The organism is Acinetobacter soli (assembly GCF_018139125.1).
GTDB classification, from domain to species: Bacteria; Pseudomonadota; Gammaproteobacteria; order Pseudomonadales; family Moraxellaceae; genus Acinetobacter; species Acinetobacter soli.
On sequence record NZ_CP073241.1, the window covers coordinates 1,095,758 to 1,326,443 of the forward strand.

Annotated in this window: 219 protein-coding genes, 5 tRNA genes and 3 rRNA genes (2 of these 227 cut by a window edge); 96 read left to right on the forward strand and 131 right to left on the reverse strand. The window is 41.6% G+C overall.

Annotated features, from left to right (window positions below; translation table 11 throughout):
- Both KCV09_RS04940 and KCV09_RS04945 read left to right on the forward strand, forming a co-directional pair.
- Positions 1-222, forward strand: the 3' portion of a protein-coding gene (locus KCV09_RS04940; protein WP_151809458.1) for a 3-oxoadipyl-CoA thiolase. 987 nt of this gene lie to the left of the window's left edge; the window shows 222 of its 1,209 coding nt (coding positions 988-1,209); its start codon lies off the left edge, out of view; its stop codon occupies positions 220-222.
- Positions 223-343: 121 nt separating this feature from the next.
- Entirely contained in the window at positions 344-1,189 is an 846-nt protein-coding gene (locus KCV09_RS04945) for an IclR family transcriptional regulator (protein ID WP_004947588.1), read from the forward strand.
- A gap of 46 nt (positions 1,190-1,235) precedes the next feature.
- Here KCV09_RS04945 and KCV09_RS04950 read toward each other — a convergent pair whose 3' ends face one another.
- Entirely contained in the window at positions 1,236-2,459 is a 1,224-nt protein-coding gene (locus tag KCV09_RS04950) for a CaiB/BaiF CoA transferase family protein (RefSeq protein WP_212515631.1), read from the reverse strand.
- 157 nt (positions 2,460-2,616) lie between these two features.
- Here KCV09_RS04950 and KCV09_RS04955 point away from each other — a divergent pair, with 157 nt between their 5' ends.
- Positions 2,617-3,801: an MFS transporter gene (locus tag KCV09_RS04955; RefSeq protein ID WP_212515632.1), complete on the forward strand. Its 1,185-nt coding sequence runs from the start codon at positions 2,617-2,619 to the stop codon at positions 3,799-3,801.
- A gap of 32 nt (positions 3,802-3,833) precedes the next feature.
- On the opposite strand, the gene KCV09_RS04960 is transcribed toward KCV09_RS04955, so the two are convergent.
- Together KCV09_RS04960 and KCV09_RS04965 are read right to left on the reverse strand one after the other, a co-directional pair.
- Positions 3,834-4,679: an IclR family transcriptional regulator gene (locus tag KCV09_RS04960; protein ID WP_004937849.1), complete on the reverse strand. Its 846-nt coding sequence runs from the start codon at positions 4,677-4,679 to the stop codon at positions 3,834-3,836.
- A gap of 121 nt (positions 4,680-4,800) precedes the next feature.
- Positions 4,801-6,018 (reverse strand): CaiB/BaiF CoA transferase family protein, encoded by a 1,218-nt coding sequence (locus KCV09_RS04965; protein WP_004937852.1) that lies wholly within the window; start codon positions 6,016-6,018, stop codon positions 4,801-4,803.
- Positions 6,019-6,356: 338 nt separating this feature from the next.
- Between KCV09_RS04965 and KCV09_RS04970 the strand changes: the two genes are divergently transcribed.
- On the forward strand, positions 6,357-7,589 hold the full coding sequence (locus tag KCV09_RS04970; protein ID WP_212515633.1) for an MFS transporter: 1,233 nt from the start codon (positions 6,357-6,359) through the stop codon (positions 7,587-7,589).
- 130 nt (positions 7,590-7,719) lie between these two features.
- Here KCV09_RS04970 and KCV09_RS04975 read toward each other — a convergent pair whose 3' ends face one another.
- The 5 genes from KCV09_RS04975 to KCV09_RS04995 form a co-directional block, all read right to left on the reverse strand.
- A complete protein-coding gene (locus KCV09_RS04975; RefSeq protein ID WP_004937858.1) occupies positions 7,720-8,079 on the reverse strand; it encodes a YidH family protein in 360 nt (119 codons plus the stop codon).
- 3 nt (positions 8,080-8,082) lie between these two features.
- Entirely contained in the window at positions 8,083-8,961 is an 879-nt protein-coding gene (locus tag KCV09_RS04980) for an MBL fold metallo-hydrolase (protein ID WP_212515634.1), read from the reverse strand.
- Positions 8,962-8,965: 4 nt separating this feature from the next.
- The gene (locus KCV09_RS04985) at positions 8,966-9,376 is read right to left on the reverse strand and encodes a DUF6691 family protein (RefSeq protein ID WP_076032406.1); all 411 of its coding nucleotides are present in this window, start codon (positions 9,374-9,376) and stop codon (positions 8,966-8,968) included.
- The gene (locus KCV09_RS04990) at positions 9,376-9,792 is read right to left on the reverse strand and encodes a YeeE/YedE family protein (protein WP_212515635.1); all 417 of its coding nucleotides are present in this window, start codon (positions 9,790-9,792) and stop codon (positions 9,376-9,378) included. The genes KCV09_RS04985 and KCV09_RS04990 overlap by 1 nt, the downstream gene beginning before the upstream one ends.
- 61 nt (positions 9,793-9,853) lie before the next feature.
- Complete coding sequence (locus KCV09_RS04995) at positions 9,854-10,759, reverse strand: LysR family transcriptional regulator (protein WP_076032405.1); 906 nt, start codon at positions 10,757-10,759, stop codon at positions 9,854-9,856.
- 116 nt (positions 10,760-10,875) lie between these two features.
- On the opposite strand from KCV09_RS04995, the gene KCV09_RS05000 reads away from it, so the two are divergent.
- The gene (locus KCV09_RS05000; protein WP_004937870.1) at positions 10,876-11,304 is read left to right on the forward strand and encodes a CidA/LrgA family protein; all 429 of its coding nucleotides are present in this window, start codon (positions 10,876-10,878) and stop codon (positions 11,302-11,304) included.
- Positions 11,301-11,993, forward strand: a complete 693-nt coding sequence (locus KCV09_RS05005) for an LrgB family protein (RefSeq protein ID WP_055415434.1) — start codon at positions 11,301-11,303, stop codon at positions 11,991-11,993. The genes KCV09_RS05000 and KCV09_RS05005 overlap by 4 nt, the downstream gene beginning before the upstream one ends.
- Before the next feature lie 26 nt (positions 11,994-12,019).
- Here KCV09_RS05005 and KCV09_RS05010 read toward each other — a convergent pair whose 3' ends face one another.
- The 8 genes from KCV09_RS05010 to ybaK form a co-directional block, all read right to left on the reverse strand.
- Positions 12,020-12,763 (reverse strand): adenosylcobinamide-GDP ribazoletransferase, encoded by a 744-nt coding sequence (locus KCV09_RS05010; protein WP_212515636.1) that lies wholly within the window; start codon positions 12,761-12,763, stop codon positions 12,020-12,022.
- Complete coding sequence (locus KCV09_RS05015) at positions 12,760-13,371, reverse strand: histidine phosphatase family protein (protein WP_212515637.1); 612 nt, start codon at positions 13,369-13,371, stop codon at positions 12,760-12,762. Before KCV09_RS05015 ends, KCV09_RS05010 begins: the two co-directional genes overlap by 4 nt.
- A 5-nt stretch (positions 13,372-13,376) precedes the next feature.
- On the reverse strand, positions 13,377-14,426 hold the full coding sequence (gene cobT, locus KCV09_RS05020) for a nicotinate-nucleotide--dimethylbenzimidazole phosphoribosyltransferase (protein WP_212515638.1): 1,050 nt from the start codon (positions 14,424-14,426) through the stop codon (positions 13,377-13,379).
- Complete coding sequence (gene cobU, locus KCV09_RS05025) at positions 14,423-14,944, reverse strand: bifunctional adenosylcobinamide kinase/adenosylcobinamide-phosphate guanylyltransferase (protein ID WP_104125307.1); 522 nt, start codon at positions 14,942-14,944, stop codon at positions 14,423-14,425. Before cobU ends, cobT begins: the two co-directional genes overlap by 4 nt.
- Before the next feature lie 3 nt (positions 14,945-14,947).
- On the reverse strand, positions 14,948-15,586 hold the full coding sequence (locus tag KCV09_RS05030) for a 2'-5' RNA ligase family protein (RefSeq protein WP_212515639.1): 639 nt from the start codon (positions 15,584-15,586) through the stop codon (positions 14,948-14,950).
- 87 nt (positions 15,587-15,673) lie between these two features.
- Positions 15,674-17,815: a bifunctional mannitol-1-phosphate dehydrogenase/phosphatase gene (gene mtlD, locus KCV09_RS05035; protein ID WP_212515640.1), complete on the reverse strand. Its 2,142-nt coding sequence runs from the start codon at positions 17,813-17,815 to the stop codon at positions 15,674-15,676.
- 230 nt (positions 17,816-18,045) lie between these two features.
- A complete protein-coding gene (locus KCV09_RS05040; protein WP_212515753.1) occupies positions 18,046-19,623 on the reverse strand; it encodes a histidine-type phosphatase in 1,578 nt (525 codons plus the stop codon).
- A gap of 120 nt (positions 19,624-19,743) precedes the next feature.
- Positions 19,744-20,214 (reverse strand): Cys-tRNA(Pro) deacylase, encoded by a 471-nt coding sequence (ybaK, locus tag KCV09_RS05045; protein ID WP_004937900.1) that lies wholly within the window; start codon positions 20,212-20,214, stop codon positions 19,744-19,746.
- 157 nt (positions 20,215-20,371) lie between these two features.
- Here ybaK and KCV09_RS05050 point away from each other — a divergent pair, with 157 nt between their 5' ends.
- Genes KCV09_RS05050 through KCV09_RS05075 form a run of 6 tightly spaced genes read left to right on the forward strand, consistent with a single transcriptional unit; the run spans position 20,372 to position 26,219 of the window.
- Positions 20,372-21,007, forward strand: a complete 636-nt coding sequence (locus KCV09_RS05050; RefSeq protein WP_212515641.1) for a CDP-alcohol phosphatidyltransferase family protein — start codon at positions 20,372-20,374, stop codon at positions 21,005-21,007.
- Positions 21,008-21,025: 18 nt separating this feature from the next.
- Positions 21,026-22,774: a bifunctional alpha/beta hydrolase/class I SAM-dependent methyltransferase gene (locus tag KCV09_RS05055; RefSeq protein WP_212515642.1), complete on the forward strand. Its 1,749-nt coding sequence runs from the start codon at positions 21,026-21,028 to the stop codon at positions 22,772-22,774.
- A 19-nt stretch (positions 22,775-22,793) separates the two neighbouring features.
- Positions 22,794-24,146: a phosphatase PAP2/dual specificity phosphatase family protein gene (locus KCV09_RS05060; protein ID WP_212515643.1), complete on the forward strand. Its 1,353-nt coding sequence runs from the start codon at positions 22,794-22,796 to the stop codon at positions 24,144-24,146.
- A 2-nt stretch (positions 24,147-24,148) separates the two neighbouring features.
- Positions 24,149-24,586, forward strand: coding sequence for a hypothetical protein (locus KCV09_RS05065; RefSeq protein ID WP_004937913.1), 438 nt, complete (start codon positions 24,149-24,151; stop codon positions 24,584-24,586).
- An 8-nt stretch (positions 24,587-24,594) separates the two neighbouring features.
- The gene (locus KCV09_RS05070) at positions 24,595-25,278 is read left to right on the forward strand and encodes a lysophospholipid acyltransferase family protein (RefSeq protein ID WP_004937917.1); all 684 of its coding nucleotides are present in this window, start codon (positions 24,595-24,597) and stop codon (positions 25,276-25,278) included.
- Positions 25,275-26,219: a phosphatidate cytidylyltransferase gene (locus KCV09_RS05075; RefSeq protein ID WP_004947646.1), complete on the forward strand. Its 945-nt coding sequence runs from the start codon at positions 25,275-25,277 to the stop codon at positions 26,217-26,219. Before KCV09_RS05070 ends, KCV09_RS05075 begins: the two co-directional genes overlap by 4 nt.
- 22 nt (positions 26,220-26,241) lie before the next feature.
- Here KCV09_RS05075 and KCV09_RS05080 read toward each other — a convergent pair whose 3' ends face one another.
- The gene (locus KCV09_RS05080; RefSeq protein WP_004937923.1) at positions 26,242-26,637 is read right to left on the reverse strand and encodes a putative signal transducing protein; all 396 of its coding nucleotides are present in this window, start codon (positions 26,635-26,637) and stop codon (positions 26,242-26,244) included.
- A gap of 271 nt (positions 26,638-26,908) precedes the next feature.
- On the opposite strand from KCV09_RS05080, the gene KCV09_RS05085 reads away from it, so the two are divergent.
- The gene (locus KCV09_RS05085) at positions 26,909-27,415 is read left to right on the forward strand and encodes a lytic transglycosylase domain-containing protein (RefSeq protein WP_227265891.1); all 507 of its coding nucleotides are present in this window, start codon (positions 26,909-26,911) and stop codon (positions 27,413-27,415) included.
- Between the two features lie 63 nt (positions 27,416-27,478).
- Here the strand turns inward: KCV09_RS05085 and cysK are convergent, their stop codons facing one another.
- The 8 genes from cysK to KCV09_RS05125 all read right to left on the reverse strand — a co-directional run bounded on the left by cysK (position 27,479) and on the right by KCV09_RS05125 (position 36,382).
- Positions 27,479-28,477, reverse strand: coding sequence for a cysteine synthase A (gene cysK / locus KCV09_RS05090; protein WP_212515644.1), 999 nt, complete (start codon positions 28,475-28,477; stop codon positions 27,479-27,481).
- A gap of 88 nt (positions 28,478-28,565) precedes the next feature.
- A complete protein-coding gene (locus KCV09_RS05095) occupies positions 28,566-29,102 on the reverse strand; it encodes a GNAT family N-acetyltransferase (protein WP_212515645.1) in 537 nt (178 codons plus the stop codon).
- A gap of 166 nt (positions 29,103-29,268) precedes the next feature.
- Positions 29,269-29,383, reverse strand: a 5S ribosomal RNA gene (gene rrf, locus KCV09_RS05100).
- Between the two features lie 185 nt (positions 29,384-29,568).
- Positions 29,569-32,455: ribosomal RNA gene (locus KCV09_RS05105) — 23S ribosomal RNA — on the reverse strand.
- A gap of 361 nt (positions 32,456-32,816) precedes the next feature.
- Positions 32,817-32,892: transfer RNA gene (locus KCV09_RS05110), tRNA-Ala, on the reverse strand.
- A 36-nt stretch (positions 32,893-32,928) separates the two neighbouring features.
- Positions 32,929-33,005, reverse strand: a tRNA-Ile gene (locus KCV09_RS05115).
- A gap of 60 nt (positions 33,006-33,065) precedes the next feature.
- Positions 33,066-34,600: ribosomal RNA gene (locus KCV09_RS05120) — 16S ribosomal RNA — on the reverse strand.
- Together the 16S, 23S and 5S rRNA genes with 2 tRNA genes alongside form the textbook arrangement of a ribosomal RNA operon.
- Positions 34,601-35,161: 561 nt before the next feature.
- On the reverse strand, positions 35,162-36,382 hold the full coding sequence (locus KCV09_RS05125; protein WP_151795464.1) for an acyl-CoA dehydrogenase: 1,221 nt from the start codon (positions 36,380-36,382) through the stop codon (positions 35,162-35,164).
- Between the two features lie 221 nt (positions 36,383-36,603).
- On the opposite strand from KCV09_RS05125, the gene KCV09_RS05130 reads away from it, so the two are divergent.
- Positions 36,604-37,551, forward strand: a complete 948-nt coding sequence (locus KCV09_RS05130) for a LysR substrate-binding domain-containing protein (RefSeq protein ID WP_119026054.1) — start codon at positions 36,604-36,606, stop codon at positions 37,549-37,551.
- A 10-nt stretch (positions 37,552-37,561) separates the two neighbouring features.
- On the opposite strand, the gene KCV09_RS05135 is transcribed toward KCV09_RS05130, so the two are convergent.
- Entirely contained in the window at positions 37,562-37,888 is a 327-nt protein-coding gene (locus tag KCV09_RS05135; protein WP_212515646.1) for a hypothetical protein, read from the reverse strand.
- A gap of 164 nt (positions 37,889-38,052) precedes the next feature.
- On the opposite strand from KCV09_RS05135, the gene KCV09_RS05140 reads away from it, so the two are divergent.
- On the forward strand, positions 38,053-38,493 hold the full coding sequence (locus KCV09_RS05140) for a guanosine-3',5'-bis(diphosphate) 3'-pyrophosphohydrolase (protein ID WP_212515647.1): 441 nt from the start codon (positions 38,053-38,055) through the stop codon (positions 38,491-38,493).
- 100 nt (positions 38,494-38,593) lie between these two features.
- The gene (locus KCV09_RS05145) at positions 38,594-39,493 is read left to right on the forward strand and encodes a LysR family transcriptional regulator (protein WP_004937946.1); all 900 of its coding nucleotides are present in this window, start codon (positions 38,594-38,596) and stop codon (positions 39,491-39,493) included.
- Between the two features lie 21 nt (positions 39,494-39,514).
- On the opposite strand, the gene KCV09_RS05150 is transcribed toward KCV09_RS05145, so the two are convergent.
- Together KCV09_RS05150 and KCV09_RS05155 are read right to left on the reverse strand one after the other, a co-directional pair.
- A complete protein-coding gene (locus tag KCV09_RS05150) occupies positions 39,515-40,594 on the reverse strand; it encodes a YheT family hydrolase (protein WP_004937948.1) in 1,080 nt (359 codons plus the stop codon).
- Between the two features lie 111 nt (positions 40,595-40,705).
- A complete protein-coding gene (locus tag KCV09_RS05155) occupies positions 40,706-42,733 on the reverse strand; it encodes an oxidoreductase (RefSeq protein WP_212515648.1) in 2,028 nt (675 codons plus the stop codon).
- 123 nt (positions 42,734-42,856) lie between these two features.
- Here KCV09_RS05155 and KCV09_RS05160 point away from each other — a divergent pair, with 123 nt between their 5' ends.
- The 5 genes from KCV09_RS05160 (at position 42,857) to putP (ending at position 48,563) form a co-directional block, all read left to right on the forward strand.
- Positions 42,857-43,399, forward strand: coding sequence for a PadR family transcriptional regulator (locus KCV09_RS05160; RefSeq protein ID WP_004947673.1), 543 nt, complete (start codon positions 42,857-42,859; stop codon positions 43,397-43,399).
- Between the two features lie 8 nt (positions 43,400-43,407).
- Positions 43,408-44,319 carry an alpha/beta fold hydrolase gene (locus tag KCV09_RS05165; protein ID WP_111812773.1) on the forward strand — a complete coding sequence of 304 codons (912 nt, stop codon included), beginning with the start codon at positions 43,408-43,410 and terminating at the stop codon, positions 44,317-44,319.
- Positions 44,320-44,647: 328 nt separating this feature from the next.
- Positions 44,648-45,934 carry an MFS transporter gene (locus tag KCV09_RS05170; protein ID WP_212515754.1) on the forward strand — a complete coding sequence of 429 codons (1,287 nt, stop codon included), beginning with the start codon at positions 44,648-44,650 and terminating at the stop codon, positions 45,932-45,934.
- 47 nt (positions 45,935-45,981) lie between these two features.
- Entirely contained in the window at positions 45,982-46,683 is a 702-nt protein-coding gene (locus KCV09_RS05175) for an SIR2 family NAD-dependent protein deacylase (RefSeq protein WP_004947680.1), read from the forward strand.
- A 386-nt stretch (positions 46,684-47,069) separates the two neighbouring features.
- Positions 47,070-48,563 carry a sodium/proline symporter PutP gene (gene putP, locus KCV09_RS05180; RefSeq protein WP_151746781.1) on the forward strand — a complete coding sequence of 498 codons (1,494 nt, stop codon included), beginning with the start codon at positions 47,070-47,072 and terminating at the stop codon, positions 48,561-48,563.
- A gap of 28 nt (positions 48,564-48,591) precedes the next feature.
- Here putP and KCV09_RS05185 read toward each other — a convergent pair whose 3' ends face one another.
- Positions 48,592-49,092, reverse strand: a complete 501-nt coding sequence (locus KCV09_RS05185) for an Lrp/AsnC ligand binding domain-containing protein (RefSeq protein ID WP_004937965.1) — start codon at positions 49,090-49,092, stop codon at positions 48,592-48,594.
- 121 nt (positions 49,093-49,213) lie between these two features.
- On the opposite strand from KCV09_RS05185, the gene putA reads away from it, so the two are divergent.
- From putA to KCV09_RS05210, 5 genes are all read left to right on the forward strand, one after another.
- Complete coding sequence (gene putA / locus KCV09_RS05190; protein ID WP_151815678.1) at positions 49,214-52,981, forward strand: trifunctional transcriptional regulator/proline dehydrogenase/L-glutamate gamma-semialdehyde dehydrogenase; 3,768 nt, start codon at positions 49,214-49,216, stop codon at positions 52,979-52,981.
- Positions 52,982-53,167: 186 nt separating this feature from the next.
- Positions 53,168-54,253, forward strand: a complete 1,086-nt coding sequence (trmA, locus tag KCV09_RS05195) for a tRNA (uridine(54)-C5)-methyltransferase TrmA (RefSeq protein ID WP_151815677.1) — start codon at positions 53,168-53,170, stop codon at positions 54,251-54,253.
- A gap of 251 nt (positions 54,254-54,504) precedes the next feature.
- Positions 54,505-54,732 (forward strand): hypothetical protein, encoded by a 228-nt coding sequence (locus KCV09_RS05200; protein WP_004937974.1) that lies wholly within the window; start codon positions 54,505-54,507, stop codon positions 54,730-54,732.
- A gap of 185 nt (positions 54,733-54,917) precedes the next feature.
- On the forward strand, positions 54,918-55,136 hold the full coding sequence (locus KCV09_RS05205) for a hypothetical protein (protein WP_151796588.1): 219 nt from the start codon (positions 54,918-54,920) through the stop codon (positions 55,134-55,136).
- Between the two features lie 279 nt (positions 55,137-55,415).
- Positions 55,416-56,216 (forward strand): undecaprenyl-diphosphate phosphatase, encoded by an 801-nt coding sequence (locus KCV09_RS05210; protein ID WP_004937982.1) that lies wholly within the window; start codon positions 55,416-55,418, stop codon positions 56,214-56,216.
- Positions 56,217-56,253: 37 nt separating this feature from the next.
- Here the strand turns inward: KCV09_RS05210 and KCV09_RS05215 are convergent, their stop codons facing one another.
- The gene (locus KCV09_RS05215) at positions 56,254-56,487 is read right to left on the reverse strand and encodes a hypothetical protein (RefSeq protein WP_004937983.1); all 234 of its coding nucleotides are present in this window, start codon (positions 56,485-56,487) and stop codon (positions 56,254-56,256) included.
- 263 nt (positions 56,488-56,750) lie between these two features.
- On the opposite strand from KCV09_RS05215, the gene KCV09_RS05220 reads away from it, so the two are divergent.
- From KCV09_RS05220 to KCV09_RS05235, 4 genes are all read left to right on the forward strand, one after another.
- A complete protein-coding gene (locus KCV09_RS05220; RefSeq protein ID WP_212515649.1) occupies positions 56,751-57,299 on the forward strand; it encodes a GNAT family N-acetyltransferase in 549 nt (182 codons plus the stop codon).
- Between the two features lie 131 nt (positions 57,300-57,430).
- Positions 57,431-58,000 carry a nuclear transport factor 2 family protein gene (locus KCV09_RS05225; RefSeq protein ID WP_025094686.1) on the forward strand — a complete coding sequence of 190 codons (570 nt, stop codon included), beginning with the start codon at positions 57,431-57,433 and terminating at the stop codon, positions 57,998-58,000.
- On the forward strand, positions 57,973-58,476 hold the full coding sequence (locus KCV09_RS05230) for a chalcone isomerase family protein (RefSeq protein WP_004937992.1): 504 nt from the start codon (positions 57,973-57,975) through the stop codon (positions 58,474-58,476). Before KCV09_RS05225 ends, KCV09_RS05230 begins: the two co-directional genes overlap by 28 nt.
- Before the next feature lie 17 nt (positions 58,477-58,493).
- Complete coding sequence (locus tag KCV09_RS05235; RefSeq protein ID WP_025094687.1) at positions 58,494-59,189, forward strand: response regulator transcription factor; 696 nt, start codon at positions 58,494-58,496, stop codon at positions 59,187-59,189.
- On the opposite strand, the gene KCV09_RS05240 is transcribed toward KCV09_RS05235, so the two are convergent.
- The 8 genes from KCV09_RS05240 to KCV09_RS05275 all read right to left on the reverse strand — a co-directional run bounded on the left by KCV09_RS05240 (position 59,186) and on the right by KCV09_RS05275 (position 67,350).
- Positions 59,186-60,511, reverse strand: a complete 1,326-nt coding sequence (locus KCV09_RS05240; RefSeq protein ID WP_048766054.1) for a sensor histidine kinase — start codon at positions 60,509-60,511, stop codon at positions 59,186-59,188. The genes KCV09_RS05235 and KCV09_RS05240 overlap by 4 nt on opposite strands.
- Positions 60,512-60,542: 31 nt before the next feature.
- Complete coding sequence (locus tag KCV09_RS05245) at positions 60,543-61,592, reverse strand: SAM-dependent methyltransferase (protein ID WP_004937999.1); 1,050 nt, start codon at positions 61,590-61,592, stop codon at positions 60,543-60,545.
- A gap of 8 nt (positions 61,593-61,600) precedes the next feature.
- Positions 61,601-62,380, reverse strand: coding sequence for a DUF1295 domain-containing protein (locus KCV09_RS05250; RefSeq protein ID WP_104124947.1), 780 nt, complete (start codon positions 62,378-62,380; stop codon positions 61,601-61,603).
- A 29-nt stretch (positions 62,381-62,409) separates the two neighbouring features.
- Complete coding sequence (locus KCV09_RS05255; RefSeq protein ID WP_025094690.1) at positions 62,410-63,609, reverse strand: SAM-dependent methyltransferase; 1,200 nt, start codon at positions 63,607-63,609, stop codon at positions 62,410-62,412.
- Between the two features lie 3 nt (positions 63,610-63,612).
- Complete coding sequence (locus KCV09_RS05260; RefSeq protein ID WP_048766058.1) at positions 63,613-64,398, reverse strand: DUF1365 domain-containing protein; 786 nt, start codon at positions 64,396-64,398, stop codon at positions 63,613-63,615.
- 18 nt (positions 64,399-64,416) lie between these two features.
- A complete protein-coding gene (locus KCV09_RS05265; RefSeq protein WP_149930981.1) occupies positions 64,417-65,679 on the reverse strand; it encodes an NAD(P)/FAD-dependent oxidoreductase in 1,263 nt (420 codons plus the stop codon).
- Positions 65,676-66,665 carry an acyl-CoA desaturase gene (locus tag KCV09_RS05270; RefSeq protein WP_025094693.1) on the reverse strand — a complete coding sequence of 330 codons (990 nt, stop codon included), beginning with the start codon at positions 66,663-66,665 and terminating at the stop codon, positions 65,676-65,678. Before KCV09_RS05270 ends, KCV09_RS05265 begins: the two co-directional genes overlap by 4 nt.
- Positions 66,666-66,795: 130 nt before the next feature.
- Positions 66,796-67,350 (reverse strand): lipocalin family protein, encoded by a 555-nt coding sequence (locus KCV09_RS05275; protein WP_212515650.1) that lies wholly within the window; start codon positions 67,348-67,350, stop codon positions 66,796-66,798.
- A 315-nt stretch (positions 67,351-67,665) separates the two neighbouring features.
- On the opposite strand from KCV09_RS05275, the gene KCV09_RS05280 reads away from it, so the two are divergent.
- Positions 67,666-68,586, forward strand: a complete 921-nt coding sequence (locus KCV09_RS05280) for a LysR family transcriptional regulator (RefSeq protein ID WP_055414999.1) — start codon at positions 67,666-67,668, stop codon at positions 68,584-68,586.
- Positions 68,587-68,640: 54 nt separating this feature from the next.
- On the opposite strand, the gene madM is transcribed toward KCV09_RS05280, so the two are convergent.
- Genes madM through mdcA form a run of 9 tightly spaced genes read right to left on the reverse strand, consistent with a single transcriptional unit; the run spans position 68,641 to position 75,961 of the window.
- Positions 68,641-69,402, reverse strand: coding sequence for a malonate transporter subunit MadM (gene madM / locus KCV09_RS05285; protein WP_004938028.1), 762 nt, complete (start codon positions 69,400-69,402; stop codon positions 68,641-68,643).
- Positions 69,403-69,433: 31 nt separating this feature from the next.
- Complete coding sequence (madL, locus tag KCV09_RS05290) at positions 69,434-69,835, reverse strand: malonate transporter subunit MadL (protein WP_004938029.1); 402 nt, start codon at positions 69,833-69,835, stop codon at positions 69,434-69,436.
- Between the two features lie 45 nt (positions 69,836-69,880).
- The gene (mdcH, locus tag KCV09_RS05295) at positions 69,881-70,810 is read right to left on the reverse strand and encodes a malonate decarboxylase subunit epsilon (protein ID WP_151746791.1); all 930 of its coding nucleotides are present in this window, start codon (positions 70,808-70,810) and stop codon (positions 69,881-69,883) included.
- A 12-nt stretch (positions 70,811-70,822) separates the two neighbouring features.
- Positions 70,823-71,425 carry a malonate decarboxylase holo-ACP synthase gene (locus KCV09_RS05300; protein WP_212515651.1) on the reverse strand — a complete coding sequence of 201 codons (603 nt, stop codon included), beginning with the start codon at positions 71,423-71,425 and terminating at the stop codon, positions 70,823-70,825.
- The gene (gene mdcE, locus KCV09_RS05305) at positions 71,422-72,249 is read right to left on the reverse strand and encodes a biotin-independent malonate decarboxylase subunit gamma (RefSeq protein WP_212515652.1); all 828 of its coding nucleotides are present in this window, start codon (positions 72,247-72,249) and stop codon (positions 71,422-71,424) included. The genes KCV09_RS05300 and mdcE overlap by 4 nt, the downstream gene beginning before the upstream one ends.
- On the reverse strand, positions 72,246-73,097 hold the full coding sequence (locus KCV09_RS05310) for a biotin-independent malonate decarboxylase subunit beta (RefSeq protein ID WP_212515653.1): 852 nt from the start codon (positions 73,095-73,097) through the stop codon (positions 72,246-72,248). Before KCV09_RS05310 ends, mdcE begins: the two co-directional genes overlap by 4 nt.
- Positions 73,090-73,389 carry a malonate decarboxylase subunit delta gene (locus KCV09_RS05315; protein WP_004938041.1) on the reverse strand — a complete coding sequence of 100 codons (300 nt, stop codon included), beginning with the start codon at positions 73,387-73,389 and terminating at the stop codon, positions 73,090-73,092. The genes KCV09_RS05310 and KCV09_RS05315 overlap by 8 nt, the downstream gene beginning before the upstream one ends.
- Positions 73,377-74,282, reverse strand: a complete 906-nt coding sequence (locus tag KCV09_RS05320; protein ID WP_212515654.1) for a triphosphoribosyl-dephospho-CoA synthase — start codon at positions 74,280-74,282, stop codon at positions 73,377-73,379. The genes KCV09_RS05315 and KCV09_RS05320 overlap by 13 nt, the downstream gene beginning before the upstream one ends.
- The gene (gene mdcA, locus KCV09_RS05325; RefSeq protein ID WP_212515655.1) at positions 74,282-75,961 is read right to left on the reverse strand and encodes a malonate decarboxylase subunit alpha; all 1,680 of its coding nucleotides are present in this window, start codon (positions 75,959-75,961) and stop codon (positions 74,282-74,284) included. The genes KCV09_RS05320 and mdcA overlap by 1 nt, the downstream gene beginning before the upstream one ends.
- Before the next feature lie 376 nt (positions 75,962-76,337).
- Here mdcA and KCV09_RS05330 point away from each other — a divergent pair, with 376 nt between their 5' ends.
- Complete coding sequence (locus tag KCV09_RS05330; RefSeq protein WP_212515656.1) at positions 76,338-76,991, forward strand: cupin domain-containing protein; 654 nt, start codon at positions 76,338-76,340, stop codon at positions 76,989-76,991.
- A 53-nt stretch (positions 76,992-77,044) separates the two neighbouring features.
- Here the strand turns inward: KCV09_RS05330 and KCV09_RS05335 are convergent, their stop codons facing one another.
- Positions 77,045-77,521, reverse strand: coding sequence for a nuclear transport factor 2 family protein (locus KCV09_RS05335; RefSeq protein WP_004938052.1), 477 nt, complete (start codon positions 77,519-77,521; stop codon positions 77,045-77,047).
- Between the two features lie 50 nt (positions 77,522-77,571).
- Positions 77,572-78,147 carry a TetR/AcrR family transcriptional regulator gene (locus tag KCV09_RS05340; protein ID WP_212515657.1) on the reverse strand — a complete coding sequence of 192 codons (576 nt, stop codon included), beginning with the start codon at positions 78,145-78,147 and terminating at the stop codon, positions 77,572-77,574.
- A 325-nt stretch (positions 78,148-78,472) separates the two neighbouring features.
- On the opposite strand from KCV09_RS05340, the gene KCV09_RS05345 reads away from it, so the two are divergent.
- The 6 genes from KCV09_RS05345 (at position 78,473) to KCV09_RS05370 (ending at position 85,150) form a co-directional block, all read left to right on the forward strand.
- Positions 78,473-79,213 (forward strand): NADPH-dependent oxidoreductase, encoded by a 741-nt coding sequence (locus tag KCV09_RS05345; RefSeq protein ID WP_119026029.1) that lies wholly within the window; start codon positions 78,473-78,475, stop codon positions 79,211-79,213.
- A 414-nt stretch (positions 79,214-79,627) separates the two neighbouring features.
- Positions 79,628-82,222, forward strand: coding sequence for a DNA mismatch repair protein MutS (gene mutS / locus KCV09_RS05350; RefSeq protein WP_151746805.1), 2,595 nt, complete (start codon positions 79,628-79,630; stop codon positions 82,220-82,222).
- Between the two features lie 189 nt (positions 82,223-82,411).
- Positions 82,412-82,870 carry a BLUF domain-containing protein gene (locus KCV09_RS05355; protein WP_119689847.1) on the forward strand — a complete coding sequence of 153 codons (459 nt, stop codon included), beginning with the start codon at positions 82,412-82,414 and terminating at the stop codon, positions 82,868-82,870.
- 296 nt (positions 82,871-83,166) lie between these two features.
- Complete coding sequence (gene fdxA, locus KCV09_RS05360; RefSeq protein WP_004938070.1) at positions 83,167-83,490, forward strand: ferredoxin FdxA; 324 nt, start codon at positions 83,167-83,169, stop codon at positions 83,488-83,490.
- A 128-nt stretch (positions 83,491-83,618) separates the two neighbouring features.
- On the forward strand, positions 83,619-84,341 hold the full coding sequence (locus KCV09_RS05365; RefSeq protein ID WP_025094707.1) for a D-Ala-D-Ala carboxypeptidase family metallohydrolase: 723 nt from the start codon (positions 83,619-83,621) through the stop codon (positions 84,339-84,341).
- Positions 84,342-84,481: 140 nt separating this feature from the next.
- Positions 84,482-85,150, forward strand: a complete 669-nt coding sequence (locus KCV09_RS05370) for an O-methyltransferase (protein WP_004938079.1) — start codon at positions 84,482-84,484, stop codon at positions 85,148-85,150.
- Between the two features lie 111 nt (positions 85,151-85,261).
- Here KCV09_RS05370 and KCV09_RS05375 read toward each other — a convergent pair whose 3' ends face one another.
- The gene (locus tag KCV09_RS05375) at positions 85,262-86,104 is read right to left on the reverse strand and encodes a universal stress protein (protein WP_004938081.1); all 843 of its coding nucleotides are present in this window, start codon (positions 86,102-86,104) and stop codon (positions 85,262-85,264) included.
- A 337-nt stretch (positions 86,105-86,441) separates the two neighbouring features.
- Between KCV09_RS05375 and KCV09_RS05380 the strand changes: the two genes are divergently transcribed.
- On the forward strand, positions 86,442-87,449 hold the full coding sequence (locus KCV09_RS05380) for a hypothetical protein (protein ID WP_212515658.1): 1,008 nt from the start codon (positions 86,442-86,444) through the stop codon (positions 87,447-87,449).
- A 49-nt stretch (positions 87,450-87,498) separates the two neighbouring features.
- Here KCV09_RS05380 and KCV09_RS05385 read toward each other — a convergent pair whose 3' ends face one another.
- The 10 genes from KCV09_RS05385 to KCV09_RS05430 form a co-directional block, all read right to left on the reverse strand.
- The gene (locus KCV09_RS05385) at positions 87,499-88,113 is read right to left on the reverse strand and encodes an acyltransferase (RefSeq protein WP_212515659.1); all 615 of its coding nucleotides are present in this window, start codon (positions 88,111-88,113) and stop codon (positions 87,499-87,501) included.
- Positions 88,106-88,702: an IMPACT family protein gene (locus tag KCV09_RS05390; RefSeq protein WP_171493601.1), complete on the reverse strand. Its 597-nt coding sequence runs from the start codon at positions 88,700-88,702 to the stop codon at positions 88,106-88,108. Before KCV09_RS05390 ends, KCV09_RS05385 begins: the two co-directional genes overlap by 8 nt.
- A gap of 97 nt (positions 88,703-88,799) precedes the next feature.
- On the reverse strand, positions 88,800-89,990 hold the full coding sequence (locus KCV09_RS05395; protein WP_004938097.1) for an HlyD family efflux transporter periplasmic adaptor subunit: 1,191 nt from the start codon (positions 89,988-89,990) through the stop codon (positions 88,800-88,802).
- Positions 89,987-92,131 carry a type I secretion system permease/ATPase gene (locus KCV09_RS05400; RefSeq protein WP_076032359.1) on the reverse strand — a complete coding sequence of 715 codons (2,145 nt, stop codon included), beginning with the start codon at positions 92,129-92,131 and terminating at the stop codon, positions 89,987-89,989. The genes KCV09_RS05395 and KCV09_RS05400 overlap by 4 nt, the downstream gene beginning before the upstream one ends.
- The gene (locus KCV09_RS05405) at positions 92,128-93,654 is read right to left on the reverse strand and encodes a TolC family outer membrane protein (protein ID WP_119026534.1); all 1,527 of its coding nucleotides are present in this window, start codon (positions 93,652-93,654) and stop codon (positions 92,128-92,130) included. The genes KCV09_RS05400 and KCV09_RS05405 overlap by 4 nt, the downstream gene beginning before the upstream one ends.
- 228 nt (positions 93,655-93,882) lie before the next feature.
- Positions 93,883-94,629, reverse strand: coding sequence for an LPS export ABC transporter ATP-binding protein (gene lptB / locus KCV09_RS05410; RefSeq protein ID WP_004938103.1), 747 nt, complete (start codon positions 94,627-94,629; stop codon positions 93,883-93,885).
- The gene (gene lptA / locus KCV09_RS05415) at positions 94,629-95,177 is read right to left on the reverse strand and encodes a lipopolysaccharide transport periplasmic protein LptA (protein ID WP_004938107.1); all 549 of its coding nucleotides are present in this window, start codon (positions 95,175-95,177) and stop codon (positions 94,629-94,631) included. Before lptA ends, lptB begins: the two co-directional genes overlap by 1 nt.
- Positions 95,161-95,709, reverse strand: a complete 549-nt coding sequence (gene lptC, locus KCV09_RS05420) for an LPS export ABC transporter periplasmic protein LptC (RefSeq protein ID WP_004947779.1) — start codon at positions 95,707-95,709, stop codon at positions 95,161-95,163. Before lptC ends, lptA begins: the two co-directional genes overlap by 17 nt.
- A 37-nt stretch (positions 95,710-95,746) precedes the next feature.
- Positions 95,747-96,286, reverse strand: a complete 540-nt coding sequence (locus KCV09_RS05425; protein ID WP_004938117.1) for a KdsC family phosphatase — start codon at positions 96,284-96,286, stop codon at positions 95,747-95,749.
- A gap of 2 nt (positions 96,287-96,288) precedes the next feature.
- The gene (locus KCV09_RS05430; RefSeq protein WP_025094713.1) at positions 96,289-97,266 is read right to left on the reverse strand and encodes a KpsF/GutQ family sugar-phosphate isomerase; all 978 of its coding nucleotides are present in this window, start codon (positions 97,264-97,266) and stop codon (positions 96,289-96,291) included.
- A 210-nt stretch (positions 97,267-97,476) separates the two neighbouring features.
- On the opposite strand from KCV09_RS05430, the gene cysS reads away from it, so the two are divergent.
- Both cysS and KCV09_RS05440 read left to right on the forward strand, forming a co-directional pair.
- Positions 97,477-98,898 carry a cysteine--tRNA ligase gene (cysS, locus tag KCV09_RS05435; RefSeq protein WP_119689854.1) on the forward strand — a complete coding sequence of 474 codons (1,422 nt, stop codon included), beginning with the start codon at positions 97,477-97,479 and terminating at the stop codon, positions 98,896-98,898.
- Positions 98,899-98,962: 64 nt separating this feature from the next.
- Positions 98,963-99,038, forward strand: a tRNA-Gly gene (locus KCV09_RS05440).
- 367 nt (positions 99,039-99,405) lie between these two features.
- On the opposite strand, the gene KCV09_RS05445 is transcribed toward KCV09_RS05440, so the two are convergent.
- Positions 99,406-99,615, reverse strand: a complete 210-nt coding sequence (locus KCV09_RS05445) for a cold-shock protein (RefSeq protein WP_004938289.1) — start codon at positions 99,613-99,615, stop codon at positions 99,406-99,408.
- Positions 99,616-100,125: 510 nt separating this feature from the next.
- On the opposite strand from KCV09_RS05445, the gene KCV09_RS05450 reads away from it, so the two are divergent.
- Positions 100,126-100,401, forward strand: coding sequence for a hypothetical protein (locus KCV09_RS05450; RefSeq protein ID WP_004938290.1), 276 nt, complete (start codon positions 100,126-100,128; stop codon positions 100,399-100,401).
- Positions 100,402-100,453: 52 nt separating this feature from the next.
- On the opposite strand, the gene KCV09_RS05455 is transcribed toward KCV09_RS05450, so the two are convergent.
- From KCV09_RS05455 to KCV09_RS05475, 5 genes are all read right to left on the reverse strand, one after another.
- A complete protein-coding gene (locus KCV09_RS05455; RefSeq protein WP_149931328.1) occupies positions 100,454-100,648 on the reverse strand; it encodes a hypothetical protein in 195 nt (64 codons plus the stop codon).
- A gap of 23 nt (positions 100,649-100,671) precedes the next feature.
- Positions 100,672-100,917 carry a transposase gene (locus tag KCV09_RS05460; protein ID WP_119025836.1) on the reverse strand — a complete coding sequence of 82 codons (246 nt, stop codon included), beginning with the start codon at positions 100,915-100,917 and terminating at the stop codon, positions 100,672-100,674.
- Positions 100,918-101,431: 514 nt separating this feature from the next.
- On the reverse strand, positions 101,432-101,677 hold the full coding sequence (locus tag KCV09_RS05465) for a hypothetical protein (protein WP_212515660.1): 246 nt from the start codon (positions 101,675-101,677) through the stop codon (positions 101,432-101,434).
- 408 nt (positions 101,678-102,085) lie between these two features.
- Positions 102,086-102,547 carry a DMT family transporter gene (locus tag KCV09_RS05470; RefSeq protein ID WP_151808999.1) on the reverse strand — a complete coding sequence of 154 codons (462 nt, stop codon included), beginning with the start codon at positions 102,545-102,547 and terminating at the stop codon, positions 102,086-102,088.
- Between the two features lie 8 nt (positions 102,548-102,555).
- The gene (locus tag KCV09_RS05475; RefSeq protein ID WP_025094718.1) at positions 102,556-102,990 is read right to left on the reverse strand and encodes a DMT family transporter; all 435 of its coding nucleotides are present in this window, start codon (positions 102,988-102,990) and stop codon (positions 102,556-102,558) included.
- 100 nt (positions 102,991-103,090) lie between these two features.
- Between KCV09_RS05475 and KCV09_RS05480 the strand changes: the two genes are divergently transcribed.
- Entirely contained in the window at positions 103,091-104,023 is a 933-nt protein-coding gene (locus KCV09_RS05480; RefSeq protein ID WP_212515661.1) for a LysR family transcriptional regulator, read from the forward strand.
- 61 nt (positions 104,024-104,084) lie between these two features.
- On the opposite strand, the gene KCV09_RS05485 is transcribed toward KCV09_RS05480, so the two are convergent.
- Together KCV09_RS05485 and KCV09_RS05490 are read right to left on the reverse strand one after the other, a co-directional pair.
- Positions 104,085-104,519, reverse strand: a complete 435-nt coding sequence (locus KCV09_RS05485; protein ID WP_004947790.1) for a hypothetical protein — start codon at positions 104,517-104,519, stop codon at positions 104,085-104,087.
- Between the two features lie 129 nt (positions 104,520-104,648).
- Positions 104,649-105,149 carry a hypothetical protein gene (locus KCV09_RS05490; protein WP_004938316.1) on the reverse strand — a complete coding sequence of 167 codons (501 nt, stop codon included), beginning with the start codon at positions 105,147-105,149 and terminating at the stop codon, positions 104,649-104,651.
- Positions 105,150-105,689: 540 nt separating this feature from the next.
- Here KCV09_RS05490 and KCV09_RS05495 point away from each other — a divergent pair.
- Positions 105,690-107,360, forward strand: a complete 1,671-nt coding sequence (locus KCV09_RS05495) for an OFA family MFS transporter (protein ID WP_212515662.1) — start codon at positions 105,690-105,692, stop codon at positions 107,358-107,360.
- 52 nt (positions 107,361-107,412) lie between these two features.
- Here KCV09_RS05495 and KCV09_RS05500 read toward each other — a convergent pair whose 3' ends face one another.
- Entirely contained in the window at positions 107,413-108,522 is a 1,110-nt protein-coding gene (locus tag KCV09_RS05500; protein ID WP_004938320.1) for a beta-ketoacyl-ACP synthase III, read from the reverse strand.
- Between the two features lie 27 nt (positions 108,523-108,549).
- Positions 108,550-112,377 (reverse strand): ATP-dependent RNA helicase HrpA, encoded by a 3,828-nt coding sequence (gene hrpA, locus KCV09_RS05505; protein ID WP_253202376.1) that lies wholly within the window; start codon positions 112,375-112,377, stop codon positions 108,550-108,552.
- Positions 112,378-112,756: 379 nt separating this feature from the next.
- Here hrpA and ahpC point away from each other — a divergent pair, with 379 nt between their 5' ends.
- A complete protein-coding gene (gene ahpC / locus KCV09_RS05510) occupies positions 112,757-113,320 on the forward strand; it encodes an alkyl hydroperoxide reductase subunit C (protein ID WP_004938324.1) in 564 nt (187 codons plus the stop codon).
- Positions 113,321-113,738: 418 nt separating this feature from the next.
- On the opposite strand, the gene KCV09_RS05515 is transcribed toward ahpC, so the two are convergent.
- Genes KCV09_RS05515 through KCV09_RS05530 form a run of 4 tightly spaced genes read right to left on the reverse strand, consistent with a single transcriptional unit; the run spans position 113,739 to position 117,330 of the window.
- Positions 113,739-114,521, reverse strand: a complete 783-nt coding sequence (locus KCV09_RS05515; RefSeq protein WP_151816209.1) for an SDR family oxidoreductase — start codon at positions 114,519-114,521, stop codon at positions 113,739-113,741.
- 16 nt (positions 114,522-114,537) lie between these two features.
- The gene (locus tag KCV09_RS05520; RefSeq protein ID WP_004938329.1) at positions 114,538-115,206 is read right to left on the reverse strand and encodes a TenA family transcriptional regulator; all 669 of its coding nucleotides are present in this window, start codon (positions 115,204-115,206) and stop codon (positions 114,538-114,540) included.
- Positions 115,207-115,217: 11 nt separating this feature from the next.
- Positions 115,218-116,669: an AMP-binding protein gene (locus tag KCV09_RS05525; RefSeq protein ID WP_151816207.1), complete on the reverse strand. Its 1,452-nt coding sequence runs from the start codon at positions 116,667-116,669 to the stop codon at positions 115,218-115,220.
- Positions 116,659-117,330 carry a thermostable hemolysin gene (locus tag KCV09_RS05530; RefSeq protein WP_149931206.1) on the reverse strand — a complete coding sequence of 224 codons (672 nt, stop codon included), beginning with the start codon at positions 117,328-117,330 and terminating at the stop codon, positions 116,659-116,661. Before KCV09_RS05530 ends, KCV09_RS05525 begins: the two co-directional genes overlap by 11 nt.
- A 356-nt stretch (positions 117,331-117,686) precedes the next feature.
- Here KCV09_RS05530 and KCV09_RS05535 point away from each other — a divergent pair, with 356 nt between their 5' ends.
- On the forward strand, positions 117,687-118,049 hold the full coding sequence (locus tag KCV09_RS05535) for a cupin domain-containing protein (protein WP_104124918.1): 363 nt from the start codon (positions 117,687-117,689) through the stop codon (positions 118,047-118,049).
- Positions 118,050-118,128: 79 nt separating this feature from the next.
- Here the strand turns inward: KCV09_RS05535 and KCV09_RS05540 are convergent, their stop codons facing one another.
- From KCV09_RS05540 to efp, 8 genes are all read right to left on the reverse strand, one after another.
- A complete protein-coding gene (locus KCV09_RS05540) occupies positions 118,129-118,572 on the reverse strand; it encodes a hypothetical protein (protein ID WP_151976758.1) in 444 nt (147 codons plus the stop codon).
- Positions 118,573-118,804: 232 nt separating this feature from the next.
- Positions 118,805-118,881, reverse strand: a tRNA-Val gene (locus KCV09_RS05545).
- An 18-nt stretch (positions 118,882-118,899) separates the two neighbouring features.
- Positions 118,900-120,900 carry a transglutaminase family protein gene (locus tag KCV09_RS05550; protein WP_212515663.1) on the reverse strand — a complete coding sequence of 667 codons (2,001 nt, stop codon included), beginning with the start codon at positions 120,898-120,900 and terminating at the stop codon, positions 118,900-118,902.
- A 1-nt stretch (position 120,901) separates the two neighbouring features.
- Positions 120,902-121,810, reverse strand: coding sequence for a DUF58 domain-containing protein (locus KCV09_RS05555; RefSeq protein WP_228301572.1), 909 nt, complete (start codon positions 121,808-121,810; stop codon positions 120,902-120,904).
- Between the two features lie 8 nt (positions 121,811-121,818).
- The gene (locus KCV09_RS05560) at positions 121,819-122,781 is read right to left on the reverse strand and encodes an AAA family ATPase (RefSeq protein WP_151816043.1); all 963 of its coding nucleotides are present in this window, start codon (positions 122,779-122,781) and stop codon (positions 121,819-121,821) included.
- Between the two features lie 77 nt (positions 122,782-122,858).
- A complete protein-coding gene (locus KCV09_RS05565; protein ID WP_004938361.1) occupies positions 122,859-123,161 on the reverse strand; it encodes a YbdD/YjiX family protein in 303 nt (100 codons plus the stop codon).
- A 2-nt stretch (positions 123,162-123,163) separates the two neighbouring features.
- Positions 123,164-125,263, reverse strand: a complete 2,100-nt coding sequence (locus tag KCV09_RS05570; protein WP_004938363.1) for a carbon starvation CstA family protein — start codon at positions 125,261-125,263, stop codon at positions 123,164-123,166.
- A 162-nt stretch (positions 125,264-125,425) separates the two neighbouring features.
- Positions 125,426-125,995, reverse strand: a complete 570-nt coding sequence (gene efp / locus KCV09_RS05575; RefSeq protein ID WP_004938364.1) for an elongation factor P — start codon at positions 125,993-125,995, stop codon at positions 125,426-125,428.
- Between the two features lie 70 nt (positions 125,996-126,065).
- Here efp and epmB point away from each other — a divergent pair, with 70 nt between their 5' ends.
- From epmB to KCV09_RS05590, 3 genes are read left to right on the forward strand one after another with little or no spacing between them, the layout of a single operon-like run.
- Positions 126,066-127,082 (forward strand): EF-P beta-lysylation protein EpmB, encoded by a 1,017-nt coding sequence (epmB, locus tag KCV09_RS05580; protein WP_151808978.1) that lies wholly within the window; start codon positions 126,066-126,068, stop codon positions 127,080-127,082.
- Positions 127,083-127,103: 21 nt separating this feature from the next.
- On the forward strand, positions 127,104-128,807 hold the full coding sequence (locus tag KCV09_RS05585) for a GTPase (RefSeq protein WP_212515664.1): 1,704 nt from the start codon (positions 127,104-127,106) through the stop codon (positions 128,805-128,807).
- 24 nt (positions 128,808-128,831) lie between these two features.
- On the forward strand, positions 128,832-130,964 hold the full coding sequence (locus KCV09_RS05590) for an EAL domain-containing protein (protein ID WP_212515665.1): 2,133 nt from the start codon (positions 128,832-128,834) through the stop codon (positions 130,962-130,964).
- A gap of 56 nt (positions 130,965-131,020) precedes the next feature.
- Here KCV09_RS05590 and rpmE read toward each other — a convergent pair whose 3' ends face one another.
- The 4 genes from rpmE to KCV09_RS05610 all read right to left on the reverse strand — a co-directional run bounded on the left by rpmE (position 131,021) and on the right by KCV09_RS05610 (position 135,186).
- Positions 131,021-131,245: a 50S ribosomal protein L31 gene (gene rpmE / locus KCV09_RS05595; RefSeq protein WP_004938371.1), complete on the reverse strand. Its 225-nt coding sequence runs from the start codon at positions 131,243-131,245 to the stop codon at positions 131,021-131,023.
- 203 nt (positions 131,246-131,448) lie between these two features.
- A complete protein-coding gene (locus tag KCV09_RS05600; RefSeq protein ID WP_004947837.1) occupies positions 131,449-132,441 on the reverse strand; it encodes a bile acid:sodium symporter family protein in 993 nt (330 codons plus the stop codon).
- Between the two features lie 142 nt (positions 132,442-132,583).
- Positions 132,584-132,985 (reverse strand): lactoylglutathione lyase, encoded by a 402-nt coding sequence (gloA, locus tag KCV09_RS05605; RefSeq protein ID WP_004947839.1) that lies wholly within the window; start codon positions 132,983-132,985, stop codon positions 132,584-132,586.
- Between the two features lie 2 nt (positions 132,986-132,987).
- A complete protein-coding gene (locus KCV09_RS05610; RefSeq protein ID WP_119690605.1) occupies positions 132,988-135,186 on the reverse strand; it encodes an AmpG family muropeptide MFS transporter in 2,199 nt (732 codons plus the stop codon).
- Positions 135,187-135,342: 156 nt separating this feature from the next.
- On the opposite strand from KCV09_RS05610, the gene KCV09_RS05615 reads away from it, so the two are divergent.
- A complete protein-coding gene (locus tag KCV09_RS05615) occupies positions 135,343-137,991 on the forward strand; it encodes a Lon protease family protein (protein WP_048763937.1) in 2,649 nt (882 codons plus the stop codon).
- Between the two features lie 71 nt (positions 137,992-138,062).
- Here the strand turns inward: KCV09_RS05615 and yaaA are convergent, their stop codons facing one another.
- Positions 138,063-138,842 (reverse strand): peroxide stress protein YaaA, encoded by a 780-nt coding sequence (yaaA, locus tag KCV09_RS05620; RefSeq protein WP_151815607.1) that lies wholly within the window; start codon positions 138,840-138,842, stop codon positions 138,063-138,065.
- Positions 138,843-138,976: 134 nt separating this feature from the next.
- On the opposite strand from yaaA, the gene KCV09_RS05625 reads away from it, so the two are divergent.
- Positions 138,977-139,609: an alpha/beta hydrolase gene (locus KCV09_RS05625; protein WP_004938386.1), complete on the forward strand. Its 633-nt coding sequence runs from the start codon at positions 138,977-138,979 to the stop codon at positions 139,607-139,609.
- Between the two features lie 74 nt (positions 139,610-139,683).
- On the opposite strand, the gene pepD is transcribed toward KCV09_RS05625, so the two are convergent.
- From pepD to pheA, 4 genes are all read right to left on the reverse strand, one after another.
- The gene (pepD, locus tag KCV09_RS05630; RefSeq protein WP_212515666.1) at positions 139,684-141,159 is read right to left on the reverse strand and encodes a beta-Ala-His dipeptidase; all 1,476 of its coding nucleotides are present in this window, start codon (positions 141,157-141,159) and stop codon (positions 139,684-139,686) included.
- Between the two features lie 79 nt (positions 141,160-141,238).
- A complete protein-coding gene (locus KCV09_RS05635) occupies positions 141,239-141,616 on the reverse strand; it encodes a hypothetical protein (RefSeq protein ID WP_048763931.1) in 378 nt (125 codons plus the stop codon).
- A 139-nt stretch (positions 141,617-141,755) separates the two neighbouring features.
- Positions 141,756-144,002, reverse strand: coding sequence for a bifunctional prephenate dehydrogenase/3-phosphoshikimate 1-carboxyvinyltransferase (locus KCV09_RS05640; protein ID WP_125268667.1), 2,247 nt, complete (start codon positions 144,000-144,002; stop codon positions 141,756-141,758).
- A gap of 96 nt (positions 144,003-144,098) precedes the next feature.
- A complete protein-coding gene (pheA, locus tag KCV09_RS05645; protein ID WP_025094753.1) occupies positions 144,099-145,208 on the reverse strand; it encodes a prephenate dehydratase in 1,110 nt (369 codons plus the stop codon).
- Between the two features lie 170 nt (positions 145,209-145,378).
- Between pheA and KCV09_RS05650 the strand changes: the two genes are divergently transcribed.
- Complete coding sequence (locus tag KCV09_RS05650) at positions 145,379-146,350, forward strand: alpha/beta hydrolase (RefSeq protein WP_212515667.1); 972 nt, start codon at positions 145,379-145,381, stop codon at positions 146,348-146,350.
- 149 nt (positions 146,351-146,499) lie between these two features.
- Entirely contained in the window at positions 146,500-147,018 is a 519-nt protein-coding gene (locus KCV09_RS05655; protein WP_004947863.1) for a DJ-1/PfpI family protein, read from the forward strand.
- Between the two features lie 44 nt (positions 147,019-147,062).
- Here KCV09_RS05655 and KCV09_RS05660 read toward each other — a convergent pair whose 3' ends face one another.
- Both KCV09_RS05660 and KCV09_RS05665 read right to left on the reverse strand, forming a co-directional pair.
- A complete protein-coding gene (locus tag KCV09_RS05660; RefSeq protein ID WP_151815603.1) occupies positions 147,063-148,208 on the reverse strand; it encodes an acyl-CoA dehydrogenase family protein in 1,146 nt (381 codons plus the stop codon).
- 165 nt (positions 148,209-148,373) lie between these two features.
- On the reverse strand, positions 148,374-149,720 hold the full coding sequence (locus KCV09_RS05665) for a dicarboxylate/amino acid:cation symporter (RefSeq protein WP_004938414.1): 1,347 nt from the start codon (positions 149,718-149,720) through the stop codon (positions 148,374-148,376).
- Between the two features lie 453 nt (positions 149,721-150,173).
- On the opposite strand from KCV09_RS05665, the gene KCV09_RS05670 reads away from it, so the two are divergent.
- Entirely contained in the window at positions 150,174-151,175 is a 1,002-nt protein-coding gene (locus tag KCV09_RS05670; RefSeq protein WP_151868229.1) for a glycosyl transferase family protein, read from the forward strand.
- Positions 151,176-151,219: 44 nt separating this feature from the next.
- On the opposite strand, the gene KCV09_RS05675 is transcribed toward KCV09_RS05670, so the two are convergent.
- Entirely contained in the window at positions 151,220-151,492 is a 273-nt protein-coding gene (locus KCV09_RS05675; RefSeq protein WP_004938419.1) for a YeaC family protein, read from the reverse strand.
- Positions 151,489-152,412: an NAD(+) kinase gene (locus KCV09_RS05680; protein ID WP_004938422.1), complete on the reverse strand. Its 924-nt coding sequence runs from the start codon at positions 152,410-152,412 to the stop codon at positions 151,489-151,491. The genes KCV09_RS05675 and KCV09_RS05680 overlap by 4 nt, the downstream gene beginning before the upstream one ends.
- Before the next feature lie 427 nt (positions 152,413-152,839).
- Between KCV09_RS05680 and mrcB the strand changes: the two genes are divergently transcribed.
- Both mrcB and KCV09_RS05690 read left to right on the forward strand, forming a co-directional pair.
- Positions 152,840-155,233 (forward strand): penicillin-binding protein 1B, encoded by a 2,394-nt coding sequence (gene mrcB / locus KCV09_RS05685; RefSeq protein ID WP_119025591.1) that lies wholly within the window; start codon positions 152,840-152,842, stop codon positions 155,231-155,233.
- A gap of 18 nt (positions 155,234-155,251) precedes the next feature.
- Positions 155,252-155,815 carry a tetratricopeptide repeat protein gene (locus KCV09_RS05690; protein ID WP_004938429.1) on the forward strand — a complete coding sequence of 188 codons (564 nt, stop codon included), beginning with the start codon at positions 155,252-155,254 and terminating at the stop codon, positions 155,813-155,815.
- Between the two features lie 30 nt (positions 155,816-155,845).
- Here KCV09_RS05690 and KCV09_RS05695 read toward each other — a convergent pair whose 3' ends face one another.
- Positions 155,846-156,742: a thiamine phosphate synthase gene (locus KCV09_RS05695; RefSeq protein WP_212515668.1), complete on the reverse strand. Its 897-nt coding sequence runs from the start codon at positions 156,740-156,742 to the stop codon at positions 155,846-155,848.
- A 139-nt stretch (positions 156,743-156,881) separates the two neighbouring features.
- Between KCV09_RS05695 and hemP the strand changes: the two genes are divergently transcribed.
- On the forward strand, positions 156,882-157,049 hold the full coding sequence (hemP, locus tag KCV09_RS05700; protein ID WP_004938433.1) for a hemin uptake protein HemP: 168 nt from the start codon (positions 156,882-156,884) through the stop codon (positions 157,047-157,049).
- A gap of 81 nt (positions 157,050-157,130) precedes the next feature.
- Here hemP and KCV09_RS05705 read toward each other — a convergent pair whose 3' ends face one another.
- From KCV09_RS05705 to KCV09_RS05720, 4 genes are all read right to left on the reverse strand, one after another.
- A complete protein-coding gene (locus KCV09_RS05705; protein WP_212515669.1) occupies positions 157,131-158,468 on the reverse strand; it encodes an ATP-binding protein in 1,338 nt (445 codons plus the stop codon).
- A 4-nt stretch (positions 158,469-158,472) separates the two neighbouring features.
- Positions 158,473-159,129, reverse strand: coding sequence for a response regulator transcription factor (locus KCV09_RS05710; RefSeq protein WP_212515670.1), 657 nt, complete (start codon positions 159,127-159,129; stop codon positions 158,473-158,475).
- A gap of 110 nt (positions 159,130-159,239) precedes the next feature.
- Positions 159,240-159,596 carry a NirD/YgiW/YdeI family stress tolerance protein gene (locus KCV09_RS05715; RefSeq protein WP_055415298.1) on the reverse strand — a complete coding sequence of 119 codons (357 nt, stop codon included), beginning with the start codon at positions 159,594-159,596 and terminating at the stop codon, positions 159,240-159,242.
- Between the two features lie 85 nt (positions 159,597-159,681).
- A complete protein-coding gene (locus KCV09_RS05720; protein ID WP_212515671.1) occupies positions 159,682-161,439 on the reverse strand; it encodes a GspE/PulE family protein in 1,758 nt (585 codons plus the stop codon).
- Positions 161,440-161,617: 178 nt separating this feature from the next.
- On the opposite strand from KCV09_RS05720, the gene KCV09_RS05725 reads away from it, so the two are divergent.
- A complete protein-coding gene (locus KCV09_RS05725) occupies positions 161,618-162,571 on the forward strand; it encodes a sensor domain-containing diguanylate cyclase (protein WP_055415254.1) in 954 nt (317 codons plus the stop codon).
- Here the strand turns inward: KCV09_RS05725 and tsaA are convergent.
- On the reverse strand, positions 162,563-163,282 hold the full coding sequence (gene tsaA / locus KCV09_RS05730) for a tRNA (N6-threonylcarbamoyladenosine(37)-N6)-methyltransferase TrmO (RefSeq protein WP_212515756.1): 720 nt from the start codon (positions 163,280-163,282) through the stop codon (positions 162,563-162,565). The two genes, KCV09_RS05725 and tsaA, sit on opposite strands and share 9 nt — an antisense overlap.
- A gap of 104 nt (positions 163,283-163,386) precedes the next feature.
- Here tsaA and KCV09_RS05735 point away from each other — a divergent pair, with 104 nt between their 5' ends.
- Entirely contained in the window at positions 163,387-164,166 is a 780-nt protein-coding gene (locus tag KCV09_RS05735) for a ferredoxin--NADP reductase (RefSeq protein ID WP_004938452.1), read from the forward strand.
- Between the two features lie 49 nt (positions 164,167-164,215).
- Here KCV09_RS05735 and KCV09_RS05740 read toward each other — a convergent pair whose 3' ends face one another.
- The 7 genes from KCV09_RS05740 to KCV09_RS05770 all read right to left on the reverse strand — a co-directional run bounded on the left by KCV09_RS05740 (position 164,216) and on the right by KCV09_RS05770 (position 172,614).
- Positions 164,216-165,046: a DODA-type extradiol aromatic ring-opening family dioxygenase gene (locus KCV09_RS05740; RefSeq protein WP_151976522.1), complete on the reverse strand. Its 831-nt coding sequence runs from the start codon at positions 165,044-165,046 to the stop codon at positions 164,216-164,218.
- Between the two features lie 232 nt (positions 165,047-165,278).
- The gene (gene ahpF / locus KCV09_RS05745; RefSeq protein WP_212515672.1) at positions 165,279-166,838 is read right to left on the reverse strand and encodes an alkyl hydroperoxide reductase subunit F; all 1,560 of its coding nucleotides are present in this window, start codon (positions 166,836-166,838) and stop codon (positions 165,279-165,281) included.
- Positions 166,839-166,951: 113 nt separating this feature from the next.
- Positions 166,952-167,863: a hypothetical protein gene (locus KCV09_RS05750; protein WP_212515673.1), complete on the reverse strand. Its 912-nt coding sequence runs from the start codon at positions 167,861-167,863 to the stop codon at positions 166,952-166,954.
- 25 nt (positions 167,864-167,888) lie between these two features.
- On the reverse strand, positions 167,889-168,995 hold the full coding sequence (locus tag KCV09_RS05755) for a toxic anion resistance protein (RefSeq protein ID WP_171497748.1): 1,107 nt from the start codon (positions 168,993-168,995) through the stop codon (positions 167,889-167,891).
- 32 nt (positions 168,996-169,027) lie between these two features.
- A complete protein-coding gene (locus KCV09_RS05760) occupies positions 169,028-169,819 on the reverse strand; it encodes a tellurium resistance protein (protein ID WP_149931313.1) in 792 nt (263 codons plus the stop codon).
- Between the two features lie 162 nt (positions 169,820-169,981).
- Complete coding sequence (glyA, locus tag KCV09_RS05765; protein ID WP_212515674.1) at positions 169,982-171,235, reverse strand: serine hydroxymethyltransferase; 1,254 nt, start codon at positions 171,233-171,235, stop codon at positions 169,982-169,984.
- 155 nt (positions 171,236-171,390) lie between these two features.
- Entirely contained in the window at positions 171,391-172,614 is a 1,224-nt protein-coding gene (locus KCV09_RS05770; RefSeq protein WP_212515675.1) for an alpha/beta hydrolase, read from the reverse strand.
- A gap of 177 nt (positions 172,615-172,791) precedes the next feature.
- Here KCV09_RS05770 and KCV09_RS05775 point away from each other — a divergent pair, with 177 nt between their 5' ends.
- Both KCV09_RS05775 and KCV09_RS05780 read left to right on the forward strand, forming a co-directional pair.
- Entirely contained in the window at positions 172,792-173,484 is a 693-nt protein-coding gene (locus KCV09_RS05775) for an exonuclease domain-containing protein (protein ID WP_004947909.1), read from the forward strand.
- A 533-nt stretch (positions 173,485-174,017) separates the two neighbouring features.
- A tRNA-Arg gene (locus tag KCV09_RS05780) sits at positions 174,018-174,094 on the forward strand.
- Positions 174,095-174,350: 256 nt separating this feature from the next.
- Here the strand turns inward: KCV09_RS05780 and KCV09_RS05785 are convergent.
- Complete coding sequence (locus tag KCV09_RS05785; protein WP_212515676.1) at positions 174,351-175,016, reverse strand: hypothetical protein; 666 nt, start codon at positions 175,014-175,016, stop codon at positions 174,351-174,353.
- 183 nt (positions 175,017-175,199) lie between these two features.
- Between KCV09_RS05785 and KCV09_RS05790 the strand changes: the two genes are divergently transcribed.
- Positions 175,200-175,823 (forward strand): SOS response-associated peptidase, encoded by a 624-nt coding sequence (locus KCV09_RS05790; RefSeq protein ID WP_228301587.1) that lies wholly within the window; start codon positions 175,200-175,202, stop codon positions 175,821-175,823.
- A gap of 212 nt (positions 175,824-176,035) precedes the next feature.
- On the forward strand, positions 176,036-176,593 hold the full coding sequence (locus KCV09_RS05795; protein WP_151815919.1) for a cytochrome b: 558 nt from the start codon (positions 176,036-176,038) through the stop codon (positions 176,591-176,593).
- 597 nt (positions 176,594-177,190) lie between these two features.
- Here KCV09_RS05795 and KCV09_RS05800 read toward each other — a convergent pair.
- A complete protein-coding gene (locus tag KCV09_RS05800; protein ID WP_004947950.1) occupies positions 177,191-177,766 on the reverse strand; it encodes a DUF2726 domain-containing protein in 576 nt (191 codons plus the stop codon).
- 1,537 nt (positions 177,767-179,303) lie between these two features.
- Between KCV09_RS05800 and KCV09_RS05805 the strand changes: the two genes are divergently transcribed.
- Together KCV09_RS05805 and KCV09_RS05810 are read left to right on the forward strand one after the other, a co-directional pair.
- Complete coding sequence (locus tag KCV09_RS05805; protein WP_076032269.1) at positions 179,304-179,756, forward strand: BLUF domain-containing protein; 453 nt, start codon at positions 179,304-179,306, stop codon at positions 179,754-179,756.
- A gap of 33 nt (positions 179,757-179,789) precedes the next feature.
- Positions 179,790-180,257, forward strand: a complete 468-nt coding sequence (locus tag KCV09_RS05810; RefSeq protein ID WP_212515677.1) for a BLUF domain-containing protein — start codon at positions 179,790-179,792, stop codon at positions 180,255-180,257.
- Between the two features lie 44 nt (positions 180,258-180,301).
- On the opposite strand, the gene KCV09_RS05815 is transcribed toward KCV09_RS05810, so the two are convergent.
- On the reverse strand, positions 180,302-180,784 hold the full coding sequence (locus KCV09_RS05815; protein WP_004947957.1) for a pyridoxamine 5'-phosphate oxidase family protein: 483 nt from the start codon (positions 180,782-180,784) through the stop codon (positions 180,302-180,304).
- Positions 180,785-181,493: 709 nt separating this feature from the next.
- On the opposite strand from KCV09_RS05815, the gene KCV09_RS05820 reads away from it, so the two are divergent.
- The 8 genes from KCV09_RS05820 (at position 181,494) to KCV09_RS05855 (ending at position 188,810) form a co-directional block, all read left to right on the forward strand.
- On the forward strand, positions 181,494-182,438 hold the full coding sequence (locus tag KCV09_RS05820; RefSeq protein ID WP_004938498.1) for an ABC transporter ATP-binding protein: 945 nt from the start codon (positions 181,494-181,496) through the stop codon (positions 182,436-182,438).
- Positions 182,435-183,208, forward strand: a complete 774-nt coding sequence (locus tag KCV09_RS05825) for an ABC transporter permease (RefSeq protein ID WP_212515678.1) — start codon at positions 182,435-182,437, stop codon at positions 183,206-183,208. The genes KCV09_RS05820 and KCV09_RS05825 overlap by 4 nt, the downstream gene beginning before the upstream one ends.
- Complete coding sequence (gene queF / locus KCV09_RS05830; RefSeq protein WP_151816008.1) at positions 183,205-184,020, forward strand: NADPH-dependent 7-cyano-7-deazaguanine reductase QueF; 816 nt, start codon at positions 183,205-183,207, stop codon at positions 184,018-184,020. The genes KCV09_RS05825 and queF overlap by 4 nt, the downstream gene beginning before the upstream one ends.
- Positions 184,021-184,042: 22 nt before the next feature.
- Positions 184,043-184,696 (forward strand): hypothetical protein, encoded by a 654-nt coding sequence (locus tag KCV09_RS05835; protein ID WP_151753639.1) that lies wholly within the window; start codon positions 184,043-184,045, stop codon positions 184,694-184,696.
- A gap of 123 nt (positions 184,697-184,819) precedes the next feature.
- Complete coding sequence (gene rodA, locus KCV09_RS05840; protein WP_004938509.1) at positions 184,820-185,962, forward strand: rod shape-determining protein RodA; 1,143 nt, start codon at positions 184,820-184,822, stop codon at positions 185,960-185,962.
- A gap of 38 nt (positions 185,963-186,000) precedes the next feature.
- A complete protein-coding gene (gene mltB / locus KCV09_RS05845) occupies positions 186,001-187,002 on the forward strand; it encodes a lytic murein transglycosylase B (RefSeq protein WP_048765698.1) in 1,002 nt (333 codons plus the stop codon).
- 281 nt (positions 187,003-187,283) lie between these two features.
- On the forward strand, positions 187,284-187,898 hold the full coding sequence (locus KCV09_RS05850) for a septal ring lytic transglycosylase RlpA family protein (RefSeq protein ID WP_025094776.1): 615 nt from the start codon (positions 187,284-187,286) through the stop codon (positions 187,896-187,898).
- A 468-nt stretch (positions 187,899-188,366) separates the two neighbouring features.
- Entirely contained in the window at positions 188,367-188,810 is a 444-nt protein-coding gene (locus KCV09_RS05855) for an Mpo1 family 2-hydroxy fatty acid dioxygenase (protein ID WP_004938518.1), read from the forward strand.
- A gap of 57 nt (positions 188,811-188,867) precedes the next feature.
- Here the strand turns inward: KCV09_RS05855 and KCV09_RS05860 are convergent, their stop codons facing one another.
- The 3 genes from KCV09_RS05860 to rpsB form a co-directional block, all read right to left on the reverse strand.
- Positions 188,868-189,332 carry a DUF3465 domain-containing protein gene (locus KCV09_RS05860; RefSeq protein ID WP_151816127.1) on the reverse strand — a complete coding sequence of 155 codons (465 nt, stop codon included), beginning with the start codon at positions 189,330-189,332 and terminating at the stop codon, positions 188,868-188,870.
- 68 nt (positions 189,333-189,400) lie between these two features.
- The gene (tsf, locus tag KCV09_RS05865) at positions 189,401-190,276 is read right to left on the reverse strand and encodes a translation elongation factor Ts (protein ID WP_004938524.1); all 876 of its coding nucleotides are present in this window, start codon (positions 190,274-190,276) and stop codon (positions 189,401-189,403) included.
- A gap of 139 nt (positions 190,277-190,415) precedes the next feature.
- Positions 190,416-191,165, reverse strand: a complete 750-nt coding sequence (gene rpsB / locus KCV09_RS05870) for a 30S ribosomal protein S2 (protein WP_004938527.1) — start codon at positions 191,163-191,165, stop codon at positions 190,416-190,418.
- 208 nt (positions 191,166-191,373) lie between these two features.
- On the opposite strand from rpsB, the gene map reads away from it, so the two are divergent.
- From map to KCV09_RS05885, 3 genes are all read left to right on the forward strand, one after another.
- Complete coding sequence (map, locus tag KCV09_RS05875) at positions 191,374-192,198, forward strand: type I methionyl aminopeptidase (protein WP_004947985.1); 825 nt, start codon at positions 191,374-191,376, stop codon at positions 192,196-192,198.
- A gap of 204 nt (positions 192,199-192,402) precedes the next feature.
- Positions 192,403-193,527 carry an OmpW/AlkL family protein gene (locus KCV09_RS05880; RefSeq protein ID WP_212515679.1) on the forward strand — a complete coding sequence of 375 codons (1,125 nt, stop codon included), beginning with the start codon at positions 192,403-192,405 and terminating at the stop codon, positions 193,525-193,527.
- 247 nt (positions 193,528-193,774) lie between these two features.
- Positions 193,775-194,731, forward strand: a complete 957-nt coding sequence (locus KCV09_RS05885) for a TauD/TfdA dioxygenase family protein (protein ID WP_151816119.1) — start codon at positions 193,775-193,777, stop codon at positions 194,729-194,731.
- Between the two features lie 130 nt (positions 194,732-194,861).
- Here the strand turns inward: KCV09_RS05885 and sthA are convergent, their stop codons facing one another.
- Positions 194,862-196,277, reverse strand: coding sequence for a Si-specific NAD(P)(+) transhydrogenase (sthA, locus tag KCV09_RS05890; RefSeq protein ID WP_004947994.1), 1,416 nt, complete (start codon positions 196,275-196,277; stop codon positions 194,862-194,864).
- Positions 196,278-196,476: 199 nt separating this feature from the next.
- Between sthA and lipA the strand changes: the two genes are divergently transcribed.
- The 3 genes from lipA (at position 196,477) to KCV09_RS05905 (ending at position 200,775) form a co-directional block, all read left to right on the forward strand.
- On the forward strand, positions 196,477-197,490 hold the full coding sequence (gene lipA / locus KCV09_RS05895; protein ID WP_004947995.1) for a lipoyl synthase: 1,014 nt from the start codon (positions 196,477-196,479) through the stop codon (positions 197,488-197,490).
- Positions 197,491-197,818: 328 nt separating this feature from the next.
- The gene (locus KCV09_RS05900) at positions 197,819-200,317 is read left to right on the forward strand and encodes an acyl-CoA dehydrogenase (protein ID WP_212515680.1); all 2,499 of its coding nucleotides are present in this window, start codon (positions 197,819-197,821) and stop codon (positions 200,315-200,317) included.
- Between the two features lie 65 nt (positions 200,318-200,382).
- Positions 200,383-200,775 (forward strand): carboxymuconolactone decarboxylase family protein, encoded by a 393-nt coding sequence (locus KCV09_RS05905; RefSeq protein WP_151746926.1) that lies wholly within the window; start codon positions 200,383-200,385, stop codon positions 200,773-200,775.
- Here KCV09_RS05905 and KCV09_RS05910 read toward each other — a convergent pair.
- Complete coding sequence (locus KCV09_RS05910; protein ID WP_119025993.1) at positions 200,772-201,824, reverse strand: sensor domain-containing diguanylate cyclase; 1,053 nt, start codon at positions 201,822-201,824, stop codon at positions 200,772-200,774. The genes KCV09_RS05905 and KCV09_RS05910 overlap by 4 nt on opposite strands.
- 508 nt (positions 201,825-202,332) lie before the next feature.
- Here KCV09_RS05910 and proP point away from each other — a divergent pair.
- On the forward strand, positions 202,333-203,814 hold the full coding sequence (gene proP, locus KCV09_RS05915; RefSeq protein WP_004948001.1) for a glycine betaine/L-proline transporter ProP: 1,482 nt from the start codon (positions 202,333-202,335) through the stop codon (positions 203,812-203,814).
- 58 nt (positions 203,815-203,872) lie between these two features.
- Here the strand turns inward: proP and KCV09_RS05920 are convergent, their stop codons facing one another.
- Positions 203,873-204,415 (reverse strand): cysteine peptidase family C39 domain-containing protein, encoded by a 543-nt coding sequence (locus tag KCV09_RS05920; protein ID WP_212515681.1) that lies wholly within the window; start codon positions 204,413-204,415, stop codon positions 203,873-203,875.
- Positions 204,416-204,647: 232 nt separating this feature from the next.
- On the opposite strand from KCV09_RS05920, the gene ahcY reads away from it, so the two are divergent.
- From ahcY to KCV09_RS05965, 10 genes are all read left to right on the forward strand, one after another.
- Entirely contained in the window at positions 204,648-206,030 is a 1,383-nt protein-coding gene (ahcY, locus tag KCV09_RS05925; protein WP_004948005.1) for an adenosylhomocysteinase, read from the forward strand.
- Positions 206,031-206,103: 73 nt separating this feature from the next.
- Complete coding sequence (metF, locus tag KCV09_RS05930; protein WP_151815877.1) at positions 206,104-206,940, forward strand: methylenetetrahydrofolate reductase [NAD(P)H]; 837 nt, start codon at positions 206,104-206,106, stop codon at positions 206,938-206,940.
- A gap of 20 nt (positions 206,941-206,960) precedes the next feature.
- Positions 206,961-207,680, forward strand: a complete 720-nt coding sequence (locus KCV09_RS05935; protein ID WP_004938569.1) for a 16S rRNA (uracil(1498)-N(3))-methyltransferase — start codon at positions 206,961-206,963, stop codon at positions 207,678-207,680.
- A 271-nt stretch (positions 207,681-207,951) separates the two neighbouring features.
- Complete coding sequence (locus tag KCV09_RS05940; protein ID WP_004938572.1) at positions 207,952-210,222, forward strand: NADP-dependent malic enzyme; 2,271 nt, start codon at positions 207,952-207,954, stop codon at positions 210,220-210,222.
- An 87-nt stretch (positions 210,223-210,309) separates the two neighbouring features.
- Positions 210,310-211,551: a multifunctional CCA addition/repair protein gene (locus KCV09_RS05945; RefSeq protein ID WP_151815876.1), complete on the forward strand. Its 1,242-nt coding sequence runs from the start codon at positions 210,310-210,312 to the stop codon at positions 211,549-211,551.
- A gap of 416 nt (positions 211,552-211,967) precedes the next feature.
- Positions 211,968-212,156, forward strand: coding sequence for a cytochrome oxidase putative small subunit CydP (cydP, locus tag KCV09_RS16335; RefSeq protein WP_025094787.1), 189 nt, complete (start codon positions 211,968-211,970; stop codon positions 212,154-212,156).
- Complete coding sequence (locus KCV09_RS05950; protein WP_111811905.1) at positions 212,156-213,742, forward strand: cytochrome ubiquinol oxidase subunit I; 1,587 nt, start codon at positions 212,156-212,158, stop codon at positions 213,740-213,742. The genes cydP and KCV09_RS05950 overlap by 1 nt, the downstream gene beginning before the upstream one ends.
- Positions 213,739-214,884, forward strand: a complete 1,146-nt coding sequence (gene cydB, locus KCV09_RS05955) for a cytochrome d ubiquinol oxidase subunit II (RefSeq protein ID WP_151815946.1) — start codon at positions 213,739-213,741, stop codon at positions 214,882-214,884. Before KCV09_RS05950 ends, cydB begins: the two co-directional genes overlap by 4 nt.
- Positions 214,885-214,898: 14 nt before the next feature.
- Positions 214,899-215,000 (forward strand): cytochrome bd-I oxidase subunit CydX, encoded by a 102-nt coding sequence (cydX, locus tag KCV09_RS05960; protein WP_004938584.1) that lies wholly within the window; start codon positions 214,899-214,901, stop codon positions 214,998-215,000.
- A 3-nt stretch (positions 215,001-215,003) separates the two neighbouring features.
- Complete coding sequence (locus tag KCV09_RS05965) at positions 215,004-215,300, forward strand: cyd operon YbgE family protein (RefSeq protein ID WP_212515682.1); 297 nt, start codon at positions 215,004-215,006, stop codon at positions 215,298-215,300.
- Between the two features lie 38 nt (positions 215,301-215,338).
- Here the strand turns inward: KCV09_RS05965 and KCV09_RS05970 are convergent, their stop codons facing one another.
- The 4 genes from KCV09_RS05970 to ftsY all read right to left on the reverse strand — a co-directional run bounded on the left by KCV09_RS05970 (position 215,339) and on the right by ftsY (position 218,670).
- Positions 215,339-215,875, reverse strand: a complete 537-nt coding sequence (locus KCV09_RS05970) for a GNAT family N-acetyltransferase (protein WP_004948023.1) — start codon at positions 215,873-215,875, stop codon at positions 215,339-215,341.
- An 80-nt stretch (positions 215,876-215,955) separates the two neighbouring features.
- Positions 215,956-216,594: a DUF2057 family protein gene (locus KCV09_RS05975; protein ID WP_004948026.1), complete on the reverse strand. Its 639-nt coding sequence runs from the start codon at positions 216,592-216,594 to the stop codon at positions 215,956-215,958.
- 163 nt (positions 216,595-216,757) lie between these two features.
- A complete protein-coding gene (locus KCV09_RS05980; RefSeq protein WP_004948029.1) occupies positions 216,758-217,354 on the reverse strand; it encodes a nitroreductase family protein in 597 nt (198 codons plus the stop codon).
- 194 nt (positions 217,355-217,548) lie between these two features.
- Positions 217,549-218,670 (reverse strand): signal recognition particle-docking protein FtsY, encoded by a 1,122-nt coding sequence (gene ftsY, locus KCV09_RS05985; protein ID WP_004938599.1) that lies wholly within the window; start codon positions 218,668-218,670, stop codon positions 217,549-217,551.
- A 231-nt stretch (positions 218,671-218,901) separates the two neighbouring features.
- Here ftsY and KCV09_RS05990 point away from each other — a divergent pair, with 231 nt between their 5' ends.
- Both KCV09_RS05990 and KCV09_RS05995 read left to right on the forward strand, forming a co-directional pair.
- Positions 218,902-220,245, forward strand: coding sequence for a M16 family metallopeptidase (locus KCV09_RS05990; protein ID WP_228301588.1), 1,344 nt, complete (start codon positions 218,902-218,904; stop codon positions 220,243-220,245).
- Between the two features lie 3 nt (positions 220,246-220,248).
- Entirely contained in the window at positions 220,249-221,760 is a 1,512-nt protein-coding gene (locus KCV09_RS05995; RefSeq protein ID WP_212515684.1) for a M16 family metallopeptidase, read from the forward strand.
- A 9-nt stretch (positions 221,761-221,769) separates the two neighbouring features.
- Here KCV09_RS05995 and KCV09_RS06000 read toward each other — a convergent pair whose 3' ends face one another.
- Both KCV09_RS06000 and KCV09_RS06005 read right to left on the reverse strand, forming a co-directional pair.
- Positions 221,770-222,096 (reverse strand): hypothetical protein, encoded by a 327-nt coding sequence (locus KCV09_RS06000; RefSeq protein ID WP_004948039.1) that lies wholly within the window; start codon positions 222,094-222,096, stop codon positions 221,770-221,772.
- 85 nt (positions 222,097-222,181) lie between these two features.
- Positions 222,182-222,541: a hypothetical protein gene (locus tag KCV09_RS06005; protein WP_004938610.1), complete on the reverse strand. Its 360-nt coding sequence runs from the start codon at positions 222,539-222,541 to the stop codon at positions 222,182-222,184.
- A 223-nt stretch (positions 222,542-222,764) separates the two neighbouring features.
- On the opposite strand from KCV09_RS06005, the gene KCV09_RS06010 reads away from it, so the two are divergent.
- From KCV09_RS06010 to KCV09_RS06020, 3 genes are all read left to right on the forward strand, one after another.
- Positions 222,765-222,998, forward strand: a complete 234-nt coding sequence (locus KCV09_RS06010; RefSeq protein ID WP_004938612.1) for an SEL1-like repeat protein — start codon at positions 222,765-222,767, stop codon at positions 222,996-222,998.
- 126 nt (positions 222,999-223,124) lie between these two features.
- Positions 223,125-223,499 carry a DUF2750 domain-containing protein gene (locus tag KCV09_RS06015; RefSeq protein ID WP_004938614.1) on the forward strand — a complete coding sequence of 125 codons (375 nt, stop codon included), beginning with the start codon at positions 223,125-223,127 and terminating at the stop codon, positions 223,497-223,499.
- A 131-nt stretch (positions 223,500-223,630) separates the two neighbouring features.
- Positions 223,631-224,062, forward strand: a complete 432-nt coding sequence (locus KCV09_RS06020) for a CBS domain-containing protein (RefSeq protein ID WP_004938616.1) — start codon at positions 223,631-223,633, stop codon at positions 224,060-224,062.
- A 103-nt stretch (positions 224,063-224,165) separates the two neighbouring features.
- Here the strand turns inward: KCV09_RS06020 and KCV09_RS06025 are convergent, their stop codons facing one another.
- The 8 genes from KCV09_RS06025 to KCV09_RS06060 form a co-directional block, all read right to left on the reverse strand.
- Positions 224,166-225,353 carry a vWA domain-containing protein gene (locus KCV09_RS06025; RefSeq protein WP_055414621.1) on the reverse strand — a complete coding sequence of 396 codons (1,188 nt, stop codon included), beginning with the start codon at positions 225,351-225,353 and terminating at the stop codon, positions 224,166-224,168.
- Between the two features lie 12 nt (positions 225,354-225,365).
- Positions 225,366-226,217, reverse strand: coding sequence for an AAA family ATPase (locus tag KCV09_RS06030; RefSeq protein ID WP_004938619.1), 852 nt, complete (start codon positions 226,215-226,217; stop codon positions 225,366-225,368).
- Between the two features lie 18 nt (positions 226,218-226,235).
- Positions 226,236-226,622, reverse strand: a complete 387-nt coding sequence (locus KCV09_RS06035) for a hypothetical protein (RefSeq protein WP_025094797.1) — start codon at positions 226,620-226,622, stop codon at positions 226,236-226,238.
- Positions 226,615-226,920, reverse strand: coding sequence for a YcgL domain-containing protein (locus KCV09_RS06040; protein WP_004938621.1), 306 nt, complete (start codon positions 226,918-226,920; stop codon positions 226,615-226,617). Before KCV09_RS06040 ends, KCV09_RS06035 begins: the two co-directional genes overlap by 8 nt.
- A gap of 90 nt (positions 226,921-227,010) precedes the next feature.
- On the reverse strand, positions 227,011-228,153 hold the full coding sequence (locus tag KCV09_RS06045) for a ribonuclease D (RefSeq protein WP_212515685.1): 1,143 nt from the start codon (positions 228,151-228,153) through the stop codon (positions 227,011-227,013).
- A 218-nt stretch (positions 228,154-228,371) separates the two neighbouring features.
- On the reverse strand, positions 228,372-228,968 hold the full coding sequence (recR, locus tag KCV09_RS06050; RefSeq protein WP_004948051.1) for a recombination mediator RecR: 597 nt from the start codon (positions 228,966-228,968) through the stop codon (positions 228,372-228,374).
- 13 nt (positions 228,969-228,981) lie between these two features.
- On the reverse strand, positions 228,982-229,311 hold the full coding sequence (locus KCV09_RS06055) for a YbaB/EbfC family nucleoid-associated protein (protein WP_004938624.1): 330 nt from the start codon (positions 229,309-229,311) through the stop codon (positions 228,982-228,984).
- 44 nt (positions 229,312-229,355) lie between these two features.
- Complete coding sequence (locus KCV09_RS06060; protein ID WP_004948053.1) at positions 229,356-230,546, reverse strand: O-succinylhomoserine sulfhydrylase; 1,191 nt, start codon at positions 230,544-230,546, stop codon at positions 229,356-229,358.
- A gap of 139 nt (positions 230,547-230,685) precedes the next feature.
- Here KCV09_RS06060 and KCV09_RS06065 point away from each other — a divergent pair, with 139 nt between their 5' ends.
- On the forward strand, position 230,686 holds a 1-nt sliver of the coding sequence (locus tag KCV09_RS06065) for an alpha/beta fold hydrolase (RefSeq protein WP_228301589.1). It continues 1,097 nt past the right edge of the window; just 1 of its 1,098 coding nucleotides falls inside the window; only part of the start codon is in view: it crosses the right edge, with 1 base visible at position 230,686; its stop codon lies beyond the right edge, outside the window.

Consider the following 230,686-nt stretch of genomic DNA (forward strand, 5'->3'; position numbering starts at 1 on the left):
CTCTCATGTTTAAAGGGATTAGACATTTCGTTCGATGACCCGCGTGTAAACCCAAACGGCGGCGCAATTGCAATTGGACATCCACTGGGCGCTTCTGGTGCACGTTTAGCTCTTACGGTTGCTAGAGAACTTCAGCGTCGTAATAAACGGTATGCAGTGGTGAGCTTGTGTATTGGTGTAGGACAAGGCTTAGCGATGGTCATTGAAAATGTTTCTGAATAATTGATCTGCCCTACATGTATTCATCAGATCCATTCATCGTATCTTGCGATGAATGGATGATACTTACAATACAAAATGAAATGCTCTATTATCGGTCTTTAGCCTTCTGTTTGAGCATGGAATGTCGCAAAGTACTGAACTTAAAAAAAATGATAAACCACTCAATTTTGATGAAATTCGTTTAGATCCAATTTCCCATATTCATCGAGAAAACAATCCTCAGTTTATTGCGTCTTTGGCACGTGGCCTTGAACTTCTGCGTTGTTTTTCTTTACAGCACCAAGTTCTTGGTAATCTCGAGCTGGCAAAAATGACAGGACTACCTAAACCTACCATTGCCAGAATAACCAATACGCTGGTTTGCTTAGGCTATTTAAAACAAATGCCAGATTCTCCAAAATATATGCTGGATATTGGCGTATTGTCTTTGGGTTATGCTGCGCTCTCGAATTTAACTGTGCGTAGTACTGCACATCGCTATATGGAAGAAATGAGCCAATATGCTCAGGCACCCGTTGCATTGGCAGCGCGTGATCGTCTAAATATGCTCTACCTGGATGTTGTTCAAACCAATAGTAAAATTCGTCGCCCGATTGGTTCCACCTTACCACTTTATAGCAGTTCTATGGGACGAGCTTGCCTTGCTGCGACACCAGAATTTGAACGTAAACGCTTACTTGAGGCCATTCAGAAGAAACATCCTGAAGAGTGGCCACAAATTGAAACGATGCTCAAAAAAGCATTCGAAGAGTACGCCCAGTACGGATATTGTTTGTCTCTGGGCGATTGGCAACAAGGCATTAACTCAGTTGCAGTACCCCTCGTCAGTTTAAAGCACGGCATTTATGTATTTAACTGCGGCTCGCCTTCTTATTTGCTCAGCGCAGAAAAATTAGTCGACGAGATCGGGCCACGTTTGAAATATATGGTGCATAGTATTCAAGATGCGCTGACTGAGAGCCTGTGATCTTAACTAAATCATGATACGCGCTGCCTCACACCTCACTGCATTATTAACCTTGCTGTACCACACGCTGATCTTTGAGCTGCGCAAGTTCTTGCGGCGAAACAAAACGCTGTAAGATAAGATCAGTGTCTTCACCCAAAAACGGCGGTGCTTTGGTGTATTGCACCGGAGTTTTTGAGAGTTTGATTGGCGAGCCAATCGATACATAGTCTTTCTTAAGCGGATGTTCAATTTGAACAACCATTTCACGAAAACGCACCTGCTCTTCTTCAAGCGTTTGTTGAAGATTATTGATCATGCCAACAGGTACTTGCACAGCATGAATCCGTTCTACCCAGACCTGTGCAGGCTTGCTCATAAAGTGTTGCTGCAAGATCTCTACAAGTACATCACGATGCGTCACTCTTCCCTTGTTTTGTTTGAATCTTGAATCTACAGCCAGCTCTGGACGCTCAATACTTTCACATAAGGCCTTAAACTGTTGGTCATTGCCACATGCAATAATAAATTCGCCTTGAGAGGATTTAAATACCTGATACGGTACAATATTTGCGTGCGCATTACCCAAACGGCCCGGTATTTTTTCTGAAGTTAAATAATTCATGGCCAATACAGAAAGTGAAGCCACTTGTGTATCGAGCAAGGCCATATCAATATGCTGCCCCTCACCGGTACTCACACGAGACAATAAAGCAGCCTGAATTGCAATCGCAGCGTATAATCCTGTGGTTAAATCTGCAAAAGCTAAACCTGCTTTTTGAGGGCCGCCACCCGGTAAATCATCGCGCTCCCCCGTCACACTCATCATCCCGCCCAAACCTTGAATAATAAAGTCGTAACCCGGCTCCTGAGCACGTGGGCCTTTTTGACCAAATCCAGTGATTGAGCAGTACACCAGTTTAGGGTTAATTTCTTTTAAACTTTCATAATCCAGCCCGTATTTTTTTAAAGAACCCGCTTTGTAATTTTCGAGTAGAACGTCACTTTCAAGTACCATTTTTTTAATGAGAGCCTGACCTTCAACGCTTGCCATATCAATGGCCACTGAATATTTACCGCGATTTGCAGATAAATAATAGGCTGACTCATTTGAATCTTCACCCTGATCGGTTTTTAAAAACGGTGGGCCCCAGATACGCGTATCATCGCCTTGAAATGGCTTTTCAATTTTGATGACCTCTGCACCTAAGTCTGCAAGAATCTGGCTACACCAAGGCCCAGCAAGTATACGGCTTAAATCCAACACCCTAAATCCTGTTAAGGCTCCCATAGCATCCCTCATTCTGTAATATATGCATCTGACACATGATTCATGTTTATATCAAATCAAAGTACCGCATAGCAAAATAATATTTTATTTAATTGTAAATACAATTTAAATTTATTACTCTTAAATTCTGTAAGCACAGCCATGGCCGTCTGGTTTTATGAGATCTTGTTCATTTTATACGCCTACATTAATACTCATGGCGATTGCAGCGGGAATTTGTTCGGGTAGTAATTATTTTAGCCAACCGCTTATTCATTCCATTGCGCTATCTCTTGCACTTCCAGAAACATCGGTTGCTTGGATTCCCACATGTGCTCAAATCAGCTATGCAATTGGTTTATTGGTGTTGATGCCACTTGGAGATCTGTTAGAAAAGCGTCAATTGGTGGTCATTTTGATGGTGCTTGCCGCTTGTGGACTGCTCATTACCGGAAGCGCAGATCGTTTGGGATGGATGATCGTAGGCACAATTTTAACTGGATTATTTTCAGTTTCTGCTCAGCTACTCCTGCCACTTGCAGCCAGTCTGGTGCCTATTACACAAAGTGGCCGTGTGGTTGGTTTTTTAATTAGCGCACTCATGCTTGGAATTTTATTAGCTCGATCATTATCTGGTTTGGCCTCTACGCTCTGGCACTGGCAAATCATTTATGTGATCAGCGGAATCGCCTTGCTCATGATTGCATTTATGTTGTATCGCAAGCTCGATGTGTTTCCCGCCACACAGCGACAGAGCTATATGCAAACGCTTGTTTCTATTCCAGTATTATTAAAAAATTCACCCTGCTTGGCCCGGCATGCCGCACTTGGTTTTTTAATTTTTGCGAGTGTGAGCATGGTATTTACAACAATGTCTTTACTACTTGCGCCTGCGCCCTATCATTTTTCTGATTTTAGTATCGGACTGTTCGGATTTGTGGGCATTTTAGGAACTTTGGTTGCAAATCTGGCTGGTCATCATTTAAATGAGCGTAATGTCCACTGGATATCCTATATCTCTGCTGGTGGCTTTATTGGGAGCTGGATCCTCTTTTTATTTTTATCTGTCTCTTTCAAATTTTATATTTTGGCAACTCTTTTGATTTATGCCTCATTATCGGCGCTTCATGTCACCAATCAAAGTATCGTCTTTCGATTGAATCAGGTGTTGAAATCACGCTTTAACGCAATTTATATGACGGCTTATTTTTTTGGTGGCGCACTCGGCACAGCGATCGGAAGTTATGCTTGGCGACATTCAGGATGGCATGGCGTATGTTTGATCGGCATTGGTTTTGGAGGTCTGACCTTATGGATTGCCTACCTCGACAGTAAAAACACTTCACTGCCAAAGCAGGCTTAACAGCATTAAAAATCAGCGTGATAGTGAAAAAATCAGCTAATTTCTGTCTTGATGTTATTGACCATATGCAATAAGCGCGGTGCAATATCTTCTTCGAGTTTCTCTCGCTTCATAATGAAACTTGGCCCACCACAATTAAATACCAGTAATCCATGTTGCTCATGCATGAGTGGCACCGCAACCGAATTAACATCCTTATGCCAGTCGCCTATCGAAAAACAGTAACCAAAATCTTGGTAATCACGAAATGCTTTATCCAGATCACGATTAATTTTAATCCAGTCTTCTTTATGCTTGCTACGAATCGCGTTTAACAGAAAGTCGCGCTCATCTTCAGGCATAGCAGCAAGACAGGCACGCCCCATCGAACTGAGGTGAATGGGTAAATACGTTCCGACCTGACGGCGCATGGTAACATTACCTTTACCTTGCACAACATCCAGATAAATCATGTTGAGTCGATCGCGGGTCGACATGGCCACAGCAGCACCAGCATAATCGGCCAGATCTTTCATATAGGGCTGAGCAATTGAACGGATGGATACATTGGAAAGCATGGAATAACCAAACGCCAAGACGCCAACAGACAATTGAAATTTGGTCGAATTGGGCACCTGACGAATATACCCCAAACGCGACAAGGTATGTGTCAAGCGAGTAATTGTAGGTTTGGGCAAGCCTGTCATCTGTGACAATTCTTGATTACCTAAATGCGGTTGTTTGGCAGAGAAACAGCGCAATAATTCCAGACCACGCGCCAAAGCCGTGATAAATTGTCGGTCATCTTCATCTTGCATATCTTCGATGGGATGAAGCAATTCATGACGCAGCGGGGCTAATAATTTTTCATTATGTTCAATGTCATTTAAATCTGTCATAAGAATGAGTGCACTCAACTCAATTAATGTTTCGCATTGCGAAAATTATAATCTAATTATTCTGGGAATAGCAAAAGAAGCGACAAATGCCCAGCCTCTTTTACTCAATAATTCAAGCTAACTATTCAATCACGCCTTGCTGCGATAATTTTTGAAGCTCATCTGAAGATAAAAAACGCCCAAGTACTGTTTTGGTATGCTGCCCCAAAGTGGGTGGCGCAAGTTTGTACTCAACTGGTGTTCTCGACATTTTAATAGGTGAACCCACAATGGTGAGCTCATCTCGCTGAGGATGCTCCATCTTGATCAGCATATTTCGCTCTCGTACCTGTGGCTCTTCAAAAGCCTGCTTCAAATCATTAATTAGCCCAACGGGAACATGCGCAGCATGAATTTTTCTCACCCATTCATCGGCCTTTTTGGTTTTAAAATGATGCGCTAACTCTGAAATAATTTGCTCTCGATGTGCGATCCGGTCGGCATTACGTTTAAAACGTGGATCTCGTGCCAGATCTGAACGATCAATCGCGGTGCATAAGTTGATAAACTGTGAATCGTTACCACAGGCTATAATAAAATCCCGATCAGACGCCTGAAAGACTTGATACGGAACAATATTGGCATGCGCATTGCCATAGCGAACTGGAATTTGATCCGATGCCAAATAATTCATGCCTTGATTGGCAAGTGTTGCGATTTGCACATCGAGCAAAGCCATATCGATATATTGACCAAGTCCGGACGTATATCGATCTATGATCGCAGCTTGAATGGCAATGGCCGCATATAGGCCCGTGGTAATGTCTGAAAATGCAATCCCAAGTTTTTGCGGGCCGCCACCGGGTAAATCGTCTCTCTCACCTGTAACAGACATCAGACCGCCCATACCCTGAATGATAAAATCATAGCCCGGCTCTTGTGCACGTGGGCCAGTTTGACCAAAACCGGTGATTGAGCAATAAATCAGCTGAGGATTTATTTCCGCCAAGGTTTGATAATCTAAACCATATTTTTTCAGTGAACCCGCTTTATAGTTTTCAATCAAAACATCAGATTCTTTTGCAAGTTTGCGAACAAGCTCTTGCCCTTCAGGTGTAGAAATATCAATGGCAACCGAAAGTTTATTGCGGTTGGTCGACTGATAGTAAGCAGCCTCTTGGGTATTTTGGCCTGTGTTGTCTTTCATCCAAGGTGGCCCCCAAGCACGCGTATCATCGCCTTTTTTTGGCCGCTCAACCTTGATGACCTCGGCGCCCAAATCTGCAAGTACTTGACCACACCACGGGCCAGCCAAAACACGAGTTAAATCTAAAACACGGATTCCTTGAAGTGCACCCATTCTTATTTCCATTATTATGGCGTATTAAAAGTTAAACACTAGCAAAATATTTCGCATAGCGATATGAAAAATCAATAATACAGATATTTAATGAAACATCAAATTGATTTAAAAACTGAATAAAAGATTAAATCTTCTAACACAAAAGATTTGTAAGCAAAAACATCATCTTATATAAGAAAATACTATACCGCATAGCGATATTTAATTTTATTTTAATTGAAAATATAATTTTCTTGTTTTACTATCCGGAAAATTCATCGATTTCATCTCGCACTGCCATTAATGCTAACGAGATATATCGGTTGTTGTGCTTAAGGAACAGAGCAGTGAAAAATATGAAAAATAAGGTTAATCTCAGCCCTCATACATGGAAAATCGCATTCTTTTTTGCTTTTCTTGCCCTTTTAGTCGATGGTGCCGATCTGATGTTGCTGTCATACAGCCTTAATAGCATCAAGGCTGAATTCCAATTAAGTTCTGTTCAAGCAGGTATGCTCGGTAGCTTTACCCTTGCGGGAATGGCAATTGGTGGAATTTTCGGCGGTTGGGCCTGTGATCAATTCGGGCGAGTTCGAATTGTTGTGATTTCGATTTTGCTGTTTTCAGTGCTGACTTGTGGACTAGGACTTACACAAAATTTTATACAATTTAGTATCTTAAGGTTTTTTGCATCATTGGGTTTAGGCTCACTTTATATTGCCTGTAATACTCTCATGGCCGAGTATGTGCCAACTCGCTACCGTACAACTGTTCTGGGTACACTTCAAGCGGGCTGGACGGTTGGATATATTGTGGCAACTCTACTTGCAGGCTGGATTATCCCGGATCATGGCTGGAGAATGCTATTTTACGTTGCGATCGTGCCAGTACTTATTGCAGTATTGATGCATTTTTTAGTTCCCGAACCACAAGCTTGGTATCATTCTCGCAACGATTTAACTGGGCAAGATACCAACACGCAAGAGAGTGCGTTAAAACGCATTTTTGCAGACCCAAGAAACCGTAAGATGTTTATTTTGTGGGCTTTAACTGCGGGTTTCTTGCAATTTGGCTATTATGGCGTAAATAACTGGATGCCCTCTTACCTTGAAAGTGAGTTAGGCATGAAGTTTAAGGAAATGACTGCCTACATGGTCGGAACATACAGCGCAATGATCTTGGGTAAAGTTCTTGCAGGTTATATGGCAGATAAACTTGGACGGCGTTTTACCTATGCCTTTGGTGCCATTGGAACTGCAATTTTTCTTCCACTCATTGTGTTTTACAACTCCCCAGATAATATTCTTTTCCTTTTGATTGCGTTTGGCTTCTTATATGGTATTCCTTACGGCGTGAATGCCACCTATATGACAGAAAGCTTCCCTACCCATATTCGCGGTAGTGCTACAGGTGGCGCATACAATGTGGGTCGTTTGGGTGCGGCAATTGCACCTGCGACGATTGGCTTTTTAGCCTCGGGCGGCTCCATCGGCTTAGGCTTTTTAGTCATGGGCGCTGCCTATTTGATTTGCGGTGTAATTCCAGCATTATTGATTAAGGAAAAACAATACGATCCGCAGCAATCATAATGTCTAATATTGCCCTTGGGCACATCAGATACAGGCCAGCTTTAAGTGGCCCGTATAATAAGCGTGTTATTAAGCGCTTCAATATTATTTTTTAGGTAACAGTAGTCCTCTCGAGGGCTACTGTTAAAAACTACATCCAAAATGAAATAATCAGCATAATTGCACCTAAAATGGTGAAATAGCTTAATACACTGGCAAGATTGGTTTTGTACCCAGGTATCATTTCGAGTGGTGTAAGAGAACGTAGTGCTATTCGATACTGCTGGATCGAAAGAATACTGACCACAACGCCCATCACGATCACGATCACGCCTAACCAGCGATTGAAAATAATTTTGTCGTGATAACGCACTGGATCAATCAAATGTACCAAAAGTGTCGATTTTTCAATTAAAAAACCAAAAGCAATCAGTGCAAGACTGCTTCGGTTCCATGCCAGTAAAGTACGTTCAAGCGCGAGTAAAACGCGCGGATCTTCAAGATTAGACATAATTTAGACTTTAAAGTAATTCAAAGGAAGTTTGAGGTAACGCTGACCATTGGCTTCCGGTTCTGGAAATTTCCCCGCATTCATATTGATCTGAATCGCCGGTAAAATAAGTTTGGGCATTGCCAATGTTGCATCACGCGCCTGACGCATTTCGACAAAATCAAATTTAGATGTACCTTCATGTATATGCACATTGTAAACCTTTTGCGTACGCACATCAGTTTCGTACACATAGTCTTTTCGGCTCTCTGGCAAATAGTCGTGACACAAAAACATCCGTGTGGATTCAGGCAGTTGATATAAGCGTTGTACCGAGTCGAATAACTGGCTTGCACTGCCTTTAGGAAAATCACAGCGCGCGGTGCCGTAGTCTGGCATAAACAGGGTATCTCCTACAAACACAGCATCGCCAATCACGTAACTTAAACAAGCGGGCGTATGCCCTGGCGTTGGAATATTGTAAGCCTGTAAATTACCAATTTGAAACTGCTCACCGTCCTTAAACAAATAATCAAAAGTATGCTTTGCTTTGAATGCTTCTGAATTTAGATGATAGATGTGGCTAAAGGTGTCTTGTACCGTACTAATTTTTTCACTCATGGCGACTCGGCCACCCAGCTGCTCTTTTAAATATTGCGAAGCCGTTAAATGGTCAGCGTGTACATGTGTCTCAAGAATCCAAGCAATACTAAGGCGATGTTGATTGACATACTCAACAATCTGATCGGCATGTACGGTCGATGTGGTTGCAGATGCAGCATCATAATCCAGCACGCTGTCTATGATAGCACTGATTTTGGTGTCTGGATCAGTCACTACATAGCTGAACGTCTTGGTCGACTCATCAAAAAATGCAGTCACTTGCGGCTTCATAAGAGACATGGGCTTATACTCCAAACCATTTACGATGAATATACATGCCAATCAGCATGGCAACCACAAAATACAAAACCTGAAAGTGCCCAAGCCCAATCAATGTCAATGCAGGTGCAGGACATACACCTGCGATACCCCAGCCCACACCAAACAAGATCGCACCAATAATGAGTTTTTTATCTATTTGCTGATTTGAAGGCAAATCAATTTTTTCACCTAACCAAGTTTTTGGGTGTCTGATGGCGCGCTGAAACGGCAGAAATGCGACCACAATAGCACCCAGCATAACAAAGGCAAGGCTGATATCCCAATTTCCAAATAAGTCTAAAAAAGACAAAACTTTAGCAGGGTTCGACATACCAGAGATTAACAGACCCAAAGCAAATAAAGCACCAAAAGCAAATGCAAGGAGATTTTTCATTAGAATCCTCCAATGATATGACGTAATACATAAACCGTGATAAAACCGGTGAGCATAAAGGTAAACGTTGCCATAATTGAGCGTAATGACAATCGACTTAAGCCACATATGCCATGTCCACTGGTACATCCTGATCCTAAACGTGTACCAAATCCCACCAGTAAACCCGCAACAATCAGTATCAATGGATGACTATTAAGCTGAATTTTTGGTTGCCAGAATAGCCCGACTACAAATGAGGTGAGAATGAGTCCAGACAAAAACCAAAATGCAGGTGACTTTGTTGGCAAGCCCGAACCGAATTGTTGTGCAATCAGGCCACTAATGCCGGCAATGCGCCCATGAACATATAGATATCCAACAACAGCAAGCCCCAGAAGCGTACCTCCAAAAAAAGCCAACAGAACTTCGTGCATGTGCTTAGCCTCACCAAACAATATATATTTTTATAATATATTATTTTATAATTTGTTCAAGTTATTTTTTAAACCCTATGTGCTGCTTATGTTGCTCTACAATCTTTAACCACGCTTGCGTAGCACTAGTCATGGGTACGGAGGTATTCCATGCCATACTTAAGGTCCAGCGTAGCGGTGTGTTGATCAAAGGGATTATCGTAAATCTGGAGGCATCAAGTTGATCACAATAAATTTTTGGCAAAAGTGCAACACCCATCGAAAACTCGACTAGCTTGGCAATAAAATCCCACTGACTACTTTTACATACAATTTTGGGTTGAAAGCCTTCAAGTTGTGCTGCTTGTAAAATTAAATGGTTCAGGGTAAAGCTATCGTCGTATAACAAAAATGATTCTTCACGTAAATCACTCAATACCACAGCTTCATGATGTTTCCAGTATGAATCTTTTGCTGCAAGTAAATACAGTGGAGAATCGATAATGGGTATGGTCGCCAGTACCGGATTGAGATGACTCAATAAAATTCCAACGTCAATTTTTTTCGCTAAAATCGCCTGCTCAATGGTATTGGAACCCACTTCTAAAAAACTTAATTCAATGTTGGGATACTGTTTATGAAACATTGCAATTAAAGGAGTAAGTAGAACCGAGCCTAAAGGAGGTAAACCTAAAGTTAACTTGCCCTTTTTGAGCTGCTTGATATCTTCTAGGGTTTCATAGATTTTCTTTTGTTCAGCTAAAATTTTTAATGCATGCTGATAAACGAGATCACCAGTATAGGTCAGTTCAATTTCACGCTTACGCCCTGCCTCGCCTTTTTTAAATAGTGCTGTTCCGAGTTCATTCTCTAAAAGAGAAATGGCCTTACTTACGGTCGGTTGAGTTACAAACATATGTTCAGCCGCAAGTGTAAAACTTTGCGATTGAACAATCTGCACAAAAATTTTTAAGGCTTTAATATCCACAATCAAACATTCCAATACAGCATAATTATAATTTTATTATTCATAATTTGATATAAAAAGTCGATTTAAACTAATTACATCACTTTCTCCCGCATAAGTTTAGGATACTTCTGGTGATGAACTCACGTTATTCGGTTTTGGCAAAAATAAGTTTACAGATCGGCCTTTTGATCATGCTGTGGTGGATAGGATCACTGATTCAAAAGCTGTTTCAACTTCCGATTTCGGCAGGTGTGATTGGGTTATTTTTGGTGTTGCTCGGATTACTCAGTGGAACTTTTAAGCTGAACTGGATTAAATCGGGCTCAGATTTTATTTTGAGCGAACTGGTTCTATTTTTTGTTCCCTGTGTGGTCGGGCTAATGAACTATAAAGTGCTTTTTCTTAGCGAAGGCTTGCAGCTCATCACGGCGGTCGTACTTGGTACAGTATGCGTCATGCTTGCAACCGTATATACAGTCCATTTGTGCTTTAAGCTTGAACAATGGCTTCAACATACGTTTCGCTTTGGCAAAGGTAACAGTAAAAGTGAGTCATTGTCATGATGCTATCACTTTTGTGTTTAATCGGAACCTTCGCTGGTTACGTGCTGGTCAAAGCCCTACACCAACGCTTTCCCTATTTACTGCTTTCACCCGCCATATTATTGCCGGCCATCATCATACTTATATTGGTGGCTTTCAATATTTCCTATAACACCTATATGCAAGATAACCAGTGGATTGTGTGGATGCTTGGCCCAGCTACTGTCGCGTTTGCTATTCCAATTTATGAATATCGGGGTATCATCCGTCGTCATGCATTGGCAATCGGACTCGGAATATGTATTGGTATGACGGCGGGTATTGTGAGTGCATTTTATCTGGCAAGATGGTTTCATTTTGATGAGCAAACCACGCTTAGTTTAATGTCGCGCTCAATTTCGACACCATTTGCCATGGCACTCACGGCACACATTGGTGGATCGGTGCAACTGGTGATTGTTTTTACCATGATCACCGGAATTACAGGCATGGTACTCGGTGATGTGGTATTGGCGATTTTGCGCTTACGCTCTACGCTGGCACAAGGTGCCTCTTTAGGCAATGCAGCGCATGGTTTTGGCACCAGTAAAGCCTATGCCCGGCATAAAGATGAAGGCGTGATTGCCAGCCTCACGATGGTACTTTCTGGTATTTTTATGGTGGTGGCTGGTCCGAGCCTGATTCATCTGGTCATCAAGTTACTAGGTTAATTGAAACACTCATCACCTAAGTCGGGTTACAGCAAGTAATAGCCAAGCAAAACAAAACTTAAAATGAGCATAGCTTCAACAATTTCAATACTCGCCCCGATGGTATCTCCTGTGATGCCATCGATACGTTTGATAAAACATCTGCGCAAAAAAATAATGGTCGTTATCGAAACCAAGACAGCCAACATACCTCGTAAGCCCCAGTTGATACCTCCCAGTGCAATCAAGATTGAAATCAAGTATGCATATAATCTAGGAATTTTTGCCGCAACATCGCGCCCTAAGCCTTTTTTGCGTACATAAGGTGTGCTCAAAAACAATAATATAGGGACTGTGCGGCTCAGTGCCAGCACAAAAATTAAAAATAGTGTCTGACTTTGCATCAAAAGCAAATATACACAGCACAATTTAACAAGAACCAGCGCAATTAAGCTTAATACACCTATAGGCCCGCATGCAGGGTCTTTCATAATTTCAAGCGTTCGGGTTTTGTCTCCAAAGCCACCCACCCATGCATCGGCGGTGTCTGCCAAACCATCAAGATGCAATCCGCCTGTCAGACCTATCCAGAAAAGCGTTATGAACACTGCTGTTAAAATGGTTGGCACTGGTACAAGAAGCAGCGCCAGAGCGTATAAAAGCCCACCTAAAAGTAGCCCAACCACAGGATAAAACAATACAGCTCGCGCATTTTCTTCTGCTGTCGGCATGCGATCAAGCTGTACAGGTAAAATCGTCAAAAACTGTAAAGCAATCCAAAACGGCATCATTGATACATCTCTTGAATCATTAACTGATCATCCTGAGTGCTTAATTGCAGTGTAACCAGCTCACCTAAAGGTGCTTGCATGCTCAAGAGCACGTCTAACGGGCGCTGCTGCGCAAGACAGCGTAATAGTTTGATTACCCCGCCATGCGTTACCACCAAAGCATGCGACTGATGCTGCATCGACATCAGTTCGATGAGTTTTTTCAAGGCATTTAAAACCCGCGTTTGAAAATCGATTAGCCGTTCACCTTGTGGAGCACTGTACTGTGTAGGACACTGCCAGAAATTTGCCAATTCTTCGGGTGATTGCTCATATATGGATTGGGTGGTTTTACCTTCCCACTCACCAAAATACATTTCTTTAAGTGCCTCAACTTCTATATATGGACACGCCAAGCGCTGTGCCAAAGGCGCTGCAAAGTAGGCACAGCGTAATAAAGGCGAACTTACAATCACATGCCAGTTTTGGTTGCTATGTGTATCGATTGATGCCTGCATCTGCGCAAGCCCTTCTGCTGTCAGTGCATCATCGATATGACCACGTAAAGTATGCCCTTGCTCGGTGGCTCCGTGGCGCAATAGATCGAGTTGAATGATTGGCAGATTCATTTCGGTTAGCCTGTATGATCCGACACAGCCGCTTGAGCAAATGTGGCCATTTGATTGTGCAAGCTGCATGCAAGCTTAATCAAACCAAGCGCTGCACCCGCCCCACTTCCTTCACCTAAACGTAAATTAAGCTGGAGCAGTGGAGTTGCATTTAATGCTTCAAGCACCCGGCGGTGCCCGTATTCGGCAGAGGCATGGCCAAAAATCATCCACCGACGAACATCTGGATTTAAATGTACAGCACAGAGTGCTGCTACCGAACTGATAAAACCATCCACCACCATCGCGATTCCTAATTGAGCTACGCGTATATAGGCACCTGTCATGGCAGCAATTTCAAGCCCGCCTACTGCACACAGTGATTGAAAGGCATCACCTTTTGCTTCTCGATGTAGATTCAGCGCAGTTTGAATCACTGCCTTTTTGTGTTTAAGTTTATCTGCATCGATACCCGTTCCTACGCCTGTGAGCTGATCTGGATCTTCATTTAAAAGTAAACAGGCTAACGCAGCAGCCGCACAGGTATTTCCAATACCCATCTCACCTGCAATGTATATATCTGCTTGGGCGGTCTGGGCTTTTTCAACACTTTCACGCCCTAAATTTAATGCCTGTTGACACTCGAATGCCGTCATGGCTTGGGTTTGAATAAAATTTGCTGTTCCTGCACGAATACAATGGGTTTCAACACCATCGATGTGATAAGCCTCACCCACCGTTCCGCAATCAATCACCTGTAAGTGAGCAGCATGTTCACGTGCGATCACACTGATACATGCACCACCTGTTGCAAAGTTTTGTAGCATCTGGCGCGTGACCGCTTGCGGAAAGGCCGAAATCTGCTCTTGCATAATGCCGTGATCGCCTGCAAAAATGCTGATCCACGGCTTGCTCAGCTGCGGATGAGGTGTACCTTGTAATCCAGCAAGCTGAATCACTATCTGCTCAAGCATTCCAAGTGAGCCTGCCGGCTTTGTCAATTGAAGCTGTCGCTGCTCGGCCATTTGCTGTGCAATTTGATTTACAGGTGTAATCTGTGCCATCCACCAATTCACGATGCCTCTCCTTTTAAACACATTGCAAAACCCGCAACACAAAACTCTACTTTATCGACCACCTCACCTAAACGCTGGTGTAATCGGCCTGACTCATCGACAAAACGGCGGCTCAGTTCCCCCATCGGAACCACACCAAGGCCTGTTTCATTACTGACCATAATCACATCCGATTTTAAAGTCGGTAAGATTTGAACCAATCGATCGCATTGCTGTGACTGAAAATGCACATCTTCTGTGATTAAAAGATTACTCAGCCATAACGTTAAGCAGTCAATCAGTATCACTTGGTTGTCATGATCATGTGCCAGCAACTGATCGACTAAATCGAGTGGTGCTTCCACTAAGTTCCATTCGGCGGGCCGTTGTGATTGATGATGGCGAATTCGCTCCCGCATTTCAGCATCTCGCGCTTCTGCGGTCGCAATATAAATCACAGGACACGCAAAGGATTTAGCAGTTTTCTCTGCATGTCGACTTTTTCCAGAGCGTGCGCCGCCCAAGATCAGCTGTAGCATAGATCATTCCAGATTAAAACAATAAAGTGAATGTAACGGGCCTTGCAGTGTTTGCGCACTGTAATAACCAAAATGGATGTGATCAAATTCGAGTTCTACATCAAGTGCTGCACATGCATCCAAACGCTGCAAAACATCTTGTCCCATCACTTTTTGAGCGTAAAGCCCCAATGTAATATGCGCACAGTATCTTTGCGCAGCCACTTCAGTATGTTGAGCTAATCTTAAAGCGGATCGGATCGATGTGAGTTGATGCAGTGAGTCACTCACCTGCACAAAAAGCGCACTTCCGAAGCTATTTACAGCGGTCAACTTTAGTGTGATCGAATGAGATAAATTTAAAGATTCAAGCTGTTGCTGTTGTTTGACAAACAATGACTGTGGAAAATCATCGTTATAAATAGACTCATCACATGTCAAAAAACCGCCAATATACAATGTAATATGGTATTGGCGGTTTGAAGATTTTATTAAACAGTCCGAAAACTGATGACGGATCTGATCAAGCTGTTTGATTATCTCTGCATGTTTAACCTGATCAAGCAACAAATACCATAGTGCATAACGTGTGCGTCCACGGTGCCATTCGCTATAATCACGTTGCTCGGTTGGTATAACAAACTGATTTGGCTTGATAAACACATCATGGCACCGAAAACTTTAAGACCAATATTAAAACATGCTTTTAGATTCTGTAGTGCGCTTAAATTTAGAAATCAATTGTCTAGATCAAGCGCTTACAGCATGATGTTCTAATGCATCTTGCAAAAAACTCGTTGACAGCAGCTGTTCAGGGTTTTCATTCCATTCGGTTAAATAGTTTAGGATTTGCTGCTTGATTAGATGTTTGTGCTTGGCAGCGATATTCATAGCATCTAACGTTTGCTGTAAATGTGCCTGAATTGTTGCTAAAGGCTGCTTTTGCGCATGTTGTGCGTAGTAATAACCCAACGCTGCGCCAACAATTAGGACATCGATAGATTGGTCATGCTGAAGATTTATGGCAATCGAACCAAAAACACGTTCGGGATAACTGAGTTTACGTAAGGGATCGCGTGCCACACGTTCACATGGGTCTTTATAGGCGTATTGGCACGATTCGATGAAGCTTTTGGCCAAACGCTGTAAATCTTTTTCACGATGAGGCAACTGCCGACTCAATCCCGCCTGCACATTACCGATCAATGCATCAGCAAAATCCTTTACACGTGAATCTCCCATCGCAATTCCAATGGTGTCGTGTTCGAGCGTCGCTGCATACCAAGCGATCATGGCGTGTACACCGTTCCATAAACGATTCTTGATCAATTGAATATCTGTAATGTTATCTACTCGGATGACTTGCCTTAATTTAGCTAAAAGCGGACTGCAATTTTCTACATAAATTGGCATATCTACTTCGCTATTGAACAAAATCAGATCCATCGTTTGCAAAATATGGCTTGGCTGAAAATTTCGACGCATATCATCGATATACATCGCAGCTTGATGCTCTTGCTCACTCGATAACTTAGACGTATCTTCAATCTCGACATTATCGCATTCTACATCCGACTGATATTGCTTAAAAAAGTTGTATTTAATCTTAAGTTGTCGATATAAATTTTGCTCTGACAATTTTGAAACCATACGGTTAACCACCGTGTCGCAAAAATAATGCTGTTGCATGATTTGTTCTGCAATCTCAACGGTTGAAAGCTGAGCCAAAGCGTCACGGATATGATCGATCACCATCTTTTTAGCACCGACTTTATTTAAAATAATTAAAAACGTCAGTGGATGATGATTTTGCATTGTTTGGGAGGCATAACGTGCATAGAGGCCTTTTGCAATGATTTTGGCTTCATCTTGAATCGCTTGTTCGGGTAAGCATAACGCGATCAAAGACGATTCGAGGTACATATCCAGCATTTGTTGTTCATTATCGGCATCGATCACCGACATGTATTCTATACGCTCATCATAAGAACGCTGCCCATAACGGATACAGTAGGTACCAAATGCATTGACGGCTTCACGATATAAGGAATTTCTGGTGGAAGCCAAGATGCGCTGCGGTCGTGTATAACCATCCCAATGCGAAAGAATCTGAGCCAGATATCCGCCGCCGATTGCCCCAAAACCATGAATGCCAACAGTGAGCTGATTTAATGACTGCGGAAATGACGCATCGAGTTCAGGCATGTCCATGGTTGCGACAAATTGATCCAGATCATGCAAACAGTCGTACATGGTTTCGAAGTAAAAATTTGCTTTTGAAAGCATGTTGTCATTTGGCGTTTTAATGTCTTTGAGCAAAATGGTCACACCACCCGCTGCATGTGCAGATGAAATGCCATTTTCAGAATCTTCGAACATTAAACATTGCGTCGGCTTAAGGTTGAGCTGCTCTGCCGCTTTTTCAAAAATTTCAGGATGCGGTTTACCGCAAGTCACCTCATCGCCACAAACCAGCACATCAAAAAACTTATATACATTGGCATTAATCAGATATTCTTCTGCAATCGCACGGCGGCTCGACGTGGCAACTGCCATACGTAATCCCGATTTGCGTAAACGCTCCAAAACTTGCACCAAGCCTTTTTTAATCGGTACACCTTCGTTACGAACACGTTCGAGTTCGAGCACATCGGCTCGCTGGCGAATCTTTTGATAAGGAACGTGCTCGCCGTAGCGCTCTTTGGCCAACTGCTCTGCTGTGGTGGCACTTAAACCCAAACACTGCATTAAATAATCATCTGAAAAGCTCTGCCCAAGGAGTTCTTGAGATGCCTGTTTCAATGTTTGAAACCGAAGTCGTTCAGTATCAAACATTGTACCATCCATATCAAAAAGCGCGCCCTGAACAGAAAACGAGTGAAATATCAGCATATTTTTCCCCTTTGTTTATAATTTGTTGTTTTTTAGAGTAACCAATAAATCGTCCTTTGCGGGCTGATCTTAATAAATGAAACATTTTTGATTATTTTTTAAACAAAAAATAGGCTATTATTCAACATTTTTAATCAAATCAATCAGAAAATATTGTTTTTATACAAAAGCTATGAAACTAAATGTAAGAATTGGACAGCAGTCAAACACTGCTGCCCACGCAAAATCTGTTAAAAATTTGAAATGTTGTAGCACTGTTTCAATTTCAGATAATCATAAAAATAGCTATTCGGTGCGTAGCGAGCATAGTCACAATTCGATTTAAATAAGGTCTCTTTCTCGTTGTAAAGCATTTTGACCAAGGTATAACCTTGCGCATTTTGATAAATATCCCACTGCATATTGGCTGCCATTGGGGAAATATCTTCACCACGCCATGCGCTGTTGCTGTATGAATAAGTTTGGACAAGCGGTAACGGCGTCATCATGCCTTTGAGTTCAAACGCAGTCGCCAATGGGATGATGATTTCGGCATGTGCAAAACGTAAAACCGCTTTATGTGACTGCTGCTGATTCATCAGAGCATCGACTTGGTTAAAAAAGTCTTGCTTCAAGCCTTGAGCCATCATACTCGTAACCTGATTAGACTCGCTAAAACTTGGTCCTTTTTCATAAAAATCGTTGGCATCATTATATTCCGCATAAAATTTAGCTGCTTCTCGTGGCATATATTGAGCAAAATCTGTATTGACCAATTCTTTTTTCATGCCCGGTGCAATCGAATATAACTCATATAAATACGCCGCAGCATCAACTGCACTACTAATGGTATTCTTGCCTTTTCCTTTTTCCGTAACCACAGTGCCGTCTGGTGCTGTGGCTGAAAAAGAGCCCGTGTTGCTAAAGGTATAACCTGGCGTTCCCAACTTCTGAATAAATGCATCTTTAAAAAGTGGAGCTAGCACTGTCAGTGCAACTTGCTGCGCTTGCGTTTGACTAGAAAGTTGTTTGAGCTTTTGCTGTAACTGAAGATCATTGTTCTCAAAGTTTTGATAATTCATGCTGGCGTCAAAAATGCGTTGTTTAAAGCTTGAATTGATTTCGCTTGCATCAGTGTCTTTATTTAAGCTGTGAAAATACAGTAAGAAGCGGTCGACGCCCTGATCTTGAACAGTTGGACCAAGACTTGTATTTAAAATGGTATAACTTGCAGGACGAATTTTGCCCGACAAAGCGGCATTTTGGCGTATAAGTTCATTACTAAAAAATTTGGCACTGTCTACGGCTCGGTCTACCCCCGAACTTTGCACCAGAATATCCTGATTTCCCATCGCAGAGACATTAAAAAGCTGTGGTAAGCGTTGCAGCAAACGATCTGCAATCCCGCGATGCTCGTCTATCCCCAGTGCAGTTTCATTGCCATAACCCGGTTGGCGAATTCCCTCGACGCCGTAACCAAGGACGATATTGGCTTTCATCATCGCTTCAAGATCTGAGCCGAGCTTTTCTCCCAATGGTGTTAATGCATTGTCTGTCTTGGCCTGTTTCCAGAGATTGTACAATGCCAAGTCGTATTTCATACTCGATAGACCGCGCGAACCATGACGCGCAACCAGTTCTGTAAATACGGGCTCAAATCCAGCCGGTGCTGCCTGATAGCTACCAATGCTCTGCTGCGCCTGATACGGTGTTTTGGTCTGAAAATAACCAGATGTGTTGGTTGTAACTGAAGTTGTAGTAGTCGAATCATCATTCGAACTGTCATTACAGCCTGTCAGTCCGATCAACCCACTCCCCGTCAAGATCATCAAAAGCAGCATTCTTGTTTTCATTTTGTTTAGGCATTAAAAAAAGTTGACTGATTTTGCGCAGTCAAGATGTCATTTTAATGAAGCTTTCACGACCATTTAAAGACATTCATTTAAATATCATGAGATATCGAGTAAATCGGCAAATGCTGCGCCAAGAAGTTTGGACAAATCTTGTGGTGAAACGCCAATGTCTAAACCACGCTTTCCACCACTGACATAAATTTTGGGTTTATTGATCGCAGTTGCATCAATGACTGTTTTAAGTCGTTTCTTTTGTCCAAGCGGACTAATCCCCCCCACTAAATATCCAGTCAGCCGTTCCGCTTCTTTAGGATCCGACATATGTAATTTTTTACAGCCCAAAGCCGACGCAATTTTTTTTAGATTAAGCTGATGATTAACAGGTAATATCGCAACGAAATAGTTTTTGTCGTCGGTGACTAAAAGTGTTTTAAACACATCTTCGACATTCAGATTCAATTTTTCGGCGGCTTCCAGACCAAAACTTTTAGCCTGCGGATCGTGTTCGTATTCATGCAGACTAAATTCAATCTTTTGATTTTTAAGAAGCTTACAGGCAGGTGTCATGTTGTTTTAGTCCAGTTATTGAAAGCAAATTGAGTATAAATTCTTTTATATAGATTTTAAAATTACTTAGGCTATTTTAGGTAAATGCAGCATCAGCTTGTAAGTTATAAGTCAAAATGATAAGAATAAGTTTTAGATTGAACTAAAAAAACGAAAAATGCCTTCAATTTATCAATTAAAACCAGCGTTTCAGAATCTTTTACGACCTTTGGTAAAACAGCTCTATCACAAGGGAGTAACCGCCAACCAAGTTACAGTACTTGCAATGCTGATTTCTGTCGCTCTGGCAGCCTATTTGCTGCTACATGAAAATATAGCGCCTTATTTGATTTGGTTATTCATTCCGCTCTGGATGTTGGTGCGTATGGGTTTCAATGCTATAGATGGCATGTTGGCACGAGAATTCAACCAGCAAACCATGCTAGGTGCTTACCTAAACGAGCTGTGTGATGTGATTTCCGATACGGCGCTCTACGGCTGCTTTATCGCGTTTGGTTTTATCGAGCCGATACTTTTAGTGGCGGTCATTTTTATGGCTATTTTAAGTGAATATGCGGGTGTAATGGCGCCACTTATTGGTCAAGCACGACGCTATGATGGCCCCATGGGTAAAAGTGATCGAGCATTCTGTTTTAGTCTTCTTGCCCTCTGGATTGTTTTGGCAAATAAGTTGAATTCCATCATTTCAGAGCAGATCCTTCATTCTGTAGCAAACGGCCTTTTAGGTATTATGGCTTTACTTTTAATGATCACGATATCCAATCGAGTTCGACACGCAATTCATTCAAAATAATAAACAGGACAAAATACTATGCATCACAACAGTCATCATCAATTTATCACACATGACGGAACTACCCTGTTTTATCAGCGCTGGGCGGCGGCACATCAACCTGCAAAAAAAGCCATTGTATTATTTCATCGGGGTCATGAGCACTCTGAACGTATGACACACTTGGTTGAAGAGCTGAATCTTCCAGATTTTGATTTTTTTGCATGGGATGCCCGAGGACATGGTCAATCACCCGGCGAACGTGGAGATGCACCAAGTTTTTCGGCTTGTGTCAAAGATATTCAATACTTTATGCGACATATCGAAGCTGAGTATCAGATCAAAACAACCGATATCGCCATTGTGGCACAAAGTGTAGGCGCTGTTTTAGCTGCCACATGGGTACATGATTATGCCCCGCCACTTCGAGCACTGTGTCTTGCCTCACCTGCTTTTGATATTAAGCTCTATGTTCCGTTTGCAAAACCAGGCTTGTCATTACTCAGCAACATAAAAGGTAACTTTTTTATTACCAGTTATGTGAAAGCCAACATGCTAACGCATGACCGCGAACGCGCAACGGACTACGCTCAAGATCCACAGATCGCCAAAGCAATTTCAGTGCGCATGTTACTTGGGTTGTATACAGCTGCTCAACGTATCGTTGCCGATGCTCAACACATTTTTGTGCCTACTCAAGTGTTATGTTCGGGCGCAGATTTTGTCGTACATCGCAAACCACAACAGCTTTTCTATCAGCGACTGGCACATCCCAATAAAGAATTCCATATTCTTGAAGGCTTTTATCACGATACTTTGGGAGAGCAGCACCGCAATATTGCAGTACAGAAAATCCGCCGCTATATTCTCCAATGCTTCGCACACGCTTATACCGCGCCAGATATATTAAATGCCGATAAAGTCGGGCCAAGCTGTGCGACCGCTGAACAGTTAAGTACGCCTTTTCCTCGTAATTCGCTGAAACACTGGTTTTGGTCGATCACAAAGCAAAATTTAAAAATAGGCAGCCGATTTTCTAAAGGGCTTCAATTGGGTGAAGATACAGGATATGACTCAGGAAGTACCCTTGATTTTGTGTATCGCAACCAGCCAGAAAGCACCTCTATATTGGGTAAGCTGATTGATCGACAATATTTAAATGCCATAGGCTGGCGAGGAATTCGTATACGCAAGCAACATATCGAGCAGTTACTTATTCAATATGCAGAACAACTGAATCAATCAGGAAAACCGCTTAGGCTATTAGATATCGCCGCAGGTCATGGCCGATATATTCTCGATGCTATACAAAATCTCTCTGTGCGCCCAGCCCATGTGCTTTTAAGAGATTACAGCCCACTGAACGTAAATGCAGGTAATGCACTAATTCGCTCTCGTGGTTTGGACGATATTGCAGTATTTAAACAAGGTGATGCCTTTGATGAAGCCTCACTGGCGAGTATTGAGCCTAAAATCACTTTGGCGGTGGTCTCTGGATTGTACGAGCTGTTTAGTGATAATGATCTACTCAGACAGTCACTTCGTGGTCTTTCTCAAGCCATTGAAAAAGAAGGCTACCTTATTTACACCGGTCAGATCTGGCATCCTCAACAAGAATTTATAGCTCGTGCACTCACCTCACACCGTCAGGGAGATGCTTGGGTGATGCGTTTACGTTCTCAAGCCGAAATTGATGCGTTGGTAGAAGAAGCCGGATTTAAAAAAATTGATCAATGTATTGATGAATTTGGAATATTTAGTGTATCGGTTGCCCAAAAAATCAAATAGAGATCAGAGAAAGACGCATATGCAGCAAGATTTTGAACTACAGGCTGGCACATGGAAATGGGGACTTCTCTGTTTAGTTTTTTTAGCACCCTTTTTTTTCTTAAGTTATGGCTTTGCCAATCAATATGCCGACAATCTCCCTTACGTTGGAAGTATTGTATTTGACTGGGAGCATAAAATTCCGCTGTGGCCTTGGACGATTGTTCCATATTGGTCGATTGATCTATTTTATGGTTTATCGTTGCTATTGTGCTGGAATCGCTTAGAACTTAAACAACATGCGCTAAGATTATTCACCGCACAGCTAATTGCTGTAAGTTGCTTCTTACTTTTCCCGCTTAAATTTAGCTTTGATCGGCCCGCACTTGATGGTTTTTTTGGTGTTTGGTTTGATGTGCTGATGGGGTTTGACAAGCCATTTAATCAGGCGCCCTCTTTGCATATTGTGCTTCTGGTTATTTTGTGGGATTTCTACCGTCGGCATGTAGTTGCTCCATATAAATGGATCGTAGATCTGTGGTCCTTTTTGATTGGTCTTTCAGTGCTGACGACATGGCAACATCATTTTATCGATATTCCAACAGGTGTGTTGGCGGGCACCTTATGTATTTGGCTGTTCCCTTTTCATGTCAAAGCACCTTATCAAGCGGATGCACTTCAGTACCGTACATCACGGCACATTCGTCTGGCCAGTTATTATCTTGTTGGCGCTTTAGGGCTTAGCTTTATTGCATTTTATTATGCCAGCTGGACACTCTGGTTGCTCTATCCTGCCGTCAGTTTAACCATTGTCGGATTGGCATATCTGTTGGTCAGACCGCATTTTTTTCAGAAACAAGCCAACGGTCGCTTAACGCATTCAGCGACTTTATTGTTGGGGCCTTATTTGGTCATGGCTTGGCTAAATAGTCGACTTTGGACCAAAAAACATCCAGAAGATTCAAAAATTTTGACTTATCAATCTGGAAATCTTTATCTGGGTAGAATACCAACGTCATCTGTGGCAAAGAACTATACTGCATTATTTGATTGCTGCGCGGAATTGCCTGTTCGCACAGAAAAACATTATCAAGCATATTTCAGTTTAGATCTTATTCCGCTTCAACCCAAACAGTTAAAATATGCAGTGCGTATTTTTGATGATCTCGTTCAAAAATCTAAAGCAGTAGAAAGACCTTTTGAATTACTTGTTTTCTGTGCACTCGGTTATTCACGCAGTACCGCTATTTTGTGTGCCTGGCTGATTGATCAAAACTTTGCACGTGATCCAGAAGATGCACTACGTATCGTTCAAACGGAGCGACCATGGGTACGTTTGAACATTGAGCAAATGCAGTGTCTACATGACTATGCTCAAAAGTTGGAGTTTTAATCATGCATATGCAGTTTGTTGTACTCGCAAAAGTATTACAAAGCACCCATTCATTGTTGATGGCAGGCTATGTGGCTTTTGTGTTATGCATTTTATGTTTCTTTTATGCGCTCTGGCCAACAATCTGGATATGGGGTTATTTTGCTGTAATTTTTATTCTGATATTTAGTCATCTTTATGTCTCTATCCGTGTCAAACTCGATGCAGAACTCTTGCTTTACTTGGCTGAGCATGACCCCAAAATGCTAAATGAACGAACTCATGATCTGGATTTGGCTTTAATCGCGTTAAAGTTAATGCCAAACAGTAAAGCAGGTCGAACTTGGACAGAGCGTTTAAATGGATGCAAGCGATTATTTAAACTACAAATTGTTCTTCTTGTGCTGCAATACGCTATGTTAATGATGAGTTTGATTCAAATGCTATCTGGCTATTCATAGAGATAAAAATGACAATACCTGCTCAATCTGATCCTACTACCCGCACAAACTCAACAATCAGTCGACTTTTTGCGCGTTTAATTTCGCTCATTATTCGTCGCAGTGCACGGTTATTGACAGGTGCGCGGAGTGTCTGGTTAGGCTGTGCACCAGAAATGAAACAACGAATTTACTATGCCAATCACACCAGCCATATCGATTTTATTTTGCTCTGGTCATCACTACCCAAAGCGATTCGAAGACAAACCCGACCCATTGCAGCATCAGATTACTGGTTAAAAGATGGTTTCAGACGCTTTTTAATTCAAGATACATTCTCTGGTGTGACTATTAAACGCCAACGAGAACATCATGAAGATCCCTTACAGCCCGTCAAAGATGTGTTACAAGAAGGCTATTCGATCATCTTTTTTCCTGAAGGCACACGTAATTTAAACGATGATATTGAACTACTCGAATTTAAAAGTGGTTTATATCATTTAAGTCAGGCATTTCCCGAGGTGGAAGTTGTACCCGTATGGATTTCAAACCTGAAACGAGTCATGCCAAAAGGTGCATTTATTCCTTTACCGTTACTCTCTAGCGTCATTTTTGGATGTCCGTTGCAAGTATCTTCTGCATTAGACAAAGCCCATTTTTTAAGTCTTGCTCAAGATGAACTTCTTAAACTTAAACAGGCGGAATACCAATGATGGCGCATAATTTATATCAAACCTATCTGCTTTTTGCTATTTTTGCAGGCGTTTTGCTTATTGCATCGAGTATCGGTTTTGTTTTAAAGCAACGCGCTGGCACTCAAGCCTCCCCTGTGATTGATAATTTAAATGCACGTATTAATGCATGGTGGATCATGCTGATTGTACTTGCAACCGCTATTTTACTTGGAAAAATTGCATTTATTGTGCTGTTTGGGCTTATTTCGTTATTTGCTTTACGTGAATTTATTAGTCTACTGCCAACCCGACGTGGTGATTATTTCCCTCTACTCATTTCATTTTATTTTATGATTCCATATCAGTATTACTTGGTTTATACCGATTGGTATGGGTTATATTCTATTTTTATACCACTTTACGCCTTTTTACTTATTCCAATTGCAAGTTTAAAACAAGAAGATACCAAACATTTTTTAGAGCGAAGTGCAAAAATTCAATGGGGCCTGATGATCTGTGTCTTTTGTGTTTCTTATGTGCCCGCACTTCTTAATTTGAATTTAATTCACTTTCATGGAGATAAAATCTGGCTGGCAATGTGGTTGATTATGGTGGTGCAAGCTTCAGATGTACTGCAATACGTTTGCGGCAAACTCTTTGGCAAACATAAAGTTGCGCCTATTTTATCTCCGTCTAAAACGATTGAAGGTTTAATTGGTGGGGTTATACTGGCGAGCGCATTAGGTGTGGCCATGAAATGGTTAACGCCTTTTAATCTTTGGCAGGCAGCAGCAATTGGTTTAGTGGTATGTATTTTTGGCTTTTTTGGCGGACTGGTGATGTCTGCAATCAAACGCGATCGCGGTGTTAAAGACTGGGGACAATTGATTCAAGGTCATGGCGGGATGCTGGATCGTATCGACTCCGTTTGTTTTTCAGCGCCGATTTTCTTCCATATTTTGAGATACTGGTGGACTTAAAGCATCAATAGCAAACAAAATATTAATTAAAAAAGTGTTGGCATGCTTTACAGCGCATGCCGTGCTTGTATATAAATAATGGAACATTGATCACAAAAAACGCAATGAAAGCTGCTTTTTTGCCTTGAGTAAATGGCTCAATTTGCGTACTGTTGCATTTTGGGCATCGTACCGAAGTCAAATTCAGTTCATCATCTAGATCTTGACTAAAATCTTGAGAAATTAAATAACGTGCCGTGTCTACCTGCTCATCAGGCACTAAAACACGTACCCCGCCTAAAGCATTTGAATACAGCCAATACATATTAATCGTATGTTCATTTTCAATATATGCTGGAATACCAACCGATTCCAGTCGAGCCTTTGCAATGTGAGCCTCATAGGGAAATGAATACTGCGCAATAACCATCCACTTCATTTTTGATGTCCTACATTATTAGCTTGAGTGCAATTTCTTTCATAATTTAGCGTGCGTTAAAACACTTATTTTGCTTATAAGCATCATTTTACTGTTGCGAGCAACATGTTGTTATGAAAAGTTATCATATATTGACCTCAAATGTGCTTATCACTACTATCCAGAACAATAGTATTTCTGATAGATCGTCACCTTGGCTTTATTTACGCAGTTATCTTATAAACATAAATTTCTTATTAATCCGATTCATTCTTTAAAAACCTTAAGTGTGATGACAATCGGTCTGATTTTTACAGGATGTACGACACTAGGACCACACAGTGGAACCGTAGTCGAACGCTCAAATAAACTTGCTCACGGACTACAGCGTGCCTATTCAGTTTCCCCGAATGCAGCGAACCGTATTTCACCTATGATTATTCAAAGTGCAGATCGCTATAATGTACCACCATTATTAATTGCAGCCACGATTCGTCAAGAGTCGAATTATAATTCCTACGCTCGTTCTTCAGGTGGAGCCGTCGGTCTGGCACAAATTATTCCAAGTTACTGGCAACAGAGCTGTCCGGGCGACTTGTTGGACGAATATACCAATATTCAATGTAGTGCTTATATTTTAGAACGCTATAACAGCATGGCTGGAAGTTGGTTTAAAGCCAGCGCTTACTATAATGTAGGACCAACAGGATATAAATCGAGCTTTTGGACAAGACACAAAGCTAAGAAATATGCGCGATCTGTCAAACGTTTTGAAAAAACTTTAAAAAAGGAACTTTAGTATAACCTATTGAGCGATACCCAAATCAGAAGAAGCCCGACATAGGCTTCTTCCTTCTTGATATTACTCGTCAAACATGCCTTCAAAAAGTGCAGAAGACAAATAACGCTCACCCGCATCAGGTAAAATCACGACTATTGTTTTTCCAGCATTTTCTGGTCTTTCAGCAATTTTTGCTGCTGCAGCCAATGCTGCACCACATGATATCCCCACCAGAATCCCTTCTTGAGTTGCACACTTGCGTGCCCACTCAATCGCTTCTGCACTCTCGACCGTGATCACTTCATCGACTATGTCTAAATCTAGATTTTTTGGAATGAAGTTCGCTCCAATTCCCTGAATTTTATGAGGGGCTGGAGTGATGGCTTCACCACGTTTGGTTTGAGAGATAATTGGAGATTCTGCCGGCTCAACTGCAACCGAATAGATCGGTTTGTTTTGTATTTTTTCAAAATAATGCGAAATACCTGAGATCGTACCACCAGTTCCCACACCGGCTACCAGAATATCCACTTGACCTTGCGTGGCTTCCCAAATCTCAGGCCCGGTCGTTTCTTCATGAATTTTCGGATTTGCAGGATTTTCAAATTGCTGAGGTAAAAAATAGAGCTCAGGTTGCTCGGTTGCCAGTCTGACAGCTTCATCGACAGCACCTTTCATACCTTTCGCTGGTTCTGTCAAAACCAGATTCGCACCAAAGGCTTTCAGCACTTTACGACGCTCAAGACTCATACTTGCAGGCATTGTGAGTGTAATTGGATAACCTTTTGCAGCAGCAACAAATGCCAATGCGATACCAGTATTGCCGCTTGTTGGCTCCACAATGTGCATGCCCGGTTTAAGCACGCCACGCTTTTCAGCATCGGCAATCAGTGCAGCACCGATACGACATTTCACTGAAAATGCAGGATTACGGCTTTCTACCTTTGCCAACACGGTTGCACCCGTTTGAATAATACGGTTAATTCGTACTAAAGGCGTATTACCAATGGCATCAGCATTATTCGCATAAACTGCAACACCACGATTTTCAGGCGTTTTGAAGTGTGGATCGGTAGACATAACTATCCTTATTAGCGTTGGAATGATTCTCATGCATTATTCAGAATCAAAATAGGCATGTCAAATCTCATCATAAAATCTGATTCATTTACCAAAGCTCACCTTCTCTCCAGTCCGTACACAGAAGCTGATGTTGTGACTTGAGATATGCCTCAATCTCCTTATTCAATGGATAAAGTAAAATCTCGACATCTTCAGTTTGGTACAACGACTGACCATTTTGAACGTATAGATTGCCTTTCCATGATAACCAACCTAGTTTTTTATAAAACTCATTGTTTTCAGGCTGTAAAGCTGCAAGAGGATACTGGTTCAGAGTTAAATAATGGATTAAATACTTAAGTAACTGCGATGCATAGCCTTTACCCCGCGTACTCAAATCGGTAGTGACATACTCAACATATGCCGTTTCAATATTCTGAAGCGTATTTACAGTGAAGTTTCTTTTTGTCCATAAAGCATGTGAAACAATCACATTATCTACTGATCCAATAACATGCACAGCATTTTGCATAAATGCATATTGGCTCCAAGGATCTTCATCAAAAGCCTCAAAACATAATTTTGCGATTTGCTCTCTTTGATTATGCGTTAAATCGCTCGCGCTTATTACTTTAAACTGCACACAAGATCCCTCCGTTTTCATTCATCATAACGTAAAGTGATCGATGTGCTGGGCAGATTTTGTATTTTCTAATTTGATATGCACTTTTTATTTATTTTCTATTTCTATTTCATTTAGGCATAAAAAAGCCCCCTTAACATATGTTAAGGGGACTTTCGTATTTAAAAGCTGGCGATGACTTACTCTCACATGGCTAACGCCACACTACCATCAGCGCGAAGAGGTTTCACTTCTGAGTTCGGGAAGGGATCAGGTGGTTCACTCTTGCTATTGTCGCCAGCAAACTGTTTATGGACATTTTCGGGTCTTACTTAGACTGTGGATTGTATTTCACAGTATGTGCCGTACTTTGTACCAAATGAGTTTAACGGATTGGATTATTGAGTCGGTATTTTATGTTCTAGCTTTCACTAAATCAAGTATTCGTATCGAATTTATCTTGATACAACAACTGTTTGGGTGTTGTATAGTCAAGCCTCACGAGCAATTAGTATTGGTCAGCTTCACATATCACTATGCTTCCACATCCAACCTATCAACGTCCTAGTCTTGAACGGCTCTTTAGAGGAATAAATTCCTAGGGAAATCTTATCTTGAGGTAGGCTTCCCGCTTAGATGCTTTCAGCGGTTATCCCTTCCGAACATAGCTACCCGGCGATGCGACTGGCGTCACAACCGGTACACCAGAGGTTCGTCCACTCTGGTCCTCTCGTACTAGGAGCAGATCCTCTCAAATTTCCAGCGCCCACGGTAGATAGGGACCGAACTGTCTCACGACGTTCTAAACCCAGCTCGCGTACCTCTTTAAATGGCGAACAGCCATACCCTTGGGACCTGCTTCAGCCCCAGGATGAGATGAGCCGACATCGAGGTGCCAAACACCGCCGTCGATATGAACTCTTGGGCGGTATCAGCCTGTTATCCCCAGAGTACCTTTTATCCGTTGAGCGATGGCCCTTCCATACAGAACCACCGGATCACTAAGACCTACTTTCGTACCTGCTCGACTTGTGGGTCTCGCAGTTAAGCGCGCTTTTGCCTTTATACTCTACGCGTGATTTCCGACCACGCTGAGCGCACCTTCGTACTCCTCCGTTACTCTTTAGGAGGAGACCGCCCCAGTCAAACTACCCACCAGACATGGTCCTCGCCCCGGATTACGGGGCAGAGTTAGAACCTCAACATTACCAGGGTGGTATTTCAAGGATGGCTCCAATGGAACTGGCGTCCCATCTTCAAAGCCTCCCACCTATCCTACACAAGTAAGGTCAAAGTTCAATGTCAAGCTGCAGTAAAGGTTCACGGGGTCTTTCCGTCTAGCCGCGGGTACACTGCATCTTCACAGCGATTTCGATTTCACTGAGCCTCTGCTGGAGACAGCGCCGCCATCATTATGCCATTCGTGCAGGTCGGAACTTACCCGACAAGGAATTTCGCTACCTTAGGACCGTTATAGTTACGGCCGCCGTTTACTGGGGCTTCGATCAAGAGCTTCGCTTACGCTAACCCCATCAATTAACCTTCCAGCACCGGGCAGGCATCACACCCTATACGTCCACTTTCGTGTTTGCAGAGTGCTATGTTTTAATAAACAGTTGCAGCGGCCTGGTTTCTGCGGCTGTCAATCGCTCAGGGAGCAAGTCCCATCACCATCAACAGCGTACCTTCTCCCGAAGTTACGGTACCATTTTGCCTAGTTCCTTCAGCAGAGTTCTCTCAAGCGCCTTGGTCTACTCGACCTGACCACCTGTGTCGGTTTCGGGTACGATTCCTGTGTAACTGAAGCTTAGAGACTTTTCTTGGAAGTATGGTATCAGCCACTTCGCTAGTAAACTAGCTTGCTATCGACTCTCAGCATAGAGCACCCCGGATTTGCCTAAGATGCATGCCTACTGTCTTCCACCTGGACAACCAACGCCAGGCTGACCTAACCTTCTCCGTCCTCTCATCGCATTACACAGAAGTATTGGAATATTAACCAATTTCCCATCGACTACGCCTTTCGGCCTCGCCTTAGGGGTCGACTCACCCAGCCCCGATTAACGTTGGACTGGAACCCTTGGTCTTTCGGCGAACGGGTTTTTCACCCGTTTTGTCGTTACTCACGTCAGCATTCGCACTTCTGATACCTCCAGCAGACTTCTCAATCCACCTTCATCGGCTTACAGAACGCTCCCCTACCACGTAACTTAAAGTTACATCCGCAGCTTCGGCACATAGTTTTAGCCCCGTTACATCTTCCGCGCAGGCCGACTCGACTAGTGAGCTATTACGCTTTCTTTAAAGGGTGGCTGCTTCTAAGCCAACCTCCTAGCTGTCTATGCCTTCCCACATCGTTTCCCACTTAACTATGATTTTGGGGCCTTAGCTGGCGGTCTGGATTGTTTTCCTCTTGACTACGGACGTTAGCACCCGCAGTCTGTCTCCCGGATAGTACTCATAGGTATTCGGAGTTTGCATCGGTTTGGTAAGTCGGGATGACCCCCTAGCCGAAACAGTGCTCTACCCCCTATGGTATTCGTCCGAGGCGCTACCTAAATAGCTTTCGGGGAGAACCAGCTATCACCAGGCTTGATTAGCCTTTCACCCCTATCCACAAGTCATCCCCTGGCTTTTCAACGACAGTGGGTTCGGTCCTCCAGTTAGTGTTACCCAACCTTCAACCTGCTCATGGATAGATCGCCTGGTTTCGGGTCTATACCCAGCAACTATACGCCCTATTAAGACTCGGTTTCCCTACGGCTCCCTATGCGGTTAACCTTGCTACTGAATATAAGTCGCTGACCCATTATACAAAGGTACGCAGTCACCGAACATGTCGGCTCCCACTGCTTGTATGCATGCGGTTTCAGGATCTATTTCACTCCCCTCACAGGGGTTCTTTTCGCCTTTCCCTCACGGTACTGGTTCACTATCGGTCAGTCAGGAGTATTTAGCCTTGGAGGATGGTCCCCCCATATTCAGACAAGGTTTCACGTGCCTCGCCCTACTCGTCATCATTGCGTGTGCCCTTTCGTGTACGGGAATATCACCCTCTACGTTCGCACTTCCCAGAGCGTTCCACTAGAACACACACAACTTAATGGGCTGTTCCCCTTTCGCTCGCCGCTACTAAGGGAATCTCAATTGATTTCTTTTCCTAAGGGTACTGAGATGTTTCACTTCCCCTCGTTCGCCTTGCATGACTATGTATTCATCATGCAATACCTATCTTATGATAAGTGGGTTTCCCCATTCAGACATCTCCGGATCAAAGGATATTTGCCGCCTCCCCGGAGCTTTTCGCAGGCTATCACGTCTTTCATCGCCTCTGACTGCCAAGGCATCCACCACATGCACTTAATTACTTGACTATACAACCCCAAACAGTCGCTAATGCCTACAAGTAGCATTATCAACATTACAGTTTGAAGTACTGTGAATTGAATCACCGTACAGCTTCAATCTAAATTCATATACCAAAACGCTTGATTCAGTTAATTTGCTAGTTCTCGGATTAAATAGTCACCTAACAATTGCTTGTTAGCTTCTTATTTAATCGAGTTTGAACAATTTATTTCAGACTCAATATTTTCCAATCTGTTAATGAATTAATGTGTCTTCGTCAGATCACACTAAACTGTGATAAATCACAGAACTTAATAAAATAAGATCTCAAGACCTTCTTTTACTAAGTTCTATAATCTACACCTTAGCCGTACTCTTTAAAGTACGTGGTGGAGACTAGGAGAGTCGAACTCCTGACCTCCTGCGTGCAAAGCAGGCGCTCTACCAACTAAGCTAAGTCCCCAGCTTATATCATTAATGTATCTTTCTGCCGTAGACTTGGTGGGTCTGACAAGACTTGAACTTGTGACCCCACGCTTATCAAGCGTGTGCTCTAACCAACTGAGCTACAGACCCTCAGATACATCTTAGAAGAACAACTTGTTGTGGATTCTTACCGGCCAATCAATCTTTCGTTAAGGAGGTGATCCAGCCGCAGGTTCCCCTACGGCTACCTTGTTACGACTTCACCCCAGTCATCGGCCACACCGTGGTAACCGCCCTCTTTGCAGTTAGGCTAGCTACTTCTGGTGCAACAAACTCCCATGGTGTGACGGGCGGTGTGTACAAGGCCCGGAACGTATTCACCGCGGCATTCTGATCCGCGATTACTAGCGATTCCGACTTCATGGAGTCGAGTTGCAGACTCCAATCCGGACTACGATCGGCTTTTTGAGATTAGCATCCTATCGCTAGGTAGCAACCCTTTGTACCGACCATTGTAGCACGTGTGTAGCCCTGGCCGTAAGGGCCATGATGACTTGACGTCGTCCCCGCCTTCCTCCAGTTTGTCACTGGCAGTATCCTTAAAGTTCCCATCCGAAATGCTGGCAAGTAAGGAAAAGGGTTGCGCTCGTTGCGGGACTTAACCCAACATCTCACGACACGAGCTGACGACAGCCATGCAGCACCTGTATGTAGATTCCCGAAGGCACCAATCCATCTCTGGAAAGTTTCTACTATGTCAAGGCCAGGTAAGGTTCTTCGCGTTGCATCGAATTAAACCACATGCTCCACCGCTTGTGCGGGCCCCCGTCAATTCATTTGAGTTTTAGTCTTGCGACCGTACTCCCCAGGCGGTCTACTTATCGCGTTAGCTGCGCCACTAAAGCCTCAAAGGCCCCAACGGCTAGTAGACATCGTTTACGGCATGGACTACCAGGGTATCTAATCCTGTTTGCTCCCCATGCTTTCGCACCTCAGCGTCAGTGTTAGGCCAGATGGCTGCCTTCGCCATCGGTATTCCTCCAGATCTCTACGCATTTCACCGCTACACCTGGAATTCTACCATCCTCTCCCACACTCTAGCCAACCAGTATCGAATGCAATTCCCAAGTTAAGCTCGGGGATTTCACATTTGACTTAATTGGCCGCCTACGCGCGCTTTACGCCCAGTAAATCCGATTAACGCTTGCACCCTCTGTATTACCGCGGCTGCTGGCACAGAGTTAGCCGGTGCTTATTCTGCGAGTAACGTCCACTCATCTTGGGTATTAACCAAAAGAGCCTCCTCCTCGCTTAAAGTGCTTTACAACCATAAGGCCTTCTTCACACACGCGGCATGGCTGGATCAGGGTTCCCCATTGTCCAATATTCCCACTGCTGCCTCCCGTAGGAGTCTGGGCCGTGTCTCAGTCCCAGTGTGGCGGATCATCCTCTCAGACCCGCTACAGATCGTCGCCTTGGTAGGCCTTTACCCCACCAACTAGCTAATCCGACTTAGGCTCATCTATTAGCGCAAGGTCACAAGTGATCCCCTGCTTTCTCCCGTAGGACGTATGCGGTATTAGCATCCCTTTCGAGATGTTGTCCCCCACTAATAGGCAGATTCCTAAGCATTACTCACCCGTCCGCCGCTAAGTGATAGTGCAAGCACCATCACTCCGCTCGACTTGCATGTGTTAAGCCTGCCGCCAGCGTTCAATCTGAGCCATGATCAAACTCTTCAGTTAAAATCATTTTGCACCTTATTTATAGACAAGGTGCCAATTCTGGCTCATCAATTTCCTGACTTAAATTTCGCTCAAATAAACTTCGAGTAATTTAAACCAATCAATCAATGATAATATATATCGATTAATCAACCAGTAAAAATCCACACAAGTTGTTCTTCTATTCTCTTAATGATCGATTTGCTCTTCGTCAGAGACAAATTCAACGCAAAACACTTTCTTTCAACTTAACCCTGTAAGCTAAGTTGCTTTCGTGTATCGCGTCGGGATGCTGCGTATTCTAAGCAAAAAACCAACCAACGCAAGTATTATTTTAAAAAAAACAAACAATGGTTTATTTTTTAATCAAAATTATATGATTTAGCTCGATATCGATCATATAACAGTCGATTATATCCGATTCATTGAATTAATTTAGATCAGATTTACTTTTTATTGCCTCATAATATGTAGAACGTATTCTCCGAATTGAAAAATAAATGAACACACGGCTTAGTGAGCATTTTAAGCCGTGTGATTTCGAATGGTTATGATCTTTTAGAAGCTGAGTTTTTTAAAGAACTAAAATGCTGCAAGACCAGTCTGAGCGCGCCCCAAAATAAGAGCATGTACATCATGTGTACCTTCATAGGTATTGACTACTTCAAGATTCACCAAGTGGCGGGCAACCCCAAATTCATCACTGATTCCGTTGCCTCCCATCATATCGCGAGCTAAACGTGCAATATCGAGCGCCTTGCCACAGTTGTTGCGCTTGATGAGTGAAGTCCCTTCGACTGCCGCCAATCCTTCATCTTTCATTCGGCCAAATCGAAGTGCGGCCTGTAAACCTAATGCAATTTCGGTTTGCATGTCGGCCAATTTTTTTTGTATAAGCTGGGTGGCAGCCAGCGGTCGACCAAACTGTTTACGATCCAGTGTATATTGACGTGCAGTGTGCCAGCAGAATTCTGCCGCACCCATCGCACCCCAAGCAATGCCGTAACGGGCACTGTTTAAGCAGGTAAATGGACCTTTTAAACCTCTAATATCTGGAAAAGCATTTTCTTCAGGTACAAAAACATTATCCATCACAATTTCACCGGTGATAGAGGCACGTAGTCCAACCTTGCCATGTATGGCTGGTGCCGATAAACCTTGCCACCCTTTTTCTAAAATAAATCCGCGAATTTCGCCAACATTTCCTTCACTCGATACTTCTTTGGCCCAAACCACGAATACATCGGCGATTGGGCTGTTCGTGATCCACATTTTTGCACCCGAAAGACGATAGCCTCCATCAACTTTTTTTGCACGTGTGATCATACTTCCAGGGTCTGAACCGTGATCTGGCTCTGTTAAACCGAAGCATCCAATATATTCACCTGTAGCGAGCTTCGGTAAATACTTTTGTTTTTGTGCTTCAGATCCAAATTCAGAAATTGGCACCATCACCAATGAACTTTGCACACTTGCCATAGATCGATAACCCGAATCTACACGCTCGATTTCTCTTGCAATTAATCCATAGCTGACATAATTCAGACCGGCACCACCATACTGCTCATCGATGGTTGGGCCCAAAAGACCTAACTCACCCATTTCACGGAAAATAGCTGGATCAGTTTTTTCGTGACGAAACTGTTCTAACACTCGAGGCATGAGTTTATCTTGACAATAGGCATGCGCAGCATCGCGAATCATACGCTCTTCATTCGTGAGCTGTTGCTCAATTAAGAAAGGATCATCCCAATTGAAGTGAACGCGTGCTGTTTTTTTTGTATGATCGACCATATGATTCATTGCTTTCCTAGCCTAATGATTGAACTATTATTTCTTCATCTTAGGCTGTGTTAACGAGTACCACAAACGATAATTTCGCATGTAGTCATGCATTTTTCTCATATCTTATTTTTTGCTTTTCAATTTTCTGGTTTAGAATAAAAGCGCTTTTTCGAGTTTCAGATGGATTTATTTAAGAAGCCATTTTTCAATATTTAAAAGAATGATCTAGGATACATAATATGCGACGAATGATTCCTTCTTTACAGGCATTATTATGTTTTGAATCGGCCGCGAAACATCGTAGTTATACAGCAGCAGCCCAAGAATTATCGATTACCCAAAGTGCTGTTTCTCGGCAAATTCAGCAACTTGAAGACTTTCTTGCTGTGGCGCTTTTTGTACGAGCGCGTCATGGAGTTGAGCTTACACAAGCGGGTGAGAGTTATTTAAAAACGATCAAATCACATTTACTCGGTATCGAACATGCCACACTGGATTTAATGGCACACAAGGGGTTAGGTGGAACACTAAAACTGGGCGTTGTTCCAACCTTCGCAACACGATGGTTACTGCCGCGACTTTATCGATTTAATCGTTTGTATCCTGAGATTACGATTCATTTAGAAACCAGTACCAAACCTTTTTTGTTTAGTGAGCATATTTTTGATGCTGCAATTTATGCCGGCACTCCTGCACAAATTGAAAACTGGCCCGATGCCAAAATCCAGTTTCTTATGGAAGAAGCGTTAGTCCCCGTCTGCTCTAAAACACTGATTGAAAAATATTTTCCAGAGTGTGTGTCAGGCGAGAATGAAAGTCTGGATTTGACTGCAGAACAAATTAGTCAGCTCCCTTTACTTCAGCAGACCACTCGCCCCTACATCTGGAATGAATGGTTTGCTCAAGCAGATTATGCCTATCCATATGCAATGGACGGGCAACGCCATGAACTTTTCTCAATGCTGGCTGTCGCTGCGATGCATCATTTAGGCGTTGCATTAATACCGCCTTTGCTACTTGAAAAAGAGCTTGAACAGGGTGACTTGATACGAGTGTCTCGTGTGGAGCTTGTTGGTACTCGCTCATATTACTTTGTTTCGTCTGAGCAACATAAAAACGCATTGATTGTAAAATTTACTCAATGGCTCGAACATGAAGTCAGAGAATTTGAATCTCAGTTTCTCTAAATTCTTCGTTTTAAAGTTGATCGCTAAATCCTACGTAGCGTGAAAGCGATTGCACACCTAAATCGGCTTTGACAATCACTCGAACAGGATATGTAGTTGAAGTAATTGCATGAAAAATATTCATATCTGGATCTTCATGTAATTCATCTACAGGTTGTTGCATCTGCGCTTCAAACCGATCGGAAACAAACTCGAATCCTAAATCCATCGCGACAAAGAGAGTATGTTCGCAGGGCTGAACATATTGTTCTTGCGACCAGTCAATAACTGGGTGTTTGCATATCGGGCAATCGATATTCACTGATGCATCTGGTTGAAGAATTAATTGATAAGTCATATTTCATTCTCTAAAAGGTCCACATAGTGTAAAAGAAATATTTGTTTGCATCTAATCGTTTTAAATCGACTGATGTCGGATTGATCTTGCCAGTGTAGCGTGCTTAAGTGAGTACTAAGCGCAGTGCTGTTACTAATGTCATGTCATTCAATACTGGAGCATTCATGTCAACTTTGGAAAAAGCAATCGGACTTGCAGCAAAAAAACACGCGGGACAAGTAGACAAAGCTGGACAACCTTATATCTTACATCCATTACGACTTATGCTTCATTTGGATACTTTAGAACAAAAAATTGTTGCAGTGATGCACGACTTACTTGAAGACACCGACACCACAATTGTCGATCTAATTTCATTGGGTTTTAGCCAAGATATTATTGATGCAGTCATTGCGCTCACCAAAAAAACCGGCGAGAGCCGGTTTACAGCCGCAAAGCGAATTGTAAATAACCCATTGGCCAAAGCAGTCAAACTGGCCGATCTAAAAGACAACATGGATTTAAAACGAATTAGTCACCCTACAGCCCGTGATTTTGCGCGTTTAGAAGAGTATAAAAAAGTGCAAGCCTATTTACTCGATCCAAATTCGTCTATTTTGGCCTAAATTGCATGATTTACTGAGTAATCACATATCCTCAGAAAAATATTGGGTATACTTTGAAAAAATTTAAAAACCCCTATTTTTAGAAATATGGACATGCATCATGCTCACAGATTTAGACGATTTTTATTGCTTTGCTCTTGTGGTTGAACACGGTGGTTTCAGTGCTGCCGAGCGTGCCACAGATATTCCAAAGTCAAAATTAAGTCGCCGCGTATACAATCTTGAGGAGAATTTAGGCGTCCGCTTAATTCAGCGTAGCTCTCGACACTTTGCAGTGACCGATATCGGGATGAATATTTATCGGCATGCACAAGTGATGATGAATGCCGCTCAAGCCGCACATGATCTGGTAGATCACTTGAGTATCCAGCCTCGTGGCGTGATTAAAGTGAGTGTTCCTGTCGATATTGCACAAAATCAGATGTCGAAACTGCTGCCGAATTTTTTAAAACAGTATCCTGAAATTCGAGTTCAACTGATCATTAGTAATCGACGTGTTGATATTGTCAATGAAGGCATAGATATTGCGCTTCGCGTTCGCTCAAATCTTGATGATGATCCGAGTCTGGTGTTACGTCAATTCTCCATCATCGAGCAACATCTTTTTGCCAGTCAGGCGTACTTAAACGAATACGGCTCTGTTAAAGCACCTGAAGATTTGCATCATCATCGGATTTTGAGTTTATCGGATGAGCATTTAGATCAGCAGTTTAGCTTGTACAGCCAAAGCAATGAACTACAGAAAATCAAAGTCAATCCGGTGGTGATGGCATCTAACCTTTCTGTACTTGCCAATATTACCGCACAAAACTGCGGTATCGCGCTACTTCCCGATACCATTGCCAGCGACTATGTTAAATCGGGTGAATTGGTTCGCGTCTTACCTGAATGGAAAGCACCGCATGGTGTCTTTCATGCGGTATATCCTTCACGTCGTGGATTACTGCCCGCTGTTCGTGTGTTTATCGATTACTTGGTTGAGCATTTAACCGAGCGCTGATATTCGCTTAAGCAAAAAGACTTACTTCTGACTTAGAAAAAAATCTGCCATGAGCTTGGTGGCCCATGATTGTGTGCGCCACCCCTCATAAAACGCACAATGACTTCCCTTCTTGGTGGTCACCACGGCAATGTTCTGCATAGCCTGAATTTCAGGCAGATATGGTGCAAAGTTGTCGATATGACACACTGGATCATCTTGCGAATTAAGTACCATCAATGGCACTTTGATTTGCTTAAAAACGTGCATGGGATTGGTGGCCAACGTATAGTCTTGATAGTTTGAAAAACCAGCAAGCTGATAGTAGCGAAGATGAAACTCGGTTAAATTTTTAGATGTCAGGAGTTCTTTTAAATTATCGATATGTGACCAACCTTGCAGGTGTTTCTTAACAAAGCGATTGATTATTTTTTTTGCCATATATCGACTATAAACCGGATGAACTTTATCAAAACCCGTTTCAATGTTGTAACCCGGACAAAATGCAAATGCGGCTTTAAAACATGACTGATCTGCAACTTCACCCAAGTAACGCACCAGTAGACCCGATCCAGCCGATGATCCAACAGCATACAAATCTGATTGGGGGAGCTTAAGACGAATAAAATCAAGTTGTTCTTTTAAGTCTGCAGTTGAGCCAAACAAGTTAAATTGCGGTATAGAAAAGTTTAAATCGGCATGTCCACGGCGCACACAAAGTGCAATCCGCCAGCCAGTAAAGCGGTGTAAGTCACGAACCAACTCACGCATACTTGACGGAGAACCGGTAATGGTATGCAAGATGACAATCGTCGGCGTGTCTGCGGGTAAGTGCGAACCGACCCATGTAATTGCCGTTTCCCCGCCGTCTTGCATCTTTAAATAATCGATATGATCATATTGCTGGCGGATAAAGCGTTTTTTAACCAAATCAAAATAAAGAAGCTGAAGATGCTCGTTAAAGAGCCAAGGTGTCGGGCGATACTTAGCATTTAATTGGGTGAGCTTTTGCATGTGCTGATGAAGACCGCTCTCAGGATGCAGATAGATTTGGGGATAATCCGCTCCTGTCAAACGATCGAGCGTATCTGTTAGTTTTTTTAGCACATTTATCTTTTTCATGAAATGTATCAACTTTATAGGAATTTAGAACAACATTCGAAAAATTAGCGAACCGATATTTTAAAAGGCCTAGACCAATCGACAGCCTAAACCTTAAGGATGAACAAAAACTTAAATCATAGCCGCAAGCTCTGCACCATGACGGATAGCACGTTTGGCATCTAACTCACCCGCCTCTTTGGCGCCACCAATCAAATGTACATTTTTGCCAAGCTGCTTGAGTGGTTCATACATCGCCGTAAACGATTCTTGTCCCGCACAGATAATGACATGATCGACATCAAGCACTGTGGTCTTTTCACCGACCTGAATATGTAAACCCTGATCATCAATTTTTTCATACTGTGCACCGGCAATCATTTTCACATTACGATTTTTTAAACCTGTACGATGAATCCAGCCCGTGGTTTTGCCCAGTGTTGCTCCGACCGAACTGGCTTTACGTTGTAGCAAATATATTTCACGTGCACTATGCTCAACCGCCGCAGTTTTTAAGCCACCGACTTGGCTATACGAGGTATCGATTCCCCATTCGTCATAAAACTTCTTAGGGTGAATACTGCCGCTTTCGCCTTCATGGGTAAGAAACTCTGCGGTATCAAAACCAATACCACCCGCACCGATAATCGCAACTTTATGACCGACTGGCTGACGGGCTTTAAGTACATCGAGGTAACTCAACACTTTCGGATGCTGGATACCTTCGAGATTGAGATGACGTGGTGTAACGCCAGTTGCAATAACAATATCATCGAAGTCTGACTTGGCTAATTCGTCATAATCGATTTTGTAGTTTAAAACCAGCTCAATGTTCGGTTGCAGTTCAATCTGGCGATTAAAGTAACGCAGGGTTTCGTAAAACTCTTCTTTACCTGGAATGGTTTTGGCAATATTAAATTGCCCGCCAATTTGCTCAGCGGCTTCATATAATTTGATTTTATGACCACGACTGGCAGCATAGGTGGCAAAACTTAAACCGGCCGGCCCTGCGCCAACGACAGCGATTTTTTTCGGTGTAGCCGCTGCTTTAAAATTGAGTTCGGTTTCATGGCATGCGCGTGGATTAACCAAACATGAGGCCACTTTACCATTAAAGATATGATCCAGACAGGCTTGATTGCAACCAATACAGGTATTGATTTCATCACTACGTCCCTCGCGAGCTTTTAAAGCAAATTCTGGATCGGCCAGCATCGGGCGTGCCATTGAGACGATATCGGCATGTCCACTTGTCAGTACGTACTCTGCCATTTCAGGGGTATTAATACGGTTTGATGTAATCAGTGGCACTTTCACGTGAGGTCGAATTTTTTCGGTCACCCATGTAAATGCTGCCCGCGGCACTTTAGTGGCAATGGTGGGAATACGTGCCTCATGCCAGCCAATTCCAGTATTGATAATTGTTGCACCGGCTTTTTCAATTTCTTTGGCTAAATGAATGACTTCATCTAAGGTTGAGCCGCCCTCGACCAGATCAAGCATCGACAGTCGGTAAATAATAATAAAATTTTCACCAACCTCTTCACGAGTACGCTTTACAATTTCAATTGGAAAGCGAATGCGGTTTTCGTACTGACCGCCCCACTCATCATCTCGATGGTTGGTTCGAGCAGCAATAAACTCATTGATGAGATAACCTTCTGATCCCATAATTTCTACGCCATCATAACCCGCATATTGTGCGAGCTTGGCACAATTGACAAAGTCGGATATTGTCTGCCAGACCTCAGCCGAACTAAGTTGTTGCGGCTTGATCGGGTTAATGGGTGCCTGAATGGCGGACGGCGCGACAATTTCTTGCTGATAAGAATAACGACCGGTATGTAAAATCTGCATGGCAATTTTACCGCCAGCGTCATGCACAGCTTGTGTGATAACTTTATGTTTTTCCGCTTCTTCAAGCGTATCTAGTTTTGAAGCATGTGCAAAAGTTCGGCCTGCATCATTTGGCGAGATACCACCCGTCACAATAAGCCCCACTTCACCTTGAGCACGCTCTGCATAAAATGCAGCCATACGCGCATATCCACCCGGTGCTTCTTCAAGTCCAATATGCATCGATCCCATTAAGATACGATTTTTTAATGTAGTAAATCCTAAATCTAATGGTGCCAATAAATGCGGATAGTGCGTTGACATATAATCTCCCTGGCTGGCATAAGCGCGCTTTATGCAATATGTTGCATAAACTTATAAACAAAATTTGCTTTCTATGCAACTTATTGCATAATCTGAAGGGTCACATCGAGTTTTAGGATGGCTATGTCGCTTTCGCATGTTTTACTGACCAGCTTATTGGAGAAACCCAGTTCCGGATTTGAACTCGCCCGACGTTTTGATCGCTCGATGGGATTTTTCTGGAACGCCAGTCATCAACAGATTTATCGTGAACTCAGTGCGATGCTGGCTAAAGGCTGGATTTCAACCATTGATGAAGCCTCAAGTCACACGCGTAAAAAAACCTATCAGGTGGAACAACTCGGTCGAATAGAACTTTCAAGCTGGTTGCTCCAGCAAAGTGAGCCCTCTCAACTCCGTGATGATTTGATGGTTCGTTTACGTGCAGAAGCTCAACTGGGTGGCAATCAAATCTTGCCTGAACTCGAGCGACACTTGGCAATTCATCAAGAAAAACTGAAGCTCTACCAAACCATCTACGATAAAGATTTTAAACACAACACATCAGAAAACCGGGTATTGTTTATTCATCGAAAAATTTTAGAATTGGGCATTACCATGGAGCAAGAATGGATCAAATGGCTCGATGAAGTCATTCCTGAATTAAATGCACTAATTAACCAATAGGATCAGCCATGCCTTTTTATACTATGCCGGATCAAGAGCAATTATTTGTCAGACGTTTTGGATCAGGCGAGCCAGTGTTGGTACTTTCTGGTTTAGGTATGTTGAGCTGGCAATGGCTTCCCTTTTTACTTTCATATACCAAAGGCTTTGAGTTTATTATTCCTGAATGGCGTGGTTTTGGTCGATCACAACATTGTGCGATACCGCAAGAGCTAGATTCTATTTCTAGCCACTGGCGTGATGTTGAACACTTGATTGACGAGCTCAAACTGACACAGTTTACTCTTATCGGATACTCGATGGGTGCAACCACTGCAATGCATGGTATGCAATACGGCCATTTAGGACAGAAATTAAAAGGTTATTTACATATCGATCAAACTCCAAAAATACGTGTCGATAGCACGTGGCAGTTTGGTCTTTTTGGTGAACGTTATACCGAATTTAGACGTTTTCTTCATTTGATTAACGCACTTTTACAATCACATGCAACCGTTCAATATTTAGAGGAACTTCCGCTGACTCACCAACAGGAGCTGGTTGAAACATGGCTGCAGTTTATCGAGTTTCAAAGCAGCAACTCATTTATACCCAAAATATTCAAGCTGGCTCTGCAATACCCAAAACTTCAAAAACATGTACTCCCGATTCAGCGCTTAGATTACCTCAGATGGTATGTACAAAATTATTTGAATCATACCGAAGATTATCGAACCGCTTTACAGGCACTTGAATGCCCCACCACATTTTTTATTGGAAAACAGTCGACACTTTATCCAGAACAAGGTCAGACATTAATTGCTCATCAGTTAAAAAATGCTCAGCCTATTTATTTTGAAAAGTCTGGTCATACACCGCTCATTACGGAGCCAAAAAAATTTAGAACCGAGATTGGGCATTTTTTGAAGAAAGTACACTAGTTTGAGAAAAACTTCGTCTCAATCGCTTTTATCAATAAAAACATAGAATTATGTTAATATTTTCATGCTTATAAAAAAGACAAAAAATGATGTTGGCATTTTTAGGATTTACAGAATAAATTCAAAAACTTAATAAAATTAACGTGAAAAGTATTGTTTAAAACTCTGTATAAATTAATAGAATTCTGATTTTTTACCCTAGACAGCCCCGTCCTGCTGTAGTTTGATGCTTTTGTTAGACAACAGGTACAAAGGTATCTGATCACGTCAAAAAATATATGATGACCATAACTAGACCGACCATAAGGATATTTATTAAATGAGTGAAGTGGTATATAGCAAAGAAGAAAAACGCAAACGCGTTATGGGAATTGTCGGAGCATCTTCAGGGAATTTAGTTGAATGGTTTGACTTTTATATCTACGCCGTTTTTGCCATGTATTTTCAGCGAGCATTGACTGCACCCGACATGAGTTCAACCGCTCAAGGTATTTATGTTTGGGGCGTTTTTGCAGCCAGCTTTTTTATGCGCCCAATTGGTAGCTGGTTATTTGGTCGAATTGCCGACAAACACGGCCGAAAACAGTCGATGGTGATTTCAATTAGCCTGATGGCGGTCAGCTCCTTCTTATTTGCCGCACTCCCGACCTATGATCAGGTTGGTATTGCAGCGCCCTTTTTATTATTAATGGTACGCTTGCTACAAGGTTTATCGGTTGGTGGTGAATACGGTGCTGTTGCTACCTATATGAGTGAAATTGCGCTTAAAGGCCAACGCGGTTTTTATGCGTCGTTTCAATATGTGACCCTTTCAGGCGGCCAGCTCTTGGCAAGCTTGCTTGGTGTGATCATTCTGGCCTTAATGACTGAACAACAACTCATGGATGGTGGCTGGAGAATTCCGTTTGTGATTGGCGGCATCGCAGCAATTATTTCACTTTTAGCACGAAGTAAACTTGAAGAAACCTTGTCGCATGAAGACAGCGACAAAAAAGAATCGGGTTCGTTGCGCGAGCTGTTTAAAAAGCACTGGTTTACCTTTTTACTGGTGGTGGGTTATACCTCGGCAGGTTCCTTAACCTTTTATGTCTTAACCGTATATTCAAAAACCTATATCACCAGCTTGGGTATTGAAGGCCGAACTGTTGGCTACATGATGACCTGTGCACTGTTTATTTATATGATTGCTCAACCACTGTTTGGAGCACTCTCTGACCGGATTGGTCGTCGTGCATCCATGCTGCTTTTTAGTGGATTGAGCATTGTATTTATTTATCCAGTTATGGTCATTGGAATGCGTCAGTTTAGTGATTCACCGGTAATCGTGACGGCTTTACTGGTTTTTCTGATGATGATTCTGAGCCTATACACTTCTATTAGTGGTTTAATTAAGGCAGAAATGTTTCCACCACATGTACGGGCATTGGGCGTTGGGTTTTCTTATGCTGTCGGAAATGCGATTTTTGGTGGTTCAGCGCCAGCGGTTGCCCTGCAATTTAAACAGGCAGGTATTGAAAACGAATTCTTCATTTATGTGATGGTGATGCTTGCCATCTGTTTCTTCTGTAGTTTTAAATTACCGAAAGAACCAGAATATTTGCATCACGACAAATAAATTTCAAATCCGCCTTCGGGCGGATTTTTTATATCAAGGAGAACAACATGAAAAAATTAGTGGTTTTTTCTGGTGCCGGTATGAGCGCCGAAAGTGGTATTCATACATTTCGAGATAGTGATGGACTGTGGGAAAATTACAAAATTGAAGATGTGGCAACGCCAGAAGCTTGGCAAAAAGATCCTGAACTTGTACAGCGTTTTTATAATGAACGGCGTAAAAACATTTTGAACGCGACGCCTAACTCGGCACATCTGGCGATTGCCGCTCTAGAGCATCAATTTGATGTGAATGTGATTACTCAAAATATTGATGATCTGCACGAGCGTGCTGGCTCTAGCCGTGTTTTACATTTGCACGGCAATATTCGATTTGCCAAAACCAGTGGTCCAGATGCACAAATCACCCAAGAGCTATATCCTATTCGGGGCAGCGAATTAAAACTAGATCGGGATTACTGTAAAGATGGCTATCCACTTCGGCCACATGTGGTCTGGTTTGGTGAATCTGTACCTGCTTATCAAGATGCAATCCATCAAATTCGTCAAGCCGATATATTTATTGTGATTGGTTCAACCTTAAGCGTTTATCCAGTCGCGGGTTTAATCCACGAAATATCTGGCTCATGTGAAGCGTATTATATCGATCCAAAAGCCGATTATCATCGCGTTCCAAAGCAGTATCAGTTGCTCAAAATGACAGCATCTGAGGGTGTAAAAACACTATCCGAGACTTTAAAAAGTAAATAATTTGACCATTTTGGGTGCTTTTTATCCACACATCACCTTCAATTTGTTCAATGCTTACACAATTGCTCACTTTTTAAGATACACAAAATTACAAAACTGCTTTGATTTTCATCCTTTCGATTTAAATATCATCATTTTTTGTATTTAAATCCATCAAATGGCTTTTTATTTTTATTTTCGATAAATAATACATTGAATTTTATAGGTTATTAATTAATCTCTACACACAAGATATTTTTACATAAAATTACATAATGTATACTTAAAGTTAACAGTTATTATTTTGGCATCCGTGTTTATATCTCAGCCTTATTTTTAGGCAACCAAATTATTATTTGGACTGGTTGAATTACACACGTAAAAGTACATAAGGATAGGTCCCATTCATGAATTCTATCAATCCAACCGTGATCACGTTTGTATTTTACATCGTGGCAATGGTCTGTATTGGTCTCTATGCGTATAGAGCCACAACAAATTTTTCAGACTACATTCTGGGCGGACGCAGCTTAGGAAGTTTTGTTACAGCATTGTCGGCTGGTGCATCAGACATGAGTGGTTGGTTACTCATGGGCTTACCAGGTGCGATTTACTTATCGGGTCTTTCCGAAGCATGGATCGCAATTGGTCTGATTATCGGCGCATGGTTAAACTGGTTGTTTGTCGCAGGCCGTTTACGCGTGCATACTGAGGTGCAATTTAACGCACTCACTCTCCCCGATTATTTTACCAATCGATTCAATGATACGAAAAAATTACTTCGCGTATCTTCTGCGCTGATCATTCTGATTTTCTTCTCGATTTACTGTGCTTCAGGCATGGTTGCAGGCGCACGCTTGTTCGAAACGATTTTTGGTATGGATTACACCATGGCGCTCTGGATCAGTGCGATTGCCACGATCAGTTACGTGTGTATTGGTGGCTTCCTTGCCATTAGCTGGACCGATACGTTTCAAGCTGCCATGATGCTATTTGCTTTATTGCTCACGCCTATTTTTGCGTATTTAGCAATTGGAGACGGTCAGCAGCAATTTACGCAACTCATTGAAACAGCTCGTCCACAAGCCATGAACATGTTCTCTGGTGTGAGTTTTATTGCCATGATTTCAGCAATGGCATGGGGCTTAGGCTATTTTGGGCAGCCGCATATCCTTGTTCGTTTTATGGCAGCAGACTCGGTCAAATCAATTCCAGCTGCACGTAGAATTGGTATGTCTTGGATGATTCTGTGCTTAGGCGGCGCTGTCGGAGCAGGATTTTTTGGTATTGCCTTCTTCCAAGGTCATCCTGAGCTTGCTGGAAATGTGAGTAAAAACTCTGAATTGGTATTTATGGAGCTTGCACAGATTTTGTTTAATCCGTGGGTAGCCGGTATTGTGATGGCAGGTATTCTTTCTGCTGTGATGAGTACGTTGAGCTGTCAGCTTCTGGTCTGCTCGAGTACCTTGACTGAAGATTTCTATAAGCCATTCTTTCGCAAAAATGCCTCTCAAAAAGAATTGGTCTGGGTTGGTCGCTTGATGGTTCTGGCGATTTCTGTATTTGCAATCTGGTTGGCAAGCAACCCGGAAAGTAAAGTTTTGGGCCTTGTAGCGTACGCTTGGGCTGGCTTTGGTGCCGCGTTTGGTCCGTTAATTATTTTCTCTTTGTTCTGGAAACGCATGACTTTAAACGCTGCGGTTGCAGGTATGATTGTAGGCGCAGTGGTGGTGATTGGCTGGAAAAACCTATTTGCGTCAACGGGTATTTACGAGATTATTCCTGGTTTTGTCTTGGCTGCAATTACCATTGTGGTTGTGAGCCTCATGGGCAAACCACCAACACGTGAAGTAACGGATCGCTTTGAAGAAGCCGATCGTCTTTACCATAGCTCGAAATAATCCATCATTTGATCTAAAAAAAGGGGCTTCATGCCCCTTTTTTTGTAGTGCGCTTATTTAGCTTAATTCGAGAGGTTTCTTTGACCACTTGCATGACCGGATAACTTCGCGTTTCCTTGACCCCGGGCAATTGCCACAACGTTTGCCCAGCAAACTTTCGGTACTCTTCCATATTGGCACTGCGAATTTTCATTAAGAAATCAAAACCGCCGCTGGTCATATGGCATTCAATAATTTCAGGATATTCCGATACAGCCTCAATAAATTCGTCGAGTCCATTCGATGTGGTTTTATCGAGTAATACTTCCACAAACACTAAAAAACTCGCATTGAGCTTTTCTGGATTGAGTTTGGCTTGATAGCCCAGAATATAATTCTCCTTGGTTAGTTTCTGTACACGCGCCATGACCGCAGTAGGTGACAGACTGACTTCTTCTGCGAGTTTTATGTTTGAAATTCGACCATCTTTTTGAAGAATATCGAGAATTTTCAGATCAACCCGATCTAATGTTGAAATTGCCCCATCCATACAAAATTTTTCCCTAAAAAATGCCAAGAATATAGCGAGTTATTCGGTAATTATTCTGTAATCATAAATTATCTAAACCTCTTTAGACAATATCCTTAAGAGATCGTCATTGGAATTTGACATGAACATGATGGACAGCAACCCGAAAATGCATGAAGCACAACCTAACTTTGGTTACATCACGGAATTTAAACAAAAAACCGAGCTGGAAGAACGAATTAACAGTGCTTGGCGCCGTGCAGAACCAGAAGTCGTCGAAACCTTATTGAATGCCGCGACAATTTCAGATGAATTGAATCATCAGATTCATGAAGTTGCGTTTAATCTGGCCAACTCATTACGTGAGCGTAAGAGTTCTGCTGGTAAGGCAGGCATTGTGCAGGGTTTATTGCAGGAATTTTCGCTGTCCTCGCAAGAAGGAATTGCACTCATGTGCTTGGCAGAAGCACTTTTACGTATTCCTGATAAAGCAACACGCGACTTACTGATTCGTGACAAAATCAATCAAGGCAACTGGAAAGACCATGTGGGCCAAAGTAGCCTGATGTTTGTCAATGCAGCAGCTTGGGGCTTAATGCTGACCGGTAAACTGATGGAAACGCCTAAACAAGGGAGTTTATCGGGCTTGCTCACCTCGATCATTGCTCGCAGTGGTCGTGGTGTCATCCGTAAAGCAGTTGACGTGGCGATGCGCATGATGGGCGAACAGTTCGTGACTGGTGAAACCATTGAAGAAGCACTGAATCATGCTAAACCGCTTGAACACAAAGGCTTTCGCTATTCATACGACATGCTGGGCGAAGCTGCTCTCACCGATCATGATGCTTCACGTTATTTTAACGATTACACACAAGCCATTCATGCGATCGGCAAAGCCGCTCAAGGTAAGGGCGTGTATGATGGTCCAGGAATTTCGATTAAGTTATCTGCACTGCACCCTCGTTATCAACGTGCTCAAATTGCACGTGTACATGATGAGCTTTATGGAAAAGTCTTTGAACTGGCACAACTGGCGAAACGCTATGACATTGGACTCAACATTGATGCAGAAGAAGCCGATCGTCTTGAAATCTCACTCGAACTTTTAGAACGATTGTGCTTTGAGCCAGAACTTGCAGGCTGGAAAGGTATTGGGTTTGTCATTCAGGCTTACCAAAAACGTTGTTTCTACGTGGTCGATTACGTGATTGATCTGGCCAAACGTAGCCAGAAACGTCTGATGATTCGTTTGGTAAAAGGTGCTTATTGGGACAGCGAAATCAAAAAAGCCCAAATCGACGGGATGAGCGACTACCCTGTATTTACACGTAAGGTTCACACCGATTTATCATATATTGCGTGTGCCAAAAAATTGCTGGACGCACCAGCCTATATTTATCCGCAATTTGCAACACACAATGCACAGTCATTAGCCACTATTTACCATCTGGCAGACCCGAGCAAGTATTATGCAGGTCAGTATGAGTTCCAATGCTTACATGGCATGGGAGAGCCGCTATACGAGCAAGTCGTAGGTTCGCGTAGCGACAATAAACTCGGTATTCCATGTCGTATTTATGCACCAGTGGGTAACCATGAAACCTTACTCGCCTACTTGGTACGCCGCTTGCTCGAGAATGGTGCCAATACCTCTTTTGTTAACCGTATTGCCGATCAAAACCTAAAAATCGAAGCATTGATTCAATCACCATTTGATGAAATTCATGCCACTGCCAAGCGTGAACAACACATTGGTCTCAAACATCCTGCTATTGCACTGCCACATGCATTATATGGCGATGCACGTCAGAATTCGAAAGGCTTTGATCTTGCCGATGACAGCAGCCTGATTGCCTTAAATGAAACGGCACAGGCATTGCAGCATCAGGTGTGGAACAGTCAGCCCTTGCTTGCAGATGCATCGCATGAGTTTGATATTACACCACAGGCCATTTTAAACCCTGCTGTTCATGCAGACTTGGTCGGTTATGTACAAGAAGCAACTGAAACACATGTTGAGATTGCTTTACAGGCAGCAATACAAGCACAAATCGGTTGGTCAGGCACCCATAAAAGTGAACGCGCAGCAGCATTAAAGCGTGCAGCAGACTTAATGGAAGACCGCATGCAGGCGCTCATGATCCTTTTATGTCGTGAAGCCGGTAAGACGTATGCCAATGCGATTGCCGAGGTACGTGAAGCCGTCGATTTTCTACGTTACTACGCGACCCAGATTGAGAGCATCCATGAATCTACAACGATTCGCCCACTTGGCACAGTGCTCTGTATTAGCCCTTGGAACTTCCCTTTAGCAATTTTTTCAGGTCAGATTGCAGCTGCCTTGGTGGCTGGTAACTGTGTCATTGCAAAACCTGCCGAGCAAACGCCTTTAATTGCTGCTGAAGCAGTGCGCATCTTGCATGAAGCGGGTGTTCCACGTGCTGTGCTGCAACTATTGCCAGGGCGTGGTGAAACGGTTGGTGCTAAGCTTAGTTCAGATGATCGTGTTCAGGGCATCATGTTTACCGGTTCGACCGAAGTCGCGAAAATTTTGCAAAAGACAGTTGCCAAACGCGTTTCACCGACTGGCGAGCCTATTCCACTGATTGCGGAAACGGGTGGTCAAAATGCGATGATTGTCGATTCATCGGCCTTAACCGAACAGGTGGTGCTAGATGTCGTCAACTCGGCATTTGACAGCGCCGGCCAGCGCTGCTCTGCACTTCGTATTTTATGTGTGCAAGAAGACAACGCTAAAGTGTTAATTGACATGCTCAAAGGTGCGATGCAACAACTTTTGGTGGGTAATCCGTTTATTTTAAAAACGGATATTGGCCCTGTGATTGATGGTGAAGCCAAACAAACCATCGATCAGCATATCCAAAAAATGCGCAGTAAAGGCTATCCGGTTCATCAGCTTGCTTTAAACCAAGATGCCAAAAGCCAATTGGTGCTACAAAACGGAACGTTCGTACTGCCAACCCTAATTGAACTTCCAAATCTCGATGATTTAGAACGCGAAGTATTTGGTCCGGTATTACACGTCATTACCTATAAGCATGGCGAAATTCAGGCTTTACTTGAGCGGATCAACGCCAAGGGCTATGGTTTAACCATGGGACTGCACACTCGAATTGATGAAACAATCAATACCGTGGTGGAACATGCAGAAGTCGGCAACCTATACATCAACCGTAATATCGTAGGTGCTGTGGTGGGGGTACAACCTTTTGGCGGAGAAGGCTTATCGGGTACTGGGCCTAAAGCCGGTGGTCCGCTTTATGTATACCGCTTAATGAATAGCTGTTCAGAAAAAAGCTTAAGTGTGCCTTTTGGTGTGCAGCCAGACCATCATATTCGCGCTGAACGTCCAAAACTGTTTAATGAGCTGCTGAGTTGGGCTAAACAGCATTTACCTGAAGCGAACTTCCCTGCAATTGATACAGTTAGCGTAGGTCACGCGTTTGATCTGCAAGGCCCGACTGGCGAAACCAACCGCTATATGATGCTACCGCGCAAGCGTGTTTTGACAGTTGCAACGAATCATGTCGATGTCGTGCATCAAATGCTCGCGATTTTTGCAGTACAAAGCGAAGTGGCCATTTTGCAAGGTCACAGTTTTATGCAAAGTTATGCTTCAAAATTGCCTCAGGCGATTCGTCAGGCAATTATTGAAATTGGTCATGTCGAGCATGGGGATTTCGATGCTGTCTTGCATCATGGTACTGCCGATCAACTGGAAAAATTGCAAACACAAGTTGCAGCACGTCAAGGAGCTATTGTAGGTATTACGCATATGCAAGATTCAAGTGTCCGTATCCCACTTGAGCGACTATTGATTGAACATGCAATCAGTATTAACACGGCTGCTGCTGGAGGTAATGCCAGCTTAATGACCATTTCAGAATAGATGATTATTTCAAAATAAAGGTCTTTTCACAAAAAGCACGCCAAGTGAGAAACATGGCGTGCTTTTTTACATTGAGCGCATTAAAAATATTATGGCTGTGCTTAAAGCCATGATAAGTTTTCTCCCTGATAGTTGCTTTTTTTGCTACTATTTGCGCTTTGACGATTCTTGTTATTTTTCATATTTATGTCTCAAACGTATCAGCAACAGCTTCAAGATAAAATTGAACGAATCACCCGCCAATTTCAGGAATTTAATGCGCCAACATTGGAAGTATTTGACTCGCCAGAGCAAAATTTTCGTATGCGTGCCGAGTTTCGTATCTGGCATACCGAAAATGATTTGTTCTATGCCATGTTTGAACGCGCAGACGAAGGCAAAAATAAAGCTGTGGTACGTGTTGATACGTTTCCAATTGCTGATCAAAGCATTAATGCACTCATGCCTGTTTTACTGGCAGAGCTTAAGGCGAATGCTGTGCTATCACAGCGTATTTTTGAAGTCGATTTTTTGGCGACACTGAGTGGTGAAATGCTGGTTACGCTGATTTATCATCGTAAACTAGACGCTGACTGGGAAGCTGCGGCCAAAGCACTGGCAGATCAACTCAATATCAAGATCATGGGACGTAGCCGTGGTCAGAAAGTCATTATTGGTGATGACTATGTGGTAGAGCAATTACAGGTTCATGGCCGCACTTTTAAATACAAACAAATCGAAAGTAGCTTTACCCAGCCAAATGCCATTGTTTGTCAAAAGATGCTCACTTGGGCCTGCGATACCATTCAGGGTGAAAATCAGGATTTGCTTGAACTTTATTGCGGAAACGGTAATTTTACCTTGCCGCTTTCATTACATTTCAATCGTGTGTTGGCCACTGAGCTTGCAAAAAGTTCTGTTTATGCTGCGCAGTGGAACATTGCACAAAACCAGATTAATAACATCCAAATTGCCCGACTTTCGGCCGAAGAGTTTACTGAAGCCTATCGCGGTGAACGTAGTTTCAGACGCCTACAAGAAGCGCAAATTGAGCTTGATGGCTATCAATTTGATACGGTTTTTGTCGATCCACCACGCGCCGGAATTGATGATGAGACTCTTAAACTTCTGCAAGGTTTTGAGCGTATTTTATATATCTCGTGTAACCCGGATACCTTATACGACAACTTAAAAACCCTGACTCAAACACATCGAATTAGCCGCTTCGCTTTATTTGATCAATTCCCGTTTACCCATCATGTTGAATCGGGTGTATTACTCGAAAGAATTTAAACAATTTATTGCATTGTAAAGAATAATGAATAGGTTATAGATGTAACCTATTCTTCTTTAATCATTTTTTATAGTTAAAAATCAAATTAAATCAAAGATCAAGCCCCTAGCCTTGTCATAATTTCGTTAAATTTTAAATTTATCATCGGAAAATTTAGAGTTTGATTGTTGCTTTTATCACTTTGGTCATCTTGTATTTTTATTTAATTTGGCTATATTTCGAGCTATGTTAAGTTGATTATGAAGGCTCTATGAGTTTTTGGCATAAACTGTTCTCATCAGATGAGATCAATAACGAGCATAAAAACCAAATTGCTTGTGTTGAAAACGATTGTTCTTGCAAAACAAACGAGCAGCTCGTTGCTGCTTTGGCAAAAGCAACTGATGAAGATATCATCAAAGGAATTAAAAAGGTTTTGGTGTCTCGCGGTTACAGCCGTAAAGAGTTGAATGAAATAAATCATCGTCCAGTGCAATAGCCATTTTACCTGTGTAAATTGATTGCATGATCCAAAAAAGCTGATATCTAAACAGATGTCAGCTTTTTTGTTTTCTAGGCGTTTGTTTAATGATTTTAAAATATACAAGCTCATCAAAGTCGACTTGACTTCATGCGCAGGGTCACGTAGAAATCACTCACTTTGTTCATGTTTATGGATCTTTAATGGCTAAACGTAAATACCAGAAAGAACTTTTTTCTGTACGCAGAATTGATCGCGAATGGTGGGTTGTGCAACAAGTAGATCCAACAGTAGCAGTAAAAAAAGTAGAAAAAACACAGACACGCTGTGTCGCAAATCAATATGCCGATGATTATGTCGAGAAGTATTATGTCGACTTGTATCTGAAGCAGCAAATGCAAGCTGCATCTAAACAACATTAAAATAAAAAAACCCATAGCACTGGCTATGGGTTTTGAGGATCACGCTGTAATACTACCTCTGGTAGTGATGATTATTATTGTTTTATTGAAGAGCCTTCTCGAACTCTTCGGAAATCATCATATAACAAAAAAACAATAAACGCAAACAATTCTCATTATCAAATTCAAATTATTTTATCTTTTTTATTGATCAAGGAATTGTTTACTTTAAGATAAGGTACGTTTTTATTCTAAAAAACATCTTCCACTCAACGATTTTAGAGATGAGTACAATATTTCATGGGAAATCTTGAAGCTTTTAAAGCGTTATTTTTAGGTTTTATCGAAGGATTAACAGAATTTTTACCGATTTCGAGTACAGGACATTTAATCTTATTTGGTCATTTAATTGACTTTCATTCCGATAGCGGTCGAGCATTTGAAGTCGTGATCCAGTTAGGTGCCATTCTCGCGGTGTGCTGGCTGTACAGAAAAAAAATTATCGATTTGGTGAAAGGCTTTTTTAGCGGTGATGCAGAAGCACGACATTTTACGTTTAGCGTTCTGATTGCTTTTTTCCCCGCGGTGATTATTGGCGTATTGGCCGTCGATTTCATTAAATCGGTGTTGTTTAGCCCAATGGTTGTGGCGGTGGCGCTGATTGTAGGAGGACTCATTATTTTCTGGGTTGAGTCTCGTGACTTTAAGCCATCTACTACCGAAGCCACACGCATTACTTTCAAGCAAGCCATCATTGTGGGTTTTGTGCAGTGTATTGCCATGATTCCAGGCACATCTCGTTCAGGTGCAACGATTATTGGTGGTATGCTTTCAGGTTTATCTCGTAAAGCAGCGACCGAATTTTCGTTCTTCTTGGCCATGCCAACCATGCTGGGTGCAGCCACCTATGACCTCATGCGTAATGCCAGTATTTTAACATCAGACAATATGCTCAATATCGGGCTTGGATTTGTTGCAGCTTTCATTTCTGCATTGTTTGTGGTCAGAGCACTGGTTCGATTTGTTGAGAAGCATACTTTACGCGTATTTGCTTGGTACCGGATTGCACTCGGTGCCATCATCATGCTGGTGATGTTTTAAATATAAAAAAGCTCAGAGTATGCTCTGAGCTTTTTTTTTAAATTGCGATCAGCTTCACTACAATGTGCTGCGCCTCTTCAATTTCATCATAATGCGAATATTTGCGATTCAACTCTTTATACTTCAAACGAAAATTGCGCTGATTTAATGTTAACTGATCAGGGATTTTGTCAAAAAAATCTGCTGGCGCATCGAGCTGCTCTTCATGTAAAGGGGTTCCAAGCTGATAATCGTCCCCTTTAAGTACTACATATTTGACTGTTGTTTTCATTCAGATTTACCCATTTTTTTCACTCCTTTTCTTTTGTATTCTGTACTAAATTGAAAATGGTTCATAGCGTGATGACAATTTAAAACAATTCGATGAAAGCCGTTTATTTGATTTGTTGATTTAACCTGTTGCGCCTTATAACTACATCTTTATCTCATTTTGGTATTTTGCTGATTTTCTGCTACTCTTTTGCAGCTTTTTCTCCTAGCGCGATTTGTTCTGCAATAAAGCGCTATCGTGCCTGTCAATAAGGATAATTTTTGATGTCGAAGCCATCTGTTGAAGGATTGCGTCTTGTGGATTGTACGGAACAACAACATTCAACTGAGATTCTGGATATTCTCAATGATGCGATTGTGCATTCAACTGCATTGTACGACTACAAACCCCGCACGCAAGAAAGTATGGTGCAATGGTTTAAAACCAAACGTACACATCAATTTCCTGTCATCGGCGCAGTCAATGCGCAAGGTCAATTGATGGGCTTTGCAAGCTTTGGCACATTTCGGGCATTTCCGGCTTATAAATATACTGTCGAACACAGCGTTTATATTCACAAAGATTTTCGTGGCCAAGGCTTGAGCACCGTGTTGATGCAAGCGCTAATCGAACGAGCGAAAGCCGCTGATGTGCACGTGATGGTCGGATGTATTGATGCAACCAATGTAGCCAGTATTAAATTGCATGAAAAACTCGGATTTCGTTATTCGGGCACTATCACCCAAGCGGGATTTAAATTTGGACGCTGGCTCGATGCCGCGTTTTATCAGCTCACGCTAGAAACGCCAGTTGAACCATATGATGATGTTTAACGTTTTTTAACTTAATATTTAATAACGCAAGCTATACGTTTGATCACGATCTGACGTATAAATTTCACGCCCAGTTCACACCTTTTCACCTACCTTTGGTTGATAAAGATAAATCAAGGGTGAACCCAATGATGAAAAGAATCACGACACTTGCCGTCTCGGCCATTACGATTTTGAGTCTGAGTGCCTGTAAAAGCATGCCAGCATATACCAGTGATTACACTAAAGCGCGTGAGCAAGTGAATGGTGTAGTGATGGATGATCAAAAAGCTATGGACATCGGCCAGCGATTTGTGGGTGCCTTTAATACCCTCGGTACACCGTCATTTGTGAAAAATGCCAGTAATCTATATGCCGATCAGCTTTACATCAACGATACTTTATCTCAGTTTTCCAATAAGCAAGAATTGGTGAAGCATTTTGAAGGCATGAATAAACGCGTGAGCAACGTGACCGTAAAACTCATCAGTGCGACCCATCATGAAGACTCCGCATATATTCACTGGCACATGGCTTATGACTTCAAGATGTTCGGTAGTACCAAAACTATGGACTCCTACGGTATCAGCGAAATTAAAGTGAATCCGCAACAACAGATTATTTTCCAGCAAGATTTCTGGGACCCTGCTAACGGCTTATTCCGTTCATTACCTGTATTTGGAGGAGCTTACAAATGGGTACTACCATTCAAAAAATCGTAATTGGTAGTGTGTTGGGCGTGTCATCATTATGGATGACACAAACAGCATCGGCCAGCGAATTAAAAAAATGCAGTACAGCACCAATTGTGGTGACGCTCAAAAATGTCGGTAAAGTCAGCTACTATGCGCAAGATTGTGCCAAGGCATGGAATACGCAGGATATTCGGCTTGACTTCTACTACACCCGTGACATTCCAGAATGGGCATTTAAAAAAGCGGCCACACATTTTCTGGAAAAAAATATTTCTGGCTTTAGCAGTAAATCCCCTTTGAACCAGATTACCGCGCTCTATCGGCCAGTAAAATCGGGAGATTTGTATAGCATTGGCTATCAAATGCAAAATCAGAAACTGGATCTGGTTTTAAACAATAAACCGCTTGGTTCAATTACCGATCCGCATGCCAATGATTATTTTAAAATTTGGTTTGGTGCAGCGCCATTTAATGCTAAGTTAAAACAACAACTTCTCAATTAATGGATTCGCTTCATCTTATGAGCCATCATTTTATACTCATGGTCGAAGATCATTTTGAGCTGGCTGCAACGGTTTGTGAGTTTTTAGAGGCGCATGGTTACGTGGTTGACCATGCGCGTAACCTTGACGCTGCCAAAAACTTCTTAAAGTCACAGCCTTTTCATTTGCTTTTATTAGACGTGAACTTACCAGACGGTACAGGCTACCAGCTTTGTGACTGGGTACGAAACGATCAAGGACTGGATTTACCTGTACTCATGCTCACAGCGCGTGATACTGTTGAAGATAAACTTCAGGGGTTTTCTGCTGGTGCAGACGACTACTTGATCAAGCCATTTGACTTCAACGAACTGGTTGCCCGCATTCGTGCTCTCATTAAGCGTGCTTCTGGCGAGGTGTCTAATAGCCAAATCAAAATACACGATCTTGTATTAGACACATCTACCCAGCGTGTTATACGAAATGGTCATTCAATAGAACTACCACCGATTCAGTTTAAATTACTGAAAACGTTAATGCGTCAATCACCTAAAGTAGTGACCAAGCAAGAACTGATTATGGAATTATGGGGTGAAGAAGAGCCTGAGAGCGATGCACTCAGAAGCCATATTTATAATCTAAGAAAAATGATTGATAAACCCTTTGAACAAAAACTATTACACACCGTTTCGGGAGTGGGTTTAAAGATTGCGATTGAACAAAGCGCCTCTTAACAAAGATAAACCACAACAATCAAACCTGTAGTATTTTGTAGCATTAGTTCTGGATGGGTTAAAAGATAATATTGACGGTCGAACAGCTCTACTCGCCAGTTGAGCTGTTTACACAGTTTTTGCACCAGTTGTAAACCAATTCCATGCCCTTTTACATCGAGCTTCAACTGAGATTCATTGAGCTCTTGCACTTTGGCATCGTTGGGTAAATCCAATCCAATTCCATTATCGGCAATAATAAGGCTGTTTTTTTGCAAGATTATATCGATCTGGGTACCTTGCGAATAATTTAAAGCGTTACGCAAGATATTACTGAGCACCATTTTGGTCATGGAAGGATATAGCCAGCGCTTTTGCTCGGCTTCTTCGTACTGAATTTCAATATCAATGCCTTTGACTTGACTCATATCGGCCAGATCCATCACTAGATCATCGACGATTTTAGACAAATAATGATGTTCAGTATTTAGATTACTGGTGGTATTTCGCGCTATTGCCAAAAGTGTATCGACCAAAAGCTGCATGTCCTCAATGGTATTGTGCATACGCAGCAAGGATTTGTCTTGGCCAAACTTAACTTGGCATAACTGTAAATTCCCCTTTAAGATTGTCAGCGGTGTGCGCAGCTCGTGGCTTACATCCCCTGTAAACTCGCGCTCTCGGCGGATAAATTCGGTCAAAACTTGATGGTACTTTTCTAGCGCCTGCTTAAGGTATTCTGCTTCTAAATTACCATTGGTACTGATTTGGGCAAATGGCGATTGCTCGGTTTGATGCGCCCAATCGATTTGTTCAAGCGCATTGGCCAATCGTGTAATAGGAGAAAAATAGCGCTTTGCCCGCCGGTTTGACCACCACAAAAAGCTGTATAAAACAGATAAGCTAAACATGAGTGGTGCAAGACCAAATAGCCAGATCAATTTATTGACGTTGCTTTCACCAAAAACGAGCAAGACATGCTGACCATTTTTCTCACCATAAACTGTCATACGATCTTTACCATCAATAAACATCCGGTTTACACCAGGCTTGAAGGTATAAGATTTGAACCGTGGCGGTGGGTTATTGGTGAGCCATCGATAGCCATACAAGTTTTTGGTATCGGGTAAATTCGCATTCGGGTTACGCTGAACGCGAATCCAGTAATGCTCCATCTCCTGCTCAAGGGCAGTTTTTAATAAAGAGCCTTTAATGACCCATGCGCTGCATGCCAAGCCCACCACAATCGACATTGCAATCAAAACAATCTGTAGCCAATAGTATCGATTAAACACATCAGCCACGGGATGATTGGAATGGTCGTTGCGGTAGAACTTCAACATATTTACAACTCAATAACAGCCAATTTGTGTGTTAGGCAGCCTTCTTTTTAAATAAGTAATGCCCAACGACCCACTCTTGACCTTGGTCAAATCCAAACAGCTCGGCACAGGCCATAAAGAATATGCGCCAGCGCTGCCACCATGCATCTGCATCTTGTGCATAAATTTTTTCAAACAACGGTTTGAGTTCAGTTTCATGCGCATCCATGTTTTCAAGCCATGCATTGGCAGTACGCTCATAGTGCTCACCTGACCACTGCCACTGCTGGCTGAGCTCTAAATGATCCTGAAAATGTAAGAATGTCGAGACCGACGGCATCAGACCACCAGTAAAGAAGTATTTCGACATCCAGTCATATTCGTTCTTAATTTCAAATGGGTAATGCAAGAATCGATGACAGAAAATATGACACCATAATAAGCCATCATCTTTCAGCCATGTTTGAATTTTTTCAAATAAACGCTGGTAATTACGCACATGCTCAAACATTTCGACCGATACCACGCGATCAAACTGCCCTTTTTCAAGTTCAAGTACATTCACATCACAGGTCAGGATTTCAATATTATTGAGTCCACGCTGTTTCGCTTGAGCCAAGATGTGTTGACGTTGTGTCGCCGAATTAGACACGCCCTTGATTGAGGCATTTGGGTAACGCTCTGCCATCCAGAGTGTAAAAGAACCCCAGCCACAGCCCAGCTCTAAAATCTGCTGACCATCCTTAAGCTGAGCGCGTTCACAGTATATCTGTAAAGCAAACTCTTCGGCTTCGTCTAGGGTGGTTTTGGCAGTTGGGAAGTAACATGCGCTGTATTTTAAACGCTTGCCCAATGCGGCCTGAAAAAATTCGGTCGGTAGTTCGTAGTGCTGCTCATTGGCTTTGTCGGTTTCAATGGCAATTTCACTATGCTTGAGGGTATTCAGCACATCCATATAACGCTGGGCGGCCTGTTCAGGATCATAACGACCTTCCTGAATCAAACGTTTTTTACTGAGCGCACGAATAGCCGCACGAATGGCCTGATCGGGTACAAGACCACTCTCGACCAGTTTGAGCGATTGTTGAATGATAAAATCCATATATTGACCTATTGTTTTGGTTTTCTAGGAATAAACATTGAAGTTCGTTGCTGATAGTCACGATAATTTTGACCACGGTTCTTTAACGCTTGTTGCTCACTAAACGGAATACCTGTGATGTAATACAAAAATAACCACATCAGCAGTGGATAAATCCACAGCACGTATACGCCCACTGCCAAGCCTAAAATCGGGTAAGCAAACCAATGCAACCATTCAAAAAAGTAGTTGGGATGCCGAGAGTATCGCCATAAACCCTGATCCATTGTTTTGCCACGATTAGCCTTGTCTTGCTTGAAACGGTAAAGCTGCTGATCTGCGATGCTTTCTCCGGCAAAAGCAACCAGCATGACAAGCGCGGCAACCAACATCGCGGGCAACATAAAGCCTGACCAGGCGGAAGTAGGCTGATTGAGCAACACCCACATTGGAGCGAAAAATAGCAGTACTAAACCTGCCTGAAACAAGAAAAAAAGTAAGAAGCCGACATGCTGGAACTTGCCCATGGCTCTGCGCATATTGGCATAGCGTGTGTCTTCTTCAGTCTCGGCAAGATAACGCCGAAACAAATGCTGAAACAGGCGTAAAAACCATGCACCGCTTAACACACCAATAAATAAACGAATAGCAAGTGGTGCGGTATCAATCAACCAGGCCGAAAGTAAGATATTGATCGCAATACAAAAACTCCATGCGACATCAACAATTCCCACGCGACGATTGAAGGTTGCAACCAGCCAGCATACCAACATGATCGCAACATCTAGAATAACCAGATTCCATAGCATCACTGATCTCCTTCATTTCCAGATCGATCTCAATATGGACTGGCTTCAAATAGCATATGCACATCGCTAATGACGCCTTCTCTGAAGCCCCCTTCGCAGTAACAGAGGTAAAAATCCCACATACGAATGAAGCTTTCATCGAAACCAAGTGCCAGTACGTCTGCTTTAGCTGCTAAAAAGCGTGCTCGCCAATGATGAATGGTTTGGGCATAGCTTAAACCAATATCATCGAGCTGTTTCAGACGCAGTTTTTGGGTTGATGCTGCCAAAGTCATGACGCTGATAGACGGAATAAAACTGCCCGGGAAGATATACCGCTTAATGAAATCAACTGTATTAATGGCTTTTTCATAGCGTGCATCTTCAATGGTAATTGCTTGAATCAGGGCCAGACCATGCGGTTTAAGAAGATTGCGGCACTGGTTAAAATAAGTTGGCAGATACTGCTCGCCCACCGCCTCGATCATTTCAATTGAAACCAGTTTGTCGAATTTGCCTTCAAGAAGACGATAATCTTTAAGCTGCACATCAACTCGATGGCTTAAACCAGCCGCTTCAACGCGTGCCACTGCTTCATCATATTGCGCTTGTGAAATGGTAATCGTGGTGACTTTACAACCATAATTTTGAGCGGCGTAAATTGCAAAGCCCCCCCAACCGCTTCCAATTTCGACCAGATGATCGAGCGGTTTAAGCTGGAGTTTTTGGCAAATCTGCTCTTTTTTCAAATCAGATGCCGCTTCAAGCGTCATGTGCTCATCGGTAAATACCGCACTTGAGTACATCATCGAGTCATCGAGAAATAGCTTAAAGAAGTCGTTGCTTAGATCATAATGCTCGGCAATATTTTTACGACTACCCGTGATTGAATTTTGTCGTGATTTGTACCAGAGTTTTAATAAGCTTTGGCTTGCTTGTGCCACCACGTTTTGATTGATTTTATCGAGTACATGTCGGTTACGCGATAAAATCTGAATGAGCTCGACCAAGTGGTCGGTGGTCCAGTCACCGCGAATATAACCTTCGGCGGCACCAAGTACGCCATTTTTAAATATCAGTTCAATCAGTGCCGGATTATGCACCTCAATGGTGGCATGAAGATCTGAGGGCTCACCCACAGTTCCGTTCCACACACCGCGAAAAGTAATCTGACCGTGCTGTATTTTAAGAAGCCCTCTTAAAATCAGCGGTAATGTATCTTGTTCACCGTAAAGAAATGTCTTAATCATGGGTTATATATCCTTATTCTTTTTTGGGTGACGATAAAATGGAACTTTCTTGCGCCACAACTGGAAGGCTTGTAAATAAATCGAAGCTAACATTTTAAAAGGCTCCACACTATAACGAAGAGCATATCGATATTGCTGTGAAGGAAACGTGATGGGGTCTAAGGTGAAATTCATCGTGGCATCGAAGATCAGTTGTTGCTGTTCATAAAGCTGCATATGAATCACATTTTGTATATTTGAATGGCTGAATTTCCACTGATATGCCAGTGCCATAGGCATAAACGGCGACACGTGAAATGCCTTATCAAACTTAAACTGATAGCTCTTAAAATGCTGAATCTGTGCGTCTTGCTCGCGGCAATCATGCACGTAAACTTGACGCTCATTCCAAGGCGTATTGGTAATTTCACTCAAAATAAACTGAAGCTGTTGATCACGATTAAAAACGTAATAAAACACCACCGAATTAAAGCGAAATCCGAAATAACGGGGTAAAGCCAATACCCGAATTTCCCAGTCGGCCCGAGCAACGAAATTGGCATGTTCCAAAATTGCTTTTTTGACTCGTTCTCGAATACTACCGCTATACATCGTCAAGAAATCATCAGGCTTTATGCTCAAAATATTCCAGCGTCGTACCGACCATAATTTACATGTTTGAGCGTCGTGTTCAATTTGATCTGGATTGAACCACAGATAGGTCAGCTCAGATTCAAAAGCATGTGATTTTGGTGAATAACGGCGATGGCGAATTTTTGCAGGCGCACGTGCAAGTGAGGTCCAGAGCATCTGTAACTCCTAGTGCGATTAAGCATCCACCTGAATTTGATCGACAACACGCTGAGCACTTCGGGCACCATCTTCATGAAAGCCCCATCCCCAGTAGGCACCACAAAAAGACGTTCGATTGACCCCGCTAATTTCTGACCAGCGTAACTGTGCATCAATCGCAGGTCGGTCAAATACCGGATGACGATAGTGCCGTGTCACGAAAACCTGTTTCGGATTAATCGGCATGTTCGGATTGAGTGTAGAAAAAATCTGAGATGAACATGACAAATTTTGTAGACTGTTCATCCAGTAAGTAAAACCATAGTGCACTTTGGCACCTGATTCTTTTGAATGCTCAGGCGTCACGTGGACATGCCAACTGGCCCACTGACTGCGCGATTTCGGCATAATCGAAAGGTCTCGATGCACCACCATGGTATTGTCTTGATAACTAAAACTACCCAGAATATCTTGCTCGAGCGGCGTTGCGTCATGCAGCAACGGCAAACAGTCATCTGCATGTGCCGCAAAGATGACCCAGTCAAAATTCAAGACCTGATCATCTGTATGAATTTCGACATGATCGTCAAAACGCTTTACCTGCTGTACAGCCGTATGCTGCCAAGCAATATTGTTGCACTGCGCTTGAATGGCTCGAATATACGTTGCAGAGCCACCCTTCACTGTTTTCCATTGTGGACGGTCTTTAAGCTGTAGCATTCGATGATGCTGAAAAAAACTGACCACGAATTTATACGGAATCTCACCGACTTGCTCAACCGGACTCGACCATAGCGCACCGCACATCGGATATAAATGCTCTTCACGAAATGCGTCTGAATAACCATGCTGATCGAGATACGCCTCAATCGTCATTTCAGAATCGACTTCATCTATGTTTAACGCCTTGTTGGCTTCATAAAAACGAAGTAAATCCGAGATCATGCTTCTAAAACGAGAATTTGCAAAATTCTGTGGCCGGGTAAATAACGACCATTTTTTAGAAGGATTGTATTGTAAACCACTCACCAGATTGTTTACTGAAAAGCTCATGTCACTGTCTTGAGCGCTTACGCCGAGTTCGTTCAGCATCGCACAAAACAATGGATAATTGTGGGCATTAAAAACGATAAATCCACTATCAACTGCCACATGGCGGCCATCGACAAATAAGTCATGAGTATCGGTATGACCGCCAAAATACGCATTTTTTTCGAAGATCGTGACGTCGTGATGTTTTGAAAGCTTCCATGCGGCATACATGCCGGAAATACCAGACCCAATAATGGCGATTTTCATCGAACTTCTTCACTCTCAATTTTTTCTATATTTAATTGTTTAAATTCACGAGACGAGACATGTTGACGCGCTGCATAAACACGCTCTGGGACGTCTTTAATGCCCCACACCAGCCCTATCCAAGACATGATTTTAAGCAGATAATAGGTAATATCTATTTGCCACCAAAAGAAGCCTTGGCGTGTACTTCCTGCATAATAGTGATGATTGTTATGCCAACCTTCACCTAGAGTAATCAAGGACAAGAACAAATTATTGCGGCTTTCATCGTCTGTATTAAAATCACGTGAACCATAGCGGTGTGCCATGGAGTTGATACACAAGGTCGCATGCGTGAGCAGTACTGTTGAAATCACAAAACCCCAGACCAAGAGCTGTAGGCCATTGGTACCAAGTTGAGGCGCATAGACTGCCAGTGCTTCACCCAATGCATAGATACCAATCGCAGTAAACACCACGACAGGTAAACTAAAACGATCTAGCCAGATGAGTTCTGGAAACTTGAGCCAATCTTTAATGATGTTTTTACGCGTACCAAAATTTTCTTCATTTAAAAACCAGCCCACATGGCTATACCAAAAGCCTTTGGTCGATGAATGTGGATCTTGGTCGGTGTCGGTGAAACGATGATGATAACGATGGTGCGCCGCCCACCAAAGAGGCCCGCGCTGTGCACTCATGGTCCCAATTAAAGCAAACAGAAATTGAACCGGACGCGAGGTTTGAAAGGTTTTATGCGACAAATAACGGTGAAAGAATGCCGTAATGGCAAACATACGAATAAAATAGAAAAACACCATAAATAAGATGGCAAACCATGACACACCGACCCAGAAAGCCGCCAGACATGCCACATGCAAAACAATAAACGGAATAATTCTAAGCCATTGAGTTTGATGACGTTGACTTAAATTAGACGTGATTGTTTCTTGTGCGTTGTCTGTCGTCGACCAGCTATCGATCCATCGTAGAAAAAATTTAGACATTGATTCTTCCTGATCTGCAGCATTTCTCTCTATGGTGTCATTGTAGGAGATGCGATATGAAGTTTATGTGAAGCATTTCTCTTAAGAGTCGAACCGAGTCAGTGACTCGGCTTGACCTATGCATGACTCATTATTTTTGTGGAGTTTTGACCAACTTGGTTACATCATAGCCATAATCGCGCGCGGTTTGTAAATAAGATTGGTAGGTAGTTGTATCTAATTGTGGGTTACGTGACAAAATCCATAAGTATTTGTGTGATGGGCCACCGACTAAAACCGTTTGATAATCCGGATCAATCCGAAGTACCCAATAGTCGCCTTTGGTAAAAGGAATCCAGCGTAGACCTTTTGGTAAGAAACTTACTTTAAGTTTGCTGTTACCTGCATTTTGAGGATATGCAACACCTTCCGAACGAATCATCTCGCCAGATTGGGTGCGACAGCTATTAATGACTGCAACAGTCCTATCTGCATTGAGTGCATAGGTTGCAGAAGTATCACTGGCACATTTGCGCTGGAAATAGACTGGCAAATGCGCGATCTCAAACCATTTTCCGGTATATTTATTAATATCGATCTGCTCTACGGCTTTCGGTGCTTGCGTTTCAGCGTGCGCTGCAATGGCGCCAAAAATACTAGAACATACAACAGTTGAAATGGCTAATGTTTTACTCAAAGATTTCATGAAATTCACCTTATGTTTTTTCTATATTTTTAAAATACTGTATGTGTATGTGAATAAAGCGTGAAATGTACAACATCACTTATGTTTGTGGCATCACATTTTCATCATTTATGAGGTATTGTAACTAGCTTAAAGCATTTTAAACAACTGATAAATCTAAATTTTAAGATTTTAAAGATAAATCACCAAACAAACACTTCTGCTCAAGCTAATGAAAAAACAACTTCGCCAAAATATCCACATTTGTACTACACTCACAAAGAGATACTCAAGTTTTGAGTATTTGGATAAATCATAAGGACATATGCATACATTATGGATATTGATGATGAGCTAACGCTTAAAAAGATTCAGATTTTTTTAGCGTTTATGCGCTGTGGAAATTTAACAAAAACTGCAGCTGAAATGCAGATCAGCAATGTCAGTGTGCATAAGGCATTACACTCTTTGGAAAGTGCGCTACGTTGTCCTTTGTTTAAACATGAAGGCCGAAGCCTAATTCCTCTCAAAAGTGCTTATGTCTTGCAAGAAAATGCACAAAAACTAGTCCAAGACATGATTACGACTGTGAATAAAACCCGTGAAGCGGCTGGCTTTGCAGCAAAGGTTTTGCATCTCGGTTCGTTATATTCGCTCACCGTAAATACGATTCCAAATGTGATTAGTCGTCTGAAGCTGCGTCGAGGCGAACTCGATATTCAATTGCTCTTAAGTTCGAATCTAGATTTGGTTAAAAAGCTGAAATCGACTGAACTCGATGCAATTATCGTGGCCTTGAACGCCACCACAGACGATCCAGATTTTGAAAGTTTACCGATGTTTGAGGATAAAATTTTCTTAGCCGTCAATAAAAACTCGGCGCTTGCCAATATGCATGAGGTGGATTTGGCTAGCTTAAAAGATGAAACCTTTTTAACTTTGTCAAAAGGATTTGCTACACGCAGTGACAGCGATGAAGTTTTCGAAAATGCAGGGATTGACCCTAAAGTGTTTTTGGAAGTGAGCGATATTTTTACTCTGATTAGTATGGTCAGTACCGGCGTTGGACTCGCCCTTTTACCTGGTCGAATCTCGACGATTCACGAAAGCTCAGTGAAACTCATTCCATTAAAAGGTGCAAAACAGATTAAACAAGAAATTGGTTTGGTTTTTTTAAAAAGTAAGGAGCGTGATCCAAATCTTCTGGCTTTAATTGCAGAATGTCGCATGTTTGCAAAACAATACTTACATTCATAAATTGTCGGCAACTGGTCAATAAAAACCACTTGCCGAAGTTTCTTTTTAAGTGCATCAACCAAAAATTGCATTGACTGTCAGGAAAAAAACTGACGGACCGAGTAAGCATCCGAGTCCTGTATAAAAGGTTGCGACCAATGCGCCATATGGAACCAATCTGACATCTGTACCTGCTAAACCTGCTGCTGTACCACTGGTTGTTCCGGCCAAGCCACCAAATACCATTGCTGAACGTGGGCTTTTCAAATACATGAATTTTGCCAGTAGCGGTGTCCCCACCATAAAAAACACCGATTTAATTAAGCCAATCGCAATTGAAAGCGCAATCACATCAGAGCTTGCCCCTATTGCAGTGCCCGTAATTGGCCCGACAATATAAGTCATCGCACCCGCACCGATCGTGGTCATTGAAACAGGATCTTTATAACCTAAACACCATGCCACAATTACACCAATTGCAAAAGGTACAACGCATCCAAGCATAAGTGCGATTAAACCGATCTTGCCGGCTTTTTTGACTTCTTTTACATCTACTTCAAACGCAGTTGAAGCAATAGCAAGATCACGAATCATGGCACCACCCAATAGTGCAAATCCTGAAAAAATTGCAATATCAGAAATACCTTTGGTGCCATGTGTATACACGCCAGCAAAATATGCGACCACCAACCCTAAAGTAATTGCAATCGCTGAACTTTGTAATTTACCTTTGGTCAGATATTTAGATAAAAGATGTGAGACAAACATCATCAAACCTGTGATCGCCAAGGCGGTCACCAGCGCATTCTTGGTGAGTACTGCAATTAATGTATCCATGTTGAAGCTCCTTTTCTTTATTCAGTTCTTTTTATGCTGTTTTTTCGACTCTTTCGATTGTCCATTCATATGTTTCATAGTCGCCACTAATACGATTGAGATAACGAATCACCAATACGGTTCCGACCAATGAAGCCACTGAAACAATAATCCCGAGCACACCGCCTGATAGTGCAGCCACCACATTTTGTCCCGCGGACATCGCCACAACAATCGGAATATACATACCGGACCAGTACAACACACCAAATTGTGTCACTTGAGGTAGATAGCCTTTTTTTGCCAACAACTCCTTCATCAGAATAAGTAAGATCATTGAAATGGCTACACCACCGACATTGGCTTTTACTCCAAGTAGCATTCCAAGCGTATTACCCAGATAATCGCCGAGTAAGTGACAAATGGCTAAAATCGCTGTTCCATAAATAATCATTTTTAACGTCCTCTATCCATTGAGTTTCTTCATTTTTTGATAACTTCAAATGTATCCTTGCTGGATGTGCATCGCCGTCATCAGACTTTCCAACTGTGTATTCTGAAAGGACAACACGGTTCCTTCTTTGAACGTTTTTTTTGCCAAGCCAGTCAAGACATTTCCTGGCAATGCTTCAATGTGCAATCGGGCGCCTCTCTCCCATGCAGCGCGCACAGTATTGTCCCAACAAATCATCCGGCACATATTAAACACGATATCGTCTACGATCTGCCGATCCGTAAGCAATATTCTGGCGCTTGTACCACTTAAATATTTAATGCTGGGTTGTTGTGTACGAATTCCCTCCATCATCATCGCCAGTTGCTGTGCCTGTTGTGTAAGTAATTCACAATGCGATGGCACACTGATTTCGACTTTTTTACATACAGCGCCATTTTGCTGTGCAAGTGAACCCACCGCTTGCATGGCGTTTATTTCACCCGAAATTACAATTTGGGTTTCGGTGTTAATATTGGCAATATAAACTTCAGCCTGTGTTGATTTTACGGCGTTTACCCACATCTCGACACGCGCCTGATCTGCACCCAAAATGGCCGTCATACCATATCCGGAAGGATATGCTTCCTGCATGAGTTGTCCGCGCTTCGCAACCAGTTTTAATCCATCTTCAAATGTTATCACTTTGGCAGTCGTGGCTGCGGCCCAAGCTCCAATTGAAAGTCCAGCAACAAATTGGGGCTGGCCCGCATGTTCTTGTAAAAGTGCCGCACTCACCACGCCGGCAATATATAAACAAATTTGTACGGCATAGGTCGATTTCAGTGCATCTGGCTGATCAAGCAACATTACATCTTGATCTAATACATCAGAAGCTTGCTGAATATAATGTTGCACAAGATGATGCTGAGGCAGGTCGTGCAACATATTCGGATGCTGCGCGCCTTGTCCCGGAAATACCCAAATTGTGCTCATATCGATTCTTCCTTACTGCCAAGGGTTTTCAATCAATACCGCAGCATTCGATTGCTTGAGCAGTACTTTGCCAGTCGCCCTTGCCCATTCCTTTAAGGCAACGCCACCCCGCGGTGTTTGTAATTGCACATCTATTTTCAAAGCCAATTGATCTAACTGCTCTAGTAACCATGTTGCTTGTTTCTTGCACATCGCTTCAGGTGTACGGATAATCAGATCAATATCACTTTGCGGCGTAACGGTTTTCAATCCGGTTGCCAGCTCAAAACCGACGCTCCCGGTATATCCCCAAGCCCAACCTGATCGGTGCATCAGGATATTTATTTGCTCAAGCCGATCTTTTAAATCTGGAAATAGATTTAAATCAACGTGTGCCAATTGTTCCGGTTGCACACATTTTGTAATTGCATTGTAATGCAAATGTGTAGCAAAGCGCTCCCCGCGTGATCTTCCTCGAATTCCAACGGGAATCATCTGATTGATCATCACATCACGTCGAACCACTACAGGATGGCCATGTGATACAGCCGCAATCACCCACTGAGGTACGTTATGACCCAGCATTTGCGGTGTCATACCCCAAAGTAAATCATGTGGCTGTATCGAATTCATCATGACCACTGCGCCTTCATTAACTCACGAACACGCAATGAGGCTTGACGATTTTGAGCTTGCAAGCGATGCGATAAATCACAGCGCCCCTGCTGCTGAATATCCTCAAAAGCTGCTGCGATTGACTGAATCACAGACTCTAAGTCATGTTGGGTTGGATCTTCAGCCGATTCCACCTCAATTAGACCCGATAATAATCCTAAAGAGGCATAGCTTTCGATATCATAAGCCATGGGTGGAATACGCTGAGCCAGATGCTCAAGTTCCTCAACCGTACGCAAGGTCACGCGCGCAGCAGATTCTTTGCCCATAGCATGTACCATAACGCCAGAATCTTTGAGCGCTAGTATCCGATTGGCCTGATAACCATGCGCCAAAAAAGCACCAGACATTGATTTACCTACTAGCAGGCTCACTACTGCATGTCCTGCAAGACGAGCACGTGCATAGCTGTCTACGGCTGCGGCCAACGCCTGATGAATTCCTAAACTTTCTTCGCGTCTGCCATATGCCTGACTCGGTACATCTACCAAACAAAGAATGCCACGCTTTTTAGATGCATCTTGATCTTGTTTGATCAACTGGTTTACTGCATGGGCAAGTCCCCAACCTTCAAGTAGTCCCACTTCTCCATTACGCGCGCGTGGAAAACGATTTTGAGTGTCTGCAGTTATGCAAAATACCCGAACGATCTGGTTATTGATTTTGCCTTCGGCAATCTGTAACGATTCAATTCCGCTTTCGATTCGCTCAAAATTCTGGGTCAGTCGATCGAACCATACTTTCCCTCGAGTAGCCTGTTTGATTGCATTAACATCCATATTCATGCTTTTTCTCCCTGATACAATGCCTGTACTTCTGCTGGACTGATCTGCTGCGTGGTATCTAGGTGCTGAAGCTTTTCTAAGTAGTGTTCTGCTTGCATGCAACGAGGTCGTTGTGGTGATCCTTGCTGAATAAATTCGATGATCTGTGCCTTAATTTGCTCGCGGTTGTCATCGATATAGGCATCGATCAGACCAGTTTTAAAGCGTTGTTCACCCCCACAGATACTCCAAATAAATGGACGATCTTTGGCGTTATACTCTTGTAAACCCGCTTCTTGCTCAATGACTTGCGGACCATTTAGTCCTAGGCGCCCTTCTTGGGTCATGATCAGGTAACTGCATAAACCTGCAGCAATTGACATACCACCAAAGCAACCAACACTTCCGGCAACCACCCCGATGACAGATTGATGCTGACGTAACGCAACGATTGCAGCCTGAATTTCTGCAATTGCTGCCAATCCAAGGTTGGCTTCTTGTAACCGAACACCTCCCGTTTCGAGCAATAAAATCGCGACGGTGGGAATGTGATTGCGGTTGTCTTCAACGGCAAGTTCTAAAGCGCCTGCAATTTTAGCGCCTCCAACTTCACCAAGACTTCCTCCCTGAAACACACCTTCAATTGAAATGACCACCGCTGGCCGACCTTCAAACGTCCCCTTGATCACTACAACGCCGTCATCGGCTTGCGGCACGATATTTTGTTTGATTAACCACGGCGACATGATACGTGCAAAAGGATCGAGCAGTTCTTTTTGAGATGTTGCATCGAGTAGGCTTTTGGCACGCTGGCGAGCATCAAGCTCAATGAAACTCTGTTTTTTCAGTAAATAATCGATATCAGCCATGTTGCACCTCTTCAAAAGCCTGCTCGAGTCTTAAACGGACAACGCCCGGTGTGGCACCAAAGTCATGAATTTCGATGTTGACTGCACATTGCTTCGACTCTGAAAAAATACGTTCAAATAAATTTTTCCAGCGCTGCTCACTACCATCGACTGAAGTGATCACCTGAATGGTGGTGACATTCGACGAACTCGGTTCCATCAAAATTTCAAGATCTCCCGATCCGACACACCCCACCAATGCGGATTTCGCTGCCGCCTCGCTGGCTGAAAATTCAAAATTTAATATTTCCATGCTTGTAATCCTTGCGTTTCATTCCAGTTGATCTGCTCGACTTGATCGAGAAACAACAGCGAAGCCAGTAAATCTGCGGCACCTCCTGCCGATGCGCGAATCATCATCAGCGCTTGTTCATAATCAAGCAGCGCACGGTATCCTTGTTGGCTCGAACAGCCACCTAATGCCAAAATATTTAGCGCGCCGGTTTGGACACGATTCAAACCGTCCAGTCCTGCGCGATGAATTACACAGGTGTCGTCTAAGTGTGCCATCATGGCCAGTAAGGCATTAATCCGGGCTTTGTTTTCTTCAATGTGGTGTGCCCGACTACGATGCAGCTCGGTCAATCCATAGGTGGTGAGCACAGGAAATGCCTGTTGTGCCTGATGTTTTGCACCTTGAATGCCAAATTTTTTCTGGATCTTCTGACCATGACTCAACACAGCCTGAGCTGGCACAAAACGATCTGTTAAGCACGCAATCTGTGCTGCAATCTGGCAAAGATGCTCTACATCATGCGCATGCTGCTGCGACAGCTCCAATGCGGCTGCGGTGACCATGAGGCCCATCGACCAAATCGCACCACGGTGCGTATTTACACCATTTGTTATCTTGAGCATATGCTGCTCGCCATCACGTCCAAGCTGCCCTATCTCTTCGCGCAGTGCTTGTGAAACGTGACCATGCGCTTGGGCTGCTTCTGCCATGGCTTTAAACATCGGGTAAAGGCTATTTGCAGACCGCTCCATCAATTGAAGTGTCAAATCGTGATGAGCGCCACTACCGCGACGATCCACCAATGCTGGTTTAGGTGTCAGATTGACTTCATCGATTAGTGCTTGTACTGCTAGATTTGCAATTTGCTCTGCCCGTGTAAGTGCGGGTTTTGTATTTAATATGGCATTCATTACCAGCTCCTAAATTTCGCTGGGGGCTGATACAAACCATCTGACCAAGTCACCAAATCTGCAATATTCTTCGCGGCCAGCAATTCACGTGTCGCATCGGTACGCTTGATCCCTAGATCTTCTGGAAATACGACCAGTCCTTCTGCACGAAGTTGCTGGGTCTTTTTGGGATCTTGCTGTAAGCCAATTTCGGTCACGCCAGCCACTGCTGCAATCATGGCACGACGCTCTTCCTGACTACGTGCCTTATATAAGTAGGCGATGCCTTCCTCGGTTAATAGATGCGTGACGTCATCACCATAAATCATGACAGGAGCCAGCGGCATACCGGCTTTTTTGGCCACCTCGACGGCATCAAGTGTGTTTACAAATGTAGGTTTTCCACCTTCTTGATAGGTCTCGACCATTTGAACCACCAGCTTTTTACCTCGCGCGAGGTAGGTATCGGTATCCGAATGACCTTGCTGGCGCATATCCAGCCATGCTGGTGTATCATGACGACGACCTCGCGGATCATGACCCATGTTGGGGGCACCACCAAAACCTGCTAAACGACCTTTGGTTACGGTCGATGAATGACCATCACCATCCACTTGTAAGGTTGCCCCTATAAATAGATCAACCGCATACTGCCCTGCCAGTTGGCACATCATCCGGTTAGAGCGTAGTGAGCCATCTCGACCGGTAAAAAATACGTCTGGACGCGCAGCTACATATTTTTCCATTCCCAATTCGGTACCGAAACAATGCACACTTTCAACCCAACCAGTTTCAATGGCTGGAATAAGAGTTGGATGTGGGTTCAAAGTCCAGTTTCGGCAAATCTTGCCTTTGAGGCCCAAAGACTCGCCATAGGTAGGTAAAATCAATTCAATCGCAGCCGTATTAAATCCAATACCGTGATTCAATGACTGAACCTGATGCTTTTCATAGATTCCGCGGATGGCCATCATCGCCATCAGTACATGTACGGGTTTGATATGTTTGGGATCACGGGTAAATAGCGGTTCAATATAAAAGGGCTGATCAGCCACCACCACAAAATCTACCCAAGAGGCCGGAATATCCACGCGCGGTAAATCTTGTACATCATCGACCAGTTCATTGACCTGTACAATCACAATTCCATCACTAAATGCAGCAGGTTCAATTAATGCAGGTGAATCTTCGGTACTCGGTCCGGTATAAATATTGCCCTGACGATCCGCCATAAAGCCTGCCGACAGCACCACATTGGGAATTAGATCGACCAATAAACGCGAATAAAGTTCGATGTAGGTGTGAATGGCGCCGATCTCGAGTAGACCATCTTCAAGCAACTGGCTAATACGAAGGCTTTGTGTACCTGCAAAAGAAAAATCGAGCTTTCGTGCTATGCCTTTTTCAAACAAATCCAGATGCTCTGGACGTCCCACACTTGGCATGATCATATGTAGATCATGCAATACTTGTGGACTGGTCTGTGCAAGTGAACGAGATAAAAAATCGGCCTGTTTTTGATTATTGCCTTCAAGCACCACTCGGTCGCCCGGTGTGATCAAGGTTTCAAGTACCTTGATGATATCTTGGGTTGGAATCACGACACCGTCAGTATGTTGCTGTGCCATTTCCAGTTTGAGCTGTTTACTCTGACGACGCTTTGTCCATAGGCGTTCTTTATGCTGAACAGAACCTTCCATGTAATTTTCCTTAATGGTCATGTCTTGATCTGTTCTTATAAAATGCTTTTTTTGCGCTTGAATCAATCAAGCAAAATGCAAATTCATTAACCTAAAGTTAATGTTTTTCGCTCTTTTTTGAGTCTTTAGAATGTAATTGAGTAATCAAGTCAATGCTCATGATATGCCAGATTATTCTAGCTTGATTGAATTACGAAAGGACGATCAACTTGACTGGCAGTTTCATTTACACTATCAATGGGTTGATGGAACAGGAATAAGCGTCAAATAATCGATTGATGTAAACTTATTATTCTGTTGATCTTTACAACAACAGTTCAAACAAATGTTGCATGATATGGTTGAGTAAGAAAGATATACAAGGGAAAAATGTCTCATGAAAATGATTAATGCCGATTTTTCCAAAAAGGTCATTATTAAACCAGATGATTACGCATGGCTTACATCGCCAAATGGTGAAGTCGAACGTATGATGCTTGATCGAATTGGTGATGAAAAAGCACGTGCGACGAGTTTAGTTAAGTATGCGCCAAAAACGGTATTTCCAGAACATTCGCATCCACTGGGTGAAGAGCTATTTATCCTATCTGGTACATTTATCGAAAATGGAGAACAGCATTACCCAAAGGGTTGGTATATCCGTAATCCACATAATTCAAAGCATGTTCCTTCTAGCAATGAAGGTGCGTTGATTTTTGTCAAACTGATGCAAATGGGCGAAAACGAAACCGAAAAACTGGTGATCGATACCAACAACCCTGACAATTGGATCGTCGTTGAAGGTCGCACGATTTGTCCACTTTTCAGTTCCTTGACAGAAAATACGTATTTAGAAAAACTTTCTGCACAAGATGTACTCCAGCAACAATCTATCAGTGGTCTAGAAATTTTGGTGATTCAAGGTGAACTGCTGAATGATGATGATTATTATCCAGAAGGAACTTGGATTCGATATCCAGCCGACGCAACACATACACTTATCGCTTCAGACGCAGGTGCTGAGCTTTATATTAAATCTGGTCACCTATAAAAAAACCTCGATTAATCAATTGGGAGAAATTAACCGAGGCAAACGAGAAATATTTAAAGCCCTAAATCTGACAATCCCGGATGATCATCTGGTCGGCGACCGAGCGGCCAGTGGAATTTACGTTCGCTCACTTGAATTGGCATATCATTGATACAAGCAAAACGACGATGCATCAAACCGTTTTCCTCAAATTCCCAATTTTCATTACCATATGAACGAAACCAATTGCCAGAATCGTCGTGCCATTCATACGCATAGCGAACCGCAATACGGTTGTCGGTAAATGCCCATAGTTCTTTGATCAAACGATATTCAAGTTCCTTTTTCCATTTACGAGAAAGAAATGCTTTTGCCTCTTCTCGGTTTGTCGCAAACTCTGCACGATTACGCCATTTTGTGTCTAGGGTATATGCCAGTGATACTTTATCGGCATCTCGACTATTCCAACCATCTTCTGCAAGCCGCACTTTTTCAATTGCCGTTTCACGTGTGAAAGGCGGCAGTGGTGGTCGATTCTGTTCTTGGGACACGGGATATCCTCCAGAAAATTTAGATAAAAAATAATCCACTGTTTTAAGCTTTAGACCGATTGACTGGCCTGATTTAACAACAATTGCACGACATCTTTTGCGCTATCGGCAGAACTCATATCACCCATCACATGCGAGGTGGTAATTGCTCCTTCGATCAAGATAAGCAACTGCTTGGCCAAGACCATGGGTTGCTCAATATTCATTTGACTAGTGAGCTCAAAGATATAATCCAGAAGTTTCTGCTTATGCAGCTTTGCAATACGCCGCACAGGGTCTTCCGGATCACCAGTTTCTCCAGCAGTATTAATAAATGCACAACCACGGAAACCCTCAGACTGAAACCAGCTTTTGAGTGTGCTAAACATATTTAAAATACGCTCAGCGGGAGTTTCCCCTTTGTCACATTCGGTTCGAAACCAATGCATCCAGCGTTCATCACGCGCATTTAAGGCTGCCGCAGCTACGTCATCTTTGGTCGCGAAATAACGATAAATACTTTTTCTTGCCACGCCTGAGGTTTTAACCAAAAGGTCCATTCCCGTGGCATGAATACCCTTTTGATAAATCAGCTGCTCGGCAGTTTCCAGGATCCTCTCCCGGGTATTGGTGTTTTTTGTGTTCATAAAATGATGGTAGAACAATCGTTCTACCAGAGCAAGTTTTTTCTTTCAAATAAATTAAAAAAATCAAAAAAATTTAATCAAGATTTTGAAATTTATATGATTTATATCTGTAAGTATCTCTAATTGAAACCGCTGAGTTAGATGGTGAGTTGTTTTTGTACAAAGTTTCAATCCCGTATATGAAACTTCACTGAAACATACATCATATTGCGCTATGGTAAAATTTTGGCTATACCAAGCTACAAAATGTCGTTATTTCGCATATTGTTAGCTTAAATTATTGTCAGTTTTAGATGACTATTATTTCCCAAATACAGGAGATCTCATGAGTAACGTGATTGATTTGTTGAATGATCATAAGAGTGAACGTAGTTTTACAGATGAGGCAATTGATGATGCAACTCTAGAACGGATCATTAGCACGGCTTATCGTGCACCAACATCAGTCAACTCACAGCAAGTTTCAATTGTGGTGATTCGCGATGAAGCAAGACGTGCTGAAATCTCCAAGATTGCAGGTGGGCAACCCTGGATTGCCCAAGCACCCGTGTTTCTGGTCTTTGTGCTAGATATGTATAAGAGTCATGTCGGATTGGAATTAATCGGAGATCAGCAAATTGCACATGAAAGCGTAGAAAGTGTTGTCGCTGGCGCGACTGATGTAGGAATTGCATTAGGCTCTGTGATGGCTGCTGCACGCTCGGAAGGCCTTGGAATTGTGCCTATTGGTGGGATTCGTCGTGATTCTGATGCCATGATCAAGCTGTTAAAGCTACCCAAATATACCTATCCTGTCGCGGGTGTAGTGATTGGTCATGTAGATGTTCCGTCACATCACAAACCACGTCTTCCATTAGAAACCTTCCGTCATGACGAAACCTATAAGACAGATGGTCTAGAAGAAAAAATCTCGAAGTACAACCAAGAAATTGTCGAGCATTGGGAAAATACTGGTCGTACCGATGGTGATACATGGAGCGCTAGTGTAAGTGGTTATTACAAGCACATTTATTTTCCCGATGTACTCCCTAACTTGATCAAGCAAGGATTTGGATTTAACAAATAAGCGAACCCGACTAAATTGCCAGCATGATGTGATATGACATGCTGGCGTTTACGCAATTGAATTCATTCACCCCAAAAGCTTAAAAAGTAAAAATAGAATCAAAATCTTTTCTCAATAAAAAAAAGCATAGGTTTATAGCACTCTTATGTTTTTGGTCTTTATTTCACCATTCATTCCGGTATTCCTTTTTGTTAATTCTTCTCAATTTGTTAAGATGCTGACTGTAGATTTGCTAAAATTTGGCCAGCAAACAAGATATCAAGACAAATCTTATGCGCGTGGCTTAAAGGTTTTATCTGTATTTGGCTTTAACCTAATGATGGCATCCCCCAACCGATTTAAAAACCTGAAATAAAAGGCTTTACACAATTGAAATTAGACAGTTCAACACCTGACCTCTCCACACTAACACCGATGATGCAACAATACTTTAAGGTGAAGATGGAACATCAACATGCGCTGTTGTTTTATCGCATGGGTGACTTTTATGAACTCTTTTTTGAAGATGCGCGTAAAGCTGCAAAACTGCTCGGCATTACCCTGACCCATCGTGGAAAAAGCAACGGCGAACCGATTCCAATGGCGGGTGTGCCCTACCATGCTGCTGAAGGCTACTTGGCGCGGTTGGTTAAAGCTGGCCAAACGGTGGCAATCTGCGAACAAGTTGGTGAAGTCACAGGTAAAGGCCCAGTTGAACGAAAAGTAGTTCGTATCATCACACCAGGAACCATTACAGACGACGCATTGCTCGGAAGTTATCAATCTTCAAATCTGGTCTCGGTTTGCATTCATCAAAATAAGATCGGTTTGGCACTTCTGGACTTAAGTGCAGGGATTTTTAAGGTACAAGAACACGCGTTTCAAGCTGAACAACTGGCCATTGAGCTTGCTCGCTTGATGCCAAGTGAAATTGTAGTTGATGAGGATTTGGTCGATCAAAATATCCTTGAACAAATTAAAAAGCAAATTGAATGCCCAATCACCAAACGCCCAAATGTTGATTTCAATTTAAATAACGCCGAAAAAACCCTGTGCGATCAACTCGCTGTTGGCACGCTCGCTGGATTTGGACTCGATCATTTACCACTTGCAAAAGCATCAGCAGCAGCGCTGATTCATTATGCTAAAGAAACACAAAAAACGGCGTTGCCTCATATTCGTTCGATCCAGCTCGAACAAAGCACCGACTTTATTGCGCTAGATCCCATTACTCGCCGTAACCTAGAAATTGTCGATCCGTTGTTTGAACATGGGACATCACTTTTTCAGCTTATCAATGACTGTCAAACCGCAATGGGCGGACGTCTACTCAGCCGCACGCTCATGCAACCCATTCGTGATACTGCTATTCTTGACGCACGGCTCGACGCCATTCAGCATCTGCTTCATGGCTATCATGAAACACCACTTCGACTGGTGCTTAAAGAAATTGGAGACATTGAACGCGTCCTTAGCCGTGTCGCGCTAGGCAGTGCCCGCCCTCGCGATTTGGTACAGTTACGCCAAGCCTGTGGTCAAATTCCTTTTCTAAGACATGCTTTACAGCCAGTTTTTCAACAACAAAAATCGGCATTGTTGCATGATCTTGACCAACAGTTAGGTGATTTCAAAGCACTGCATCAATTACTTAATGCCGCGATTGTAGAAAATCCGCCAGTCTTGTTGCGTGATGGAAATGTCATTGCAGAAGGTTACGACGCAGAACTCGATGAGTTGCGTCAAATTCGAGATCACGCTGGACAATTCCTGATTGATCTTGAAATTAAAGAACGTGAATTGAGCGGTATACCTACCCTTAAAATTGGCTACAACCGGGTAAGTGGTTACTACATTGAATTGACAAGAGCGCAAGCAGAACAAGCGCCAAGTCATTATATCCGTCGTCAGACTTTAAAAAATGCAGAGCGCTACATCACGCCTGAGCTAAAAAGTTTTGAAGATAAAGTGCTATCGAGTGAATCGCGTGCGCTGGCACGAGAAAAACTTTTATTCGAACAACTCCTAGAAACACTGCGTCAAAACATTGCCAATTTACAGATGATGAGTGCCGCAATTGCGCAAATCGATGTGTTAAGCAACTTTGCCCATCAGGCACGTTTACTGAATTGGAACCGTCCAAGTTTTGGGCCGGAAACAGGCATTAAAATTACAGCTGGTCGCCATCCGGTGGTGGAAGCACTCAATAAGAGTCCATACACCCCTAACGATACCTTTTTAGATACGCAGCATCGCATGGCGATTATTACTGGTCCCAATATGGGCGGTAAATCCACATTTATGCGTCAGACGGCGTTGATTAGTTTACTGGCCTACTGTGGTAGTTTCGTGCCAGCACAGTCTGCAAAACTTGGCCCAATTGATCGTATTTTCACCCGAATTGGTTCAGCCGATGACTTATCGACAGGTAAATCTACTTTTATGGTCGAAATGACCGAAACCTCGCAAATTTTGCATCATGCCACCCATCAATCTTTGGTACTTATGGATGAAGTTGGGCGTGGTACCAGTACCTATGATGGCTTATCCTTGGCTTGGGCATGTGTACTCGATCTAACCAAACGCATTAAATGTTTATGTTTATTTGCAACGCATTACTTTGAACTCACCGAGCTAGGCCATGAACATGGTATTGATAACTATCATGTAACAGCAAAGGAAATTAATGGAAATCTGATTTTATTGCATAAGGTTCAGCACGGCCCAGCGAGTCAAAGTCATGGTCTACAAGTTGCAAAACTGGCGGGTATTCCTGCAAGTGTAATTAAAGAAGCACAAAAGCGCCTTAAAATTTTAGAAAAACAGCAGCTTGATCACGCACAAACAGCAGTTCAAACTGATTTATTTGCTGCGGTTGAACATACTGTGGCCGATGAACAGATGATCGAGGTTAAAAAACCATCTCCTGTGCTCGAACATCTTCAGCAGCTCGATGTGGATAGCTTAACACCTCGACAGGCTTTAGAAGCTCTCTATCATTTAAAAGAACAGTTAGATCACTCATCGTTATAATGTGAGCAAATCAGGGTGTCTGCTATGGATGCCCTTTTTTATCTCTGCTTGTAAAATGAGCCTATACAAATGTTAAAAAACGTGAGTGTATAAGCTCACAACCATACAAGTACGTCTTAATCTGTTATAGTTATTTTGGCAATCAATTATAAAAGCGGCAACAATTCTAAAAATCATTAAGGTGAGACTATGCCAGCAATTCAGCTACTATACGTGAGCAAAACCAATAGTGAACATCATCAAATCAAAAATGACCTGATGGAAATTTTAACTGAGGCTGTTCAATACAATTCACGCAATGGTATTACGGGTGTGCTGTATTATGGTAATGGTTATTTTGTGCAGTGCCTTGAAGGCGAAGAAAAGACAGTAAATGATATTTTCTACACCAAAATTATCAAAGATCCACGTCATCAAAACTGTGAAATTTTAGCGTCGAAATATATCGATCATTCACTATTTCAACGCTGGAGCATGAAATTTGCGCCGATTAATAAAAAAATGAAGGCCTTTTTTGAACAGCACCATATTGATGAGTTTAATCCTTACCTTTTAACACATCACACCACAGAACCTTTCATTCAGTTATTGTCTGAAGAACTTCATCAGGATATCCTGCATTATCCACAGCAAGGCTATTCAGATTGAGTTGACCAGAGGCAACGCTAAACCGGAGCTAAAAAATAAATCAGGACAAACAACTGAACGACAAAGCTTGATTAAGAATCGATATCATTTAAATATTTGTTTTTACAGGTATAAATAGGAGTACAGCTAATAAAAAGTGTGCAATAAAACAAGCAATAAAAGATTATAAATCAGTTATTTAAATCCATTTCATGGATTTAAATAACAAATATCAATAAAAGGAATTGTTCGATTGCGAGTTTTTTGCCTAAAATAGGCAAGTTTTAATGAAAACCATATTTTAGGTAGCTGTCGCCATGACCTTTGTTGTCACTGAAAACTGTATTAAATGTAAATATCAAGATTGCGTAGAAGTCTGCCCAGTTGACTGTTTCTATGAAGGTCCAAACTTTCTTGTCATCAATCCAGATGAGTGTATCGACTGTGCGCTTTGCGAGCCAGAATGTCCTGCAAATGCTATTTTCTCTGAAGATGAATTACCTGAAGGTCAGGAAGTCTTTATTGAACTTAATGCAGAATTAGCACAAAAATGGCCAAACATTACCCAAATTGGTGATCAGCCTGCAGATCGCGAAGAATGGAATGGCAAAGCAGATAAGCTTCAATATCTAGAGAAGTAATTAATTAAGGATCAGCACTGTCTGATCCTTTTTTATACCTCAAATCAACATTTGATTGCAAAAATTTCATAATTCTAAGACCATTTTAGATTAAAATAGCGACTTTAAAATAAGTTGTTGATTTTGTTATGTCTAAGGTTTTGAAAGGTTTGTTTGCATTCAGCCTGATTCCGGTCATGATGGTTGGTTGTACCACAACCTCTCAAAAAAAAGCGACAATTCATGACATTCCTCGTGGTCATCGTATACACATTCCTCAAGAAACAATTTCAATTGAACGCCCTGTTCGTCCTAAAATAACCCCAAGTTCATACTTATACTGGCTCGAAAACCCGACAAATCGTGCGCAAGTTCAAGATTATCAGGCGTTTTTAACTCGCAACGATGTTGCCAATATTGTGCCAAATTATGAATTACTCCGTACAGCACGTGACTGGCAAAAATGCGGTCGCTCAGAATATGCCGTACCTAATCGTGAATTATGGAATAACGCCCTTCCTACACTTCGGGTCTTGAAATATCTGGTGGCTGCCAAAATTTTGACAGACTTTGAAGTCACTTCGGTTTACCGCGATTTGCCACTCAATCAGTGTGCAGGTGGCGCAAATTCCTCTCGCCATTTATTCAATTCAGCGATTGATTTTAGAATTGGGCCGGAAATCCCTCAGCCGCAAGATTATGCTTTTATCGAAAATACCAAATTTAAACTCTGTCAATTTTGGTCACAACACGGGCAAAGCTTGAATATGGGGCTAGGCTTGTACAGTACTGGACAAATTCATATCGATACGCAAGGCTATCGTACATGGGGGCCTGACCACAGCAGAAACAGTTCGATGTGTAATTTTTAATTGATTGATACGAGTGGCACCCAATAGAGATCGATTTGATCTCTTTTTTTATTTTATTTTTTGATTTCCTTGCCAAATCTCATAGAATTGTCAGGTTTTTAAATACACTTCCCTCTCTTAGGACTAAAGGTATACTTGCAATGCAACAGCAGTGGAACGACATTGATCACTATATTGAATCAAAATTAATTCCAGAAGATGCAAATCTTAAATTTGCCCTGAACAATACCTCAGCTCAGGGTTTTCCAGATCACTTGGCTGTTGCTCCCAATCAAGGCATGTTATTGCAAATGCTCATTCAGATGAATAAATGCAAACGCGTTTTGGAACTTGGCACATTTGCAGCGTATAGTACTTTATGGTTGGCACGGGTGCTTCCAGAAGACGGTTATCTCATGACTATTGAAGGGCGAGACAATCACGCTGCGCTAGCACAGCAAAATATTGATCAGGCGAATCTAGCCGTACCAATTGAGTTAAAGGTGGGCCGTGCAGCAGAAATTTTAGCGGCAATAGACGCCAGCACTTTCGAACCTTTCGATTTTATTTTTATAGATGCAGATAAACAAAGTTATCCTGAATATTTAGAGTTAAGCCTTAACTTATCGCATTCTGGTACAGTCATTGTTTTAGACAATGTGATTCGCGCTGGCGCACTTATCGATACAGAAAACCAGCGTCCAAGTATCGAAGGTATCCGCTCTACTTTTGAACTTATGCAGAATCATCCGCGACTTTTGTCGTCTACAGCGCTTCAAACTGTGGGTTCGAAAGGACATGATGGTTTTGCAATCGCGATTGTCAAATAGCGATCAAAAAACAGACTTGAATATTTTTTGTATTTAAATCAAATATTTAAATACAATATTTATGTTTTTCCATATAGTTATCCACAACATTTGCGGATAACTATTGTTACATTATTTGGCAACCAGCAACGGCACACTTGCATTTCTGAAAATTGAAGTGGCAATACTTCCCAAAAAGAACTGATGTAATTTACTGTGACTAAATGCACCCAGTACAATCATCTGAATACCAAGCTCTTGCTGATACTCAAGAATATTTTCAGCCACATCGCCATAACGATACACGGTTACCACATCAAGACCTGCTGTTCGAAGGTACTCTTCGGGGTCTTTGAGTACTTCGGGATGATCCCCTACATACAATAAATGGCATTGTAAAGTTTTGAGTAAATCACTTTGGGAGATTCGTTGCATGATATTTAAGCATGTTGGTGAATACTCGTAGGCAAAGATAAACCGAGTCGGAATTTTAAAGTTCTCACCCACCGTCATTACGGTACAGTTCGCTCCACGAATAAAATTCTCTACATTACTTCCTATAGGCTTATTTTTTTCAGCGGCACGCTCACCCACTTTACCAATCACGACAAAGTCTGTTTCTCTGAGCACACTAAAACTTTGCTCTAGGAAATCACCTTTCTCCTGAATCTTTGTACTTTCCAACCCATACTTATCTAGAATCATTTCCGAGATATGTTTGAGTAGGTTATTACTATAATCGATTGCTAATTCACTTTGTTTTTGTTCAAGCTCTGCAAGCTCTTTGAGCAACATCGCGTTACTTTCAAATCCGATGACGCCACTAATTTCACCTAAATGGTAGCTTGCAGGATAATAATCTAATACTTGTAAAAGCACCAATTCCCGTTTGGTTTCTCTTGCTACCCACGCAGCTGCTTCTGCAATTGCATTGATACAAGGTGAAGAATCAATACATGCGATTACGCGACTCATACTTGCCTCTCTTCTTTAAGGTCTTTGTGCCTAGAGATTTTTTGACATGTTTTTAACTTATCATATTTATTTCAGAATAGGATTTATTTCAGTTATTTTTTTAGATGTCTAGAATATATAATCCTTTTAATATTACTTTAAGCCCATCAAGGTATGTTTGTGATAAGATTCACATAATTTAACTAAAATATAGAAAAGCTATCAAAAATAAGAATTTAAGCAGAATTTACAATCATAAAATAGCCGACATTTTTAATTTATTTATTGAGATTTATCACTTTTTTCATTAAAAAGGTTATGCAAATTATTCTTATGCTAAATAAAAAAGAGGGTTATCATGTTTTCATTATTTACCGGGAAACTTAGCAGTGTTTTAACAACTGTATTTCAAGGACTGACTCAAGCTGTGGGCAAAATTGTTGATGCTGTTGTAACAGCAGCTGAAACAATTACTGATGTTGTGGTCGACTCAGTCGTTACACCTGTGGTTGACGTTTTAGACCATGTTCCTGTTTTGGGTGATGTTGTAGGTTCAGTCACTGGCCTTGTTACATCTACAACTGATAATTTATTCGATACACTTCATAATACCGCTGCAAACATTACTTCTGGCGATCTTGCTGAAACTGTTGGCGATCTTGTCACAGACACCACTGGTTTAGTAACTAACTTAGTGACTGACACAGCTTCTACACTTGATTCAATTTCAACAACACTGGTCGATGCTGCTCAAGACATTCCTGTAGTCGGTGAAGTGGTTGAATCTGTTTCTAATCTTGTGACTTCAACTTTAGAAAATGTTTCTACAACTGCTGAAAATCTGTATGGCAACCTTGTTGAAGGTGATTTACTGGGTGCTGTAACCGATTTACTTTCTGATACAACGTCTGTAGCGGGTAATCTGGTAACTGACGTATCTACAACTGTAGGTGATGTTCTTGACAGCACTGACGTTGTTACAAACTACGTGACTCAAGTGCCTGTACTTGGTGGTGTAATTGCGGGTGTTCTAGATTCTGTAGACAACGTTGTAGATACCGTTGGTGACGTGGGCAAGTATGTTGCTGACGTTGATCCAGTTCAATTGGTCAGCGATCTTCTTAATGCACCAGCGGAAACACTAGGCACAGTTGTTGTTGATGTTGCGGGTGTTGTTGCCGATCTTGCTGACGACCTTAACCCATTGGTTGCTTCTACTGCTTCAACACCAGTATTGGGTGCAGTAGTTGAAACTGTAACTGATGCAGTAGATCTAGTTTCAGGTACAGTTGCATCTGTAGGCACAGGCTTACAAGGCTTTAATGCACTTGACGAATTGATTAACAGCACTCTTTCTCCTGTTTAATAACTTAAATTTTACATGAGAAAAAAGGCCCTAGTTCATAGGGTCTTTTTTATTGTCGTAATCGAATAAATCGAGCAGGATTTCCTGCAATAACATGCTGCGAGTCGATATTTTTAGTCACCATACTGTTCATACCTACAACTGCATGCGCACCAATTGTCACGCCATCTTTCACCCCTACATGCGCTCCAAGCCAGACATCCTTTTCAATACGAATGCCCTGTGATCTTACTGGCTGTTGATAAATGGGTTGATCAAAACTCATACCATGATCAAAGGCATATAAATGACAATACGCCGCAAGACGCACTTGATCACCCAAGGTAATGCCGACTCGTCCACCATCTAATATGCAATGATGGTTAATGGCAACTTCAGATCCAATATGCAATGGACCATGCAATACACAATCGGCTGCAATAAAACTGTTATCGCCGATGATAATTTTTCGGCCCGGCTCGGCAAAAATATGTGCAAGAGGCGATATAAAGCAGTTTTGACCAATTTCAACCGTTTCCATATCCATCAGATAAGCCTGATAGTCACGTTGCCATTCATCAGCCCATTCCCGATGTTTGGGTTTTAAAGTCCAGTACAACCATGGCATGTAATTCAAACGGTGTTTGTGCTGCTCTCGATATTTGAGTAAAGGATCATTATTCATCTTGCGGTTGTATTCTCTTTAATTTCTCTCGCCCCCGAGTGACATGATTAATCTTGAGCGATAATGGCTCAATCTGATCAATTTCGACATCAGCCTCTACGATTACACCCTCAGCTGTAAAGTTGCTGGTATACACAATTTGATGTTGTTTTAGTTCATATTCAAGAATCGACCATTCATTGAAATGGCAACTAAAGTGAATAGATTCTTTATGGATAAGCGGTTTTTTCTCTGCACGTGACAGGCATTGCCCCGCACAGCCACCATAAGCACGCACCAGCCCACCTGTACCGAGCTTGATGCCACCAAACCAACGGTTGACGATTACCAGAATATTCGTCAGCTCATTTCCTTCAATTGTCGCCAGAATCGGACGACCTGCTGTACCGGAAGGTTCTCCGTCATCATTAAAACGTAATTGATTACCGATCTTCCATGCCCAGCATTGATGTGCCGTCGAGTGATCGTAATATTGATCCAAATATGCTTTGATCTGATGCTCAGTCTCTACAGGAATAGCGATTGCCTGAAAGCGACTTTTTTTTATTTCCTCTTCATATGAAACAACTTCGCTAATCGTAAACGCCATATTACCCATCACACACTGTACAAGACCGAAATTATACGCAATTTCTAGATATAATTTCGATAGAAAAAAGCCCCGATCAGTGTCGGGGCTTTTTTACTTAACGCTCTCGCAGCGCTTCTTTCGCTTTGTTAAATGGTTTTAACAAGTAGTCCATAATGGTTTTTTGTCCGGTTTTGATATCAACCGTGGCCACCATACCTGGCGTAATTCCAAATGCCTTACCAGATTTATTGTAAAGTTTATCGGAATCAGTACGAATATAAACACGATAGTAAAACTGATCCTGCTTGACTTCATCACGAATCGTATCTGGTGAAATAAACGTCACCTTGCCTTGCATACCACCGTAAATCGAATAGTCATAAGCGGTAATTTTAACCAATGCTTCTTGCCCCGGACGAATAAAAGCGATATCACGCGGTAAGATACGCGCTTCAATTAGTAATTTTTCATCTAATGGCACAATGGTCATTAGTTTACCGTTTTGAGGGATGACACCGCCCAAAGTGGTCACTGAAATTTCTTTGACTACACCGCGAACCGGTGCTTTAAATACGGTACGAGATAAAGTATCTGTACGCCCTTTAATCACCTGTTGCTGGGTTTGAACATCGGTATTCGATTTTGAAAGCTCTTCACGTGCCTTTACATAATAACTGCTACGCGCATCATTGATTTTATTTTGTAAATCATTTGCTTCACGCTTTAAACGCAGCACCTCAACCTCACTGGCTGCACCTTTAGCCACTAATGGCTCGGTCATCACCAGTTCTTGTTGAACTAAACGCAAGGCTTGTTGCAAACCCGAAACCGTTTCTTCTAAATTCGAACGACGCGAGTTATAAAGTGCAGTTTCCTCTTGTACCAGTTTTGGCTCCTTTAGCACCTGCTCAGGAAAAGATAACGGTGTTCCATTCACCTCAGCACGCAAACGTGCCGAAGTGGCTTGAGCGGCAACCAAAAGTGATTGCGACTCGCCAACATTGGATTCAAAACGTGTTGGATCTAGGAGTGCAAGTATCTGACCTTTCTCAACAATATCGCCTTCTTTGACATCCAACTTCGTCAAGATACCACCGTCTAGAGATTGAATGACTTGCTCTTTCGATGACGGAATAACTTTTCCTGTACCCGTTGATACTTCTTCAAGCTTAAACAACCACGCCCAGACAATTAGAATCAGTAAGGCAATCCCCACAATCCAGATGACAAAGCTGGCACGAGGTAAAGGTGGCTCTTTATATGAAACATTTAATGAGCGGGATTTTGTTTGTTGTTGATCGCTCATGATTTAATCCCCTGTGCTGGCGCAACTGCTTTAGCCTGAGTTGATTGATTTAAGATTTGATCACGTGGACCATCCATCACGATCTTGCCGTCGTTAATCACAATAATTCGGTCAACAAGTTCAAGTACTGCTCTACGGTGAGTTGCCACCACCAATGTACGATGCGCCAACCATACTTTTAGATGATCGATAAGTTGTTTTTCTGACACATCATCAATGGCAGCCGTTGGCTCGTCGAGTAGTAAAATGTTGGGTTGACGAATGAGCAAACGTGAAAGTAACAATGCCTGACGCTGACCACCCGAAAAACCAATTCCACCCTCTAAGATAAGATGATCGAGACCTTCTTTTTTCTCTTCTACAAAGGCCAAAGCACCTGTTACACGTAATGCCTTGATAATATCTTCATCGTTGGCCAAAGGAGCACCTAGCGTTAAGTTTTCACGTATCGTGCCATAAAACAAGTTGGCATTTTGGTTTAAAAGCCCCATATCACGACGTACATCTGCCGGATCAATCATTGAAAGTTCAAGATCATCCAACGTAATTTTTCCATTGACCGGAAATTGCATACCAGACAAAAGCTGTAGCAAGGTCGATTTACCTGCTCCATTACGTCCTAAAATGGCAACTTTTTCACCTGCCTTAATTTTTAGTCTTGAAATCGTAAGGTTTGGTTTGTTGTCTTCTGGATCATACTGAAAAACCACATTGCTTAGCTCATAATCGCCATGAATCACTGGCTTATGCACCAAATGAGCACGATCTGGTTGATCCACGGATTTTTTCATAAGCTCATCAAGGCTGCTTTTGGCCACTTTGGCTTGCTGTAAACGACCTAAAACTCCAGTAATATTCGAAATAGGCCCCAGCATACGCGAAGATAGAATCGAACACGCAACTAGCGCACCTGTGGTCATATCACCATCCATGACCGCAAAACAACCCACCAAAATCACCAAGGCGTAAGTCAGCCCTTGTAGCTTTTGTGTCCAAGCAGATAGCACACCTACAATTTTACGCTGCTGCATACTGTAATCTGCAGACAGTTCGTTCATGTGGTTCCACTGATTTTGAAAGCGCGATTCTGCACGGAGCAGTTTAATATCTTCAATGCCTTGTACGGCTTCAACCAAAATAGCATTACGAATCGCAGATTCTCGCATACCTTCTTTAGCCAGTTTAGCGAGCTGCTTTTGTGCCAAAATACCCGGCAAAATCATAAGCGGCACAATAACCACAACCACCCAAAATACATGACCGCCAATGATCCACATGATCACCAAAAACAGAATAAAAAACGGTAAATCGGCAATCGCTGTAATGGTCGTCGATGTCACTAGCTCTCGAACACCTTCTAATTCACGAATTTGCGAAATAAAGGTGCCTGTCGATTTAGAGCGTTCATTATTTTTAATACGGAGTGCATGACCAAATACACGATCAGAAATTTTAAGGTCTGCACGCTTTCCAATAATATCCGACAAGTAGATACGACTGACGCGTAAAATAAACTCAAAGATTGCAGCAATAAATACACCGCCAGCCAGCACCCAAAGTGTTGGGATCGACTGGGAAGGCACGACGCGATCGTACACCTGCATCGAAAATACAACCGTTGCAAGCGCCAAAATATTTGCAATTAAGGATGCAAACATAATGTCGATATAGCGCTTCCAGTCTTTGAGTACAATTGACCAGAACCAGCTCGCCTCATAAGGTTTAATGTATTCATCAACACGCGCATCGGCAATCGATGCTTCTGGTCGTAATATATAAATATTTTTGACCAGTCCTTTTAGGCTTTCTATTGCAAAACTTTGTGATAGACCATGATCACCACTGAGCTGAATGCTCACATTACCCTGCGCATCCGCTTTATCAATTACACCAATCTGGCCATCTTTAAATTCGGCAATCACGGGTAAACGCCATGGATTGATCAAGTCTAAATCAAACTTGGCAACACGTAAGCTCAACCCCATTTGTCTGCACATCAACGACAATACTTCTTCAGGATTGTGGTTTTGATTCCAATCGAGTTGCAACCGAATACGTTCTTCAGAAGATTCAATTCGATAATGACGTGCAATGGTCAGGACAGCCTGCAACCATGGTTGATATTGAAATGTTTTTGTCATGGTTGCACCTCAAAGCCCTGGATTGAAATATTATTGAGGCCGTAGGCATCTCGTGTTTTTCCAGTGGTCGAAATATATTGAACAAGACTTGAATAAATGTCGTAACGTGCATTCTCAAGCTCGTTGGCAGACGAGTGAATCGCTTGTTCAGCATTTAATAGATCAAGTGCAGATCGTGTGCCGAGCTTGTATTGTTCTTGGTAAAGTTCTCGTGTTTTCACCGCAGTAATTTGACGGGCGCGTAACACTTTAATTTGCTCTTGCTTATTTTCGATATTTTCACGTGTAATTTTGACATTATCCATGACATCTAAATAAACTGAATTGACTTTAGATTTTGCGGCTTCTTCGGCAAAGCCCGCAGAGCGAATTTGAGCTGAAATTGCGCCACCCTGATACAGTTTAGTGTTGGCCTCTAAAGCAACCGAACTGTAAAATCCGTCATCTTTGTTGTTATTTGGATTGGTGCCATTGACTGCCTGACTCACCGAACCGACCAAAGAAAGCGTAGGATAACGGCTTAAATCTGTTCTTTTTTTATCTGCCTTGGCCACTTCCACTTCGGCCTGCGCGGCCAACATATTTGGAATCACATTAAAATCAGGTTCTTTATATAAATCAGAGACTTCAACCAGATTTTCTGGAATCGTCCATGATTTTCCCATCGAGTCAAAACCAAGTAAAACAGTCAGTCGTTGCTGATTTTGACGCAATAACGAACGCTGCGCGATCAGCGCCGATTGAGCCGATTCAACATAAGAGCGTGCCTGAACCGGATCTGCCTGACTACTGATTCCCGCTTGCGCTCTTAATTCGGTAATTCCCAAGATGCGCTGTAAACCTTTTACTTGCTGCTCTGCAATTGCTACCAGTTTTTTATAGCGTTCAATATTCACAATAGTAGCAGCTGTTTCGGTTGCAATTGAATCAATACTGACTAACACATTGGCTTGTTGTAGCTGCAAACGTGCTTCTTGCGAGGTCACATTGGATTTAACCTGACCAAAGTCATAAAGCAATTGTGAAGCACTAATCGTAAACATTTGACGACCGCGCTGTTCAGACGATGCCAGATTACCACCAGTCGAAATACCACCACTAATTTGTGGATAATACTGCGATTTTGCTACATCAATATTTGAGTTTTGCGCCGCCATCGTTGAAATGGCCTGACCAATTGAAGGATTTCGCTTCACTGCGATTTGAACTGCATCGACCAAATTAATTTCACTGAGCCTCGACTCGACCGGACCGGTGTTTGCATCAGGTGCGACCGCGCCATAGGTCACTTGCGGCAATCCCTGCACAATAATCGGATCTAACTTTACAGTTTGAAACTTTTGTATTTGAACTGTCTTGTAATCATCGTTTGGTTTAGATTTAAATAACCCGCTGATCTTGTCTTTTAAATGAAAACCAGATGTATCGGAAGGCGCTGCGAATACCGAAGAGGTCACCATCGAAATCGAACTGCATAGCAGTAAGACTCTCAATGTTGTGACCTTTTTCCCCGCTTCACTCATATGAGAAATTGATATTGGTCGATGCATAGTAAATATTTTTATGGTTAAACGGCAGTAAAATTTTCACATATTTTTATCACAAAAAATTGCATTATGCTAAATAAATCACATGTTTTAGATACATTTTTTCTTATTATGAAAAAATCCAGTAGCACTGTGTAACGATTCTGTCATTACTCAGTTCTACTGGATTGAATGAAACCGATTAATCTAGTTCATACGCAAAAATTAAACCGTAAAGTCATCACCCAAGTAAACTTTACGTACTTGCTCATTTTCTAGAATTTCTTGTGGTGTACCCTCGGCAATGACCGCGCCCTCACTAACAATATATGCATGTTCACAAATAGCCAGTGTTTCACGTACGTTATGATCCGTAATCAACACACCAATGCCTCGATCTTTTAAGTTACGAATAATATCTTTGATGTCTCCAACAGAAATTGGATCGACACCTGCAAACGGTTCATCGAGGAGCATAAATTTTGGATCGGCTGCTAAGGCACGCGCGATCTCGGCACGGCGACGTTCACCACCCGACACACTCATGCCCAAAGAATCTTTGATGTGGGTAATCTTGAAATCATTTAACAGCTCTTGAAGTCGTTGCTGACGCTGTTGTTTATTCAAATCTTTGCGTGTTTCCAAAATTGCCATAATATTTTCAGAAATGGTCAGCTTTCTAAAAATTGAAGCTTCTTGTGGCAAATATCCAATCCCTTTACGCGCACGCTCATGCATTGCAAGATCTGACAGGTCAAGATCATCAAGATGGATTTCACCTTTATCCATGCGAACCAAGCCCACCACCATATAGAAACTTGTGGTTTTACCGGCACCGTTTGGCCCCAATAAACCGACAATTTGCCCGCTTTCCATCGTAAAGGACACATCCTTAACCACCCAGCGTTTACTGTAATTCTTTGCAAGGTGCTTGATACACAAAGTTTGTGGTTTATCCAAAGCTTGCTCCATTAGTCACGTGCCCCCGGGAAACTTTTAGAGGCAGATGGTGGAATCACTAACTGCACACGATTCGAGCCTGAACCTTGGGCCTCGATATCACCTTTGTTCATGCTGTAGCGAAGCGTATTACCACGGACACTGGCACCATCCTGATTCAGATAGGCATTACCTGTTAAAGTAATAATGCCGGTTTCGGCATTATAGACAATCTTTTGTGCTTCGCCACGCGCAATTCCTTTTTGAGCACTGATCTGCTGTTGAAATTTTGCTGGGCGACCTGTTGCATTTACAGTTTGTAGCTGACGCTGTGAATTTAGCTGACCCACAATCGAATCTGCCTGTAGCTTCATAGTGCCCTGTTCAATCATCACATTGCCCGTATAGGTCGTGACACCTGTTTTTTCGTTATAGGTAGCTCGATCTGCAACCAATGAAATAGGCTGATTACGATCTGATGGTAAAGCAAATACGCTACTACAAGAGATCCCCAATACGGCAACAGACACACCTTTTTTAAGGAAAGCTGAAGAGCAAAAAAAGTTAAGAATTTGGCGCATACTTTCCTCGAATATTAAAAAACTCGTACTGACCCGTGTTTAAATTTGCTTTTAATCCATTGCTGATAAAAGACGATTGCGGTGAGTCAACATTCACTTGATGTGAGGTCTCAATCAGTTTTGTATCTGGATAAGTGGTTAACTCATCGGTTTTAAATTCAATTTTACCTTGGTCAGATAACTTTGTGGCGACAACCTGATCTGACAACACCACTTTTGCATTGTCATTGTAGCCGTGTGCATATTTTGAAAAAAAGGTGGAGTCGACGCTACCGTTTTTGTAGGTCGAAGCATTCAGATTTTCAAGTTTTGAGGTCTGGTTTTGCATATTCTGCTCTAACCGATCCACTTTGGCACGAATGTACAGATGACCCTGGTCGTCGGTTTGAGTGAGATAAACACCTTCCGCAGAATAAGTCATATTTCTTGCCGAATCGACATCCAGTTTTTTTGCTTTGCCACTGTAATAGTAATAGCCACCACTTACAGACGCGATGACAACAGCAGCAATATAAAGCGCTTTAGTATCCATGAACGGTGTGTCTGACCTGTATCACTCTATAAGAATATTAATGGGGTACACTGAGATATTTTGCAAGAAGTTCTTCGTAAACTCCTTTTGCATTCAGTAACATATCACAAACTTCACGTACTGCACCACGCCCGCCCATCGCCTGAGTAACCAAATGCGCACGACGTCTTACCTCTACGTGACCATTGGGCACGGTCACACACATCCCTGCAATGGAAAAAGCCGACAAATCAGGCCAGTCGTCACCCATGTATAAACAATCTTCCGGTAATAATTCAAACTGCGCACATGCTTCTTTGAGCGCAACACCCTTATCTTCACGTCCTTGAAAAACCAGATCAACACCAAGATCAGACATGCGTTTTTCAACAATATGACTTTTACGACCAGTAATAATGATCACCTTTAAGCCTGCCTGCTGGACTAATTTCATGCCCAGACCATCACGGATATCAAAGGATTTAATTTCATCGCCTGTATTGGTGAGCGTAACAAAACCGTCGCTTAAAATACCATCTACATCAAGCACCAATGCTTGAATATGTCGTGCTTGCTCAAGTAATGCAAAAGACGCCATGTTTAATTTACCCCTGCTTGAATCAGGTCATGCATGCTGATAACCCCAATGACTTTATTTTGATCATCGACCACCACAAATTGACTGATTTTTCGTTCATTTAACTGCTGTAATGCTTCAACTGCTCTTGCTTCTTGTGAAATTGTGGCCGGATGTGTAATCATCACATCTTGAACAGGCAAATTCACATCAAAGCCTTGTTGTTTATCAATTAAACGGCGCAAATCGCCGTCAGTAAAGATGCCCATTAAGCGATCCTGCTCATCTACAACGGTTGTGAGCCCCAAGCGCTTATTGGAAATTTCGTAAAGCACCTGATTCATTGGCGTGTTGGGTGACACTTTTGGAAGCTCATCTGCGGTGTGCATTAAGTGCTTTACATGCAACAGCAAACGCTTGCCTAATGCACCAGCCGGATGCGAACGTGCAAAATCATCTGCGGTAAAACCGCGCGCTTCAAGTAACGCAACAGCGAGCGCATCGCCAAGTACCAGTGTTGCCGTAGTGCTTGAGGTCGGCGCTAAACCTAGCGGACATGCCTCATCCGATTCGCCTAAAGTCAAAGCAACATCGGCATTTTGCGGCATTGGTCCTTTATCATCACGACTCATGGTAATCAACGGCACTTCAAGATGCTTAATCAGTGGCATCAGCATCATGATTTCGTCACTTTTACCTGAATTCGAAATCGCAATCAGCACATCGCCACGTACCAGCATTCCTAAATCACCATGCCCCGCTTCACCTGGATGCATAAAAAATGATGGCGTTCCTGTTGAGGCAAATGTTGCTGCCATTTTACGACCAATATGTCCCGACTTACCCATCCCCGTAATCACAACACGGCCTTTACACTGCAAGATAATTTCACAGGCCTGATTGAATCGCGTATCGATTTGTTTGGCCAACACATCAAGTGCATGCTGTTCAATAGCGATCGTTTCGAATGCGATTTTTTTAAAATCGGTGGTCATGGTCATAAAAATAGCTCGAATAACTTCAACTTAAGTGCAAATTGCAGCTTAGTCTTTGACGCAAAAAATTTGCGTTATTCTAACATAGCTCTGATCAAGACACGTTTTTAAATGTACAAGTTTTCACAAGCTTAGAAATTTGAGTGATAAAACTTTGTTAAAAATCTTGCTTACGTTATGATGTAACACTGTTTTTGGTGAGTTTTGAAGACCTTTATGCAACCATTTGTTTTATACAACTCAGAGCAACGTAAGAAAGTTGAATTTGTTCCGCGCAGACCCGGTCAGATTGACATGTATGTCTGTGGTATGACGGTCTATGATTATTGTCATATTGGACATGCTCGAGTAATGGTTGCATTTGACTACATTATCCGTTTTTTACGTAGTCAGGGCTGGAACGTTCGTTATATCCGCAACATTACCGATATTGATGACAAAATCATCAAACGTGCGAATGAAAATAATGAATCAATTCAGGAATTAACTGCCCGTTTCATCGACGCAATGAATCAAGATGCAGCGCAACTGGGCTGTGCCGAACCGGATGAGTCACCAAAAGCGACCGAATATATCGATCAAATGCAGGCCATGATCAGTACTTTGGTCGATAAAGGTACGGCATATCCAGCAACAAATGGTGACGTATATTTTGAAGTGAACAAGTTTGAAAAATACGGACGCTTGTCTGGTCGTAAGCTTGAAGACATGCAAGCGGGTGCAAGTGAACGCGTCGATGTGGAAGTCGAGAAAAAACATCCCTTTGACTTTGTACTTTGGAAACATGCCAAAGAAAATGAGCCTTCTTGGGCTTCACCATGGGGCAATGGTCGCCCAGGCTGGCATATCGAGTGTTCCGCAATGTCGACATGCTGCCTAGGCAATCACTTCGATATTCACGGCGGCGGCTCTGACTTAACATTTCCGCATCATGAAAATGAGATTGCGCAAAGTGAGGCTTCAACCGGCGAGCAGTATGTCAATTACTGGATGCATGTTGGCTTTATCAATGTTGACGGCGAAAAGATGTCTAAGTCTTTGGGTAACTTCTTTACCATTCGCGATGTTATGGATAAGTTTCACCCTGAAGTGATTCGCTACTTTATTGTGTCATCACACTATCGTAGCCCAGTCAATTTTTCAGATACCGCACTCAAAGAGGCGAAAACTGCATTAAGTCGTTTTTATCATGCATTTAAAGCTTATGAACAAGTGTTTGGTCAAACCAAGACCTCTCATTTAGAGCAACCATATGTAGAGCGCTTCAATACGGCTATGCGCGATGATTTCAACACGCCTGAAGCCATGGCCGTATTGTTTGAATTGATTCGTGAGCTAAATCGTGCGGTCAAGGAAGAGCAATCTGATCTGGCAACAACACTTTACTCAACGCTTCGTGTTTTGACCGATATTTTAGGATTGGTACAGCATCATGTAGATGATTTCTTAAAATCTACCATTGGACACGAAGATTCTGGACTCTCCGATAGCGAAATTGAAACACTGATTCAACAACGAGCGGATGCAAAAAAAGCCAAAGATTTTGCTGGTGCAGATGCAATTCGTAAGTCTCTACTTGATAGTGGAATCGTTTTAGAAGATACACGCCAAGGAACTGTATGGCGACGTGCTGATTAATTCAGCAATTCCTCTCGTGATGTATTGACAGTCAAGACAAACTGTATATAATGCACCACACATTGCGGGAATAGCTCAGTTGGTAGAGCACAACCTTGCCAAGGTTGGGGTCGCGAGTTCGAGTCTCGTTTCCCGCTCCAAAATTTTTAAATTTGGATTTACAGGTCATATAACATTCAATGTTGTATGACTTTTTTTTGTCTAAGAATTTTATATACGCACTGATAATAAAATTGCTGCCAAGTTGGCTTAAAGAGTTTAGTTAATTTCTATGATATAGAGTATAAGCTTGACAACACTTCCCTCATAAACAGTATTTCTTAATAGACTGTCTTGTAAAATTCTAAGCAACCAAATCATCTGTATTTCAATGAATAGCTTTGTTCAATGATGAAATGATATGGATTCAGAATACACAAAGGGCTGAGTTAGCATCATCTGATCGAGAAAAAGTCTAAAATTCAGCAATAAAAAAAGCACCCGAAAGTGCTTTTTTTTAATTGTTACTTATTGAGCAACAATATTGACAGCGCTTGGACCTTTCTGGCCTTCAACGATGCTAAATGATACACGCTGACCTTCATGAAGCGTTTTGAAACCTGAGCTTGCAATTTCTTTGAAATGTGCAAAAACGTCAGGACCTGAATCTGGTTGAATAAAGCCAAAACCTTTAGTTTCGTTAAACCATTTAACGGTTCCAGTAACTGTGTTAGACATAATCTTACCCTATATTTTTAATAGTAAATTGCCAAATAAAATTTGACCGATATAACTTTGAAAATTTAACAAATTAAGCTCAAGAATCTAAAAAACGGAGGATTATGAATAAAACTTCGATACTTTAAAAGGTTTAACTAATTGTGTCATTTCTCTAGCTAGACTCTATACTATCCTAAAAACCGCATCAAGTATATGCTTATTTGATATATATATACTTACAAAAATAAAAAATGATTACGCAAAAATCGATAAAAATTAGAACCTTAAAAATATCATTAAAAAATATTTTCTATCACATTAACAATTATATGTTATAGTCGAATTTTAAAATGCATTAATTTTATATTTATTTTCGGATGATCCATCATCGGAATTTCAATGTAAAATAATTTTCTTATCACCTTCCTATTTTTTAATTAACTAATTAAGTTATAAATATTTTAATTGAAATAAATTTAACTATTTAAATAAATTAATTAATCTCAATTTAGGCCAAAAGGATACCTTATGTCTAGGTCTACCATGATTAATTATAAAATCACGATTCAAGATGCAAATAATTTCATCAGAAAAATCATCAAAGTAAAAGATATTCAATTTAATAAAGAACTTCTTTACGAAACAAATGAATGGTTATGGATTTTTGAAGACAATAATGAGTTTTGTCCATTTGAGCTCTGGAGTTTTATGGATCGCGTAAAAGTACATGATGGACTCATTTTTAATCATAAAATATATAAAGTCATTGAGGTCACTAAAATGAATAAAATAAGATATATATAATAAAAAAGCTCATATTATGAGCTTTTTTATCTATTTTTTAACAGTACGGCTATCATTTGGTTTTTAATATTTTTATAGCAGTACCAGGCTCATGATTGTTTAATGCGAGCCAGAGCACTTTACTGTTATCTACATGCCCTTTAGTCATGACACTTGCAATATCTACCTCAAAATTTTGCAAAATGTCATTTGCATAGTAAACGAGATTAAATACTGATTTTATTTCAATGGCTTGTTTATTGATCATCACATTCAACTTTCACTATTTTTTCATATAAAAAAATTAGATTGTAATTTATAGAGTTTATTAAATTCGGTGTAGAAAGACTTTCCATCTAAATTTAATGCCAGAACCGTACCAGATTCTAATTCAACTTGCTTCGTCACCTCAACCAAGGTCTGACCATGCAAGTTACTTTGGACTTTTTTTAATGGCACAATATTCACGCGAATAATGTCGCCATTTACTGCTTTGGCTGTTGTCCAGCCGTTCATAATATTCATTATAAAACCCATATTTATGAGCTTTTGTAATCAGAAAAGATTAATTTACATGTATCCAACTTGGATAGTGATAAGTTAAAGGCATCTCGCCTAAGATCTATAACAGTTACATCAGCTTTAATGACACATAGGTGTCGATTGATCATATTTAGTTTGATTCAACATAGCAGCCTGATTTGCTCAAACTACTATTCACCGGTGTACTTTTTAGGTACACAATGCGTTAAAGATTTGAATTCGTATAAAATATTAATTACTTTTATAAAATGTGGGAGCGCAAGTCCATTAACAACTCAAATCTACTTGTTCTGAATCGGAACAATTTCGGCTAAAGTTATAGTAACACCATTTCTCAGTAACACCTAATTTAAGTCGCTTTTAAATACAACTCTCATTCATTTTAATTGCTTTATAATTCGGCTTAATATTTAGCAAATTAAGCAAAATTGAAGCATATAAGTCATATCCGGAAATTTTGAAGACAATTGAAAAATAAGAATAAATAATATATTTCACATGCCGTTATTTATCGCAAGTTTTGAAACATTGAAAACGTAATAGCTTTACCTTTCATGTCATTAAAATCTTTATACAACGTATTGTTTTTAATAAATAAGTTGAAGTATTTATTTTCAGATAACGCTTTATCATCTTCTAACGAAAAAATAGTGATACCAGCTTTTGAAAATAAATCGTCTAAATTTTCAAAAGTCGTATTCTTTTGAAAGAAATTCTCAGAAAGTATTCTTCTGATACTTACTTTTACTGTCATTTTGAACCTCACAAAGGAAACAACTCTTTCAAGCATACACATTTAAAGGATGCTATTGGCAAAATAATTCTTTTGTTACAATATTTCAATAAAATCAAGATTTTGATGCTTTTGAATTATTAAGCTACTGTTTCATATAACTGACTAAATTATCAGCAAATTACAAGTGTAAATCTTAGGTCTCACCCCAATTTTTAATACTCATTTTTATAAAATTTTTCATTCAATTTTCGTAAATTTTTCTATTTTAATTACCTTTTAAAAAACCCCTTTCGGGGTTTTTGCATCTTCTAACTTATGTCTACTTATAGATGATTCAAATAAGAGACGAAACATATGATAAACATGAAATTCATCAATCAATATCTGATATCTTTTTGCTATTTAGGAGACTTTAGGTCTGATACTTTATTCGGCCTTAGGTTGCATCGTCTTACTGCTTGAGTAGATAAAGTAAAGCGCTATACCCAAACAAATTAATGCCGCGAATCGTTCAATAGAAAAAGGCAAAGCTTCATTATTCAACCAGCCAAAATTATCGATCAACATACTCATGAGCAACTGACCGAAAATCACAGCAACTGTTGCAACAGCGGTCCCGATACGCTGTACAGCCAGCACCATAACAACAATATATGGCACACCACAAAAAGCACCTAATAATTGCCATTTAGGTACATCAAGCAAAGTCAGTGAATGTCGGGGTTCGAAATAAAAAATTAATAAGGCAGTAATTAATGCACCAACCGAAAAGGTTAAAAACGCACTTTTAAACACACCGACTTGGCTTCCAAGTTGGCCATTAATTGCAGCTTGAACACTCAACATGGCACCACCAAACACTGCCAATAGAATCATAAATGTTGTGATCATATTCGCTATCCTCGTGCAACCAAAATAAGTGCAATCACAATAAAAACTAGAGCAATAAGACGTTTAGAATCGATTTTTCGATGTGATACACCCAATAGACCAAAGTGATCAATCATCAGACTTTTAAAAATCTGTCCGGCTAAAATACCAATCATGGTCATGGCTATGCCAATCACAGGTGTTGTAATGGTCAGAATAATCACATAAATCGGACCCAATACACCGCCAAGCAACTGCCAAGAAGGTATCGAGAAAAATGAAGGCGTATTTCGCGGACTAAAAAACAGCATCAGTAAAAATGTGAGCGCTGCGCCAACTCCAAAAATACTGAATGTTGCCCATAGCTCCCCGACTTGTGCACCCAGTGGGCCTAATAACCCAGCTTCGACAGACAGTCCCATTCCACCTAAAATGGTTAACAGAACAAAGACCAATTGCATGATTAACCCGATCGTTGTATTGAAAGCAACGCATATTAATCTAGCCAATTCATTTTAAAAACCGCATAATTTATAAATCACTTTTGCAGATATTGCACAAATGAATCTTTCACATTCTATTGATATACGTGCGCTTCGTTTATTTGTTCAGGTATATGATGCGCAAAATTTTTCTACTGTTGCCAGAAAAGAAGTGGTTTCAGCGTCATTAATTTCAAGAACCATTCAACAGCTTGAAAATGCACTGGAGCAGCAACTTTTTTATCGTAATACACGGGCAATTACCCCCACGGAATCGGGTCATTTGTTTTATGAATATGCCAAGCGTATTCTCGATCAGTTTGACGAAGCTCAAGAAGCTTTACAAGATAAGACTGTTGAGCCATCTGGTCTCATTCGAATTAATGCACCTGTATTTTTTGGTCAACGACATATTGCACCGTGGTTAACAGGGCTCTGTAAGCGCTATCCAAAACTTTCGATTGAGCTGATTCAAACCGACGAATATATCGATCCATTTAGAGACAGCACCGATCTGGTTTTTCGTATAGGCGTACTCAACGATTCATCTTTACACGCGCGTGTATTTGGTGCACAAAAATATTATCTTGCGGCATCACCTGAATATTTATCCAGATACGGACAACCTCAACAACCCACGCAGTTATTAGAGCATAAAGCGCTTGTTTATAAAGGATTTGAAGGGCCAAATCGCTGGTTAATTAAAGAATCAGACGGCGCATGGACTCAATTACCAGTCCATGCACTCATGACATCGAATAATGCTGAGAGCCTTATGCGTGCAGCACTTGATGGTCTGGGTATTGTCATGTTCCCAGATTGGCTCATTGGAGAAGCGTTAAAGTCAGGTGATTTAGTTCAATTACTTCAACCGCATGAAGTCTCGATTAAATCCCAACCTCAATACATTGCTGCAATTTATCCAAATGCACGCCATCCACCTTTGAATGTTCGTGCAGTTATCGATTACTTTAGCGAGATTTATGGCACCCCACTTTACTGGCAGTATTAATCACTCAGTAAAATTAACATTGAACTCAACTCATTTAACGAGCTACCAGTGCCGTGCCAAGCTACTTACATACAATTCCAGAACCTTCTTTATAGTAATCCGTCGCGGTTTTGAGCTCTGCCAACAATTTGGTTTCATTAAACTGATTTGGCTTTAAATGAACCAGCGCCGGTATGTATTCAGATTTATAAACATTGGGCCAATCGACGCACAAAATCTGGACGCGCTGGGTTTGCGAAGTATTGGGATTGTCGAGCAAGTCCATAAAATGACTAATTTGTTTGTCCGATTGTTCAAACTGGGCCTGATAGTTAATTGCTTTTGGCGCCTTTTGTGCTTGAACAGCTTCGGAGCTGCGCATCGGTGCAGAGGCCGAATGCACTGCGCTCGATACATGATCTGCCGATGTCTTTGGCTCAGGTTGTTCTGGTGAACGATCACATGCAGTAAGCGATAAACTAAGGAGCAAAAGCGCGAGACTATGACGTTTCATCATGATGTGAGTGGCTTAAAAGCTTGAGTATAAGATGACTTTTCATCTAACACTACTCGATTTATAGCAACTTGTTCAAACAACTCTCAATTGATTCATAAAAAATACCCGCTCGAAGGCGGGTATCTTGTATCAGTTTAGTTTGGTAGAACGTGCCATCACCTGTTCAGGCACATTTTGTTTTAAAATCACTGCAAGTGTTTTTTCATTTTTTGCAGTATCAATGCCATTACTTGCCAGTACTGCATTCACATCTTTAGGGCTTAAAGTAAACATGGCGCCAGTCATTGGATCTACAACCAAGATTCCAATCAGACCACCAAAAATAATATTACCGAAATACCAGCCATTTAAGCGTGACTTGACTTGCATGGTTTGAGTTTGATATCCATCTTTAGAAAATGAGACTTGATAGTTTTCAGGCTGGAAAAAACCGGCGCTTTTTTTCAGAGTTACAGTCGCAGGAGTTTGTCCCATATGCACTTTTTCACCTTTTTTATTGGTGATCGTGATCGTTGCAATTTCTGGTACGCTTTTAAATGACATCGTTTGGGTTGAACCCGTAATAATGGTTGCACATCCTGTGAACGTTGCAGTGACTGCCAATAAAGACGCAATTAATGTTTTTTTCATTTCAAACTCAATGATTACATGTTGTAAAAATTTAGAAACAAAACTTTACACTTTGTTGTTATATTGTCAATTTTTTCTTTATAATTTCATTGAGTTAGTTGCTTTTTTAGGCAAATTAGATACTTTATTCATTTAGAATGATGCCTTAATTGTGGGATGATGAGTTAAGTAAGGAAAATCGACATCATTTGGGTTTAGCGGCACTCATTTCACTACGCCGCGATATTCATCATTGTTTTTTTGATTATTCTTGATCTAATTTTTATATCTTGATAAAAAAAATAGTTTAAAACATTAATTTATAATAATTTTGATGAATTCTTACGACTCTAAATAGAATCGCATCCTCAATATTTTTAAGATTCCTTATTTTTAAACTCCCTGTATGATGGAAAAATCGTCTACTCCATGTCTGCGCCAAAAAATTTTAAGATTTGTCGATACTAACAACCAGATTTTCAATCAGATCTCAATAAATAATCATCGACAAAGGCCAAACTATGACGTATATCGAAGCAAATAAAATAGGGAAATCACGTTATGGCAACAACAGATTCAACCTCTGGCGCTCAGCCCCCCTTTCTTTCTAAGCAAAGAATCATTGCAAAGCCAGATTTTAATCGCTGGCTCGTCCCTCCTGCCGCTCTTGCCATTCATCTGTGTATTGGTATGGCCTATGGATTTTCGGTGTTCTGGCTACCGCTCTCCAAAGCAATTGGAATTGAAGATCCTGTCGCTTGTGCTGCCGATGTCGGCTTTTTTCAGCAATTGTTTATTACCACTTGTGACTGGAAAATCTCGACGCTCGGCTGGATGTATACGCTGTTTTTTGTTTTGCTGGGGAGCTCCGCTGCAATTTGGGGGGGATGGTTAGAGCGCGTTGGCCCACGAAAGGCTGGACTGATTAGTGCGCTGTGCTGGTGTGGCGGCATGCTGATTTCTGCACTCGGCATTCATTTACATCAGTTCTGGTTGATGCTTTTAGGATCAGGCGTGATTGGCGGAATTGGCTTAGGTTTGGGTTATATCTCCCCCGTCAGTACACTAATTAAATGGTTCCCCGACCGCCGCGGTTTGGCAACAGGCTTGGCGATTATGGGCTTTGGTGGCGGTGCCATGATTGGTTCACCTCTTGCAGTCGAATTAATGGCACACTTTTCAACACCAACCAATGTGGGCGTGGCAGCGACTTTTGTTTGCATGGCGCTGGTCTATTTTGTATTTATGGTTGCGGGTGCACTGACTTACCGAATTCCGGCACAAAACTGGAAACCTGCAGGTTGGGAACCGAGCGCCAAAATGCAGCAAAATGCATTTATTACCAAACAACATGTGCATGTTAAAAAGATCTGGGGCATCCCTCAGTTCTGGCTGGTCTGGGCGGTACTCTGCATGAACGTTTCCGCGGGGATCGGCGTGATTGGCATGGCTTCACCCATGCTTCAGGAGGTTTTTGCGGGTCAGTTAATTGGGCTACCTTTAAAATTTTCAGAACTTAGTCAAGATCAGCTCAAAACTATTGCAGCAATCGCTGCCGGCTTCACTGCATTGCTGAGTCTATTTAATATTGGGGGTCGGATTGCGTGGGCCAGCTTATCCGATCGTATCGGGCGTAAAGCCACCTATAGCGTATTTTTTATTTTAGGTGCGGTTTTATACGCTTTTGTACCGTTTGCAGCGCAAATGGAAAGTAAGCTGTTATTTGTTGGGGCGATCTGTATCATCATCAGTATGTACGGAGGTGGATTTGCTACAGTTCCGGCTTATCTGGCCGATTTATTCGGCACCCAAATGGTTGGCGCAATTCATGGTCGATTACTCACCGCATGGGCTACCGCCGGTATTTTAGGGCCTGTGATTGTGAATAATATGCGTGACTATCAACTTGGTTTAGGTCTTGCAGCGAGCCAAGTCTATAACCAGACCATGTTTATTTTGGCAAGCTTATTAATTGTGGGTTTAATTTGTAACCTATGTATTCGTCCGGTCAATCCCAAGTATTTCATGACGCCAGCCGAACTTGAAGCAGAGCAAAAAAGTGCCGAAAAACATCATGAAAATCAACAAGTATCAAGCGCGATTCCGACTGAATCGAGTACTGCAAGTAACAACCACCTGTTACTGGTGGTATTGGCATGGCTAGCGGTGGGTATTCCATTACTCTGGGGCATTTATCGTACACTCATCAGCGTTAAAGCTTTTATTCAGTAACGCTTAGCGCATAAAAAATCCCGCATCGGCGGGATTTTTTATGCGCTAATAATTAGCTTGCTAGTCGCTTTTGAACCAAGATCGATCCAACAGAATAACCCGCACCAAATGAACAGATTACGCCATATTCATCTGATTCGACCTCATGACCCGTACGATGCAGCGCAATCATTACTCCCGCAGATGACGTGTTGGCAAATTCATCTAAGATAATAGGTGTGCGCTCAGGTTCAGCATCTTTACCCAATACCAGTTTGGCAATCAGCTGATTCATGTTCAGATTAGCCTGATGCAACCAGAAACGCTTGATCGACTCAGCTTCAATTTGGTTTTTTTCAAGTTGTGTACTGATGATTTTTGCCACCAAAGGACACACTTCCTTAAATACTTTACGGCCATCTTGTCGGAACTGCTTGTCATCACGTACCGCATCTTCACTTCGATTTAAAAAGCCGAAGTTATTACGAATATTATTGGAAAACTGGGTAAACAAATGGATATCTAAAATTTCAAACCCATTTTTAGTTTCGGTGTCTTCAATAATCGATGCCGTAGCAACATCACCGAAAATAAAGTGACAATCGCGTGAACGATAGTCGGTATGGCCTGAAGTAATTTCAACATTGACCAGTAGCACACGGCGCGCGCCAGACTTAATGGCATCATATGCCTGTTTTAAGCCAAACGTTGCCGCCGAACATGCCACATTCATATCATAGGCATATCCTTCGATCCCGAGCGCCGTCTGTATTTCTACAGCAACTGCCGGATAGGCACGCTGCAAATTAGAGCATGCCAAAATCACGACATCGATATCTTCCGGAGCTACCCCCGCATTGGTCATGGCATCCTTTGCTGCCCACACGCCCCATTCGGCTTGAATCGAAAGCTCGTCATCGGTACGTTCTTCAAGGCGTGGGCGCAAGCGTGATGGATCAAGTACACCTGATTTTTCAATCACGTAACGGCGCTGAATCCCTGATGCTTTCTCAATAAACTCAGCACTTGAGCCTAAACGCTCTGGCAACTCACCCGCAGCGATTTTCTCAGCATTGTCCTGATTATACTGTTCTACATAGGCATTAAGACTTTCGACCAGTTCTTGATTACTAATCGATTCGGCTGGATGGTACAAACCTGTACCGGTAATACGTACGCCCATGTAAAACTCCTTATGAGAATGCGGGGATTATTGAATTCCTAAACGCTGCCAAGCTTTTTGCAGACGTGATGATGACACTGGCATCTTGGTTTTCATAGGTTGTGAAAACAGTGAGATTCTCAGTTCTTCAACCATAAAATAAATCTCTTTAAGTTCAGGTTTGTGCTTAAACTTAAAGAGCTTATCCATCCAAGGGTCAACATCGGCAATGGCCGACTCATCACGCTTTAAATTATTGGGTAAACGATCTAAACGCATTAATAATGCTTTTAAATAACGTGGATATTCAAGCCAAACCTCTGACCCTTGCGTATACACAAAGTCGCTAAGCTGCATTAAATCCAGCTGATCTTCAATATCGTCAATGCTACGACCAAAAATATCGCCATCCAGCATCATCAGTTGACGACGAATGTCTTGCCACTGAACAAAGATATCGGAAATCACTTCTAAAGCTTGCTGTCCATGCGTTAAGAACTGCTGTTTGACCTGTTTAAGCAGTGCTTCAAACTCAGCCTTATTGACTGGTAAGGTATCGATGCTGAGCTGAAGTGTCGCATACACCAGCATTTGCTCGAGTTTGGCTTTTTCACCCAAAGGTGAATAGGCCAAGAAAAGCGGTTTGGAAATCTGCTTTTTCAACTGGCGAGTTAAATCCCCCAACTGCATATGAATCAGGCGAATCACACCTTCACGATGCTGCTTAATCGCTTCATGCTGATCGTTAAAGGTTTGAATGACCACGCCAGATTCATCTTTTTGCTCGAGTGCAGTAAAAGCTTTAGCAGGTACCAAAGCCTGATACTGCTTTACCACCACACCCGTTACTTTCTGCGATGCTTCAAATACGAAGTTGTCAGGAAATTGTTGAAACTCGCCTTTCAACTGCTTCACCGGACGATGAGTTTCGGTACGACAACGCGCTTTGAGTTCAGCAAGGTCGCGTCCTTTTTCAAGAATACGCCCTTTTTCATCGGTCACCACAATAAACGGCACCAGATACTGCTCAATTCGCTCAAAAGAGAAATCTTTTTCGGTGATCTCTTCGCCACGAAGTGCAAAAGCCAAAAATTTAAAAACATGCTGATTTAAATGGACAGCATCAACTGATTGCATCAGTTTTTTGGCTGTATCGGGAATGGGAACCAAATGACGACGCTTGTCTTTAGGTAAAGATTTAAGCAAAGCTTCGATTAAATCCAGACGCCAACCCGGTATCCCCCAAGACCAACGATTTTCATCCACTTGTGGCAGTGCCTGCACTGGAATTTTAACCGTTGCACCGTCTTCATCATGACTCGGATCGAAACGATAACTAGTAGCGAGACGGAGTTCACCATTTTGCAAATAATCCGGAAATTGTTGCGTGGTTGGTCGATCATTTTGCCAGAGCGCATCGTCATCAATAAACAAATAACGGGGCTGTTTGGGTTCAACCGTTGCACGCCAGTCTTCAAAACTACGTCGACTTGCTATTTCGGCAGGAACACGTTCGGCATAAAATTGATAGACTGTTTCTTCATCAACCACTAAATCACGGCGACGCAACTTGTCTTCAACTCGCTCAACTTCTTCGAGCTTAAGTAAATTATGCTTTAAAAATGGTGGCGTGATGCCTAAATTGCCAGTCGTGAGCGCATCACGAAGGAAAATTTCACGCGCGGCAGGATGATCGACTTTTTCGAAATTGACCAGTCGCTTTGGCTCTACAATCAGGCCAAACAACGAAATTTGTGCATAAGCTTGTACCAAGCCTGTTTTTTTCGACCAGTGTGGCTCGTAGTAGTGATATTTCAGTAAATCTCGTGCCGCAAGCAATATCCATTCCGGATCGATTTTGGCCAAAGTTCTTAAATACACCTGTGAGGTTTCGACCATTTCGAAGGCCATGACCCATGCCGTATTCGATTTGTGCAGCGTACTCGCTGGAAACACTTTGGCTTTTTGCTGGCGCACAGCCATATAAATGTTTCGTTCATCGGTTTTATTGGCAATAAACGACAGTAAGCCTGTTAGCAGTGCGCGATGCAAATTTTCATAGGTGGCAGTTTTTTCATTAAAAGATAAATTTAAGCCTTTTGCCAGATCGACCAACTGTGCATGGGTTTGCTTCCACTCGCGCAAACGTAACCAGCTCAGAAAATGCTGACGAGCAAAATGACGACGTTTATTTTCACTCGATGTTTCCGGGCTATTTTTTAAGGTATCCCAGAGTTTAAGATAAAACAAAAAGTCAGAGTCAGCTTCACGAAACAACGCATGTTTCTGATCGGCTTGCACTTGTTTGTCGGCAGGACGCTCACGCGGATCTTGTACCGCGAGGGCACTCACCACCACCAAAATTTCATTCAACACGCCAAAATGAGAACCGCCGACAATCATACGCGCCAAACGCGGATCGATCGGCATGCGTGCCATGATTTGCCCGACTTGAGTCAGTGTGGCTTTTTGTTCATTAAACGCGCCCAGCTCGACCAACAGCTTGCGTCCGTCATTGACTAAACGATGGTCTGGCGGTTCAATGAAATCAAATTCTTCAACGCGCCCCAAGCCCAAGCTTTGCATCTGTAAAATAACCGAAGCCAAATTGGTTCGTTTAATTTCAGGTTCAGTAAAGGCTGGACGGCTAGTAAAATCTTCTTCGCTGTATAGACGAATACATACACCCGGCGCAATACGACCACAGCGTCCTTTACGCTGATTTGCTGCGGCTTGTGAAATGGCTTCTATGGGTAAGCGCTGTACACGAGAGCGATAGTTATAGCGCGAAATTCGCGCAAAGCCACTATCGATGACATAGCGAATATTGGGTACGGTCAGCGCGGTTTCGGCAACGTTGGTCGAAATGATAATTCGACGGCCTTTATTTCCCGGCGTAAAAATCTTTTGTTGTTCGCTTAAACCCAAACGAGCGTATAGCGGCAAAATTTCGGTATGCTTCGGGCCATATTTTTCTAATGTTTCTTGTAACTCTCGAATTTCCTGTTCAGTACTTGAAAAAATCAGGATATCTGCATGCTGCGGATGGCCTTTTTCTTCGGCATCGGCAAAACATTCTTCGACTGCCTGTACCACTGCACGCGGTAAATTCTCTTCAAAATCATCAAACTCATCGTCATCACTACTGCCAATACTTAGCTCAGAAATTGGGCGATAACGGACTTCAACCGGAAAGCTGCGACCTTCCACTTCAAAAATGGGTGCATGATTAAAATAAGCACTAAAACGGTTTACATCTAGCGTTGCCGAAGTAATGATGACTTTTAGATCAGGGCGTTTGCTCAAAATTTGTTTGAGATAACCCATAATAAAGTCGATATTCAATGAACGCTCATGCGCTTCATCGATGATGATGGTGTCGTATTTATTTAAAAAGCGGTCATGTCCTAACTCAGCCAGTAAGATACCGTCCGTCATGAGGCGCACGATGGAATCATTCGAACCTTGCTCATTGAACCGCACTTTAAAACCGATTGATTCGCCTAGCTTTTCGCCCACTTCTTCTGCAATACGCTGAGATACGCTGCGTGCTGCCAAACGACGCGGCTGCGTATGACCAATCATGCCAGTAAGACCACGACCAGCCAGCATAGCAATTTGAGGTAACTGTGTGGTTTTTCCTGAACCTGTTTCACCCGCTACAATAATCACCTGATATTTTTGAATTGCTGCAATCAATTGGTCTGCATATTGGGTAACTGGCAGATCCTGATTCAGTTTAATGTTGGGTAAACGTGCTAGGCGTGCTTTGACTTGAGCATTGGATTTCTCAAATAAAGACTGATATTGCTCTGGATTTTTATCTTTACCCTTGCCTAGTCGATTTAAGCGATGTCGGTCACGCACCATAACCATTTGATCTACATCTAAACCACTATGCACAGATAAGTATTCCTAATCATTTTCAATAGATCGTCCATTTTACGCGGGAATATGCATGAACGAAAGTCATTCAGTCTATTTCTTTTTTTGTGAATGCGCTTGAAATTAATCACATATGCCTCAATACAAACAAGAATGCGGCGTGCTGAAGGCTGTCATAGAACGATCATACAACTTGCCTAGAGTTGTAATACCGATCGGATGGAGAAATCTTAGGCAATTGTATACTCAATTCACTTTTCCGATATTGTTTATGCAAAAATACTATTTCCCCAATAAGTCAAAGTTCTTTATTCTATTTTAAGTTTTAAAGTTAACGATAACATCTCATTCATGATATATGGAGAAATTGATGAGCTTAATTAATACTGAAGTTAAACCATTTAAAGCAACAGCTTACCATCAAGGTCAATTTGTTGAAGTCACTGAAGCCGATCTTAAAGGCAAATGGTCTGTTGTATTCTTCTATCCTGCAGACTTTACTTTTGTTTGCCCAACAGAATTAGAAGATTTGGCTGACAACTACGAAGCATTCAAAAACCTTGGTGTTGAAATTTATGGTGTTTCTACTGACACGCATTTCACACACAAAGCTTGGCACGACACTTCAGAAGCAATCAAAAAAATCCAATACCCATTAGTAGGCGATCCAACTTGGACGCTTTCTAAAAACTTTGACGTGTTAATCGAATCTGCTGGTCTTGCTGACCGCGGTACATTCGTGATCGACCCAGAAGGTAAAATCCAAATCGTTGAAATCAACGCAGGTGGTATCGGTCGTGACGCTCAAGAACTTCTTCGTAAAGTAAAAGCAGCGCAATACGTTCACGCTCACCCAGGTGAAGTATGCCCAGCTAAATGGAAAGAAGGCGAAGCAACACTTGCTCCTTCTATCGACCTTGTTGGTAAAATCTAATTTACCCACAGAAAAGGCCGCCCATTTGGGCGGTTTTTTTATTTAAAATATTTAAAAAAAACCATTAAAAAAGCCCGCTTAACGGGCTTTTCAGCAACATGTAATATCAGCGTTACGGCGCTAATATTCTGATGTTTAACGCAGTCGTATTCAGGCTTGCATATCTGTGTTCACCTGACTAAGTTATCCTTGAAATCAGGAAGAATATGTTGGCCTTGAATTAACATTAGCACTGAAATACAAAACGGTCAATATTTAATCAGTTTAATGTCCTTTTTTAGTACCAATCAATCATATTAAATTTCAATTACTTAGTATTTAATCGTTTTGAAAATAACATTCCATCGCAATTTTTAACAATTGAGTAAAATAAAAAAGGCTTTGTTTGATCACAAAGCCTTGAGTGCCTAGATATAACTTAGTGTCCTAATTGATGAATCAACGTGAGATGCTTACGCACGCCCTGATCAATCACATGCGGCATGATCGAATTCATCATGACAAAACCACGCTCAGGCCAACCAATGTAGATGGTTTGTTTGTCTTGCAAAATGGATTGCACGATTACTTTAGCCACCAGTTCTGGACTGTCTGCCTTGCTTCCCATCGCCTTCATCAAATCCATAGCTGCCTGACTGTTCATGGTGGTCTGGGTCGCGCGTGGCGCCACATAAAGTACCTGAATATTGCTATCTGCAAGCTCTCGTCTGAGCGCTTCCGAGAAGCCTCTTAAGGCAAATTTAGTGGCACAATAAGTGGTGTATCCTGCAAAACCCAATGAGCCATAGATGGAACCAACATTGACAATCTTGGCCTGACCACCTGCATTTAATTTTGAAATCAAACTTGCTGTTAAGCTCATGGGCGCAGTGACATTTAAATGCACCAATTTCTGAATTTGCTCAGGTGTTTGATGATCTAAAGTAGCAAAGCAATTTACTCCCGCGGCATTGATCAGCAGATTTAAGCCATCAATTTGCTGAGCAGTCTGAATGACCTTGTTTAGATCTTCAAAATTGAGTAAATCTGCACGCAGAACTTTGATTTGCCCCGTATATTTTTGCTGCAAAGACGATAAAGCCTGTGTATTTCTCGCAATCGCCAAAACTTTAGCGCCTTCTTTACAAAGTGCATCACAGAGGGCAAGTCCGATTCCCCCACTTGCACCGGTTAGTACCACATGTGCATTCGATAATTGCATCCCTGTCACTCCTCTTTTATGCAGCGAATCGCAGACCGAGCGCTGGAACTTGCTCGTACATCTGGGTATATAACGAGAACACGACTTTTGAACAATGAATAATGTCTTGTTGATCTTTTTCGTCGGTCACACTGTTCATGAGTTTTTCAAAATTTTGCATGTGCGAAATATCTAAACTACCGTGCGACTTTAAGTAGCTAAATGCTTTATTCGGTAAGTTTAGATGTTGCTGAATTTTCTCTGCTGCTTCGGTGGCCACTGACACACTAGTGCCTTCAAGCACATTAACCATACCAAACAGCGCAATAGGGTTGACGCGTCTAACCTGATCAAATAAAAATGCCACCATCAATTCGATTGGCTGGCACGGGCGGCTATTTTTGACAATCTCTGGATCTACACCGCAAGCTTTGAGGTCATTTAAAATCCACTGCTCGTGCCCTGCTTCTTCTTCAATATATTCGCAAATGGCAGGTTGCAACCAAGACAGACGCTCTGGAAGTTGTGCGCCTGCGGCCATCATGAGGGGTACTGTAAAGCGCACATGATGATAGGCCTGGCTTAAAAATGCACAGTACTGTTCAAGTGACAAACGGCTATTTAAAGCATCTTCAATCAGGGAGGTTGAAAAAAGTTTCTGTCTTTCCTGAGCGGTTGCATTTTGAAGTTGTTGAAAAAATTGCATAGTAGATTCCTTTAAGCAGAAAAAACATGTTGAAAACGACGTGCGATTTCATCGCGACGCAATCGGCCATTTGCAGTGGCAAGTTGATTGTTGGGGCTAAAGGGTTCTGTAAGCCGAACCCAGTGTTTGACCTGAGCGTAATCAGGCAACTGATGATTGGCATGTTGAATAATCTGATCGATCTGTTCGTTGGTAATGGCTGTATTCACCGGCCATAGCAGCGCGTAGTTTTCTGGTAAAGCTTCACCATAAACAAAAGCTTGCCCCACGACGCCCGTCTGGCTTAAAAGTGCTTCGACCCATTCAGGATTAACATTACGACCGAAACTGGTAATAAACTGATGTTTTTTACGACCACGAATGTATAAAAAGCCATCTTGGTCAAGATGTCCTAAATCACCTGTCGGCCAGTATGGGTCTGGCATTTGTGGATGGTTCAGATAGCCAAGGCAGCGGTTATTGGCCACTAAAATTTCGCCGTCTTCAGCAATTTTGACCTGTACATGCGGTAAGGGTTTACCCACGCTCCCTGCACGATTCGCTTCTGGTGTATTTAACGCCACGACTGAAGCACACTCTGAAAGTCCGTAGCCTTGATAGACAGGTAATTGAAGTTTATTGGCTTTCTTGAGCAATTCTGGATTGACATGCCCACCGCCAACTGCAATAAACCGAAAGCATTCAGCGCGAATGAGTTTGGTGGAAACGGCTTCGACCAGCAAAGCAAGAAACTGAGGAACTAAAATCAGACTCTGTGGATGTGAACTTTGAATAAATTTTGCGAAAGTTTGTATATCAACACTACTTGCGCCGCGCAATCCTAGTTCGGCTGCTTTGGCCAACTGGATGCTGCCGCCACGCATTAAAATGGCATAGCAGCCGATATTTTCAAGTAACACCGCTAGCGGCATTAGGGCTAAATGTGTTTCAGGCTGAGATGAAGCAATCGCCTGGCAGAGTGATTGCGCGACTGTTAGAATTTGTTCACTTCCTAAACACACAGCTTTGGGTTGACCCGTAGTGCCCGACGTAAAGGTTAATTTTTGAGTTGTTTCTGGTAAAGCAATGTGTAGAGGTGCTTTTAAACGCCAGTACCCCTGCTGTTTTTCATAGCTCGTATGACCCTCTAAAATAAAATCAGACTGAGTAATAATTAAATCGGCTTGAGAAATTTCAAGACAATATTGCAGTTGTGAATGGGTAAAAAATGGAGGCAATAATATGGTAGGAATATCAGCAAAAAGTAAAGCTAAATCCCAGAGTAATAAATCGACTGAGTTTTCTAAAAACAAAGCCACCATACGAGTTGACAGCTGTGTCAATTGTGTTTGTCTGGCTTGAATTTCCGACCAAAGCATTTCATAGGTGATCTGTTGATCCTGATCACGAAGTGCAACCACATTTGGAGCACTCAAGCTCAATTGCTGCAATCTGGATTTAAACTCGGTTAGTTTAGGCAACATGATCGATATCCTCACGAAGTGCTTCCAAACCCATTGCATTAAAGATGTTGAGCTGATTTAAATTAAACGCACATTGCATAACATCTGCTGCAAATACATGCGGATGATGGCTGTAATAACTTCCCCAATGCTCATAACCATCTTCTAGTCGCTCGGGGTCGGCATCTCTTAAATCAAGCAAAGATAGACCCAACTTTTTGAAGCTGTTAATGAGATGGTGATGCCCTGTAAAACTCACCCATTTAAAATGATTCTGTGCCAGTATCCATGTGAGAAAGCCGATAATTAAACGCGAACTACCATGATGGATACCCGACAAATTCCCAACTTCAATTACCTGCTCACGCGTAAACACACGACCAGTTTTGTCATTGATCATTTGATCGATTGGTTTATCTAAGTATTGCTCCAGAAAGAGTGTGTGAGTCGCAGCTAATCGAATTCCTACGACAGCTTGACAGTGCATATTGCAATCAAACACTGCCAAAAAGACTGGCATGAACTGATAAATTTCAGCTGCATAAATGGCACGAAAACGATCTTGTACAAACAGTTCACACTGTGATCTGAGTGGATGAGCTTCGTCCACACAAAACATATTGAGTTGTGCTTTTTTATCTTTCACTTCAATTGGAAAGTGTTCTTTAAATACTAGGCTCATTTGAATATTCCAAATATTCGATAAACTCAGTATCAAAATGAAAAATGAAGAGATTCTTAGGAAAACTTAAAAAATACTCAGTGTGATTATATTTTTTTGTAATTAAGCTATTTTTAAGATAAACAAAATTTCATAAAAATTAAGCACTTAAATAAAATATGATTTTAAACCCTTGTTAACGATTCATCATAATTTAACTAAAAATCATTATAAAATGAGAACGCATACCATTTAAAATTATCATCGTGATATTTTAGTTATGATCATATTAAACTAATTTTAATTGAATATTCAAAAATAATAATCAGACCGTATCAATTAGACGTATAATTTCAAAAATTTCTTTGGGGAACGTTATGTCATCTATTTATTTGGCAGGCTCTGGCCAAACTGTTGCTAATGTAAGTGTAGACTATCCGCGACCTGACCGTTTAGTCAGTGGCAATCCGAAGCGCCTAACCTATGATCTTTATCAACATCCCGCAATGAACTGTGGTATCTGGGAATGTGAAGTTGGGTCATGGAATATTCAGTTCAGTCCGCATAAACAAGAATTTTTTAGCGTCATTCAAGGAAAAGTACGTATTCATGATGCTCAATCAGAGCAATTTATCGAGGTTGCTGCCGGTGAAGCGGGCATTATTCCCCCAAACTTTCAGGGTCGTTTTGAAGTGGTAGAACAAGTCAAAAAGTATTTCGTGATTGTGGATGTAAGTTAAAGATTTTTATTGAGTATTCATAATGAACTCCCTCTTATATGGGGGAGATGAATACAACTTTTACATCTCAAACATTCATTTAGAATGAATATTTTTGATTTAAATACATGTTGTATAACATCACTAGAAAAACCCAAAATGTAATGGTTAATATTACAGCAATGAAAGTTTTAAAAATCATCCCATATTGTTTTTTAGAATGGAAAAAAGTACTTTTGTGAGATCTTTTTATAGCTAAGGATCCTTTAATCATTAAAAATGAAAAAAATAAAAAAGGTAATATGATAAGCCCTAAGGAAAAGTAATATTCTGGAGGAAATTTTAAGTTAACAGCATCAAAACATTTTTGTTTTTCAATTTTTTCCTCAAGAGTAAGCTCAGATTGTTTTATTCCAAGATTGAATTCTTGATTAGATAAGTATTTATTCTCACAATAATCGATAAACTTTTCTTTTTGATTACGGCTATCAGCGCTTTTAGTACCAGATGAATGAGTTAGGTTAAGATATACTCTAGTTGTCATTGTATAAGCGGTTTAAAACGTCTGTGAAATTGAAATGATAGCAAATTTAAAGACCCCAGATCATTTACTTTTTGATTAAGAGCTTCATTCATCCTCTTCTTGGTGCAATCTTGGTGCAATTTATTGTTTATTTCTGCAATTTTGTTGTCATTTTAATCAAAATCACAAACGCCAGACAATAAAAAAAGGGCTTACAAGTCATTGAAATTGCTTGTAAACCCTTGTTTTATCTTGGTAGGCATATCCAGACTCGAACTGGAGACCTCTACGATGTCAACGTAGCGCTCTAACCAACTGAGCTATACGCCTAAGTGGTTGCAATAATATTCAGTTTCCCTTACGAACACAAGCTTTTTCTAACGACTTTAATTCAGATGCACACAGTTTAAGCAATTCTTTGAATTTTATATAATCTTTGTCTGAAAACTCACCTGAAAACTGAATTTTTTCATGTACAGCAATCACATCATCAAAAGGTTTTGTATGTTTTACATGCATCGAAAGTCGCTGAAACCATGATTTGAAGGTTTCACTTTTATTTTTTTGCAGTGATTTATGAATCTTATGGCTAAAGCCATTAATCAAGCGCTCAAGCCTTGAGGGTTTAGGTCGATAAAAATAACCATGGCCCCACACAAAAATGATGACAACCACAGCAATCAAACTCAACATCATCAACATAGCTTTGGTACTGGAAAAAATCCCCAAACTTGCCAAAAAATTCTGCTGACGATTTACATCATAGCCCACTACTTTACTTTGCCATTGATAGTCAAAATAATCGCGCCAGATAATGAGTGTTTTTAAAAAATTAAAATTGTGTCTTGCCCATCCACTTTGCGCCTGATTACCCCAGACATTTTGGTTGCCCTCAAGATAGCGTTGCATACCTTCATCGATTCGAGCTGGTGCAATCACGGCAGTTGGGTCGATGCGTTGCCATGTATCATTTAAATAAACTTCGGTCCATGCATGAGCGTCAAGCTGGCGAACTTCCCAACTTTTTGCATCGGGTGCGAGCTGTCCGCCTTGATAGCCCACCACTATTCTTGCCGGTATGCCTGCATAGCGCATCAACAGTACAAAACTTGATGCATAATGCTCACAAAATCCTTCTTTGCGCTCAAAAAGAAACTGATCCATTCGATTACCACTCAGTACGCCAGGCGATAGGGTGTAAACAAAACCTTGTGTTTGATACCAGTGTAGTACGCGCTCAATATAAAGACTTGGACTCGAATTACTTTGCTGCCAGAGCTGTTGTGCAAGTGCAAAAGTCTGCGGTGCAAGCTGTTGGGGTGCATCTAGTGCTTGTCTTAACTGTATCGCTCGTGCAGTAGTATTGGTCTGTGTTTGCATCCAATACAATTCGATGGGTACAGTGCCTGATGGTCTTCGAATTTGTTTAATACTGCCATCAGCATACTGCTGATAATTTGGATCGTGCACGCCTGATTGATCTAATCCCATGATCCAAGACTGATTCGGCAGGGCCGATAAATATTGATAGCGAACTACCTGATGAGGGAATATTTCGTTACGTATTGGAAGCTGGTTAACCGCATGGCTCGTCCAGACAGTACCATCATACTGATCAAGCACCATCGCACGCCAATAGCGCTGCTGCTGTATGGGCAATTGCGTAAGATCACCCATAATACGAAAAGCCAAGGCGGTCGATTGAGACAATTCTGCAATGTCACCCGGCGACATCTGGTCACTCATTCCAGTCATGCCCTGATGCGAGGTAAGCGGAACATGCCAAAGTGGTGGAAAGCGGGGAAAAAATATAAATAAAATCAGGAAAAACGGAGTTGCAATCAAAATGGTTCGTATTGTTAAAATCACATCATACTTGATAGATGATCGTGTAGAGTTCGTCTCTATAAAACCATGAATTTGAATACGATATAATCCAATTAAACAAAATATCAGCCCAACCAAAACGCCAATAAGCATCAAGGCTGACTGACTATGTAGAAATAAACTGGCACAGACAAAGAGACCAAAATTAAATACAACCAATAAATCTCGGGTACTTTTGCTTTCGATACATTTGGCATATAAGCAAGTCGTGAGTAATGCTACGCCCGCCTCGACACCCAAAAAGGTTTTAAAAGATAAATAAATCAGACCAAGCGCCGTACACACCAGTGCAACCAAAAATAATTTAGAAATAGGCTTTAGCGCAGCATAAAAATATCGCCACACGATTACCAGCAACATAATGAGCCAAATCAAAGACACCGACGCCGGCATATAAGCAAATTGAGCCACAAGCACCATGATCGTGAGTGGTAGTACAGCAAAATAAAGTTGCTTATCCATATCAGGCCTGCGCCAGTAATTTTCGGGCCTGAATCGAGTGATTAGCTCCCATGGATGGCTTTAAATGAGTTTGAGGTAAAATCAGTGAAAAAGAGCGATCAGCTTGCTCGCTCATTTCAATCAAATGCATCATCCAGCTTAGTTTTTGTTCATGTTCGTGACCAGAGAGCGCGCTGTAATCAATCACCAGCTGATTGTGCTCAATGTGTGGTTCAAATTGTTTGGTTAGCCATCCCTGCCCACGTGCAAGATGCTTCCATGAAACATGCTGTAGCGTATCTCCTTCTCGATAAGCTTGCAGTTCACGAAAGTCATCCAAATCATGTTGCTGCTTAAGCTGCACATACTTGTCTTCCATCTCGATGCTGATACTTGCGGGTGCAATCCATATTTTTTGTGTCACCTGTAAATACGTCCAAGCTTGTACAATTCCAAACGGATAACTCGACATAATTTTTATCCGAGGCAATTCAAACGCACCTCGTGTGGTGGGTGTAAACTCCAATGCGATATTGCCACTCATTTCGTTGAGTAATATACGTTGCTGAGATTCAGGCAAATAAATCATTAAGTATCTGATCGCGTGATTTGACTGTTTAAACTGAAGCTGGATTTGCAATACATGATTGACCTGTCCAACTTCAGGACAAAAAATTTCTAGTTTGAGTTGATGGAGTTGTTTAAAGCTAAGATACACACTCATGCACAGCAATGACGTTATTAAAAAGCAAAATCCCAAAATCAGATTATTGGCATAATTAATCCCGGCAATAAATGTAATGACAGTTAACAACAGAAACAAAATGCCTTGTGGATGCAAAAAAATCAAAATATCACGTTGCTTCAAAATGGTGCTTTGTTCCATCCGAAAACGTTTGTTTAACCATCGTTGCCAGAGTGTCCGCATCATCCAAACTCCTAATCATTGACCTCCACCTGGTCCAAAAGTAGGTGAGCATCCTGCTCGGTCATTTTCATACGGTGTGCAGCCACCGCTGGAAACACTGTTTGTATATCGTCTGTAATGACATATTCACGACCTTCCACAAATGCCAATGCCTGAGCAGCCATTTTAATTGCGAGTAAAGCGCGTGTTGAAAGACCATGTGATTGCAAGCGACTGTAAGAAGCCAAATCCAATATATAATTTAATACGACATCACTTAAATACACCTGCTGCACACACTGTTGCATCAACACAATATCGCCATGAGTCAATACAGGTGTAATTTGCTCAAGAAGTGTCTGTCTTGAGGCATCGAGTAAGAGGCTTTTTTCTGCCGCACGTGATGGATATCCCAAGCTCAGTCGCATGAGGAAACGATCGAGCTGCGATTCAGGAAGTGCATAAGTGCCGCTCTGAAAAATTGGATTTTGTGTAGCAATCACCCAAAATGGCTCGGGGAGTTTATATGTCACACTATCTAAGGTTACTACGCCCTCTTCCATCGCTTGCAACAGCGCACTTTGCGTTTTAGGGCTACAACGATTGATTTCATCGGCCAGTAAAATCTGGGTAAAAATAGGGCCATGCTTAAACTCAAAATTAGATTCTTTTTGATTAAACATATTCATGCCAATCACATCACTGGCCAGCATATCGTTGGTAAATTGAATCCGATTAAAGTGCAACCCCGCAAGCTTAGCCAAAGCACTGGCCAAAGTTGTTTTACCTAATCCCGGTAAATCTTCAAATAGCACATGCCCATTGGCCAGCAAACAGACCAAGGACAGCTTGGTTTGAACCGGTTTATCTAAAATGATCTGATTAATCTGATTTAAAAAAAGCTGAATGCTTGGCGTGTAATGTTCAATATGATGTTGAAGAGATGAATGTTCTTTGAAATATGTCGATGATTCTAATTGTTGTTTTTTCCACATTGAAATGGCTCATAAAAAAACGGCATATGCTCAAACATACACCGTTTTTTATTTTTTCTAAAGCAATTACATAACGATTAGCACGGACATTTCTTCAAATTTCCACCTTTCGATGGATAGCGAGAGTCGACACAATAGCGATGAAAAGTTTTTTCATCCATCGGGGTCAAATCCGCGTGGTGCTTCTTCATATGATCCAAATAAGTCTGATAATCAGGCACCCCTACCATCAAGCGAAAACTTTGCTGTAAGCGCTTAAATAAATTTGCAATTCTCGACCAATTTTTAGGTGAGAGAAGCAGATCTTTTTGCGACATAATGGTCATTTTGATGATTTTCACAATCATCGCCTTACCATTTTTTCCAATTCTTAGTTCCATCGCTATTTTCCTTGTGTGACGGTAGACGCATCTGCATCCTCATACACAGCAGGTGCTTCATTGACCGTAGGGACTTTGCTTGCAAGCGCACGACGAATCACGCCAATCGACGCAATCACCATGACGATTGCAACCACCATAAAGAAACCACATAGCACTGCATTGATTTGGTTTGAAATCACTACAGCTTGCATTTCTGCCATTGTTTTTGCTGGTTTTAATAGCTCACCACGAGCAATTGCATCTGAAAAACGGTTGGCCTGTGCCAAAAAGCCAATTTTTGGATTTTCGTGGAAAATCTTTTGCCAGCCAGCCGTCATACAGGTAATAAGTAAGAAAATTGTTGGAACAATCGTGACCCAAACATACTTTTCTTTTTTCATCTTAAACAAGATGACTGTACCTAAAATCAGTGCCATTGCAGCAAGCATTTGGTTACCTACACCAAACAGCGGCCACAACGAGTTAATCCCACCAAGCGGATCAACTACGCCTTGATAAACGAAGAAGCCCCATCCACCCACAGCAACAGCAGTACCGATAATATTCCCCACGAAGGAGCCTGATTTTTTGATTGCGGGAATCACAATACCAACCGTGTCCTGAACCATAAAACGGCATGCACGGGTACCGGCATCAACTGCGGTTAAAATAAATAAAGCTTCAAACAAGATCGCAAAGTGATACCAGAAGGCCATCATCGAGCGATTGTTGAAAATTTCAGAGATGATGTGCGCCATACCAATGGCAAAGGTTGGTGCTCCACCCGTACGCGATAAAATGGTCGACTCACCTACTTCTTGAGCCAGCAAGGTTAATGCTTCTGGGGTAACCACAAAACCAAGGTTACGCACCGCTTCTGCTGCGGTTTCGACCGTGGTCCCTAAAACGGCTGCCGGTGCATTAATGGCAAAGTACACTCCCGGATCTAGTACTGTTGCACAGATCATGGCCATGATGGCCACAAATGATTCCATTAACATACCGCCATAACCAATCATACGAATATTGACTTCGTTATCGACCAGTTTTGGTGTGGTGCCACTTGAAACCAAGGCGTGGAAACCTGAAATCGCACCACAGGCAATGGTAATAAACAAAAACGGGAATAAACTACCAGAAAATACTGGACCCGTCCCATCAATAAAATGTGTGACCGCTGGCATTTTGAGCTCAGGTAATGCCACCATAATGCCGATTGCCAGACCAGCAATCACACCAATTTTTAAGAAAGTCGATAAATAATCACGTGGCGCAAGCAGTAACCAAACCGGTAATACCGAAGCAATAAAGCCATAAACTATTAGGCACCAAGTGAGTTGTGTACCTGTCAGGGTGAAAAATGGCCCCCAATATGGATCGGCTGCAATATGTCCACCATACACAATGGCCAGCATCATCAGTACAAAGCCGATGATCGAGACTTCTGCGATTTTACCCGGACGTAAATAGCGCATATACACACCCATAAAGAGTGCGATTGGAATGGTTGCGGCAATACTAAATACGCCCCATGGACTGTGTGCCAATGCTTTGACCACCACCAGTGCCAGAACCGCTAGAATGATAATCATGACGCCCAGTGCACCCAGCATCACAACCACACCCGCAAAAGAACCGAGCTCTTGTTTGGCCATTTCACCCAGCGAGCGTCCGTCTCGGCGCGTCGAGATAAACAAGACCATAAAGTCTTGTACTGCACCAGCCACCACAACACCGACCAAAAGCCAGATAGTGCCTGGCAAATAACCCATCTGCGCAGCAAGAATAGGACCAACCAAAGGCCCTGCACCTGCAATTGCAGCAAAGTGATGCCCAAACAATACATATTTATTGGTTGGGACATAATCTAAGCCATCGGTTAAACGATGTGCAGGGGTTAACCGTCGTGAATTTAATTCAAATACTTTGGTAGCAATGAATAAACTGTAAAAACGATACGCAATGCTGTAAACACAGATGGCCGCGAGCACGAGCCAAACGGCGTTGACATGCTCACCTCGACTGATGGCAAGGATCCCAAATGAAACTGCGCCAATAATGGCAACCAAACTCCAACCAAGTTTTGCGCTGAGGGTAGATTTCCTTTGTATATTATCCATTTATAACCTCATTGTTTGAAACACGAAATGCCCTTTAAAACGTATTTTTGTGAAACTTAAGCTCGTGACTTTACTCCTTATTTTGTTATTTTAATGTACTACTTTGGCATAAAAAAAGGGTGATAATCTATCACCCTTTCATCATAATCTATTCAATCAAGATTATGCACGCTCTAAATATTCACCTGTACGGGTGTCTACACGAACGCTTTCTTCTTGCTGAACAAATAAAGGTACGCGTACTACAGCACCTGTTTCAAGTTTCGCAGGCTTACCGCCACCGCCAGAGGTATCGCCACGAACACCCGGATCGGTTTCAACAATTTTTAATACCACAAAGTTTGGCGCACTAACGTTTAATGGAACACCATTAAACAGCATGATGGTGCACTTCTCGTTCGAGTCGTCTTTTAACCATTTCGCTGCATCGCCCATTGCAGTTTTGTCTGCTGCAATTTGTTCAAACGTAACAGGGTCCATGAAATTCCATAGCTCGCCGTCGTTGTAAAGATAGTCCATCTCAACTTCAACAATATCAGCAGCTTCTAATGAATCACCAGACTTGAATGTTTTTTCTAAAACTTTACCTGTTTTAAGGTTACGAAGTTTTACACGGTTGAACGCTTGACCTTTACCAGGTTTTACATATTCATTTTCCATGATTGAACATGGGTTACCGTCAAGCATGACTTTAAGGCCTTGCTTGAATTCATTTGTAGAATAACTGGCCATGACTGGCACACTCCAAACTTACTAACTTAAATGTATTAATGCTAGACTAGCATTATTTTTTCCGTGTCGCATGATAAACTATTTATATCAAGAGCAAAACTGGCAATCGCAACTCAGTGATCTAATCACCGATCCTTTTGAGTTACTTGATCAGTTAGAGATCTGTTCAGATGCATTATTGTCTGGGGCAATTTTAGCATCCAAAAGCTTCAAATTACGGGTTCCTCGTGCTTTTGTAGGTAAAATGCGTAAAGGTGATCCACTCGATCCTTTGCTGCTGCAAGTATTGCCGCATCATCTTGAACTTGAAGAACATCCTGAATTTGTGACTGATCCACTGGGTGAAGAAGCAGCCAACCAGCTCCCCGGCGTTTTACATAAATATCAATCTCGTTTTTTACTCACCCTGACCGGTGCCTGTGCTGTTCACTGCCGTTATTGCTTTCGTCGGCATTTTCCTTATCAGGAAAACTTACCTAAACAGGATGACTGGCCCCAAATTAAAACCTATATCGAGCAAAATCCACACATCAATGAAGTAATTTTAAGTGGTGGAGATCCGCTCACTCTCAGTAACCGTAAACTTAAACTTTGGATCGAACGCCTAGAATCGCTGCAGCAAGTGAAAATTTTACGTATTCACTCGCGTGTTCCCGTGGTGATCCCGCAGCGTCTTGATACTGAATTGCTTGAAATTTTAAAAAGTACGCGCTTACGCATTATTATGGTCATTCATGCCAACCATGCCGCCGAACTTGATGATCAAACCTGTGCATATTTAGAGAAATTAAGCCAACATGGGATTACCGCCTTGAATCAGGCAGTATTGCTTAAAGGCGTAAATGATGATGCACAAACTTTGATTGAACTCAGTCAGCGCTTGTTCGATGCACGCGTGATGCCGTATTATCTGCATGTACTTGATAAAGTAAAAGGTGCTCAGCATTTTGATCTGAGCGGATCGAAAATCGATGAGATTTATCATGACATTTTGGCGGGCCTACCGGGTTATCTTGTTCCAAAACTGGTTCGAGAGATTGCTGGCGAAAAAAACAAAACACCGTTATTTGGCAAGCTGACTTTTTAATTAACACATATTACAGCCAATATGAATAAAGTTTTTACCGACATTCTTCAACGTCCCATCATTTTCAATCGAAATGAACTGAGCTTTGCTGCCGCAGAGCCAGACGCCGTGGCATGTTGGGTTAGTTCGCTTTCACTTTTACCGCTCGGTGATGCTGCCAAAGCATTATTTGAAGCACTGATTGAAATCAACGAACTTGAATGTTCAGAGACGCTTCGATTTGATTTTTTACAGATTTTATCACCGCAATTCAATCATGTACTGCAACATCTAGAAAGCCACTTTTTTAATCAAGGTCTGATTCATAGCGATCGAAACGATCATATTATTGAACTTGCTTTTCGCTTAAGAACCTGCCTGGCGAATGGTTATATCATTATCGCCAAGCAAAGTTCAGCACAATTGGCACAGCAAAAGTTTTCACTTTTTGCCCTGAATAAAAAGAAAAATCTTAAGGCAGCCAAAACATTATCGATTTACTATGCCATGCATGAGTTAACTCAACTAGTGTATCAGCAGCAAATGATGTACAGCAAACCTGCCACAGGCCAATGGTTATGCATTCACTGGTTATTTGATCTGGCACAGAAAGGCAAAGTAGAGCTCGAAAACATCAACCAGCTGCAAGGTCTTAATCGACCTCTTAAAAATATTTTACGTTCCTATCATCAAGTCATTTTGCTGCATATTCTCAATACCAATCAGATTCGTCAGTCTGAAATTCAGTCTTTATACGAATGTAGTTTTGAATGGGCAAAGCTGATTCAACTCGAATATAAAGAATCTCAAAGCTCGAAGTATGTTATTGATAAAACCAAAGATCTGCCGCCAGCCTATAATCGAAAGCAATATCCGGCAATTTTTCCAAATTTATTTATTTCAACACAACCCTTGCTCGAACATATCACTGCAACACTTCATAAGAGTGATGATTATCTCTCTACAATAGAAAAACAGTTTTTAACGCCTGCGCTTAAGTTTCATGTACAAAATATTTTAGGAAGTATTGGCGAGCGTCGTCATGAGCGTTTTGAATCATCAGGCCAATTACATATTTGCTTTGGTCTTCATACTGCTCATTTTTACTTGTCAAAAAGCAAAAACTTTATCGACACCCTTGAGCACGACATCGTACTAAACGAAACTACAGATCACTTCTCCATTGAAAATATTGATAAAACAGTGTTTTCACTACCATCACGCTTATCGCGTGAAGCAAAAAAAATCTATATGACTGATATCCTCGATATGAGTGTAAGTGGTTACCGTATCAAATGGCCTGAGGAAATCCCTGCTCATTTAAAAACTGGCGAGTTGATTCTGGTTAAAGAGAACATCCATGGCAAATGGCGTGGCGGTGTGATTCGCTGGATCAAACAAGCCTCAGAAAAAAATCTTGAAATGGGGCTCGAAATTTTAACCAAAGACGTTTTGCCGTGTGCGGTACGTCTAGAAAATCAAGATCAATCACATTATCTGCCCGCTCTACTGGTTCAAAGTCAGCATTTAGATCATGCAAAACTCACCTTAATCATCGCCAACTATTCTGTTTTTCAGCAACAAAATACTCTAAAACTTCAAATAGGCACCGAGGAATTTGTACTTTATTTACTCAAAGCTCAATTAATTACGCAAAGTTTTATTCAGTTTGAGTTTGATTTACCCGATGAAGCACAAAAAAATACGCTAAAAAACGTTATGATACGTCACAGCAGAGTGAACTAACGATACGTTAAGGACAAAATTGAAGTGAGAAACGCGTTGCTTAATAAAAATTCAAAACACTCCGACCTCCGCATTCTCTTCATAGACGATAATCAGCTTCGCTATAATCAATTTATTGATCTTTTGGCAGCCAAGGATTACAGCGCTCAAGCGATTTTGCTCGATGATCTGATCAGTTTTGAAAAATATCTTAAGCAGCGCTGGGATCTGGTCATTTTTGCAAATGCTTATGATCTTGATCTGGCGCAGACCATTGCAATAGTGCAGCAACAGGCAGAGCCGAGCTTACCGATTCTATTTCTGACTACCGGCACCCTTACTACTATCGAGCAAACGCACTTGATACAGCAAGGCCTGTATGATTTGATCGATCTTTCTCAGCCTGAGCAGTTTTATGTGGTGCTGTCACGTGCTTTAAATTACAGTGCCTTGCTTCAAAACGAACATCGTTTAAGCAATGAGTTAAATGCAGCTCACCTTCGAACTCAGTCATTGGTCCGTCAAAGTCGTAAAGCCGTCGCATTGATTGAAGAAGGCATTCATATTCAAGCCAATGCCGAATATTTGGCACTCTTTAAGATCGCACACCAAGATGATGTAATTGGCTTGCCTTTACTGGATATACTGCAACCTGAAAATGTAGCTGCATTTAAACAGTTTTTTAAACGGATTAGCGTGCAACATCCCGAACGAAACCGCATCGTTATTCAATCTCAGCATCCCGAACTGATTAATAACGACCCTTTACGTTTGAATTTTTTGCCACATGGCGATGATACCGTTCAACTGAGCATCGATTGTGAGCAGTTCGATACACCATTAATTGATTTTGAATTTGAAGCACTTGAGCCACAAAAAATTGATGATGTTGATCTGCCAGATCTTGCGGAAAACAGTCCATTTGATACCGTTGAGTGGCTCAATCAACAGCTTAAACGCGCGCCAGCCAAACTGAACAGTATTGTCATTTTTGCACCACTCTATCACTTTGAAGCGATTTATTCACATGAATGGCGTGCAATACCAGCTTACTTTAATGAGATCGAAACAGTCATTGAACGTTTTTTAGAAGCCGTTGCATTTCAAAAACTCGATCACGGCGCATATCTCGCCATTTTTCAGGCGGTTTCAATTGAAGCCTTACGCACAGAACTCATGCAGCTAGAAACTAAAATTAGCAAGACGTTCCCTTATGTTAGCCAAAGTTTGAATCTAGAAACCTCACTTAAAACAGGATACTGCCTTATACCAAGCCAAGTTGAACATACAGAGAGTCTTGAAAACTATATCAACAAAGCCTTGCATCAGGCATTACCTCACAAGGAAACCACTCAAGCTTCTCCAAAAAGCACACCACACGTTCAGCTACAACGGCATGTTGTCACAGCACCTGCTGAATTGAATACAAGTTTTGCACAGCAGATCAAAAATCAACTCGAGCAAAATACACTCGAGCTTCGTTATCAACAGCTCTACGACAAACAAGACCAGACATTATATATTTATGAAGTCAGCTATGGTCATTTAAACAATAATCAATGGGATAGCCTGCTCGATCATGTAGAGCTTCAAGATGCACCTGAATTGATGCTCCAGCTGGATCGTTACGTACTTGAACAGTCAGTCAAGCAACTCAAACAATTTATTCAGCAGTATCCATCTGCCAAACTGATCATTAATTTAAGTGAATTTTTCTTGACTTTACCGCAACTTTCTACACTCATGCAACAGCTACTCTCTATATTAGGAAGTAAAGAACAGCATCCAATTGTGATTCAACTGCCTTTTTCAGCACTAAATAAAATTACGCCTCAAGCACAGCAGCAACTTTCAATACTGCACCAGTGCGGTGTATTCATTTCGATTCGTAATTATATGCCAGATCCGCAACTCAGTTCCATTTTGCAAAAGAGTAATGTGCGTTATTTGCGTCTGAATGCGAAGTTTAATCAGGACTTATCTGTTGAACAATCAGCACTGGATTTACAGGCTAAAATCGAACATGCCCAGCTTCCGGCGGTCATTGAACTCATTATGCCCGAGCTTAATGATGTCAATGTATTTGCAAATGCGTGGAATATTAGCGCGCGTTATCTGCAAGGCAACTACTTTCAAGTTAAACTTGATCGTCTGGTCGATGTTCAAGATCAACACTGAGTCGTATAACAGACATAAAAAAACGGGCATAAGGCCCGTTTTTTTGTTTTTCAGTATTAACGTTTGATAGAACGTGACATACCAGAGAAACGTTGTTTGAACTTGTCGATACGACCGCCTGTATCTACGTTCTTTTGCTTACCAGTGTAAAATGGGTGGCAAGCTGAACATACGTCAAGGTAAAGAGTGTCTTTAGCAAGTGCAGAACGAGTTTCAATAACGTTACCGCATGAACAAGTAGCAACTAATTTTTCGTATTTTGGGTGAATATCGGCGCGCATGGTCGATGACTCCTAATTGAAGAAAGGCTTAAGCTGTCATCGCAATCAACCACTCTCAATATAAAAACTGAGGAAAAAGGCTAAATCATTAGCAGGTTAACACGACAACAGACCATTCTTTTGGCCCACCGAGGCTTATAAGCCAGAGCTAAGCACAACAAGTGGGTAAGATTATACGCCTTTTAAAGCAAAATTGCGAATCTTTATTCTGATCGCACCAGCGTTTCTTCATCAGATTGCTGCTTGGCCAAATAATTCGCGATAATTCCACAGGTCATGAGCTGAATTTGATGGAAAATCATAATCGGCAATACAATCATACCTAGCGGCTGACCAATGAATAAGATCTGCGCCATAGGTACACCACTGGCCAAAGTTTTTTTGGAGCCACAGAAAAAAATAGAAATTTGGTCTTCGCGGTTAAAGCCAAGCAATCGAGAAATATAAAATGCACTCAGCATAATGATGGTGAGTAGCACTGAGCATGAAATAATCAATGCAATCAGTGTTCCAATTCCAACCTGATGCCACAAACCGGCAATCACTGCACTACTAAATGCACTGTAAACCACCATTAAAATAGTGCCCTGATCAAATGCTTTTACAATACTTGGCACTTTTGCCATGAGTGGGAAAACATAAGGTCGAAGAAGCTGCCCTAAAATAAATGGCACCAACAACAAAAGTGCAATTTGAATAATTGAAGATGTTGGATCGTAATCATGCTTTGAATGACCAAAAATAAATAGACTGACCATTACAGGTGTAATGAACATTCCGATTAGATTTGAAAACGATGCACTGCATACTGCGGCTGCAACATTGCCTTTAGCTACTGAAGTGAAGGCAATTGATGATTGGACGGTAGAGGGCAAAAAGCACATAAACAAGAAGCCCCAATACAGCTCTTGTCCTAAAATAGGTACCAAAACAGGCTTGGCCAATAAGCCGAGTGCAGGAAAAAATACAAAGGTAAAAATAAACACTAAACCATGTAGCCGCCAATGCATGATGCCTTGAACAATCGCTTCACGAGATAGTTTGGCGCCATGTAAAAAGAATAAAATGGCAATCGCAATATTGGTTACGACGCTAAATATATCTGCAGCATGCCCGTAAATTGGTACAAAAGAGGCCAACAATACCATCGTAAAGAGTAATAAAGTGAAGCGATCTAAAGCCAACAGCTTAAGCATGGAACAATATCCTTATGTATATGTAAGAAGACCAGTAACACTGTGTTTACTAAAAGGTAAACGCTATGTTACTGGTCTGACAGCATAAATCCAGTTTTTTGAAGAAATGCGCGTTATTTAGTTAAACTATTTCACTCAAGCGTTAATTATTACGCGCATTATTATCTTGCTGGATCAATTCGATTTTATAACCATCTGGATCTTCAACAAATGCAATTACGGTCACGCCGCCCTTCATTGGACCTGCTTCACGTACCACCTTGCCGCCACGTTGCTTGATTTCTTCACATGCCTTATAGGCATCTTCAACACCAATGGCGATGTGACCATACGCATTTCCTAAATCATAGCTAGAGGTATCCCAGTTATGTGTCAGCTCTAAAACAGTATGATCATCTTCACTGCCATAGCCAACAAATGCCAAAGTGAAACGGCCTTCTTCGTAATCACGTTTGCGCAGTAAGGTCATGCCTAAAACTTCGGTATAAAACTGGAGAGAATTCTCTAAATTGCCTACTCGCAACATTGTATGAAGCATTCGCATTGTTAATCACCTGTGCCTTTCGTTTGAATTTGCTTGAGTTCATGCGCCTTGAGCAACTTGGCAACCCAAACCACCAAAACAAGAATTGGAATTCCAATTAAGGTCGTCATTAAGAAAAATTGAGGATAGCCAATGTGCGTTACGATGGTGCCTGAGTACCCACCCAGAAGTTTTGGTGTGAGCGTCATCAGTGAACTAAAGATAGCATATTGTACCGCTGTAAAGGACACACTCGTCAAGCTTGATAAAAATGCAATAAATGCAGCACCGGCTAAACCAGAAGCCAAGTTATCGACCACAATCGCAAAATATAACCAGAGCGAGCTATATGGCTTGATGACTTTCCCTTTAAGCTCAATATTGCTTTGATCATTCGGATTGATCAATGCAACTGGTTCAACACTGATATCGAGTTCATTTTTAGCCCCTACTCCCTGTGCAACATGATAAGCCAGCGAAGTATTCACTAATGTACGCGATCCATCTGTCACTGTGGCCTGGAGCTGTTTCGTGCTGGAGCCAGTTAACATTTTAGTCTCAACAACAGCACTAAAAGCACCTGTTTTATCAAGCTTGGCTGGATATGGCTTGCCATCAAGCTGCAGCACAATTTTTTGTGCGTCTGTTAGTGCTGGCCCAAAATACTGCCCTTTAACCACAATACTGTTTTGTGGCTCGTTTAGTGAGATGATATTTCGTCCCATGACAGGCAATAACATCAAATGCGCCTGATTGATATCACCCACAATATAGGGTTGAACCACCGCAACTTTACTTTGCTGTGCGGCATCGGCATAACCGGTAGATACCTGAAACTGGGTTGTATTTTTTAGCACTTCGGTAGGCACCTTGACCGTCCAGTACCCCACTTCATCGGTATCCGCCAGATATTGCTGACCACCAACATTCACCTGAACCTGTCCAAGCGGCTGCCCCGACTTAACCAAGCCAATAAAAATCAAGTTGGTTGAGCTTGCTAATACTGCACCTATAAACATCAATTTCATGATATTCATACGTTGTGCCAGTAAGCCTCCCAAGAAACCACCCACCAAACTAAAAATAACACCATAAATTTTAACTGCTTCTGCAATCTGTTCTTTGGTGAAATTGAGATCTTGATAAAAAACGTTGGAAATTACACCCGCGATGATATCGGAAATACGATAAAAACCAATCAGTAACAGAAGGACCAAAGCCAGCTTGGTGCCATAACGCTGAAAAAAATCGAGGACTGGATTAATCCATGTCTCTTTGGCCATCTGCTTGTTGACGACACCTGCACGAACCAGAAGTGTGCCTACAGCCAGTGCTACGGCAGCCGCGGTAATAAAGCGTAGCGCCTCAATTAAAAATAATAAAATATTGTCTTGAATCGATAGCCAACTCACTAATTGTTCAGCCAAATGACCAGTAAACAAATAGCTCAAAACAAAGCAAATTACAGCAACAAAAAAGACCAGCACCAAACGGAAATAATCGCGGCGCTGGTAGCTTTTATAGACACGATCAACCTTTGGTTCTCGAATGATTAAGGTGGTTAAAATCCCCACCAGCATCACTGCTGCCATAGTTAAATACGTATATTTCCAAGCTTCATATATATAGTTCCCTTTGGCAGTTCCCAAATAGGCAGCTAAAAACAAAGCACCCGCACCCGCCACAATCATCCCGATTCGATAACCTGCGTTATAGGTTGCAGCAAGAACCGTTTGCATCTGGGTTTCGGCCAGTTCAATACGGTAAGCATCAATTACGATATCTTGCGTAGCAGCTGAAAAACCAAGCAACACTGCACCAACCGCCATTTGAATGAGATAACTCTGGCCGAGCGCCGGATCTGAAAAAGCCATAATCGAAATAGCAACAATGATCAGAATTTGCGCAATTAACAGCCATGCGCGGCGTCGACCGAGTGTTTTGGTCAAGACGGGTACTGGAAGTTCATCGATTAGTGGCGCCCACACAAACTTAAATGAATATCCCAAAGCCGCCCAACTAAAAAAAGTGACCGCGCTCTTATCAATTCCAGCCTCGCCCAACCATAACGACAAGCTTGAAAAAATCAGCAGAATGGGAATCCCCGCCGAAAATCCGAGAAACAGCATAATCAGAGCACGGCGGTCAAGAAATGCAGCAAACGCAGCTTTCCATCCTGTAGTTTGTGTAGTCATTCGCTTATTATTTTCCGAAATTTTCATCTAGGCGCCTATTCAATCGCTTTATTGGCACGGTTTCAATATTGTTTATGCAAAGCGCCCTACTTTTGACGATTAAATCAGCATCAACGCTTGATCTTTTAGACTAAACCTGTATACCTTTAAATCTCAACTCTGTTTATTTTTTGGATTTCACCTGTGACCCAAAGACTCGATCAAATGGCTTCAACTCTTTCTTCAACCACAACAACAGCGAATACCTCAAAAACCAATAACGTTCCGTCTGCATTCGAGCAAAATGAGATTCAGAGTACTTTAGAGAAAACGGCACTTAAAGCAGCACAGCTTACTCATATTCCAAAGCTCGAAGATATTCCGTCTTCGACTCGACGCATCAAGCCGCTCAATAACTTTCTAGGGCAAGATCGCGCCAGAGCATCAGTCGAGGCAGGCATTTCGCTGCCTTACTCAGGCTACAATATCTTTGCCGTTGGTACGGCGGGTTTGGGCAAACGCACCATGATCAAGCGTTTGCTGCAACAGCACGCAAAAAGTATGCCTACGCCAGACGACTGGGTGTATGTCAATAACTTTAAAAACGCCAGACAACCGCTTGCGCTGCGCTTTCCTGCCGGTACGGGACCAAAATTCCAAAGCGCATTGCATCACGCTTGGCAAACCATTTTAAAACAGCTAGAGCGTCGTTTTACCGCAGAAACCTACCACAATCGAATTGAACAAATTCGTCAGGAAACTGGTAAAGAGCAGCAAGATGCACTTGTCGAACTCACCAAAGAAGGTGAGGAACTTGATCTAAAACTGATCTCGCGCAATGAAGAGCATTGCTTTGTGCCTGTTCAGTATAAAGACGATCAAGTACATGAAATGACACAAAATGATATCGAGGCATTGTCGAGTAAAGAACGTGCTGAAATTGCCTCCAATATTCGTTATATGGACAAAAAGCTTGAGCGTTTAGGGTTACACCTCGGCTCACTCGAAGATGATGCACGTGATCGTGTGTCGGTGCTGAATCGTGATATCGCCAAACAAGTGGTGATACCGCGTATGGAACAAATCCTGAACAAGCATAAAACAGTTCAAGGCTTGGATGAGTTTTTAAAGCATTACGCCGACGATATTATTCAAAATGTCGAAATGATTTTGGAACAGGAGGAAGATGATTTCTCGCCTGCGTTATTTAATCGCGTTCCATCTCGTTATCAAGCCAATACCATTGTGACCAACAAGCCAAACAGTGGTGCACCGGTTATTTTTGATGATTTCCCAACACATTATAATCTGCTTGGTCACGTTGAGCAGCTCACACAAAATGGCACCATCACCACAGACTTTACCTTGATCCGTCCGGGATGTCTGCATCAGGCGAATGGCGGCTTTTTAATGCTTGAAGCCGAGCAATTACTTGAGCAGCCGTATGCTTGGCAGGGTTTAAAGCGCGCGCTTAAATCTGGACAGCTTAAACTTTCATCACTTGAACATATGCTGACCCTTACAGGCAGTATCTCGATTGAACCTGCCGCCGTACCACTTGATGTAAAAGTAATTTTGATGGCCGAACCTGAAATTTATTATGAAATTTTAGAGGTAGAGCCAGAGCTTGGCAGTGTATTTAAAATACGTGCAGACTTCACCGATACCTTACAGCGTAACGAAGTGAATGAACAAGCGTACATGCAGCTCATTGCAGATTACGTTCAGGCCGACAAACTCTTGCCATTTGATCGCTCTGCGCTGGCAGCCCTACTCACCGATTCAAGCCGTCAAGCCGAAGATCAGAGTTCGCTTTCTTTACATGCCTCAACCTTGGGTGATCTGATCCGTGAGGCGCATCATCATGCCTTCAAAGCGGGTGACAAAATTGTATCGGACAAGCATATCAATCTTGCATTACAACATCGTCAATATCGCTTAGGCTATTTGCGTGAACTATATTGGCAAGACCTCTCGCGCGGAACACAGCTCATTGAAACACGTGGGCATCGTCTTGGTCAGATCAATGCCTTATCGGTCATTCATTATGCCGATGTCGAATTTGGCTTACCTTCACGCCTGACAGCTTCTGTCTATCAAGGTGGCGGCGATATTCTAGATATTGAACGCAGTGTCGAACTCGGCGGCTCGCTGCATGCTAAAGGCGTGTTACTGATGTCGAGCTTTCTTAAAGCTCATTTTGGTCGCTCTCAGATTCTACACTTCTCTGCGGCCTTGGCATTTGAACAAAGCTATGGTCAGGTCGATGGAGATAGCGCAACTGTCGCAGAGCTTTCAGCACTTATTTCTGCAATTAGTCAGTTGCCAATTGATCAGTCTTGGGCGATTACGGGTTCAATGAATCAGCTCGGTCAGGTACAACCAATTGGCGGCGTTAATGCCAAAATTGAAGGCTTCTACGATGCCTGTAAATTACAAGGTTTGACTGGTAAGCAAGGTGTGATCATTCCACGTCAAAACATGCAGCATTTGATGCTTCGTCAGGATGTGATTGAGGCTGTAAATAACGGGCAGTTCCATGTACATGCGATTGAAACTATAGATCAGGCACTCGAAATTCTGATGGCCCGTCCTGTTGGTGTTTTAGATAAAAAAGGACGCTACAGCAAAGGCTCAATCTATGCAGCCGTCATGGAGCAGTTAGAATACTGGCAAGCCATTGAAGATGGTGATGAGGTCGAGGACGAACCGAAAAAGAAACGTAAAAAAAAGAAAAAAACCAAATCTGAAGATAAAAAAGCGTCTGAAGATGAACGTAATACCGCTCAAGTTGAAGAAAGTGTTGCGGTCTTCCCGTTTGCCAAACGTAAAGCGCGTCGTAAAAACACTTAAGTAAGACTTTAGATCAAATAAAAAAGGCGGATCATATGATCCGCCTTTTTTATGGTTGAGGCATCATTCAATTAAGTAGTTTGCTCATGGCGCTTAAACACCAACTCTTGCGCTGTAGAGTTTTCTTTATCGAAGAAATAGCCTTCCGAATTAAATTCTTGAAGCGCTTTCAACTCATTGATTTGATGTTCAATCATAAATCGTGCCATTAAGCCTCTGGCTTTTTTTGCATAAAAACTGATGACTTTAAATTTGCCATTCTTTTCATCCAAAAACACTGGCTTAATGATTTTGGCCTGAATCTTAGATTCTTTTACCGATTTATAATATTCATCTGAGGCCAGATTCAGCAAAATTTCACTCCCTGCATCTTTTAAATCTGTATTAATGAGGTCGGTAATTTGACTTCCCCAGAATTCGTAAAGATTGTGTCCGCGCGAATTGTGCAGTTTGGTTCCCATTTCAAGGCGATACGGCATCATCAAGTCAAGCGGTCGAAGTAGTCCGTATAAACCTGAAAGCATACGTAAGTGCGTTTGGGCAAATGCAATATCTTTTTCTTTAAGATGATACGCATCGAGCCCTGTATAAACATCACCTTTGAAAGCAAAAATCGCCTGTCTGGCATTGGCTAAATTAAACTCAGGAGACCAATCACGAAAGCGTTCTACATTCAAATTGGCTATTTTTTCACTCACACTCATCAAACTGGCGATTTCAGTCGCAGATAAACTACGACAAAAGTCGATAAGCTCTTGTGAATGGTCTAATAGTCTTGGTAATGTATGTTCATCGGTAGGAAGTGTAGATTCGTAATCTAAAGTCTTAGCAGGAGAAATGAGTGCGAGCATATACATCCTTAGGTAAATTGGTTAAATAATAGTTAATCAGACTATATCAGTAGATAAATTTTAACGCCAATCTGTGTTTTTGTTGGCGTTAATCGGTAAAATACCGCATTCTCCTGCTACTAATCGATCGTCCTATGTCCGAACAGATGTTCATTCAGGGTCCTGTGGGTCAAATTGAAGTTTTTGTAGACCGTCCACAGGGTGAAGCGAAAGGATTTGCTGTCGTTTGTCACCCCCATCCGTTGCAAGGCGGAACCCCTCAACACAAAGTTCCAGCACTCTTGGCTCAACTTCTTGTCGAGCAAGGTTGTATTGTTTACCGACCAAGTTTTCGTGGTTCAGGTGAAAGTCATGGTGAGCATGATGAAGGTCATGGCGAAACAGATGATATTCTGACTGTCATTGATCATGCACGAAAAGCCCATATCACACTTCCGTTTTATGCAGGTGGGTTTAGCTTTGGCGCACATGTAATGGCCAAAAGTTATGCCGCCCTACCGGATGAGTTAAAACCAAAACAAACCATCTTATGTGGATTGCCAACTGCAACCGTGGCAGGCGTACGTCATTATGTGACTCCACCTCTCAAAGGTGACATTCTCTTTATTCATGGCGAGCAAGATGAAGTCACTTTGCTTTCTGATATGATTGAATGGGCCAAACCGCAGCGCCACTTAATCACAGTGTTACCAGGCGCCAACCACTTCTTTACGGGTTATCTAAAACAATTACGAATCGCTATTTCGCGCTTCTTATTTGTTCAATAAAAATTATTTTACAGTTTGATCTAAATTGTAAGTATCTAAAGATGCTCATTTTGTAATGAGCATCTTTTTTTATTTTAATGTGCTTTTGGAACCTGCTCTAACGCGGTGACCAATAATTTCCAGCATTTTTCTACAGTATCTACTTTCACTCGCTCGCCGGGTGCATGCGCCCCTTTAATATCTGGACCAAATGACACCATTTGCAAGTGCGGATAATGCTGAGCAATAATGCCGCACTCAAGTCCAGCATGAATCACCTTTAGTTCAGGCTCGATATTAAAGGCAGTTTGATAAGCATCTTGTAAACATTTCAAAGCTGCCGAATCCGGATTAGGCGTCCAACCAGACACCAATTCAGCGCGTGTGGCTGCTAAATCATACTTTGCAAAGTGCTCTACGATCTGCTGAGAAAAATGCTCTGCCGATTCATTTCGCATGGATCGAACCATTATCACCGCTTGAAAACCCTGTGCTTGGTCGATATGCACCACACCGATATTATTTGATGTTTCAACCACATCACTGAGCACTTCGCTCCAAGTGACCACGCCATAAGGACAACCCGACAATGCGGCCAGCACGTGATTTTGTTGCTGAGTCTCCAGTACATCATGATGTGTATCTTGAATTAAACGTAAATCTATATTGAATTGATCGTCTATCCCCTTGAGTGCTTGCAACCACTGTGCCTCGTATTCATCTAGCCGTTGCTCAAGCAAATCAATATTTTTTTTAGGTAGAATGATTTTGGTACTGGCCTCACGCGGTAAGGCATTTCGAGCAGTACCTCCATGAAACTCAATTAAATAACCTTCAAGTTCAGCCAAATGCTGGTGCAAAAACCGCGATAAAATCACGTTCGCGTTGCCACGGCCTAAGTGAATGTCAATGCCTGAGTGGCCTCCTCTCAAACCAGTCACACAGATCTCTACCGATTCCAAATCCATCTGAGGTGCCGCGACGTATTCAAGTGCTTGTGATACCTCAACATCCTGACTACCTGCACAGCCCAAATACAACTCTCCCCACTCTTCGGTATCGATATTAAATAGCCATTGACCTGTCAGGACACCTTCTTCTAATAACCGTGCACCACTCATGCCAGCTTCTTCATCCACCGTCAACAGCACTTCTATGGGGCCGTGTGAAATATCGGTAGACTCTAAAACTGCCAATGCCAGTGCAACACCAATACCGTTGTCTGCGCCAAGTGTGGTCTCGGGTGTCACAAGCCAGTCCTGCTCAAGTACCGGACGAAGCGGATCGCGCATAAAGTTATGATTACTGCCTCGGTTGGCTTGCGTCACCATATCCAGATGGCCCTGCAAAATAACGCCAACGTTATCTTCATTGCCATGTGCGGCAGGTTTTCGAATAATTAAATTCCCGATACGGTCAATATAAACCGTCAAACCCTGCTGCTTGGCCCAATTTGCAAGGTGCTCACGTAATACATGTTCTTGTTTTGATGGTCGGGGAATTTGGCATAACGTCTGAAAATGCTTCCAGACAATTTGAGGTGAAAGCTGTGAAAGGTCGACGTGCTGCATGGGTGTGTACTCGAAAAAATTGCAAGAACATTCCTAGACTATACACAACCTTAGCAAAATAAACTGGCTTTTTTGTAGTTTAGTTTTTCCACTCAAAACAGCTAAAATAGTGGTCACTTTTAAGGCTGTTTTCAATCGCATGTGCCAACTGGCGCATTACACTTTGCATTTCAATTTTTTCAAACCAGTCCTGCTGTTCATTTCGATCAGCCGAGATTTCACACATCATTTGTCCTGTGGCATCGCTGGATTGGCAAATGACCGACAATGGTAGACGCTGATTGATAATTCGCACAGCAACATTATGATCTGCATGATCGATTTGCTGAGCATCAAATCCATAGTCACCCAACTGTTTAAATAACAAGGCTGCCACATACTCTTGCGTCATCAATGCCTCTCGATCTGCCATCGATTGGTTATGGGGATGATGAGACATAAATTGTAGTTTTTTCATCACATATCCTATGCGTTATTTTAAGGCGAAATATCTTGTGTCCTGCTTTAGAATAGCCAAAAAATAAACAGCAGCCAAGTATCGCCTGACTGCTGTTTTCATTTTATATTACCGATTATATCGGATTACTTAGCTAATGTTATTGACTGACAGTAATACTCAAGCCAGCACGATTGGCCAGTTCTGTAAATGTCGGGAAGCTGGTTGCTACAGTTTCAGTTCCAATAATTTCAATTGGACCCCCAGTTCGCAGACCGGCAATACTAAAACTCATTGCAATACGATGGTCGTGATGTGATTCTACTTGACCACCGTTAAAAATAGCTGACCAATCGCCTGATTTCCCCTTACCTTCAATAATGATGCCATCTGCTGTTGGTGTGCAGTCAATTCCCATAATTTTCAAACCATCTGCCATGACCTGAATACGATCGGATTCTTTCACACGTAATTCAGCCGCTCCAGTCAATACGGTCTGACCTTCAGCACAGGCCGCAGCAATAAACAAAGCTGGAAACTCATCAATCGCCAGTGGCACTTGGTCTTCTGGAATATGGATTCCTTTTAGAGTACGCGAGCCTTTAATATGAATATCGGCAATCGGCTCACCACCTGCAATGCGTTCATTTAGAACGGCAATATCGGCACCCATTTGTTTGAGAATTTCAATTACGCCTGTACGCGTTGGGTTGATACCTACAGCTTCAAGCACGACGTCGGAATTTTCACAAATTGCAGCACCCACCATAAAGAAAGCGGCTGATGAAATATCAGAAGGCACTTGAATGTTGGTACCGACCAGCTTACCACCGCCTTGCAGACTGATTTTGTTTCCTTCGGTTTTTACATCATAACCAAAAGCACGCAACATACGCTCGGTGTGGTCGCGTGTTGGTTCTGGCTCGGTTACAGATGTTTCACCTTGTGCCCAAAGACCCGCCAGTAAAATACCTGATTTCACTTGTGCAGAAGCCATTGGCAGATCATAGGCAATCCCTTGAAGTGCTTGGTTGCCTGTAATGCTTACAGGTGGTGTGCCTTTTTCTCCAGTAGTCTGAATGTGCGCACCCATTGCACGTAACGGCTTGGCAATACGTTCCATAGGACGCTTCGATAACGACGCATCTCCAGTCATGACCGAATCAAATTTTTGTGCAGAAAGCATGCCAGAAAGTAAACGCATGCTGGTGCCTGAATTGCCCATATACAATGCACCTGCAGGTGCTTTAAGGCCCTGCATTCCCACACCATGAATGGTCACTTCACCATTTTTTGGCCCTTCAATACTTACACCCATATCACGAAAGGCCTGTAACGTAGCTAAGGCATCTTCACCTTCTAAAAAGCCAGTCACATGGGTTGTGCCCTCTGCAATCGCACCAAACATAATGGAGCGATGTGACACGGATTTGTCACCAGGAATGGTAAAAGTACCCGTAAATGATTTAGGTCCTGGCGAAATGGTAAATTGCTGTGTCACCTTGTTTTTCTCCATCAACGGTTTTTTTGCTAACATATGATTAAAGTGTTGTCTGGCAGCTTGAGCATGTCCAAGCAGTCCCATTAGTGCATGTGAATCTTCAGTTTCGATCAGTACTTTAATTTTACTGAGCTGTTGTTCAAAACCTTCCACAGCATTTAAAATTGCGGTTTTATTGGCAAAGAAGATGTCGTGCCACATTTGAGGATCGCTGGCCGCAATTCTGGAAAAATCACGAAACCCGCCGGCAGCATAACGAAAAATATCAAGATTATCTTCACGATTGGCCAGTTGCTCAACCAGATTAAATGCCATTAAATGTGGCAAATGACTGGTATGCGCCAAGACTTCATCATGCTTTTGCACATCCATGCAAATCACTTCAGCTTTGGCAGCAGACCACAGTTGAATCAGTTTATCCACTGCCCAAGCAGCACTGGTTTCTACAGGGGTTAAAATCACTTTATGATTGGCAAACAAATCCACCTTGCCTGCATGCACACCGGTATGTTCGCTTCCAGCAATTGGATGGCCGGGTACAAATCCGGCAGGAAGTGCCTCACCAAAAACCGCTTTGGCCGCCTCGACGACATTACCTTTGGTGCTGCCAACATCGGTTAAAATTGCATCGGGGTGCAAGTAAGGCTGAATTTGTGCCAGCACGGCATGTGTTGCTCGCACAGGAAGCGCTAAAACAACCAGATCGGCATTTTGGACAGCTTCGACTGGATTGCTATACCCTTGCTGAATCAAACCTAAGGCTTGAGCATCGGCCAAAGTTTTTGCTGAACGGGTTGATGCAACCACACACGTTGCAAGTTGCTCTGACTGAATCACACGTGCCAGACTAGACCCTATCAGTCCAAGACCAATAAAGGCGACTTTTTTAAATAATGGTTGGGCCATACCGCTTAACTTTCATCTCGTAAAAACAGATCAACACTGATCTATAAAGTGTTCAATATGAAGCAGACCATCCTCATCTATCTGCTTCACTTACGTTTATAACACAGCCGCAGGATATGAACCTAATATACGAAGCTCTTTTACCAAGGGACGAATTTCATCCAGTGCTTTGGCGACATTTTCTTGATCGATATGACCTTCTAAATCGATAAAAAATACATACGCCCACTTTTCAGGCAATGCCGGTCGGGTTTCAATACTGGTCAGGCTAATCTGATGTTTTGCAAACGGTGCCAAGATTTCAAGTAAGGCACCTGCCCGGTCATGTGCCGAAATAAGTAATGAAGTTTTATCGTTTCCACTTTGTGGAATTTTTTCCCGACCAATCACCAAAAAGCGCGTGGTATTTTCTGGGTTGTCTTCAATGTTACGATGAAAAATTTCAAGATCATACATCGACGCTGCAATATCCGATGCAATTGCAGCCGAATGCCATTCATTACGAATACGACGCGCAGCTTCAGCATTAGAGTTCAGTGCCACACGCTCCACACCCGGATAATGCGCATCGAGCCATTGGCGGCACTGCGCTAGGGTTTGTTGATGTGCATAGATCTGTTTAATGCTGTCTTTGCGGGTGTTTTTCGATACTAGAAATTGATGATGGATTCGAAGTTCCACTTCACCAATTACATTGAGTTGAGACGTTTTAAAGCAGTCTAGAGTATGGTTAACCACGCCTTCAGAGGAGTTTTCAACAGGGACGACACCATAATGCGCACTGCCTGCTTCAACTTCACGAAACACTTCATCAATGGTAGGCAATGGACGCACTACCGCATCGTTACCAAAATGCTTCAGGGCTGCCGCTTGTGTAAAGGTACCTTCTGGCCCTAAAAACGCAATACTTTGGGGTGCTTCTAATGCCAAACACGCCGACATGATTTCGCGAAATAGACGTGCCATCGTGACATCGGAAAGTGGGCCTTCGTTGCGCTCCATGACTTTACGCAAAACCTGTGCTTCTCGTTCTGGTCGATAAAACAAGGGATTTTCTTCAGAGGCAAACTTGGCTTTGGCGACTGCCTCAGCGAGTTTGGCACGACGGTTAATCAGCGACTGAATCTGCTGATCGACACTGTCGATCTGCTGGCGAATTTCTTGTAAGTCGAGAGAAGATGAAGGATTCTGATCATCATGGACCATTGCAATGCAGCTCCTGCAAATTGTTTTGCGACAGTATAGCAAGAGTTGATTGGAATTGTTCTATCTCTAAGCATTTGAGCATGAATAAAAGTTTAGTTTTTTGAGCCAAATTACAGTGTTTTTATGATTTAATGAGAATGGCATAAATTACAAACAATTTCATTTATAACATGAACATTTTAAAGCTGCCTCGATTATTTAAAACACAACATTTAACGCTCCTTATGGGGCTTATGCTCGGTGCAACATCAGTAACATGGTCAGCCACAAATAATCAGAACAAAAACACAACGGATACCATCACTGAGCAGAAGCTTAAAGGCACATCACAACAGTTTATTTTAACCTCGCAATATACGCCGCATCACTATTTAATCAATCTGTACATCCCTCAAGCACCCGCCCCCAAAGCGGGTTATCCGGTGCTGTACTTACTTGATGGCAATGCTACATTTGAAAGTGCTCGCGCAATTGCTCAAGCGATGGCAGGCGGCAGCAACAAGTTTGGAACAGATCCACTGGTCATTGTTGCAATTGGATATGCAGGCGATGCTTTGTTTTCCGCTCAAAATCGCGCACTTGATTACACGTCAACGGTTGCGACAAATGATAAACCCAATAAGCAATACAGTTATGGTGGAGATACTCAGTTTTTAAAGTTTATCGACAATGAGCTCAAGCCACAGATTTTTAATCGTGTTCGCATCAATCGCGATCAGCAAACCTTATTTGGTCACTCATTTGGTGGATTATTTACTTTAAATACCTTCTTTAAACGTTCTGATTCCTTTCAACGTTACTTTGCTGCCAGTCCATCACTTTGGTACAACAATCATGTATTGCTACAAGAGCAAGATCTGTGGCGCAAACAGAGCAATCAAATAAAAAAACCAATCTATCTGATGACCACGGTCGGCACCTCAGAAAGTAGCAGCGATATGCAGCGCTCGATCAGTAAAAACGCAGCCCGCGACTTCTTTTCAGGTTTTAGCAGGGTCAATACCAACAAGTTGCATTCGTGGCACTTTTACCATCCGAGCGAACAGCATATTGGGAATTTGTATGCCAGTTTGCCAAAAGCGATTTTATTGGCCAGTTGCAATAGTTTAAATAACTGCCAAAAACTTTTTGACGAGCAATAATTTGCATCAAAAACTTACTTACTTTTAGCAAGTTTTTTGACTATTTTTTACACGATTTGACGTTTTATCAACAAAACACGTCATTCAATCTTCATGTGATATGACTACTCTAAAAAGCGGGTTAAATGATGAGTCACATGGAGCATTTTATGTCAAAAAAAGTGGCTGTTTTATTGACGCATGACTTTTCAGATACAGAATACGTCGAGTCGATTCATGCTTACCGCGCTGCCGGACACAGTATTTTGAATATTGAAAATTGTGAGGGAAATATCGTCTACGGTTTAAAGCGTAAAACGTCGGTCACGATCGATTGTAGTATTCAGCATAGTTGTGTACACGACTTTGATGCCTTGTTTATTGCAGGCGGTATATCACCCACTCAACTTAGTTTAGACACACAATTTATTGAATTTGTCCAAAAGTTTGCCAATGCACAAAAACCAATTTTTAGTAGTTGTGATGATCCTTCACTGCTGATACATGCGAACATCGTACGCGGTAGACGCCTCACCGCAATTGATCAAGTCAGCTCTCAACTGGTAGAGGCAGGTGCAGTTTATCTAGATCAAGATGTGGTGAATGACAACAATCTATACGTCAGTTCACACTCGCCTGAAGTACTTCCTTTATTTTTAAATGAAACATTAAAAGTATTACGCTTGTAAAACCGACTGGAATCTTGGTAGCAAGATTCCAGTCAATGTTGGTCTTATACTTTTCCTAAAATTCCGCGTGCTACAATTTCTTTCATAATTTCATTGGTTCCGCCATAAATACGTTGGATACGCGCATCGACAAAGAAACGTGAAATTGGATACTCGGCCATATAGCCATATCCACCAAAGAGCTGGAGCAAATTATCGGCAACTTTCATTTGCATATCTGTACTAAAGCTTTTTAATGCGGCTGCTGTCTCTACATCGAGCTGCCCCTGTTGATACAAACTGACATTACGCTCATAAAATGCTGCGGTCGCCAACTCGTCAATTTTGGCTTGCGCCATCACGAAACGAGTATTTTGAAAATTTGCAATGGGTTGACCAAATGCCTGACGCTCTTTGATATATGCCGTTGTAATATCAATTGCACCGCGGATTGCTCCGAGTGCGGTAGCCGCAATGGAGGTTCGCTCACGTGGTAGCTCTTGCATCAAGTAGTTAAATCCTTGGCCGGCTTGTCCTAGCAATTGATCTTTGGGTATTTGGACGTTATCGAAAAACAACTCCGAAGTATCTTGTGAATGCAAACCGATTTTTTCCAGATTCGTCCCTTTTTTGAAGCCTTCGAGATGCGTATCTGCCAACAGCAGCGATACACCTTTAGCACGCGCCTGAGGATCGGTTTTTACTGCTAAAACCACAAGATCGGCATGTTGGCCGTTTGAAATAAATGTTTTGGATCCATTTAATACATAATGTTCGCCATCTAAAATTGCTGTCGTGCGCATGGCTTGTACATCCGAACCTGCTCCCGGTTCGGTCATACCGATTGCACCTACCACTTCGCCAGTTACCATTTTGGGTAACCAGTACTGTTTTTGTGCTTCGCTACCAATATTTAAAATATACGGTGCAGCAATTTCAGAGTGACACGAGATTGCTGTAGACAGTGCACCATAGCCCGCTCTGGCAGACTCTTCAACCAACATCAGTGAGTAATACGTGGGAACACCATAGCCACCATATTCTTCAGGTAAATCTACACATAAAAAACCATTTTCGCCCAGACTATTCCAAATCGATCTAGGCATGATTCCTTCACGCTCCCATTGATCATAATGTGGCGCGATATGTTCTTTCATATAGCGTTTGAAATTGTCACGGAATAATTCTAATTCGGCATCATATGGCAACATCACTTATCCTCAATTTTTTGTTTTCAAATATCCATCTATTGCATGCTAAACAGTTTTGCTGATACTGTCATGCCTTGTGCCCACAAAAGCACTGAACGCTTCAGTCGGATAAAAATCGAATAAAAAAAGGAGGCTTATGCCTCCTTTTTTAACTTTATACATCTATCATGCGTGCGCAGGATTGTCTGTTTCAAGCATTTTACGATCAACTTCTGCTGGGTTATTCAATGCTTCATTGAGTTTGTCTTTGTCTAATGCACCCACCCACTTCGCTACCGCAATGGTCGCAAGCGTGTTACCCGTAAGGTTAGTCAATGCACGAGCCTCTGACATGAAGCGGTCGATACCCAAAATAAGTGCCAAGCCAGCAACCGGAATATGTCCGACTGCCGACAAAGTTGCTGCCATCACAATAAAGCCAGAACCTGTTACACCTGCTGCGCCTTTTGATGAAATCAAAAGCACAAGAAGCAAGGTAATCTGATGTTGAACATCGAGTGGTGTATTGGTCGCCTGAGCAATAAAGATTGCCGCCATGGTCAGGTAAATCGATGTACCATCAAGGTTAAACGAATAACCTGTTGGAATCACCAGACCCACGACTGATTTTTCACAGCCTGCGATTTCCAGTTTACGCAACATACGTGGCAGTACAGATTCAGAAGAAGATGTACCCAGTACAATCAGCAACTCTTCGCGGATTAAGCGAATCATTTTCAAGATACTAAAACCACAGATACGGCTAATCGTTCCCAAAATAATGAAGATAAACAGTAAACAAGTGATATAGAAGCAGATAATCAACTGGCCAAGCTGTACCAGTGTACCCACACCGTACTTACCAATGGTAAATGCCATCGCACCAAATGCACCGATTGGCGCAAGCTTCATTATCATATTAACGATGTTGAAGAATACATGCGACACTTGGTCGATGAATTTAAGTACAGGACGTCCAGCATCGCCAAGTTTATGTAGCGCAAAACCAAATAAAATGGCAAACATCAAAACTTGAAGAATCTCGCCATTTGCAAATGCACCGACGACAGTATCTGGAATAATATGCATCAAAAATTCGATGGTCGACTGCGACTCACCTGAAGATACATATTTTGCAATACCAGATGTATCCAAAGATGCTGGATCAACGTTCATGCCAACACCAGGTTTGACGACGTTAATCACCAGCAAACCGATCAACAATGCAATGGTCGATACCACTTCAAAGTACAGTAAAGCCACACCACCTGTTTTACCTACAGATTTCATGCTTTCCATACCCGCGATACCACTGACCACAGTACAGAAGATGACAGGTGCGATGATCATTTTGATCAGCTTAATGAATGCGTCACCAAGTGGTTTAAGTTGCTCACCTAAACCTGGAATATGTTCCTTGACTCCATCAACGACTACATTTGAACTAGGGTAAAAGTGTCCAACCAAGATACCTGCGATAATAGCAACAATCACTTGGAAATATAGAGACTTATAAATTGGTTTTTTAGCCATAACTTTACTTCAATCTGTATTTCTAAATCCTTAGAAATATGCAAATGAAAAAATCTATATCGTCGATATAGACAGCCCTTTAGTCCCTTACAGCACAAACAACGGTTCCTGATGTCATGCTGCAAAAGCAAAGTAAATTTTGTCAGACAAAAAATACTTTTCCTCGATGTGAAAACAATATGTTTTCAAAAAATGTTCAGTATCAAAATCTCAACCTATTATCAAGATTTACGAAACATAAACAAGGAGATCATTAAAAAAAAATAAATAATTTTTTAAGCGTGAAAAGTTTACTGCAATTAGTCAAATAGTCGATGAAACAATCAATTTAATGGCTATATTTTGATCAAAATTAAGTTAGACATTAGTCTAATAGAATATTTCGTGATCCATTCATTTAATTTTTATGTCATAGTGAGGAAATCCATTTCCTTATGAAATATCAAAAAAGATATGAATACGAAAAAAAACCTTTATCGAGATGCTGAACATCCCTTTGCGCAGTACGTAAGAATCTTAGGGAAAGGCAAAACAGGCTCTCGATCTTTAAGTTATGACGAAGCTTATCAAGCTTTCACCATGATTTTAAAGGGTGAGGTTCTTGATGTTCAGCTGGGTGCTTTTTTAATGTTACTGCGGGTCAAGGAAGAATCGGTCGATGAACTGAGTGGATTTGTTCAGGCCACGCGTGACCAACTTAATTTTGAAGCGCTTGATGTCGATTTGGATTGGTCATCTTACGCAGGTAAACGTAAACATTATCCGTGGTTTTTGCTTGCTGCTCTCACCCTTGCACATCATGGGTATAACATTGTGATGCATGGTGCTTCCGGGCATACACTCAACCGTGTTTATACCGAACAAGTCCTTGAGTTTTTGGGTTATCCGATCTGTCAAAACCAACAAGACGTGAAGCAGCAACTTGCTCAGCAGCACTTTGCCTATTTACCTTTAGATGTGATTTCGCCTGTACTGAGTGATCTGATTTCTCTTCGTAACGTGATGGGACTTCGTTCTCCTGTTCACACTCTGGCCCGACTCATCAATCCATTTAATGCAAAAGCAACTTTACAGGCGATTTTTCATCCTGCTTATCGTGCCTCGCACCAGCGCACCGCCTTTCAGCTCGGCTATCAAAATAGTGCTGTAATTAAAGGTGAAGGTGGCGAATTCGAACGTAACCCTGATGCCAAAACACTCATTTGCGGTATTAGATCGGGTGAACTCTATGAACACGAATTACCCAAGCTCACTCCCGAGCGTAGTCCCATCGAAGATGAGCTGAATCTAGAAACCTTTAAAGCAGTCTGGTTAGGGCAGCAAACGCATGAATATGGTGAAATCGCGGTGACTGAAACCATCGGGATTGCGCTCTATACCATGAATGTCTGTGATAGCTATGAAAACGCGATACTTCAGGCAAAGGCGTTATGGCTAGATCGCTTTAAAAAATAATATTAAAGATTAAAAAAGCCCAGTAAATTCTGGGCTTTTTGGATTTATACGAATCGAATGGGTTTAAATTCAGGCTCGTTTTTGTGATGGTCATCATCACATTCTTCACCTTCTTCTTTGCTGCCACGGTCAATGTATCCCGAGCGCTCTTCCTCTGGCAAGTTCTGGTGTTCCCACACCATCACGGCCTGCATGCAGATTTGTCTTTGTTCAGCTGTAAGCGCGACGCCATTGGGCCATTTGCCAATCTCAACTGCTGTTTTTAAGCGCTGAACGATCTCTGGATCTAATACGTTAAGCATTTGTTCAATATTCATGAGTCATCCTGCTCTTTGATTAAGTCAAAATCTTGATTCCATCCCAGCTTGGTACGACACGCCATATAAAAATCATAACCAGGTGGATGCAACAGGTTTAGTTTAAACGGATGTTTACGGATATGTACACAGTCTCCCACATTGAGTGACACACTATGTTGACCATCTGCACTTACCATCGGTAAAACACGATTTTCACGAATGGTCAGTTTGATTTCACTTTGTCCACCTACCACAATCGGGCGAGAAGACAACGTATGTGGATGCATTGGAACGAGCGCAATCGCATCCATGCTTGGATGTAAAATAGGACCACCACCTGACAGTGCATAGGCTGTCGAACCAGTTGGTGTCGAAACAATCAAACCATCACTATGTTGACGATATACAAATTGACCGTCAATTTGCAGATCAAAATCGATCATGTGCACTGATTTTCCTGAGTGCAGCACGATGTCATTGAGTGCGATGGCATCATAATGGGTTTCCCCTTTGGTTCGCACTTCAATTTCGAGCAAGAAACGGCGGTCAAGCTGAAAATGACCTTGCAATACCTGATCAAGCTTAAACAAAACATCCGCAGGGCGGATATCCGTTAAAAACCCTAACCGCCCGCGGTTAATGCCAATGACTGGCGTATGATGACGCACCAGTGCTCGTGCAGCATGCAGGAGTGAACCATCGCCACCCACCACAATCACTAAGTCCACCACCTCACCCAATAACGAGCGACTAGCAGTTTGGACATTGTTGTAAGGGACAAGTTCTGCGGTTTGTTGATCAAAGATCACATGCAGACCTAAACCTCTTAAATGATCATAAATCAAACAAAGAGTTTCAACTACAGATATTTTATCGGGGCGGCCAATCAAACCTATGTTTCGAAAAGATTTGGCGGACGAAAGATTAGCAGATTGCATTGGATGCCTTATATATGCCTATCGGTTAAATTGAGCTGAGCCAAAAATTTGGTGATCGCAGATCTAATCGCGTTACAACGTATCACCTTATGATCTCACCCGCTATTCATCAACATTCAGCATGTGATTTGACAAATTAATATAGCATAACTTTATGAAAATGCTGTTCAAGATGGCCACCCCACTCTCTTAAGCTCATCATTTCAGTACAAAACTGAATGAGCACAGAGATGTTATGGCTTCATATTTTATTCATAAATTGTGTTAACGACTTTTATTTTGCTTTTTAACTCTGCAAAACAAAAGAAATATCAATCAGATTTTCATGAATTTAGACTTTTTCTATCTGTTCACAGTTTTATCATTGCATTGCCTGTATAGCTATCGCATGATTGGCAAACTAGATTGAATTTTTTATGACAGATTTATGAAGTTTGAACGCGGCATAGGTTTTTTTGCGCTTATTTTTTCCGTTCTTGTGATTGGCGGTTTTATTGCATTTAGTATTTATGTGATTCGCCTAGACACGGTTATACGAAACAAATTTGAAGGCCAACGCTGGGATATTCCCGCCAAGGTATTTGCACGGCCACTCGAAATTTACACCAATGCTTCTATTTCACAAGCCAACTTTACCCAAGAGCTGAATATGCTCGGTTACAAGAGTTCAGACAGCTACACCAAACCTGGAAGCTACGTCAATCAGGGTAATAGCATGTATGTGCATACTCGTGGCTTTGATTTTGGTGATAGCAGTGAACCAGAACAAGTACTTGAAGTGACTTTTAGTGCCGATCAGGTGACTGACGTGCGGGCAACCAAGCCTTCTAGTACGGGTATTGCGCGCTTAGAACCGATGTTGATTGGTGGGATATACCCACAGCATAACGAAGACCGCGTTCTGATTAAACTTAATAAAGTACCAAAAACGCTTATTGAGGCACTGATTGCCACGGAAGACCGTAACTTTTATCATCATCATGGACTTTCAATTCGCGGAACTGCACGTGCACTGGTCAGTAATGTAACAGGCGGTAAGCGTCAGGGTGGCTCTACACTGACCCAACAGTTAGTTAAAAACTTTTATTTAAGCCCGGAACGAACCTTAAAACGTAAGGTGAATGAAGCATTAATGTCTTTATTACTTGAGTTTCATTACAATAAAGATGAAATCCTTGAAGCTTATTTAAATGAAGTCAATCTGGGTCAAAACGGCAACTACTCGATTAATGGTTACGGACTAGCTTCGCAGTTTTATTTCGGTTTACCTTTACGTGAACTGAATGTCGCGCAGCAAGCCTATTTGGTCGGACTGGTGCAAGGCCCGTCTTTGTATAATCCTTGGCGCAATCCAGAAGGTGCTTTAAAACGTCGTAATACTGTACTGAACAATATGCTGGTCATGGGCTATTTGAGCCAAGCAGAATATGAGCAAGAAAGTGCACGCCCACTTGGTGTATTGTCTAAACCAAGCGTAGGCACAGCAAAGTTTCCAGATTTTCTCGATATTGTGCGTCGTCAATTGCGTTCTGAATATCAAGAAACCGATTTGACCAATCAAGGTTTGCGTATTTTTACAACACTTGATCCAATTGCACAAACACGCATTCAAGACGCTTTCAAAGCCTCTGTCGGTCAGCTTGCCAAGGGTAATCCATCGCGCTTACGTGATTTGCAAGGTGCTGTATTGGTCTCTCACCCTGAAAATGGGGAATTAGTTGCTGCCGTTGGCTCGACACAAGACTTTACAGGCTTCAACCGTGCTGTCGATGCCAAGCGTCAGGTAGGTTCATTACTTAAACCGGTCATTTACCTCAATGCAATTGAATCTGGTCGTTATAATTGGGCAAGTCGTATTCAAGACAGAGCAGTCAATGTTCCTACTGGCAGTGACCAAAGCTGGACACCGAAAAACTATAGTGGCGGTGAGCACGGCGAAGTCACTATGGCACAAGCCCTTGCCAACTCTTACAACTTATCGGCAGTGCGTTTAGGACAAGAATTTGGTGTTTCAGCATTTACCAATAAATTGAAAAAATTTGGTGTGACCTCTGAAATACCATCTTATCCATCTGTATTCTTGGGCGCAGTGAATATGTCACCGATGGAAATGCTCAGTATTTACAGTAACTTTGCAACAGGTGGCTTTAAGTATCCAACCCGCGCTATTCGTTCTGTGGTCGATGCCAACGGTAAGGTTTTAGAGCGTTTTGGTTTAAATGTTGAACAAACCATTGAGCCTTCATCGGCTTATGTACTCAATTATGGCTTACAACAGGTCATGGCTTCGGGTACAGGTCGCTCTGCATATAACTCGCTTCCAAGCTCACTTAAACTGGCTGGAAAATCAGGTACAACCAACGATACACGCGATTCGTGGTTTGCTGGTTATTCTGGCAATTACGTGGCTGTGGTCTGGCTTGGCTTAGACAATAACAAAGTGACGGGCTTAACAGGCTCATCGGGTGCCCTACCTGTTTGGACCAATGTGATGCGTCAGCTTCGCCAGCAACCGGTGAATCTAAAACAGACCGATGATGTGCAGTGGCAATGGATTGATGTTGCATCTGGTAATTTGTCTGCTCAAGGCTGTGGCGGTGCAATGTATATTCCAATGTTGCGCTCTACTGTGCCGCACCAAGCAACCTCATGTGCTTATCCGTATTATCAATCTGCACCAGTAAGCGCACCTATGTCCGATGAAGATCCAAGCCAAAATAATGGCGACAACATGGATCAATACATCAATGACAGTGAAAATCAGATGCAAGAAGATCTATCGCGAAATAAAGTTATATCTAGCGGTAGCTACGGCTATTAATTCATGATGAGAGTAACAATGCTAAAACAGAGTCTTTTTATTTTTGGAACCGTCTTGCTGGTGGGGTGTTCAACTCTCTCCGGCACAGATCAGTCCAAGAGCAAAGCACCTTCCCCTGCTGCTCAAAATGAACCTAAAGATAAATCGATTGTGACACCGTCTGGGGTGAAAATTACCCCTTATGAAGAAGAACAAATCAAGCGACAAAAGATGCGCGTGGTGGTTCCTCCTCAAAAAGCGACACAGCAATTTAATGATGGCAAACAGCTTCCCGCCTTTCGCAGCTTGATGCAAAAAACCCAGCAAGCTTATAGCCAAATGCAATGGGACGACGCAGAGCGCTACGCACTTCAAGCACAGCGCCTTGCGCCTCAGGCACCAGAAACCTTTTTATTTTTGGCAATGGTGGCCAATCAGAAAGGTCGCTATGCCTCAAGTGAATCTCTGGCAAGGCGCGGGCTCAGTTTTGCGCAAACCAATGCCATGAAAAAACAGTTGTGGCTGAATATTCTCAATGCAGCACAGAAGCAAAATAACAGTAAATCCATCGCACAAGCCCAACAAGCACTGAAGTCTCTTTAGACTTCAGTAGTGGTTTGTTCGCTTTATATTTTAAATATTTCGAATGCCCGCAATACCATATGCGCCGTGCTTCTTCGCCAGATCGAGCATAGAACGGTGCATACCACCCAAAGCAAAAACCGGCAGATGACTGCGCTGTGCCAGATGCTCAAAGCGCTCCCAGCCTAGTGGGGCTTGATCTGGATGAGTTTGGGTGGCTTGTACCGGGCTGATCAAAATCGCATCACAACCAATTTTGTGTGCCTGCTGAATCGACACCAGATCATGACAGGCAGCGATATAACGTCGCCCACAAATCAAATCGCCTTTACTGAGCTGTATCAGTTGAGATTGTTTTAAATGAATGCTTCCAATCTTATTTTGTTGCTCTGGATCAAGTTGTAAATAATGCTCTAGATTGACGATGTACGACGCATAGTGATGTGAATCTAACTCGAACTGAAGTGAAACACCCTCACTTGAATTAGTCTGTTCTGGGCGCCAGTAAATTAGCTCCTCTTTTTTGGGCACAATTTCAGTACTTGAAATCTTGATGATATTGGGCCACGACAGACGCGCTAAGATTGAGTAATTTGCGGCGGGAAAGTTTAATTGCTGCAATTCTTCACGGTGATACCATGACCATGGCTGCTGGATCAAATCTAGCAATGTATCTGGTACATAAGCAGAAAATAAATGCAAGACCACCACGACATCATCATACTCGTGTTGAATCACATCAAAGCAATGCCAGTCTGATAATCCGACCCCAACTTCTTCAAAAACCTCTCTGCGACAAGCATCGACAGGCTGTTCATGTGTCTCGACTTTACCGCCTGGAAATTCATGTTTATTTCCCTGATGCTGACTGGCTTGTCGCCACCCAACCAATACTTTATTTTTGTGCAGCAAGATTCCAATAGCAACGTCTACGACGGGTTTAAACATAGTTCTCTCGAGATCAATTTATTACGTGAAGTGTAAGGAAATTTTATTTTTTATAAAATGCTAAAATTTTAATTGACAGGCCTATTCGATAATGATTATCATTTAAATCGTTAAATAAACATACCACGGAGCAACAACAATGAACGCACCTTTTAACCTGTTTACACGTAACAATGAAGCCCAATCATTACCTATGCTACATTCAAACAATCTGTTCGCCCTCGGTCGCGAAATTCGAATTATGCATGCCGGAGAAGAATATCGCCTGCGTCTGACACGTAATAATCGTTTAATCTTAACTAAATAAACCGAGAGTTTGAGTTAAAAAATAATAACAATCGTGGTGAGAATAAATTAAACCGTATGCAAATATTCATACGGTTTTTTCTTATGATGCATTGGGTAAAATCAATTTCACAATCAATCCACCTTGAGCTGAGAGTGAAAAATCCACCCGTCCCTGATGAAGTTCTATAATTTTTTTGGTAATTGATAGACCTAAACCTGTACCGGGTTGCTTTGTGCCGAGTGCCCGAAAAAATCGCTGACCCAATTGTGTCAGTAAGGCCGCATCAAGTGTATTGCCCTCATCTTGTATTTTGATGATCAAATGATCCTGCTCATTGAGCAATTCAACATCAATCTGCCCACTGACTGGCGTATAGCGAATTGCATTATCCAATACATTACGCACACAGGTATAAATGAGCTCATAGTTGCCGTAAACATGAGTACGTTGTGCATACTGATGCACGGTATATCGAATCGCTTTCGCTTGAGCAAAATTCTCAAGTTGTGTATACACATCCTCCATCAACACGGTCATATCAAGCTGAGTTTTAGGTAATTCTTCGGCTTGTGATGGATCTAGACGAGCAAGTAACAGGAGATTTTCCAAAATGCGCGTGCTGCGCTGAACATCATGTTGGATGATTTTTAAATCCTCATTCAACTCATTCATATCTGCAAATTTACGCTGCATCACCTGTACACGCATTTGTATCGCCGATAGAGGCGAGCGCAGCTCATGTGAAGCATCTGCGGTAAAGCGCTGTTCAGCACTCAATGCACGCTCAAGACGAATCAATAACGAGTTGAGCGAATCTATAACAGGCTGTAATTCGGTAATGCTGTGCGGCTCTTGCTGAATCGGTTCAAGGTTTTCTGTCGAACGCTGTGCAATTGAACGAGACAGATCACTTAAACTCGATAACTGTTTTTTAATGGTCCATTTCAGTAAGATCCATTGAATCATCCATAAGATCACCAGCCCTAAGGCATACCAAAATATACTTTGAAAAATTTCTGAAAAGCGAGCGCTTAATGGCTGAATCACCACCACGTTTAGCTCTGCTTCTAACTTGCTCGCATGTAAACTACGCCAGAGCTGACCCTTATAAAAAAAATAATCAAAATCAGAAGCATAAAGGTTGATTGGTTGTATATCTTCATGCTGATCGGAATGCACCAATTCTCGGCCTTTCCAGTAGAGACTGTATTGCAAATCAAATTCTTCTGTGAGCTCGTTTAAATCTCTTGCTGAGGGAATATTCAGATCTGAAGCCAGAAGCAGATCAGATACTTCATCCATGATTTCATCTTGAATATTCATGGTGTGTACCACCGTAATGGCGATCAGCAACACGAAAGCAATTAGCCCCGCAATGATACTGCTGATCAGCGTGCCACGTATCAGGCGAGTTTGCAGTGACGATGATTTTGGCATGGATTTATTCACTCATTCGATATCCTAAACCGCGAATGGTTTTGATATATCCCGATCCGATTTTTTTTCGTAGCTGGTAAATAAATACTTCAATGGCATTACTTTCAATCTCATCGCCCCACGCATATAGGGTATTTTCAAGTTGTTCGCGCGTCACCACTCGCTCAGGATTTTGCATCATACGATGCAGCACCTTAAATTCTTTTGCAGTTAAATCAATCAAATGCCCTGAAATTTTCACCCATTTGGCCTGTGTATTCAGCTCAATCTCTTTCCAGTATAAGGTATCTGTTAATTGTTTTTGACTGGCACGCAAATGACTACGAATGCGGGCAGACAATTCTTCTAGACTAAACGGCTTCACCAAGTAATCGTTTGCCCCCAAATCCAAGCCATCGACACGATCTTGAATACTGTCACATGCGGTAATCAGAATAACCGGCGTTTGAGATTGATGCTTACGAAGAGTATTTAAGACCTGATCACCTGTTGCTTTGGGCAGGCCACGATCTAATAAAATGCAATCGTATTCATGCTGTTCAATCGCAGCGATCGCATAATCGCCACGTTCAACCCAATCTACTGTATAGCCATCGAGTTCTAACCATGACTTTATACTTTCTGCTTGCGATACATCATCTTCTGCAATCAAAATTCTCATTTTAATCGTGCTCTAAAAACCGTGGGGAATCATCAAAACAATAAAAAACCGTATATCCCACAAAGGATATACGGTTTATACGCTACAAGATTGATTGTGCACACAATAGTTTAGAATTGTATTTGATCGACATCAATTTCAACACGCTTGGTAGGCTTGTAATCAATATCGACTTCACCTATCAATGTGAGTTGTGTTGTTGGTGAAACCGGGCGTCCTTGCCAAAGTTCATCGTCGATATCGACGGTGATATAACCCGTTCTGTCGCGAAATTGATATTTTTCATCGCCCAGTGACTTCACCACCTGCCCTTGTAGTTTAACCGGCGTGTTATCTTTGTAGTTCAGAGCATCTTTTACACTGGCGATGGTCGTTGGTGCCAAAGCACTCTGGTTGACGGGCTGTGCATAACTAAAGCCTGCAATGGATAGGCCTGAAGCTAAAACTAATGTGGCAAAACGTTTCATTTTCATCTCTCTGATCTGCTCATTTGATAATGGTAGTAAATCAAAATTACATGAGGCGAATCTTAAGATGCATCATTTGCAATATTTAGCTGAGCGGAACCACACGTAATACTTCTTCAAGACTGGTCACGCCTTGCAATACTTTTTTCGCACCCGCAATTCGAAGTGGCTCAAATCCTTGCTGTTTGAGCTGTGCCTTTAATTCGCCCAGATCATCTGTATGACTCAACCACTGCTTGAGCGTCAGATCAATCGGCATCAACTCATAGATCCCGATACGACCTTTATATCCCGTTTGGCGACAATGCTCGCAGCCAACGGGTTGAAACATTTCAACGGGCGTATCAATCTCGTAGCCTTCCGTAAGATATTGCCATTGCTGCAAGTTCACCGAGGTGGACACTTTACAATGCGGACACAGCTGTCGAACCAAACGCTGTGCCAGCACCCCCAGCAGCGTAGCCGCAGTCAAAAAAGGCTGTACACCCAAATCGTGTAGTCGAGTCAGGCTAGAAGGCGCATCGTTAGTATGTAAGGTCGACAGTACCAGATGTCCAGTCAGTGCCGCCTGTATTGCCATATTGGCGGTATCCTGATCGCGAATTTCTCCCACCATAATAATGTCTGGATCTTGACGCATCAGTGCCCGTACACCTTCGGCAAAGTCTAAGTCGATGGCATGATTCACCTGCATCTGGTTAAAACTCGATTCCAGCATCTCAATAGGATCTTCAATGGTACATACATTGACCTGTTCGGTTGCCAGCTTTTTAAGCGATGAATAAAGCGTTGTGGTTTTACCCGAACCAGTCGGCCCTGTCACCAAGATAATACCGTGTGTATTTTGACTCAAGGCTTGCCATTCGCTGAGAAGCTGATCGGGAAAACCCAGTTTTTCAAAACTTCGAACCAGCACATCTGGATCAAAAATTCGCATCACCAGTTTTTCACCAAATGCTGTTGGCATGGTTGAAAGACGTAGTTCGGTTTCCTGCCCTTTGGGTGTTCGGGTTTTCAAACGTCCATCTTGGGGTTTACGTTTTTCAGCCACGTTTAAACGACCCAGAATTTTAATCCGAGCAATCACTGCTGAAAGCGTATTTGCAGGCATATGATAAATCGTGTGGAGTACGCCATCGATTCGAAAGCGTACATTGCCTTTTTCTTTTCTTGGCTCTAAATGAATATCACTGGCACCTTGTTCAAATGCAAACTGTAAAATCCAGTCGACCAGTTTGACGATGTGCTGATCGTTGGCATCTGGATTTTGCGTATCGCCAATTTGAAGCAACGCCTCAACGCCCTTGTTCTCACGCTCATAACTCTTACTGTTTTTTGAGGAATGAACCGCTCGGCTCACCTGATAATATTCGGGTAAATAACGTTGTAACTGATCGGGTGAAATGATCACACGCTCTATTTTCTTGGGTGCCAGACTGCGCTCTAAATTTGCAAGCCAGTCGGTTTGAAAAGGCTGATCGGTTCCGATCACTACGCGATCAGCATGTACTTCAACCGCTAAAATTTGATTACGCTCGGCAAACTCTTGCGACATGACCGCAGTCAGTGCATTTACATCTGCTTTGAGTGGATCAATTAAATAAAATGCCAATCCTGATTTTTCTGCCAACCAGCGACTTAGACACAGTAAGTCTATGTTCTGAGTAGGATGTTGTTGATCTTTTAAACCAAAGTGAGCAATCCACTGTAACGGATGCCATTTCATCTGTTGTTTATTGCGCTGGGTTGTTTGTACCAGCAACTTGTCTCGCTCACTGATTCGGTGTGCTTTTAATAATTCTTCTAAGCACCAAACCGTATCAATTTCAAAGTTATAAGTCATTATTTTCCCTCTAGCGCTACTTTTAATATATCAGAGTTGACTGTTCAACACGCGAATAATCCAAAAACTCACGCGATTTGGTTGATCATTTGTATAGAGGATAGGCATAGAGTAAAAATTGCTTTAAAGTCTTACTTAAGGCATTAAAAAAATATCATTTAAAAGTACGGGTGACTAGATGGCGTTTAGCGCATTTAAAAACTTTCAGGAAGCCGGACAAGCAGTTTTGCATTATTTGCATCAAAAGTTTGGTTTTGATCTCTGGATGATCACTCGCGTTGAAGGTAATGACTGGATTGTATTGCAATCTGAAGATCACGGCTATGATGTAAAACCCGGTCGGGTTTTTAACTGGGCAGATTCGTTTTGCTCCCACATGGTGTTGGGAAAAGCGCCACGCATCGCGCCGCGCTCGGAAGAAATTCCGCTTTATGCGTCAGCCCCGATTGCACAGCAAGTCAACATTAAAGCTTATATTGGGCAACCTTTAGTCAACGAAGATGGTAGCCTTTTTGGTACCTTATGCGCGATTGACCCACAGCCTAAATCCGACAAAATTATTGAAGATGGTGGGCTGGTTGAATTGTTCGGCAACCTACTGAGTCATATCTTACAGCGTGAAATTCGTGAAAATGAACATATTCGCCAGCATGAACGTCTGCAAACCGAAGCGATTATGGACAGTATGACCCATGTTTATAATCGTCGTGGCTGGGAGCAGTTTATTGCTGCTGAAGAAGAACGCTGCCGTTTATATGGCCATACAGCAGCTGTATTCATGATTGATCTCAATGATCTCAAAAAAATAAATGATCTTGAGGGCCATGATTGTGGTGATCAATACATTCAACACGCTGCTCAGGTTTTAAAGCGCACGTTACGCAAACAGGATCTTGTCGCACGTCTTGGTGGCGATGAATTTGGCATTTTAACGCTCAATCTTGACCTTCAAGATTTGGAACAGCTTCAACGCCGGTTACTTCAACATTTTTTAGATGCCAAAATCAGTGCCGCGGTTGGCTATGCAATCCGTCATCCTGCCAAGGGACTGGTCATGGCATGCAAAGATGCCGATCTGGCCATGTATGTACACAAACGTGAATGCAAGCAGTCCTTAAAGTTCTCAATTTAAAGAATCCAGTCCGATAATTTCAATCGTCGATTCATTCACTGTAAAGCTCACATCAAGTCCGGCAAATTTCATTTTATATATACGTGAAGGATCATCTTGATATGCTGGACGCGGATCAAGTGATAATACTTGTTCCAGTTCGGCTGCATGTTGCTCATTCATCAATTGCAGCGCTGTGAGTTGCTGTTTTTGTTGTTGTGCATCGTCTTGCCAAATCACGATTTTTCGCGGAGGTTGATCTTGTGCATAGCCACTGGTGGCATCCAAAATGGCATCGGAATACTGAATGTAAGGCTTAATATCAATAATCGGGGTGCCATGCAACAGGTCACTCCCCGTGACATACAGTCGAAGCGTTTTACCTTGTCGTTTAAGTGCTTTAAATTTCACGACGGATAAGCCAACTGGTGATGGGCGATACATGCTGCGGGTCGCAAATACGCCTATTTTCTTGTTACCGCCCAATCGAGGAGGACGCACCTGTGCCCGAAACTTCTCTGGCTCATTTGAGTGTTTGTTGTCGTGAAATTGCCACAACAGCCATAAATGACTAAATGACTCGATTCCTTCAAATGCCAGCTCATCATCATAAGGCGCATGAAGTTCTATATAGGATTCGACCTCAACCAGATTCGGCTGCCGCGGAATGCCAAATTTTTCCATATAAGGCGAATGCATGGTACCTATGATCGGGAGTGTTAACGACATCATCATCACTTTTTCTTATAAACACAATTAAATATATTCAGTTTATCGAGAATGATTTTAGATTAGAATAGCATACTGTTTTCTTTTGATCGTAATTGAGACCTTTAATGGCTGCTTTTAACGTTGAACGCATTACCCATGTTCACCACTGGAATGACACTCTGTTTAGTTTTAAAACCACGCGCGATGTTGCCTTACGTTTTAAAAATGGTCAGTTCGTAATGATCGGGCTTGAGGTCAATGGCAAACCATTAATGCGTGCCTACTCAATTGCCAGCGCCAATTATGAAGAAGAACTTGAGTTCTTTTCAATTAAAGTACAAGACGGCCCACTTACTTCGATCTTGCAAAAAGTACAGGTTGGTGACGAAATTCTGATTTCTAGAAAACCAACAGGTACTTTGGTTCATGACGATTTAAATCCGGGTAAAAACTTGTATCTGTTGTCGTCTGGTACAGGTTTGGCACCATTTTTATCATTGATTCGTGATCCAGAAACTTATGAAAAGTTTGAAAAAGTGATTTTGGTTCATGGTACACGCTGGATCAGTGAACTGGCTTATCAAGACTTAATTTTGAACGAACTGCCAAACAATGAATGGTTTGAAGAGCTCGATATCAAAAATAAATTGATTTACTACCCAACCGTTACTCGTGAGCCATTTGAAAATGAAGGCCGTGTAACGACTGCAATCGAAACAGGCGCTATTTTTGAAAAAATTGGCTTACCCCCATTTAACCCAGAAACAGACCGTGCAATGCTTTGCGGTAGTCCACACTTCCTAACTGATGTGGCTGCATTACTCGACAAAGCTGGCCTAAAAGAATCGCCACGTATGGGTGTTTTAGGCGACTACGTGATTGAACGTGCCTTTGTTGAAAAGTAATTCTGAATCGCATAAAAAACCGAGGTCACATCCTCGGTTTTTTTATGCCTTATGTATTGCCCAAAGTGCTACCAAAAACAAAACTCGATACTGATAATCCACCCATAAAAGTAGATTCATGATAATTACGAGCACCGTTTTCGTTTTCTGCCGCCCCCACAGCCACCATTAACGGCAATAAATGCTCCTCCCGTGGATGTGCAATACGCGCAGCGGGTGCCTGCTGCCAATCGATCAGTCGCTGCTGACGTTCGCCTCCCTGACATTCCACTACGCTTTCATACAACCACTGATCAAACATTTTTGAAGGTTCAGCGGCTTGAGTATTAAACATTCTCAGGTTGTGATAGCTCAACCCACTGCCGACAATCAGAATATTTTGATCACGTAAGGGCGCCAATGCCCGACCTAAATCGAGATGCTCCTGCGGATTCAAGCCTTTTTTGAGTGATAACTGAACCACAGGAATATCTGCCGCAGGGTTAATCACCTGCATCGGAGAAAACATACCATGATCGTATCCACGTCTCTCATCTGTCTTTACTGCAATAGCGTTTTGTTCAAGCAATTGCGTCACTTGATGGGCAAGCTCAGGAGATCCGGCAGACGGATAATGAATCTGGTACGTGTGGGCAGGAAAGCCACCATAGTCATAAATCATTTCAGGTTGAGTCGCTGTTTGGACAGTAAAGACCTGCTCTTCCCAGTGTGCAGAAACCATCAAAATTGCCTGTGGTCTTTGAGGCAACGTTTTGAGTAAGCCAGAAAGTGATTGTGCCAGTTTTGCATAGGTTGTTGCAAAAACTTCAGGCATCCATGGCCATGGCCCACCACCGTGAGAAATAAAAAAAACAGGTTGTCGGGTACTGGCATTTAACATATTTCCCTCTTTCTTTGCTTGATACTTAGAATGATGGTATTGATTCAATTACGACACGACAAGCGTAAAACTAGAACATATTGAAGTGAATTTAGAACGATATAATCTGAGCTAACCCTATGAGAAAAGGCTAAATAAAAAAAGGAACTGAATCGTTAGCCTATTCAGTTCCTATAAACTCAAAATTTGTTTCAGGCACCTTCTACGTCTGGATGCCTTGAATCATTGTTGATTAACCGTTGCGAATAATATAATCAAAGGCAGACAATGCGGCTTTAGCCCCTTCACCTGTTGCAATAATGATCTGCTTGTACGGTACCGTGGTACAGTCACCCGCAGCAAACACACCCTTCACATTGGTTTCGTTACGCTCATCAATAATGATCTCACCGCGTGCATTTAAATCCACTGTGCCTTTTAAGAAATCGGTGTTCGGCAACAATCCGATCTGTACAAAAATACCAGACAGCTCAAGCGTATGCTCGGTATCAGTGCCACGGTCTTTATATTTCAGACCCGTCACCTGACTACCGTCTCCCACCACTTCAGTGGATAAGGCATGCGTGATCACGGTGGCATTGCTCAAACTGTTCAGCTTGTCTTGCAAGACCTGATCGGCACGAAGTTTGGTATCAAACTCAATCAGCGTCACATGCTCAACAATTCCAGCCAGATCAATCGCAGCTTCAACACCCGAGTTACCGCCACCAATCACCGCTACTTTCTTGCCTTTAAACAGCGGACCATCGCAGTGTGGGCAGTATGCAACACCACGAGTGGCATATTCATCCTCACCCGGAACATTCATCTTTCTCCAGCGTGCACCAGTAGAAAGAATGACGGTTTTCGATTCAACTGTAGCGCCATTTTCAAGTTCAAGATGTACCAGACCATTTGTGGTTTGGTCTGCACCGGTGATTTTGCTCACACGCTGCAAGTTCATGATATCGACATCGTATTCACGAATATGTGCTTCCATATCGGTGGCAAACTTCGGCCCCAAGGTTTTTTGTACCGAGGTAAAGTTTTCAATGTCCATGGTGTCCATGACCTGACCGCCAAAGCGCTCTGCGATCATACCGGTACGAATGCCTTTACGTGCGGCATAAATGGCCGAGGTTCCACCCGCAGGGCCAGCACCGACCACCAGCACATCAAAGGCAGCTTTGGCATTGATGGCCGCAGCGTCTTTTTCAGCCGAATTATTGTCGAGTTTAGCTACAATCTCTTCAAGCGTCATACGGCCCTGACCAATATGCTGACCGTTTTGGAACACCATCGGCACAGCCATGATCTTGCGTTCTTCAACCTCATCCTGGAAAAAGGCACCGTCAATCATGGTGGCTGTTGTATTCGGGTTATAAATGGCAATCAGGTTGAGGGCCTGTACCACATCTGGACAGTTATGGCAGCTTAACGATACAAATACATCAAAATGATCACTCACCTGCAAGCCTTTAATCTGCTCTAAAAGCTCAGGCGCAACTTTAGGGGCATAGCCTGATACCTGTAGCAACGCCAGAATCAACGAGGTGAACTCATGGCCCATTGGCAAACCAGCAAAAAACACACGTGGCTGTTCACCTGTTTTGGCAATACCAAAGCTTGGACGGCGTGGATTCTGGCCATCAAAGCGAGCGGTCACGCGATCAGAGAGTTCTGCGATTTCAGTCACCAGTTCTTTGATCTTTGCGGATTTATCCGAATCATCGAGCGCAACAACCAGTTCGATTGGGCTTTCTAAGCGTTCTAAGTAAGTTTTAAGTTGAGTCTTGATATTTTGGTCTAACATGCCTAACAGCTCCAAAGGAGTAAATAATTTAACTTGTTGAGAAGAATAAGATAAATGCATTGATAGGTGAAACGGTATGTTTTTATCAATACAATCGGTTTTTTGAATAAATACTAAAATCGAGCTTCAATCCGCCGAATACGAGCTTTGAGGTTTACATTTAAACCATAAAGTATTGCCCCAGCCAAAAACGCCACAAAGCTTAATCCCCAGCTCAATCGCTGAGTGACCTCACTGATACGTGCTGCTTGACGTGCTTGCGCATCGATACTTTGCGCCATCGGTGTGATGCTTTTTCCGTAAACTTGATGCTGAATGGTCCACAATTGCTCGCGTTTGAGGCCGTATTCAAAAAAATGTGGATCCGTGCGTTCGGCACGAATCAGACTACTGGTGTAGGATACAGCAGCATCCTTGTCTATGGGACGATGTAACAGCGCAGTTTGCGCGAGTAAATAATCTTTGACGGGTTGAGGTGAATGGACTTGTAGTAAATATTGAAAAATCGGACTGGTCTGAATGCGCTGATCATATTGAACCAACTCAGCATACGCTTGCGCTTCATCATTTTGCTGATGATATTGGAGAAAGGTTAAGCCAGACCAAATCAAAATCCACCCAATGAGCCATGCCACAAAGCGTAAAATCAAAGATTTAAATCGGACTTTAAAAAAACGGAATTTTTTAAGTAACCGTACAAAAATAAAAGCACCAAAAAAACTCACCGTAAGTTTGAGTATCAACCACCCCAACCATGACAATAAGGTCATTAAATAATCGGGTTGCTCATCGACAAACAATTGCTCCTCAAACCCTGCTGGAATATGAAGCTGCTTGATTTGTGTACTCAAATCAAAAAAGCCATAAATTACAGGCTGAAGTGTAAATGAAAACAATACCGCAAGTGCACATACACTGAGTGCAGCAATCCCGAATATACTCAAGCCACGCTGTCGTTTTTTTAAAGTGACAAGTCGAGTTTGGATATCGTCGGGGTGAATGGGGTAATGTTTGACCGATGGCAATGTTTTCTCCCAAAGCGTATTTCAATCAAGTTTCTGTTTTGGTGCGACTTGAATCAATTACCAGTTGCTGCAAATTATCTTGTAATGCACGTAAACGAACGGTAGCTTCATCGCGCTTTTGCATGCCCTCTTTTTGAATCTGAATCACATCATTGACCGTTTTAATCAGCGTATTTTGAACGTGCTCAAGTGTTTCAATATCAATAACAGACCGTTGATTGGCCTTCGCGGTGTCAATTGAATTTTGATGTAGTAATTCTGCATTACGTCGTAAAAGTTCATTAGTGGCATCATCAATATGTTTGGCAAGCTGCACACTGTTTTGTTGCTCTTGCAAGGAAATTGCCAAGCTAATCTGATTTTTCCAAGCGGGTAATGTAATGTTTTTTATGGCATAAAATTTATCCACTAGCATTAAGTTATTCGATTGAATAATCCGGATCATAGGCAATGTCTGCATGGCGGATTGCTGCAATACTTGTAAATCACTCACACGCTTTTCAAGATTATTGGATAAATGATTTAAATCGTAAATGGCCTGAGTATGCTGCTGAGCATTGGAATCTTCGGTTAATTGCTGAATTTGTGCTTGTAATTGTTGCTGCTTGATTTTTCCTGCTGCAACCAAAACACCGAGTTGTTTGTGTTCATCTTGTACAGCTGTAAACATTTTATCGAGGGTATTGACTCGAGTTTTTAAGCCGATTTGCGTGGTCTCGATCTCTTTAACCAAGCCATCAATCTGCTCTTTGGTATTGACAAAGTTTTGATCAAAGCTTTGTTTTGCGCCCTTCATACGATTTAGAAGTCCGCCAATCAGTGGAATGGTCGAGGTTTTAGGTTTATTTAAAATACTTGAAGTGTTGAGCTGTTTGGCCACGTGTACCACTTCGTTCAATTTCTTACCCGTTTCATCGAGATCCTTACTACGCACCAAGTGTAAAAGCTCGTCCGTATATGCAGAGGTTACGCTGGCAATGTCTTTACCATATTCGGCTACAGTAGCGTGATTTAAATCTGCAAGCTCACGATGAGCATCCTGCACATGAATAAAATCCTCTGGCTGTAAACCTAGCGCTTTTAAATCCAATCGATCAAATTCATGCTGCGTGAGAGCAGTGTCGGATTTCATCACATTCGGCTGTTGGTCTGACTCGAACTGCGTCATGGTTCTACCCTCTTTTCTAATGATTGTCTTAAAATAGTTAATAAACTTTCGCGGCTATGATCAAGTTTTTGCAATTCAAGTGCCGAGCTGTTTTGCATACTTTGTTTCAAATGATATTGCCAAGCTGGAATCAGTACTTGCTGAGCTTCTTTAAAACGATCAAGCAAACCAAACGAGAGCTGTTGGGTTAAAAACATTTGCGTGATGGCAAGATCATTACTGGCTTGTAGTGTTTGCAAACTATTGATTTTTTTAGATAGCCGCTCTGAAAAGTGATCGAGTGGATGCTGATGGCGGATAAAAGCAGGATACTCACCCAAAAATTCTTGTGCAGCCACGATATAAAGTGCCATTTGTTCGCGCAGACCAAGTAACTGTTGAATTCGTGATTGTGATTTTTGAATTTCGACTGCAAGCTGCTGACTCAATCGATCCGCCTGCTCGATTAATGCATCTAATCCATGCAAATAATTGAGTTGTGTCTGATCATGCTCGATGTCTACGCCAAACCATTTTTGTAAACGATTAAAAGATTTTTTCTTAATGACCTTGTCAGATTTAGATAATTTATCAATCAAATGAGAAATCACACGACTTAAATCATGCGTAAGTTCAGGCGAAATTTGGTTCAGCAATACAGCCTGAGCTTGAATCAGCTGATCGGCATAGTGATTTAATCGGTACGGATCATCGAGTAGTGGCACAAGATCCATACGTTTGATCGCCAAGACCTGTTTTGGGTCTGTATCAATCTGATCAAGCGGAATTAATGCATTCAACTGAGCCATAACCATGAATTGAACTGATGAATACCATCATAGGATGATTTTAAGTAAACACCTAGATGATAAACTTAGCAAGATGATGGATTTATGTTAAACATTTTTTACACACCCTAAAAACCGATATAAAAAAACCTCCCAGATGGGAGGTCTTTTTTTCAGTATGACTTAGTACGCATAAACTGGGAACTTCGCACACACTGCTTCAACTTTTGCTTTTACTTCAGCAATCACGTTTTCGTCGCCTTTGCTATCAAGTACATCAGCAATCCAACCCGCCAATTCACGCGTTTCAGACTCACCAAAACCACGCGTAGTTACCGCCGGAGTACCAATACGGATACCAGAAGTCACAAATGGTGAACGTGGATCGTTTGGTACAGCGTTTTTGTTAACGGTGATGTTGGCAGCGCCTAACCATGCATCAGCTTCTTTACCAGTGATGTCTTGTTTGATAAGTGACAACAAGAACAAGTGGTTGTTTGTACCACCCGATACGATGTCGTAACCGCGCGCGATTAACACATCTGCCATAGCTTGCGCGTTTTTTACGACTTGTTGTTGATACGTTTTAAATTCAGGCGTCATTGCTTCTTTAAAACAGATTGCTTTTGCAGCAATAGCGTGTACAAGCGGACCGCCTTGATTGCCTGGGAACACAGCAGACTGAAGTTTCTTCTCGATTTCTTCATTTGCTTTCGCCAAGATCAAGCCAGAACGTGGGCCACGAAGTGTTTTGTGAGTCGTTGTTGTAGTAACGTCCGCAATTTGAACTGGGTTTGGATACACACCAGCTGCAACCAAACCAGCGATGTGTGCCATATCAACAAATAGATATGCACCCACTTGATCCGCGATATCACGGAAACGCTGCCAGTCGACAATACGGCTATAAGCAGAGAAACCAGCAACGATCATACGTGGCTTGTGCTCAAGTGCCAAACGCTCAACTTCGTCGTAATCGATTTCACCAGTTTCTGGATTTAAACCGTACTGTACAGCATTGTAAGTTTTACCAGAGAAGTTAACTTTTGCACCGTGAGTCAAGTGACCACCATGTGCAAGGCTCATACCCAAAACCGTATCACCTGCATTTAAAAGTGCAAGATATACCGCAGCATTTGCTTGTGAACCAGCATGCGGTTGAACGTTTGCATAGTCAGCACCAAAAAGCGCTTTTGCACGGTCAATTGCAAGTTGTTCGATTACATCTACATATTCGCAGCCGCCGTAATAGCGTTTGCCCGGATAACCTTCTGCATATTTATTGGTAAGCTTTGATCCTTGCGCTTCCATCACCGCAGGAGAGCAATAGTTTTCAGATGCAATTAACTCAATATGCGCTTCCTGGCGCGCATCTTCAGCTTCAATTGCTTTGGCCAATTCTGGATCAAATTCAGAAAGAGAAATGTTGGCAAACATTAGCGAGGGTCCTATGTAGTAGGGCTTTTAAGCCGTGCTAAGATTGGACGCTATTGTATCATGAAGTTTGAGTTTAAGCAGGGCGAAGTTGCTCAGTTATGCATAAAAATGGCTCATCCTGCGCGGATCAGCCATTTTGCCATAAAAAGATTAACTTACTGGGTAAACAAAGTATTTACGTCGGTGACAATATTGGAGATATTCAAGCTATACGCACTGCCGTGTGTCCAAGTCGGATTGGTAATAAAGTTGATATTCGTACCGGCTAATTTTGCTTCCGTAACAAGCTTGTTGGTTGCAATAAATGGCACCGTAGTATCGGCCTGCCCCTGATAAATCTTAATAGGCGTTGAAACTTTAACTGTTAGTGGTTGCCCATCTGTACTGGTAAAATTTTTCACTACAGATAAATTGAGAAAGCCATCCTGAGTACGACCATAGCCAGTTAAGCTATTGTTGTTCTGATTAGCATACGCTGTCAACCCTACCGCAAATGATTGCGCCAAGGCTGGTGCACAGACACTTTCTGCTTGAGCGGCAATTTTATCTGAAGGGCTTTTAAAAATTTGACTATATTGCAAGGACGGATTTGGATTGCGCAGTCCGGCAGTAATTAAGGCTGTGTAAGTATCTAAATTGGTATATGTTGGAATTTGGACAGCTACAGGCTGGTTTGCAGCTGAAAGCTCCCCGGCGTTTAAAATAAGATCCAGATTTGATGCTGGTGCTACAGCGATTGTACCTTTATAGGTCAGCTTTGCACGCGACGCATATTGTGCTGCCCCGAGCGCGGCCTGTCCACCTTGCGAGTGCCCCACTGCGACCCATCTTGTGGCAGCTTTTGCTCCCAAATAGCTTTTTGCTGCTACAACCGCATCGGTAATTGAATACGCTTCACTTTTTACATTTAAGAAAGGATGAATTTCTTTACCATTCGGCTCTCCCAATCCTTCATAATCTGGTGCTACAACAACATAACCCTGCGCCAGCAACTGAGTGATCATGGTTTTTACATTTTCATCCATGACATTACGACTTGGCGCACAAATATCAGCCACACCTGTCGTTCCATGTGCCCAAGCCACAATTGGCCAACCTGCACTTGGTGGTGTACCTTTTGGTGTGAAAACCAGTGATGTTGCCAATACTTCTTGCCCACTTATTCCGAGCATTTTGTAAGTCATGACCACACTTTCACCAGCAACCTGATCCATACCAGATTGAGTATACGCTGTAGGTATTCCTACAACAGGATTCTGAATATTATTTTCAGGCACATTACTTGATGAGCTTGATGAATCGGAGTCACTACTATCATTACAGGCGCTTAGAAAAATACAGGCACTGAGTGTGGTTAAAACCATGAGATGTTTTTTCATTGTTGCTTTGTCCTTTAAGCTTCTTTGCTGATTGTATTTATTTTCTGTTTAAACATAGCGGAAAAGTGAGCGGTTCACAAGCATCGCTTGCAGGTTGATCAAACCACCTTTTAAAGGCTTTGCCTGATTACAAGAGAATGATAAATTGACAAATCACCTGTCAGCTTACTGAGCAATATGAACGCCATTATTTTAGATACCGAAACACATCAGTTAAATGGTAATCCAATTGAAATTGCTTATGCGCCTGTAGAAATCTTTGAAGGTAAATTAACGCTCGACAAGAGTGAGCTATTTGATCAACTTTACAGTGTAGATGAACCGATTTCATATGCTTCAATGGCCGTTCATCATATTCTAGAATCTGATCTGGAGCATCAACCACATTTCACGACCTTTTCGCTACCTAAGCAAACACAATACATTATTGGACATAATGTCGATTACGATATCAAAGCAATTGCGAGATGTGGTGTCGATACCTCACAGATTAAGGCAATTTGCACATTGGCACTTGCGCGTAAAGTGTGGCCACAAGCTGAGGCACACAATATCTCTGCGTTGATTTATCTAATCTCAAAAGGCAGTACAAAAGCACGAGAAATGCTTAAAGGTGCCCATCGTGCCGATGCAGACATTATTCTGACAGCCAATATACTGATGCATATCGTACATCATTTAAATATTTCAAATATCGACGCCCTTTATGTCGCCTCGGAAGAAGCACGGATTCCTGAACAAATTAACTTTGGTAAACATCGTGGCACTGCTATCAAGGATTTACCACACGATTACGTGCAATGGCTACTACGTCAGGATGAGCTCGATCCTTATCTTAAAAAAGCCTTGGAAACGAAGGCCATTTCATAAGTGAAATCCTGCCAGATTTTATAAAAAACAAGTTATATATTTAAGGTCGATTACTGATAAATGATAGACCTTATAACTATATAAGTTTTAAAAACTCGATCTTGAGTTTGATTTAGATGCGATTGGTCTAAGTATATCTATGCTATTTTTGCATAAATGTACTGAAGCCACTCAACAATTTTAATTTTAGTATAATTTTAAGGTTTTGTTTTTTATGATTTTTATTTTAAAAAATAAAACCAAGCTATTACATGACGACTGGCACGTCTAAAAAATAATCGAACTACGACTAAAGACGAAGAAACATTTAATGAAATTCTTAGTATGATGCTATGAATTTTCAAAATATGCATATTTATAATTCTTATGGATATGCAAGATTTAGCCCTTTAGCCCATCTCGATGGGCTCTTTTTATTTGTACGCCAATAAAGATCAATTGCTTACAATTGATGATTTAATAAACATAAGAAAAACTTCTGTGTATGAGTCACTTTACCCCAGGCCTTTTTTTGCCTATGATGTGCTTCGCATGCGCTCGTAGCTCAGTTGGATAGAGTACAGGTTTCCGAAGCCTGGGGTCGTGGGTTCGATCCCCGCCGAGCGCACCAATATTCCTTTATTTATATAGGTTTCAGCATACTTTGGCGTAAATCTGGCGTAATAGAATAAAAACTGCTTAAGTTCGACTCGATTCGGAACAATTCAAATCTTCTTATTAAAAGCAACTTAATTACCATATAACTTGCATATACAACCCACGTATAACAATTAATTTTGGTTAAGTATGATTAACAACAGTTTTTTTTGTTCAAGTCCGACCATAGGAGTTGAACTCATTTTAAAAAATTCTAAGCTAGCCTCCTTCTATTTTAGTTTACTATAAAGATCAATATAAAAATTATGATAGAAACGCGTTCTCTTTCTCTTTATTTTAGGGCTTACAACTGAGCTATATGCAACCGAAGTTTCTTCTATTTCTTCCTCAATAAATCCTAGAACTTCTAGATCTTTGAAATCACTCACTAAAAGATTTTCAAATTCCCAATATTTGTTGTAATCAGTATCATCTTTTGGTAATCCTTCACAAGGTATGGATTGTCCACGAAGCGTTTCAGGATATTGCAGGTCATTATTAATTACTTCAAAAATATGAGCATCAATTTTTTTTATTAAATTTATATACTTATTAAATTGACTTTTATCAGCCTTACCCTGTAAATAGTTCTGAAAGTTAATGGCTAACAAATTAGCTTGCTTTTCTATATAGGTACTTTCTAAAATTTTAAATAATTCAATTCCTAGTCGATTGTTATCTTTATTTTTACTAAAAAAATCTTTCACTTCGTCTTCATCTAAATCGATTGTCTCAAGAAATGTTTTAATTTGCATTAGATACAGTGCATCATTACATTGACTTACATGATCTTTAATTTCATAAAAGGAATTTTTTACAGCTGAACCTAGCCCTAAAGTTACTGAGTCCACCACAGCCAATCCACAATTTTTAGCTATTACTTCCAATAAATTCATTTTAACTTTTCTCCAAAAAACAAATTATATTAATATCTTACTTAAAATTTTCAGAAGACTTTTTTATTAAAAACTTCATACATAATTATATAAAACCTTTACTCTAAAATTGTCATACTAAAACTAAATAATAAGGAAATAATAATGTGCGCAAACTACGAACCTATAAAAAGATCGTAAGCTATACAGCTTGGATTGTTTGAACCGACTTTCGATTACAAAGCGGATATTTATCCTGGTTACGACTGCCCTCTTATTTTTAGTACGGGCGATGCCATTGAATGGCGTGAAGTGAAATTTGGTCTTGTGCCGAAATGGGCCAAAGATTTGAAAATCTGCCGCAACACGTACAACGCCCGAACAGAGACTGTTCATGAGAAGCCAAGCTTTAAAAACGCATGGGCAAAAAGTCAGTTTGCTTTGATTCCAGTACAAACCATTTTTGAACCACGCTATACAGATGGTGGTAAGGCTGAACGATGGGGAATTTATCGCAAAGATTATCAACCTTTCACTGTCGCGGCCATTTACGAAAATGCTTTGATCGATGGAAAGCAAGTGCGATCAATGTCTATGCTTACGATTAATGCGGATCATCACCCGTTTATGAAGCAATTTCATAAGCCTACTGATGAAAAGCGATCAATTATCGTCATTCCAGATGAATACCGTAAGGATTGGTTGAACTGTAAAAACGACGAAGCGCAAAATTTCTTTTTTGATATGCCTATCGATGAATTTGATGCAATGCCTAAATCTGATATGAAGAATTTCCAACCGCATATCCTTTTAGTGAAAAAAAATTAATCCTCACGAATGTGCCTAGTGCGTATGATCTTATTATTACTCTAGCTCTTTAATTTTAAATTTCATTGTTTAACCACAGTTCGAGTTAGTGTGGCATTCTAAAGTTACATTTTTTTGATTGATGCAAATTAAGAACACTGTGTTATATATTTGAGCTGTTATTTTCTCAAGAAAATACTATGATCAATCCTTAATTTGATTGGACTTTTCATATGGAATCCCAAAAAAAATATTATACAAGGACAGCTCAATGGCTTCATTGGATTATGGCCCTTATTTTTATCTCTGCATGGATCATCGGTTTTTATAGTGGTAACTTTTTGAGTTGGGAAACTGAAGGAGATTTAAGAGGAAATATGATTGATTTGCATAAAAATATTGCAACAACTCTTATTTTCTTAATTGTTATACGTATTTGCTGGCGATTCACTCACCCAACACCAAAACTTCCAGATACAATGTCATTTGCAATGAAACGTTTTGCTCATTTTGCACATTTAGCTTTATATTTAATGCTTATTGCCTTACCTATTACGGGTTGTTTATATAGTTGGACAGCAGGACATCCGGCGCCAGTTCTATATCTTTTTGAAATTCCGCGTCTAGTTCAACCGAATCCTGAATTGAGTGAGTTTGCACATACTATTCATGTTTACGTTTCTTGGTTTGCGAGTTTACTTATTGTAGGTCACATATTAGCAGCACTTAAACATCACTTCATTGACAAAGATGATGTGTTGAGAAGTATGACAAGTCAGCCAAGTGACTAAAATATTATTTTTAGACTCTTAAGTTTGAAAGTTCTTTTGAAATTATGAAATTATGAAATTATGAAATTATGAAATTATGAAATTATGAAATTATGAAATTATGAAATTATGAAATTATGAAATTATGAAATTATGAAATTATGAAATTATGACTTCGGAAAAATTGGACTTTTTTGTGTGCAGATATAGTAGATTTGATCTTATTATCGCTCAACGGCAACACTTTTTTAGTCATAATGTCCTTTGCGGTAAAAATAACAGTAAAAGAAAATCTTAGACTAAATTATATTACTTATATCAAAAGATTACTTTATCTTTCTTGTGCGCCCCGAGCGCACCAATATTTCTTTAATTATATAGCTTACAACCTACTTTGGCGCAAATCTGGCGTAACATTATAAAATAGTAAAGGTTCGAATTCACTTTCAGCGTTCCAAATTTTCAAAACAGAATTCATCTTTTTAATTCAACTTATACGGCTATAGAGTCAGATTAGTTCAATCATTTGTTCTGTGAAGTTGGACCATGCAAAAATGCTACATCAAAAAAGTCGATTTACGCTTGCACACCCGACACTCACCAATCAAAGTATCTGAACTATTCAGATAGCTTTTTCCGCTCCCCTAATTCTGATTGAAAAATAAAAGCATCTGTAATAATTTTGGTTTTTTCTAAATTTTCTTCAGATTCTTTGATTGGGTTAGATTCAGGAACAGATTGGGCGATGGGAAAAACCCCAAAATCTTTTTGTACTTGTGCAAAATCTGGGGTTCTCTTGTATCGAATCACTCGGAAACCTGCTTCAGCAACTAATGCATCTCTGTCTGCGTCTTTATCTTCTTTTCCGATATGTGATGAATCATCCAACTCAACAATTGCAACTATATTGAGTGATTTATCTAACACTACAAAATCTGCAGCTTTACGATTGAATAAATTACGTGTTGGAAATCCTTTAGCAGTCATAAAAGCACTGAAAGCAACTTGCGCTAGAATGATGTGCTCTGGAAGTGCTTCTCTTAATCTAAAAAAAGTTGGTTGCTCATTCATCGTTAAGATGCGTTTGCCCTTAATGGGATTTCTTTGTTTACTTGCTTTTTTATCTCCTTTTAATGTTGCAAGAACAAATACAACCACCCCAATCAGAACGATTAATACCAATAATGTAGACATCTTACACCTCTTTTTTTAATTATAAGTTAAAGTTTAGTATGGAAAGATCAATGAAGATTTAAAAATTAAATTAGAATGTATTTATACAAACCTTTTGATTTAGTGATTAAGATCGTATCAGAACATATGTAGCTATGTATAGTGTTTTTAACATTGTGAATAAGATTAAAAAGTTACTTAAATAACTATGTTTAAAAAAAATTTCTATTACTATATAAATTCCAAAAAAATCAAAATATCTATCACTAATCAAGCAACTAGTAAACTATAATTTTTTAAATTCAAATTCTAGTTAAAATTATGGCTACACAAAATATTTTATAAATAAAATTATTGAAATAAATAAAAAAAAACATAAAACATAAAACATAAAACATAAAACATAAAACATAAAACATAAAACATAAAACATAAAACATAAAACATAAAACATAAAACATAAAACATAAAACATAAAACATAAAACATAAAACATAAAACATAAAACATAAAACATAAAACATAAAACATAAAACATAAAGACCATAATCTAAATTCTATTTTCATTCCTTATTTATATAGATTAATTTAATTTCTATATATCTGATTTTCTTTAATATAAGTATCAAACTTACTCCACCCGACTAAATATATTTTCATGACGACCATTGTACTTATGCAAATTAAAAGCATCATTAAAACATCAAGCGTCTGACTCAAGTAAAACAATATACCATAATAAAATAAATGACAAAGCAATGATGAAACAATAGTCTTAAAATAGAAGAAAGTTAGTAAACCAAAGATAATGGCACTGACGGTAATATTGACATATTTATGAATACCAATTCGGTAAAATATTACAATTAAAATAGAAACAATCATCATATACACAAATGATATAAAGATATTTTTAACAATCTGCATTTTGATGACCTTTTCGAATGAAAATAAAAATTTCCTCCTCCTTAGGAAGGTGTGTGCTAAGGAGGAGGAAACACGCTATACATTATCTAACTCGTAAGTCCCCTAATCTTATTCTTTTATTCTTTATAAAATTATTATAAAGGTGTTTAAGTTATTACTCATTTTTCTATGGAAAAAATGAACAAGATAATGTACGAACTGAGTATAGATAACTTACGCAAACTTAAAATAATCCATAGCTTACATGATTGTGAGAAATAGCTTACATTTGTCTATTTTTTATACAACATCAATTTTTAAAAATAACTTATATTTCAATAAATTCAAAATCTTATGTATACCATTTGGTAAATTTCTCACTATATAATTACAAAAACATATAAAACCACATGTAATTAGAAACATTTTATTTTATATTTTTTTACTTATAAAACAGTGATTTAATTTATAATATACATGAATCGGGAAATTCTTTATGAAAGAAGTGGTTTTATCGATTAAAACTATGTATTGTGTGCGGCTTATCACATAAAGACCAATTCACACCTTACATTTCTTGTCTTACCACACGTGGGCGAAGTACCAGTGCCATTACCCACTAAAAACCTTATTGTTAGCTTTGGAAAATGTCATGGAAATGGTTAGAATCTTGTACGCAAGTAAAGCAAGTCATCTACACCCAGAATTAAAGCAAGATCTGATTGATATTTTAGACACTGCTGTTGATTTTAATTCTAGAAATGAAATAACAGGTGTACTATATTACGGATATGGTTACTTTGTGCAGTGCCTAGAAGGTGAACAATCGAAAATCGATACGCTTTTTTATCAACATATTCTTAAAGATTCCCGACATCAAAATTGTGAAATTCTATATCGTGAATCGATGCAACAGCGTCTTTTTAAACATTGGAGCATGAAGTTTGCACCTGTAAATAAACGTTTAGCTGATTTTTTCCAACAGACCCATCTAGATGAATTTAACCCTTATCTTTTGTCTGACTCAACAATACCGTCATTCATCCAGCTTTTAAGTGAAGAACCGCACACGTTGGCAAACCAGTATCATCATCCTAAAATTTGATTTCGATTTATTCTCAATAGCAGGACGTAGTTAATGAAAATAAGACTGTGCTACTCCAGCATACGACCAGTGGATGCTGGCGATTTGATTGAAGATCTGAATGATATTTTAAGTAAGGCTCGTGATTTCAATGCAAAGCACCAAATTTATGGTGTACTGTATTATGCCAATAATGCATTTTTCCAGTGCCTTGAAGGTGAAGAGGAAATCTTAAACGATCTTATGCAACGCATAATGCAAGACCCTCGTCACCATGAAATTGATGTGTTTGAAGCCATTGAAATTAAAAGAATTTATTTTAAAAAATGGTCGATGAAATATGTTCAAAAAAGCTCTAAAATTGACCTTTTTTTCCAACAGCTCAATGCAGATGGTTTTCATCCCTCCATGTTGAATGAGGATGTTCTACCCCAATTTGTGAATGAGTTACTGCAAGAAGAGCAAACTAAGCTGCGCCGCAAGGTGGGGCTTCATCAGCGAGGAATTAACCCTTACCTGTAAAAAGCCCATCTCTACGGCGCTTATACAATTAACAGATCAATGGCTTATAATCGCATAGATTTCGATTCACCCAGATTGTCTTGCTCTCCCGTAACTGAAGCTTTGGCAAGCTTAAATAACGTCACAAGTTTTCCATCCCCTTCCCAATATTGCGCACCATGACATGTGACTTGAATCAGTTGAATATCAGGATCGTGTAAACCCTCTTTAAAGAAGATTTGATAAGCAGGCGACCAGAGTTCTTCGAGCAACTGTGGATCATTAATACACTGCGCCTTACCGCTGATGGATACAAAAGAATCACTACCCGAATAAGCAAGGTTAACTTCTGGCTGTGATGTAATACTTTGAACTAATTCGGAGTGTTTGGCTCCGATGAAAAATACATTACCGTCAAATGTTTTATTTTGTCTGGTCATAGGCGCACTATGTAAGTGTCCGTCATGATTGGTAAAAGTAACCATCACGATTCGACTATGCTGGATCAGTTTTTCAATTTTTTCGTAATCGTTTAAAGTGTTATCCATGATATTTTCTTCAATGTAAAAATATCAATATGGCCTATTTATTCAGATATTTAAATTTCATCCTGTTCATGGTGTGTTGTATTTCGATACACAATCGTCAGTTCATGTTAATTTCGCATCAGTTCAAGAGAATAGCAGATGATCTTCATCGTCAATATGAATAACCTTAAAGGTAAGATCCTTATAAACTAATTTCTCATTCACTTGAACACGATCAAGTTGGGTCCATAACTCGAAAGGAAAAAACTCCGATGTTGTTTTATAAATCCATAACCACTGACACGTTTCAGTTTTCTTGATTGGATCTACAATAAGGTCTTTCACTCGCATAAGATGGTGAATGTTCGAATATTTATCCTGTAAAGTAACGTGTCGATTATTCATAACTCTATCTTAATCTTAATTTATCAACTTAAGCCTTTTGTCATCTAATAGTTTATGCCAAAGTGCTTCTAGATCACACGTTCCAATATATCATAAGTGTTTTTTTATATTTCTTAAAATACATAATGTATCCTATTTTATGCTTATTGTTTCGTTTTACTTAACAATTTTAAAAAGCATCATGCTAAATAACTATATTACACATCACATAGTATGTCTGTTTTTTCAGCGTTCTATATTTCGTTCCGCTCAATCCCATCTTATCACTTGGTTTATTTTTCGATATCACTCAAAATAGTACTATTAAATTAAGTGTGAGCGTTTCATGACTGATGCCTTGATATTACGTGATTTGTCCAAAACTTATCGCAATGGATTTCAAGCCTTAAAAGGAATCAACCTAACTGTTCCGGAAGGTGAATTTTATGCGCTTCTAGGTCCAAACGGTGCTGGAAAATCGACCACCATCAGTATCATCAGTTCCTTAACAAAAAAAAGTGCTGGTGAGGTCAATATTTTTGGCCATGATTTAGACAAGCAACCTTCCCGTGCAAAACAATGCTTAGGTGTTGTGCCACAAGAGTTTAATTTTGGCCATTTTGAAAAGACCTTCGATATTCTGGTGACACAGGCTGGTTATTACGGCATCCCTAAAAAACTTGCCGAGCAGCGCGCAGAATTGTATCTCGAAAAATTAGGGCTTTGGGAAAAGCGCAACATGCAAGCCAGAATGCTTTCTGGCGGTATGAAGCGTCGACTAATGATTGCCAGAGCCATGATGCACGAACCAAAGTTACTGATCCTCGATGAACCTACCGCAGGTGTCGATATCGAGTTGCGCCGTTCGATGTGGGATTTTCTAGTCGAGATGAATAACGCCGGTACTTCAATCATTTTAACCACGCATTATCTTGAAGAAGCCGAAATGTTGTGTCGCCGCATTGCAATTATTGATCGGGGCGTGATTAAAGAAGACACCACGATGAAAAGCTTCTTAAATCAGTTAAGTGAAGAGTCTTTTATTTTTGATCTGGCAGAACCAGTTGAGTTATCGAATGACCTTAACATTATTGGGGTGCGCTTTAATTTGATCGATCCGCTGACACTTGAAGTGACACTAGATAAAGCACACAGTATGAATGATTTGTTTCAGCTTTTAGAAGCACAAGGCATTCAAGTCCGCAGTATGCGCAATAAGTCCAACCGACTTGAAGAATTATTTGTACGTATGGTCGAAAAAAATCTGGAGCAACAAGGAGCTGCACAATGAATTTTAGTCAGCTCTGTACAGCCTTCGGTACCTTAGTACGTAAAGAAATCCGTCGTTTTATGCGGATTTGGCCTCAAACACTGCTACCACCTGCTATTACTATGAGCCTGTACTTTATTATCTTTGGTAATCTGGTCGGTTCTCGTGTCGGTCAAATGGGTGGATTCAGCTACATGCAGTTTATTGTGCCGGGTCTGATCATGATGGCTATCATTACCAACAGTTATGCAAATGTCTCGTCAAGCTTTTTTAGTGCTAAGTTTCAAAAAAGCATTGAAGAACTGATCATGAGCCCGGTACCTTTACACCTCATTTTGTGGGGCTATGTCGTTGGAGGCGTGTTTCGTGGGATTTTGGTGGGCATTATTGTGACCATGATGAGCCTATTTTTTACCGACCTTTATATACATAACTGGTTTGTGACTATTTATACCGTCTTGGTCACATCCTTTTTGTTCGCTTTAGGTGGATTCATCAATGCCGTATATGCCAAATCGTTTGATGATATCTCGATTATTCCCACTTTTGTTCTTACCCCTTTAACGTATTTAGGTGGCGTATTCTACGCCATTAGTGCTTTGGGGCCATTTTGGCAAAAATTATCGTTGATCAATCCAATTGTGTATATGGTCAATGCATTTCGCTATGGCATTTTGGGTCAGAGCGATGTCAACGTTTCATTGTCACTGATTGTGGTGACCTTGTGCTGCGTTCTTTTATATGGCGTAGCGTATTATTTACTTTCTCGTGGTTCAGGAATGCGTGAATGAGTGTAGAAAAATCTCTTTTAGGTAAAGAAACAGAATATCCAACAACTTATGAACCCGGCATTTTGTTTCCTATTTCACGTTCATCTTCACGTGAACAATATGCAAACATTACAGGTGTTTCTCAGGGCAAAGATTGGTGGCATGTTTTTGAGCTTTCTTGGCTCAATCAAGACGGGATTCCACAAGTTGCAATTGGACGGATTACCCTTCCCGCAACCTCTGAAAATCTGATCGAGTCAAAATCATTAAAGTTATATTTTAATAGTCTAAACTTTCATCGTTTTGTGTCTAAAGCAGCACTAATTGACCTTGTTGAAAAAGATTTGAGTCAAGCTGCCAATGCAAAGATCGGCTTTGAGTTGTTTGATGTAGATGCGCTCGAGATCAGCCAACCGTCTGGAATCTGTATCGATCAATTCAAACCAGCACGCTTGGAGTCACATCCGGATGCAAGCTTGCTTGCGCTAGATGCTGATGACCAGTCACAAATCGAAGTGAATTTATATTCACATCTATTACGCAGTAATTGTCCTGTGACTGGACAGCCGGATTGGGGAACAGTTTTCATTCGTTATCAAGGTATTAAGCCTTGTTATAACAGTATTCTCGCGTATATTATTTCTTATCGTCAGCACAATGGCTTTCATGAGCAATGCGTCGAGCAGATGTACGCCGACATATGGCAAAACTTAAAGCCTGAAAAACTGATGGTGTATGCAACCTATACGCGACGCGGTGGTTTAGACATTAATCCGTGTCGTGTATCTGACTTGTCATGGATGCCAAGCCCTATTCGATTGGCCCGACAATAAAATCAATAATTGAGGATCAGACATGCCATTTTTTGGTTTTACTCCATCTGAAGCATTGCTTAAAAATATTCAGACAGGTATCGAAAAAAAGAACTCAAGTGAGCCACTGTATCCATTACGCGATCAGGTAGCCCTACAAATCAATGATGAAATTATTGATGCACTCTTAATCGAACTTGTTCGTCGCTTTCCAGAGAGCGATAAGCGTGAAACCGCTGAAAAATTGGCAGGCTATGTCAAATCAACCGTTGCCGTTTTGCTCAAACAACTTTTAAGCAAAGCGCCCAATGATATTGTAAAACAGTCCATCGAGTTTTCTGAACGTAGTTTATTTAAAACTGCTGAAGGAGAATATAAAGTCGGTGAGTCGCTTGATCCAGGTTTGGTCACAAATCTGAAGCATAGTTTTGCCGAAATTCAAGCAGGTAATGCTGTCGACAAGCAAGCACTGGCTGAACTCTATAAGCAATTTGCAGATGCCACGATCCGTCATTTTATGATTGAATTTAATAAAACACTGGATTTAGGCATGATCAAACGCAAGGCTGCAGATATTGGCGCCGCCGCAGTGACCAAAGCCGTTCATATCGCCATCGATAAGCTGATTCCAAATCTAAATCGCTTAGAGTTAAAAGCGCTCGCTGAGTATCATGATACGTTATTTTTTAGCAACTAAAACATAGCGCAAAAAAACCTGGATTTTTCCAGGTTTTTTTATTGCAAAATATGGATATAGATTGCCTAAATTAAGGGATATGTTAGCATGCGCCATGCATTGATTATTCCTTTGTAAAACCTTATGTCTCCAAGCTCTCAATACAAATTTCTACGCCAGGCGCCGCGCGATGGCTTAAGCACAGCAATGCTTCCATCCAAATGGCAAAGATTACATATTGATCCTTGGTTATGTTCTTTTTTGATTTTAAATGCCTGTCTTGGGCTGACTGTCTTATATAGTGCCTCTGCACAAGATATCGGGTTAGTCTCTAAGCAAGCCATGAGCTTTGGAATTGGCTTTATTGTCATGTTGACGCTCGCACAAATTCCACCGAAGGTTTATCAAGCATTTTCTCCTTATTTTTATCTGTTTGGCCTCTTTTCACTGATTGCTGTAATGGTATTTGGTGAAATTCGCATGGGTGCACAGCGCTGGATTGATATTCCCGGTTTTGGAAGTGTACAACCCAGTGAGTTCATGAAAATCGGTATGCCAATGATGGTGGCGTGGTTTTTATCGCGTAAACCGCTTCCGCCGAGCGTTCCCAATGTCATGATCACCATGCTTTTGGTTGGAATTCCATTTCTTTTAATTGCAGAACAACCTGACTTGGGTACATCTTTACTGGTATTGGCCAGTGGGTTATTTGTGTTGTTTTTAAGCGGGCTCTCTTGGAAACTCATTGGTGCTGCTGTTGCTGGCGCAGGACTTTTAATTCCAATTGCGTGGGAATTTTTATTACATGATTATCAGCGACAACGTGTACTCACACTCTTGAACCCCGAGGCAGATGCACTCGGTACAGGCTGGAATATTATTCAATCAAAAACAGCCATTGGTTCAGGTGGATTTTCAGGTAAAGGCTTTTTAGAAGGCACACAATCACATTTACACTTTTTACCTGAGGGTCATACCGATTTTATTATTGCAGCCTACTCCGAAGAATTTGGTTTGATTGGTGTCACCATTCTAGTACTGCTGTATTTTGCAATTATTTTTAGAACATTCCAGATTGGATTACAGTGCTTTCATAACTACGGCCGCCTTGTTGCAGGGTCGTTAGGTTTGTCCTTTTTTGTTTATGTATTTGTAAATGCTGGCATGGTTAGTGGTATTTTACCCGTAGTGGGTGTACCGCTTCCGTTCATGAGCTATGGCGGCACCGCAATTATTACCCTGATGGCGACTTTTGGACTGGTTATGTCGATCCACACCCATCGATAATTATATTTTTTTATTTTAATTCAGGAATTTATAATACTATGTTGAACATGGTAGTGAAGCAACCATTTAGACGTTTTTTACTTCTCGGCAGTTTTTTTCTTACTGCCAGCTGCTCTCAAGCGAACGACTTTATCACCGATCCAAATTATCCAAGCTTTAAGCAAAAAACCATGGCCACTTATGGTCTGACTGCCGAGCAAGTCGACAATGCGATGTCAGGCGCCAAAAATCTTCCCAATATTTTAAACATCATGACACGTCCGGGTGAGAGTAAGCCATGGTATGACTATAAAGCCATGTTTTTGAGCGAAGGTACTATTCAGCGTGGTGTACGTTTTAAAAATCAGTATGCAGATGTTTTAAACCGCGCAGAACAGCAATTTGGTGTGCCGCAATCGATTATCTTAGGTATCTTAGGGGTCGAAACAGGCTATGGCGCAAACAAAGGCTCGTTTATCACGCGTGACGCACTTGCGACTCTAGCTTTTGGTTACCCTCGCCGAGCAGATTATTTTAGTGATGAATTAGGTGCTTTGATCGCTTGGACATATAAAGAAGGCTACCCAACCAACAGTATCGTGGGTTCTTATGCGGGTGCAATTGGTTATCCTCAATTTATGCCAAGCAACATTACCAAGTTTGGTGTTGATTACGATGCAAGCGGACATATTGACCTACGCAATTCTGCTGAAGATGCAATTGCATCAATTGCAAATTACCTTGCTCAAAATGGCTGGCAACGAAATCAACCTATTGGATTTGCCGCACGTTATACAGGTAATACGCCAGATACAATTATTGCAAAGGATCTGACCCAGCCTACCCCTTATGGCGCACTCAAAACGCAAGGTGTTACACCGCTAAATCCGATTGTGAAAATCGATGATCTTGACTTGGTCAACGTTATACAATTACAAGAAAATTATGGTCCTATGTACTATATTACCTATCCAAATTTTCAAGTCATTACGACCTATAACCGCAGCAGAATGTATGCCACAGCGGTTTGGTTGTTGGGTACCGAAGTCGCCAGTAGATGATGGAATTTTTTAAAAATATATAAAAGTCAATAAATATTTTTGTTAAAAAGAGCACTAAATAGCCATTTTAAACTCAATGTTACAATTTAGGTTATTTTTTGCTCATTTTTTGTGAGATTTTGTCCTTTTTGTAACTTTTTTACTTCAAACACTAGACACTCTGCAAAGCCGATGAATATCATCCCCCTCCATAAAGCAATTGCAAAAGTGAATAAATTAGGCTGTTCACATTATTTTGGCTACTTGCTAAGCCTTGTGAATTGTCTCTAGGAGTTTAAGTAATGCAGTTAACGTTAAAGTACGCTTTAGCACTCAGTATTGGACTGGCAGTTATCCAGTCACAAGCAGAAATGGTTCCCGCATCATCTCTTAATGGCGATGCAGATGGCTCAAGTTTGGCTGCTCGCGTCTTGAATAAAGATTCGCAGAACAACTTCAATTCCCATTTCTCTAATTTAAATAGTCTTTCAATCACCGAAAGTTCGGGTGACAAAATCCGTCGTCAAACTATCGCGGCTAAAATCGAGATCCCTGAAGAAGAGCCTTCAGTGATTGAAAAATTAAATTCTGTAGCATCGAACACTGTTCGTAAATTTAGCCAGACCGGTATCGCATCTTGGTATGGTCGTCAGTTTCATGGTCGTAAAACGGCTAACGGTGAAACTTTCGACATGAACGAGCTTACTGCAGCACACCGTAGTCTGCCGCTGAATTGCTACATTCGCGTGACCAATAAAGACAACGGCAAAAGTGTCGTGGTTAAAGTCAACGATCGAGGTCCATTTCATGGCAATCGAGTCGTAGATTTATCTTACGCAGCAGCTAAACGCATTGGACTCGCGAATGCGGGTACAGGCAAAGTAAGTATTGAGCGTGTTGATGGTCCAAATTCATAAGCTTTAGCTCCTTCACTTTTGCAATAAAGAGGCCACCATTCGGTGGTTTCTTTACTTTTGTTCGATACATTCTTGTTCTGATGTGTGAATGTTTAAGTTAAAATGATTAGCCGTGGTTCACAATGCAATTTTACGAAACGATCACTTTTTAAACACAAAAACCAACCAAATTGTAGCTTGGTCTTAATTTGCTCTGATTCGCGTGCTATACAACAAAATCCCTCCAAAGCTACCCTAGTAGCAAAAATGTTTAAAGATGCGGTTTAACGCGAGCTTATAAGGCAAATTCGAGAAAGTTTTAAGGTCACTTTTGCTCAAAATGGTTTTTCCAATTGTTTTAAACGCTTTTGGCGATGAATTTTACATTTTTTAGATTTGTTCGCCCGAGTCAAAAATCTGTTTTGACCGCATGCATATTGTGTTTTATATTCGTTAAATGAAGGAATAAATAAAACAAGGATGATGCACATGAAAACCATTACGGAATGGTTTGACGAATACAGCCAAAGCCATCAAAACCAAACCAATAAAAAAATTCATTGGGTGTGCGTACCTGCAATTTTGTTTTCAATTATTGGTTTGATTTACCATTTTAGTGCATTACTGACCGCACTCCTGATTGTACTTTCACTGATATTTTATGCACGATTAGACTTAGTCCTTGCCGTGGCAATGGCGGCTCTGGTTGCTGTCATGGCATGGTTGATCTATGTATTGCCTGTTGGCGTGGGGTTTTATATTGGTGTTTTTATTGTGGCGTGGATTGGTCAATTCTACGGCCATAAGGTTGAAGGCAAAAAACCTTCCTTTTTAAAAGATGTACAATTTCTGTTGATTGGTCCGCTCTGGTGCATGGATGCCTACTTGGCTAAAATTTTACCCAGCTGGAAAAGTAAACAACAATTAAATTAACACACACTCTCGGCATTTAATGAATGACTTAAATGTTTCGCTGGAAGCATCTCTTCATTACTGATAGATGCTTCCATTAAATTTTAGCCAGCCATTTAAGTGCCTGCCTTTCGGGTCACGATGCGTCCAGTGTATAACACCGCCTTTTGGCGTGTACTCATATTCACCATAAAACTCTACACGATCACCTTTTTGCAAGCCCTGTAAACGCGGCGATAAGTCGATGTTATGTGCAATAAGTACCGTTTGACCATTTTCCAATCTTAAGATAAATTTCTGGTGCCTTGACCCTTGATTATCGTCAGGCAAAACGGCTTTGACCTGCCCTGCTCCTTGTACCTGAAGATTGCTTTTTTTCTGCTCGAAAGCCAATTTGATTGCATCGTTGTTAAAATCTTGAGTAGTGACTTGCGATGTTTGAATTTGTGATGCAACATGAGGCTCACGTTGGTTTAAAACAAAAAAATACACCAGCAAAAAGGCGATAACAGCCACAACGATGTAGGTATTTATTTTTTTCATTTTTGAAATATCCATTTTTGTCTAAAAAAAAGCCCCTAATTTAGGGGCTTTTTTTACAAAATAAGTAATTATTTTGCAGCGGCTTGAGCAGCAGCAACTTCTTCAGCGAAGCTCATTTCTGCTTTTTTCTCAATACCTTCACCCACTTCGAAACGTACAAATTCAACAATAGTCGTTTCAGTTGCTTTAAGTACATCAGCAACTTTCTTGTCATTGTCGATTACATACATTTGACGATCAAGTGCAACTTCGTTCAAGTATTTATCTACTGAACCAGATACCATTTTTTCTACGATATTTGCAGGTTTGCCAGATTCAATTGCTTTTGCTTCAGCAATTTCTTTCTCTTTTGCAACTAGATCTGCTGGTACTGCATCAGCACTTACCGCAACTGGATTGAACGCTGCAACGTGCATTGCAATACCTTTACCAGTTTCTGCGCTACCTGTAAATGATACAACAACACCGATACGAAGACCGTGTTTGTAAACTGCAAGGTTTTGACCTTCAACAATTTTCGCACGACGAACTTGGATGTTTTCACCAATTTTTTGAACAAGAGCAATACGCGCTTCTTCAACTGATTGACCGTCTTCCAATTTAAGTTCAGCAATTTTTTCAGCTTCAGTTACACCTGAAGCAAGAATTGCTTTTGCAACCGCATTAGAGAAGTTAGAGAAGTTTTCGTCTTTTGCAACGAAGTCAGTTTGACAGTTTACTTCTACCAATGCTGCTTTGTTACCGTCTTGAACGATTGTGATCGCGCCATCAGCTGCAATGTTACCTGCTTTTTTCGCTGCTTTTGCTTGACCAGATTTACGAAGGTTATCAATCGCAAGCTCGATATCGCCATTCGCTTCTGTTAATGCTTTTTTGCATTCCATCATTGCAAGACCAGTACGGTCACGTAATTCTTTTACCATGCTTGCAGAAATTGCAGTCATGTTGTTCTCCTAAATAGGTAGAAAAAGTAAATCTTTGAACAAAAACGGCCCAAGGAAACTCTGGGCCGTTTGCTTTTTTTTCGACGCTTAATTTGCCACCCTTACATGTCGCAAAAATGACAATCAGGCGTCAAACGCATTAAGCCTCAGAAGCAGCTGCTGCTTCTTCGCCTTTAGCTTGAGCATTCGCTTGAGATTGCGCGTATTCTTTACCAGCAAGAATTGCATCAGCCATAGCTGAAGCATATAAAGTTACTGCACGAATCGCATCATCGTTACCCGGGATAACGTAGTCTACGTTGTCTGGGTTAGAGTTTGTATCAACGATACCAATTACAGGAATACCAAGGTTTTTAGCTTCTTTAATTGCAATCGCTTCGTGATCTACGTCGATTACAAATAATGCGTCAGGTAAACCACCCATGTTTTTAACACCGCCTAAAGAACGCTCAAGTTTCTCCATCTCACGGCTACGCTCTAATGCTTCACGCTTAGTCAGCTTAGCAAAAGTACCATCTTGAGATTGAGTTTGAAGATCTTTCAAACGGCTGATAGATTGGCGAAGTGTTTTCCAGTTCGTCAACATACCACCTAACCAACGGTGATCTACATATGGTTGACCAGCGCGTTGAGCTTGTTCACGGATGATGTTAGAAGCAGCACGTTTAGTACCAACGAACAAAACTTTGTTCTTTTTGCTTGCTAATTGGTTAGCGAAGTTCAAAGCATCATTTAACGCAGGAACAGTGTGCTCAAGGTTGATGATGTGAATTTTGTTGCGTGCGCCAAAAATGTATTGACGCATTTTTGGGTTCCAGAAACGAGTTTGGTGACCAAAGTGCGCGCCTGCTTGAAGAAGGTCGCGCATGCTTACGTTGTAATCTGCCATTTTCTTTACCTTAAAGTTGGGTTAGGCCTCCATATGTCCGCATTCTCCACCTATTGCTAGGCACCCAGAGTAATGTGACGACATATGTGCGGATTTTTTCCTATTTCATCTACGCAATTCATAAAATATATTCACGAAAAGCATTTGATAAAATGGGCGGGTATTTATACCATAACTGCTTTGAAATTACCAAAAGTTTTTAAGTATCATGAATAGTACGTACACGGCTCCAAGTCGACTGATTAAAACTCCTGAAGAAATTGAAAAAATGCGTATCGCAGGACGACTGGCGGCTGAAGTTCTTGACATGATTAAACCGTATATTCAGCCAGGCGTGAGCACGCTTGAGCTGGATCGAATCTGTCATGATCATATCGTCAATGTTCAACAGGCCATTCCGGCATGTCTGGGCTATGGCGCAGCGCCAGGTCGTCCAGCGTTTCAGCACACCATTTGTACCTCTGTTAACCACGTGGTGTGTCACGGGATTCCATCTGCTGAAAAGATTCTCAAAAAAGGCGATATTTTAAATATCGACGTAACTGTGATTAAAGATGGTTATCATGGCGACACCAATATGATGTATGTGGTAGGTGGAGAAACTTCAATTCTAGCAAATCGTTTATGCAATGTGGCACAAGAAGCCATGTACCGCGGCATGCAAACGGTTCGTGCCGGCTCATTTATTGGCGACATTGGTCATGCCATTCAAAAGTATGTCGAATCTGAGCGTTTCAGTGTGGTGCGTGAATATTGTGGTCATGGTATCGGGACTGTATTCCATGATGAACCACAAGTTTTACACTACGGTCAGAAAGGCACCGGCATGCAACTCGAAGCAGGCATGACTTTTACCATTGAGCCAATGGTCAACGCTGGTGTTTGGCAAACCAAATTGCTTGGTGACAAATGGACTGTGGTCACCAAAGACCATAAACTCTCTGCACAGTTTGAACACACGATTTTGGTGACTGAAACCGGACTCGAAGTGCTCACTGCTCGTCCAGAAGAAGATTTGTCTCGTTTTATGTAAAACTTAAAATTTGCGTGTTTAAAAGGCCATCAAGATGGCCTTTTTTATTGACTTTAACGTTCATTCATATTTCCTTCATAATTCCAAACTTCATTTCTTTTTTGCTACATATGAAATATTTTATTTTACAGGATCTGCTCGTTTTAACATTTAAGATGTTTTTTAGAAAAATGATCACAAAAACTGGACATGGAGTCCCTTCAGATGAACAAATCTTTTGCTGGCTTAATGACAAGCCTCTTATTCATTTCTGCGCATAGCCATGCTGCCTCACCCTACTTTAGCTTAAAAGATGGCGATGGATTTAAACGCTTTTCCGTTTCTGCGGGCTGGTTACATGCCATGCCACAAGGAAAAGCCAACCCTGTTAGAATTAATACCCCAATTGCCGAAGGTACACAGTCTAAAGTAGGTGATGTCTCGACGGATAGCGTACTCAATGCCATTGACCAAAGCACTGTTTCGGGTAAGGCATGGTATACCCTACTTAATTCAGGCTATAAGGGCTTACTTGGAGGTAATACCTTACCTGCGGCATTATCTGGTACTGCAACCATCAACGGCTTGTCAGAATGGGAAGCACCAAATTCGGGCCTTGAAGCCGATGATGTCGATACTCTTGGCCTACTGTTTAACTATAATTTTACCGATAATTTATCGCTTGAGATTAAAGGTGGTATCCCGCCTAAGGTCGATATTTTAGGTAAAGGTACAATTTATGCACCCCTCTCTGGCGCTGCCACTCCCCTAAAAGACGGTTCGTTGCTGGGTAATGCCTTGGGTAATATTATTGGTTCAGCAGGTGGTAATATCCCACTAAAACAAGACATCAAAATTACAGATTTATCTCAAGGAAAGCGTGCTTCATCTGTACGGGCATGGTTACCTGCAGCAGAACTACAGTACCAGTTTGGTAAATCTGGTGTAAATAAATTCAGACCCTACGTGGGAGTGGGCGTGATGTATGCCTATTTTAATGACATTAAGCTAAACCCTGGAATTGAATCTGATCTGATCACCGCAGGTAATATGATCCGGAATATTCAGGACAACAAAGCGGGCGCAGCATTAGATAAAAAAACATCAAGCGCCAATCCAGTGGTAAAAGTAGATGCAGCTGATGCATTCGCACCGATTGCCACAGTGGGTGCAACTTACGACTTTAATGATAGCTGGTTCGCAGTAGGTTCTGTGTCTTATGCCAAACTTAACAGTGAGGCAAAAATTACGGTTACCGATGGTAATACTGGCGCAGAGCTAATCAACTCAAAAACAAAAATCGATATTGATCCAATCATTACTTATGTCGGTGTCGGTTATCGCTTCTAAATGCAAGATTAAGCTGTTTTAAATATAAATTAAAAGCAACTTCGGTTGCTTTTTTTCACACAAGCGAGATTAAAAAGAAAGAATGCCGAATGTGACTATTGTTATCTGATAATAATAAATAGATAAAAAACAAAAGACTGCACTAAGATTCCAGCTTTTCATAATCTATTCACTTTTTATCATTTCATTGTTTGTATGGGATTTCATATGCTCAAAACCAGCCAAATTAGAATACGAGTAGATTTACATGAGCAGTCTCACACCACTCTCACAAGCGATCCATAATGCGCCGCGCTGGCATGAACCTAAACATCTTCAACCTAGTGAAGAAGTTCAGATTCAACCACTTGAGCATGCTGCTTTGGGTGCTATTGTGACTGGACTCGATGCAAAAAAAGCGCAAACTGGCGAAACCATCTTTAAATTAAAACAGGCTTTGGCCCAGCATCTGGTACTTATTTTTAAAAAACAGCAACTCGATGATTTACAGTTTTTAGCATTTGCCAGTTATTTTGGCTCAGTTTTCCGGCCAAGCAAAGACAATCCCGTGTTGGGATATGATCTGGAAACAGGCGTACCACCCGATGTTGTACCCGTATCTAATGCCGTGGGGCAAGGCGACTATACAGGGCACGGCGAACTGGCACCCCATGCCGATCACCAATGGACACCTTTACCCTCTTTTGGTTCATTGCTGTATGCAATTGAATTACCAAAAGCGGGTGGAAAAACATCATGGATCAATACCATTGCAGCCTATAAAGCACTCGACGACGATCTCAAACAACATATTCGTTCACTGCAATTGATTACTTACAATCCATTTGTACGCGCTCAAAGCAACAACGGTTCAAAAGCTAATGGGCATACTCCATTGTATCGTTTTGATGATCAGCCTGTCGTAGGTCATGCTTATCCTCACCCACTGGTTCGGACACATGCAGAATCTGGCAGATCAGCTCTTTGGCTCAGTGCAAAAAATGAAGTTGAACTGGTAAATTACAATGATATTGTCGGGGCAGAATTAATTGCACGCTTACGTGAACATTTGGCTCAACCTGAATTTCGCTATACGCATGATTGGGAAGTCGGAGATATCGTGTTTTGGGACAATCAAGTTACCTTACATGCACGTGAGCCCTTTCCTTCAGAGCAGCGACGCTTATTAAAACGTATTAGTCTGGCTGGTGGTCGTCCGTTCTAATTGTCATAAAAGTATCAAATTTTTTTGATCTAATAAAAATAAAAAACAAAAATAATGTTCAACTTATCAACGCAAAAGCCCGTCAAACGACGGGCTTCATTTTTAGCTACATCATACTCAAGTTTAAATCTTAAAATAAACGATTTAGACCATTCAATGCTGCAACACGGTAGGCTTCAGCCATGGTCGGATAGTTAAAGGTCGTTTCCATAAAATACTTTAATGTATTATTTGGACTTTGCATTACAGCCTGACCAATGTGAATAATTTCAGACGCATTATTACCAAAACAATGAATCCCTAAAATTTCCAAGCTATCGCGGTGGAACAAGATTTTAAGCTCGCCCACAGTATCACCCGTAATTTGTGCGCGCGCCAAATGACGAAACGATGATTGTCCTACTTCGTAAGGAATTTTTTCTTCTGTCAGCTCTTGCTCAGTTTTACCAAAACACGAAATTTCTGGAATGGTATAAATACCAGTTGGAATATCGGTTACAGGTTTTACGTTTTCTTCGCCACTCATATTTGCACCGGCACAGCGCCCTTGGTCATAAGCTGCTGATGCTAGAGATGGCCAACCTACGACATCGCCCGCGGCATAGATATTTTCCACTTCAGTCTGATATTTCTCGTTCACTGCCAGCTGGCCACGGCCATTTGGTTTCAGGCCAACATTTTCTAAGCCCAAACCATCGGTATTACCTGAGCGTCCGTTACACCACAAAATCGCATCGGCTTTGATTTTTTTACCACTTTGTAAATGTAACACCACATAATCATCGTGCGTTTCAAGATGATCAATTTGTTCATTATGACGAATCAGCACGCCTTGTTCACGTAAGTGATATGACAATGCATCGGCAATTTCATCATCGAGATAGCTCAGAAGCTTATGTTGCGTGTTAATCAAATCGACTTTGTGATTCAAACCAATAAAAATTGATGCATATTCACAGCCAATTACGCCTGCGCCGTAGATAATAATTTTATGAATGGTGTAGTCGAGATCTAGAATCTTGTCTGAATCAAACACACGTTTATGATTAAAGTCTAGACCTTTGGGTTGATAAGGACGGCTACCGGTCGCAATCACAAGTTGATCAAAAATAATGGTTTCTTTGATTCCTTCAGGCGTAAACACCAACACCGTATTTTGATCTTGAATGTATGCACGACCATTGAACACATCAATATTGTTTCGATCGTAAAAACGAGTATGTGTAGATACTTGTTGCTGAATCACGCGATGGGCATTACTGAGTACCTGTTTCATGGTGAATTTTTTCCATTCACCCACTTTTTGAAACATTGGATCACGTTGATAACGAATAATACTTGATACTGTCTGACGCAATGCCTTACTCGGAATCGTTCCGACATGGGTACAGTTTCCACCCATCTGTTCACGAATATCTACAATTGCAACACGCTTACCTGCTTTTGCAAGCTTCATTGCCGCGCCTTCGCCCGCAGGTCCTGAACCGAGAACTAACGCATCATATCTGATGAAATTCCCACTAACGACCTCTTTCTTACGTGGCATTTAAAGCTCCTTCAATCCGATCAGTTGAAACATTTTATAATAAATAGGGGCACTATGCTGCCCAATAATGTATTTCTCAAGCCTATATTATGCAATAACGACATTTTTTATATGAATAATGAATTTGCCCCATTTTAGACTAAGTCCGTTATAATAATGTCAATTAAAATTCTCGCGAATAACATTGGAATTGTTAACTATGTCTGAAAACCGTAAACCTGAACAGGGTGTAAAACTACGTGGTGCGGAAAAAGTAGCCCGAATTCCTGTAAAAGTTGTTCCTACGGTTGAAGTACCGCGCAAGCCAGACTGGATTCGCGTCAAAATGACGGCACCAGAAGAGGTGCAACGAATTAAGACCACTTTACGTGCACAAAAACTTCACACGGTATGTGAGGAAGCTGCTTGTCCGAATCTGCCTGAATGTTTTGGTGGTGGCACAGCAACCTTCATGATCATGGGCGATATCTGTACGCGCCGCTGTCCGTTTTGTGATGTTGCACACGGTCGACCAAATGCACTAGATGCAGATGAACCTCGCCACATGGCAGAAACCATTGCCAATTTAAAGCTTAAATACGCGGTGATTACCTCTGTTGACCGTGATGACCTTCTAGACGGCGGTGCTCAGCACTTTGTCGACTGTATTAAAGAAGCGCGCGCATTAAGCCCGACGACCTTACTTGAAATTCTGGTACCAGATTTCCGTGGTCGTATGGATATTGCGCTTCGAATCATGACTGAATGTCCACCAGATGTGTTTAACCATAATATCGAAACGGTTCCACGCTTGTACAAAGCAATGCGTCCAGGTTCTGATTATCAGCATTCTTTAACATTACTTAAGATGTTTAAAGAATATTGCCCAGATATTCCAACTAAATGTGGCTTGATGGTGGGGATTGGTGAAACTGAAGAAGAAGTGATTGCCCTACTTGATGATCTGCGTGCGCATGATGTCGATTACGTCACGATCGGGCAATATCTACAACCCTCTAAACAGCACGCACCGATCGATCGATTTGTCAGCCCAGAAGAGTTTGAGCGCTATGCAGAGCATGGTCGTAAACTCGGTTTTCGTAATATCTGGTCGGCACCAATGGTACGTTCAAGCTACTTTGCAGATCGTCAGTATCATGGTGAGCCAGTCCCTGCTGTTCGTCGTAAAGCAGATCCAGCCAAAAAAATTAATGTACAAACTATCGAAGCCTAAATTTAGTTTAGCTTCAAAGTCGAAAAAAGCCTCTCATTTTGAGAGGCTTTTTTTTGTTGAAAAAGCGCCAAATTAGTTTAACGTTTTGCGACAAATCAACAACATAGCTCACATTTTTTACATTTTAATATACAATAGTCATTGAAAGTACAAAAATAACTTGTTTATCTTGATCAATATAAAGGGAAATACAAAATTAATTCATGATTAATCAGATTGCCCCTAAAAACGACAAATCGCGTCATTGATTCAAATAAAGAAGTTCCTGTTTTAGTTACCTGTTAGCGCATTAATTTTAATTCTAAATGCAACAACCCAAGGAGTAAGTATGACTTTTTTCCTGTTTATCGTTGCTCTACTGGTACAAATCTTCACTGTTTGGGCTGTATTTTATTTCAGCGTTTCCAGAAGTGTCGGAAGTATTGTGACCATTATTGTGGCCTTGGCCTGTGCTTTTGTATTTACTGCATGGTCACTCTTGTTAGGTATTCCACTTATTCTGCTCAGCGTCATCTTGCTGGTCGATCCATTACGCTTTGGTCTGATCACTAAACCTGCCTATAAAACTCTAGCCAACTCAATGCCAAGCATCAGCACAACAGAACAAGAAGCGCTTGAAGCAGGCACCAGCTGGTGGGAAAAAGAACTTTTTACAGGCGCACCTGATTGGAATACATTCAATGCCTATGCTTTTCCACAATTATCTGAAGAAGAGCAAGCCTATCTGGACACTGAAGTTGAACAGCTTTGTAGCATGTTAGATGAATGGGAAATTCATCATAAAGGTAAAGATTTACCCGAACATGTATGGCAATTCATTAAAGATAAAGGTTTTTTAAGTTTAATTATTCCTAAATCTTACGGCGGTAAAGAATTTAGTTCATTTGCACAAAGCCGCATCATGAGTAAAATTGCTTCTCGCTCCCTCACCGCTGCTGTAAGTTGTATGGTGCCAAACTCATTGGGACCAGGTGAGCTTTTGATGCACTACGGCACGGACGAACAAAAGCAACGCTACTTGCCGGGTTTGGCTGCTGGTACAGAAATTCCATGTTTTGGTCTAACAAGTCCTGAGGCCGGTTCAGATGCTGGCGCAATTCCCGACACAGGTGTAGTGTGTTACGGCGAATACGAAGGTCAGGAAGTTCTTGGCTTACGTATGAACTTCTCTAAACGTTGGATTACCCTCGCACCAGTTGCGACTGTGGTGGGTCTGGCATTTAAACTTTATGATCCGGATGGATTGCTTGGCGATACGTCTAAAAATGAATACGGCATTACCTGTGCCTTAATTCCTGCCAAACATCACGGAATTCAGATTGGTGCGCGGCACTATCCTGGCTCGCCATTTATGAATGGTACTGTAGAAGGCCGTGATGTTTTTATTCCAATCGACTGGATTATCGGTGGCCCTAAAAATGCTGGGCGTGGCTGGCGTATGCTCATGGAATGCCTTGGTGTTGGCCGTGGTATTTCACTTCCTGCACTTGCAACGTCTGCAGGCGAAATGAGCTATTTGACGGTGGGTGCATTTGCTAAAGTACGCGAACAGTTCAAACTCTCTGTAGGCAAGTTTGAAGGTGTGCAAGAAGCCACCAGCGATATTGCCAGCGATACGTATATGCTTGAGGCATTTCGCTACTTTGTGACCTGTGGTCTAAATGAAGGCGGCAAACCTGCTGTCATGACCGCCATGGCGAAATATTACGCCACTGAAACTATGCGTAAAGTTATCAACCATGGTATGGATGTCGTCGGCGGACGTGCGATTCAGCTTGGACCACGTAACTTTTTGGCTCTGTCTTATCAAGCCATTCCAGTTGCAATTACAGTTGAAGGCGCCAATATTCTTACCCGCTCATTGATGATCTTTGGGCAGGGTTCGATGCGCTGTCATCCCTATTTGTTTGATGAACTACAACTGCTTCAATCGAACGACAAGCAATCTGCGATCAAGCAGTTTCATGAGATTTTGTTTAAGCATCTTGGATATACCTTTAACCGTGGGGCGCGCTCATTTACTTATGGGTTTACCGGGGGATCAAGCGATTCACCCGTCATTTCGGATGACTTTACCCAGCCTTACTATAAGATCATCAATCGCTTTAGTGCCAATCTTGCACTGACTGCGGATATGTCTTTGGGACTACTGGCAGGTGATATTAAACGTAAAGAAATGCTTTCGGGTCGTTTGGCCGATATCCACGCGCATATCTTCATTGCCAGTGCGATTTTGAAATACTACGCTTATGGTACAAAATCGGAAGCAGAACAACTGCATGCAAAATTAGCACTGGAAAAATCACTTTATACCGTTCAAGAAGCATTTTTCGGGTTATTTGAAAACTTTCCGGTCAAACTGGGTGCAGCTTTGGTCAAATTCGTGTGCTTCCCGCTTGGTCGCCCACTCTCCAAACCAAGTGATGATCTTAAACAAGCTGTAGCGGATTTGATGATTAAAGAAAATCCTTTCCGTGCCGAGCTTAAAAAGCATGTGTTCTATACACAAGATCCAGATGATGTGACAGGTCGACTTGAGTCTACGTTCCAGATGCTCCTGCAAATTGAACCACTCTGGCATAAGTTTAAAAAAGCTGAATCTAAAGATCAGTTTAAAGGTCTTACTTTTGAAGAGCACATTACAGATGCGGTGAGTCAGGGTTTTATTACTGAATCTGAAGCACAAAGCCTGATTGTCTATAATGCAAAACGCTTCGACAGCATGCTCACCGATGTGTTTGATATGCAACTTAAGGAAGATTTAGAGCTGGATAATCCTCATCTTCCACGAACAGGCGAAGCAACCTTCGATCTTGATCGTATTTAACTCAATCGATAGATTATGGTAAAAGCGTCTTCGGACGCTTTTATTTTATTGAGAGGAAAATCGAAATGTCACGAGACGACTATAACAATGGACTGAAAGTACGCACCGAAGTCATGGGCGAGCACTTTGTTAAACGTGCCCAAGACAATACTGTACCTTTTACAGCACCATTGCAGGATTGGATTAACGAACATGCATGGGGCTCGACATGGCAACGTGACGGTGTTTTACCACGCAAATACCGCTCATTGATTACTCTAGCGATGCTGACAGCACTCAAAGCTCCCACTGAACTCAAAGGTCATGTTCGCGGTGCATTGAACAATGGATGCACTGTAGAAGAAATTCAGGAAACCTTGCTGCACTCATTGCCATATTGCGGCGCACCAGCAGCACAAGAAGCGTTTCGTGCGGCGCTTGAAGTAATTGAGGAGTATCAACTCAAGCAATCTGATTAAAACAACTGGATACCGTTTCTTCCATGTCGTTTCACCAGATATAGCGCCTTATCTGCGACACCAAACCAGTCTGAGACAGACTGTGCACTCTCAGATGAGGCAATCCCGATACTGACTGTGGTAAAAAAAGCTGAATCTGTCGACAATCTAATCTGCTGTACAGCAGATTGAATGTTTTGTGCCAACTGAATAACATCCTCATCAGATCGATTCATAACAATAATCGCAAGCTCATCTCCACCAAACCGAGCCGGTGTATCTTCGGGTCCACTCATTTGTCGTAAAAGGTCTGACATCTGACTTAAAAAGTAATCACCTTCATCGTGACCATAGTTATCGTTGATGTGTTTGAAATAATCTACATCCAGAAGCATTAAATGTGCGGTCACGCTACTATTTTGCGTCTGAGCAAAAGTGGTTGCTAAACGCTGCTCAAACAATCTTCGATTGGGAATTTGTAATCGGGGATCTATTAACGCAATACGCTCATATTCATGATTTTTATCAATTAATTGGATTGCCAGATTACGGGTGAGCACACTTAGCGACATCAAATAGATCGTCGCCAATGGTAATGACCACCACACCATTTGGGGGCTCAACGCGAGATTTAGCTTAAAGCCAGCCAATCCCCACACCATAATCAGTGTAATAAATAGTGCGATGAGCGAAGGTCTTAGAATCTTCCATCCACCCGCTGCATATCGATCTGAAATTAAAATTGCCAATAATATCAACGAGGGAAAAGGACTCAATTGCATCATTGCGATCCAGAAGCCACCCAATGCACCGTCAATAATCAAACTGATATTGGTTGAGCGCACCGCATTTGAGGAATTCATCGCAATCACATAGGCAGTTAAAGGCCAAATCAATGCATTAAAAGCCAATAAGACATAAAACTCGTATTGATAATTTAAAAAATACAAAACCGATGCGATTGACATGAAGCACAGCAATGAGCCAACTTGACGCATTACAAAGATTCGAAAAACGTAACGTTTTCGACGCGTCATTAAAATTGTGTTGTCCGTTTTTATGTATGGCATGATCGGCTGCTATATAAAAATTGAAAGTAACTGCCTATACGTTCTGAAAAAGTAAATCCATCACTTTTGTCATTATTAATTCTAACTGTCTTTTTAGAGAAATATAATAGCTTTACTTCATAATTCCATTTTTTTAATATGCGATATCCAAAAACCTGATATATATCACATATTATTCAATGAGATTGAATCCTACAGCCAAACTAAAAAATTACGATAAATATTTATCATTTTGCTTAATACCAAAGTAATTTAAATTTTTTTACATAAAACACGTACAGCATGTACAGATTGTTCATGATCATGCAACACATCAGATCGCGTGTTCGTCTTAAACTTATAATCAATTGATATTTAATTAGTTTAAGCACAGTTAAAACAGCCAAATTTGCCATTTTGATTGCGCAACAAACTGATTATTGGTTCGATTTTATGCTTATGTTCTCTAAACATCACTTTACTTTGTCAAAAAGCTAAAGTGAGTTTAACCACAAGGAACCGTTGATTCATGTCTAGAAAAACAACAACACCACTCGGTATTGATGATGTCGAGATTGTCGACTACGACAAGACCAAAAAAGCCATTAAGGCTGCAGCTCTGGGGAATGCAATCGAATGGTTTGATTTTGGTGTATACGGCTACGTCGCCTATATCTTAGGTAAAGTATTTTTCCCAAATGCTTCACCCAGTGTTCAAATGATTGCAGCACTGGCCACTTTCTCTATTCCTTTTATTTTCAGGCCTCTTGGGGGGCTTTTTTTTGGTCGTTTAGGCGATAAATATGGCCGGCAAAAAGTTTTAGCGATCACCATTATCATCATGTCTGTGAGTACTTTTGGTATTGGCTTAATTCCCTCTTATGAAAGCATTGGAATATGGGCACCAATTTTACTGTTAATTGTGAAAATTGCGCAGGGCTTTTCCGTAGGCGGTGAGTATGCAGGCGCCGCAATCTTTGTGGCCGAGTATTCTCCAGACCGTAAACGCGGCTTCATGGGGAGCTGGCTAGATTTTGGCTCTATTTTGGGTTTTGTGGTCGGTGCAGGTGTTGTTTCAGTCATTAGCTTCGCCGTAGGCGAAAATGCCTTTATGGAATGGGGCTGGAGAATTCCGTTTTATCTTGCACTGCCTTTGGGTCTGATTGGATTGTATTTACGCCATAGCTTAGATGAAACACCTACATTTCAAGCCCATACTGAAACCCAAAGTCAATTAAAAAAACCGAAAAAAATTGGATTTATGCAAATCTTGCGTCAGCATAAACGTAGTTTAATGGTGTGCGTGGGTCTGGTTATTTGTACCAATGTCACCTACTACATGCTACTTACGTATTTGCCTAGCTACTTTTCGCATAACTTAGGCTATTCAGAAGATCATGGCGTGCTGATCATTATCGCAGTTATGGTGGGTATGTTATTTGTACAGCCTTTTGTGGGTATGCTGAGCGATAAAATCGGACGTAGACCATTTGTATTTGCGGGCAGTATTGCGCTTGTGTTGTTTGCTTATCCTGCATTTGTATTACTCGATACCAACAACACCCTATTGATCTTTTTAGGCTTGTTAATTTTAGCGCTGTCATTAAATATGTTGATTGGTGTAATGGCATCTACCCTGCCTGCATTATTTCCAACCGAAATCCGCTATAGCGCGCTTGCAATTGCCTTTAATATTTCTGTTGTCATTGCCGGTTTGACGCCAACCATTACAGCCACTTTGGTTGAAACCACACATAATATTATGATTCCGGCTTATTATCTGATGGTCTGTGGTGTATTTGGAATTATCACCGCAATTTATCTGAAAGAAACGGCCAATCTACCATTAAAAGGCGCAACGCCAATGGCAGTGGATAGCGATGAAGCGGAAGAGTTACTTGAGCAATATCACGGTAATATTGAACAAAAAATCGAGCAAATTGATGAGCAAATTGATGAGTTGCAAAAAAAACGCGACAAACTTGCTAAACAACATCCAGATATCGATTAAGTCATATAAAAAAGTGGGCAATATTGCCCACTTTTTTAATGCGATTTAAAAGAATATTTTAGTTTAACTTGGCCGAATGCATCAGTTGAACCCGACGATCATCGATCAGGATCACTTGTCGGCAAATGCCCTCGGCCTTGCGCTGATGCTCAAATACGAGCTTTGGCATTGGGTCAAAACTATCAAAAAAACAGATCTCTTGATCGTCAATACTATATACCAAAGACTGATTTCCTACTCCATCCAGCGTGTCATACGACACAATGGCCATTTTGCCCTGTTCGATTGCTGTTTGAATCGCCTCGTAGGAGATTGCAGGTTCTATAGCAATATCACGCGTACGTGCTTCCTGATAAAGCTTGCGTTCACTGGCATCGATATGCGGATCTTCATCGGTATAAAAAGCCACCTGAAAGCCAAGCGTGTCGAGTGCCACTGCCAATGCAATGGTAAAAGTACCCTGCTCCGGATCGTGCTGACATAATCTTGCAATTTCGCCAACATCCATTTCAATACCGTGATGTTGAAACAGCATCCATAAAGAAAAAACCCCACAATTGGCCTCAAGATGAAGTAATGATTCAGGAATATTTAAAGCCATCGAATTGAGCTCGCTGTTTATTTATGCGAATCATACACAAAACAGCGTTGGCACTATAGTGATTTCCAAGTACAATACTTCACTAGTCGAGGGATGCTGCGACGATTGATTGGCACTAAAAATCAATTCGCCAGGCTCGACGATCGGTCAATTGAAAGTGCTTGCACCAACTGACCAACAACGGCATCCGCGAACTGAATGATCAATATTTGTTTTTTAATAGGAGATCGTGATGAACGCGGTTAATGCTTCATTTACTGATTATAAAGTTGCTGACATCTCTTTAGCAGAATACGGCCGTAAAGAAATTAAACTTGCAGAAGCTGAAATGCCAGCTTTGATTGGTTTGCGTAAGCGTTATGCAGCAGACAAACCACTTGCAGGTGCAAAAATTCTGGGTTGTATTCACATGACCATCCAGACTGCTGTACTTATCGAGACTTTGGTTGAACTTGGTGCAGAAGTACGTTGGACATCATGCAATATTTTCTCGACACAAGATCATGCAGCAGCAGCAATTGCGGCGCGTGGTATTCCTGTATTTGCATGGAAAGGCGAGACGGAAGAAGAATACAACTGGTGTCTTGAACAGCAGATCAATGTGAACGGCAAACCATGGGATGCCAACATGATCCTGGACGATGGCGGTGACTTAACTGCACTTGTTCACACCAACTACCCTGCGCTTTTAGACCGTATTCACGGGATTACAGAAGAAACCACGACAGGTGTTCAGCGTCTGCTCGAAATGTGGAAAGATGGCAGCCTGAAAGTACCTGCAATCAATGTAAATGATTCTGTGACCAAGTCAAAAAATGACAATAAATACGGTTGCCGCCACTCTCTAAACGATGCAATCAAACGTGCAACCGATATGTTTTTATCTGGCCGCCGTGCATTAGTGATTGGCTATGGCGACGTAGGTAAAGGTTCTGCTCAATCGCTTCGTCAAGAAGGCATGATTGTACGTGTGACTGAAGTCGACCCGATTTGTGCAATGCAAGCCTGCATGGACGGTTACGAAGTCGTTTCACCGTACAAAAACGGTATTCAAACGGGTAAAAAAGAAGACATCAACCTTGATCTTCTTCAAAACACCGATTTGATTGTAACCACAACTGGTAACTACCATGTTTGTGATGCTGCAATGCTTGATACTTTAAAAGCGGGCGCAGTGGTATGTAACATCGGTCATTTTGATACCGAAATTGATACAAACTACTTACGCGGCTATAAGTGGGTTGAAGTGAAGCCACAAGTTCACCAAGTTTACCGCACAGAAAACGACCAAGATTACTTGATCTTGCTTTCTGAAGGCCGTCTGGTTAACTTAGGCAACGCGACTGGTCACCCTTCACGTGTAATGGATGGTTCATTTGCAAACCAAGTATTGGGTCAAATGCATTTGTTCCAAGAAAAATTTGCTGATCTTCCTGCTGAAGAAAAAGCGGCAAAAATTCGTGTAGAAGTACTACCGAAGAAACTTGACGAAGAAGTTGCTGCTGCAATGGTGGTTGGCTTTGGTGGTGTGCTTACACAACTGACAAATGTTCAGGCCGACTATCTGGGTGTACCAGTTGAAGGTCCATACAAGTCTGACGCTTATAAGTACTAAGAAATATAGGGCAGACGTTTAACGGACTGCCCTTTTTTCTGGTATCGTTTCAGTGAGTTAAAAGGATTTGATGATGACCAAACGTGTTCCAATTTCATTTGAGTTTTTCCCACCTAAAACAGATATTGGTGCTGAAAAGTTAATTACAGTACACCAAGATCTACAGCAGCTTCAGCCAGAGTTTTTTTCGATTACATATGGTGCAGGCGGTTCAACACGTGAGCGTACCCTTGCAGCAATCAAAGAATTCAATAGTAAAGGCACGCCTGTTGCACCACATTTGTCGTGTATTGGCGATGATAAAGCCAGAATTGCCGAATTGCTTGATTTATATGTTGCGCAAGGGATTAACAAAATTGTGGCATTACGTGGTGATCTACCTTCAGGTCAGGTGGGTTTAGGCGAACTGCCGTATGCTCAAGATCTGGTTAGATTTATACGCGAGCATTCTGGTGATCATTTTCATATTGAAGTTGCAGCCTATCCTGAAATGCACCCTCAGGCAGAAACATTCGATCAAGATATTCAGCGTTTTACTGAAAAAGTCAATGCAGGCGCAAATTCTGCGATTACACAGTTTTTCTTTAATCCAGATGCGTATTTTTACTTTTTAGATCGCCTTCAAAATCAAGGCATTACCATTCCGGTCGCTCCGGGAATTATGCCGATTACCAATGCCAGTAATTTGATACGTTTTGCTGACGGTACCGGTGCAGAAATACCGCGCTGGATTCGTAAACAACTACAAGCATACGGCGATGATAGCCGCAGTATCAGAGCATTTGGTCATGAAGTGATCCTGAAACTCTGTGAGCGCCTCATCAATGGCGGCGCACCAAGTTTGCATTTTTACACCATGAACACCACAGAACCTACTCGCCAACTCGTTGTTGATTTAGGTTTGAACTAACTTTTTTGAGTCACATCCCAATGAACCGTTTTTTTATCGAAGCAGATCTTCACGTCGACACGCAACTCTTGTTAACCGAGTCTGTATTTCATCATTGGGTTCGTGTGTTGCGCGCACAATTGAATGATCAGGCTGTTTTTTTTAATGGTCAGGGCGGTGAATATCATGTCCGCCTTATTGAAATCAATAAAAAAAATGCCACTGTACAAGTCGAGGCATTTGATGCAACGGATCGTAGCCCACGCTTTAAAGCCTTGCTTGGGCAGGTCATGAGTAAAGGCGATCGTATGGATTATGCAATTCAGAAAGCAACTGAATTGGGGGTCGATCAGATTCAACTTCTTACCAGTGAACGCTGTGAGATGCGTCTAAAATACGATCGTGATCAAAAGAAGCTGGATCATTGGCAAAGTGTAGCAATCGCGGCATGTGAACAATGCGGTTTAAATCGTGTGCCTCAAATTTTAGCACCCATTGCACTTCATGAATGGTTGCAGTCTGATTCACTTCCAGCGACCAAATTGGTACTGGCCCCCGAAAAAGAGCAATCCCCCGTTTTGCAACATGCAAATCAGGCACTGGCTTTACTGATTGGCCCCGAGGGTGGCTTGAGCGAATCTGAAATCAGTGCGGCCAATCAAGCAGGCTTCATCAACTGGTGTATTGGTGAGCGTGTACTACGCACGGAAACCGCACCTGTAGTTGCTTTATCAATTTTGAACTATCACTTTAGTGCTTAACATTTTGGTGATCTAATCACCTCAACTTCATATTCAACAAGCGATGCGCTATTAATCGCTAAAATCTATAAGTTAGATCACGCAGGGCTTTTTTCAAAAAAAAATCTGGTCAGTGTGGTCTGACCTCGCTATACAGGTAAAGGCGAACTTTATTGAATTTTGATATTTTTTGACTGTGAGAAGTATCGAACTAATGATATATTCGATTGAATTTAGCCCATTACACCCCCTGTATTTGACTAGTTAAACACTTGTAACAACCGAGACTCAGATGGACGATCAATCATTAAAACAGGCTGCTTTGTATTACCACGAAAACCCAACTCCGGGGAAAATCAGCGTTACGCCGAGTAAGCAGCTTGTCAATCAGCATGACTTAGCACTTGCATACTCACCTGGCGTTGCGGCTCCATGTTTAGAGATTGAACGTGATCCTTCAGCTGCTGCAAAATATACGGCACGTGGTAACTTGGTCGCCGTTGTCAGTAATGGTACTGCTGTTTTAGGTCTAGGCAATATCGGACCTTTGGCATCTAAGCCAGTGATGGAAGGTAAAGGCGTTTTATTTAAAAAATTCGCTGGTGTAGATGTATTTGACATCGAAATTGATGAAAATGATCCAGATAAAATTGTGGATATTGTTGCAGCGTTAGAACCTACTTTTGGTGGGATCAACCTAGAAGACATCAAAGCGCCAGAATGTTTTTATATCGAGAAAAAACTTCGTGAACGCATGAACATTCCTGTGTTTCATGACGATCAGCATGGAACAAGTATTATTGTCGGTTCTGCCCTATTAAATGCACTTCAAATCGTCAACAAAAAGATTGAAGACATTAAAATTGTGGCATCAGGCGCAGGTGCAGCGGCACTTTCTTGCCTAGATTTACTTTGTGCTATTGGCGTAAATAAAGAAAATATCATCGTTGCGGACTCACGCGGCCTAATCACAACTTCTCGTGACGGCTTGGACGATTCCAAAAAGCGTTATGTTCAAGACATTACTGCCACTCAACTTCACGAAGTGATGGCGGGAGCAGATATGTTCCTTGGCCTTTCAGCTGCGGGTATTCTCACCAAAGAAATGGTGAAGGTGATGGCTGAAAATCCAATCATCTTTGCTTTGGCCAACCCAGATCCTGAAATTTTACCTGAAGATGCGCATGCTGTGCGTCCAGATGTCATTATGGCAACTGGTCGTTCAGACTATCCAAACCAAGTAAACAACGCACTGTGCTTCCCGTACATTTTCCGTGGCGCATTGGATGTGGGCGCAACCACAATTAATGAAGATATGAAGATTGCTTGTGTACACGCGATTGCGCGTATGGCACACATTGAAGCCGATGCTGCAACTTACGGTGAGAAATCAGCATCTTTTGGTCGTGATTACCTCATTCCACGCCCGCTTGATCAACGTTTGATTCTTGAAATTGCACCTGCCGTAGCAAAAGCAGCAATGGATTCTGGCGTAGCGACTCGTCCAATCGAAGATTTTTCTGCGTATCGCCAAAAACTGTCTGAGTTTGTATATAACTCAGCGTTTATTATGAAGCCTATTTTCTCTCAGGCAAAAACCGATCCTAAACGTATCGCATATGCTGAAGGTGAAGATTACCGCGTGTTACGTACAGCACAAATTGCAGTGGATGACGGTATTGCCTTCCCTGTTTTGGTTGGTCGTACTGCTGTCATTGAAGCCAATATCAAAAAATTGGGTCTTCGCTTGGAAAATGGCGTAAACGTTGAAATTGTTGACCAAGAAAATAATCCGCTTTACGAAGAGTTCTGGAAAGATTACTACCAGATTATGCAGCGTAAAGGCGTGACTGTTGAATATGCTCAACGTGAAGCTCGTCGCCGCTCGACCTTAATTGCAGCGATGCTGGTGAAGTTTGGTAAAGCAGACGGCATGCTTTGCGGTACTTATAGTAGCTACGATATTCATTTAGACTTTGTTAGCAACATTATTGGGCTTAAAGAAGGTTCAAATACGTTCTTCACTCTCAATGCCTTGATGCTTGAAGATCGTAACTTGTTTATTGCAGATACTTATGTCAATACCAATCCAAGCGCAGAACAACTGGTCGAAATGACTATTCTGGCAGCTGAAGAAGTGCGTCGTTTTGGTATTACACCACGTGTTGCACTCCTTTCACATTCAAGCTTTGGTAGCAATCAGCATGATCCAAGCGCGCAAAAAATGCGTGAAGTGCATCGTTTACTCAGTGAACGTGCGCCTGAGCTTGAAGTTGAAGGCGAAATGCACGGTGATGCAGCACTTGATGAGAGCATTCGTCATTCTGCATTCCCAAGCTCAAGCTTTAAAGGTTCTGCAAACTTGTTGATCATGCCAAATCTTGATGCGGCAAACATTTCGTTTAACCTGTTAAAAGCAACGTCTGGTAACAACGTGACGATTGGCCCAATTTTGCTTGGTGCTGCAAAACCTGTACATATCTTGACGCCAACAGCAACAACACGTCGTGTGTTAAACATGACTGCCTTGACTGTAGCAGAAATTCAGCAAAGTGAAGCATAAGCCTTTGCTTTATTGAAAAGCACATTTTTGTGACTTGTGAAAACCTCTGTTCTGTAGCATGATTACTTAAGGAACAGAGGTTTTTTCATGCACGTGTATTTAGTCGGCGGCGCCGTTCGAGATCAGCTTTTAGGTCATTCCTATCACGAAAAAGATTACGTGGTGGTGGGTGCAACCCCACAACAATTACTCGATCAAGGTTTTACCCCCGTGGGGAAAGATTTCCCCGTTTTTCTACATCCAAAAACAAAAGAAGAATACGCACTCGCCCGTACCGAACGTAAATCGGGAACGGGTTATCATGGTTTCAATTTTTTCACCGCGCCAGAAGTCAGTTTAGAAGACGATCTGATCCGTCGGGATTTAACCATCAATGCCATGGCCATGGACGATGCTGGAAATGTTTATGATCCCTATGGTGGCCAAGATGATTTAAATAACCGGATATTACGTCATGTATCCGGGGCATTTGTCGAAGATCCTTTACGAGTATTACGTGTAGCTCGTTTTGCAGCCCGCTATACAAAATATGGCTTTCAAATTGCCGATGAAACCTTACAACTTATGCAGCGGATCAGTGCATCTGGTGAACTTGAATGTTTAACAGCGGAACGTGTCTGGAAAGAAACATCGCGAGCACTGATGGAAGAGCACGCAGATGTTTACTTTCAGGTTTTACGCGATTGTGATGCACTCAAAGTACTTTTTCCAGAAATTGATGCGCTGTTTGGTGTACCGCAGCGGCCAGAATATCACCCCGAAATTGACTGTGGTATTCATACCTTGATGTCTTTAAGACAAGCGTGTAAAGCGAACTATTCACTCGATGTGCGTTATGCGGTACTGGTTCATGATTTAGGTAAGGCCCTCACCCCCAAAGAGATGCTACCGCGGCATATCATGCACGAAGAGCGAGGAATCCCACCTGTCGAGGCATTGTCTGATCGGTTAAAAGTATCAACACAAACCAAACAGCTTGCGCTTGCAGTATGTAAAGAACACTTAAAATGCCATCAAGCGATGTCGCTCAAGCCCGGTACGTTATGGCGTTTATTACAACGCTTAGATGTGTTACGTCGACCTGAACGTGTAGAAGCCTTTATACAAGCCTGTGAATGTGATGCACGTGGACGCCTAGGACTCGAAAATCGTCCTTATCCTCAAGCATCATTTTTATATGAGGCGATACAAGTGGTCCGCTCAATCAAGGCACAAGATTTACCCGCTGACATTAAGGGGCCGGAAATTGGCGAAATGTTGATTCAGTATCGTATTGATGCGCTTGCTTCACTTAAACAACGCCATGAGCGATCTGAACATAGCTCATAAAAAAAAGCCTCGAGTGTTCGCACTCGGGGCTTTTTTAATCAAGACAGTCACTTCTTCTGATTAATACATCATACTTTAATATGTATTCAATTCATTCCTAATTTTTTATTTTTTAATCTTTATCTATTAAATTCAATTTTATTCACAATTTAACCCAACCGAAATACTTGGTTTAAAATATTATAAAAACATAGTTAATTCTGATTAATTTACTCAGAATTATATTAATTCCAACCATTTTAATAGGATTAAAATAAAAAACCCAACTATTTTAATATGAATTAATTTCTTATCATTTAAGTTTATGATTTATATATTAATATTAAAATTTTTTAAAATAAATTATTAAATTATATTTATTTTAAATTGTTTTTATTTAATAATAAAAATAACAACTCAATCTATTTGATTAAATAATGAAATCAAATCAGAATTTAGATAAAAAGCTAATTCGAGAATTAACTTTAATATTAATCTTAAAGTTAATTCTTCTAATATCAATCAAACTTATTTGGTTTGATCATCCTACAACTCCCAAAAACTTTGACCATCACGCTGCTGAGCATATTGCTGGCAGTTTATCCTCAAGCAAGGAGACACGTTGATGATTTCAGAAAGCGTTGTCGATCTTTCGCGGTTCCAGTTTGCCATGACTGCGATGTATCATTTTTTATTTGTACCATTGACGCTTGGTCTAGCATTTCTGCTGGCGATTATGGAAACCACTTATGTGATTTCTGGCAAACAAATCTATAAGGATATGACCCAGTTTTGGGGAAAACTTTTCGGGATTAATTTTGCGCTCGGTGTTACCACAGGTCTAACAATGGAGTTTCAGTTCGGAACCAATTGGGCATACTATTCTCATTATGTTGGAGACATTTTTGGCGCACCTTTGGCAATCGAAGGTTTAATGGCTTTTTTCCTTGAATCAACCTTTATTGGCCTGTTTTTCTTTGGATGGGACAGATTATCTAAAGTTCAACACCTTGCTGTCACGTGGCTCGTCGCGATTGGTTCCAATATGTCAGCATTGTGGATTTTAGTCGCCAATGGCTGGATGCAAAATCCTGTGGGTGCAGCATTTAATTATCAAACAATGCGCATGGAGCTCGTCGATTTCTCAGCATTAATTTTCAACCCTGTTGCACAGGTCAAGTTTGTTCATACGGTGTCTGCTGGTTATGTCACAGGCGCCGTATTTGTGCTGGCCATTTCAAGCTATTATTTACTTAAAAAACGCGACCTTCCCTTTGCACGCCGTTCTTTTGCAATTGCTGCCATTTTTGGCATGGCCTCAATTTTGTCGGTCATATTGCTTGGAGACGAGTCAGGCTATGAACTAGGTGATGTACAAAAAACCAAACTTGCTGCAATTGAATCTGAATGGGAAACTCAAGCGGCTCCAGCAAGTTTTACGCTCTTTGGTATTCCAAATCAGACAGAAATGCGAACCGATTATGCAATCAAAATACCTTATGCATTAGGTTTGATTGCAACACGATCAACCACAGAGCAAGTGACCGGCATTCAGGACTTAATGCGCCAGCATGAAATTCGGATTCGAAATGGTATGCATGCTTATCGAGATTTAGAGCAGTTGCGCGCTGGCGAACGTTCATTAAAAGTATTGACCTCTTTTGAGAAAAACCAAAAAGATCTCGGTTATGGTCTGTTACTGAAAAAATATGCACCCAATGTTGTTGATGCCTCTGAAGCAGAAATCAAAATGGCGGTTAAAGATTCAATTCCAAATGTAAAAGCCTTGTTTTTCTCATTTCGTGCCATGGTTGCAGCAGGCATGCTGATGTTGCTGCTGTTTATTTTAGCCGCTTGGGCCGTTGCAAAACGCAATGCAGAAAACAAACCTTGGCTACTCAAATTTGCGCTTTTCGCTCTTCCTTTACCTTGGATTGCTGCACAAACAGGCTGGTATGTCGCAGAAGGCGGCCGTCAACCTTGGACAATTGGTGAAGTATTACCAACCCATTTATCAGCTTCAACTTTAACTTCACATGATGTATGGGGATCAATCCTAGCGCTTGCAACGTTTTATACCGTTTTACTGATTATTGAGATGTATTTAATGATCAAATTTGCGCGACTAGGCCCAAGTGCTTTGCACACAGGCAAATATCACTTTGAACAGCCACAGCCGCAAAGGTTCTCGACTGGTGAGGTAAAATCATAATGGAATACGAACTATTAAAAATCATTTGGTGGGTTTTGGTTGGCGTATTACTCATCGGATTTGCACTGACAGATGGCTTTGATATGGGGGCTATGGCCATCATGCCTTTCGTTGGTAAAACGGATACTGAAAGACGTAGTGCAATCAATACAATTGCTCCGCATTGGGATGGCAATCAGGTCTGGTTTATTACTGCAGGGGGTGCATTATTTGCTGCTTGGCCTATGGTCTACGCTGTCGCATTTTCAGGTCTATACTGGGCATTACTCTTGGTCTTATTTGCGCTTTTTTTAAGACCGGTGGGGTTCGATTATCGTTCTAAGCTCGAAAATACGACATGGCGTAATGCGTGGGACTGGGCGCTTTGTATTGGAGGTGCAGTACCTGCTTTAGTTTTTGGTATTGCATTTGGCAATCTCTTTTTGGGAATTCCATTTAATCTTGACGATACCTTACGCTCCACATATAGCGGTAGCTTTTTTGGTTTATTAAATCCATTTGCGCTGCTGTGCGGTGTGGTTAGCCTCTCTATGCTATGTGCACATGGTGGATCATGGCTGATGCTTCGTACAGAGGGTGATCTGCATAAGCGTGCAGCGCGGGCAACACGTTATATGTCTATCGTTTTTCTGATGGGTTTTATTGTTGCAGGCGTTTGGCTTTTTATGGGTCATATTAACGGTTATAGCTTCGCAAGTCATATAAATACTAACGCCGCTTTAAATCCTCTTGCAAAAGTTGTAGTGACCACTGCAAATCCTGGCTGGATGAATAACTACCATACTTATCCGGTCACATTGCTTGCTCCCCTCATCGCCATTTTAGGTGCATTGCTGGCGACTGGTGGCAGCGTAATAAATAAAGCAGGTTTAAGTTTTACCGGAACCAGCCTGAGTATTATCGGATGCATTCTAACTGCTGGCTTTGCGCTCTTTCCTTTTTTACTGCCATCGAGTGTTCAGCCAAATTCGAGTTTAACGCTTTGGGATGCTGTCTCTAGCCAAAAAACATTGGGCGTTATGACCATTGCGGCCTGTATCTTTGTACCACTCATTTTGCTATATACCGCGTGGTCGTATTACAAAATGTGGGGCGTCATCACCAATCAACATGTTGAATCTCATTCACATCATTTGTATTAAGACGGAGAACGCTTATGTGGTACTTTGCATGGATTTTAGGAATATTGATGGCCTGTTTTGCCAGTGTATTAGGGGCACTTTATATTGAACATCATCAGAATCTCGATGAGGATTAGATCATGTCAGTCGATATATCCACTCCTTTATGTCATCGATTCATAAGCTGGACTAGACTGATCTCATTTTTAATGGCTTTACCACTGGCCGCAATCATGATGGTCTATCCGAATCTCATGCTTGATCAATATGGAAATTATAGTCACGGTGCTTTAACACTGATCATGTTTGGGATTTGCGGTGGATTTGTTCATGGCGTGGGATTTATTCCAAAATTTTGGCTTTGGAAACTGCTCTTTAGCCCGTTAATTTCTTGGCCACTCATGCTGTTGGGCTACGTACTATGGTATATACCCTAGAACTTATTTATCCACCCTGCTTAGGGAGGGTGGATAATTTAAATAGATTTATATAGATGAATCAACTCAATCGGCACACATGGTACGCCGACATCTGCATCAACCGGATAAGGTTCTGTATGGCCGCTTTTGATATAGCCTGCACGCAAATAAAATGCGATAAGCTCAGTCCTGACATCTAGTACATACATTTCAAAAATTTTCAGATTTGGATACTTCTGAAGCGCATAGGCTTCAGCCAAAGATAGTACTTGTCGTCCTAATCCTAAATTTTGATATGCTGGTGCTACGCAATAAGTGCCAATTTCAACCCGATCTTTGTTAGAGCTTAAGGCCAGACAAGCAACAGTAACAGGACTATGCTGGCTTGCAGTGAAAATTTCTCCAACCAAAAGCGTTACGTTGCTCTTATAAAAGAGCTGCTTCAACTGATCGAAATCAATACGCTGCCCTTGTACCAGCCCTTGCTCTGAGGTCCAGCTACGCTGTCCGCCAGCTCGATACGATTGATTAATGATCTCGACTAAAGTTGTTAGGTCGTCAGGTTGTGCTTCTCGAATAGTGAGGTTGTGCATGCGCTATTTACACAAAAATTCATACCCTCAAACTACTCTAAATGCACTTTAATTCCAACAAAATTCAGTCAGTTATTTATTTACTGTGCTTGCTCTGCCAACCAGGCCATAAATTTTTGACGTTCAGCGTTGGAGGACTTTTTCCAAACATCAACTAAACTCTGGCCACTAGCAGCAACCGAAGCCGTATTTGCTGTATGAACCGTTGTGTAGACAGGTGCAGGCTGCTGAATCGCTGTTGTCTTTTTTTGCGTCAGATCATAGGCTTTACCAAAAATACCACCACTTAACCAAGGCTTAGATTGTGTATTGGCACCTGTTTGCTGAACAAGCAATTGATTGGCACTGTTATACAAACCAATGGTCGGTTGTTCGGCATATTTTTTGGCAGCCTCAAACTCTTGAGGTGCATTGATCAATGCAAGGCGATAGGTTTGATTGTCTTGTAGTGCAGGTGTTTTCAATGTAATTACACCTGACTTTAAAATGTCATGCTCACCATCATTATGACCAAAGTAGCCTTGATAACGAACACTTAGGCTATTTTCACCTGAATCGACTTTAAACACATTTTTAGTGCCACGAAATAGTCCGCTATTCACTTCTTGATCATTGACAGCAAGAATTACAATTTCTTCTGGTGTGGTCAATGTTGCAGCTGCGAACACAGAGCTGCTTAGCATCAATCCCAGTACAGCAGCAGTTAATCTAAATGTCATGGCCTACCTTCTTTTGGATCATTTTTTCGATTCAGTGCAGGCACTATGCAACGAGAGCATGACAATTTTATGACACTTATGCGAATTAACTGATGATTAGTTCAATAAATCTCTTTATAAAAAAAGAGCATCCTAGATGCTCTTTTTTTATATTCAATATGAATTAGTTAAAGGTTTTAAAACGCTCTTCATCATTCATAAATGTTTTTTCACCCGCTGGTGCTTCAATTGAACCAAATACCAGTTGTGCACGAAGCTTCCAGTTCGCTGGAACGTCAAAAGTTTGTGCAACTTCTTCATCAATAATTGGGTTGTAGTGCTGTAAAGATGCGCCAATGTTATGATCTGCAAGCGCAGTCCATGTCGCAAATTGTGCAATTGCAGACGAATGTTCAGACCATACTGGGAAATTATCAGCGTAAGCAGCGAATTGCTCTTGTAACCCTTTAATCACAGCCTGATCTTCATAAAACAATGCTGTACCAAAACCTGCAGCAAAGCTATCAATCTTGGCATTGGTCCCTTCAAATGCATCTGCTGGTACGATTTTACGTAGTGTTTCACGTACGATATTCCAGAACTGATGGTGTGACTCACCAAATAAAATCACGACACGTGATGACTGTGAGTTAAATGAAGACGGGCTATGTTTTACGGCATCTTTAATGATGTCTTCGATCTGGTGTTGCTCTAAGGCAACATTTTTACCAATGGCATAGATTGAGCGGCGTTCTTTAATTTTGTCTAAAAATGAAACCATTTTTTGTGTCCTATCGATTTAAGGCACGCAGGCCAGTTGTCTTTGAATGAGTCAAGTTTATCGAGGTCATATGTTGAAATCAGTATTAAATGTACGACATATCGTTTTATTTATAGGACAATTTTATATTATTAAGCAGATTGAAACAAAAACTCCACATAATGTGGAGTTTTGAAATCAAACTAAGCGATTTGTTACTTCTCAGTTTCAAATAACGCTGCAACAAATGATTTAGCAGAAAAAGGACGCAAATCATCAATTTTCTCACCCACACCAATAAAGCGAATGGGTACGTGAGTACGACTTGCAATATTGAAAAGTACACCACCCTTTGCAGTTCCATCCAGCTTCGTGATGGTCAGTCCTGTTAATCCAACGGCTTGATCAAACTCTTGCACTTGATTAATCGCATTTTGACCTGTTCCGGCATCAACCACCAACATGATTTCATGCGGTGCAGTTGCATCAATCTTTTGCATGACACGCTTTACTTTTTTGAGCTCTTCCATCAAATTGCTCTTGTTGTGTAAACGTCCAGCCGTATCTGCAATCAGAACATCTATTCCTTTAGCACGCGCACTTTCGAAGGCATCGAAAATAACCGATGCACTGTCTGCGCCATGGCCTTGCGCTACAACTGGAATATTGTTGCGTTCACCCCAGATTTGTAATTGCTCAGTGGCAGCAGCACGGAAAGTATCGCCAGCAGCCAGCATAACTTTCTTGCCTTCGCCTTGTAAACGTTTTGCAAGTTTACCGATGGTGGTGGTTTTCCCCACACCGTTGACACCTACCATTAAAATCACATACGGCGCCTTATTCGGATCGATATGCAACGGTTTAACGCGTGGTGCAAGCAGTGCTACAAGTTCTTCTTGCAAAGCCTTATATAACGAGTGCGAATAAATCAAATCGCCACGCGCAGTTCGTTCGGTCAAGTTGGTAATAATGGTTTTGGTTGCTTCGACACCAATATCGGCCACCAGTAATTGCTCTTCAACCTCTTCGAGCAACTCATCATCAATTTCTTTACCACCAATCAGAATATTTACCATTCCGTCAGCAAGGTTCCGACGGGTTTTGGTTAAACCTTCTTTCATTCGACTGAAAAAACCACCTTTTGCTGATGTCTCTTCAGTCTGTTCAGTTTCTATTTTTTGTTCTTGTACCGCAGGTGTAGGGGCTGCGGTGAAATTTGTTGTATGAGATTCAACAATAGGCACATCAACTGCTGGTAAATTAGGTAATGTGACATCGTCATCACCGATATCAGCATCTATCAAGAATTTATTGTGCATATTGGATTGCTGTTGCATGCCGATTCCCTTGAAAAGCAGCGGGTTAAAAGCGAGAGTTTAACACAGTTTCAGCGCCATGCCTGTGAATATCTGGCACAGGAAGCGGCATAACTAAATCACAACAGGAAAACATTGTTTTCAAAAAATGTTTTTTCAACAATAGAACTCAAGATCAAGCGCCTTGTCACGGATTGGATTGTGTTAAAAGCGAAATATAAGACATTTTTACGTAAAGGCGTTCATTCCTTTTTGTGTGGTTTAAGTGTTTTAGTTGTATGTAAAGTATCGACGCTACAAGCGGCTGAGAGTCAGTTATCGCGTAGCATTGTAGAAAGTACGCTTTCAAACGGCCTGAAAGTCATTATCCGTGAGGATCACCGTGCCCCGATTGCAGTGGTACAACTCTGGTATGGTGTGGGAAGTGCCGACGAACCCGGCCACCTTATGGGAATTTCACACGCTTTAGAGCACATGATGTTCAAAGGCACCACCAAAGTACCAGACAATGAGTTCACTCGCTTAAGCCGAATTTACGGCGGTCGTGTCAATGCTGCAACTGCGAGTAACTACACCTATTACTATCAGTTATACCCTAAAGCCTATTTACCATTGGCACTCGAACTCGAGGCCGACCGAATGAAAAATCTACGCATGAGACAGCAAGATTTCGATACCGAAATTCAGGTGGTGATGGAAGAGCGTCGCCAGCGAATTGAAGATAAACCGACTGCTTTAGGATTTGAACGCTTTCAATGGCTTACCTATCCCACCAGTACCTATCGACAGCCTGTCGCTGGATATATTAAAAATCTTCAAAATCTCAAGCTTGATCAGCTCAAAGACTGGTATAAGACTTGGTATACACCAAACAATGCAACATTGGTGATTATTGGAGATGTAGATGCAGAGCAAACACTCAAACAAGTTCACACCTACTTTGCTTCAATCACATCGTCTCCCTTACCCGCACGTAACGATTTGCTTGAATTTGAACGTGTTGGCTACCGACATATGGAATCCAGTTTAGGTGTACAGGTCCCTAACCTTTATATGGCATGGAATGTTAAATCTTTAGTCACCGCTAAAAATCCGCAGGATGCCTATGCGTTGAGTATTATTCAATCCATACTCAATGGTGGTGTTTCTTCACGCTTACAAACTGAGCTGATTCGCAAAAAGAAAATTTTAACATCGATCAATGTCAGTTATGAACCATACAATCGTGGCGATAGCTTGTTTACCATTACCGCACTGCCTGCGCCTGGCATATCACTTCGTGATGCACAGTACGCTATTCAAGAAGAGCTAGACCAACTTAAAACTCAGCCTTTAGATAACAATGAACTACAACGAGTAAAATCAAGGTTCGTTTCACAGTTGGTGTTTAGCCAAGACGATATTGCAGGACAAGCACACATGATTGGAAATCTCGAAGTGAACGGATTAAGTTTTCGTCTGATTGACGAACTGCCAAGCCACTATGAAAGCGTTCAGCCACAAGATATTCAGCGCGTTGCAAATGCTTATTTTGTTCGAGACAACCTGACCACACTGTACTTGCAACCCGCTTCTAAAGATACACAGGCAGATTAACCCATGAACAAAGTCCTCTGCCTAGAACCATTTCAATTACTGCTGCTATCAAGTTTTTTATGTACCACGGTCTACGCCGAAATAACCGATTCGGCAAATGTCATGGCAGAAACTGAAAGCGGACAACTTAAATCACTTCAACAGCTCAGAAGCCTAAAAAGCATATCAGACGATTTGACCAGTAGCGCACCGTATGTGGTCGAACTGCCCGCTCCACAAGGCATTCGCTCGCTATTTGTAGAGTCGCAGGCGCTGCCAATGGTCGACATTCAATTGACCTTTAACGCCGGCTCTGCCAGAGACGAATCACTTGGCAAGGGGCTATATGGTATTGCGAATATGACTGCCAAACTGCTCGATGACGGAATACCCGATTTAAGTGCAGCGCAAATTGCAAATCGTTTTGAGCAATTAGGAGCGAAGCTGAATGTACAAGCTTACCGCGATATGTTTGTGATTCGCTTACGTGTATTGTCTGATCCCCAGAAGCTTAATCCGGCTGTCGATTTAATGCTTGATCTGATTCAACATTCAAGCTTTGAGCCTTCGGGACTCAATTTGATACTGAGCAATACCAATGTGGGACAAAAACAGCTTCAGGAAAATCCGGAACGTTTAAGCAATATTGCCTTGTACCGTGCAATTTATGGCTATCATCCCTATGCAGAGCCAACTAGTGGCACCGTAGTCAGTACAAAAAAACTCACACCCGTCTTATTAAAACAATTTCGCGATACATTTCTAGTGGCGCAAAATATGAACCTCGCTATAACAGGACAGCTCAATGCACTAGAAGCCAAGCAATTATCAGCACGTATTTTTGAACGCCTTCCTCAAGGGCAACTTGCAGCACCACTACCAGATGCACTTGAGCAACAGGGATTTGATGTCCGAATTCTACCTTATGCAGCCACACAGGCGCATGTCAGTATGGGGCACCTAAGCTTGAAACGTAGCGATCCTGACGTTCTGGCGCTTGAAGTTGCCAATCAAATGCTCGGAGGGAATGGCTTTAACTCGGCACTCATGAAAGAATTACGTGTTAAACGCGGCTATACCTACGGCGCATACAGTTCGTTTAGCTTCACCCAATCTTCAGGACTTTTTCAGCTTAATTATTCCACTCAGCAAAAACAACTTCTTGAAAGCATACGCGTGGCGCATCAAACCTTAATCAACTTTGTAAACACACCAATTGATTCAAAGCAACTTCAAGAAACCAAAATAGGCATGCTACGTGCATTTCCAATGAGCTTTAGTAGCAATGCCAGTATTAATGCCCAACTCGGAGCAATTGGCTTTTACGGGTTGCCATCGGACTATTTGACAGAATATCCCAAAGCATTGAATGCGATTAAAGCAGAAGATATTCAGCACGCCATTCGTCGCCACATTCACCCCGACCGCCTTACCGTGATTGTGGCAGGTCAAGATATCAGTTCAGAACAGATTGAAACGCTTTTAAAAGAGAATCTGCACAACTTATCAAGCTCGGCAAAGTCTGTACAAAAATAGCTCAATCGTCTATTGTGGGTCGTCTAAAGAAATTGCTGGATAATAACGCGCTTGAGATTTTTCAAATTGATACGCATGCATCAATTTTAAATAATCACCCAAATCAATCTCAGATTGCTGCAATATGTGCTTGGCCATAATTTGCGTTTTTGGATTATTGGCCTGCTGCGAAAGTGCCACGATATGACGATAATATTGAGTCTTAATCGGCTTATGAAGAGACTGAAAACCAAAGAAAAGAATTGCAGAAATAATCAGAATAACGACGGCATTATAGATTCGTTCAATTTTAAATTCTGACTTAAGTTTTAAAATGTTTTGTTTAGATATGAGCATACCCTACCTCGAATCTGAAGTAGTGTATGACTCATTGAGACTTTTCACAAGTAATCGTGTGAAATGAAACGCATTTTTGAGCACATTAACTGGTTAATGCGCGCACAAAAGCAAAATACAAAATAAATGCAATTAACAAAAGCGTAACGCCAATTGCAAAATAACTTAGTCCCCCTTCGGCATCTGCGGGATGCAAATCATCTTCGTCGGCCAAACGAAGCAGCTCTCCATCGTAAATACGATAAAACTCAGCTTTAAGCTCTGGATCAAGCTGGCGAGTATAATCATACACGCGTTTACGCTGTGCTAAGCAGTAGTCCCCTAAGTGAATTTCTTGGTGAAATACCGCCTCGTCAAGCTGTTGACGATGATATTGAGCCAAGGCAATAATGTCATTACGATCAAAAGGGATGCCAAAGTTAAAGCCATCAATCGTGGTTATCATGTTTTTCTCCTTTGATATAATTCTTCAATTGATTTTAATAAAAAATATTTCAGTTCATTGTTTAATCATGTAAACTTGAAATACAATAAAGTTACCCCACTTATTGTTTGACTTATCCACTAAAATGTAATATTAGTTTAACAATGAACTGTTAAATTGGTTCGCAAGACTGAGATAAGTCTAAAAATGTAATCATAACTACAACTATAAGGAGTTTTTAACTATGATTCAGCAAATCTCTCATCATGAGTTAGAGCATGTATATGCAACTGCAGTCAACACAATTCAATCACAAATGAATTTTCAAGACGCAGTAACACAGCTCGAAGAAGCGGCCCGTGCCGGCCATGGTAAAGCGGCATTGTTCTTGGCAGAACTTTATTATCAAGGTTTTCGCGTAGAACGTGATTCGATGAAAGCCCAGTACTGGCAAAAGATGGCCACAATGCAAGCATAATGAAACGTCACCTAGGTGGCGTTTTTTAATGTCCGGTTAAAAAAAATTACGATTTTATTCAAGACTTAAACGAAACTTAAATCTTTCTTTTTTATAATACAAAAGCATTTTTAGAACATTTATATCATGAGACGCATTACTCACCTTCCCCCAGCTTCTAAAGATTTAATTCTCAAAATTTCAATTCTTAAAACAATGATGTACTGCGGTACACTTTGGGGTCTTTACCATCAAGGCTGGGCAATTAAATCCGACGAAGACAGTTTCATTTTTCCCTTTTGGTTAAATGGTGTACAAGCTCATCGTTATGCCAAAAAGCATTGGCCTAATTATGTTCCAAAAAAAATCAAGCCGCAGGATTTTCAAACCGCTTTATTACCCACCTTAAAGCGGTTAAACGTAACGCCTGCCTTGTTTAGTTCATCGCAGTGCAAATTTAAACTCTCAACTACGCAAATGAGTCATTTCTTTTTTGCGCAATCTCAGTTGAATGTAATGTAAATCCATCTCGTCATAAGTTTTTTTGTAGGAAGTGATTTTTTTGCATAATTGTTGATCAGCCCATATTTGAATTTTGCTTAATTCAAGTTAAGTTTAATGGGAACAACAAAAACATCCAGAGGGACCCGAATATGACCAATGTCGCCCAAGTTTTACATGAAAAACGTGAACACACCGTATATACCATTTCACCGGACGCCACAGTACTTGAGGCCATCACCCTCATGGCAGACAAAGGCATTGGTGCGCTGGTTGTGGTTGAAAATGATGCAGTAGCGGGAATATTGTCTGAACGCGATTATATGCGCAAGATCACGCTGATGGAACGTTCCTCAGACAACACGTTGGTCAGCGAAATCATGACTGCAAAAGTTTTTACAGTTGATAAATCATTTAGTGTAGAAGATTGCTTACAGCTCATGACAGACCGACATTTACGTCACCTTCCAGTGGTCGAAAACGGTAAACTTCAAGGGCTTATTTCAATTGGTGACTTGGTCAAGGCTGCTATGGAAGATCAACGTCAGTTGATCGTACAGCTTAAGCAATATATCTCGGGTTAAGGCTATAAGTTTAAAGCCGTACACGCGCCTAGCACATCGTTGAAGGTGGCTAAGCGTGTGTTTTAGTCACAACATCAATAAATAAAAGCACCTTCATCAATCATTATCGAGATAAATAACGTGTCATGTCCTCAACCCCTTTGAGGGTCATGGGATACATATGCTTCTCAAAAATTTCATCAATCTGTGCAATGGTTTGTGTGTATTTCCAATACCCTTCTTCTTCTGGATTTAACCACGCAGTCTTATCAAAGTGCTGACGCAAACGGCGTAACCACACTTCACCTGACTCATCATTCATATATTCTACCGAGCCACCAACCGATCTTAATTCATATGGCGCCATACTGGCATCACCAACAAAGATCACACGATAATCACGGCCATAAGTATGCAACAAGTCCCAAGTGTTTAAGCGACTTGAGGTACGTCGATAATTATCCTTCCAGACGTAATCATATAAACAATTATGGAAATAAAAGTATTCAAGTGTCTTAAATTCAGTCTTTGCAGCGCTAAATAATTTTTCACATTGCGCCACATGGGCATCCATCGAGCCACCAACATCAAATAACATCAATACCTTAATGCGATTGCGTCGCTCTGGAACCATTTGCACATCTAAAATGCCTTGCTTGGCTGTTTCATGAATAGTTTTGTCGACATCTAGCTCTTCGGCAGCACCTTGACGCGCAAATTTACGTAATCGCCTTAATGCGAGCTGCATTTGCCGAGTACCTAAAACTTGCTCATCATCCAGATTTTGATATTTGCGTTGTTCCCAAACCTTAACCGCAGATTTTTTTCGCCCCGGCCCACCAATGCGAACACCCTCGGGATGATCGCCAAATGCACCAAATGGTGAAGTACCCCCTGTGCCAATCATCCGATTGCCACCTTGATGCTTCTTATGCTGCTCTTGAAGACGTTCTTCGAGCATTTTCATTAGTGCCTCGATCGAGCCTGCCTTTTCAAGTGCCTCTCGTTCTTCAGACGATAAATGCTTTTCTAGTAGTTCTAGATCAAACCAGTCTTTGGGGAGTTTTTGAACCTGTTTAAGCAGCTCATCAAGATCATAGGTTTCGATACCATCAAAATAGTCTTTAATGGCACGATCAAATTTATCGAAGAAACGTTCGTCTTTGACCAAAATAGTTTTGGCCAATTCATAAAATTCCTCTTGATCCGCAAAGACAACGCCTTGAGCAATCGCCTGATTAAGATCAATCAGCTCACGTGTTGTGACCGGAACACCATACTTGCGTAGCGTATAAAACAATCGAACGAACATGGCGCACCATCCTTAACGACGTGTCATAAATGCTAGTCGTTCGAGTAACTGTACATCCTGTTCATTTTTAATCAATGCGCCATATAACGGAGGTATGGCCTTGGTACGATCATGATTGCGTAAGATATCTTCAGGCATATCATCGGCCATAAGCAAGCTGAGCCAGTCGATCAGTTCTGAGGTAGAAGGTGGCTTCTTTAAATTAGGCACTTGTCTGAGTTTAAAGAAAATCTGAAGTGCTTCATTGACCAAGGTATTTGAGATCTGCGGAAAATGCACATCAATAATTTCGCGCATAGTCGCTTCATCTGGAAATTCAATATAATGAAAGAAGCAGCGGCGCAAAAATGCATCGGGTAGTTCTTTTTCATTATTCGAGGTAATAATCACGATCGGACGTTGAATTGCACTAATCGTTTCACCAGTTTCGTACACGTAGAAAGACATTTTATCTAGTTCGTGCAGTAGGTCATTTGGAAACTCGATGTCGGCTTTGTCAATTTCATCAATCAACAACACACATCGCTCCTCGCTACGAAAAGCTTCCCATAATTTGCCGGGTTTAATATAGTTTTTTATATCATAAACACGATCATCGCCTAACTGACTGTCACGCAAGCGAGAAACGGCATCATACTCGTAGAGGCCTTGCTGTGCCTTCGTGGTAGATTTGATGTGCCACGTAATGAGCTTCATGCCTAAACTTTGCGCGACTTCTTCTGCCAGCAAGGTTTTACCAGTGCCCGGTTCACCCTTAATCAACAGCGGCTTTTGCAAAGCGCGCGCTGCTTTTACTGCCAGTTTAAGACCTTCAGTTGCAATATACTGATCTGTACCCGTAAATTGTTGTGCGTCGACAGTCATGTTTTACCTTTATTTTTATTAAACAGAGGATGTGTCCTTGTTTGCGCTATAATTTGACCATAAATAGCCAATCAATAACCCAAGTCCTGTTACAAATAAAATTAAAGACAAATTTGCCCAAATAAGCGGTTGCTCTTTGGTGAGTACACCAAAAATCACACCAAAAATAGCAGGTGCAATTCCGGCATTCACTCCTTCAGAAATTGTGGGCGTGGCCAGTACGGCAAACAGTACAATCCACGTTACGCCACCAATTAGTCGCGGCAAGCGTTTTGCGATACTGTACCAGCACCACAAAACAATTAGGGTTCCGCCCACATAAGCGGTTATGGCAATGCTGTCTTCAGGAACTGAATCCAGCACTGAAAGTAAGCCGCTCCAAATTCCTGCAAGTTGTTCAAGCACCACGTAATCCCTCTGGCTCATCAGATAAGTTGATAAACCCTTCTGGCGGCATTTGGATAAAAAAGCCTTTTGTTTCAAGTGAATCGAGGACATGCAAAACATTGACACGTGCAAGTTTGCGTGTTTGAGAAAGCTCAAGATGCATGACAAATGTCGGACGACCAAATGCCGTACGCAATGTTTCAGGTAAGATTTCTAAAGGATCTTTGCCTTCTACATCATCATTTGGGTAATCTGGACGAGCTATATAAACGTACATCTCATCTTTCTTACTCGATCTGTAAATATCACAGTGCATAAATCACAACTCTCAAAACTCTAAAAAAGCATACATTAAAAAAATCAACAGATACATGAATGTTTTTCAACGCACCAGTCGTACCACATTTTAAATTTCTATCTTCATTTGCGTCGATAGATACTGTTCATCTTGTTGCAGAATCGCAATCAAAGGCTCGGTCAAAAGGCGATAGCGCCAGCCAAGCAGGTATTCGGGTAATTCATCTTCGTGGCGATGAAACACCACATGTTGATACAACGCATTTAACCATTTCTTACGCAGCAAGACTTCTTTGGGTACCTGCGTTTCATTCACGACATTGTCAATCAATTGATTCATTTTACTTGTAATTTCTTGAGATGAATGTCGGATAGGTCTGGCCATACGTAGTGGCCATTCGTGCTGCTCAGGTAAAAATTTAAGTAAATCTAGAATAGTTTTGCCATGCTCTCGCACGATATTGGGACGGATATCCTTAACTTGCGACAACTGAAAGGTATTTTTTGGATTTTTTTCGACCAGATCAATCATGGTCGCATTTTTTAAGATAAAACTGCGTGGCTGGTTGATCGCCTTAATCAGTTGTTCGCGCCACACAGTGAGTTGCTGTAACTGCATCAGTTGACGCCGAGAATGGCGATAATTCGCAACATCGGTATATAGTAAATGCTGGGGTGTTTCGGTTCCAATTTCTTTGGTCAGATGCCGGCAGTCTTCGATCACGAAATCGCACAATTGTTTGGCCTGTAATTGCGCTTTGATTTCATCAGACAATTGTAAAATATACAGTACGTCATTGGCGGCGTATTGGAGCTGTTCTTCACTGAGTGGTCTTGCGAGCCAGTCAGATCGGGTTTGATCTTTTTCGATATCAATATTTAAAATGAGTTTGAGCGCGGCCTGATAGCTCACTTGCAAACCATGGCCTAAAAAAGACAATCCCACTTGGGTATCAAATACATTGTCTAGATATTTACGCTGCGCATAGTGATAAATCAGATCGATATCTTCGCCGCAGGCGTGAAAAACGTTTTGCTCTGCTGCAAAAAGCTTATTCCAAAATTCACTTAAATCGAGTCTGGCCCCATCGAGTAAAAAGACAGTACCATTTAAATTGATTTGAAAAACACCTAATTTAGGCCAAAGCGTATCCACTTTGATGAACTCTGTATCCAGCCCATACACTGAACATTGGTTCATGATTGATAAAACATCAGCAAGTTGATCTTGCTGCTGGATAAACTGAAACATTTTTTCCCGATTTAGCCACAAGGTGCATTTAATATTCTGGCATATATATACCACTTCAATTGCAACTTTTGCCAGACAAACTATTCCTAATATTTTATTTTTTAGACAAACCCACAAAATCGCTTATTTTATAAGCACATTCTTCATTTTATAGTGACCTGCACATTCTAAAATATGCAGGTTCAAATAGACCAAATGATAAAAATCATTCAAAAAGACTATTTCATTTGCATTCGATTATGCACAGCCTGACTCAGGGTATGGCTATCGACATATTCAAGCTCGCCGCCTTGAGGTACACCTTGTGCAATGCGTGTCATATGTATCGGTAAATGCTTGGTGGCTTCGAGCAAATAGTGCGCAGTTGCCTGACCTTCTACCGTTGCATTGGTTGCTAGAATCACTTCTTCAATTTCACCCTGACTCAAACGCTGAATCAGTTGCGGAATACCGATTTCTTCAGGCCCAATACCATCTAGAGGCGACAGATGCCCACCCAATACATGATATTTACCGCGAAAGCTTCCGCTTTGCTCTATGGCCATGACATCTGCGGGTGATTCCACCACACAGAGTACCTGCCCGTCACGTTCATTAGATAAGCAAATATCACAGACCTCATTTTCAGTCAGTGAATTGCAAATACGACAGGCATGAATATGACTTGAAGCTTCATGTAGCGCATGAGACAGCGCAAACGCGCCTTCTCTATTTTTCATGAGCAGATGCAAAGCCATGCGCTGAGCCGATTTCGGCCCAACACTTGGTAAAATTCGCAGTGCTTGAACAAGTTGTTCAAATCGATCGCTAAACACGCTTTATGGGTCCTTAAAATAAACCAGATAGGCCAGGCGGTAAGCCCATGCCTGCATTTGCACCTTTCATTTTTTCTTCTGCAACTGCTTCAGCTTGACGTACCGCGTCGTTTACTGCAGCAGCGATTAAGTCTTCAATCATGTCAGGTTCATCTTGTAGCAGATCCGGACTAATCTCGATACGTTTGACAACAAAACGGCCTGTCATGGTCACTTTAACTAAACCACCACCCGCTTCTGCCTGTACTTCGGTTTTTGCAAGCTCTTCTTTGGCCTTTTTGGTATTGGCTTCCATATCTTTTTGCATGCGCTGTGCTTGCTGCATAAGCATATTAATGTTCATCGGGATTCCTCCAAAAACAGTAAATTTGTTTGACTGTATATAAATTAGATCAGATCAAGTCCGCGTTCGATATCACGGATGATATCAGATACATCTTCCAAGCCCGCAGATAAACGAATCAAACCTTCTTGAATACCGGCGGCCTGTTTCGCTTCAGGCGATAATTTACCATGGGTTGTGGTTGCAGGATGCGTAATCGTCGATTTGGCATCACCAAAGTTACCTGTAATTGAAATAAATCGAGTGTTATCGATTACTTTCCACGCACCTTCACGGCCACCTTTCACCACAAAAGAAACAATGCCACCAAAACCTTTTTGCTGCTTGGCTGCACGTTCATGACCAATATGCTCTGGTAAACCCGCATAATAGACTTTTTCCACTTTCTCATGTTGGTTGAGCCATTCCGCGATTTTTTGTGCATTTTCACAATGCACTCTCATTCTGAGTTTCAGCGTTTCAAGCCCTTTAAGGAAAATCCATGCGTTAAAAGGACTCATCGATGGCCCTAATGTACGTACCACGCCAAAGACTTCCTCAAGCAACTTATGGCTACCTGTGACTGCACCACCTAATGCACGGCCTTGCCCATCGATATATTTAGTTGCAGAGTAGATCACCAAATCTGCCCCTAATTTGAGGGGCTGTTGCAATACAGGTGTACAAAAGCAGTTATCGATCACCAGCATGGCATTTTGTGAATGAGCAATTTCTGACAATGCGGGAATATCAGCAACCTCAGCTAACGGATTCGATGGCGACTCTGCAAATAAGATTTTTGTTTCAGGACGCAAGGCATTTTTCCATGCATCCATGTCGTTTAAATCGACAAAGGTAACCTCTACACCGAATTTTGCGATGTACTTTTCAAACAAAGCCACAATTGAACCAAAAACGGCACGCGAACAAATGACATGATCGCCCGCTTTTAAAAATGCCATACAAACTGACAAAATTGCACCCATTCCCGAGCTGGTCGCAATCGCACGTTCTGCACCATCCATTGCCGCTAGACGCTTTTCAAACATGGCCACCGTTGGGTTGGTAAAACGAGAATAAATATTGCCCGACACTTCACCTGAAAATTTTGATGCCGCTTCAGCTGCATTTTTATAAACAAAAGATGACGTCAAATAAATCGGCTCGGCATGTTCGCCTTCAAAGCTGCGGTTATGACCGGTTCGAATGGATAATGTGTCTACTTGATATTCTAATTCATCGTCATGGCTATGCATTGCTGTGCTCTCAGTCTTAAGACCGCTCATATAAAAATGCCAACATTTTGAGCGTGTCATGTATTTAAGGTCAAGGTAAAAGATCAATTAATCGCTTAGACTGCATCCAAACCCTTTCGGATTTTGGAAAATGCAAAGAA

What these genes read in the sequence shown, in the direction of transcription:
- KCV09_RS05860 (WP_151816127.1), bottom strand. Translation starts at nt 189,332, where the DNA reads ATGAAAAAAATAAATACCTACATCGTTGTGGCTGTTATCGCCTTTTTG.
- glyA (WP_212515674.1), bottom strand. Translation starts at nt 171,235, where the DNA reads ATGTTTGCCAACATTTCTCTTTCTGAATTTGATCCAGAATTGGCCAAA.
- KCV09_RS05555 (WP_228301572.1), bottom strand. Translation starts at nt 121,810, where the DNA reads ATGATGCGGACACTCTGGCAACGATGGTTAAACAAACGTTTTCGGATG.
- KCV09_RS05570 (WP_004938363.1), bottom strand. Translation starts at nt 125,263, where the DNA reads ATGGATAATATACAAAGGAAATCTACCCTCAGCGCAAAACTTGGTTGG.
- KCV09_RS05140 (WP_212515647.1), top strand. Translation starts at nt 38,053, where the DNA reads ATGTCAACTTTGGAAAAAGCAATCGGACTTGCAGCAAAAAAACACGCG.
- KCV09_RS05530 (WP_149931206.1), bottom strand. Translation starts at nt 117,330, where the DNA reads ATGAGCCTAGTATTTAAAGAACACTTTCCAATTGAAGTGAAAGATAAA.
- cysS (WP_119689854.1), top strand. Translation starts at nt 97,477, where the DNA reads ATGCAACCATTTGTTTTATACAACTCAGAGCAACGTAAGAAAGTTGAA.
- KCV09_RS05945 (WP_151815876.1), top strand. Translation starts at nt 210,310, where the DNA reads ATGCACGTGTATTTAGTCGGCGGCGCCGTTCGAGATCAGCTTTTAGGT.
- KCV09_RS05500 (WP_004938320.1), bottom strand. Translation starts at nt 108,522, where the DNA reads ATGGGCGTACGTATTACCGGTACAGGTTTGTACCATCCAGCCGAATCG.
- KCV09_RS05485 (WP_004947790.1), bottom strand. Translation starts at nt 104,519, where the DNA reads ATGATGAAACGTCATAGTCTCGCGCTTTTGCTCCTTAGTTTATCGCTT.
- KCV09_RS05215 (WP_004937983.1), bottom strand. Translation starts at nt 56,487, where the DNA reads ATGAAAACAACAGTCAAATATGTAGTACTTAAAGGGGACGATTATCAG.
- pheA (WP_025094753.1), bottom strand. Translation starts at nt 145,208, where the DNA reads ATGGTCCATGATGATCAGAATCCTTCATCTTCTCTCGACTTACAAGAA.
- lipA (WP_004947995.1), top strand. Translation starts at nt 196,477, where the DNA reads ATGTCTGAAAACCGTAAACCTGAACAGGGTGTAAAACTACGTGGTGCG.
- KCV09_RS05060 (WP_212515643.1), top strand. Translation starts at nt 22,794, where the DNA reads ATGCAGCAAGATTTTGAACTACAGGCTGGCACATGGAAATGGGGACTT.
- KCV09_RS05155 (WP_212515648.1), bottom strand. Translation starts at nt 42,733, where the DNA reads ATGTCAACGCACTATCCGCATTTATTGGCACCATTAGATTTAGGATTT.
- KCV09_RS05330 (WP_212515656.1), top strand. Translation starts at nt 76,338, where the DNA reads ATGAAAATGATTAATGCCGATTTTTCCAAAAAGGTCATTATTAAACCA.
- KCV09_RS05855 (WP_004938518.1), top strand. Translation starts at nt 188,367, where the DNA reads ATGAAAACCATTACGGAATGGTTTGACGAATACAGCCAAAGCCATCAA.
- KCV09_RS05970 (WP_004948023.1), bottom strand. Translation starts at nt 215,875, where the DNA reads ATGCACAACCTCACTATTCGAGAAGCACAACCTGACGACCTAACAACT.
- KCV09_RS06025 (WP_055414621.1), bottom strand. Translation starts at nt 225,353, where the DNA reads ATGTTCGTTCGATTGTTTTATACGCTACGCAAGTATGGTGTTCCGGTC.
- KCV09_RS05935 (WP_004938569.1), top strand. Translation starts at nt 206,961, where the DNA reads ATGAACCGTTTTTTTATCGAAGCAGATCTTCACGTCGACACGCAACTC.
- ybaK (WP_004937900.1), bottom strand. Translation starts at nt 20,214, where the DNA reads ATGACACCTGCCTGTAAGCTTCTTAAAAATCAAAAGATTGAATTTAGT.
- KCV09_RS06060 (WP_004948053.1), bottom strand. Translation starts at nt 230,546, where the DNA reads ATGCATAGCCATGACGATGAATTAGAATATCAAGTAGACACATTATCC.
- KCV09_RS05885 (WP_151816119.1), top strand. Translation starts at nt 193,775, where the DNA reads ATGAGCAGTCTCACACCACTCTCACAAGCGATCCATAATGCGCCGCGC.
- KCV09_RS05980 (WP_004948029.1), bottom strand. Translation starts at nt 217,354, where the DNA reads ATGGTTTCATTTTTAGACAAAATTAAAGAACGCCGCTCAATCTATGCC.
- KCV09_RS05600 (WP_004947837.1), bottom strand. Translation starts at nt 132,441, where the DNA reads ATGCTTAAGCTGTTGGCTTTAGATCGCTTCACTTTATTACTCTTTACG.
- KCV09_RS05395 (WP_004938097.1), bottom strand. Translation starts at nt 89,990, where the DNA reads ATGAGCGATCAACAACAAACAAAATCCCGCTCATTAAATGTTTCATAT.
- cysK (WP_212515644.1), bottom strand. Translation starts at nt 28,477, where the DNA reads ATGTCTACCGATCCACACTTCAAAACGCCTGAAAATCGTGGTGTTGCA.
- ahpF (WP_212515672.1), bottom strand. Translation starts at nt 166,838, where the DNA reads ATGTTAGACCAAAATATCAAGACTCAACTTAAAACTTACTTAGAACGC.
- KCV09_RS05145 (WP_004937946.1), top strand. Translation starts at nt 38,594, where the DNA reads ATGCTCACAGATTTAGACGATTTTTATTGCTTTGCTCTTGTGGTTGAA.
- KCV09_RS05450 (WP_004938290.1), top strand. Translation starts at nt 100,126, where the DNA reads ATGTCTAGGTCTACCATGATTAATTATAAAATCACGATTCAAGATGCA.
- rpmE (WP_004938371.1), bottom strand. Translation starts at nt 131,245, where the DNA reads ATGCGCGCCGATATTCACCCAAAATACGAAAAATTAGTTGCTACTTGT.
- mtlD (WP_212515640.1), bottom strand. Translation starts at nt 17,815, where the DNA reads ATGCTGATATTTCACTCGTTTTCTGTTCAGGGCGCGCTTTTTGATATG.
- KCV09_RS05225 (WP_025094686.1), top strand. Translation starts at nt 57,431, where the DNA reads ATGAAAAGAATCACGACACTTGCCGTCTCGGCCATTACGATTTTGAGT.
- mdcH (WP_151746791.1), bottom strand. Translation starts at nt 70,810, where the DNA reads ATGAGCACAATTTGGGTATTTCCGGGACAAGGCGCGCAGCATCCGAAT.
- madL (WP_004938029.1), bottom strand. Translation starts at nt 69,835, where the DNA reads ATGATTATTTATGGAACAGCGATTTTAGCCATTTGTCACTTACTCGGC.
- KCV09_RS05405 (WP_119026534.1), bottom strand. Translation starts at nt 93,654, where the DNA reads ATGAGTGAAGCGGGGAAAAAGGTCACAACATTGAGAGTCTTACTGCTA.
- KCV09_RS06020 (WP_004938616.1), top strand. Translation starts at nt 223,631, where the DNA reads ATGACCAATGTCGCCCAAGTTTTACATGAAAAACGTGAACACACCGTA.
- fdxA (WP_004938070.1), top strand. Translation starts at nt 83,167, where the DNA reads ATGACCTTTGTTGTCACTGAAAACTGTATTAAATGTAAATATCAAGAT.
- mrcB (WP_119025591.1), top strand. Translation starts at nt 152,840, where the DNA reads ATGAAGTTTGAACGCGGCATAGGTTTTTTTGCGCTTATTTTTTCCGTT.
- KCV09_RS05635 (WP_048763931.1), bottom strand. Translation starts at nt 141,616, where the DNA reads ATGAAAAAACTACAATTTATGTCTCATCATCCCCATAACCAATCGATG.
- KCV09_RS05070 (WP_004937917.1), top strand. Translation starts at nt 24,595, where the DNA reads ATGACAATACCTGCTCAATCTGATCCTACTACCCGCACAAACTCAACA.
- efp (WP_004938364.1), bottom strand. Translation starts at nt 125,995, where the DNA reads ATGGCCAGTTATTCTACAAATGAATTCAAGCAAGGCCTTAAAGTCATG.
- KCV09_RS05480 (WP_212515661.1), top strand. Translation starts at nt 103,091, where the DNA reads ATGAATCTTTCACATTCTATTGATATACGTGCGCTTCGTTTATTTGTT.
- KCV09_RS05640 (WP_125268667.1), bottom strand. Translation starts at nt 144,002, where the DNA reads ATGGCCCAACCATTATTTAAAAAAGTCGCCTTTATTGGTCTTGGACTG.
- trmA (WP_151815677.1), top strand. Translation starts at nt 53,168, where the DNA reads ATGTCTCAAACGTATCAGCAACAGCTTCAAGATAAAATTGAACGAATC.
- KCV09_RS05400 (WP_076032359.1), bottom strand. Translation starts at nt 92,131, where the DNA reads ATGACAAAAACATTTCAATATCAACCATGGTTGCAGGCTGTCCTGACC.
- KCV09_RS05130 (WP_119026054.1), top strand. Translation starts at nt 36,604, where the DNA reads ATGCGACGAATGATTCCTTCTTTACAGGCATTATTATGTTTTGAATCG.
- KCV09_RS04980 (WP_212515634.1), bottom strand. Translation starts at nt 8,961, where the DNA reads ATGTCTCTTATGAAGCCGCAAGTGACTGCATTTTTTGATGAGTCGACC.
- KCV09_RS05810 (WP_212515677.1), top strand. Translation starts at nt 179,790, where the DNA reads ATGAAAATAAGACTGTGCTACTCCAGCATACGACCAGTGGATGCTGGC.
- KCV09_RS05255 (WP_025094690.1), bottom strand. Translation starts at nt 63,609, where the DNA reads ATGATTAAGACATTTCTTTACGGTGAACAAGATACATTACCGCTGATT.
- KCV09_RS05455 (WP_149931328.1), bottom strand. Translation starts at nt 100,648, where the DNA reads ATGATCAATAAACAAGCCATTGAAATAAAATCAGTATTTAATCTCGTT.
- KCV09_RS05520 (WP_004938329.1), bottom strand. Translation starts at nt 115,206, where the DNA reads ATGCAATTTTTTCAACAACTTCAAAATGCAACCGCTCAGGAAAGACAG.
- KCV09_RS05850 (WP_025094776.1), top strand. Translation starts at nt 187,284, where the DNA reads ATGCAGTTAACGTTAAAGTACGCTTTAGCACTCAGTATTGGACTGGCA.
- proP (WP_004948001.1), top strand. Translation starts at nt 202,333, where the DNA reads ATGTCTAGAAAAACAACAACACCACTCGGTATTGATGATGTCGAGATT.
- KCV09_RS05705 (WP_212515669.1), bottom strand. Translation starts at nt 158,468, where the DNA reads ATGCCAAAATCATCGTCACTGCAAACTCGCCTGATACGTGGCACGCTG.
- KCV09_RS05760 (WP_149931313.1), bottom strand. Translation starts at nt 169,819, where the DNA reads ATGGCTCAGTTGAATGCATTAATTCCGCTTGATCAGATTGATACAGAC.
- KCV09_RS05430 (WP_025094713.1), bottom strand. Translation starts at nt 97,266, where the DNA reads ATGACCATGACCACCGATTTTAAAAAAATCGCATTCGAAACGATCGCT.
- KCV09_RS05315 (WP_004938041.1), bottom strand. Translation starts at nt 73,389, where the DNA reads ATGGAAATATTAAATTTTGAATTTTCAGCCAGCGAGGCGGCAGCGAAA.
- KCV09_RS05535 (WP_104124918.1), top strand. Translation starts at nt 117,687, where the DNA reads ATGTCATCTATTTATTTGGCAGGCTCTGGCCAAACTGTTGCTAATGTA.
- KCV09_RS05310 (WP_212515653.1), bottom strand. Translation starts at nt 73,097, where the DNA reads ATGGCTGATATCGATTATTTACTGAAAAAACAGAGTTTCATTGAGCTT.
- KCV09_RS05475 (WP_025094718.1), bottom strand. Translation starts at nt 102,990, where the DNA reads ATGCAATTGGTCTTTGTTCTGTTAACCATTTTAGGTGGAATGGGACTG.
- KCV09_RS05710 (WP_212515670.1), bottom strand. Translation starts at nt 159,129, where the DNA reads ATGAGAATTTTGATTGCAGAAGATGATGTATCGCAAGCAGAAAGTATA.
- KCV09_RS05650 (WP_212515667.1), top strand. Translation starts at nt 145,379, where the DNA reads ATGAACATTTTAAAGCTGCCTCGATTATTTAAAACACAACATTTAACG.
- KCV09_RS05390 (WP_171493601.1), bottom strand. Translation starts at nt 88,702, where the DNA reads ATGGCGTTTACGATTAGCGAAGTTGTTTCATATGAAGAGGAAATAAAA.
- KCV09_RS05770 (WP_212515675.1), bottom strand. Translation starts at nt 172,614, where the DNA reads ATGAAAAAACATCTCATGGTTTTAACCACACTCAGTGCCTGTATTTTT.
- KCV09_RS05355 (WP_119689847.1), top strand. Translation starts at nt 82,412, where the DNA reads ATGCCAGCAATTCAGCTACTATACGTGAGCAAAACCAATAGTGAACAT.
- KCV09_RS05245 (WP_004937999.1), bottom strand. Translation starts at nt 61,592, where the DNA reads ATGGATTTTATCATTCAACAATCGCTCAAACTGGTCGAGAGTGGTCTT.
- KCV09_RS05625 (WP_004938386.1), top strand. Translation starts at nt 138,977, where the DNA reads ATGTCCGAACAGATGTTCATTCAGGGTCCTGTGGGTCAAATTGAAGTT.
- yaaA (WP_151815607.1), bottom strand. Translation starts at nt 138,842, where the DNA reads ATGCTCGCACTCATTTCTCCTGCTAAGACTTTAGATTACGAATCTACA.
- lptC (WP_004947779.1), bottom strand. Translation starts at nt 95,709, where the DNA reads ATGGATACTAAAGCGCTTTATATTGCTGCTGTTGTCATCGCGTCTGTA.
- KCV09_RS05660 (WP_151815603.1), bottom strand. Translation starts at nt 148,208, where the DNA reads ATGTTGCCATATGATGCCGAATTAGAATTATTCCGTGACAATTTCAAA.
- KCV09_RS04970 (WP_212515633.1), top strand. Translation starts at nt 6,357, where the DNA reads ATGAAAAATAAGGTTAATCTCAGCCCTCATACATGGAAAATCGCATTC.
- metF (WP_151815877.1), top strand. Translation starts at nt 206,104, where the DNA reads ATGACCAAACGTGTTCCAATTTCATTTGAGTTTTTCCCACCTAAAACA.
- KCV09_RS04965 (WP_004937852.1), bottom strand. Translation starts at nt 6,018, where the DNA reads ATGGGTGCACTTCAAGGAATCCGTGTTTTAGATTTAACTCGTGTTTTG.
- map (WP_004947985.1), top strand. Translation starts at nt 191,374, where the DNA reads ATGAATAGTACGTACACGGCTCCAAGTCGACTGATTAAAACTCCTGAA.
- KCV09_RS05735 (WP_004938452.1), top strand. Translation starts at nt 163,387, where the DNA reads ATGGCTGCTTTTAACGTTGAACGCATTACCCATGTTCACCACTGGAAT.
- KCV09_RS04945 (WP_004947588.1), top strand. Translation starts at nt 344, where the DNA reads ATGTCGCAAAGTACTGAACTTAAAAAAAATGATAAACCACTCAATTTT.
- KCV09_RS05375 (WP_004938081.1), bottom strand. Translation starts at nt 86,104, where the DNA reads ATGAGTCGCGTAATCGCATGTATTGATTCTTCACCTTGTATCAATGCA.
- rpsB (WP_004938527.1), bottom strand. Translation starts at nt 191,165, where the DNA reads ATGGCAGATTACAACGTAAGCATGCGCGACCTTCTTCAAGCAGGCGCG.
- madM (WP_004938028.1), bottom strand. Translation starts at nt 69,402, where the DNA reads ATGGATACATTAATTGCAGTACTCACCAAGAATGCGCTGGTGACCGCC.
- KCV09_RS05655 (WP_004947863.1), top strand. Translation starts at nt 146,500, where the DNA reads ATGTCAAAAAAAGTGGCTGTTTTATTGACGCATGACTTTTCAGATACA.
- KCV09_RS05250 (WP_104124947.1), bottom strand. Translation starts at nt 62,380, where the DNA reads ATGCTATGGAATCTGGTTATTCTAGATGTTGCGATCATGTTGGTATGC.
- KCV09_RS05665 (WP_004938414.1), bottom strand. Translation starts at nt 149,720, where the DNA reads ATGGCTAAAAAACCAATTTATAAGTCTCTATATTTCCAAGTGATTGTT.
- KCV09_RS05160 (WP_004947673.1), top strand. Translation starts at nt 42,857, where the DNA reads ATGTCGCTTTCGCATGTTTTACTGACCAGCTTATTGGAGAAACCCAGT.
- KCV09_RS05795 (WP_151815919.1), top strand. Translation starts at nt 176,036, where the DNA reads ATGGAATCCCAAAAAAAATATTATACAAGGACAGCTCAATGGCTTCAT.
- KCV09_RS05800 (WP_004947950.1), bottom strand. Translation starts at nt 177,766, where the DNA reads ATGTCTACATTATTGGTATTAATCGTTCTGATTGGGGTGGTTGTATTT.
- KCV09_RS05150 (WP_004937948.1), bottom strand. Translation starts at nt 40,594, where the DNA reads ATGAAAAAGATAAATGTGCTAAAAAAACTAACAGATACGCTCGATCGT.
- KCV09_RS05175 (WP_004947680.1), top strand. Translation starts at nt 45,982, where the DNA reads ATGAAAAAATTAGTGGTTTTTTCTGGTGCCGGTATGAGCGCCGAAAGT.
- KCV09_RS05515 (WP_151816209.1), bottom strand. Translation starts at nt 114,521, where the DNA reads ATGCAATTATCGAATGCACATGTGGTACTAACCGGTGCAAGTGGGGGA.
- KCV09_RS05260 (WP_048766058.1), bottom strand. Translation starts at nt 64,398, where the DNA reads ATGCTCTGGACCTCACTTGCACGTGCGCCTGCAAAAATTCGCCATCGC.
- KCV09_RS05975 (WP_004948026.1), bottom strand. Translation starts at nt 216,594, where the DNA reads ATGACATTTAGATTAACTGCTGCTGTACTGGGATTGATGCTAAGCAGC.
- KCV09_RS05005 (WP_055415434.1), top strand. Translation starts at nt 11,301, where the DNA reads ATGATGCTATCACTTTTGTGTTTAATCGGAACCTTCGCTGGTTACGTG.
- KCV09_RS05560 (WP_151816043.1), bottom strand. Translation starts at nt 122,781, where the DNA reads ATGTGGAAAAAACAACAATTAGAATCATCGACATATTTCAAAGAACAT.
- KCV09_RS05900 (WP_212515680.1), top strand. Translation starts at nt 197,819, where the DNA reads ATGACTTTTTTCCTGTTTATCGTTGCTCTACTGGTACAAATCTTCACT.
- KCV09_RS05370 (WP_004938079.1), top strand. Translation starts at nt 84,482, where the DNA reads ATGCAACAGCAGTGGAACGACATTGATCACTATATTGAATCAAAATTA.
- KCV09_RS05495 (WP_212515662.1), top strand. Translation starts at nt 105,690, where the DNA reads ATGGCAACAACAGATTCAACCTCTGGCGCTCAGCCCCCCTTTCTTTCT.
- pepD (WP_212515666.1), bottom strand. Translation starts at nt 141,159, where the DNA reads ATGCAGCACGTCGACCTTTCACAGCTTTCACCTCAAATTGTCTGGAAG.
- KCV09_RS05785 (WP_212515676.1), bottom strand. Translation starts at nt 175,016, where the DNA reads ATGAATTTATTGGAAGTAATAGCTAAAAATTGTGGATTGGCTGTGGTG.
- KCV09_RS05820 (WP_004938498.1), top strand. Translation starts at nt 181,494, where the DNA reads ATGACTGATGCCTTGATATTACGTGATTTGTCCAAAACTTATCGCAAT.
- KCV09_RS06030 (WP_004938619.1), bottom strand. Translation starts at nt 226,217, where the DNA reads ATGACTGTCGACGCACAACAATTTACGGGTACAGATCAGTATATTGCA.
- KCV09_RS05835 (WP_151753639.1), top strand. Translation starts at nt 184,043, where the DNA reads ATGCCATTTTTTGGTTTTACTCCATCTGAAGCATTGCTTAAAAATATT.
- ftsY (WP_004938599.1), bottom strand. Translation starts at nt 218,670, where the DNA reads ATGCAACAGCAATCCAATATGCACAATAAATTCTTGATAGATGCTGAT.
- KCV09_RS05000 (WP_004937870.1), top strand. Translation starts at nt 10,876, where the DNA reads ATGAACTCACGTTATTCGGTTTTGGCAAAAATAAGTTTACAGATCGGC.
- KCV09_RS05050 (WP_212515641.1), top strand. Translation starts at nt 20,372, where the DNA reads ATGCCTTCAATTTATCAATTAAAACCAGCGTTTCAGAATCTTTTACGA.
- tsf (WP_004938524.1), bottom strand. Translation starts at nt 190,276, where the DNA reads ATGACTGCAATTTCTGCAAGCATGGTAAAAGAATTACGTGACCGTACT.
- KCV09_RS05135 (WP_212515646.1), bottom strand. Translation starts at nt 37,888, where the DNA reads ATGACTTATCAATTAATTCTTCAACCAGATGCATCAGTGAATATCGAT.
- putA (WP_151815678.1), top strand. Translation starts at nt 49,214, where the DNA reads ATGAACATGATGGACAGCAACCCGAAAATGCATGAAGCACAACCTAAC.
- KCV09_RS05695 (WP_212515668.1), bottom strand. Translation starts at nt 156,742, where the DNA reads ATGTTTAAACCCGTCGTAGACGTTGCTATTGGAATCTTGCTGCACAAA.
- KCV09_RS05720 (WP_212515671.1), bottom strand. Translation starts at nt 161,439, where the DNA reads ATGACTTATAACTTTGAAATTGATACGGTTTGGTGCTTAGAAGAATTA.
- KCV09_RS05680 (WP_004938422.1), bottom strand. Translation starts at nt 152,412, where the DNA reads ATGCAATCTGCTAATCTTTCGTCCGCCAAATCTTTTCGAAACATAGGT.
- KCV09_RS05220 (WP_212515649.1), top strand. Translation starts at nt 56,751, where the DNA reads ATGTCGAAGCCATCTGTTGAAGGATTGCGTCTTGTGGATTGTACGGAA.
- KCV09_RS04975 (WP_004937858.1), bottom strand. Translation starts at nt 8,079, where the DNA reads ATGTCTAATCTTGAAGATCCGCGCGTTTTACTCGCGCTTGAACGTACT.
- KCV09_RS06015 (WP_004938614.1), top strand. Translation starts at nt 223,125, where the DNA reads ATGAGACGCATTACTCACCTTCCCCCAGCTTCTAAAGATTTAATTCTC.
- KCV09_RS05995 (WP_212515684.1), top strand. Translation starts at nt 220,249, where the DNA reads ATGAACAAAGTCCTCTGCCTAGAACCATTTCAATTACTGCTGCTATCA.
- gloA (WP_004947839.1), bottom strand. Translation starts at nt 132,985, where the DNA reads ATGCGAATGCTTCATACAATGTTGCGAGTAGGCAATTTAGAGAATTCT.
- KCV09_RS05230 (WP_004937992.1), top strand. Translation starts at nt 57,973, where the DNA reads ATGGGTACTACCATTCAAAAAATCGTAATTGGTAGTGTGTTGGGCGTG.
- KCV09_RS05670 (WP_151868229.1), top strand. Translation starts at nt 150,174, where the DNA reads ATGAATACGAAAAAAAACCTTTATCGAGATGCTGAACATCCCTTTGCG.
- KCV09_RS05910 (WP_119025993.1), bottom strand. Translation starts at nt 201,824, where the DNA reads ATGCCATACATAAAAACGGACAACACAATTTTAATGACGCGTCGAAAA.
- KCV09_RS05610 (WP_119690605.1), bottom strand. Translation starts at nt 135,186, where the DNA reads ATGAAAATTTCGGAAAATAATAAGCGAATGACTACACAAACTACAGGA.
- mdcE (WP_212515652.1), bottom strand. Translation starts at nt 72,249, where the DNA reads ATGAATATGGATGTTAATGCAATCAAACAGGCTACTCGAGGGAAAGTA.
- sthA (WP_004947994.1), bottom strand. Translation starts at nt 196,277, where the DNA reads ATGCCACGTAAGAAAGAGGTCGTTAGTGGGAATTTCATCAGATATGAT.
- KCV09_RS05550 (WP_212515663.1), bottom strand. Translation starts at nt 120,900, where the DNA reads ATGGATAAGCAACTTTATTTTGCTGTACTACCACTCACGATCATGGTG.
- KCV09_RS05275 (WP_212515650.1), bottom strand. Translation starts at nt 67,350, where the DNA reads ATGAAATCTTTGAGTAAAACATTAGCCATTTCAACTGTTGTATGTTCT.
- epmB (WP_151808978.1), top strand. Translation starts at nt 126,066, where the DNA reads ATGATAAACTATTTATATCAAGAGCAAAACTGGCAATCGCAACTCAGT.
- KCV09_RS05950 (WP_111811905.1), top strand. Translation starts at nt 212,156, where the DNA reads ATGATTTCAGAAAGCGTTGTCGATCTTTCGCGGTTCCAGTTTGCCATG.
- KCV09_RS05380 (WP_212515658.1), top strand. Translation starts at nt 86,442, where the DNA reads ATGTTTTCATTATTTACCGGGAAACTTAGCAGTGTTTTAACAACTGTA.
- KCV09_RS05740 (WP_151976522.1), bottom strand. Translation starts at nt 165,046, where the DNA reads ATGTTAAATGCCAGTACCCGACAACCTGTTTTTTTTATTTCTCACGGT.
- KCV09_RS05755 (WP_171497748.1), bottom strand. Translation starts at nt 168,995, where the DNA reads ATGAAATCCGACACTGCTCTCACGCAGCATGAATTTGATCGATTGGAT.
- KCV09_RS05055 (WP_212515642.1), top strand. Translation starts at nt 21,026, where the DNA reads ATGCATCACAACAGTCATCATCAATTTATCACACATGACGGAACTACC.
- queF (WP_151816008.1), top strand. Translation starts at nt 183,205, where the DNA reads ATGAGTGTAGAAAAATCTCTTTTAGGTAAAGAAACAGAATATCCAACA.
- KCV09_RS05265 (WP_149930981.1), bottom strand. Translation starts at nt 65,679, where the DNA reads ATGAAAATCGCCATTATTGGGTCTGGTATTTCCGGCATGTATGCCGCA.
- KCV09_RS05040 (WP_212515753.1), bottom strand. Translation starts at nt 19,623, where the DNA reads ATGATCTTGACGGGGAGTGGGTTGATCGGACTGACAGGCTGTAATGAC.
- KCV09_RS05690 (WP_004938429.1), top strand. Translation starts at nt 155,252, where the DNA reads ATGCTAAAACAGAGTCTTTTTATTTTTGGAACCGTCTTGCTGGTGGGG.
- cobU (WP_104125307.1), bottom strand. Translation starts at nt 14,944, where the DNA reads ATGCTACAGCTGATCTTGGGCGGCGCACGCTCTGGAAAAAGTCGACAT.
- KCV09_RS04990 (WP_212515635.1), bottom strand. Translation starts at nt 9,792, where the DNA reads ATGCACGAAGTTCTGTTGGCTTTTTTTGGAGGTACGCTTCTGGGGCTT.
- KCV09_RS05085 (WP_227265891.1), top strand. Translation starts at nt 26,909, where the DNA reads ATGACAATCGGTCTGATTTTTACAGGATGTACGACACTAGGACCACAC.
- KCV09_RS06005 (WP_004938610.1), bottom strand. Translation starts at nt 222,541, where the DNA reads ATGATAACCACGATTGATGGCTTTAACTTTGGCATCCCTTTTGATCGT.
- KCV09_RS04955 (WP_212515632.1), top strand. Translation starts at nt 2,617, where the DNA reads ATGAGATCTTGTTCATTTTATACGCCTACATTAATACTCATGGCGATT.
- KCV09_RS04950 (WP_212515631.1), bottom strand. Translation starts at nt 2,459, where the DNA reads ATGGGAGCCTTAACAGGATTTAGGGTGTTGGATTTAAGCCGTATACTT.
- KCV09_RS05525 (WP_151816207.1), bottom strand. Translation starts at nt 116,669, where the DNA reads ATGTTGCCTAAACTAACCGAGTTTAAATCCAGATTGCAGCAATTGAGC.
- rodA (WP_004938509.1), top strand. Translation starts at nt 184,820, where the DNA reads ATGTCTCCAAGCTCTCAATACAAATTTCTACGCCAGGCGCCGCGCGAT.
- KCV09_RS05460 (WP_119025836.1), bottom strand. Translation starts at nt 100,917, where the DNA reads ATGGGTTTTATAATGAATATTATGAACGGCTGGACAACAGCCAAAGCA.
- KCV09_RS05010 (WP_212515636.1), bottom strand. Translation starts at nt 12,763, where the DNA reads ATGATGCCGTTTTGGATTGCTTTACAGTTTTTGACGATTTTACCTGTA.
- tsaA (WP_212515756.1), bottom strand. Translation starts at nt 163,282, where the DNA reads ATGATGTCGTTAACACTCCCGATCATAGGTACCATGCATTCGCCTTAT.
- KCV09_RS05805 (WP_076032269.1), top strand. Translation starts at nt 179,304, where the DNA reads ATGGAAATGGTTAGAATCTTGTACGCAAGTAAAGCAAGTCATCTACAC.
- KCV09_RS06000 (WP_004948039.1), bottom strand. Translation starts at nt 222,096, where the DNA reads ATGCTCATATCTAAACAAAACATTTTAAAACTTAAGTCAGAATTTAAA.
- KCV09_RS05725 (WP_055415254.1), top strand. Translation starts at nt 161,618, where the DNA reads ATGGCGTTTAGCGCATTTAAAAACTTTCAGGAAGCCGGACAAGCAGTT.
- KCV09_RS04960 (WP_004937849.1), bottom strand. Translation starts at nt 4,679, where the DNA reads ATGACAGATTTAAATGACATTGAACATAATGAAAAATTATTAGCCCCG.
- KCV09_RS05205 (WP_151796588.1), top strand. Translation starts at nt 54,918, where the DNA reads ATGGCTAAACGTAAATACCAGAAAGAACTTTTTTCTGTACGCAGAATT.
- KCV09_RS06055 (WP_004938624.1), bottom strand. Translation starts at nt 229,311, where the DNA reads ATGAACATTAATATGCTTATGCAGCAAGCACAGCGCATGCAAAAAGAT.
- KCV09_RS05165 (WP_111812773.1), top strand. Translation starts at nt 43,408, where the DNA reads ATGCCTTTTTATACTATGCCGGATCAAGAGCAATTATTTGTCAGACGT.
- KCV09_RS05880 (WP_212515679.1), top strand. Translation starts at nt 192,403, where the DNA reads ATGAACAAATCTTTTGCTGGCTTAATGACAAGCCTCTTATTCATTTCT.
- KCV09_RS05715 (WP_055415298.1), bottom strand. Translation starts at nt 159,596, where the DNA reads ATGAAACGTTTTGCCACATTAGTTTTAGCTTCAGGCCTATCCATTGCA.
- KCV09_RS05320 (WP_212515654.1), bottom strand. Translation starts at nt 74,282, where the DNA reads ATGAATGCCATATTAAATACAAAACCCGCACTTACACGGGCAGAGCAA.
- lptB (WP_004938103.1), bottom strand. Translation starts at nt 94,629, where the DNA reads ATGGAGCAAGCTTTGGATAAACCACAAACTTTGTGTATCAAGCACCTT.
- KCV09_RS05365 (WP_025094707.1), top strand. Translation starts at nt 83,619, where the DNA reads ATGTCTAAGGTTTTGAAAGGTTTGTTTGCATTCAGCCTGATTCCGGTC.
- KCV09_RS05185 (WP_004937965.1), bottom strand. Translation starts at nt 49,092, where the DNA reads ATGGATGGGGCAATTTCAACATTAGATCGGGTTGATCTGAAAATTCTC.
- KCV09_RS05940 (WP_004938572.1), top strand. Translation starts at nt 207,952, where the DNA reads ATGGACGATCAATCATTAAAACAGGCTGCTTTGTATTACCACGAAAAC.
- KCV09_RS06045 (WP_212515685.1), bottom strand. Translation starts at nt 228,153, where the DNA reads ATGTTTCAGTTTATCCAGCAGCAAGATCAACTTGCTGATGTTTTATCA.
- KCV09_RS04985 (WP_076032406.1), bottom strand. Translation starts at nt 9,376, where the DNA reads ATGAAAAATCTCCTTGCATTTGCTTTTGGTGCTTTATTTGCTTTGGGT.
- KCV09_RS05965 (WP_212515682.1), top strand. Translation starts at nt 215,004, where the DNA reads ATGTCAGTCGATATATCCACTCCTTTATGTCATCGATTCATAAGCTGG.
- KCV09_RS05540 (WP_151976758.1), bottom strand. Translation starts at nt 118,572, where the DNA reads ATGACAACTAGAGTATATCTTAACCTAACTCATTCATCTGGTACTAAA.
- KCV09_RS05200 (WP_004937974.1), top strand. Translation starts at nt 54,505, where the DNA reads ATGAGTTTTTGGCATAAACTGTTCTCATCAGATGAGATCAATAACGAG.
- cydP (WP_025094787.1), top strand. Translation starts at nt 211,968, where the DNA reads ATGAAATCAAATCAGAATTTAGATAAAAAGCTAATTCGAGAATTAACT.
- hrpA (WP_253202376.1), bottom strand. Translation starts at nt 112,377, where the DNA reads ATGGTTATGGTGCGTGACCGACATCGCTTAAATCGACTAGGCAAGGGT.
- KCV09_RS06040 (WP_004938621.1), bottom strand. Translation starts at nt 226,920, where the DNA reads ATGCACTGTGATATTTACAGATCGAGTAAGAAAGATGAGATGTACGTT.
- KCV09_RS05565 (WP_004938361.1), bottom strand. Translation starts at nt 123,161, where the DNA reads ATGGAACTAAGAATTGGAAAAAATGGTAAGGCGATGATTGTGAAAATC.
- mltB (WP_048765698.1), top strand. Translation starts at nt 186,001, where the DNA reads ATGTTGAACATGGTAGTGAAGCAACCATTTAGACGTTTTTTACTTCTC.
- KCV09_RS05300 (WP_212515651.1), bottom strand. Translation starts at nt 71,425, where the DNA reads ATGATGAATTCGATACAGCCACATGATTTACTTTGGGGTATGACACCG.
- KCV09_RS05080 (WP_004937923.1), bottom strand. Translation starts at nt 26,637, where the DNA reads ATGAAGTGGATGGTTATTGCGCAGTATTCATTTCCCTATGAGGCTCAC.
- KCV09_RS06010 (WP_004938612.1), top strand. Translation starts at nt 222,765, where the DNA reads ATGATTCAGCAAATCTCTCATCATGAGTTAGAGCATGTATATGCAACT.
- KCV09_RS05270 (WP_025094693.1), bottom strand. Translation starts at nt 66,665, where the DNA reads ATGTCTAAATTTTTTCTACGATGGATCGATAGCTGGTCGACGACAGAC.
- KCV09_RS05920 (WP_212515681.1), bottom strand. Translation starts at nt 204,415, where the DNA reads ATGGCTTTAAATATTCCTGAATCATTACTTCATCTTGAGGCCAATTGT.
- cydX (WP_004938584.1), top strand. Translation starts at nt 214,899, where the DNA reads ATGTGGTACTTTGCATGGATTTTAGGAATATTGATGGCCTGTTTTGCC.
- KCV09_RS05585 (WP_212515664.1), top strand. Translation starts at nt 127,104, where the DNA reads ATGAATAAAGTTTTTACCGACATTCTTCAACGTCCCATCATTTTCAAT.
- KCV09_RS05815 (WP_004947957.1), bottom strand. Translation starts at nt 180,784, where the DNA reads ATGGATAACACTTTAAACGATTACGAAAAAATTGAAAAACTGATCCAG.
- putP (WP_151746781.1), top strand. Translation starts at nt 47,070, where the DNA reads ATGAATTCTATCAATCCAACCGTGATCACGTTTGTATTTTACATCGTG.
- KCV09_RS05345 (WP_119026029.1), top strand. Translation starts at nt 78,473, where the DNA reads ATGAGTAACGTGATTGATTTGTTGAATGATCATAAGAGTGAACGTAGT.
- KCV09_RS05775 (WP_004947909.1), top strand. Translation starts at nt 172,792, where the DNA reads ATGAACGCCATTATTTTAGATACCGAAACACATCAGTTAAATGGTAAT.
- KCV09_RS05340 (WP_212515657.1), bottom strand. Translation starts at nt 78,147, where the DNA reads ATGAACACAAAAAACACCAATACCCGGGAGAGGATCCTGGAAACTGCC.
- KCV09_RS05490 (WP_004938316.1), bottom strand. Translation starts at nt 105,149, where the DNA reads ATGAAAAAAACATTAATTGCGTCTTTATTGGCAGTCACTGCAACGTTC.
- mutS (WP_151746805.1), top strand. Translation starts at nt 79,628, where the DNA reads ATGATGCAACAATACTTTAAGGTGAAGATGGAACATCAACATGCGCTG.
- KCV09_RS05065 (WP_004937913.1), top strand. Translation starts at nt 24,149, where the DNA reads ATGCATATGCAGTTTGTTGTACTCGCAAAAGTATTACAAAGCACCCAT.
- KCV09_RS05240 (WP_048766054.1), bottom strand. Translation starts at nt 60,511, where the DNA reads ATGTTGAAGTTCTACCGCAACGACCATTCCAATCATCCCGTGGCTGAT.
- ahcY (WP_004948005.1), top strand. Translation starts at nt 204,648, where the DNA reads ATGAACGCGGTTAATGCTTCATTTACTGATTATAAAGTTGCTGACATC.
- KCV09_RS05675 (WP_004938419.1), bottom strand. Translation starts at nt 151,492, where the DNA reads ATGAATATTGAACAAATGCTTAACGTATTAGATCCAGAGATCGTTCAG.
- ahpC (WP_004938324.1), top strand. Translation starts at nt 112,757, where the DNA reads ATGAGCTTAATTAATACTGAAGTTAAACCATTTAAAGCAACAGCTTAC.
- KCV09_RS05465 (WP_212515660.1), bottom strand. Translation starts at nt 101,677, where the DNA reads ATGACAGTAAAAGTAAGTATCAGAAGAATACTTTCTGAGAATTTCTTT.
- KCV09_RS05445 (WP_004938289.1), bottom strand. Translation starts at nt 99,615, where the DNA reads ATGTCTAACACAGTTACTGGAACCGTTAAATGGTTTAACGAAACTAAA.
- mdcA (WP_212515655.1), bottom strand. Translation starts at nt 75,961, where the DNA reads ATGGAAGGTTCTGTTCAGCATAAAGAACGCCTATGGACAAAGCGTCGT.
- KCV09_RS05125 (WP_151795464.1), bottom strand. Translation starts at nt 36,382, where the DNA reads ATGAATCATATGGTCGATCATACAAAAAAAACAGCACGCGTTCACTTC.
- KCV09_RS05210 (WP_004937982.1), top strand. Translation starts at nt 55,416, where the DNA reads ATGGGAAATCTTGAAGCTTTTAAAGCGTTATTTTTAGGTTTTATCGAA.
- lptA (WP_004938107.1), bottom strand. Translation starts at nt 95,177, where the DNA reads ATGCGCCAAATTCTTAACTTTTTTTGCTCTTCAGCTTTCCTTAAAAAA.
- KCV09_RS05235 (WP_025094687.1), top strand. Translation starts at nt 58,494, where the DNA reads ATGAGCCATCATTTTATACTCATGGTCGAAGATCATTTTGAGCTGGCT.
- KCV09_RS05905 (WP_151746926.1), top strand. Translation starts at nt 200,383, where the DNA reads ATGTCACGAGACGACTATAACAATGGACTGAAAGTACGCACCGAAGTC.
- hemP (WP_004938433.1), top strand. Translation starts at nt 156,882, where the DNA reads ATGAACGCACCTTTTAACCTGTTTACACGTAACAATGAAGCCCAATCA.
- KCV09_RS05385 (WP_212515659.1), bottom strand. Translation starts at nt 88,113, where the DNA reads ATGAATAATGATCCTTTACTCAAATATCGAGAGCAGCACAAACACCGT.
- KCV09_RS05075 (WP_004947646.1), top strand. Translation starts at nt 25,275, where the DNA reads ATGATGGCGCATAATTTATATCAAACCTATCTGCTTTTTGCTATTTTT.
- KCV09_RS05280 (WP_055414999.1), top strand. Translation starts at nt 67,666, where the DNA reads ATGGATATTGATGATGAGCTAACGCTTAAAAAGATTCAGATTTTTTTA.
- KCV09_RS05425 (WP_004938117.1), bottom strand. Translation starts at nt 96,286, where the DNA reads ATGGCGTCTTTTGCATTACTTGAGCAAGCACGACATATTCAAGCATTG.
- KCV09_RS05015 (WP_212515637.1), bottom strand. Translation starts at nt 13,371, where the DNA reads ATGAATCTGCCAATCATTCAACTCGATCTATTGCGCCACGGAGCCACC.
- KCV09_RS05825 (WP_212515678.1), top strand. Translation starts at nt 182,435, where the DNA reads ATGAATTTTAGTCAGCTCTGTACAGCCTTCGGTACCTTAGTACGTAAA.